General features: G+C 72.0%; 161 protein-coding genes and 4 tRNA genes. 58 read left to right on the top strand and 107 right to left on the bottom strand.

Annotation, left to right across the window (positions count from 1 at the left end):
• Window positions 1-142: 142 nt before the first annotated feature.
• The 4 genes from ACFWVC_RS07745 to ACFWVC_RS07760 all read right to left on the bottom strand — a co-directional run bounded on the left by ACFWVC_RS07745 (window position 143) and on the right by ACFWVC_RS07760 (window position 4,087).
• Entirely contained in the window at window positions 143-718 is a 576-nt protein-coding gene (locus ACFWVC_RS07745; RefSeq protein WP_384280140.1) for a TerD family protein, read from the bottom strand.
• A gap of 132 nt (window positions 719-850) precedes the next feature.
• On the bottom strand, window positions 851-1,510 hold the full coding sequence (locus ACFWVC_RS07750) for a TetR/AcrR family transcriptional regulator (RefSeq protein WP_384280144.1): 660 nt from the start codon (window positions 1,508-1,510) through the stop codon (window positions 851-853).
• A 115-nt stretch (window positions 1,511-1,625) separates the two neighbouring features.
• Window positions 1,626-2,837: a helix-turn-helix domain-containing protein gene (locus tag ACFWVC_RS07755; RefSeq protein ID WP_384280147.1), complete on the bottom strand. Its 1,212-nt coding sequence runs from the start codon at window positions 2,835-2,837 to the stop codon at window positions 1,626-1,628.
• A complete protein-coding gene (locus tag ACFWVC_RS07760) occupies window positions 2,834-4,087 on the bottom strand; it encodes a PucR family transcriptional regulator (protein ID WP_384280150.1) in 1,254 nt (417 codons plus the stop codon). The genes ACFWVC_RS07755 and ACFWVC_RS07760 overlap by 4 nt, the downstream gene beginning before the upstream one ends.
• 384 nt (window positions 4,088-4,471) lie before the next feature.
• Here ACFWVC_RS07760 and ACFWVC_RS07765 point away from each other — a divergent pair, with 384 nt between their 5' ends.
• Window positions 4,472-5,737, top strand: a complete 1,266-nt coding sequence (locus ACFWVC_RS07765) for an ABC transporter substrate-binding protein (RefSeq protein ID WP_384280154.1) — start codon at window positions 4,472-4,474, stop codon at window positions 5,735-5,737.
• Between the two features lie 371 nt (window positions 5,738-6,108).
• Window positions 6,109-7,113: a zinc-dependent alcohol dehydrogenase family protein gene (locus ACFWVC_RS07770; RefSeq protein ID WP_384280157.1), complete on the top strand. Its 1,005-nt coding sequence runs from the start codon at window positions 6,109-6,111 to the stop codon at window positions 7,111-7,113.
• Window positions 7,114-7,228: 115 nt separating this feature from the next.
• Here the strand turns inward: ACFWVC_RS07770 and ACFWVC_RS07775 are convergent, their stop codons facing one another.
• Window positions 7,229-7,846: a CGNR zinc finger domain-containing protein gene (locus ACFWVC_RS07775; protein WP_384280159.1), complete on the bottom strand. Its 618-nt coding sequence runs from the start codon at window positions 7,844-7,846 to the stop codon at window positions 7,229-7,231.
• Between the two features lie 178 nt (window positions 7,847-8,024).
• Here ACFWVC_RS07775 and ACFWVC_RS07780 point away from each other — a divergent pair, with 178 nt between their 5' ends.
• The 4 genes from ACFWVC_RS07780 to ACFWVC_RS07795 all read left to right on the top strand — a co-directional run bounded on the left by ACFWVC_RS07780 (window position 8,025) and on the right by ACFWVC_RS07795 (window position 11,275).
• A complete protein-coding gene (locus ACFWVC_RS07780; RefSeq protein WP_384280161.1) occupies window positions 8,025-8,732 on the top strand; it encodes a type 1 glutamine amidotransferase domain-containing protein in 708 nt (235 codons plus the stop codon).
• Window positions 8,733-8,848: 116 nt separating this feature from the next.
• Window positions 8,849-9,871, top strand: a complete 1,023-nt coding sequence (locus ACFWVC_RS07785; RefSeq protein WP_384280165.1) for an aldo/keto reductase — start codon at window positions 8,849-8,851, stop codon at window positions 9,869-9,871.
• 204 nt (window positions 9,872-10,075) lie between these two features.
• Window positions 10,076-10,918: an RNA polymerase sigma factor gene (locus ACFWVC_RS07790; RefSeq protein ID WP_384280168.1), complete on the top strand. Its 843-nt coding sequence runs from the start codon at window positions 10,076-10,078 to the stop codon at window positions 10,916-10,918.
• Between the two features lie 228 nt (window positions 10,919-11,146).
• Complete coding sequence (locus ACFWVC_RS07795) at window positions 11,147-11,275, top strand: hypothetical protein (RefSeq protein WP_384280172.1); 129 nt, start codon at window positions 11,147-11,149, stop codon at window positions 11,273-11,275.
• A gap of 220 nt (window positions 11,276-11,495) precedes the next feature.
• Here the strand turns inward: ACFWVC_RS07795 and ACFWVC_RS07800 are convergent.
• Window positions 11,496-11,579: transfer RNA gene (locus ACFWVC_RS07800), tRNA-Leu, on the bottom strand.
• Window positions 11,580-11,942: 363 nt separating this feature from the next.
• Here ACFWVC_RS07800 and ACFWVC_RS07805 point away from each other — a divergent pair.
• From ACFWVC_RS07805 to pknB, 6 genes are all read left to right on the top strand, one after another.
• Window positions 11,943-12,797, top strand: a complete 855-nt coding sequence (locus tag ACFWVC_RS07805) for an FhaA domain-containing protein (RefSeq protein ID WP_384280176.1) — start codon at window positions 11,943-11,945, stop codon at window positions 12,795-12,797.
• A gap of 10 nt (window positions 12,798-12,807) precedes the next feature.
• Window positions 12,808-13,329, top strand: a complete 522-nt coding sequence (locus tag ACFWVC_RS07810) for an FHA domain-containing protein (protein WP_384280179.1) — start codon at window positions 12,808-12,810, stop codon at window positions 13,327-13,329.
• 57 nt (window positions 13,330-13,386) lie between these two features.
• On the top strand, window positions 13,387-14,961 hold the full coding sequence (locus ACFWVC_RS07815) for a PP2C family protein-serine/threonine phosphatase (protein WP_384280451.1): 1,575 nt from the start codon (window positions 13,387-13,389) through the stop codon (window positions 14,959-14,961).
• A gap of 27 nt (window positions 14,962-14,988) precedes the next feature.
• On the top strand, window positions 14,989-16,377 hold the full coding sequence (locus tag ACFWVC_RS07820) for an FtsW/RodA/SpoVE family cell cycle protein (protein ID WP_384280182.1): 1,389 nt from the start codon (window positions 14,989-14,991) through the stop codon (window positions 16,375-16,377).
• Window positions 16,374-17,834 carry a peptidoglycan D,D-transpeptidase FtsI family protein gene (locus ACFWVC_RS07825; protein WP_384280184.1) on the top strand — a complete coding sequence of 487 codons (1,461 nt, stop codon included), beginning with the start codon at window positions 16,374-16,376 and terminating at the stop codon, window positions 17,832-17,834. Before ACFWVC_RS07820 ends, ACFWVC_RS07825 begins: the two co-directional genes overlap by 4 nt.
• A gap of 151 nt (window positions 17,835-17,985) precedes the next feature.
• Window positions 17,986-19,980 carry a Stk1 family PASTA domain-containing Ser/Thr kinase gene (gene pknB, locus ACFWVC_RS07830; RefSeq protein WP_384280188.1) on the top strand — a complete coding sequence of 665 codons (1,995 nt, stop codon included), beginning with the start codon at window positions 17,986-17,988 and terminating at the stop codon, window positions 19,978-19,980.
• A gap of 99 nt (window positions 19,981-20,079) precedes the next feature.
• On the opposite strand, the gene ACFWVC_RS07835 is transcribed toward pknB, so the two are convergent.
• From ACFWVC_RS07835 to ACFWVC_RS07860, 6 genes are read right to left on the bottom strand one after another with little or no spacing between them, the layout of a single operon-like run.
• Window positions 20,080-20,808 carry a class E sortase gene (locus ACFWVC_RS07835; RefSeq protein ID WP_384280190.1) on the bottom strand — a complete coding sequence of 243 codons (729 nt, stop codon included), beginning with the start codon at window positions 20,806-20,808 and terminating at the stop codon, window positions 20,080-20,082.
• Between the two features lie 31 nt (window positions 20,809-20,839).
• Window positions 20,840-22,294: a class E sortase gene (locus tag ACFWVC_RS07840; RefSeq protein WP_384280192.1), complete on the bottom strand. Its 1,455-nt coding sequence runs from the start codon at window positions 22,292-22,294 to the stop codon at window positions 20,840-20,842.
• A gap of 4 nt (window positions 22,295-22,298) precedes the next feature.
• Entirely contained in the window at window positions 22,299-22,934 is a 636-nt protein-coding gene (locus tag ACFWVC_RS07845) for an aminodeoxychorismate/anthranilate synthase component II (protein WP_384280194.1), read from the bottom strand.
• The gene (locus tag ACFWVC_RS07850; RefSeq protein ID WP_384280196.1) at window positions 22,931-23,107 is read right to left on the bottom strand and encodes a hypothetical protein; all 177 of its coding nucleotides are present in this window, start codon (window positions 23,105-23,107) and stop codon (window positions 22,931-22,933) included. The genes ACFWVC_RS07845 and ACFWVC_RS07850 overlap by 4 nt, the downstream gene beginning before the upstream one ends.
• A 41-nt stretch (window positions 23,108-23,148) precedes the next feature.
• Window positions 23,149-23,859, bottom strand: coding sequence for a class E sortase (locus ACFWVC_RS07855; RefSeq protein WP_384280453.1), 711 nt, complete (start codon window positions 23,857-23,859; stop codon window positions 23,149-23,151).
• Window positions 23,859-24,575: a DUF881 domain-containing protein gene (locus tag ACFWVC_RS07860; protein ID WP_384280197.1), complete on the bottom strand. Its 717-nt coding sequence runs from the start codon at window positions 24,573-24,575 to the stop codon at window positions 23,859-23,861. Before ACFWVC_RS07860 ends, ACFWVC_RS07855 begins: the two co-directional genes overlap by 1 nt.
• 187 nt (window positions 24,576-24,762) lie before the next feature.
• Here ACFWVC_RS07860 and crgA point away from each other — a divergent pair, with 187 nt between their 5' ends.
• Window positions 24,763-25,017: a cell division protein CrgA gene (crgA, locus tag ACFWVC_RS07865; RefSeq protein WP_384280199.1), complete on the top strand. Its 255-nt coding sequence runs from the start codon at window positions 24,763-24,765 to the stop codon at window positions 25,015-25,017.
• A 241-nt stretch (window positions 25,018-25,258) separates the two neighbouring features.
• Here crgA and ACFWVC_RS07870 read toward each other — a convergent pair whose 3' ends face one another.
• Both ACFWVC_RS07870 and ACFWVC_RS07875 read right to left on the bottom strand, forming a co-directional pair.
• Window positions 25,259-26,116, bottom strand: coding sequence for a rhomboid family intramembrane serine protease (locus ACFWVC_RS07870; RefSeq protein WP_384280201.1), 858 nt, complete (start codon window positions 26,114-26,116; stop codon window positions 25,259-25,261).
• A gap of 73 nt (window positions 26,117-26,189) precedes the next feature.
• A complete protein-coding gene (locus ACFWVC_RS07875; RefSeq protein WP_384280203.1) occupies window positions 26,190-26,717 on the bottom strand; it encodes a peptidylprolyl isomerase in 528 nt (175 codons plus the stop codon).
• Between the two features lie 215 nt (window positions 26,718-26,932).
• On the opposite strand from ACFWVC_RS07875, the gene ACFWVC_RS07880 reads away from it, so the two are divergent.
• Window positions 26,933-27,700, top strand: coding sequence for a DUF5324 family protein (locus tag ACFWVC_RS07880; RefSeq protein ID WP_384280204.1), 768 nt, complete (start codon window positions 26,933-26,935; stop codon window positions 27,698-27,700).
• 145 nt (window positions 27,701-27,845) lie between these two features.
• Here the strand turns inward: ACFWVC_RS07880 and ACFWVC_RS07885 are convergent, their stop codons facing one another.
• The 4 genes from ACFWVC_RS07885 to ACFWVC_RS07900 form a co-directional block, all read right to left on the bottom strand.
• Complete coding sequence (locus ACFWVC_RS07885) at window positions 27,846-29,438, bottom strand: MFS transporter (protein ID WP_384280206.1); 1,593 nt, start codon at window positions 29,436-29,438, stop codon at window positions 27,846-27,848.
• Window positions 29,439-29,494: 56 nt separating this feature from the next.
• Entirely contained in the window at window positions 29,495-32,797 is a 3,303-nt protein-coding gene (locus ACFWVC_RS07890; protein WP_384280208.1) for a BTAD domain-containing putative transcriptional regulator, read from the bottom strand.
• Window positions 32,798-32,832: 35 nt separating this feature from the next.
• Window positions 32,833-33,207: a VOC family protein gene (locus ACFWVC_RS07895; RefSeq protein WP_384280210.1), complete on the bottom strand. Its 375-nt coding sequence runs from the start codon at window positions 33,205-33,207 to the stop codon at window positions 32,833-32,835.
• Window positions 33,208-33,319: 112 nt separating this feature from the next.
• A tRNA-Ala gene (locus ACFWVC_RS07900) sits at window positions 33,320-33,392 on the bottom strand.
• A gap of 109 nt (window positions 33,393-33,501) precedes the next feature.
• Between ACFWVC_RS07900 and ACFWVC_RS07905 the strand changes: the two genes are divergently transcribed.
• Complete coding sequence (locus ACFWVC_RS07905; RefSeq protein WP_384280212.1) at window positions 33,502-34,080, top strand: helix-turn-helix domain-containing protein; 579 nt, start codon at window positions 33,502-33,504, stop codon at window positions 34,078-34,080.
• Window positions 34,073-35,221 carry a serine/threonine-protein kinase gene (locus tag ACFWVC_RS07910; RefSeq protein WP_384280214.1) on the top strand — a complete coding sequence of 383 codons (1,149 nt, stop codon included), beginning with the start codon at window positions 34,073-34,075 and terminating at the stop codon, window positions 35,219-35,221. The genes ACFWVC_RS07905 and ACFWVC_RS07910 overlap by 8 nt, the downstream gene beginning before the upstream one ends.
• 13 nt (window positions 35,222-35,234) lie before the next feature.
• On the opposite strand, the gene ACFWVC_RS07915 is transcribed toward ACFWVC_RS07910, so the two are convergent.
• The 5 genes from ACFWVC_RS07915 to ACFWVC_RS07935 all read right to left on the bottom strand — a co-directional run bounded on the left by ACFWVC_RS07915 (window position 35,235) and on the right by ACFWVC_RS07935 (window position 39,450).
• Entirely contained in the window at window positions 35,235-36,470 is a 1,236-nt protein-coding gene (locus ACFWVC_RS07915) for a hypothetical protein (protein ID WP_384280216.1), read from the bottom strand.
• Window positions 36,467-37,924: a hypothetical protein gene (locus ACFWVC_RS07920; protein WP_384280218.1), complete on the bottom strand. Its 1,458-nt coding sequence runs from the start codon at window positions 37,922-37,924 to the stop codon at window positions 36,467-36,469. The genes ACFWVC_RS07915 and ACFWVC_RS07920 overlap by 4 nt, the downstream gene beginning before the upstream one ends.
• A gap of 156 nt (window positions 37,925-38,080) precedes the next feature.
• Window positions 38,081-38,221 carry a DLW-39 family protein gene (locus ACFWVC_RS07925; RefSeq protein ID WP_319132034.1) on the bottom strand — a complete coding sequence of 47 codons (141 nt, stop codon included), beginning with the start codon at window positions 38,219-38,221 and terminating at the stop codon, window positions 38,081-38,083.
• 408 nt (window positions 38,222-38,629) lie between these two features.
• Window positions 38,630-38,989, bottom strand: coding sequence for a hypothetical protein (locus ACFWVC_RS07930; RefSeq protein ID WP_384280221.1), 360 nt, complete (start codon window positions 38,987-38,989; stop codon window positions 38,630-38,632).
• A 107-nt stretch (window positions 38,990-39,096) separates the two neighbouring features.
• Complete coding sequence (locus tag ACFWVC_RS07935) at window positions 39,097-39,450, bottom strand: VOC family protein (protein WP_384280222.1); 354 nt, start codon at window positions 39,448-39,450, stop codon at window positions 39,097-39,099.
• A 135-nt stretch (window positions 39,451-39,585) separates the two neighbouring features.
• Between ACFWVC_RS07935 and ACFWVC_RS07940 the strand changes: the two genes are divergently transcribed.
• Complete coding sequence (locus ACFWVC_RS07940; RefSeq protein WP_384280225.1) at window positions 39,586-40,335, top strand: class I SAM-dependent methyltransferase; 750 nt, start codon at window positions 39,586-39,588, stop codon at window positions 40,333-40,335.
• A gap of 146 nt (window positions 40,336-40,481) precedes the next feature.
• Here ACFWVC_RS07940 and ACFWVC_RS07945 read toward each other — a convergent pair whose 3' ends face one another.
• The 11 genes from ACFWVC_RS07945 to tal all read right to left on the bottom strand — a co-directional run bounded on the left by ACFWVC_RS07945 (window position 40,482) and on the right by tal (window position 53,128).
• Window positions 40,482-40,808, bottom strand: a complete 327-nt coding sequence (locus ACFWVC_RS07945; protein WP_384280226.1) for a hypothetical protein — start codon at window positions 40,806-40,808, stop codon at window positions 40,482-40,484.
• 266 nt (window positions 40,809-41,074) lie between these two features.
• Window positions 41,075-41,151 (bottom strand) — tRNA-Ile (locus tag ACFWVC_RS07950).
• A 53-nt stretch (window positions 41,152-41,204) separates the two neighbouring features.
• Window positions 41,205-41,912 carry a DUF3566 domain-containing protein gene (locus tag ACFWVC_RS07955; protein WP_384280230.1) on the bottom strand — a complete coding sequence of 236 codons (708 nt, stop codon included), beginning with the start codon at window positions 41,910-41,912 and terminating at the stop codon, window positions 41,205-41,207.
• Window positions 41,913-41,918: 6 nt separating this feature from the next.
• On the bottom strand, window positions 41,919-44,498 hold the full coding sequence (gyrA, locus tag ACFWVC_RS07960; RefSeq protein ID WP_384280234.1) for a DNA gyrase subunit A: 2,580 nt from the start codon (window positions 44,496-44,498) through the stop codon (window positions 41,919-41,921).
• A 43-nt stretch (window positions 44,499-44,541) separates the two neighbouring features.
• On the bottom strand, window positions 44,542-46,584 hold the full coding sequence (gene gyrB, locus ACFWVC_RS07965; RefSeq protein ID WP_384280237.1) for a DNA topoisomerase (ATP-hydrolyzing) subunit B: 2,043 nt from the start codon (window positions 46,582-46,584) through the stop codon (window positions 44,542-44,544).
• 270 nt (window positions 46,585-46,854) lie between these two features.
• Window positions 46,855-47,391: a DUF721 domain-containing protein gene (locus tag ACFWVC_RS07970; RefSeq protein WP_384280241.1), complete on the bottom strand. Its 537-nt coding sequence runs from the start codon at window positions 47,389-47,391 to the stop codon at window positions 46,855-46,857.
• Entirely contained in the window at window positions 47,388-48,518 is a 1,131-nt protein-coding gene (gene recF, locus ACFWVC_RS07975) for a DNA replication/repair protein RecF (RefSeq protein ID WP_384280244.1), read from the bottom strand. The genes ACFWVC_RS07970 and recF overlap by 4 nt, the downstream gene beginning before the upstream one ends.
• Before the next feature lie 66 nt (window positions 48,519-48,584).
• The gene (gene gnd, locus ACFWVC_RS07980) at window positions 48,585-49,463 is read right to left on the bottom strand and encodes a phosphogluconate dehydrogenase (NAD(+)-dependent, decarboxylating) (RefSeq protein ID WP_384280247.1); all 879 of its coding nucleotides are present in this window, start codon (window positions 49,461-49,463) and stop codon (window positions 48,585-48,587) included.
• A gap of 1 nt (window position 49,464) precedes the next feature.
• Window positions 49,465-50,439, bottom strand: coding sequence for a glucose-6-phosphate dehydrogenase assembly protein OpcA (gene opcA / locus ACFWVC_RS07985; protein ID WP_384280249.1), 975 nt, complete (start codon window positions 50,437-50,439; stop codon window positions 49,465-49,467).
• Window positions 50,436-51,986: a glucose-6-phosphate dehydrogenase gene (gene zwf, locus ACFWVC_RS07990; RefSeq protein ID WP_384280253.1), complete on the bottom strand. Its 1,551-nt coding sequence runs from the start codon at window positions 51,984-51,986 to the stop codon at window positions 50,436-50,438. Before zwf ends, opcA begins: the two co-directional genes overlap by 4 nt.
• Window positions 51,983-53,128 (bottom strand): transaldolase, encoded by a 1,146-nt coding sequence (gene tal / locus ACFWVC_RS07995; RefSeq protein ID WP_384280258.1) that lies wholly within the window; start codon window positions 53,126-53,128, stop codon window positions 51,983-51,985. Before tal ends, zwf begins: the two co-directional genes overlap by 4 nt.
• Before the next feature lie 557 nt (window positions 53,129-53,685).
• On the opposite strand from tal, the gene ACFWVC_RS08000 reads away from it, so the two are divergent.
• The gene (locus ACFWVC_RS08000; protein WP_384280260.1) at window positions 53,686-54,528 is read left to right on the top strand and encodes an FkbM family methyltransferase; all 843 of its coding nucleotides are present in this window, start codon (window positions 53,686-53,688) and stop codon (window positions 54,526-54,528) included.
• A 51-nt stretch (window positions 54,529-54,579) separates the two neighbouring features.
• On the opposite strand, the gene ACFWVC_RS08005 is transcribed toward ACFWVC_RS08000, so the two are convergent.
• The 5 genes from ACFWVC_RS08005 to ACFWVC_RS08025 all read right to left on the bottom strand — a co-directional run bounded on the left by ACFWVC_RS08005 (window position 54,580) and on the right by ACFWVC_RS08025 (window position 62,914).
• Entirely contained in the window at window positions 54,580-55,407 is an 828-nt protein-coding gene (locus tag ACFWVC_RS08005; RefSeq protein WP_384280262.1) for a TrmH family RNA methyltransferase, read from the bottom strand.
• Window positions 55,408-55,413: 6 nt separating this feature from the next.
• Window positions 55,414-56,655, bottom strand: a complete 1,242-nt coding sequence (gene cobA / locus ACFWVC_RS08010) for a uroporphyrinogen-III C-methyltransferase (RefSeq protein ID WP_384280264.1) — start codon at window positions 56,653-56,655, stop codon at window positions 55,414-55,416.
• A gap of 883 nt (window positions 56,656-57,538) precedes the next feature.
• Complete coding sequence (cobT, locus tag ACFWVC_RS08015) at window positions 57,539-60,712, bottom strand: nicotinate-nucleotide--dimethylbenzimidazole phosphoribosyltransferase (protein WP_384280266.1); 3,174 nt, start codon at window positions 60,710-60,712, stop codon at window positions 57,539-57,541.
• Between the two features lie 250 nt (window positions 60,713-60,962).
• Window positions 60,963-62,168 (bottom strand): precorrin-6y C5,15-methyltransferase (decarboxylating) subunit CbiE, encoded by a 1,206-nt coding sequence (cbiE, locus tag ACFWVC_RS08020; RefSeq protein ID WP_384280268.1) that lies wholly within the window; start codon window positions 62,166-62,168, stop codon window positions 60,963-60,965.
• 101 nt (window positions 62,169-62,269) lie between these two features.
• Window positions 62,270-62,914, bottom strand: a complete 645-nt coding sequence (locus ACFWVC_RS08025; RefSeq protein ID WP_384280270.1) for a GNAT family N-acetyltransferase — start codon at window positions 62,912-62,914, stop codon at window positions 62,270-62,272.
• A 211-nt stretch (window positions 62,915-63,125) separates the two neighbouring features.
• Here ACFWVC_RS08025 and ACFWVC_RS08030 point away from each other — a divergent pair, with 211 nt between their 5' ends.
• The gene (locus ACFWVC_RS08030) at window positions 63,126-63,896 is read left to right on the top strand and encodes a class I SAM-dependent methyltransferase (protein WP_384280272.1); all 771 of its coding nucleotides are present in this window, start codon (window positions 63,126-63,128) and stop codon (window positions 63,894-63,896) included.
• 66 nt (window positions 63,897-63,962) lie between these two features.
• Window positions 63,963-64,364, top strand: a complete 402-nt coding sequence (locus ACFWVC_RS08035; RefSeq protein WP_384280274.1) for an MmcQ/YjbR family DNA-binding protein — start codon at window positions 63,963-63,965, stop codon at window positions 64,362-64,364.
• A 40-nt stretch (window positions 64,365-64,404) separates the two neighbouring features.
• Here the strand turns inward: ACFWVC_RS08035 and ACFWVC_RS08040 are convergent, their stop codons facing one another.
• The 3 genes from ACFWVC_RS08040 to ACFWVC_RS08050 are packed head-to-tail and all read right to left on the bottom strand — an operon-like array spanning window position 64,405 to window position 67,027.
• Window positions 64,405-65,235 (bottom strand): MetQ/NlpA family ABC transporter substrate-binding protein, encoded by an 831-nt coding sequence (locus ACFWVC_RS08040; protein ID WP_384280276.1) that lies wholly within the window; start codon window positions 65,233-65,235, stop codon window positions 64,405-64,407.
• Window positions 65,236-65,273: 38 nt separating this feature from the next.
• Window positions 65,274-65,993 carry a methionine ABC transporter permease gene (locus ACFWVC_RS08045; protein WP_384280282.1) on the bottom strand — a complete coding sequence of 240 codons (720 nt, stop codon included), beginning with the start codon at window positions 65,991-65,993 and terminating at the stop codon, window positions 65,274-65,276.
• The gene (locus ACFWVC_RS08050; protein ID WP_384280286.1) at window positions 65,990-67,027 is read right to left on the bottom strand and encodes a methionine ABC transporter ATP-binding protein; all 1,038 of its coding nucleotides are present in this window, start codon (window positions 67,025-67,027) and stop codon (window positions 65,990-65,992) included. Before ACFWVC_RS08050 ends, ACFWVC_RS08045 begins: the two co-directional genes overlap by 4 nt.
• A gap of 466 nt (window positions 67,028-67,493) precedes the next feature.
• On the opposite strand from ACFWVC_RS08050, the gene ACFWVC_RS08055 reads away from it, so the two are divergent.
• Together ACFWVC_RS08055 and ACFWVC_RS08060 are read left to right on the top strand one after the other, a co-directional pair.
• Window positions 67,494-67,862, top strand: coding sequence for a hypothetical protein (locus ACFWVC_RS08055; RefSeq protein WP_384280288.1), 369 nt, complete (start codon window positions 67,494-67,496; stop codon window positions 67,860-67,862).
• A complete protein-coding gene (locus tag ACFWVC_RS08060; protein WP_384280290.1) occupies window positions 67,855-68,310 on the top strand; it encodes a hypothetical protein in 456 nt (151 codons plus the stop codon). The genes ACFWVC_RS08055 and ACFWVC_RS08060 overlap by 8 nt, the downstream gene beginning before the upstream one ends.
• Before the next feature lie 7 nt (window positions 68,311-68,317).
• Here the strand turns inward: ACFWVC_RS08060 and ACFWVC_RS08065 are convergent, their stop codons facing one another.
• From ACFWVC_RS08065 to ACFWVC_RS08075, 3 genes are all read right to left on the bottom strand, one after another.
• Window positions 68,318-68,830: a GNAT family N-acetyltransferase gene (locus ACFWVC_RS08065; protein WP_384280292.1), complete on the bottom strand. Its 513-nt coding sequence runs from the start codon at window positions 68,828-68,830 to the stop codon at window positions 68,318-68,320.
• Window positions 68,831-68,961: 131 nt separating this feature from the next.
• Window positions 68,962-69,483 carry a sigma-70 family RNA polymerase sigma factor gene (locus ACFWVC_RS08070; RefSeq protein ID WP_384280294.1) on the bottom strand — a complete coding sequence of 174 codons (522 nt, stop codon included), beginning with the start codon at window positions 69,481-69,483 and terminating at the stop codon, window positions 68,962-68,964.
• Between the two features lie 73 nt (window positions 69,484-69,556).
• Window positions 69,557-70,756 (bottom strand): glycerophosphodiester phosphodiesterase, encoded by a 1,200-nt coding sequence (locus ACFWVC_RS08075; protein ID WP_384280296.1) that lies wholly within the window; start codon window positions 70,754-70,756, stop codon window positions 69,557-69,559.
• Window positions 70,757-71,058: 302 nt separating this feature from the next.
• Between ACFWVC_RS08075 and ACFWVC_RS08080 the strand changes: the two genes are divergently transcribed.
• Window positions 71,059-71,715 (top strand): lysophospholipid acyltransferase family protein, encoded by a 657-nt coding sequence (locus tag ACFWVC_RS08080; protein ID WP_384280455.1) that lies wholly within the window; start codon window positions 71,059-71,061, stop codon window positions 71,713-71,715.
• Between the two features lie 9 nt (window positions 71,716-71,724).
• Here ACFWVC_RS08080 and ACFWVC_RS08085 read toward each other — a convergent pair whose 3' ends face one another.
• From ACFWVC_RS08085 to ACFWVC_RS08105, 5 genes are all read right to left on the bottom strand, one after another.
• A complete protein-coding gene (locus ACFWVC_RS08085) occupies window positions 71,725-76,140 on the bottom strand; it encodes a tetratricopeptide repeat protein (protein ID WP_384280297.1) in 4,416 nt (1,471 codons plus the stop codon).
• Window positions 76,141-76,206: 66 nt separating this feature from the next.
• Window positions 76,207-77,643 carry an MFS transporter gene (locus ACFWVC_RS08090; protein WP_384280299.1) on the bottom strand — a complete coding sequence of 479 codons (1,437 nt, stop codon included), beginning with the start codon at window positions 77,641-77,643 and terminating at the stop codon, window positions 76,207-76,209.
• Window positions 77,643-78,206, bottom strand: a complete 564-nt coding sequence (locus tag ACFWVC_RS08095; protein WP_384280301.1) for a TetR/AcrR family transcriptional regulator — start codon at window positions 78,204-78,206, stop codon at window positions 77,643-77,645. The genes ACFWVC_RS08090 and ACFWVC_RS08095 overlap by 1 nt, the downstream gene beginning before the upstream one ends.
• A gap of 120 nt (window positions 78,207-78,326) precedes the next feature.
• Window positions 78,327-79,754 carry an argininosuccinate lyase gene (argH, locus tag ACFWVC_RS08100; RefSeq protein WP_384280302.1) on the bottom strand — a complete coding sequence of 476 codons (1,428 nt, stop codon included), beginning with the start codon at window positions 79,752-79,754 and terminating at the stop codon, window positions 78,327-78,329.
• Window positions 79,755-79,856: 102 nt separating this feature from the next.
• Window positions 79,857-81,050: an argininosuccinate synthase gene (locus ACFWVC_RS08105; protein WP_384280304.1), complete on the bottom strand. Its 1,194-nt coding sequence runs from the start codon at window positions 81,048-81,050 to the stop codon at window positions 79,857-79,859.
• Between the two features lie 303 nt (window positions 81,051-81,353).
• On the opposite strand from ACFWVC_RS08105, the gene ACFWVC_RS08110 reads away from it, so the two are divergent.
• From ACFWVC_RS08110 to ACFWVC_RS08125, 4 genes are read left to right on the top strand one after another with little or no spacing between them, the layout of a single operon-like run.
• Entirely contained in the window at window positions 81,354-82,739 is a 1,386-nt protein-coding gene (locus tag ACFWVC_RS08110; protein ID WP_384280306.1) for a ferric reductase-like transmembrane domain-containing protein, read from the top strand.
• A 7-nt stretch (window positions 82,740-82,746) separates the two neighbouring features.
• On the top strand, window positions 82,747-83,295 hold the full coding sequence (locus tag ACFWVC_RS08115; protein ID WP_384280309.1) for an FMN-binding protein: 549 nt from the start codon (window positions 82,747-82,749) through the stop codon (window positions 83,293-83,295).
• 44 nt (window positions 83,296-83,339) lie between these two features.
• Window positions 83,340-84,077, top strand: coding sequence for an FAD:protein FMN transferase (locus ACFWVC_RS08120; RefSeq protein ID WP_384280457.1), 738 nt, complete (start codon window positions 83,340-83,342; stop codon window positions 84,075-84,077).
• Between the two features lie 34 nt (window positions 84,078-84,111).
• The gene (locus ACFWVC_RS08125; protein WP_384280311.1) at window positions 84,112-84,891 is read left to right on the top strand and encodes an SDR family oxidoreductase; all 780 of its coding nucleotides are present in this window, start codon (window positions 84,112-84,114) and stop codon (window positions 84,889-84,891) included.
• 30 nt (window positions 84,892-84,921) lie between these two features.
• Here ACFWVC_RS08125 and ACFWVC_RS08130 read toward each other — a convergent pair whose 3' ends face one another.
• Genes ACFWVC_RS08130 through argC form a run of 6 tightly spaced genes read right to left on the bottom strand, consistent with a single transcriptional unit; the run spans window position 84,922 to window position 90,072 of the window.
• The gene (locus ACFWVC_RS08130) at window positions 84,922-85,464 is read right to left on the bottom strand and encodes an arginine repressor (protein ID WP_384280313.1); all 543 of its coding nucleotides are present in this window, start codon (window positions 85,462-85,464) and stop codon (window positions 84,922-84,924) included.
• A 7-nt stretch (window positions 85,465-85,471) separates the two neighbouring features.
• Window positions 85,472-86,719, bottom strand: coding sequence for an acetylornithine transaminase (locus ACFWVC_RS08135; protein WP_384280315.1), 1,248 nt, complete (start codon window positions 86,717-86,719; stop codon window positions 85,472-85,474).
• Entirely contained in the window at window positions 86,716-87,669 is a 954-nt protein-coding gene (gene argB, locus ACFWVC_RS08140; protein ID WP_384280316.1) for an acetylglutamate kinase, read from the bottom strand. The genes ACFWVC_RS08135 and argB overlap by 4 nt, the downstream gene beginning before the upstream one ends.
• Complete coding sequence (gene argJ, locus ACFWVC_RS08145; protein WP_384280318.1) at window positions 87,666-88,844, bottom strand: bifunctional glutamate N-acetyltransferase/amino-acid acetyltransferase ArgJ; 1,179 nt, start codon at window positions 88,842-88,844, stop codon at window positions 87,666-87,668. The genes argB and argJ overlap by 4 nt, the downstream gene beginning before the upstream one ends.
• Window positions 88,841-89,047 (bottom strand): hypothetical protein, encoded by a 207-nt coding sequence (locus tag ACFWVC_RS08150; protein WP_384280320.1) that lies wholly within the window; start codon window positions 89,045-89,047, stop codon window positions 88,841-88,843. Before ACFWVC_RS08150 ends, argJ begins: the two co-directional genes overlap by 4 nt.
• Window positions 89,044-90,072 carry an N-acetyl-gamma-glutamyl-phosphate reductase gene (gene argC, locus ACFWVC_RS08155; RefSeq protein ID WP_384280322.1) on the bottom strand — a complete coding sequence of 343 codons (1,029 nt, stop codon included), beginning with the start codon at window positions 90,070-90,072 and terminating at the stop codon, window positions 89,044-89,046. The genes ACFWVC_RS08150 and argC overlap by 4 nt, the downstream gene beginning before the upstream one ends.
• Before the next feature lie 333 nt (window positions 90,073-90,405).
• Between argC and ACFWVC_RS08160 the strand changes: the two genes are divergently transcribed.
• Window positions 90,406-91,866 (top strand): aldehyde dehydrogenase family protein, encoded by a 1,461-nt coding sequence (locus ACFWVC_RS08160; RefSeq protein ID WP_384280324.1) that lies wholly within the window; start codon window positions 90,406-90,408, stop codon window positions 91,864-91,866.
• A 90-nt stretch (window positions 91,867-91,956) separates the two neighbouring features.
• Window positions 91,957-92,166: a DUF1918 domain-containing protein gene (locus tag ACFWVC_RS08165; RefSeq protein ID WP_384280326.1), complete on the top strand. Its 210-nt coding sequence runs from the start codon at window positions 91,957-91,959 to the stop codon at window positions 92,164-92,166.
• 47 nt (window positions 92,167-92,213) lie between these two features.
• Here the strand turns inward: ACFWVC_RS08165 and ACFWVC_RS08170 are convergent, their stop codons facing one another.
• On the bottom strand, window positions 92,214-93,473 hold the full coding sequence (locus ACFWVC_RS08170; RefSeq protein WP_384280327.1) for a glycoside hydrolase family 10 protein: 1,260 nt from the start codon (window positions 93,471-93,473) through the stop codon (window positions 92,214-92,216).
• Between the two features lie 238 nt (window positions 93,474-93,711).
• On the opposite strand from ACFWVC_RS08170, the gene ACFWVC_RS08175 reads away from it, so the two are divergent.
• The gene (locus tag ACFWVC_RS08175) at window positions 93,712-94,575 is read left to right on the top strand and encodes a 3-hydroxybutyryl-CoA dehydrogenase (RefSeq protein WP_384280329.1); all 864 of its coding nucleotides are present in this window, start codon (window positions 93,712-93,714) and stop codon (window positions 94,573-94,575) included.
• Here the strand turns inward: ACFWVC_RS08175 and ACFWVC_RS08180 are convergent.
• The 11 genes from ACFWVC_RS08180 to infC all read right to left on the bottom strand — a co-directional run bounded on the left by ACFWVC_RS08180 (window position 94,566) and on the right by infC (window position 106,940).
• Window positions 94,566-97,181, bottom strand: a complete 2,616-nt coding sequence (locus ACFWVC_RS08180) for an AAA family ATPase (protein ID WP_384280331.1) — start codon at window positions 97,179-97,181, stop codon at window positions 94,566-94,568. The two genes, ACFWVC_RS08175 and ACFWVC_RS08180, sit on opposite strands and share 10 nt — an antisense overlap.
• Window positions 97,182-97,249: 68 nt before the next feature.
• The gene (locus ACFWVC_RS08185; RefSeq protein WP_384280333.1) at window positions 97,250-97,543 is read right to left on the bottom strand and encodes a hypothetical protein; all 294 of its coding nucleotides are present in this window, start codon (window positions 97,541-97,543) and stop codon (window positions 97,250-97,252) included.
• 117 nt (window positions 97,544-97,660) lie between these two features.
• Window positions 97,661-98,833: a PP2C family protein-serine/threonine phosphatase gene (locus tag ACFWVC_RS08190; RefSeq protein ID WP_384280334.1), complete on the bottom strand. Its 1,173-nt coding sequence runs from the start codon at window positions 98,831-98,833 to the stop codon at window positions 97,661-97,663.
• 451 nt (window positions 98,834-99,284) lie between these two features.
• Window positions 99,285-99,545, bottom strand: a complete 261-nt coding sequence (locus ACFWVC_RS08195) for a hypothetical protein (RefSeq protein WP_384280336.1) — start codon at window positions 99,543-99,545, stop codon at window positions 99,285-99,287.
• A gap of 20 nt (window positions 99,546-99,565) precedes the next feature.
• The gene (gene pheT / locus ACFWVC_RS08200; RefSeq protein WP_384280338.1) at window positions 99,566-102,070 is read right to left on the bottom strand and encodes a phenylalanine--tRNA ligase subunit beta; all 2,505 of its coding nucleotides are present in this window, start codon (window positions 102,068-102,070) and stop codon (window positions 99,566-99,568) included.
• Window positions 102,070-103,203, bottom strand: a complete 1,134-nt coding sequence (gene pheS / locus ACFWVC_RS08205) for a phenylalanine--tRNA ligase subunit alpha (protein ID WP_384280340.1) — start codon at window positions 103,201-103,203, stop codon at window positions 102,070-102,072. Before pheS ends, pheT begins: the two co-directional genes overlap by 1 nt.
• Before the next feature lie 134 nt (window positions 103,204-103,337).
• Complete coding sequence (locus ACFWVC_RS08210; RefSeq protein WP_384280342.1) at window positions 103,338-104,474, bottom strand: ATP-binding protein; 1,137 nt, start codon at window positions 104,472-104,474, stop codon at window positions 103,338-103,340.
• A gap of 51 nt (window positions 104,475-104,525) precedes the next feature.
• On the bottom strand, window positions 104,526-105,359 hold the full coding sequence (locus ACFWVC_RS08215; RefSeq protein WP_384280344.1) for a TrmH family RNA methyltransferase: 834 nt from the start codon (window positions 105,357-105,359) through the stop codon (window positions 104,526-104,528).
• Between the two features lie 116 nt (window positions 105,360-105,475).
• On the bottom strand, window positions 105,476-105,859 hold the full coding sequence (rplT, locus tag ACFWVC_RS08220; protein WP_018564305.1) for a 50S ribosomal protein L20: 384 nt from the start codon (window positions 105,857-105,859) through the stop codon (window positions 105,476-105,478).
• Window positions 105,860-105,959: 100 nt separating this feature from the next.
• The gene (rpmI, locus tag ACFWVC_RS08225; protein ID WP_319662038.1) at window positions 105,960-106,154 is read right to left on the bottom strand and encodes a 50S ribosomal protein L35; all 195 of its coding nucleotides are present in this window, start codon (window positions 106,152-106,154) and stop codon (window positions 105,960-105,962) included.
• A gap of 129 nt (window positions 106,155-106,283) precedes the next feature.
• Window positions 106,284-106,940: a translation initiation factor IF-3 gene (gene infC, locus ACFWVC_RS08230; protein ID WP_384280459.1), complete on the bottom strand. Its 657-nt coding sequence runs from the start codon at window positions 106,938-106,940 to the stop codon at window positions 106,284-106,286.
• A 370-nt stretch (window positions 106,941-107,310) separates the two neighbouring features.
• Between infC and ACFWVC_RS08235 the strand changes: the two genes are divergently transcribed.
• The gene (locus tag ACFWVC_RS08235; protein ID WP_384280346.1) at window positions 107,311-107,688 is read left to right on the top strand and encodes a DUF1844 domain-containing protein; all 378 of its coding nucleotides are present in this window, start codon (window positions 107,311-107,313) and stop codon (window positions 107,686-107,688) included.
• Window positions 107,689-107,713: 25 nt separating this feature from the next.
• On the opposite strand, the gene ACFWVC_RS08240 is transcribed toward ACFWVC_RS08235, so the two are convergent.
• Window positions 107,714-108,448 carry an SseB family protein gene (locus tag ACFWVC_RS08240; RefSeq protein WP_384280348.1) on the bottom strand — a complete coding sequence of 245 codons (735 nt, stop codon included), beginning with the start codon at window positions 108,446-108,448 and terminating at the stop codon, window positions 107,714-107,716.
• A gap of 95 nt (window positions 108,449-108,543) precedes the next feature.
• On the opposite strand from ACFWVC_RS08240, the gene ACFWVC_RS08245 reads away from it, so the two are divergent.
• Window positions 108,544-109,557 (top strand): serine hydrolase, encoded by a 1,014-nt coding sequence (locus ACFWVC_RS08245; protein ID WP_384280350.1) that lies wholly within the window; start codon window positions 108,544-108,546, stop codon window positions 109,555-109,557.
• Here ACFWVC_RS08245 and mycP read toward each other — a convergent pair.
• On the bottom strand, window positions 109,523-110,734 hold the full coding sequence (gene mycP, locus ACFWVC_RS08250; protein ID WP_384280352.1) for a type VII secretion-associated serine protease mycosin: 1,212 nt from the start codon (window positions 110,732-110,734) through the stop codon (window positions 109,523-109,525). The two genes, ACFWVC_RS08245 and mycP, sit on opposite strands and share 35 nt — an antisense overlap.
• The gene (locus tag ACFWVC_RS08255; RefSeq protein WP_384280354.1) at window positions 110,731-111,747 is read right to left on the bottom strand and encodes a hypothetical protein; all 1,017 of its coding nucleotides are present in this window, start codon (window positions 111,745-111,747) and stop codon (window positions 110,731-110,733) included. Before ACFWVC_RS08255 ends, mycP begins: the two co-directional genes overlap by 4 nt.
• Before the next feature lie 148 nt (window positions 111,748-111,895).
• Here ACFWVC_RS08255 and ACFWVC_RS08260 point away from each other — a divergent pair, with 148 nt between their 5' ends.
• On the top strand, window positions 111,896-113,098 hold the full coding sequence (locus tag ACFWVC_RS08260) for an amino acid deaminase/aldolase (RefSeq protein ID WP_384280356.1): 1,203 nt from the start codon (window positions 111,896-111,898) through the stop codon (window positions 113,096-113,098).
• Window positions 113,099-113,186: 88 nt separating this feature from the next.
• Here the strand turns inward: ACFWVC_RS08260 and ACFWVC_RS08265 are convergent, their stop codons facing one another.
• From ACFWVC_RS08265 to ACFWVC_RS08280, 4 genes are read right to left on the bottom strand one after another with little or no spacing between them, the layout of a single operon-like run.
• Window positions 113,187-114,137 carry a DUF2510 domain-containing protein gene (locus ACFWVC_RS08265; RefSeq protein WP_384280461.1) on the bottom strand — a complete coding sequence of 317 codons (951 nt, stop codon included), beginning with the start codon at window positions 114,135-114,137 and terminating at the stop codon, window positions 113,187-113,189.
• Window positions 114,138-114,190: 53 nt separating this feature from the next.
• Complete coding sequence (locus ACFWVC_RS08270) at window positions 114,191-114,979, bottom strand: 3-oxoacyl-ACP reductase (protein WP_384280358.1); 789 nt, start codon at window positions 114,977-114,979, stop codon at window positions 114,191-114,193.
• An 8-nt stretch (window positions 114,980-114,987) separates the two neighbouring features.
• A complete protein-coding gene (locus ACFWVC_RS08275; protein WP_384280462.1) occupies window positions 114,988-116,355 on the bottom strand; it encodes an aldehyde dehydrogenase family protein in 1,368 nt (455 codons plus the stop codon).
• A 17-nt stretch (window positions 116,356-116,372) separates the two neighbouring features.
• Window positions 116,373-117,749, bottom strand: a complete 1,377-nt coding sequence (locus ACFWVC_RS08280; RefSeq protein WP_384280359.1) for a glutamine synthetase family protein — start codon at window positions 117,747-117,749, stop codon at window positions 116,373-116,375.
• Between the two features lie 106 nt (window positions 117,750-117,855).
• Here ACFWVC_RS08280 and ACFWVC_RS08285 point away from each other — a divergent pair, with 106 nt between their 5' ends.
• Window positions 117,856-118,542, top strand: coding sequence for a gamma-glutamyl-gamma-aminobutyrate hydrolase family protein (locus ACFWVC_RS08285; RefSeq protein WP_384280361.1), 687 nt, complete (start codon window positions 117,856-117,858; stop codon window positions 118,540-118,542).
• On the opposite strand, the gene ACFWVC_RS08290 is transcribed toward ACFWVC_RS08285, so the two are convergent.
• Window positions 118,526-118,978, bottom strand: a complete 453-nt coding sequence (locus ACFWVC_RS08290) for a GNAT family N-acetyltransferase (protein WP_384280363.1) — start codon at window positions 118,976-118,978, stop codon at window positions 118,526-118,528. The two genes, ACFWVC_RS08285 and ACFWVC_RS08290, sit on opposite strands and share 17 nt — an antisense overlap.
• 253 nt (window positions 118,979-119,231) lie before the next feature.
• Between ACFWVC_RS08290 and ACFWVC_RS08295 the strand changes: the two genes are divergently transcribed.
• On the top strand, window positions 119,232-122,309 hold the full coding sequence (locus ACFWVC_RS08295; RefSeq protein ID WP_384280366.1) for an alpha-L-rhamnosidase N-terminal domain-containing protein: 3,078 nt from the start codon (window positions 119,232-119,234) through the stop codon (window positions 122,307-122,309).
• 77 nt (window positions 122,310-122,386) lie between these two features.
• Here the strand turns inward: ACFWVC_RS08295 and ACFWVC_RS08300 are convergent, their stop codons facing one another.
• The 3 genes from ACFWVC_RS08300 to ACFWVC_RS08310 all read right to left on the bottom strand — a co-directional run bounded on the left by ACFWVC_RS08300 (window position 122,387) and on the right by ACFWVC_RS08310 (window position 126,174).
• Window positions 122,387-123,121, bottom strand: a complete 735-nt coding sequence (locus ACFWVC_RS08300; RefSeq protein WP_384280368.1) for a helical backbone metal receptor — start codon at window positions 123,119-123,121, stop codon at window positions 122,387-122,389.
• Between the two features lie 130 nt (window positions 123,122-123,251).
• Complete coding sequence (locus ACFWVC_RS08305) at window positions 123,252-125,060, bottom strand: ABC transporter permease/substrate binding protein (protein WP_384280370.1); 1,809 nt, start codon at window positions 125,058-125,060, stop codon at window positions 123,252-123,254.
• Window positions 125,053-126,174, bottom strand: a complete 1,122-nt coding sequence (locus ACFWVC_RS08310) for a glycine betaine/L-proline ABC transporter ATP-binding protein (RefSeq protein ID WP_384280463.1) — start codon at window positions 126,172-126,174, stop codon at window positions 125,053-125,055. The genes ACFWVC_RS08305 and ACFWVC_RS08310 overlap by 8 nt, the downstream gene beginning before the upstream one ends.
• A gap of 184 nt (window positions 126,175-126,358) precedes the next feature.
• Here ACFWVC_RS08310 and ACFWVC_RS08315 point away from each other — a divergent pair, with 184 nt between their 5' ends.
• Window positions 126,359-127,276, top strand: coding sequence for a 5'-3' exonuclease H3TH domain-containing protein (locus ACFWVC_RS08315; protein WP_384280464.1), 918 nt, complete (start codon window positions 126,359-126,361; stop codon window positions 127,274-127,276).
• Window positions 127,277-127,413: 137 nt separating this feature from the next.
• Window positions 127,414-128,268: a siderophore-interacting protein gene (locus ACFWVC_RS08320; protein ID WP_384280372.1), complete on the top strand. Its 855-nt coding sequence runs from the start codon at window positions 127,414-127,416 to the stop codon at window positions 128,266-128,268.
• A 106-nt stretch (window positions 128,269-128,374) separates the two neighbouring features.
• Here ACFWVC_RS08320 and ACFWVC_RS08325 read toward each other — a convergent pair whose 3' ends face one another.
• From ACFWVC_RS08325 to ACFWVC_RS08335, 3 genes are all read right to left on the bottom strand, one after another.
• On the bottom strand, window positions 128,375-129,169 hold the full coding sequence (locus ACFWVC_RS08325; RefSeq protein ID WP_384280375.1) for an ABC transporter permease: 795 nt from the start codon (window positions 129,167-129,169) through the stop codon (window positions 128,375-128,377).
• Window positions 129,166-130,203, bottom strand: a complete 1,038-nt coding sequence (locus tag ACFWVC_RS08330; protein ID WP_384280377.1) for an ATP-binding cassette domain-containing protein — start codon at window positions 130,201-130,203, stop codon at window positions 129,166-129,168. Before ACFWVC_RS08330 ends, ACFWVC_RS08325 begins: the two co-directional genes overlap by 4 nt.
• A gap of 215 nt (window positions 130,204-130,418) precedes the next feature.
• Entirely contained in the window at window positions 130,419-131,114 is a 696-nt protein-coding gene (locus ACFWVC_RS08335) for a PadR family transcriptional regulator (protein ID WP_384280379.1), read from the bottom strand.
• A 173-nt stretch (window positions 131,115-131,287) separates the two neighbouring features.
• Between ACFWVC_RS08335 and ACFWVC_RS08340 the strand changes: the two genes are divergently transcribed.
• The 3 genes from ACFWVC_RS08340 (at window position 131,288) to ACFWVC_RS08350 (ending at window position 133,442) form a co-directional block, all read left to right on the top strand.
• Window positions 131,288-131,512, top strand: a complete 225-nt coding sequence (locus ACFWVC_RS08340) for a DUF397 domain-containing protein (RefSeq protein WP_384280381.1) — start codon at window positions 131,288-131,290, stop codon at window positions 131,510-131,512.
• A gap of 533 nt (window positions 131,513-132,045) precedes the next feature.
• The gene (locus ACFWVC_RS08345; protein ID WP_384280383.1) at window positions 132,046-132,375 is read left to right on the top strand and encodes a hypothetical protein; all 330 of its coding nucleotides are present in this window, start codon (window positions 132,046-132,048) and stop codon (window positions 132,373-132,375) included.
• 68 nt (window positions 132,376-132,443) lie between these two features.
• On the top strand, window positions 132,444-133,442 hold the full coding sequence (locus tag ACFWVC_RS08350) for an ADP-ribosylglycohydrolase family protein (RefSeq protein ID WP_384280385.1): 999 nt from the start codon (window positions 132,444-132,446) through the stop codon (window positions 133,440-133,442).
• Here the strand turns inward: ACFWVC_RS08350 and ACFWVC_RS08355 are convergent.
• Window positions 133,387-134,076 carry a TetR/AcrR family transcriptional regulator gene (locus ACFWVC_RS08355; RefSeq protein WP_384280387.1) on the bottom strand — a complete coding sequence of 230 codons (690 nt, stop codon included), beginning with the start codon at window positions 134,074-134,076 and terminating at the stop codon, window positions 133,387-133,389. The genes ACFWVC_RS08350 and ACFWVC_RS08355 overlap by 56 nt on opposite strands.
• A gap of 133 nt (window positions 134,077-134,209) precedes the next feature.
• Window positions 134,210-135,094, bottom strand: a complete 885-nt coding sequence (locus ACFWVC_RS08360; protein WP_384280388.1) for a helix-turn-helix transcriptional regulator — start codon at window positions 135,092-135,094, stop codon at window positions 134,210-134,212.
• A 90-nt stretch (window positions 135,095-135,184) separates the two neighbouring features.
• Here ACFWVC_RS08360 and ACFWVC_RS08365 point away from each other — a divergent pair, with 90 nt between their 5' ends.
• Window positions 135,185-135,883, top strand: a complete 699-nt coding sequence (locus tag ACFWVC_RS08365; RefSeq protein WP_384280391.1) for an SDR family NAD(P)-dependent oxidoreductase — start codon at window positions 135,185-135,187, stop codon at window positions 135,881-135,883.
• 84 nt (window positions 135,884-135,967) lie between these two features.
• Here ACFWVC_RS08365 and ACFWVC_RS08370 read toward each other — a convergent pair whose 3' ends face one another.
• A complete protein-coding gene (locus tag ACFWVC_RS08370; protein WP_384280393.1) occupies window positions 135,968-138,802 on the bottom strand; it encodes a DEAD/DEAH box helicase in 2,835 nt (944 codons plus the stop codon).
• Between the two features lie 163 nt (window positions 138,803-138,965).
• Here ACFWVC_RS08370 and ACFWVC_RS08375 point away from each other — a divergent pair, with 163 nt between their 5' ends.
• Entirely contained in the window at window positions 138,966-140,738 is a 1,773-nt protein-coding gene (locus ACFWVC_RS08375) for an MOSC domain-containing protein (protein ID WP_384280394.1), read from the top strand.
• Between the two features lie 29 nt (window positions 140,739-140,767).
• Here ACFWVC_RS08375 and ACFWVC_RS08380 read toward each other — a convergent pair whose 3' ends face one another.
• The 11 genes from ACFWVC_RS08380 to ACFWVC_RS08430 all read right to left on the bottom strand — a co-directional run bounded on the left by ACFWVC_RS08380 (window position 140,768) and on the right by ACFWVC_RS08430 (window position 150,071).
• Entirely contained in the window at window positions 140,768-141,661 is an 894-nt protein-coding gene (locus tag ACFWVC_RS08380; RefSeq protein ID WP_384280396.1) for a diacylglycerol kinase, read from the bottom strand.
• A 31-nt stretch (window positions 141,662-141,692) separates the two neighbouring features.
• Window positions 141,693-142,637, bottom strand: a complete 945-nt coding sequence (gene tatC / locus ACFWVC_RS08385; RefSeq protein WP_384280398.1) for a twin-arginine translocase subunit TatC — start codon at window positions 142,635-142,637, stop codon at window positions 141,693-141,695.
• A 65-nt stretch (window positions 142,638-142,702) separates the two neighbouring features.
• Complete coding sequence (gene tatA, locus ACFWVC_RS08390; RefSeq protein WP_384280399.1) at window positions 142,703-142,990, bottom strand: Sec-independent protein translocase subunit TatA; 288 nt, start codon at window positions 142,988-142,990, stop codon at window positions 142,703-142,705.
• Window positions 142,991-143,246: 256 nt separating this feature from the next.
• Entirely contained in the window at window positions 143,247-143,450 is a 204-nt protein-coding gene (locus ACFWVC_RS08395) for a hypothetical protein (RefSeq protein ID WP_384280400.1), read from the bottom strand.
• 19 nt (window positions 143,451-143,469) lie between these two features.
• Window positions 143,470-143,775: a hypothetical protein gene (locus tag ACFWVC_RS08400; RefSeq protein ID WP_384280402.1), complete on the bottom strand. Its 306-nt coding sequence runs from the start codon at window positions 143,773-143,775 to the stop codon at window positions 143,470-143,472.
• 14 nt (window positions 143,776-143,789) lie between these two features.
• Complete coding sequence (locus ACFWVC_RS08405; protein WP_319662007.1) at window positions 143,790-144,737, bottom strand: WYL domain-containing protein; 948 nt, start codon at window positions 144,735-144,737, stop codon at window positions 143,790-143,792.
• 18 nt (window positions 144,738-144,755) lie between these two features.
• Window positions 144,756-145,751: a helix-turn-helix transcriptional regulator gene (locus tag ACFWVC_RS08410; RefSeq protein ID WP_384280404.1), complete on the bottom strand. Its 996-nt coding sequence runs from the start codon at window positions 145,749-145,751 to the stop codon at window positions 144,756-144,758.
• A 186-nt stretch (window positions 145,752-145,937) separates the two neighbouring features.
• The gene (locus ACFWVC_RS08415; protein WP_384280405.1) at window positions 145,938-146,309 is read right to left on the bottom strand and encodes an FKBP-type peptidyl-prolyl cis-trans isomerase; all 372 of its coding nucleotides are present in this window, start codon (window positions 146,307-146,309) and stop codon (window positions 145,938-145,940) included.
• A gap of 40 nt (window positions 146,310-146,349) precedes the next feature.
• Window positions 146,350-147,339, bottom strand: coding sequence for an FKBP-type peptidyl-prolyl cis-trans isomerase (locus ACFWVC_RS08420; protein WP_384280407.1), 990 nt, complete (start codon window positions 147,337-147,339; stop codon window positions 146,350-146,352).
• A gap of 113 nt (window positions 147,340-147,452) precedes the next feature.
• On the bottom strand, window positions 147,453-148,814 hold the full coding sequence (pafA, locus tag ACFWVC_RS08425; RefSeq protein WP_384280409.1) for a Pup--protein ligase: 1,362 nt from the start codon (window positions 148,812-148,814) through the stop codon (window positions 147,453-147,455).
• A gap of 9 nt (window positions 148,815-148,823) precedes the next feature.
• Entirely contained in the window at window positions 148,824-150,071 is a 1,248-nt protein-coding gene (locus ACFWVC_RS08430) for an MFS transporter (RefSeq protein WP_384280411.1), read from the bottom strand.
• A gap of 112 nt (window positions 150,072-150,183) precedes the next feature.
• Between ACFWVC_RS08430 and ACFWVC_RS08435 the strand changes: the two genes are divergently transcribed.
• Window positions 150,184-151,191 carry a LacI family DNA-binding transcriptional regulator gene (locus tag ACFWVC_RS08435; RefSeq protein ID WP_384280413.1) on the top strand — a complete coding sequence of 336 codons (1,008 nt, stop codon included), beginning with the start codon at window positions 150,184-150,186 and terminating at the stop codon, window positions 151,189-151,191.
• A 79-nt stretch (window positions 151,192-151,270) separates the two neighbouring features.
• On the opposite strand, the gene prcA is transcribed toward ACFWVC_RS08435, so the two are convergent.
• From prcA to arc, 5 genes are all read right to left on the bottom strand, one after another.
• A complete protein-coding gene (gene prcA / locus ACFWVC_RS08440; RefSeq protein ID WP_384280414.1) occupies window positions 151,271-152,065 on the bottom strand; it encodes a proteasome subunit alpha in 795 nt (264 codons plus the stop codon).
• Window positions 152,066-152,117: 52 nt separating this feature from the next.
• Entirely contained in the window at window positions 152,118-152,963 is an 846-nt protein-coding gene (gene prcB, locus ACFWVC_RS08445) for a proteasome subunit beta (RefSeq protein ID WP_384280416.1), read from the bottom strand.
• A 206-nt stretch (window positions 152,964-153,169) separates the two neighbouring features.
• Window positions 153,170-153,388 (bottom strand): ubiquitin-like protein Pup, encoded by a 219-nt coding sequence (locus tag ACFWVC_RS08450; protein WP_384280417.1) that lies wholly within the window; start codon window positions 153,386-153,388, stop codon window positions 153,170-153,172.
• Window positions 153,389-153,523: 135 nt separating this feature from the next.
• A complete protein-coding gene (gene dop / locus ACFWVC_RS08455) occupies window positions 153,524-155,035 on the bottom strand; it encodes a depupylase/deamidase Dop (RefSeq protein ID WP_384280418.1) in 1,512 nt (503 codons plus the stop codon).
• 205 nt (window positions 155,036-155,240) lie between these two features.
• Entirely contained in the window at window positions 155,241-157,007 is a 1,767-nt protein-coding gene (gene arc / locus ACFWVC_RS08460; protein WP_384280420.1) for a proteasome ATPase, read from the bottom strand.
• 234 nt (window positions 157,008-157,241) lie between these two features.
• Here arc and ACFWVC_RS08465 point away from each other — a divergent pair, with 234 nt between their 5' ends.
• The gene (locus ACFWVC_RS08465) at window positions 157,242-157,538 is read left to right on the top strand and encodes a ferredoxin (RefSeq protein ID WP_384280465.1); all 297 of its coding nucleotides are present in this window, start codon (window positions 157,242-157,244) and stop codon (window positions 157,536-157,538) included.
• Window positions 157,539-157,542: 4 nt separating this feature from the next.
• Here ACFWVC_RS08465 and ACFWVC_RS08470 read toward each other — a convergent pair whose 3' ends face one another.
• The 3 genes from ACFWVC_RS08470 to ACFWVC_RS08480 form a co-directional block, all read right to left on the bottom strand.
• A complete protein-coding gene (locus ACFWVC_RS08470; protein WP_384280421.1) occupies window positions 157,543-158,124 on the bottom strand; it encodes a hypothetical protein in 582 nt (193 codons plus the stop codon).
• Window positions 158,125-158,322: 198 nt separating this feature from the next.
• A complete protein-coding gene (locus ACFWVC_RS08475; RefSeq protein WP_384280423.1) occupies window positions 158,323-159,306 on the bottom strand; it encodes a tRNA (adenine-N1)-methyltransferase in 984 nt (327 codons plus the stop codon).
• 328 nt (window positions 159,307-159,634) lie between these two features.
• Window positions 159,635-160,978: a site-2 protease family protein gene (locus ACFWVC_RS08480; RefSeq protein WP_384280425.1), complete on the bottom strand. Its 1,344-nt coding sequence runs from the start codon at window positions 160,976-160,978 to the stop codon at window positions 159,635-159,637.
• Here ACFWVC_RS08480 and ACFWVC_RS08485 point away from each other — a divergent pair.
• Complete coding sequence (locus ACFWVC_RS08485; protein WP_384280427.1) at window positions 160,965-161,834, top strand: RecB family exonuclease; 870 nt, start codon at window positions 160,965-160,967, stop codon at window positions 161,832-161,834. The genes ACFWVC_RS08480 and ACFWVC_RS08485 overlap by 14 nt on opposite strands.
• A gap of 14 nt (window positions 161,835-161,848) precedes the next feature.
• Window positions 161,849-162,520, top strand: a complete 672-nt coding sequence (locus ACFWVC_RS08490; protein ID WP_319661988.1) for a response regulator transcription factor — start codon at window positions 161,849-161,851, stop codon at window positions 162,518-162,520.
• A 64-nt stretch (window positions 162,521-162,584) separates the two neighbouring features.
• On the opposite strand, the gene ACFWVC_RS08495 is transcribed toward ACFWVC_RS08490, so the two are convergent.
• The 3 genes from ACFWVC_RS08495 to metH form a co-directional block, all read right to left on the bottom strand.
• Window positions 162,585-164,177, bottom strand: coding sequence for an ABC transporter substrate-binding protein (locus ACFWVC_RS08495; protein WP_384280428.1), 1,593 nt, complete (start codon window positions 164,175-164,177; stop codon window positions 162,585-162,587).
• Window positions 164,178-164,562: 385 nt separating this feature from the next.
• On the bottom strand, window positions 164,563-165,264 hold the full coding sequence (locus tag ACFWVC_RS08500; protein ID WP_384280429.1) for an HAD family hydrolase: 702 nt from the start codon (window positions 165,262-165,264) through the stop codon (window positions 164,563-164,565).
• A gap of 120 nt (window positions 165,265-165,384) precedes the next feature.
• Window positions 165,385-168,918 (bottom strand): methionine synthase, encoded by a 3,534-nt coding sequence (gene metH / locus ACFWVC_RS08505; RefSeq protein ID WP_384280431.1) that lies wholly within the window; start codon window positions 168,916-168,918, stop codon window positions 165,385-165,387.
• A gap of 219 nt (window positions 168,919-169,137) precedes the next feature.
• On the opposite strand from metH, the gene ACFWVC_RS08510 reads away from it, so the two are divergent.
• The 12 genes from ACFWVC_RS08510 (at window position 169,138) to ACFWVC_RS08565 (ending at window position 180,561) form a co-directional block, all read left to right on the top strand.
• On the top strand, window positions 169,138-169,905 hold the full coding sequence (locus tag ACFWVC_RS08510) for an IclR family transcriptional regulator (protein WP_384280432.1): 768 nt from the start codon (window positions 169,138-169,140) through the stop codon (window positions 169,903-169,905).
• A gap of 221 nt (window positions 169,906-170,126) precedes the next feature.
• Window positions 170,127-170,945, top strand: a complete 819-nt coding sequence (locus ACFWVC_RS08515; RefSeq protein ID WP_384280433.1) for an MIP/aquaporin family protein — start codon at window positions 170,127-170,129, stop codon at window positions 170,943-170,945.
• A 48-nt stretch (window positions 170,946-170,993) separates the two neighbouring features.
• A complete protein-coding gene (gene glpK / locus ACFWVC_RS08520; RefSeq protein ID WP_384280435.1) occupies window positions 170,994-172,520 on the top strand; it encodes a glycerol kinase GlpK in 1,527 nt (508 codons plus the stop codon).
• A 7-nt stretch (window positions 172,521-172,527) separates the two neighbouring features.
• Complete coding sequence (locus tag ACFWVC_RS08525) at window positions 172,528-174,138, top strand: FAD-dependent oxidoreductase (RefSeq protein WP_384280437.1); 1,611 nt, start codon at window positions 172,528-172,530, stop codon at window positions 174,136-174,138.
• A gap of 185 nt (window positions 174,139-174,323) precedes the next feature.
• Window positions 174,324-174,710 (top strand): GntR family transcriptional regulator, encoded by a 387-nt coding sequence (locus ACFWVC_RS08530; protein WP_384280439.1) that lies wholly within the window; start codon window positions 174,324-174,326, stop codon window positions 174,708-174,710.
• A gap of 101 nt (window positions 174,711-174,811) precedes the next feature.
• Window positions 174,812-175,579 (top strand): nucleoside phosphorylase, encoded by a 768-nt coding sequence (locus ACFWVC_RS08535; RefSeq protein WP_384280441.1) that lies wholly within the window; start codon window positions 174,812-174,814, stop codon window positions 175,577-175,579.
• A complete protein-coding gene (locus ACFWVC_RS08540) occupies window positions 175,576-176,895 on the top strand; it encodes an amidohydrolase (protein WP_384280443.1) in 1,320 nt (439 codons plus the stop codon). The genes ACFWVC_RS08535 and ACFWVC_RS08540 overlap by 4 nt, the downstream gene beginning before the upstream one ends.
• Window positions 176,896-176,903: 8 nt before the next feature.
• Entirely contained in the window at window positions 176,904-177,515 is a 612-nt protein-coding gene (locus ACFWVC_RS08545) for a sulfite oxidase-like oxidoreductase (RefSeq protein ID WP_384280466.1), read from the top strand.
• Complete coding sequence (locus ACFWVC_RS08550) at window positions 177,508-178,257, top strand: ferredoxin reductase (RefSeq protein WP_384280445.1); 750 nt, start codon at window positions 177,508-177,510, stop codon at window positions 178,255-178,257. The genes ACFWVC_RS08545 and ACFWVC_RS08550 overlap by 8 nt, the downstream gene beginning before the upstream one ends.
• 66 nt (window positions 178,258-178,323) lie before the next feature.
• Window positions 178,324-178,397, top strand: a tRNA-Pro gene (locus tag ACFWVC_RS08555).
• A 175-nt stretch (window positions 178,398-178,572) separates the two neighbouring features.
• Window positions 178,573-179,244, top strand: a complete 672-nt coding sequence (locus ACFWVC_RS08560; RefSeq protein WP_384280447.1) for a FadR/GntR family transcriptional regulator — start codon at window positions 178,573-178,575, stop codon at window positions 179,242-179,244.
• Between the two features lie 312 nt (window positions 179,245-179,556).
• Window positions 179,557-180,561 carry a PAC2 family protein gene (locus ACFWVC_RS08565; protein ID WP_384280449.1) on the top strand — a complete coding sequence of 335 codons (1,005 nt, stop codon included), beginning with the start codon at window positions 179,557-179,559 and terminating at the stop codon, window positions 180,559-180,561.
• Window positions 180,562-180,607: the final 46 nt, after the last annotated feature.

Raw genomic sequence — 180,607 nt, forward strand, 5'->3', positions numbered from 1 at the left:
GGGGCTTCGTTTTTTTTATAACCACCCGGGCTGGGGGCGGGGGGCCTGTCCCCCGGCGGCCCTTCGCCGTCATCGCCGCGGGCCCCAGGGCCCGCGCGCGTCGATCCGTCCGTGCGTGCGCGCCCGAAAAGGGCGCGAGGCGTCAGAGGGTGACGCCGAAGTCCTGCGCGATGCCGCGCAGGCCGGACGCGTACCCCTGGCCGACGGCGCGGAACTTCCACTCCGCACCGTTGCGGTACAGCTCGCCGAAGACCATCGCGGTCTCGGTGGAGGCGTCCTCCGAGAGGTCGTAGCGGGCGAGCTCGTTGTTGTCGGCCTGGTTCACCACGCGGATGAACGCGTTGCGGACCTGGCCGAAGGACTGCTGGCGGCTCTCGGCGTCGTAGATCGACACCGGGAAGACGATCTTGGAGACCTCGGCGGGGACCGTCGTCAGGTTCACCTTCACCTGCTCGTCGTCGCCCTCGCCCTCACCCGTGAGGTTGTCGCCGGTGTGCTCCACCGAGCCCTCGGGGCTCTTGAGGTTGTTGAAGAAGATGAAGTGCTTGTCCGAGACGACCTTGTTGTCGGCGTTGACCAGCAGCGCGCTCGCGTCGAGGTCGAAGTCGGTACCGGTGGTCGTACGCACGTCCCAGCCGAGACCGACGGTGACTGCGGTCAGTCCCGGCGCCTCCTTGGTCAGCGAGACATTGCCGCCCTTGGAAAGGCTGACACCCATGGGATCTCCCTGCTCAATCCGGCGCGGGCCGCGCCCCTTGACGATTCCTTTGCCCAATGCCTTCAACGGGCCGCTCCGCGCGCGGGTTCCCGGCCGCCGCGCTGCTTCACCTGAGTGCCGCAGCGGACCTCGTCACAGCGACCGTACGCTCTCCAATTCGGCCGCGAACAGTACGGCGGGATCGAAGCCCATCCCGGTGAAGTGGCCGGCGAGTTCCAGCGAGAGCACGCCGTGCAGCCGCGTCCACACCGTCAGGGCCCGGCTCAGCGCCGCCGCCGGGGCGGAGTGGCCGCCGGCCCACTCCCGGTGGGCGGCCAGGTGCTCGTCCAGGGCGGAGGCGGTGGAGCCCGCGGGCGCTCCGGCGGGTTGTTCCGCACAGGCGTCGAGCAGCGCCGCCATGATCTCCCGGGCGATCCCGGTGACGTCGTCGGGCGCGTGATAGCCCGGCACGGGTGTGCCGTACACGAGGAAGTAGCGCTGCGGGTCCTCCAGGGCCCAGCGGCGCAGGGTGTGCGCCAGGCCGAAGAGCCCGGGCTCCGCCCGCGCGGCGGCCGCGAAGGCGTCGGCGAGGCTGCGGTAGGCGTCCCGGATCAGCTCGGTGATCAGGTCGTCACGGCCGGCGAAGTAGCGGTAGAGGGCAGGGCCGCTCATGCCCATCTGCTTGGCGATCGCGTTGAGGGAGAGCGCCGACGCCCCCGCCGCGGCGATCTGCTCCCAGGCGCGTTCCTTGATCTCCGCGCGGACCTGGCTGCGGTACCGCTCCCGCGGGGTCGTCGTCCTCGGGTCCGCCATGAGCCGCCGCCTTCCGTCCGCCACGCCGCCGGGGGCCACCGTGAGCTATACCCGTACAGCGAAGTGAGAACCTATCACTCACCAGGCGCCGCTCAGGTACCCGCTCAGGCACCGCTCAGGCGGCGTCCACGCGGAGGACGTCCAGGGCCAGCGTCAGATCCACCAGGTCCCGGGGGTGGGTGAGCCGCCGGCCGGTGAGCAGTTCGAGGCGGCGCAGCCGGTTGAGGACGGTGTTGCGGTGGCAGTCCATGCGCTCCGCGGCGGCGCGCGGCGACCCGTCGCAGTCCATCCAGGCCGCGAACGTGCCCAGCAGGGAGTCCCGTTCCTCGTCGGGCAGTTCCCGCAGCGGCCCGAGCACCCGGCCGGCCAGCTCACCGGCGAACTGCCGGTCCGAGGCGACCAGGGCGTCCGGGATGCGCTCCTCCCAGAGCGCCACCTCCCCGTCGGCCGTGCAGGCGGACAGGGCCAGTTCGGCCAGCGCCCGGGACCGGTGCAGCTCCGACAGGCCCGCCACCACCGGCCCGACCCCCGCCCGCAGCCCCGGCACCGTCCGCAGGGACCCGGCGAACGCCGACAGCGGCCGCTCCCCCAGCAGCACGACGAGGAACTCGCCCGCCCCGTCCCACGGCACCCGTAGCAGCCGGCCGCCGGAGCCGGGCGCGGCCGCGGGAACAGCTGTACGGAGGGTGGTCCCGGCCGTGGTCGCCGCGACCGCGAACCGGCCGTCCGCGGGGACGCCGAGGGCCTGGGCGGCGGCGCGCACGCCCATGTCATCGGAACGGCCGTCCAGAAGCGCCACCAGCAGCGTCGCGGCCGGCGGCGCGTCGGCGACCGTCCCGTCGTCCGGCGTCTCGCGGTAGGCCTCGGCCAGGATCGCGGCGTTGCGTTCCCGGAATCCCCACATCCGGGGGGCGACACGGACCATGAGGGACAGCCGGTCCGGGTCGTGGGCGGCGACGGTGTCCACGAGTTCCTGCCACAGGACCGCGCCGCCCACGGACAGGACGTGCAGCAGCAGTTCCGGCGGCATCCCCAACGCGGCCTGCCGGCGTCCCACCGTCGCCATGTGGAGAGCGGCGGCGACGTCGCAGCCCGGGTCCACGAGCCGGTCCAGGTGCATCCTGATGATCGTCGCGAAGCCCTCGGGCGAGCAGTCGGGGTTGCCCGCGTGGTCCATGAAGCCGGGGACCTCGACGCGCAACCGCGCCGTGACCCGGGCCGCCAGCTCGTCCACCCCTTCCCGCATACGCAGCGCGGCCGCCCGCAGCAGCGCGCTGGCGGCGGCCTCGTCCCGCGCGGTGGCCGCCTCCGCGCCGCGAACGCTCACCGGGCCCCCTGCCCAGGGGCGGGCACGATGCGCTCGGCGTCCAGGGCGAGCACCAGATGGACGACATCGTGCGGCCGGAACGGCGAGCGGCCGGTGAGCTGCTCCAGCCGTCGCAACCGCCGCCGCAAGGTGTTCGCGTGACAGAACAGGGTGGCCGCGGCCCGCTCGACGGAGCCGTCGGAGTCCAGCCAGACCTCCAGGGTCTCCAGCAGGACGGTCCGCTCACCGGGGTCGACCGCGTGCAGCCCGCCCAGCACGCCGGAGGCGATCTCGGCCGCCGCCTCGGGACGGCGGGCGAGCAGGGCGGCCGGCCAGCGCCGGTCGAGCAGCGCCACCTCCCCGTCGCGGGTGCAGGTGCGCAGGGCCAGTTCGGCGAGGTCCCGGGCGTGCCCGGCGTCGGCGAGCCGCGCCACCAGGGGGCTCAGGCCGGCCCGCGCCCCGTCCGGCACGCCGAGCGCCGCCGCGAAGTCGCCCAGCGGCAGGTCGCCCAGTTCGGCGAGAAGGACCTCGCCGCCGAGCGGGAAGGTACGGCGCACCCGGACCCCGGCGGGTGTGCCACTGCGCGCCGGGCCCGGCCGCGGACGGAGCGAGGCGTTGCGCACGACGGCGACCGCGAAGCGCCCGCTCTCCGGGAGGTCCAGTGCCCTCGCCGCCTCGGCGGCCTCCGCGGGGTTCATCCCGCCGGTCCCGCCCACCCGGCCGGCCAGCAGCGCCTCCAGCGCCCGGCGTCCGCGCTGGCGGTGGTGCGTCACCTCGGCGCGGGCCCGCCCGTAGGCGGCCGCCATCAGCCGGCTGTCCCGTTCGAACAAGTCCCAGACCTCCGCAGCGGCGCGGGCCATCAGCTTCGTGCCCTCCGGCCCGCGGACCTCACCGGCGCGCACCAGGGACAGCCACAACTCGTCGCCTCCGGTGCGGTAGGCGCCGATCATCGAGCGCAGCGGGAAGTCCTGCCAGGCCCTGCGCTCGCCCACCCACGACTGGTACTCGGCGGACACCGTGGAGCGTCCAGGGTCGGCGAGGGAGTCCAGCACCGCGGCGACGGCGCCGCCCGCCTCCTCACGGAACCCGGGCGGCACGAGCCCCGGTTCCCGGTAGGCCGGGTGCCGTTCGCGTATCCGGTCCACGATGCGTTCCGCGAGCGGCACGACCCGCCTGCGGACCTCCCGGGCCGCTGCCCGCAGCAGATCGGCGTGCTCGTGGTCGTGCCCGTCCACGGCGGGTGCGGGGCGCGTCGGCGCAGGGGCGGTCATCCGGTCCTCCTCCCGGTGCCCTGGGAGTGGTGGTCCGCGGGCGTCACGCGTTTCTACCCGCCGGGCGACCGGGCCTGGAAGGGAACCGACGCAACCCTTACCCATTCCGACGGGGATCTCCGCAGGTCACCAGGGATCTCCGCAGGTCTGCGAACACACTGTCGAGCACGCGCGCCCCGCGCGTCCGCCGCCGTCCCGCGGCCCGCCGCGGTGGCGTTGCACAGTCCGGCACCCCCGCCGTTGGGAGCCGCCACCAGAAACGGTCGCGCCCCTCGCCCGGGCCCCGGGGGATCTCTTCCCATGGAGTCTCCGGTCGAGCGGCTCGTCCCGAGCCCTCCCGGCGGCGTCGGCGCCGACGCCCGTCCCCCTCAAGGAGCACCTCCCGTGACCCGGAAAGCCCTCGGTTCCACCGTTGTCCTCGCGGCGGCCCTCGTCACCCTCCTGGCCGGTTGCGGCGGCCCCGCGATCGGCGAGAGTCCCGACAACGGACCCGTCGACAAGGCCGGGGTGACCATCGGTCCCGGCATCACCCCGACCACCATCCGGCTCGGCGTCCTCACCGACCTGTCCGGCCCGTACGGCCCGCTGGGCCGCTCGGTGCTGCAGGCCGAGCGGCTGTACGTGAACGATGTGAACGCCTCGGGCGGCGTGTGCGGCCGCAAGCTCCAGCTGATCGTCCGCGACCACGGCTACAACCTGGACAAGGCGACCATGCAGTACTCCAGGATGGAGCCGTCGATCGCGGCCATGCCCGGGCTGCTCGGCTCGACCATCATCAACTCCCTGCTGGGCACCCTCGGGGCCGACGAGCTCATGACGGTGGCGCTGGGCTACTCCTCGGCCCTCCTGGGCCAGCCCGGCCTGCAGACGATCAGCGCCACGTACGACGTCGACATGATCAACGGCCTGGACTGGGCGGCGTCCACCTACGGCCTGAAGCGCAAGGACAAGATCGGCTACCTCTACCTGAAGGGCGACTACGGGGAGAACGCCATGCGCGGGGCCGAGTTCGTAGCCGAGGAGAAGGGGCTGCGCGTCGTGTCGCGCGAGGTACCGGCCGGCCGGGACGACGTGAGCGCGCAGGTGCACGACCTCGCCGCCGCCGGAGTCAAGGCCGTCCTGGTCTCCGCGAGCCCCGAGCAGACCGCCTCGGCGGTGGGGAGCGCCGCCGCGCAAGGTCTGATGGTCCCGTTCCTGGCCAGCGCCGCGGGCTTCCACCCGGAGATGCTCAAGAGCCCCGCGGCCCCGGCGGTGTTGAGCATGCTGCACCTGGTCGCCCCCACCCCCTCGCTGACCGACCACGCCCCCGAGGTCGGGAAACTGGTCGCCGACTATCAGAAGCACTACCCCGGGCAGCCGCTGGACCAGGGTGTGGAGAACGGCCACAACACCATGGCGATCGCCGTCCAGGACCTGAAGGAGGCCTGCGCCAACAAGGACCTCAGCCGGGCGGGCATCATCGCCGCGCACCGCAAGATGAACCGGTTCGACCCCGGCGTGGGCCCGGCGCTGAACTTCTCCGACCCATGGCGGCCGAGCGCCACCGTCAGCTACATCCTGAAGCCGCAGAAGGACGTCCCCGGCGGCCTCGTCAACGTCAAGGGACCCTTCAAGGTGTCCGCGGTGGAGCGGTACCTCGTCTTCATCTGACCCCGGGCGCCCGCCCCGCCCCCTCCCCAGGGGCGGGGCGGGCAGGGTGTCACCGCGGCTGGTAGCCGCCGATTGGGGGGCGTCCCCGGCCAATCCGTGCTTCGGGGCCGTCAGTTGCACGCTGCCCTTCCCCGGTCGCCGTTGAAGTCCCCGACAGTGGTGGTCGTTCCGCCGATGCCCCCGTGCCTCCCGCACGGGGGCATCGGCATGTCCGCTGCCCGGACGCCGCTCGACCCCGCCTCGGTCATCGCGACATGGCCTATCTCAAGTAGACCTTTACAAGATCCCGGAAACTCTGTTAGAAAGTAATCGTGAAACTTGCTTTGGCCATTACGGGCCGTCGGCATCGTCGTGCAAGGAGTACGAACACCATGACCAACCTCACCCTCTCCACCGTCGGCGGCGACCTCGGCGAGACCGTCTCGCTCACCGAAGGCGCGGCATCGGCACCCGGTCCCGACGAGGTGCTGGTAGCGGTCGACGCCGCACCGGTGAACCCCGCCGACTTCCTCTACGCGGCAGGGTGGTTCGGCGTCTACCCGCAGGTCCCCGCCGCGATGGGCGCCGAGGGCGCGGGCCGGGTCACCCGGGTCGGCGACGGGGTCGACCCCGCGCTCGTCGGCAAGCGCGTGATCATCCTGCCGACCTTCGAGTTCGGCACCTGGGCCGACCAGGTCGTGGTCCCGGCCGCCGCCGTCATCGCGGTCACCGAACGGGCCGACGCCGCCCAGCTCGCGATGCTTCCGGTCAACCCCGCCACCGCCTGGGCCCTGCTGCACGACTACGTGGAGCTGAAGCCGGGTGACTGGGTGGGCGTCACCCTGGCCAACTCCGCGGTCGGGCAGCATGTCATCGCCCTCGCCAAGCGGGCGGGGCTGCGGACCCTCGCCGTGGTCCGGCGCGAGGAAGCCGCCCAGCAGGTGCGCGAACGCGGCGCGGACGCCGTGGTGATCGACGGCGAGGACCTCGCCGAGCAGGTCGCCCGGGCGCTCGACGGCCAGCAGCTGCGCCTGCTTCTGGAAGGCACCGGCGGCGCCGACCAACTCGGCCGGCTGGTGGGCTCGGTGGAGGCGGGCGGCAGTGTCGTCGCCTTCTCCGCCGCGACCGCCCAGCCACCTGTGCTGCCGCTGGGCGACCTCATCTACCGGGGGATCTCGCTGCGCTCCTTCTTCATCCTGACCTGGCTGCGCGAGACCCCCAGGACTGAACTGGAGCGCGTCTACAACGAATTGGCCGAGCTCATCGTGGACGGCGTCCTGGAGACGACGGTCGCGGGGACGTACCCGCTCGCGCGGTACCGCGACGCGCTCACCCACGCGGCCGGCCCGGAGCGTTCCGGCAAGGTGGTCTTCGTTCCGGAGCACCCCGCTGCCTGACGCGCCGACCCACTCCCCGAAACGCCGTTCCCGGTCCGCCTCCTGGGCGGGCGACCGACCGGGAACGGCCCCGGGCGGCAGCCCGGGAACGTTGACCCGCCCTGGCGTCGGGGTGTCAGGACGGACGCGCCGCGGCGGTGGAGGCCGGGTTCTTGCGGGCGCGGAAGGCGGCGACATTCGCGCGGTTGCCGCACAGTTCGTACGAGTGCCAGCGCTGCGTGCGGTTACGGGTCGTGTCGTAGAACACTCCCCGGCACGCGTCGCTGCCGCAGACCCGGATGCGTGACCAGTTGCCGTCGCGGACCAGTTCGGCCACGGAGGCCAGGATCCGGCCGGTCAGCGGGTCACCGGAAACCTGGCGCACTCCGGGCGTCGGTCCGGCGAAGGTGAGCACGAAGGTGTGGTCCGACGTGCGAGCCGTCAGGGCCTCCCAGCGCCGGGCCGTCTCCTCCGCGTCCGCCGCCTCCACCACGGCCATCAGGTCGGAGCGCAGCGCGCGGACGCGTTCGAGCCGTTCGACGGCCGGCTCCCGCGTAGGCCACGTACCAGCCGGGTCCGGCGCGTCGCCCAGGTCCGGCGGAGCGAAGGCCCCGAGGATCTCGGCGGCCTGCCGGGGATCCGCCAGCTTGTCCGGCAGCACCGGTACGGCGTGCGGACGCGAGTTGAGCAGGGCCATCAGCGCTCCTGCCGCGGCCGGAACCCGCGTCACGCGCTCGCTTCCGTTTCCCGTCATAGGTCCACTCCCCACCGTCCGGGGCGCCCGCTACCGGGCCGACATGACCAACAGTCTAAATGACCCTTACAGGCAATGACGTACCCGCCTGTCTCTGTAATTGTCAAAATCATTTCACCGATGACAACGAGATCAGTTCATTCGAACCGGCCGTAGCGGCCAACAGGAGACCACCGACATGTCCAAGATTCTCATCGTGGTGACCGGCGCAGACCACTGGACGCTGGCCGACGGCACCAAGCACCCGACCGGTTTCTGGGCGGAGGAGCTGACCGCCCCGTACGCGATCTTCCGGGCGGCCGGCCACGAGATCGCCATCGCCACACCTGCGGGCGTCGTACCGCCGCTGGACGCCGCGAGCCTGTCCCCCGAGGTGAACGGCGGGCAGGAGAACGCCGACCGCATCGCGGCCGAGCTGGCCGCCGTCGGCGAACTGAACCACCCGAAGCGGCTGGAGGACATCGACCCCGCCGACACGGACGCTTACGACGCCGTGTTCTACACCGGCGGACACGGCCCCATGGAGGACCTGGCCACGCACGCCGCCTCCGGCCGGCTCCTGAACGCCGTGCTCGCCTCCGGCAAGCCGCTCGGCATCGTCTGCCACGGCCCCGCCGCACTGCTCGCCACCGCCGCGCAGGACGGCACCTCCCCGTTCGCCGGGTACCGGGCGACCGGGTTCACCAACGTCGAGGAGACCCACGCGGGCTTCGCCGAGCGCGCCGAGTGGCTCCTCCAGGACCGCTTGGTGCAGCTCGGCATCGACTTCCAGGAGGGCGAGGCGTTCGCTCCCCACGTCGTCGTCGACCGGAACTTCGTCACCGGTCAGAACCCGGCCTCGTCCGCGCCGGCCGCCGAGGCGCTGCTCCGGGTGCTGGCTCACTGAGCCACCCCGCCAGGCGGTCCGGTGCCCTCCCACCCTTGAGACGGCATCGGACCGCCCCCATCGCTGAAGCCCCGGCCCGGCCCGCCCGCCCCGCGCCCATCCGAAAGAGGAATCGCATGACCACCCCGACGATGAACCGCACCCCTCCGGAACGGGAGGTGGGGCTCGGCCTCATGGGCATGTCCGAGCTGTACGGCCCGGCCGACGACACGGAGTCGCTGTCCACCATCCGGGCGGCCCTCGACCACGGAGTCCGGCTGCTGGAGACCGGCGACGCCTACGGCATGGGCCACGGCGAACTGCTGCTGCGGGAAGCGATGCGCGGCCGCCGCCGGGACGAGGTCCGCGTCAGCATCCGGTTCGGCGCGCTGCGCGAGCCCGGCGGCGGCTGGACGGGATCGGACGGCAGGCCGGTCGCCGTCAAGAACTCCCTTGCCTACTCGTTGCGCCGCCTCGGAACGGACTACATCGATCTGTACCGGCCCGGGCGCCCCGACCCGGACGTCCCGATCGAGGAGACGGTCGGCGCCCTGGGCGAGATGGTCCGCAGCGGACACATCCGCGGCATCGGACTGACGGACGTCGGCCCCGACACCCTGCGGCGCGCCCACGCCACCCATCCGATCGCCGACGTGCAGGTGGAGTACTCCCTCTTCTCCCGCGGCCCGGAGCGCGCCCTCCTGCCGACCGCCCGCGAGCTGGGCATCTCCGTGACGGCCTACGGCATCCTGTCCCGCGGACTGCTCTCCGGCCACTGGTCCTCTTCGCGGCAACGACACCTGCCACCCGAGGACTTCCGCAACGGCCTGCCCCGGTTCCAGGGCACCAACCTGACGCACAACCTGGCGCTGGTGGAGGCACTGCGCCGGGTGGCCGCCGAACACGGGATGACCGTGGCCCAGCTGGCCATCGCCTGGGCGGCCGCCCAGGGCCCCGACATCGTCCCCCTCGTCGGGGCCCGCACCAGGACCCAGCTCACCGAGACGCTGACCGCAACCGCCCTCCGCCCCGCACCGGCCACCCTGACCGCTGCCGAACAGGCCATACCGCCCGGCTCACCCGCCGGCGAGCGCTACATGCGAGCGCTGCTCGATCTGCTGGACGGCCAGGGCCTGTCTGAAGTCCCGTTCAAGGGGTGACATTCCTCTTGCGACCGGCGTTTCGACCGGATGCTCAGGATTCCGTGAACCATTCCGCCCGGAGCGCCGACTGTCTGTGTGACGGACGGTGCGGAGCAGGGAGGTGTGGTGGGCCACGACGGTTGCTGGTAGTGCGCTGCCAGCTCGGGGAGCGGGAGGCGTTCCGCGAACCGGTGGCCATGTGGCACCCCCCGCTGTGCCGCTATGTCCGGGGCATGGTCGGCTCGCCGCACCTCGCGGTTCGCCCCCTGGCTGTTCACCATCGCCCGGCGCACGGTCACCGACCGTCTGCGGCAGACGTACAAGGCTCCGCAGACGGCCATGGAGGAGGCCACGACTGTCGTCGCCGACGACGAGCTCAGCGGCGTGCTCACCACGATGCAGATCGAGACAGGCCTTGCTGCTCTGCCGCCCTTGGAGCGCGAGGTGCTGATCCTCTTCCACCTGGAGGACCTGCCACTGGCTGCTGCGCGACCACCTTGCCGAGAAGGGATACGAGGCATGAGCGAGCAGAACCGCGCAGCGCAGCGGGCCGTGCCCGAGCAACTGGAGCGCGCGCCGGCCACGGAGGTGTCACTGCGGTCCCGGCTGCGCCACGTGGCACTGGGCCTGGCCGGAGGGTGCGGCGCGGCCATGATCGCGGTGCTGTGGGCCACCGAGCCGAATGCTCTGCCGACGCGTACCCAGGCCGCCTTCGCCGGACTGATCGCCATCGGGCCGGCCTGGGCCGTCTTCGCCGGCTGGGTGCTGAGCAGGCGTCGGCCGCTGTTCGCCCGGGACCGGGTGCTGTCCGCCCGGATCGCACTGGCGGCGAGCGTGGTGACCGCCCTGGCCGGGGTGGCGCCGGCCGCAGTCCGCGGCAGCACCGCCGACCTGGCGGCCACCGCCGCGGGCGGGGTCGTCCTCACCGCCGCCGCGATGCTCACCCTGGTACGGGCGCGGCACCGCCGGCGCGAACTACTGCGCCTGCGGGATGCGTTGCGCCAAGACACCGCTGAACAGCCTCGCCCAAGCCAAGATCACCCGGATCAGGGAGACTCCTCCTGACCGAGGGACAGGCCGCCGACAGCCCCCGGTGCATCCCGGTCCCGACGTCCTTCCTGCACTCGTCCTCGGCCTCTGCCTGGACAGCCGGACGAGCGTCCCAGGTACAACGGTTTGAAAACGATCTCCCGGCTGTAGGAGCGGGGCTACGCCACCGGCGACCTGCACGCCGGACGCGTCACCCGCGAGACCTGGACCGCACGCATCGCCGACCGCAGGCCTTGCCGCCTCATGCCCGCTCAAGCCCCGCTCGTCGACCCCGAGCCCAGCCACACCGGCCCCGTCAAGGTCTGCCGCCAGAGAGCCATCACCCTCGCCCCAGACGAAGGGGCCAAGCACTGGCAGGCACTGGGCACGTGAACCCCGATCGGCCACTTGACGCCCGCCACCGGAGTGACGCGCAGCACACAGGACATCGCCCACACAAGGGAGCCCCCTCACCGGCCACTGACGGCCGACGAGAGGGCTCCGACGTGTGAGCGACGCAACGATCGGCCAACCCGACCTGCACATCGCTTGATCAACGCGAGAAGCGGGCCTCCTCAGTGACTTTCGCCACCGGGGAGACCCGCTTCATCTGTGCGCGAGGGGGGAGTTGAACCCCCACGCCCTTTCGGGCACTGGAACCTGAATCCAGCGCGTCTGCCTATTCCGCCACCCGCGCATGGGTGTCGCCGTTAGATTCTGTCACACTCTGCGGGGCTTCCCGTTCGGTGCGTCAGCGCCTTCCGACACCCAGAACACTAGCACGCTGTTCAGGGTCGATTCACATCCGTTTCCGGGCACCCCCACGGGGCGGGAACCGTCCTCTGTTGCGGGACACTGGCTTGGGGCGCCTCTACCATCCCTGTGGGGAAGCGGCAGCGGCGCTTGTGAGCGTTGACACCGCTCCGACGGGACAGATCGGGGAACCACCGGTTTTCCCGGTGCGTGGATACGATCAGTAAGCAGTACCGGAAGGATCGAAGGGGAAGGATCGCGGCGTGAGCCCGCGACAACCGCAGGGCCTTGAGGAAGGAGGTGCATCGTGGGAGTACTCAAGAAGTTCGAGCAGCGTCTCGAGGGCTTCGTGAACGGCACCTTCGCCAAGGTGTTCAAGTCCGAGGTCCAGCCCGTGGAGATCGCAGGCGCGCTGCAGCGCGAGTGCGACAACAACGCCACCATCTGGAACCGGGACCGCACGGTGGTCCCCAACGACTTCATCGTCGAGCTCAGCACCTCGGACCACGAGCGGCTGAGCCCGTACGCCATCCAGCTCGGCGACGAGCTGGCCGGCATGGTGCGCGACTACGCCAAGCAGCAGCGCTACACGTTCATGGGCCAGATCAAGGTCCACCTGGAGAAGGCCGACGACCTCGACACCGGCCTGTACCGGGTACGCAGTCGCACGCTGGCCTCCAGCGAGTCGCAGCAGCAGCAGCTCCAGCAGTCCCCGGCACAGGACCGCAGCGCGCCCCAGGGCCGCGGCGGCTACGGCTATCCGCCGCAGGCCCCGCAGCGCCCCGCCGGGGCACCCCCTATGCCCGCCGCACCGCCGCCCGGCGGAGCCGCCCCCGTGACCCGGCTCCCGGGCACCGGCACGGCCCCGGGCGCCGGCACGAACGTACGCCGCTGGATCGAGATCAACGGCAGCCGCCACCAGATCTCCCGGCCCACCCTCGTCCTCGGGCGCAGCACCGAGGCCGACGTGCGGGTCGACGACCCCGGTGTGTCCCGCCGGCACTGCGAGATCAGGGTCGGAACGCCCTCGACGGTCGTGGACCTCGGGTCCACGAACGGCATCGTGGTGGACGGGCAGCACACCCAGCGCGCTACGCTCCGCGACGGTTCACGGATCGTCGTGGGCAGTACCACCATCGTGTACCGGCAAGCCGAAGGGTGAAGCGGGGGCAATGTCAGAGCTGACCCTGACGGTCATGCGGTTGGGTTTCCTCGCCGTACTGTGGCTGTTCGTCATCGTGGCCGTGCAGGTCATTCGAAGCGACCTGTTCGGAACCCGGGTGACCCAGCGCGGCGCCGGGCGCCGGGGTGACCAGGCGCGTCCGCCGCAGCAGCGGCAGCAACAGCCACAGGCGGCGGCCCAGCGGCAGCAGCCGCAGAACAACCGGGCCCGTCGTGGGGCGCCGACCAAGCTCGTGGTCGCCGAGGGCTCGCTCGCGGGCACCACGGTCGCGCTCCAGGGCCAGACCATCACGCTCGGCCGGGCCCACGACTCCACGATCGTGCTCGACGACGACTACGCGTCCAGCCGGCATGCCAGGATCTACCCGGACCGGGACGGCAACTGGATCGTCGAGGACCTGGGATCCACCAACGGGACCTTCATGGAACGGAACCGGCTGACCACGCCGACTCCGATTCCGCTCGGGGCCCCGATCCGCATCGGCAAGACCGTCATCGAGCTGCGGAAGTAGTCGCACAATGGGCGAGCACAGCCAGCGAGCGCGAGCGAGAGGGTGGGCAGCGTGCGGATGTACCCGGAGCCGACGGGCGAGGTGCGCATGACTCTGTCGCTGCGCTTCGCCGCCGGCTCGCACAAGGGAATGATCCGGGAGGGCAACGAGGACTCCGGCTACGCCGGGCCGCGGCTGCTCGCCATTGCCGACGGCATGGGCGGCCAGGCCGCCGGTGAGGTCGCCTCGTCCGAGGTGATCTCCACCCTCGTCACGCTCGACGACGACGTCCCCGGCTCGGACATCCTCACCTCGCTCGCCACCGCCGTGCAGCGGGCCAACGACCAGCTGCGCGTCATGGTCGAGGAGGACCCCCAGCTGGAGGGCATGGGCACCACGCTCACCGCCCTGCTCTGGACCGGCCAGCGGCTCGGTCTGGTGCACGTCGGCGACTCGCGCGCGTATCTGCTGCGCGACGGCGTGCTCACCCAGATCACCCAGGACCACACCTGGGTGCAGCGGCTGGTCGACGAGGGCCGGATCACCGAGGAGGAGGCCGGCACGCACCCGCAGCGCTCGCTGCTGATGCGCGCCCTGGACGGCCGCGGCCAGGTCGAGCCCGACCTGTCGATCCGCGAGGTCCGGGCCGGCGACCGCTACCTGATCTGCTCCGACGGTCTGTCCGGCGTCGTCAGCCACCAGACGCTGGAGGACACCCTCGCCGGGTACCAGGCGCCCGCCGAGACCGTGCAGGAGCTGATCCAGCTCGCCCTGCGCGGCGGCGGCCCCGACAACATCACCTGCATCGTCGCGGACGTCCTGGACATCGACGACGGCGACACCCTGGCCGTGCAGCTGCACGACACCCCGGTCGTCGTGGGTGCCGTCGCCGACAGCCGGCACCACCTCCCGATGTCCGACCCGCGCCACCTCCAGACCCCGGCCGGCCGCGCCTCCGAGCTCGGCCGCCCGCCGGCCCCCGAGGGCTCCTTCGGGCCGCCCGGCAGCGCCGACTCCGCGGTCGGCGCGCCCATGGGCAGCTTCGGCGCCTTCGAGGGCGAGGAACTCGACAAGCCGGTGAAGTCGCGCCGGTGGCTCAAGCGGTCCCTCGTGCTGCTGGTCGTCCTCGGCGTCGTCGGGGGCGGCCTGTACGGCGCGTACCGTTGGACGCAGACGCAGTACTACGTCGGGGTCAAGGGCGACCACGCGGCGATCTACCAGGGCATCGAGCAGAAGCTGGCCTGGGTGAACCTGTCGAAGGTCCACGAGGACCGCCCTGGCATCGAACTCAAGTACCTACCGCAGAACCAGCGGAAGTACGTGACGGCCACCATCGCCGCCGGCGACCTGGCCGACGCCCGCAAGACCGCGGACGAGCTGGAGCACCAGTCCAAGGTCTGCCAGACCAAGGAGTCCCTGGACAAGGCCCGCGCCGACGCCGCCGACAAGGCCAAGAAGAACCAGCAGAAGGGCGCGGGCACCGCCTCCGGCAAGGCCACGGGCCAGCCCTCGGGCACCCCGACCGCCGGCGGCGACACCGCGACCACACCCCCCAGCAGCCCGTCCCCGGGCGCGACCACCAGTCCGTCGACCAGCCCCACCCTCACCGCCGAGGACCAGGCGCTGGCCCAGCAGTGCCCAGCGGGCAGCTAGCGTCTGCAGGAGGGCCGTCAGTCCAGCATGAGTGTTGTCACGAACACCACGACCATCACATCCGTCGGCGCGCCGAGCCGTCGCAACACAGAGCTCGCGCTTCTCGCCTTCGCGGTGCTGATCCCGGTCTTCGCGTACGCGAACGTGGGCCTGGCGAAGAACGGCTCGCTGCCCGCGGGCATGCTCGCCTACGGCCTCGGCCTGGGCGCGATCGCCGTCGTCGCGCACCTTGTGGTGCGCAAGTTCGCGCCGTACGCCGACCCCTTGATGCTGCCGATCGCCACGCTGCTCAACGGCCTGGGCCTGGTGTTCATCTGGCGCCTGGACCAGGAGCCTTCGCTGCCCGGTGGAGCCTCCGCGCCGACGCAGCTGATGTGGTCGACGCTCGGGGTCGCGCTCTTCCTGGGCGTGCTGATCTTCCTCAAGGACCACCGCATCCTGCAGCGCTACACCTACATCTCGATGGTGGTCGCGCTCGTCCTGCTGATCCTCCCCGTGTTCTTCCCGGCCGTCTACGGCGCCCGGATCTGGATCACCATCGGCGGCATGTCCATTCAGCCGGGCGAGTTCGTGAAGATCATCATCGCGGTGTTCTTCGCCGGGTACCTGATGGTCAAGCGCGACGCGCTCGCGCTCGCCAGCCGGCGCTTCATGGGCATGTACCTGCCCCGCGGTCGTGACCTCGGCCCGATCCTGGTGATCTGGGCCCTCAGCATCCTGATCCTGGTCTTCGAGACCGACCTGGGCACCTCGCTGCTCTTCTTCGGCCTCTTCGTGATCATGCTCTACGTCGCCACCGAGCGCACCAGCTGGATCGTCTTCGGTCTGCTGCTGTCCGTGGGCGGCGCCGTGATCGTCGGCAGCTTCGAGCCGCACGTCCACAGCCGTGTGGAGGACTGGCTCAACCCGTTCCGCACCCTCGAGGCCGGCCAGGGCGCCAGCCAGCCCGCGCAGGCCATGTGGGCCTTCGGGTCGGGCGGCCTCTTCGGCTCCGGTCTCGGCCAGGGGTACTCCCGGCTGATCGGCTTCGCGGCCAAGAGCGACTACATCTTCGCCACCGTCGGCGAGGAACTGGGCCTGGCCGGCCTGATGGCCATACTGCTGCTCTACGCACTCCTGGTGGAGCGCGGTGCCCGCACCGCGCTCGCCGCCCGTGACCCCTTCGGCAAGCTGCTGGCGATCGGCCTGTCGGGCGCTTTCGCCCTCCAGGTGTTCGTCGTGGCCGGCGGTGTCACCGGGCTCATCCCGCTGACCGGTATGACCATGCCGTTCCTGGCCCAGGGAGGATCCTCCGTGATCGCCAACTGGGCGCTGGTGGCGATCCTGCTGAGAATCAGCGACACCGCGCGCCGCCCGGCGCCGACCCCCGCCTCGTCCCCCGATGCCGAGCCGACCCAGGTGGTGCGCGTCCAGTGAACAAGCCCCTGCGACGAGTCGCTATCTTCTGCGGGCTGCTCGTGCTCGCCCTCCTGCTCAGGGTGAACTACATCCAGTTCGTGCAGGCCGACGAGCTCAGGACCGACACGAACAACCGCCGGGTCGCGATCAACCAGTACGCCACCCCGCGCGGCGACATAATCGTCGACGGCAAGGCCGTGACCGGACACGCCGAGACCAACGGCAGCGACTTCCAGTACAAGGCGACCTTCAAGGACGGCCCGCTCTGGGCGCCGGTCACCGGCTACGCGTCCCAGGCCTTCGGTTCCACCCAGCTGGAGTCGATCTACGACTCGATCCTCACCGGCGACGACGACCGGCTCTTCTTCAAGCGCACCGTCGACATCCTGTCCGGCAAGCAGAAGCAGGGCGGCGACGTCGTCACCACGCTGAACGCCAAGGCGCAGAAGGCCGCCTTCGAGGGCCTCGGCAACAAGAAGGGCGCGGTCGCCGCGATCGACCCGCAGACCGGCGCCATCCTCGCGCTGGCCAGCACGCCGTCGTACGACCCGTCCTCCTTCGCCGGCAACTCGAAGAAGGACGCCAAGGCCTGGTCCTCGCTGCTGAAGGCGAACAACCCGGACGAGCCGATGCTGAACCGGGCGCTGCGCCAGACCTACCCGCCGGGCTCGACCTTCAAGGTGGTCACGGCGGCGGCGGCCCTGCAGAACGGGCTGTACAGCAACATCGACGACCCGACGGACTCCCCGGTCCCGTACACGCTGCCCAACACCCAGACGGAGCTGAAGAACGAGGGGAACATCCCCTGCAAGAACGCCACGCTCCGGGTGGCCCTGCAGTACTCCTGCAACACGGTCTTCGGCAAGATCGGGGCTGACCTCGGCCGCGACAAGATGCTCGACGAGACCCAGAAGTTCGGCTTCAACCAGGAGCTCTTCGTCCCGGTCCGCACCGCGGCGAGCAACTTCTCCAAGACGATGGACAAGCCGCAGACGGCGCTGTCCTCCATCGGCCAGTTCGAGACCGCCGCCACCCCGCTGCAAATGGCGATGGTGGCCTCCGCGATCGCCAACGACGGCACGCTGATGCAGCCCTACATGGTGAGCCAGCTGCGTGCACCGAGCAACGCGATCGTCGAGCAGACCAAGCCCAAGGAGTTCGCGCAGCCGCTGAGCGCGGACAACGCCCAGAAGCTCCAGCAGATGATGGAGACCGTCGTCTCCGACGGTACGGGCAAGAACGCACAGATCCCCGGCGTCACCGTGGGTGGCAAGACCGGTACGGCCCAGCACGGCATCGACAACAGCGAGAGTCCCTACGCGTGGTTCATCTCATACGCCAAGACGGACTCCGGTTCGCCGGTGGCGGTCGCGGTCGTCGTCGAGGACGCGAGCGCGAACCGCGGCGACATCTCCGGTGGCGGCTTCGCGGCCCCGATCGCCAAGAGCGTCATGGAGGCCGTGCTGAACAAGTGATGCCGGTCACGCCGTATCTCCGTATGTGCGCTAAAACGCACGTCGCGATACCGGTCGTATATCGGCTACCGGCCAGGGCCGGGATCGGTACGCGGCGGCGGGTACGGTATGCCCGAGCAGCCACACGGACGGTTTAGGAAGGGCAAGCGCTATGGAAGAGCCGCGTCGCCTCGGCGGCCGGTACGAGCTGGGCTCGGTGCTCGGCCGCGGTGGCATGGCCGAGGTGTACATCGCCCATGACACCCGGCTCGGCCGCACCGTCGCCGTGAAGACGCTCCGGGTGGATCTCGCCCGCGACCCGTCCTTCCAAGCCCGGTTCCGCCGTGAGGCCCAATCGGCCGCCTCGCTGAACCACCCGTCGATCGTCGCGGTGTACGACACCGGCGAGGACTACGTCGACGGGGTCTCGATCCCGTACATCGTCATGGAGTACGTGGACGGGTCCACCCTGCGTGAGCTGCTGCACTCCGGCCGCAAGCTGCTGCCGGAGCGCTCGCTCGAGATGACGGTGGGCATCCTGCAGGCGCTGGAGTACAGCCACCGCTCCGGCATCGTGCACCGCGACATCAAGCCCGCGAACGTCATGCTGACGCGCCAGGGCCAGGTCAAGGTCATGGACTTCGGCATCGCCCGCGCCATGGGCGACTCCGGCATGACGATGACGCAGACCGCGGCCGTCATCGGCACCGCGCAGTACCTCTCGCCGGAGCAGGCCAAGGGCGAGACCGTCGACGCCCGCTCCGACCTGTACTCCGCCGGCTGCCTGCTGTACGAGCTGCTGACCGTGCGGCCGCCCTTCGTGGGCGACTCGCCGGTCGCGGTGGCGTACCAGCACGTCCGGGAGGAGCCGCAGCCGCCGAGCGTGTACGACCCCGAGGTCAGCCCCGAGATGGACGCCATCGTCCTCAAGGCGCTCACCAAGGACCCGGACTACCGCTACCAGTCCGCCGACGAGATGCGCGCCGACATCGAGGCCTGCCTCGACGGCCAGCCCGTCGGCGCCACGGTCGCCCTCGGTGCCGTGGGCTACGGCGGCGGTTACGGCGGCTACGGTCACGACGCCGCCACCACGGCCATGCCCCCGCAGCACGACGCGGGCACCTCGATGCTGCCGCCCATGCGCGACGACGACGGCGGCTTCGGCTACGACCAGCAGCAGCCCGGCGGCGGCCGGCGCAAGCCCAAGAAGAGCAACACCTCGACCATCCTGCTCGTCGTCGCGGCCGTCCTGGTCCTCATCGGCGCGATCTTCATGGGCAAGGCGCTGTTCTCACCCAAGGACTCCGGCGGCGAGACCGTCGCCGTCCCGCAGTTCATCGGCGCGTCCAAGGCCGAGGCCGAGAACAAGGCGAAGAACGTCGGCCTCACGATCGCCTTCGGCGACACGGTCTTCTGCGCCGACCAGCCCAAGGGCAAGGTCTGCAAGCAGTCGGACGAACCCACCACGGAGATCCCCAAGGACCAGACGGTCACCTTGAACCTCTCCAAGGGCGCCGAGAAGATCGACGTCCCGGACGTCACCGGGGACAAGTTCGACGACGCGGAGTCGGAGCTGAAGGAAGCGGGCTTCGAGGTCGACAAGCAGTCCCAGACCTCCAACAAGGAGGAGGGAACGGTCCTCAAGCAGGACCCGAACGGCGGCGAGAAGCGCGCCAAGGGCGCGACGATCACGCTGACGGTGGCGGTGGCGCCCGAAGAGGTCACGATCAAGGACGTGAGCAACAAGTCCGAGGCAGAGGCCAAGCAGATCCTCCAGGCGGACGGCCTGACCGTGACCAGCACCCAGCAGGAGTCCCCCGACCACGCCGCGGGCACGGTCATCTCGACCACCCCGACCGCCGGAAGCACGGTCCAGGCGGGCTCCCAGGTCACCCTGATCATCGCGAAGCCGCCGTCCACCAACGCGATCGGCAACCTGAACGGCCAAACGGTCGGCCAGGTGAAGGCTATGGCCGCCGAGCTGGGGCTGAACCTGGTGGTCCTCCCGCCCAACCTGGCAGGCAACGACAACGCCGTCGTCCAGAACCAGAATCCGCAGGCGGGTACTCAGATGAAGCCGGGTGACACGCTCACAATCGCCGTCCAGGATCCGAACGGCGGGAACAACGGAGGCGGAGGCTTCCTCAACGGAGGCAACGGCGGCTGACGCCGCCGACGCCGACCAGGCACACTCAGCACAGCGAAGGGGCCCCGGACATCGTGTCCGGGGCCCCTTCGCATGTTCCGCGCCGTGCGGTGCGTGGGATCAGCCGCCGAGCTCCGCCGGAGGCGTCCGATTCGCGTCGACCTTCTGGGTGCGGACGAGTTCGGCCCAGACGATGTAGCGGTAGCGGGAGGTGAAGACGGGGGTGCAGGTCGTCAGCGTGATGTAGCGGCCGGCCTGCTTCTTGCCGCTTTCACGGGGGATCTGGTCGATGACCTTGACGTTGTACTTCGAGGTCTCGGGGAGGATGTCGTAGACCTTGTAGACGAACCAGGTGTCGCGGTCCTCGAAGACGACCGCGTCGCCCTTCTTGATCTTGTCGATGTTGTGGAACTTGGCGCCGTGGCCGTCGCGGTGGGCGGCGAGCGTGAAGTTGCCCTTCTTGTCCCACGGCATCGCCGACTTCACGGGGTCGGTGTAGTAGCCGGCGACGCCCTCGTTGAGGACATCGGTGTTCGTGCCCTTGCGGACCAGGACCTCGAAGCCCTTGCCCATGGCCGGGACATGGAGGAAGCCGATGCCGTTCTTGGTGTCGAGCTTGCCCGGCTGCTCGGCGGCCCACTGGCGGCGGACGACGTCGCCGTCGCGCTTGGCCTGGCGGTCGGCCAGGACGTTGGTCCACCACAGGGAGTAGACGACGAAGAGGCCGAGCACCAGGCCCGCGGTGATGAGGAGTTCACCGATCAGGCTGACGACGGCGGCAACGCGGTCGCGGGTGCGCCGCGGGTACGGCGCGGTCTCCCGGTGGTGGTCGTGCTGGGTGGTCGTCACCAGTGCCCCGATCTGTGCGTACGTACCCGGTCTACTCGACCAACGCGTCCGGCTTGCCCTTGTCACGCGGCCGTTCCTCGACCATCTTGCCCCAGACGATCAGCCGGTACTTGCTCGTGAACTCCGGTGTGCAGGTGGTCAATGTGATGTAGCGGCCCGGCTTGGTGAAGCCGGATCCATCGGGGACCGGCTTGATCACGGAGGTGTTGGACGGCGGGGTCGAGGCCAGCATGCTCGTGACCTCGTACGTGTAGTACGTCGTCTCCGTCTCGACGACGACCTTGTCGCCGTCCACCAGCTTGTTGACGTAGCGGAACGGTTCGCCATGGGTGTTGCGGTGGGCGGCGAGCGCGAAGTTGCCCGTCTTGTCCCAGGGCATCGCCGTCTCCAACTGACCGTCGTAGTGGCCGATCATGCCCTTGTCGAGCACCTTGTGCTTGTCGGTGCCCTCGGCGATCGGGGCCTTCACGTCCAGCTTGGGGATGTACATGATCGCGAAGCCCTGGCCGGGCGAGAACGTGCCGGGGTCGCGGGGCGTCGCCTTGTCGCCCTCCCACTGCTTCTGGAGGTTGTTGGCGGCGCCGCCGGCCTGCTGGTGGGCCAGGACATTGGTCCACCACAGCTGGTAGGTGACGAACAGCAGCATCAGCACGCCGAAGGTGATGAACACCTCGCCGGCGACGCGGCTGGCGATGACTCCGGGGCTCTCCTTGGCCGCACGGGCCGCGCGTCGCGCCTCCAGGCGGGAGCGGGGGGCCGGGGCGATCGCCGGAGTGGACGCGTCCGGGGCCGTGAGCGCCCCTGTGGCGTCCTGGGCGGCAGGATCGGCACCGAAGCGCCTGCGCCCTCTGCCACCGCGGCGTGCGGCCTCCTGGGCGGCCTTGCGGCGTGCGGCACGACCACCGACGGCGGGGATGCCGTCGTCCTCGCGCTCAGGGCGCGGTGCCCCGGGTACCTCCTCCGGCCCGTCACCGGTGCCGGGGCCTGTAGGGCGGCGCGGGACGGGGCCGGGGTCGTCCACGACGGGCAGCGCCATCGTGTCGCCGGGGGCGCCGGCCGCCCTGCGCCGGGCGGCGGCCCGCTCCTCCTCGGTGGGCCGGCGGCGTATGACGCGGGCGCCCTCGGGGGCCGGGGGTGCCTGCTCCTCCCACGGCGGGGCGGAGACCGGGGCGGACGGGGCGGAGGAGACGGGCGCCTGGACCGGCGTCCGGGCCTGTGTCTCGGCCGCCGGCTCGTACCCGGACGGCTGGGCGTGCCGCGGCGCCGGCGGTGCGTACTGAACCTGCCCGAGCGCCTGGCTCTCCTCCGCTGCCTCCCGCGGCTGCTGGGCGGGCTGCTCCTGCTCCTGGACCGGGGGCTCCCCGGTCTGTTCGGGCCGTTCGGCACGCCGTGAGGTGTTCGGCAGCGGGTCGTTGAGCGGGTCGGCCAACTGCTCCACCGCGGCGGCGAATTCGGCGGTGTCACCGAAGTGCCGATGCGCGGTCACGCAATCACGCCCTGGTTCCGACCACAGGCGCGAGGCCCGCGGAGCGCTCGACGGCGTCCTGGTCGCCGCACTCGGCCAACCAGTTGGCGAGCATCCGGTGTCCCCATTCGGTGAGTACCGACTCCGGGTGGAACTGGACGCCCTCCACCCGGGCGGTGCGGTGCCGCAGGCCCATCACGATGCCGTTCTCCGTCCAGGAGGTGACGTCCAACTCCTCCGGCAGGGTGTCACGTTCGACCGCCAGGGAGTGGTACCGGGTGGCGGTGAAGGGCGACGGCAGCCCGGCGAAGACCCCGCGACCCTCGTGGAACACCGGGGAGGTCTTGCCGTGCAGCAGCTCGGGCGCCCGGTCCACGACCCCGCCGTAGGCGACCGCCATGGACTGCAGGCCGAGGCACACACCGAAGACCGGGACGTCGGTGGCCGCGCAGTGCCGCACCATGTCGACGCAGATCCCGGCCTCCTCGGGGGTGCCGGGCCCCGGCGAGAGCAGGACCCCGTCGAAGCCGTCCTGCGCATGGGCGAGGGCTACCTGGTCGTTGCGGAGCACCTCGCACTCGGCGCCCAGCTGGTAGAGGTACTGGACCAGGTTGAAGACAAAGCTGTCGTAGTTGTCCACGACGAGGATGCGGGCTCTCACCGTACGGCCGCCATCCCCTGGTCGACAGTCACGTCGTTGAAGGGGAGCAGCGGCTCCGCCCACGGGAAGACGTACTGGAAGAGGAGGTACACAACGGCGAGGACGAGGACGAGCGAGATCGCCGCCTTCACCCACACGTTGCCCGGCAGGTGCCTCCAGATGAAGCCGTACATGCGCTGCCTTCCTGCTCCCTGCTCCCCGTGCCACGCCAAGATTAGCCCGACAGGCCCTTCGGCATGCCGTCCTCCACCGGCTGTGTGGATTCCAGATGCCCCCAGGTGACGAGGCGGTGGCTGTGACCCCACTCGGGATCGCAGGTGGTCAGGGTCAGATAGCGCCCGGGAACGGTGTAGCCGGACTTCTCCGGCACGGGATCGACGACCGCGACGTCGGTGGGCACCGTGCGGTAGGGTGCGCGGTCGATCTCGTACGTGTACCAGGTGCGGCCGTCGGTGAGGACGACCTCGTCGCCCTCGCGCAGCCGCGGGAAGTCCTTGAACGGGTCCCCGTAGGTGCGCCGGTGGCCGGCGACGGCGAAGTTGCCCACCGCGCCGAGCCGGGCGGAGCCGGCGTAGTGGCCCAGGCCGCGCTTGAGCGTTCCGGTCTCCGTGCCCTGCAGCACCGGCTTGTGCCAGGCGCGCCCGAGCCGGGGGACGTACATGACGGCGAATGCCTTGCCCTGTGGATACGGCGTCGCCTTGGGGGCGGGTTTCGCGGAATCCGGCACCTTGTGCGGGGTGGACGGCCGCGCCGTGCCGGCCGGTTGCGTCGCCCAGCTGTCCTGGAGCCGGTGGATCTCGCCGTCCATGGCGCTGTCGGCCCGTAAGCCGGTCCAGAAGAGCACGTACACCACGAAGAGCACCATCAGCGCGCCCGCGGTGACGCACAACTCGCTCAGCGTCCGCACCACCAGGCGCACGGCGATCACCCCACAGGCTTGGCGTAGTGCAGATCCACTGTGCCGGAGTAGCCGGGCAGCGTCACCCGCTTGTCGTCCTCGACTTTCCATCCGAGTCCGTAGGCGTTGACGTACTGCAGGTAGTTCTGGATCGCGGGGCTCCGGTCGATCGCCTTGTGGAGCTTGCCGGGGTCGCCCACCGCCGTGATCTTGTACGGCGGGGAGTAGACGCGCCCCTGCAGGATGAGGGTGTTGCCGACGCAGCGGACCGCACTGGTGGAGATCAGCCGCTGGTCCATGACCTTGATGCCCGAGGCGCCGCCCGCCCACAGGGCGTTGACGACGGCCTGCAGATCCTGCTGGTGGATCACCAGGTCGTTGGGCTGCGGGTCCGGCACGCCGGGGATGAGCGGCGTGGCGTTCGGCGGCGCGTCGTTCAGAGTGACGGAGACGGCGGGGCCGCTCAGCTTGCTCGTGCCCGCCTTGGCGGACAGCCGGTCCAGCATGTCGCGGGTGGCGTCGCTGACCCCGCTGTCGGCGTGGGCGAGCGAATCGACGTCCTTGCGCACGCCGGAGAGCTCGTTGTCGAGCTGCTCGTTCTGCCGGCTCTTCTCCTGCACCCGGTCCGACAACCGCAGCAAAGGCTCGTCGGTGCGGATGTCCACACCCTTGGCAGTGTCGAAACTCACCCAGAACAGCAGGCCGGCGAGGGCGAAAACGGCGGCACTGAGCAGGCGAAGCACCACAGACCGGGCAGATCGGCGGGGAGGGGAGGCGTGGACCGGAGCGCTCACCGTAGCCTTATCTCCTTCCAACCCTTGGAAGCACTACGCTAACGGACGCCCGGTGGCCTGGTTCCCCATGCCGCCCGCCAGATCACACCACACGTCACACGCGCGGTCACGCAGCGCATCGACAGGAGAGTCCCTCGTGCCGAAGTCACGGATCCGCAAGAAGGCAGACTTCACCCCGCCGCCGGCGAAGACCGCCGCCATAAAGCTGAGCAGCGGCAGGGGCTGGGTCGCGCCGCTGATGCTGGCGCTCTTCCTCGTCGGTCTGGCGTGGATCGTCATCTTCTATGTGACGCAGGGCAGCTGGCCCGTGGAGCAGCTGGGCAACTGGAACATCGCCGTGGGCTTCGGCTTCATCGCGGGTGGCTTCGTCGTCTCCACGCAGTGGAAGTAGTCGATCGCACAGTTATCCACAACCGTCATCCACAGTGTTGAAAAGGTCGCATGATCTGTGGATAACCACTACCGGGTTGACGCCGGTGTGACCGGTGGTCCGATGTACGGGCCACCGGTCTTTCATTGATCTTGCAGGTCAGACACGGTGTGTGCGGGTCCGTGCACGGCTTGCCCACAGGATGCACAGGGGGCCTGTCCATCTCTGTGGATAACGTCAGATCAACAGAGCGGGTTACGGGCTAGCCGGTGATTCTTGCGACGCCCACCCAGGCGACGACCAGCACCGCGACCAGCACCCCGGCGGCCGTCCCCCACTGCACGAGCGTGCGGTGCTCGCGTGGCGCGTAGGCCATCCCCACGGCCGCGAGGGCACCCGCGACCAGGCCGCCGATGTGGGCCTGCCAGCTGATGCCCGCCCAGAAGAACGTGAAGACCAGGTTCAGCCCGAGCAGGATCAGGACCGGGCGCATCTCGTAGCGCAGCCGCCGCATGAAGACCGCCGTCGCGCCGAACAGTCCGAAGATCGCACCCGAAGCGCCGAGCGTCGCGGTGTTGGGGGCCGTCAGCAGCAGGACCAGCGCACCGCCGCCCAGCCCGGAGATCAGATAGAGCGCGATGTAGCGGGCCCGGCCGAGCAGCCCTTCCAGCGGGGCGCCGATCCACCACAGCGAGAGCATGTTGAAGCCGATGTGCCACGGCTCCTCGTGCAGGAACATCGAGCTGATCAGCCGGTACCACTGGTCCGCGCCCAGGGCGACGCCGAAGCAGCCGGAATCGTTGCAGGCCGCCCCGACCAGCGCCAGCTCGGGGGTCACCACCTCCTTGCCGAGCGCCAGCACGAGCAAGAAGACCACCAGGTTCAGCCCGATGAGGATCTTGGTCACCAGACGTGGGTCGCCCGCCACGCTGCCGCCCGCCACCGTGCGCGGCCCGGTGGCCTGCGCATCCCGGCGCGCGTCGCGCACGCACTCGGGACAGTGGAAGCCGACCGAGGCGTTGACCATGCACTCGGGACAGATCGGCCGCTCGCAGCGCGAGCACCGGATGCCGGTCTCCCGGTCCGGATGCCGGTAGCAGCGGACCGTCTGATCGGTCATCTCTCAGCCCTTCACCGCGGAATCGCCCCGCTCCTCAGACGGACGGGCGGTGCCGTTGAGTTCCCGGGACGCCCTACCGGCGCTCGATGACCACGCTCTCGATGACGACGTCCTCCACCGGGCGGTCGGTGCGCGGGTTGGTCGGGGTGGTGGCGATGGCGTCCACGACCTTCTGGCTGGCCGGGTCGACGACCTCGCCGAAAATGGTGTGCTTGTGGGTCAGCCAGGTCGTGGGGGACACCGTGATGAAGAACTGCGAGCCGTTGGTGGCCGGCCCGGCGTTCGCCATGGCCAGCAGGTACGGCTTGGTGAAGGCCAGCTCCGGGTGGAACTCGTCGCCGAACTGGTAGCCCGGGTCGCCGGTGCCGTTGCCCAGCGGGTCGCCGCCCTGGATCATGAAACCGGAGATGACGCGGTGGAAGACCGTGCCGTCGTAAAGGTGCTCCTTGGAGGGCCGGCCGGTCCGCGGGTCGGTCCATTCGCGGGTGCCCTCGGCGAGCTCGACGAAGTTCTTGACGGTCTTCGGCGCGTGGTCCGGCAGGAGCCGGATGGTGATGTCCCCGTGGTTGGTCCTCAGGGTGGCGTGGAGCTGCTCGGCCACGGTCTACCTTCCATCAGTCCTTGACGACAGGGACAAATCCTCGCACGTCGGGGCTTCTCCCGCGCCACGTCGCGAACCGGCCCCGCGGCGGTACCCCGGGCGGACGCCGCCTTGACCCGGATGCCCGCACGCACATGCCGTTCCCCGTCCTCGCGGGCATGATTTCAAACCGGGTGGAAAGGCGAAAACGTAACGCCACCGAGGAGGAGGTTCTCGTGACCCGCATCGACAGCGTGCGCGACGCAGCCGGAAGGACGAAGGACAGCGTGCGACACGCCGCGGACGTGGTGGCGCCGTACGCCGACACAGCGAAGGACAGCGCCGCGCACTACGCGGACGAGGCGCGGCTGTATCTGGCACCCAGGGTGTCGTCGGCCGCCCAGCAGGCCCGCGACGCGGCTCGACTGCAGTACGACGCCCACCTGGCGTCGCGTGTCGACCAGGCCCTGGCAGCGGTGCCACCGGGAGTACAGCAGGCCGTCGGCACCGCCGCCCTGCGCACCCGCAGGACGGCACGCCAGGCGGCCGACTACACGGCCCCGCGTATGGAGCAGGCGGTCAGCACCGTCCGTTCGATCGCCCAGCCGGCCGCGGAGGAGGCGGCGGTCCGGGCGGCCGCGGCGGTCGCCGTGCTGCGCAGCCATGTGACGGCCGCCGACATCCGCAAGCTGGAGCGCCGCCGGGTGCGGCGTGCCCGTACCGGGCGCTTCGCCAGGGGATTCCTGCTGGTGGGCCTGGTCGCGGGCGGCGGATTCGCGGCCTGGAAGTGGTGGAGCAAGCAGACCAATCCCGACTGGCTGGTGGAGCCCGCGCCGGCCACCGAGGTCGCCGACCGCGCCTCGCTCAACGGCGGGGTCGGCTCCGACGCCGCCTTCGGCAAGGTCGACGGCTCGCCGGTCGACGCCCTCGACCCCGAGGTGCAGGCCAAGCAGGCCGAGGCGGACTCCAAGGACCGTCCCGGCAACGGGGAGACCTATCCCTGAGACGGCCCTCGGGCCCCCAGGCCCCCTGGACAGCGGCGGTGGTGCGGTGCCGGCACCACCGCCGCGTGACCGCTGATGACGCCGGAGGGCGGCGGACCGCACGGTCCGCCGCCCTCCGGCGCGCGTACAGGCCCCGGCCGCGGGCTCACCGCCCCGCGGGCACGGGCAGGTCCGCGGCCTCCGGCTCCGCCTCGGGGTCGGGGATCTCCGCGGGCACCGCGCGCAGGGCCCAGCGGGCCGCGACCGCGCCGCAGGCGATGAGCACCGCGCCGGCCAGCGTCGTGACCTGGATGCTGTGGCAGAACGCGTCCTTGGCGGTGTCCGTCAGCGCGTCCCCCGCCGCGCCCGGGATCAGGCCACCGGCCTCGACCGCCCCGCCGACCGATTCACGGGCGGCGCGCGCCGCGCTGCCGGGCAGCCCGGCGGGCAGGACCAGGGCGTCGCGGTAGACCGTGCCGAGGACGGAGCCGAGGACGGCGATGCCCAGCGACCCGCCCATCTCCATCGCCGTCTCCGAGACGGCCGCGGCCGCGCCGGTGCGGTCCTTGGGGGCGCTCGCCAGGATCGTGTCGTTGGTGACCGAGACGATCAGGATGATGCCCATGCCGTTGGCGACCAGCGGCGCCAGCAACTCCCCGTAGGGCGTGCCGGGGTCGGACAGCTGCCCGAGGACCGCGGTGCTCGCGGCCACCAGGGCGAGCCCCAGGGCGACGACCCTGGCCCGGCCGAGACGCGGGATCAGCGCGGTGGCGAGCGGCGCGGCGAAGGCGGCGGCGAGCGGGCCGGGAAGCAGCGCCAGGCCCGCGGTGAACGGCGACCAGCCGCGGACGGTCTGGAAGTACATCGCGAAGGCCAGCGACAGCGTGGACGAGGCGAAGATCATCACCAGGTTCGCGCCGACCGCGCCGCTGAAGGCGGGATTGCGGAACAGCCGCAGGTCGATCAGCGGCTCCTCGACGCGGACCTGGCGGCGGACGAAGAGCACCAGGGCCACGACCCCCACCGCCGCCGCGATCCACACCGGCGCGTGGCCGGCGCCGTCCCGGAAGCCGGCCTTGATCGCGTAGATGGACCCCAGCACCCCGGTGACCGACAGCGGGATACCGGGCCAGTCCAGCCGTCCCGGGCGCGGGTTGCGCGACTCGGGCAGCACCATCACCCCGGCCACCAGGACGACGGCCATCAGCGGAACGTTGACCAGGAAGACCGAGCCCCACCAGAAGTGGTCCAGCAGCAGCCCGCCGACGACCGGGCCTAGCGCGAAGCTCGCCGCGGCGATACCGCTGCTGATGCCGATCGCGGTGGTGCGCTCCTTGGGGTCGGTGAAGGCGTGGCGCAGCAGGGAGAGCGTCGAGGGCACCATCATCGCCCCGGCCACACCCAGCAGGGCGCGCCCGGCGATGAGCGGCCCGGGGCCGGGCGCGTACGCGGTGAGGAGCGAGGCGACGCCGAAGGCGGCGGCACCGAGCAGCATCAGCCGCTTGCGGCCGAGGCGGTCGCCGAGATTGCCCATGACCACCAGCAGGCCGCCCATGGCGAAGCCGTAGACGTCGGAGATCCACAGGATCTGGGTGCCGCTCGGGTGCATGTCCCTGAGCAGGGACGGGATCGCGTAGTTGAGGACGCTGTTGTCTATGCCGAGGAGCATGGCGGCCAGGCAGCAGACGGCCAGCGCGGCCCACCGGTGGCGGGCGGGGCCGGGGGCCCGCGGGGTCGGGGTGGTGCGTGTCGTCGTCATGGGCGCAACGGTGGCCGGGAGGGCTGACCGGCCGCGCACCGCACGCTGACCGGCGGCTACGCGCCGGCGACCGGCCCGGTCAGCGCCCGCAGGGCCCGGTCCACGGGGAGCCGCGCGCCGCGCGCGTACGCCGCCTCGTACCCGGTGGAACCCAGGGCGGCCCGTACGGCGGCGTCCGTACGGTCGGTCTCGGGGAGCGCGGGCAGCGAGGGGCCGCGCAGGGCGCGGGCCACGCCGAGGCGCTCGGCGGCCGCGGCGGGGTCGCCGTCGGCGAGCGCGAGATCGGCCTGGGCCTCGGCGAGGGCTGCCGCCAGCGGCAGGTTCCGGGCGCCGTGCCCGGGGTCGGCGGCCTCCAGGAACCGGGTGCGGGCCTGTTGGGGACGGCCTTCCGCCAAGGCGATCCGGCCCAGCGCGATGAGCGTCTCGGTGCGTGCGCCCTCGCCGGTGTACCAGCCGGTCAGGCACTCGGACAGGGCGAGTTCGCACAGCCGGCGCGCCTCGGCGAGGTCGCCTTCCAGGCGCGCGCACTCGCCGAGGCCGAGGTGGGCGCCGGCGAGCAGTTCGCGGGCTCCGGTCCTGCGGGCGAGCTCCAGGCACGCGGTGAAGTCCGCCCGGGCCGGGCCGGCACGGCCCGCGCGGACGGCGCTCTTGCCACGTTCGCCGAGCAGTTCGGCGACGTTCTCCGTGGCACCGATCTCCCGCGCGACGGTCAGTGCCTCGTCGACGAGACCCATGGCGCGCCGCAGATCGCCGCGGGCCCCGGAGAGCCAGGCCAGCTGGGTGAGGGCCATGGTGGTGCCCCACCGGTCACCGAGCGCCCGGAAGGCCGAGAGCGCGGCGACGAACTCCGCCTCTCCGCCGTCGATGTCGCTCTCCACCATCCACAGCTGGAATCCCGAGCCGATGTGCATCAGCGCGGTCTGCCAGGGCTCCTCGCCCATCCCCGCCAGCTCCCGCTGGTACTCCGCGTACGTCTCGGTGTCGGGGACGCCGGAAAAGGGCGCCCACAGCAGGTTGAGCACAGGGAACCGGCGGGGCAGACCACCGAGCCGGCGCACGACCTCTCCCACGGAGGCGAAGTGCGCGGCCAGTTCACCCTGATCCGCGGTGCCGGCCGCGGCCGTCATCACGCAGAGCGCGTACTCCTCGTCCAACCCCCCCGGCGGGCCCGTCCCGGTCGCCCGGAGCAGTTCGACGGCGGGTTGCGCGCCCTCGTAGCGCATGCCGCGGAGCATCCAGTACGTGCACAGGGAGGCGAGCAGCCGCAGGGCGGCGGCGGTGTCCCCCGCGGCGACGGCGCCGCGCAGGGCGGAGTGCAGGTTGTCGTGGTCGGCGGCCAGGAGACGCAGCCATTCCAGCTGTTCGGCGCGTCGCAGATGCGGGTCCGCGGTCAGCGCCAGGTCGAGGAAGTACGCGGCGTGCGCGCGGCGCAGCCCCTCGGTCTCCCCGGCCTCCGCCGCGCGGTCGGCGGCGTAGGCGCGGATGGTCTGCAGCAGCCGGTAGCGCGTCCCGTCAGCGGCGCCATCCTCGGGCCGCCGGAAGACGACGAGCGACTTGTCGGCGAGCGAGGCGAGCAGGTCCAGCACGTCGTCGGCGTCGATCACCGGGACGCCCGGCACCCGGTCCGCCGGTCCTGCGCAGACCGCCTCGGCGGCGGCGAGGGTCCAGCCGCCGGCGAAGACGGACGCCCGGCGCAGGACGGTCCGCTCCTCCTCGGACAGCAGCTCCCAGCTCCAGTCCACGACCCCGCGCAGGGTGCGCTGGCGCGGCTGCGCGGTCCGGCTGCCGCGGGACAGCAGCCGGAAGCGGTCACCGGAGCCGGCGGCCCCCGGGAGGGCGTCGAGCCGGTCGGCGATCTCGGCCGCGGACAGCGAGCGCAGACGGGCGGCGGCCAGCTCGATGGCGAGCGGCATGCCGTCCAGGGCCCGGCAGATACGGGCGGCGGCACCGGGGTCCGGCAGGCTCTCGCCGGCTCCGGCCGCCGCGGCACGATCGGCGAGCAGCCGGACCGCGGGGGAGGCGAGTACGGCGGCGTCGTCCGCCCCCTCCTCGGGCAGCGGGAGCGGCGCGAGCGGGGACAGCGCCTCCCCGGTGATCCCCAGCGCCTCCCGGCTCGTCGCCAGGACGCGCAGGCCGGCGCAGGCGGACAACAGCCCGTGGGCGAGGCGCGCCACGTCGTCGATCAGGTGCTCGCAGTTGTCCAGCACCAGCAGCAGGTCGCGATCGGTGAGCGCGGCCGTGAGCCGCGCGAGGGGATCGGGCGCCGCCCCCGCTTCCCGCCCGCCGGGGGACAGCGGTCCCGCCTCGCGCAACCCCAGGGCCCCGGCGACGGCCTGCGGCACGGCGGAGCCGTGGGTCAGTCCGGACAGGTCGACGAAGCACGCCTCCCCGGTGTGCCGGCCCGCGGCCTCGACGGCGAGCCGGGTCTTGCCCGCGCCGCCCGGGCCGACCAGCGTGACCAGCCGCGCGCCGGCCAGCAGCGACCCGATCCGCAGCAGCTCCTCCTCACGGCCGATGAAGCTGGTGAGCTGGGCCGGCAGCGGTGGCGCGACGCGCAAGACGGCCGGTGTTTCACGTGAAACACCCGAAGCGCGGGAAACGGGCAGCGCGCGGACCACCGGGCCCGGATCGCCGCGCAGCACCGCCAGATGCGTCTCCGCGAGCTCCGGTCCAGGGTCGGCCCCCAAGGAGTCGGCGAGCTCGCGGCGCGCGTCCTCGTAGACCGCCAATGCCTCGGACTGGCGCCCGGTGCTGTGCAGCGCCCGCATCAGCTGGGCCCGCAGCCGCTCGCGGAGCGGATAGGCGGCCACCAGCTCGCGCAGCTCCGCCGCCAGTTCGCCGTGCCGGTGGGCGTCGAGCGTGAGGTCCGCGGCGATCCGGTCCTCCAGTGCCGCGACGCGCAGCTCTTCCAGACGCGTGATCTGCGGCCCGGCGAAGGGCGCATCGCCCACGTCCGACAGCGCGGACCCCCGCCACAGCCCGAGCGCCTCACGGAGCAGCCCGGCCGCCCGAGGGGTCTCACCGGCGGCCAGTGCCTCCCGGCCCTCGGCGGCGAGCCGCTCGAAGCGGTGGACGTCGACCTCGTCCCGTGACACGGCGAGCCGGTATCCACCAGGGTGGCTCTCGACGGGCGCCCCCATCGCGGAGCGCAGCCGGGAGACCTGCGACTGGAGCGCGTTGCCCACGCCGGCCGGCGGCTCCGCACCGTACAGACCGTCGATCAGGCGCTCGGTGCTGACGATCCGCCCGGCTTCCAGCAGCAGCATCGCGAGCAGCGCGCGGCGGCCGGGGCCGCCCGCCGAAGCGGTCTCCCCGTCGGGCCGCAGGGCCCGCGTCTCCCCCAGAATGCCGAACCGCACGCCGCCGATTGTGCCGCAACGACCGCCCGGACGGGCTAACCGTCCTGAAGGACGGCCAGGATGTTCCCGGCCGGATCGGTGAACCAGGCGATCGCCGGGCCGCCGGTAGCGCGGGCGACTCCCTTCTCGTCGTGCTCGAAGCCGGGGTAGCGCTCGAAGGTCACACCGCGCCGGATCAGCTCGTCCACCGCCCGGTCGATGTCGTCGACGGGGAAGTTCAGGACGGTGAACGACGCCGGCGTGTGGCCCGGCTTCGGGTACACCAGCACCCGGGTGCCGCCCTCGATCCGCAGGGTCAGCAGCCCGTGCTCCTCGGAGACGTCCAGCCCCAGCGTGTCCCCGTAGAACTCCCTGGCCTTCCGGAGGTCGTCCACGGCGAAGCCGCTGAACGCCTTCGTTTTTCCGAACATGGCTCCAGACATGGCTCCAGCATGCCGAAGCACCGGGCCGGCCGCCCTCCGGGGCGGGGCGGAAAGACGACGGGCCGGGACCTCGGTGAGGTTCCGGCCCGGTCAGGGTCCGTGGAGCCTAGGGGAGTCGAACCCCTGACATCCGCCATGCAAAGACGGCGCTCTACCAACTGAGCTAAGGCCCCGTGCCGCAGACCAGCCTACCGGCTGCCGCGACGATCACCGACCGAGTATCGGTGTCCGTAGGATGACGGGCAAGTTCGCGGCCGCAAAGGTCCCCCGTCAGGAGCCCGCATGGACACCTCTCAGCAGGATGCCACCGCACGCGCCCGGGAGATGCAGCGCACCTGGTACGGCGAACCGCTCGGCGCGCTCTTCCGGCGGCTGATGGCCGATCTGGGGCTCAACCAGGCCCGGCTGGCAGGGATCCTGGGCCTGTCGGCGCCGATGCTGTCGCAGCTGATGAGCGGGCAGCGGGCCAAGATCGGCAATCCGTCGGTCGTGCAACGGCTCCAGGCACTGCGGGAACTCGGCGCCGAGGCCGCCGACGGGATCGTCACCGCCGCGGAAGCGGCCGGCCGGATGGAGGAGATCCGGCAGTCCGAGGGCTCCTCGGTGCTGAGTACGACGCAGAGTTCGTCCGCCGCGCGGCAGCTGCCGCCCGCGCGCCGCGTCGTCCACGAACTGCGCACGCTGCTGCGCGCGACGGCGCCGCCCGCCGAGATCGCCCAAGCCGCCGACTCCCTCGCCCCTGCCCACCCCCAACTGGCAGAGTTCCTCCGTGTGTACGGCGCCGGGCCCGCCGAGGACGCGGTTCGGCACTACGAGGCGCACCAGCAGCGGGGACAGGGGGCGGACACAGGGCATGGGTGAGGTCTTCGCGGGCCGGTACGAGCTGGTCGACCCGGTCGGGCGTGGCGGTGCGGGCACGGTGTGGCGGGCCTGGGACCGGCGGCGCGGCCGCTATGTGGCGGCCAAGGTGCTGCAGCAGAGGGACGCCCACGCGCTGCTGCGCTTCGTCCGCGAGCAGGCCCTGCGCATCGACCACCCGCACGTCCTCGCCCCCGCGAGCTGGGCCGCCGACGACGACAAGGTGCTGTTCACCATGGACCTGGTGCGCGGCGGTTCTCTGGCGCACCTCATAGGCGACTACGGCCCGCTGCCCCCGCGCTACGTGTGCGGTCTGCTGGACCAGTTGCTGTCCGGGCTGACCGCGGTGCACGCCGAGGGCGTGGTGCACCGCGACATCAAACCGGCGAACCTCCTGATGGAGGCGACCGGCACCGGCCGCCCGCACCTGCGGGTGTCGGACTTCGGCATCGCGATGCGCAAGGGCGAACCCCGCCTCACCGCCGCCGACTACGTGGTCGGCACGCCCGGTTATTTCGCGCCCGAGCAGATGATGGGCGCCGACCCGGACTTCCCCGCCGACCTGTACGCCGCCGGGCTGGTCGCGCTCTACCTGCTGAGCGGCGGCAAGCCGGACGCCGAGGCCATCGTCACCCAGTACGCGCGGGGGATGCCGCGTGCGCCGCTCGGTGTCCCGGAGCCGTTGTGGGAGGTCGTCGGGACGCTGCTGCAACCCGACCCCGAGGCCCGTTTCCGCACGGCGGCCGGCGCCCGCAAGGCGCTGGCCGCGGCGGTGGAACTGCTGCCCGGGGCGGATCCCGGCGAGGAACCGGTGGAGGTCTTCGACCAGATCGGCCCGCTGCCCGAGGGCTTCTCCCCGGACGGACCGGTGCGCCCGGCGCGGACCACGGAGGACACCGGCAGCTTCCGGCTGCCGCCGCCGCTGCCGCTGTCACTGCCCGCGCCGATGCCGCCGACGCCGCCGACACAGCCCCCCGCCACCCCCGCGCCCACGCGCCCGTACCCGGCGACCGCCGCCGGGGAGGGCACACCGCCCGTTGCCACCCCCCGTCGCGGCCCCACCGCCAGGGTCGTCGTACCCGTGCTGCTGGTCACCGCGCTGTGCTTCGCCTTCGGCATCTGGGCGCTGTCGGCGACCTCCTGAAGGCCGCGCCGGATCACCCGCCGGCGCGCCGCCGGGCGGACACCACCCACACCGCCAGCCAGAGCAGGAGCGTGGTCCCCGCGCCCAGCGAGGCGAAACCGGCCGTCCGCAGGGCGGATTCGCCCCCGGGGCCGTTCTCCCCGGGCAGTCCGAGATCCGCGGTCGGGTCGCCGTCGTACCGCGGTGCGGACTGCGCCTGGCCCTCCAGGCCGACCCGCAGCGTGACCGGGACCGCGCCGCGCACAAAGTCCGCGACGTCCCGGTGGACGGTGACCGCCACGTAGTACGGGCCGGCGAAGCGTGCCGCGGAGACCCTGTCGTCGGACTCCCAGCGGTTGGCGTAGGCGACCTTGCCGGTGGTCGCCGTGACGGAGGTCTGCTTCCCGGAGTACGCGCCGGTCGCGCCGCCGACGAATCCCCAGCGCGGGTTGTAGACCTCCACGCGCACGCCCGAACCCGCGAAGCCGCCGGCGTTCGTCACCTGCGCGTTGGCGAACTCGGCGTCGACCCACGCCTGCCGCCCCCACTCCACGGGCACTTCGTAGAAACGGGTCTGCCCCGGCGGCACCTGATCCTTCCACACGCCCGGACCGAGCTTCGCCGCCCCGGCGAAGTCCGTGCCGCCCACCGTCCCGCGCGCGGTGCCGGACGCGGGCACGGGAGTCCGCGTACCGGCGCTCGCGGCGGGCCCCGGCGTGGCGCCGGCGACGAGCCCCGGCTCGGTCGTGAGGCGTATCTGCAGCGGCCACGGCGCGGGGTCGGAGGTGCCCGCGGACTTGCGGGTCACGGACAGGACGTAGGCGTGCGCCTCCTGGCACTGCTCGTCCGCGCCGATCGTGCGCTTGACCCATGTGCCGAGCGGCCGGGCGGCGCCGTCGCCGGAGAAAGCGCGGTAGTCGCTGTCACAGCGGGTGCCATCGGTGCTCTCCAGGCTCAGGTCGATGCCGTCGCCGAACGCCACCTCTGCGCCCGGCTCGGGGAGCGCGAAGACGGCGAGGTAGGCCGAGCTCTTCGCGTCGAGCTGGACGGCGTAGTGCCGCGCACCCTCGCCCGGGGGCAGGGTGTCCTGGTACAGCACACCGGCCGTGAGCTGGGGGGCGTCGGCCGTGCTCGGTTCGCCCCGCACCGTCTCGCCCCGCGGCTGCCAGACCGGCGCGGGAGAGGCGGCGAAGGCTGCCCCCGCCGGTCCGGCGGGCCCGGCCGGCAGCACGAGCGCGGCCACCACGGCCACCAGCGCCTTGCGGATCACGCCCCGTCCCTCCGTCGTCGGCCCAGCGCGGCCGCCGCGGCGACCCCCGTGAGCGCCACAGCGCCGCCCGCGCCTGCCGCGACCACATCCCTCGCGGTCATGAATCCTCCCCCGTCCTTGCCGCCCCCGGCCACAGCCGCCGCGACGCCCGTACCGGCCGCCTCGGAAGGCGAACCGCCGCCCCGCGCGGCCGCCTTGTACTGCGGACCGGCCAGCTCCGTCCCCGTCACGTCCATGCGCAGGACGACACCCACCGCCGCGTTCCGCGCCGCGCCCGGCCCGAGCGAGACGGCGACGTAGTAGTCCCCGCTCGTGCGGGCGCCCGGGGCCGCGCCCGTGGCGACCCAGCGATTGCTCCACGTCACCGGCACCGTACCGAGCCCCACCGACACGGGGTGCCCGGAATAGCCGCGCCGCTGCGAGGAACCCGAGGCGTCCTCCACGGGCTGCCGGTCCGGCCCGTACGCCGCCGTCGCCACGAAGGACGGCGCCGTGGGCCGGTCCGCGTCCCCGTTCGCGTTCGCGTCCCGCACCGGCTCATTGGCGAACTCCGCGACATACACCAGCCGTTGTCCCCAGCCCACCCGCACCTTGTAGAAGCGGGTCTGCCCGGGCAGCAGCGCGTCGCGCCACACGCCCTCGCCCAGCCGGAGCGCGTCGTTGAAGCCCGTGCCGCCCTCGACGTCCCGGGGCGTCCCGGCCACCACCCCGGCCGCTTCCCCGAACCGCGTCGCGGCGGGCGCCGGGGTGGTACCGGCGGCAAGTGGCACCTCGGTGCCGTAGCGCAGTTCGACCGGCCAGCGCGCCCGGTCCGAACCGGCGGCGCTGGTGCGGTGCACGGACAGCAGGTAGCGCCCGGCTTTGTCGCAGGTGCCGTGCCCGTCGGCGGACGGGACGCGGCTGACGGCGCCGCTGAGCACCATGGCGCCCTCGTCCTGCCCGAAGTGCACCGAATCCGTGCCGCAGGCCGCGGAGTACGGGCCCGGGGCGCCGAGCCGCAGCTCGATCCCGTCCCCGTAAGCGACCTTGACGCCCGTGCGCGGCACCGCGGTGACCGCCAGGTCGGCCGTGGCCGCGGCGTCCAGGGTCACCGCGTACCAGCGGGTCTCGTCGGGCCCGATGGCGTCGGTGTACTGACCTGGCGTCAGGCCCGGGGCGTCCTTCATGCTGCTGCCGCCCCCGATCCGCCGGCCCCGCAGCCGGTACGCGTCCGCGGTGAGCATCGAGGCCCGGGTCAACTGCCCTACGTGGGCTGCCGCGTCGGGCGCGTGGGCGCCGCAGGTGTGTCCCTTGGGACGCACGGGCTGCCACAAGCGCCTGTCGTCACAGCCGGGCACCCGTAAGCCGGTCGGAGCGCCCTCCAAAAGCGCGCCCACGACCGCCAACGGAGCCGCCCCGGCCGCGAGCAGCGCCACGCCCACCGCGCACACCAGCGGCGCCGTTCCTCGTCGCATGTGCCCTTCCCCCTCGCACATCGTCGGCTGCGGCGACGCTATTGATTTGCGAGAGCAAATACAAGGGGATCCCGTCACGGTCGCACAACGACGAAGCCCCGGCCACACCGTGGCCGGGGCTTCGGGAATCCTTGTGTGAAGCGGGCTTTGCCCGCCTCAGACGCTCGCGCCGGAACCGGCGGGAACGGAGTCGGTCGCCTCCGTCCACAGGTCCTGCTCGGCGCGGTCCGCCTGAATCTGGCGGTACACGAGAAGACCGCCGATGGCGGCCAGTGCGACCAGGAGCAACTTCTTCACCGCGCGACCTCGTCCTTCTTGCGTGGGGGTCCTCCGACCAGCCCGACTATACACACCGGTCGATATCGAACGGTGATCTGTCTATCCACCCCAACGGTAGTACGCGACGCGAGGAAACGGTCCGTCCGGATGAAAGCCGAGGCCCTCGGTTCGCGCTGATCGGCTCCTTTACCGGGGCGGTTCCACGTGAAACCGACCTCGCGCAGCGGCGTCGACGCCGGCCGTGCCTCCTCCCGCCCCTCGATGTCAGTGCGGACCGCGCCTCGGCGGACGCAACACGGCCCACATGACGAGCGATTGAAGGGCGTGGGTGCATCGTCCGGCGAGTCGCTCGACGGTGGAGCGTCGCAGGGTGCACAGCCATACGTAACCGCTCAGGGAGACGCAGAGGCACCCCCAGCTCTGCCACTACCAAGCCCGCGTCGACGGGTCTCGCCCCGTGCACAGGTAGAGCGTCCAGACGACCGCCGCCGCGAGCCCCTGCGCGACCAGCCAGGCCCTGAGCACTTGGCCGCGGGCGGCCCAGCGGGAGGCAAGGAGACCGACGGGAATCCGGACGGCGACGTGGCACATCAGGAGCCAGACCATCAGCCCGAACACTTGACCATAGGTCGCCATGGACACGACCGGCATCTGACAGAAGCCGACGACCAGCACCACGCCGCTCACGTGCATGGCGGCGACGTTCAACAGAACATGCCACGTCCCGATCCAGTGGCGCTCGTTGTCGCTCGCCCGCACGTCGACCTCCCCTGCGGCATGGATCATCCCCGCCGCTGCCCTGAATGCCGAAGGGCCCTGGGAGATTTCCCGGGGCCCTTCACGCCGGTTCCCGTGTCAGGCGCCGGTGTCAGTTCGTGGCGCCTTGGGGTCTCTCACTGACGCCGTTGGCCAAGGACACAGAACTCATTGCCCTCGGGGTCTGCCATGACGATCCACGACTGGTCACCCTGCCCGATGTCGACACGCTTCGCACCATGAGCCTCGAGGCGGGCCACCTCGGCGTCCTGGTCATCAGGCCTGAAGTCGAGATGCAGCCGGCTCTTGGCCTTCTTGAGCTCGTCGATCCGGACGAAGTCCAGCCCCGGCAGGCGATCCGGCTCCGGGCGGATCTCGAACTCGTCATCAGAGGAGTGCACCACAACCCAGCCGAGAGCCTCGGCCCACCACTGCCCCAATGCCACCGGATCCACGGAGTGAACGATTACCTGTTCCCATTCCAAGGTCATCCTCCGACCCTAGGTCCACCGGGGCTTCGAAAGCAGGCGCTTTAACCGCTCGGAGCAAGGCCGCACAGCAGATGCCGACGGCCCACCCTCGATAATCGAGTGAACGTACGCAAGTGGCTGCGTAGGGTGACGAACGTGGACCCAGCTGACTTCTACACCGGCATCGTCGCGGAACTCTACGGACCGCTGAAGTCCTTCTCCCAGGACCCCGAACCCTACGCAGCCTTCATTCAGCAGACCGGCATGCCGGCACTTGAGCTGGGGTGCGGAGACGGTGATCCCCTGCTCGAACTGCGCCGACGCGGCCTGGACGTCGACGGCGTCGACTCCTCCGCCGACATGCTGGAGCGGCTCCGGCGCCGGGCAGACGAACAAGACATCCGTGCCACCGTGTTCCACCAGCGCATGGAGGCCTTGAACCTGCCCCGCCGCTACCGGGCGATCTTCCTTGCCGGGCCGACCTTCACCCTGCTCCCCGATGACGCCACAGCGCTCGCCGCCCTGCACGGCATCCGGGCTCACCTGGCTGAGGGCGGCACCGTCCTGGTGCCCCTGTTCACCCCCACACCGACCCCCGCCGAACGGATCGGTCGGGTGCGCACGGCCGCCGCACCCGACGGCGCCGAGCTCCGGATATCCGTCGTCGCCGAGCAGCGCGACGAGACCGCCCGGACACAGACGGCGCTTCTACGCTACGAACGGCACCACGGCTCGGACAGCACCATCGAAGAGCGCCCGTGGATCATGCACTGGTACCCCCGGGACCAGTTCGAGAAGCTGGCCACGACCGCCGGCCTGGCCGTGACCGCGGTCACCGATCCGGACGGCAAGCCAGCCCCTGCCGAGGGCACCGACCTGCTGCACTTCCGACTCCAAGCCAGCTGACCATGCCGACCTGACGGATCGATAGTCACAGCTCATACACAGGTCACCAAAGCGGCTGTCCACAGGTGCCGGGGACGAGCTGGGGTATCCGTCTGAACATGATCGTTTCACGGACGGCCTTTGGCCAGTCGTGTCGCCGCCGTGGACTACTTTCCGTCGTAGTCCAAGCCATACGCCGCCTTCCGCAACGCACGCCCCACCTTGTAGGCGCCGAATTCCGCCTCAAGCCCGGACTCCTCGATCCCCTCCCGCAGCTCCACCGCGACCGCCCGCCACGCATCCAGCAGCCGGTCACTCTCCGCCCGCGTCTCCTCGTCCCACTCCGGCACCGGGCGCTGCGTCCCCCGCCGATGCACGCCGATCGCCTCCCGCGCCTCGTCGTACGAACGTTGCAGGTCAGCGAGGGATCCGGGGACAGGAATGGACTTGCCGGACTTGGGATCCTCGGGATCGGGAACTGAGATGACGGTCATGCCGCGGACCCTAACCCCGGCCACTGACACCGGAAGGGTTCGTCGCCGACAGCTACCGCTACGCGCCGCGCGGTCACTGAGACTGTTCGGAAGGCAGCCACGGCAGAGAACGCCGCCGGGGTTGCCGGAGCGCACGTTCCGGGCGGTGACGAACGGGACATCGTGGCCCTGCTTGGGGACCTATTGAGCGGGGGCAATCCCCTCGGCTGATGTCACCCGTGGATGCCAAAGGGCCCCTGGGAGATTTCCCCAGGGGCCCTTCACGCTGGTGGGGCTAACAGGACTTGAACCTGTGGCCTCTTCCTTATCAGGGAAGCGCTCTAACCGTCTGAGCTATAGCCCCGCGCTGCGTCGCGTTGAAAGATTAGCGCACGCGGGGCCCTGTCCCAAAATCGGTTACTCGTCCTCTGCCAACGTCAGCTCGACGCCGCCGACCAAGCCCGCCGACATGTTGTAGATGAAGGCGCCGAGCGTGGCCAGGGCGGTGGCCAGCACCACGTCGATGACGGCGATGACCGACGTGAAGGTCAGCACCCGCGACAGCGACAGGAACGACACCAGGTCGAAGCCGCCGTCCGAGCCGGACGAGGTGGCCTCGCTGAGGGTCCCGCCGACCGTGCTGAAGACGCCGATGGTGTCGAGCACCATCCACAGGACGGCGACCGCCACGATCGTGCAGACGCCCAGGGCGATGGAGAGCAGGAAGCTGACCTTCATCACCGACCACGGATCCGCCTTGGCCACCCGCAGGCGGGCCTTGCGGGTCCGCGGGACCTGCCGGGCCGCCGGACGCGGCTGGCGGACGCCTGCGGTGGCCGGAGGGCCCGCCGGGGGCGCGTACGCCTGTGGTGGCTGGTGCGGGCCCTGGGGGGCCTGCTGGGGCTGCTCGGGGGCGCCGGGCACGGCCCCGTAGGTCTGCGTCTGCTGTCGCACCGCGTGCTGGTGGTGCGGCGGACGGGTGTCAGTCACGGTGGTTCCCCCCTGATGCGGGCCGCTGTCCGTACGTGAGCCAGGGGCACCACCGATCGCGTCCGGAGCCGCAGCCGGCATCGGCTGCGCTCCTTCCGCTCCCGTCCCACCCGCGGCGCCCTCGGCTCCACTCACGGCTACTTACTCCTCCGAATCGGCGGCCGCGGGCTGCTCGCCCTCGACCTCTTCGGCGGCGACGACCTCTTCGGCCTCCGCCCCCGCCTCGGCATTGCGTGCGATGCCCACGACGGCATCCCTCTTACCGAGGTTGATCAGCTGGACGCCCATGGTGTCACGCCCGGTCTCGCGGATCTCGTTGACGCGGGTGCGGATCACTCCGCCGCCGAGTGTGATGGCGAGGATCTCATCGGTTTCCTCGACCACCAGCGCCCCGACCAGCGAACCCCGGTCTTCGACGATCTTCGCCGCCTTGATGCCGAGTCCGCCGCGGCCCTGGACCCGGTACTCGTCCACACTGGTCCGCTTGGCGTACCCGCCATCGGTGGCGGTGAAGACGAACGTACCCGGTCGAACGACATTCATCGAGAGCAGTTCGTCCCCCTCGCGGAAGCTCATGCCCTTCACGCCCGATGTCGCCCGGCCCATCGGCCGCAGCGCGTCGTCCGTCGCCGTGAACCGGATGGACTGTGCCTTGCGGCTCACCAGGAGCAGATCGTCGTCCGGACCGACCAGCTCGGCGCCGATCAGCAGGTCCTCGCCGCCGTCCTCGGTCTCGCGGAGATTGATCGCGATGACGCCGCCCGCGCGGGGCGAGTCGTAGTCCTTGAGCGGAGTCTTCTTCACCAGGCCCGAACGGGTGGCCAGCACCAGGTAGGGCGCCGCGTTGTAGTCGCGGATGGCCAGCACCTGGGCGATCTGCTCGTCCGGCTGGAAGGCCAGCAGGTTGGCCACGTGCTGCCCGCGGGCGTCCCGGCCGGCGTCCGGCAGCTCGTACGCCTTGGCGCGGTAGACCCGGCCCTTGTTGGTGAAGAACAGCAGCCAGTGGTGGGTGGTGGTGACGAAGAAGTGGTCGACGATGTCGTCTTCCTTGAGCTTCGTACCGCGCACACCCTTGCCGCCGCGCTTCTGGGAGCGGTAGTCGTCCGTCTTCGTGCGCTTGACGTAACCGCCGCGGGAGATCGTGATGACGATGTCCTCCTCGGCGATCAGGTCCTCGATGGACATGTCGCCGTCGAAGGGCACCAGCGCGGAGCGCCGGTCGTCGCCGAACTTCTCGACGATCGCCGTGAGCTCCTGGCTGATGATCCCGCGCTGCAGCTCGGGCGAGGCCAGGATGCGGTTGTACTCGTTGATCTTCGCCTGGAGTTCGTCATGCTCCTGGACGATCTTCTGCCGCTCCAGGGCCGCCAGCCGGCGGAGCTGCATCTCGAGGATCGCGTTGGCCTGGATCTCGTCGATCTCCAGCAGGCCCATCAGGCCTTCACGCGCCACGTCGACCGTCGCGCTGCGCCGGATGAGGGCGATGACCTCGTCGATCGCGTCCAGGGCCTTCAGCAGACCGCGCAGGATGTGGGCGCGCTCCTCGGCCTTGCGCAGCCGGAAGCGGGTCCGGCGGACGATGACCTCGATCTGGTGGGTCACCCACTGCTTGATGAACTGGTCGAGCGAGAGCGTGCGCGGCACGCCGTCGACCAGCGCCAGCATGTTGGCGCCGAAGTTCGTCTGCAGGTCCGTGTGCTTGTAGAGGTTGTTCAGCACGACCTTGGCGACGGCGTCGCGCTTGAGCACGATCACCAGGCGCTGGCCGGTGCGCGACGAGGTCTCGTCGCGGACGTCGGCGATGCCGCCGACGCGGCCGTCCTTCACCAGGTCGGCGATCTTCTGGGCCAGGTTGTCCGGGTTCACCTGGTACGGCAGCTCGGTGACGACCAGGCACTGCCGGCCCTGGATCTCCTCGACCTCGACGACCGCCCGCATCGTGATGGAGCCGCGGCCGGTGCGGTACGCCTCCTCGATGCCCCTGCGGCCCACCACCAGGGCGCCGGTCGGGAAGTCGGGGCCCTTGATGCGCTCGATGAGGGCTTCCAGCAGTTCCTCGCTGGACGCGTCGGGGTTGGCCAGGCACCACTGGGCGCCCTCGGCGACCTCGCGCAGGTTGTGCGGCGGGATGTTGGTCGCCATGCCGACCGCGATGCCGGCGGAGCCGTTGATCAGCAGATTGGGGAAGCGCGCCGGCAGGACCGTCGGCTCCTGGTTGCGGCCGTCGTAGTTGTCCTGGAAGTCGACGGTCTCCTCGTCGATGTCCCGGACCATCTCCATCGACAGCGGCGCCATCTTGCACTCGGTGTACCGCATGGCGGCGGCCGGGTCGTTGCCCGGGGAACCGAAGTTGCCGTTGCTGTCGACCAGCGGCATGCGCATCGACCACGGCTGCGCCAGGCGGACCAGCGCGTCGTAGATCGAGGAGTCGCCGTGCGGGTGGTACGTGCCCATGACGTCGCCGACGACGCGGGCGCACTTGTAGAAGCCGCGCTCGGGGCGGTAACCGCCGTCGTACATCGCGTACAGCACACGGCGGTGGACGGGCTTGAGCCCGTCACGGACGTCCGGCAGCGCGCGGGAGACGATGACGGACATCGCGTAGTCGAGGTAGCTGCGCTGCATCTCCGTCTCGAGGCCCACGGGCTCGATCCGCATGGTGCCCGTCGCGGCGGCGCCCTCTGGGCTTTCGGGCGTGACGGGGGTCTTGTCGTCGGCCATTGCTGGTCAAAGTCCTTTCGAGCTGCGGCTGATGGGGGCCGACTCAGATGTCGAGGAAGCGGACATCCTTGGCGTTGCGCTGGATGAAGGAGCGCCGGGCCTCGACGTCCTCGCCCATCAGCACCGAGAAGAGGTCATCGGCGAGGGCCGCGTCGTCCAGGGTGACCTGGCCCAGTACGCGGTGGTCGACGTCCATGGTGGTGACCCGCAGCTCCTCGGCGTTCATCTCACCGAGGCCCTTGAAGCGCTGGATCGAGTCCTCGCGCACGCGCTTGCCGTTCTGCCGCCCCAGCTCGATCAGCGCGTCGCGCTCGGAGTCGGAGTACGCGTACTCGAAGTCGTCCCGGCCCCACTTGATCTTGTAGAGCGGGGGACGGGAGAGGTACACGTGCCCGGCCTCGACCAGCGGACGCATGAAGCGGAACAGGAAGGTCAGCAGCAGGGTGTTGATGTGCTGGCCGTCGACGTCGGCGTCCGCCATCAGGATGATCTTGTGATAGCGCAGCCGGGAGATGTCGAAGTCCTCGTGCACACCGGTGCCGAAGGCCGAGATCAGCGCCTGGATCTCGGTGTTCTGCAGGATCTTGTCGATCCGTGACTTCTCCACGTTGAGGATCTTGCCGCGGATCGGGAGGATCGCCTGGTACTGCGGATTGCGGCCGGACTTGGCCGAACCGCCGGCGGAGTCACCCTCGACGATGAAGATCTCGCACTTGCTCGGGTCGTTGGACTGGCAGTCACTCAGCTTGCCCGGCAGCGACGCCGTCTCCAGCAGGCCCTTGCGGCGCGTCAGGTCGCGCGCCTTGCGGGCGGCGACACGGGCGGTGGCCGCCTGGATCGACTTGCGGATGATGTCCGCGGCCTCGTTCGGGTTGCGGTCCAGCCAGTCCGTCAGGTGCTCGTGCACGACCTTCTGTACGAAGGTCTTCGCCTCGGTGTTGCCCAGCTTGGTCTTGGTCTGGCCCTCGAACTGCGGCTCGCCGAGCTTGACCGAGATGATCGCCGTCAGACCCTCGCGGATGTCCTCGCCCGTGAGGTTGTCGTCCTTCTCGCGGAGGAACTTCTTCTCGCGCGCGTACTTGTTGACCAGCGTGGTCAGCGCGGCGCGGAAGCCCTCCTCGTGAGTGCCGCCCTCATGGGTGTGGATGGTGTTCGCGAAGCTGTAGACACCCTCGCTGTACTGGGTGTTCCACTGCATCGCCACCTCGAGCGAGAGGAGGCGCTCCTTGTCCTCCGCCTCGATGTCGATCACCGAGGGGTGGATGGTCTCGCCCTTGCGCGAGTTCAGGTACTTCACGAAGTCGACGATGCCGCCCTCGTAGTGGTACGAGACCGTGCGCGGCTTGCCCTCGTTCTCGACGTCCGCGTGCTCGGGGCGCTCGTCGGTCAGCGAGATCGTCAGGCCCTTGTTGAGGAAGGCCATCTCCTGGAAACGCCGCGACAGCGTCTCGAAGGAGTACTCGGTGGTCTCGAAGATGTCGCCGTCGGCCCAGAAGGTCACGCTCGTGCCGGTCTCGGAGACCGGCTCGTTCTTCTGCAGCGGGGCGGTGGGCACACCGAGCTTGTAGTCCTGGGTCCAGCGGAAGCCCTCACGCTTGACCTCGACCGCGACCTTGTTCGACAGGGCGTTCACCACGGAGACGCCGACGCCGTGCAGACCGCCGGAGACGGCGTAGCCGCCGCCGCCGAACTTGCCGCCCGCGTGCAGCACGGTGAGCACGACCTCGACGGCGGGCTTGCCCTCGGACGGCACGATGTCCACGGGGATGCCGCGGCCGTTGTCGATCACGCGCACGCCGCCGTCGGCGAGGATCGTGACCAGGATGGTGTCCGCGTGACCGGCCAGCGCCTCGTCGACGGAGTTGTCGACGACCTCGTACACCAGGTGGTGCAGGCCGCGCTCGCCCGTCGAGCCGATGTACATGCCCGGGCGCTTGCGAACCGCGTCCAAGCCCTCCAGGACGGTAATCGCACTGGCGTCATAGGCGCCCCCGTGCGGGGGCGCGGCGGAGCCTGCGGCTGCGGACGTATTGATCTCGTTGGGGTTGCCGGAATCGGCCACGAAGCGCCCTTTCTGGCACAGCATGAGCCGGGACCCGCGGAGCGGGATCGGCTGCATCACTTCGACATCGATCGACGGGTCCCGCTGGGATCCCCCTCTGCCGGAGGCCAGGGGCGGGCGTCTTGCCACCAGTCTACCGGTAGCGCCGACATAGATGGGGCTTTGGCGGTACCTGAGTTCCCGTGTACCCGACGAAAGTGCCTCCATCCGACTCCCTACACGCGCACCGGGTCTCAAAACCGCTCACGCGGGCGCACAGGGCTTCGACCTGATTACGCACAGCAGGTTTCCGGCCTATCCGTACGTATCGCCCGGCCCACGGCTCCCCGGAGCCCTCAGACGCCCGTAGGAACGCACCGGCCCCCCCGGTCCCAGCACCTTGATCAGCTTGACCGTGCCATGGCCGAGATCGGCGTTCAGCCTGGCCACCAGGGTCGGGGCGAGCAGCCGCAGCTGGGTCGCCCAGGCCGTGGAGTCGCACTGGACGGTGAGGACCCGGTCCTCCTCGTCGTACCGATCGGGCCGGCAGTGCAGCGCCACGTCGTCACCGACCAATTGCGGCCAGCGGCCCATCACCCCGCCGACAGCGGCCGGAGCCTCCCAGCCGCGTTCGGTGATCAGGCGGGTGATCGCCGCGCCGAGCGGCAGCGGATCGCGGCCGTCGGCCCGGGCGCCGCTGCGCAGACCGCCGCGGCGGGCCTGCTTCTTCTGCTGGGCCGCGGCGCCCTTGGCCCGCGCCTGCTCCTTGGCCGCGCGCAGGGCCACGCGCGCCAGGTCGACGCCGGACAGCGGTTTGTCCTGCGCGGGAGGTTGTGCCTGCTGCTCGCTCATGCCCGCTCCACGCCGCCGCTCTCCACCGCGTAGCGGGCGCCGATCAGCACGCCCGGCACGTCGTCGTCCACGGCCGCCGTCACGAGCACCTGCTCGCCGGGGGCCACCAGTTCCGCCAGACGGTCGCGGCGCCGGGCGTCCAGCTCCGCGAAGACGTCGTCGAGCACCAGCACCGGTTCACCGCCGTCGGCGCACAGCAGGTCGTACGAGGCCAACCGCAGCGCGAGGGCGTACGACCAGGACTCGCCGTGGCTCGCGTACCCCTTCGCGGGAAGCCGGCCGAGATTGAGGGAGAGGTCGTCGCGGTGCGGGCCGACGAGGGTGACCCCGCGCTCGATCTCCTGCTTGCGGGCCTCGCCCAGTGCCTCGAGCAGCAGCCCGTACAGCTCCTCGCGGCCCGACGCCCCGGCGATGCGCTCGCCGATCGAGCTGCGGTACTCCAGCGCGACCGGGCCGCCGCCCGGCGCCAGCTGCTCGTACGCCTTGTCGGCCAGCGGCTGCAGCGCGTGCGTGAGGTCCAGACGCTGGGCCAGCAGCTCGGCGCCGGCCCGGGCCAGATGCTGGTCCCACACGTCGAGGGTGGACAGGTCGCCGCCACGGCCGCCGTGGCGGCGGGCCATGGCCGCCGACTTGAGCAGGGTGTTGCGCTGCTTGAGCACCCGCTCGTAGTCACTGCGGACACCGGCCATCCGGGGCGCGCGGGCGGTCAGCAGCTCGTCGAGGAAACGCCGGCGCTCCCCGGGGTCGCCCTTGACCAGGGCAAGGTCCTCCGGGGCGAACAGCACGGTCCTGACTATGCCCAGCAGGTCGCGGGGGCGGACCTGGGAGGAGCGGTTCAGCCGGGCGCGATTGGCGCGGCCCGGGTTGATCTCCAGCTCCACCAGCTGCTGCCGGTCGCCCTGGACTACGGCCGCCCGCACGATCGCCCGGTCCGCGCCCATGCGCACCAGCGGCGCGTCACTGGCGACCCGGTGACTGGCGAGGGTGGCCAGATAGCCGACCGCCTCGACCAGGTTGGTCTTGCCCTGGCCGTTGGGACCGACAAAAGCGGTGACGCCCGGGTCGAGCGGGACCTCGACCCGGGCGTAGGAGCGGAAGTCGGCGAGCGACAGATGCGCGACATGCATGGCTGTGCGACGCCTCCTTCCCTCGTGGGCGCGGGGAGCGCCCGGTGGACATGACTGCTTGCCCGGCTACTTCTTGGTCTCGACGGCGTGGCCGCCGAACTGGTTGCGCAGCGCGGCGATCATCTTCATCTGCGGGGAGTCGTCCTGGCGGGAGGCGAAGCGCGCGAAGAGCGAGGCGGTGATCGCGGGCAGCGGCACGGCGTTGTCGATGGCGGCCTCGACGGTCCAGCGGCCCTCGCCGGAGTCCTCGGCGTAGCCCTTGAGCTTTTCCAGGTGCTCGTCGTCGTCGAGGGCGTTGACGGCCAGGTCCAGCAGCCAGGAGCGGATGACGGTGCCCTCCTGCCAGGACCGGAAGACCTCGCGCACGTCGGTGACGGAGTCGACCTTCTCCAGCAGTTCCCAGCCCTCGGCGTAGGCCTGCATCATGGCGTACTCGATGCCGTTGTGGACCATCTTGGCGAAGTGGCCCGCGCCGACCTTGCCCGCGTGGACCGAGCCGAAGTTGCCGACCGGCTTGAGGGCGTTGAAGACCGGCTGGACCTTCTCGACGTGCTCGGCGTCGCCGCCGTACATCAGCGCGTAGCCGTTCTGCAGGCCCCAGACGCCGCCGGAGACACCGCAGTCGACGAAGCCGATGCCCTTGGCCGCGAGCTCCTCGGCGTGCTTCTCGTCGTCCGTCCAGCGGGAGTTGCCGCCGTCGACCACCACGTCACCGGGCGAGAGCAGCTCGCCCAGTTCGTCAATCGTGGACTGGGTCGCGGCGCCGGCCGGCACCATCACCCAGACCACCCGGGGCGCTTCCAGCTTGTCCACGAGCTCCCGCAGGCTGTGGACGTCGGCGAGGTCCGGGTTGCGGTCGTAGCCGATGACAGTGTGTCCGGCCTGGCGGATGCGGGTGCGCATGTTCCCGCCCATCTTGCCGAGACCGATGAGACCGAGCTCCATGTCACGCATTCCTTCGCTGTTCGTGGGACGACGGGCCCGTGGGGGCCGGGGCCGCGGGGGGCGCCTTGACCTCTGCCCGGAGCGCCGCGGCGTACGCCTCGTCGGGATCGAGACGGCGCAGCTCCTCCGCGATCAGTTCCGCCGTGGTGCGGACCTTCAGTGCGAGGGCGCGCGTGGGCTGCCCGGGGATGGACAGGCTCGCGACGGCGCCCTCCGGGCGGTCGACAACGATGTCGCCGTGTTCGGTGCGCAGCCGGACCGCGGTGATGACGGGCCCGGCGGTGACGACTCGTTCGACCGGGACCCGCAGGCGGTCGGCGAACCAGCCCGCCAGCAGCTCGGCGCTGGGGTTGTCGGCCTCGCTCTCGATGACGGCCGAGGTGACCCGGGCACGGGCCTGGTCGAGCGCGGCGGCGAGCATCGAGCGCCATGGCGTCAGCCGCGTCCACGCGAGGTCGGTGTCGCCGGGCGCGTAGGACGCGACACGGGCCGCCAGTTGACGCAGGGGCCGCTCGACGGCGTACGCGTCGGTGATCCGGCGCTGGGCGAGCGCGCCCAGCGGGTCCCACGCCGGGGTGGCGGGCGCGTCCACGGGCCACCAGACGACGACGGGGGCGTCCGGCAGCAGCAGCGGCAGGACCACGGAGTCGGCGTGCCCGGACACCTCGCCGTGCAGCCTCAGCAGCACGGCCTCGCCGGAGCCGGCGTCCGAGCCGACGCGGACCTCCGCGTCGATGCGGGAGTCGGTGCGCCGGTGGGGGGTGCGGTCCGGGCGCTTGACGACGACGAGGATGCGCGAGGGGTGCTCCTGCGAGGCCTGCTCGGCCGCCTTCAAGGAGTCGTGGGCGTTCTCCTCGTCGGTCACGATGACCATGGTCAGGACCACGCCCACGGCGGGAGACCCGATCGCGCGGCGGGCCCGGACCAGGGCCTTGTTGATGCGGCTTGCCGTGGTGTCCGTCAGGTGGATCCTCATGGCCTGCGCCAGCTCCGTCCGTCTCGTGCGAGCATCTCGTCGGCTTCCGCGGGGCCCCAGCTGCCCGCGGTGTACTGCGCGGGCCTGCCGTGCCGGTTCCAGTACCGCTCGACCGGGTCGAGGATCTTCCAGGACTCCTCGACCTCCTGGTGCCGCGGGAAGAGGTTCGCGTCGCCGAGCAGCACGTCGAGGATCAGCCGCTCGTAGGCCTCCGGGCTGGACTCGGTGAAGGACTCGCCGTAGGCGAAGTCCATCGTCACGTCCCGGATCTCCATCGAGGTGCCGGGCACCTTGGAGCCGAAGCGCACGGTGACACCCTCGTCGGGCTGCACGCGGATGACGATCGCGTTCTGGCCCAGTTCCTGTGTCGCCTTCGGGTCGAACGGGGAGTGCGGGGCGCGCTGGAAGACCACCGCGATCTCCGTGACCCGGCGCCCGAGCCGCTTGCCGGCCCGGAGGTAGAAGGGGACGCCCGCCCAGCGGCGGTTGTCGACCTCCAGCTTGATCGCGGCGTAGGTGTCGGTGGTGGACGCGGGGTCGATGCCGGTCTCCTCCAGGTAGCCGGGCACCTCCTCGCCGCCCTGCCAGCCGTGCGTGTACTGGCCGCGCACGGTGTGCCCGCCCAGGTCGGCCGGGAGCCGGACCGCCTGGAGGACCTTCAGCTTCTCGGTGAGCAGCGACTCGGCGTCAAAGGAGGCGGGCTCCTCCATCGCGGTCAGCGCCATCAGTTGCATCAGGTGGTTCTGGATGACGTCGCGGGCGGCGCCGATCCCGTCGTAGTACCCGGCACGGCCGCCGATGCCGATGTCCTCGGCCATCGTGATCTGCACATGGTCGACGTAACTGCGGTTCCACACGGGCTCGAACATCGTGTTGGCGAAACGCAGCGCCAGGATGTTCTGGACCGTCTCCTTGCCCAGGTAGTGGTCGATCCGGAACACCTGCTCCGGGGCGAACACCTCGTGGACGAGACCGTTGAGCTGCCGGGCGCTGGCCAGGTCGTGGCCGAAGGGCTTCTCGATGACGGCGCGCCGCCAGGAGCCCTCGGGGGCGTCGGCCAGCCCGTGCTTCTTCAACTGCCGTACGACCGTGGGGAAGAACTTCGGCGGGACCGACAGATAGAAGGCGTAGTTGCCGCTCGTCCCGCGCGAGGCGTCCAGTTCGTCCACGGTGGCGCGCAGTTGCTTGAACGCGACGTCGTCGTCGAAGTCGCCCGGGATGAAGCGCATCCCCTCGGCGAGGTGCTGCCAGACCTCCTCGCGGAACGGGGTACGGGCGTGCTCGCGCACGGAGTCGTGCACGACCTTGGCGAAGTCCTGGTCCTCCCATTCGCGGCGGGCGAAGCCGAGGAGCGAGAAGCCCGGCGGCAGCAGCCCGCGGTTGGCCAGGTCGTAGACGGCCGGCATCAGCTTCTTGCGGGAGAGGTCACCGGTCACACCGAAGATCACCAGGCCGGACGGTCCCGCGATGCGGGGCAGCCGGCGGTCGCCGGGGGCTCGCAGGGGGTTGGACCAAGGTGCGGCGGATGCGGTCTCGGCCGTGCTCATTGCGGGTCGACTCCCTCGTTCAGTGCGGTACCGATCGCTGCCAGCAGGTCGTCCCAGGCGGTCTCGAACTTCGCCACGCCCTCGTCCTCCAGCTGCTTCACGACCTCGTCGTAGGAGATCCCCAGCCGCTCGACCGCCGCGAGGTCGGCGCGGGCCTCTTCATAGCGGCCGGTGATGGTGTCGCCCTCGATGCGGCCGTGGTCGGCGGTGGCGTCGAGTGTCGCCTGGGGCATGGTGTTGACGGTTCCGGGCGCGACCAGCTCGTCCACGTAGAGCGTGTCCTTGTACGAGGGGTCCTTCACCCCCGTCGAGGCCCACAGCGGCCGCTGCTCGTGGGCGCCGGCCGCGGCGAGCGCCGCCCACCGGTCGCCCGCGAAGACCTCCCGGTAAGCCTCGTACGCGAGCCGGGCGTTGGCGAGCGCGGCCTTGCCCTTGAGGCCCTTGGCCTCGTCGGTGCCGATCTTCTCCAGGCGCTTGTCGATCTCGCTGTCCACGCGGGACACGAAGAAGGACGCCACGGAATGGATCACGGACAGGTCCAGACCCGCGGACTCCGCCTTCTCCAGACCGGCCAGGTAGGCGTCCATGACGTCCCGGTAGCGGGCCAGCGAGAAGATCAGGGTGACGTTGACGCTGATGCCGAGGCCGATGACCTCCGTGATGGCCGGCAGACCCGCGGGGGTCGCCGGGATCTTGATCATCACGTTGGGGCGGTCGACGAGCCAGGCGAGTTGCCGGGCCTCGGCGACGGTGGCCTTCGCGTCGTGGGCCAGGCGGGGATCGACCTCGATGGACACGCGGCCGTCCCGGCCGCCGGTCGCCTCGTACACCGGCCGCAGGATGTCGGCTGCGGCCCGTACGTCGGCGGCGGTCATCATGCGGACGGCCTCGTCGCGGGTGACCCCGCGCACGGCCAGCTCGGCGAGCTGCTCCTGGTAGTCCGCTCCCGAGCCGATGGCGGCCTGGAAGATGGACGGATTCGTGGTGACGCCCACCACCCGCCCCGATGAGACGAGTTCGGCGAGGTCGCCGGAGGAGATCCGTCTGCGCGAGAGGTCGTCCAGCCAGATCGAGACTCCCGCCGCGGCCAGGCGCCCCAACGGTTCCGCGGTCGCGGTCACTGCTTCGTTCACTGTGATCATCTTCTTTCTGCGCTCGCATCAACCGCGAGGGCGTGCGAACGATTCCCGGTCCTCCCGGCGCCTTCCGCAGCCAACAGGCACCGTCGGAGACGGTACACGATAGTTGAGATTTAAACTAACTCGCCCCCCATGCGCAGCGGCGCCGACCGGCGCCACCCGGCCACGCGGCGAACCTGTAAGGGACATGACCAGGCGGAGGGAAGCCCGGAAAAGGGGACGCAGCGGAAAATCGAAGGACCGATGAATTCCGCAAAAAGAAGTCGCTTGGCCTGCCCACCGAACCGCCGCGGCGGACGGCGAACGGCACCGGCCGGGAACCTCCGACAAGGTCGCGGCGCAATACTCCTGCTCGGCCACCGGCGCAAGAGCAGCGCACGAGCCTTTACTGCGCCATGAGTTCGCGCGGCCCGCGCGGCGCCGTCGGCCCACCGGACCCTTGACAACACCCGCGGGCCCCACATAATACGCGCCGCAGGATTCGCGTACACCTACATCGCGACCCCGGCACCGTCCACCAAGGGGTGGTCAACCAGCCCCCCAACGGATGTAATCACTCCATGCGCCTTTCCGAGATCGAAGAAGTCAACACCCGCACGCTGGCCCACGCGACGACCGTCAGGCCCGTCTCCACCGGGGACATCATTCGCACTCACCGCAAAAAGTACCCGTATCGGGGTTTTGTTGAGATCGACTCGCCACACTGTCCGCCCTTCGTCATGTTCTGTGTGAACGACGACGCGGTCGCCCTCGAAACCCTGTGGAACGGCGAATTCCGCTACGAGCCCGGATCCCTCTCCACCTGGGCGCAGTTGGCCGCGAAGAGCGAGAACATCGCCGACGTCGGGGCGCACGTCGGCTATTTCTCGATGATCGCCGCGCTTGCCAACCCCGCGGCCAAGGTGCATGCCTTCGAGCCGGTGGATGAAATACACGCCCGGCTCGCGGTGAATATCCGGTCGAACAATACCCAGAACGTCAAGCGGTACCAGGCGGGCGTGTCCAACAAGCCCGGTTGGACCGAGATCAACGTCCGCTTCGCGGGAAACCTCCTGTCGACCGGCTCCTCCGTCGTGCGCTCCTCGGACGGCGCCAAGCGGCAGCGCATCCAGCTCGTCTCCCTTGACGAAGTGTTCGCCGACACGAAGCTGGACCTCGTCAAGATCGATGTCGAGGGCCACGAGCCGGCGGTCCTGCGCGGTGCCCGGAAGGTGCTGAAGCGCGACCGGCCGTTCGTCATGCTGGAGGCGCTGCGGGACGCGCCGCTGGACCCGCTCCTCGCCCAGTTCAAGCCCTTCGGCTACGACTGCCACTGGGTCTCCGAGGAGGACGGGGAGCTGATCCCCGCGGCCGCGGCCAGGCCGCGCGGCACCCGGAATCTGCTGTTCACCCCCCACAGCTAGGCCGCTGGGGGCCGTCCGCCGCGTGACCCCACGCTCCGGCGGACGGCAGCCTCACCCGCGCGCGGACGGCCGGGTGGCGTAGAAGGCGACCGCCGAGGCGGCGGCCACGTTCAGTGAGTCCACACCGGCCTCCATCGGGATGCGCACGTGCTCATCGGCGGCCCGGAGCGCTCCTGCCGACAGCCCCTCGCCCTCCGTGCCCAGCATCAGGGCCAGCTTCTCGTGCCGGCGGTCGGCGAGCTCGTCGAGCGTGATGGAACTATCCGACAGGCAGAGGGCCGCGAGCACGAAGCCGTGCTCCCGTACGAGATCGGCGTCCTGCGGCCATGACGCGAACCTGGCATACGGAACGGCGAGGACGGCCCCCATGGACACCTTCACAGCCCGCCTGTAGAGGGGGTCGGCACAGCGCGGGGTGAGGAACACGGCGTCCACTCCCAGCGCTGCCGCGTTGCGGAAGGCCGCGCCCATGTTGGCGTGATCGACGATGTCCTCGAAGATCGCGACACGGCGCAGCCCGGGGCGAGCGCCGGCCAACAGCTCCCGCGGCTCGGGCAGTTGCCTGCGCTGCATCGACGCCAGGGCACCGCGGTGCACGTGGTAGCCGGTCACCCGCTCGGCCAGGCCGGGATCGACGGCGTACACGGGCGCGGGGACCTCGTCGATGACGTCCCGCATGACGTCGACCCACTTGGCCGTCAGCAGCATCGAGCGCATGCCGTACCCGGCCCGCCACGCGCGCCGGATGACCTTCTCGCCCTCCGCGATGAACAGGCCCTCCTCGGGCTCACGACGGCGGCGCAGCTCCACATCGGTCAGCGACGTGTAGTCGTGCAGCCGCGGGTCGTCCGGGTCGTCGATGGTGACGATCTCAGCCACGGGGTGTCACCGCCCTGTACGCAACTCGGCGCCCACGGCCACCACCTCGCCGATCACGATCACCGCGGGCGGCCGCACGCCCTCCTCGGCGACCCGCCGGCCCACCGTCGCGAGCGTCGCGTCCACACGCCGCTGCGCGGCCGTCGTGCCCTCCTGGATGACCGCGACAGGAGTGTCGGCGCCCCGTCCGTGCGCCACGAGCGCGGCGGCGATGGCGGCGATCCGCTCGACCCCCATCAGCAGCACCAGGGTGCCGCGCAATCGGGCCAGCGCCTCCCAGTCCACCAGGGAGCGGGGGTCCTCCGGAGCCACGTGGCCGCTCACCACGGTGAACTCGTGCGCCACGCCCCGATGCGTCACCGGGATGCCCGCGGCGGCCGGCACGCTGATCGAACTGGAGATGCCCGGCACGACCGTGCAGGCGATCCCGGCCTCCGCCAGCGCCTGCGCCTCCTCCATGCCCCGGCCGAAGACGAACGGGTCGCCGCCCTTGAGACGCACGACGGCCTTGCCCGCCCTCGCGTGCTCGATCAGCGCGGCGTTGATCGCCTCCTGTGCCATCGCGCGCCCGTAAGGGATCTTCGCGGCGTCGATCACCTCGACGTGCGGCGGCAGTTCGTCCAGCAGATCGCGCGGGCCCAGGCGGTCCGCGATCACCACGTCCGCCTCCGCGAGCAGCCGGCGGCCGCGCACCGTGATCAGGTCCGGGTCGCCCGGCCCGCCGCCCACCAGCGCCACGCCGGGGGACTTCCCCCGGTACTGCGGCGCGGCCAGGGAGCCGTCCCGCAGGCCCTCCACGATCGCGTCCCGCACAGCGGCGGAACGCCGCGGGTCGTGCCCGGTCAGCACGGCGACGGTCACGCCATCGGTGCGGCCGGTCGCCGGCGTCCACGCGGTCGCCGCGTCGGCGTCGTCACTGCGCACGCACCACACCCGGCGCTCCTCCGCCTCCGCGGAGGCCGCCGCGTTCGCCTCCGGGTCGTCCGTCGCGATCAGCGCGTACCAGGCGTCCGCCAGGTCCCCCGGGCGGTAGCGCCGTCGCTCCCAGCGCAGTTCGCCCGCGGCGGCCATCGCGTCCACGGACGGCGTCGCCGACGGCGAGACCAGGACCACGTCCGCCCCCGCGGCCAGCAGCGTCGGCAGCCGGCGCTGGGCGACCTGGCCGCCGCCGAGCACGACCACGCGCCGACCCGCGAGCCGGAGTCCGACGGGGTATGCGGGTACGGCGTCGCTGCGCTCGGCGGTCATGGTCGTGCGGCTCCTCGTCGTCTGGGGTGTGCGTGCGCCTGCGGCGCGGGGGGCGGGGGGGTTCCGCCCCTCAACCCTACGATGTGCCTGGGGTGCGGTTTCTCCCCCGCCCTCCCGCCCGTGTGCCCTGTGAAGTCACGCACCCCGGCGCGCGTGTGTTCCTGGGCCGGGTCCGGGGCCTCCGGGGCCGGCCATTCTGGACAGCACATTTACGTGCGTTTCCAGCACCTGCTCATCCCATCCCGACCCGGATCCCGCACACAAATATGCTCCACAGTCCAGAACACCCACCCCTACGACCCCGCCCCCTCCGTAGTGTTCGCGCCTGATCCCCAGTGGGGGGTGTTAGGGCGGCCATGGCACGGGCACCCGTTGGTGCGGCAGCACATCAGCCGCCCAGCCGGCACCGCCCACACACAAACCCAGTGGCCGTCGCATTCCGCTCCCCTGGGGACCTCTAGGGCTCGCGGTCAATGGCGCGGGCCCCGCTGGTGCAGCGCACAACGGCATCGGCCGCCACGTCGTGCCCACAGCGGGCACCCCGGCCGAATGTTGGGGCAGGCACTGGCAGGCCGATAGGGGCGGCATCCAGGCAACCGCAGCCACCCCGGTCCGCCTCCATACCCCCCACTGGGGATCAGGCGCATGACGAAACCGAGGGGGCGGGGTCGTAGGGGTGGGCGTTCTGGACTGTGGAGCATATTTGGGTGCACAACCCGGAGTGACCAACGCAGAGTGCCCGAGGCACCAAAATGTGCTGTCCAGAATGGCCAGCCCCGGAGGCCCCGACCCCGGCACCCAACGAAACGCGCGCCGGGGTGCCAGACCGCGCCGGGCACACGGGCGGGAGGGCGGGGAAAAGAACCTACCCGGGACGGGCCCGTCAGGCCTTTTCCGTGACGCCCGCAGAGTCGAACGTCGCCACCTCATGCATCGCCCGCGCAGCACTCTGCACCAGCGGCAGCGCCAGCAACGCCCCCGTCCCCTCCCCCAGCCTCAGGTCGAGATCGACCAGCGGCCGCAGACCCAGCTTCGTGAGGGCGGCCCGGTGACCGGGCTCCGCGCTGCGGTGCCCCGCGATGCAGGCCGCGAGGACCTCGGGTGCGATGGCGCGCGCCACGAGCGCGGCCGCGCCGGCGCTGACGCCGTCCAGGATGACCGGGGTCCGCAGGGACGCGGCGCCGAGCAACAGGCCGACCATGGCGGCGTGTTCGAGGCCGCCGATGGCCGCGAGGACCTCGATCGGGTCGGAGGGGTCGGGCCGGTGGAGCTCCAGGGCCCGCCGGACGACGTCGACCTTGCGCGCGTGCATCTCGTCGTTGATGCCCGTGCCCCGCCCGGTGACCTCCGCCGGGTCGACCCCGGTGTAGACGGAGATCAGGGCCGCGGAGACGGTGGTGTTGGCGACGCCCATCTCACCGGTCAGCAGCGCCTTGTTGCCCGCGGCGACGAGGTCGCGCGCGGTCTCGATGCCGACCTCGATCGCCCGCAGCACCTCCTCGCGCGACATCGCGGGGCCCGCGGTGAAGTCGGCCGTGCCGGGGCGCACCTTGCGCGGCAGCAGACCGGGCGTGCTGGGAAGTTCGGAGGCGACGCCGACGTCGATGACGCAGACCTCGGCGCCCACCTGGTTGGCGAAGGCGTTGCACACGGCCCCGCCACCGAGGAAGTTGGCGACCATCTGGCCGGTGACCTCCTGCGGCCAGGCCGTGACACCCTGCGCGTGCACGCCGTGGTCGCCGGCGAAGATGGCGACGGCGGCGGGCTCGGGGATCGGCGGGGGGCACTGCCGGGACAGGCCGCTGAGCTGCGCGGAGATGATCTCCAGCATGCCGAGCGCGCCGGCCGGCTTGGTCATCCGCTTCTGCCGCTCCCACGCCTCGCCGAGCGCCTTGGCGTCGAGCGGGCGGATGCCGCGCAGCGTCTCCTCCAGGAGGTCGTGCGGCTCCTCGCCGGGCAGGGCGCGGTTGCCGTACTCCTCCTCGTGGACGACCCAGGCCAGCGGGCGCCGCTTGGACCAGCCGGACTGGACGAGCTCGGGGTCCTCGGGGAATTCGTCGACGTAGCCGACGCACAGGTAGGCGACGACCTCCAGGTGCTCGGGGAGGCCGAGTTCACGGACCATCTCGCGCTCGTCGAAGAAGCTGACCCAGCCGACGCCGAGGCCTTCCGCGCGGGCGGCGAGCCAGAGGTTCTCGACCGCCAGTGCCGAGGAGTAGGGCGCCATCTGCGGCTGGGTGTAGCGGCCCAGCGTGTGGCGGCCGCCGCGGGTGGGGTCGGCGGTGACGACGATGTTGACCGGGGTGTCGAGGATCGCCTCGATCTTCAGCTCGCGGAACTGCTTGGCGCGCCCCTTGGGGAGGGACTTGGCGTACGCGTCGCGCTGCTGCATGGCGAGTTCGTGCATGCGCTGCCGGGTCTCCGCGGAGCGGATGACGACGAAGTCCCAGGGCTGGGAGTGGCCGACGCTGGGCGCGGTGTGGGCCGCCTCCAGGACGCGGATCAGCACCTCGTGCGGGATGGGGTCGCTCCGGAAGCCGTTGCGGATGTCGCGGCGTTCGCGGATGACGCGGTGGACGGCGTCCCGTACGGAGGGGTCGTAACCCTCGGCCATGGGCAGCCGCAGCTCCGGGGCGTCCTCGTCCTCAGCGGACTCAGCGGACTCGGCTGCCTCGGCTGCCTCGGCTGCCGCCACGAATGCCACGACCTCCGCGTCGGCGGGCTCGGTGGTCTCCGCGGCCGCCGGCTCCACCTGCGCGGGCACTTCGAGCGCCGGGGGCTCGACGACGGCCTCCACGGGCTCGACTGCCTCGACGACGTCGATGACCTCGACGGCCTCCGCCACGACCGGTGTCACCGGTTCGGGGACGACGGTCTCGGGGGCGACGGGCTCGGGCTCCAGGCCGAACGGCAGCGGCTCGTCCTCCACCGCGGTGGGCTCGGGCAGCGCCTCGGCGATCGGCTCGGGCTCGGGCTCGGGCTCGAACTCGGGCTGCGGCTCCGGGGCCGAAACAGGCGCCACGACCTCCTCGGCCTGCGGCGCGGGCGGCATCTCCACGGGTTCCGGGGCCGACCAGGCGGCGCCCGGGGCAGGGACCGCGGCGGACGGCTCGTCGCGTGGGATGTCCAGGTACTCGGGGCCGGTCGTCGGTGGGCCGGCGTGGCGCACCGGGGTCTCCACGGACGGCGGCACCGGCGCGAGCGGGGTCACCGCGACGGGCACCTCCGGCGCGGGCGGCGGCGTGGCCGGCACGGGCTGCGGGGCGGGCGTCGCCGGTCCGCGGTCGGCGAGGGACCGGACGATTCCGCCGCCGTTGGACGGGTCGGGGATGGGCGGGCCCATGTGCAGCGGCCGCCGGACGGGCGCCGGCGCGGCCGGGGCCTCCTCCTCGAACACCTGCGGCGCACTCGGCTCGGGCGTACCCGACTCCGGCGCCAGGATCTCGACGGCGGGGACGGGCGCGGGGGCCGGGACGACCGGCTCCCCCGGAACGGCCTGCGGCTGCTCGGCCGCGACCGCACCCGGCAGGGGCACGCCGCCGGGCGGCGTCGCCGAGGCCCGCACGGCGGAGTAGTCGAGGGAGACCGAGTCGCGGCCGCCGCTCTCGTGGGCGTCGTGCTCGTGGAGGCCACCGGGCACGCCGGCGGGCAGCGGCTCCTGGACCTGCGCGCGGGTCTCGTGCGCCATCGGGCCCGCCGCCGGGACGGGTTCGGTGCCGGGCGCGGCCATGGGGGCCGGCGCGACCGGAGGCGCGGGAACAGGCGCGACGGGCTGCGGCGGCACCGGCTGGGGGTCGGCCCACGACCCCTGCAGACCGGGCATGAGCAGCATCTCCTCGTCCTCCTCGGCGACCGCGGGGCCGGCCGGCTGGTCGAGGTAGACGTAAGCGGCAGGCGGAACCGGCGCGTTCAGCGGGTCGGTCTCCCAGGTCGGGACGACCGGCTGCTGCGCACCACTGCCGGGAAGGCCGGGAAGGTCGGCGTGCGGCTGCAGAACCGCTTCTCCGCCTGCGTTCTCCGGCAGTCCCTCACCCGGGACCTGGCCGGTGTCAGTCATGCGTGCCCCTCGCCCATCGGTTCGCTCCTTCCAACGCTGCGCCGCACACACTGCCCACAGCAAGAACGAGCGTGGGCTGCAAGCGGCACGTCGGCGGGGAGTGACCGATACTGATCGATACTGATCAGCCCTCAGTCGACGTCAACGCACGACGACGGCACAGCGGTCCGCCAGCCTACCGTGCGTGTGCCCGCGCGTGCTCAGCGGGGGTTCACCTCAAACCGGTCGCAATACGGGCGCAACACATGGCTCACCGGCGGTGCCCGAGGAGTGCGAACACCACCGTGCGCTCCCGCTCCGACCAGTCGGAGTCCAGTTCGACAGCCTGCAACAATGCGCACTCCACTGCGTATCCGCCCTCTTCCAGGGCGGTTCTGACCGCTTCTGCCTCGTCCCGGTTCGCGGCACTCGCGGCGATCCGTTCCGGGCGGCGCGCGGCGCACGCCGCGACGACGTCCGCTCCTCCGCCGCCTATGCGCACGACGTCCGGTTCCGGAAGGTCCTCCAGAACCTCGGGCGCCTCGCCGTGCACGACGCGCACCTGCACCCCGAAGTCCCGTGCGGTGTCCTCGACGCGTTCGCAGGCCGCCGCGTCCCGGTCGACGGCGATGACGGCCGCGCCGAAGCGCGCCGCCTCCACGGCGACGGCGCCGCCCCCCGCGCCGATGTCCCAGACCAGATCGCCGGTGCGCGGTCCGAGCCGGGCCAGTTGCAGGGCGCGCAGCTGCGCCGGGCCGTCCACGGGCGCGTACCGCTCGGTGGGAAGGGCCCAGCCGCGGACCCGGTCCGCGGGGGCGGGGTCGCCCCCGGCCAGCCAGCCGGCCTGCGCGGCGGCGACCGGCGGCGTGCTGGGCGCGGCGCCGACGACCAGGACAACGTTGGGGTCGCGCCAGGTGTGGTCGGGGACCTTGTCGGAGGTGAGGACGGTGACCTCCTCCTGCTCCGTGCCGAGCGACTCGCAGATCACGAAGGTGCGGTGCTCGTCACCGAGCAGCAGGGCGAGTTCGGCCGGGCCGGCGCCGGGGGCGGTCAGCACCGCGACCTTGGGGTGGGCCCGGCAGACGTTGACGGCGCGGCGCAGGGTGCGCGCGTGCGCGACGACCACCCGTGCGTCGTCCCAGGGCATGCCGGCCCGCGCGAAGGCCTGGGCCACCGAGGTCACACCGGGGACGACCTCCACCTCCAGGCCGTGGTCGGGGGCGCGCAGGGCGCGTACGACGCCGAAGAACCCGGGGTCGCCGTCGGCCAGGACGACCGCGGTGCCGCGGTGCCGGGCGATGCGGCGGGCGGCCAGGTCGATGCTGCCGAGGACGATGCGCTCGGCCTCCTCCGGCACGAAGGGCAGTGCGAGGTGGTGCCGTGTTCCGGCCACCAGGGTCGCGGCGGCCAGCGCGGAACGCGCGGCCTCGCCCGGTGGTGAGCCGTCCCACCCGATCACGGTGACACGGTCGGCCATCGTCGTCCTGCCTTCTGGGCGCGTCGGGGTGCGGTACCCCGGGTCATGTCTTCCCCGGGGTGTGCACAGTACCCCGCCCAGGATCTTGCGCTAGAGGGTGCTCACTGCCAGTCGGCGTAGGCCGCGTAGTCCGAGCCGTCGGAGGCGCGTCCGGTGAGTCCGTCGAGGTCCTCGGGGAGCAGGCTCCAGACGATCAGGTCGGTGCGGATCTGCTCCCAGCGGCCGTCGGTGTCCCCGTCGGGACGGGTCCTGACCAGGCCCGCGTTGCGCAGCACGCCCTCGCTGACGCAGCCGATCCGCTGGGCGACCTGCTGGGAGGCGGCGTTGTCGGCGGCGGTGCGCAGTTCCAGCCGCTCGAACTTCTGGTCGTCGAAGAGCCACTGGGCGGCCGCGAGCACGGCCTCGGCGGCGTAGCCCTCGCCGCGTGCCCAGGGCGCGATGACGTAGCCCGCCTCGGCGCTGCGGATGCGCCAGTCGGCGCGCTGCAGATGGACGGTGCCGACCAGCCGCTGGGTGAGGAACTCGGTCACGGCGAAGACGACGCCCCGTCCGCCGGCCCGCTCGGCGGGGGCGAACTCGGTGATGAAGGAGCGGGCGTCCGCCTCGGTGTACGGGTGCGGCACGGAGGTCCAGGCGACCACGGACTCGTCGTTCATCATCTCCGCCTGCGCGGGGATGTCCGCCTCCTCGTAGGAACGCAGCACCAGCCGCTCCGTACTGATGGAGATCTCCGGAAAGCTGGTCATTCGACGCTCCGTAGCAAGGACATGTGTGAAGTGCACAGCATGCAGCATCCATCCGGTCACCCGCAGGACCGGGGCGCCGCGGGGCCGTGCGGCCGTCGGTCAAGGGTACGTGCAACCACCCCCGCGACGAGCGCAGTTGGCACGCTGTTCTCCGGCTTTTCCGCAGGTCCGCTCCCCCTGTGGTCATAGGGTCCTGCTAGCGTCTGCCCGCGTGACGGTGCACCACGCAGCAGGAGTCGGATATCAGCGGGCGGCGGGTGTCTACGAGCGGTCGCGGCCCTCGTACCCCATGGCTGCCCTGGCCGAGTTGGCGGAGGCGCTGGCCCTCGAGGCCGGGCGCACCGTGGTCGACCTCGGCGCCGGCACCGGCAAGTTCACCAGGCTGCTGGCGCTGACCGGGGCCGAGGTGGTCGCGGTGGAGCCGGTGGCGGAGATGCGCGAGCGGCTGGCGGAGCTGCGGCTGCCGGGTGTGCGGGTGACGGCCGGCACCGCGGAGTCGACGGGGCTGCCCGACGGGTGCGCCGACGTGGTGGTGGCGGCGCAGTCGTGGCACTGGTTCCAGGAGGACGAGGCGCTGGCGGAGGTGGAGCGGCTGCTGCGGCCGGGCGGTTCGCTGGCGCTGGTGTGGAACACCTACGACACCTCCGTGCCGTGGGTGCGGGACTACCAGGACATCGTCTTCCGGCTCGCGCCGCGCGATCTGCCGAGCCCGCTGGACGGCGGCTGGCGCAAGGCCTTCGCCGACCGGGAGGGCTGGTCGCAGGTGTACGAGCGGCACTGGCCGAACCCGTACTCGACGACGGTGACGGACGTGGTGGAGCGCATGACGTCCTCCAGCCACATCGCGGTGATGGATCCCGCGGAGCAGGAGCGCGTGCGCGCGGAGGTGGAGGCGGTGCTCGCCGGTCACGCCGCGACGCGCGGCAAGGACGCCATCGAGATGCCGTACACGACCGACCTGTACTGGCTGCGCCGGCACTGAGGCGGCATCGAGGCGGTCTGCGGCGGCGCGGTCCCGGCTGTCGGTGCCGCCCTGTTGAATGGGCGGATGGACGCGGACCGGCTCAGGGGCTTCTGCCTCGGTTTCAACGGCGTGAGCGAGGAGAACCCGTTCCCGCGCAACGCGGAGGTGACCGTCTTCAAGGTGGGCGGGAAGATCTTCGCGATCAGCGCCCTGGGCGGCGAACCGCTGCAGGTGAGCCTGAAGTGCGATCCCGAACTGGCCGTGCGGCTGCGCGCCGGGCACGCGGCGATCGCCCCCGGCTGGCATCTCAACAAGCGCCACTGGAACACGGTCACGCTGGACGGCTCGCTCCCCGCCCGCATGGTGCGCGAGATGATCGAGGACTCGTACGACCTGATCGTGTCCCGGCTGCCCCGGACCGAGCGGTTGCGGCTGGACTGGCCGGGAGAGGCGGCGGACGGGCCCGCCGGGGGCGGCGCGCGGTGATCGCGTACCGCCCCCGGCGGGGTGCCGGTGTCCTGGGGGATCAGAAGGAGGGGATGACGGAGCCGGCGTAGGTGTCCTCGATGAACTTCTTCACCTCGGGCGAGGTGAGGAGCTTCTTGAGCTTGAGCACGCGCGGGTCCTTCTCGTTGCCCTCCTTGACGGCGAGGAAGTTGCCGTAGGGGTTGTCCGTCGCGGACTCCAGGACCAGTGCGTCCTTGGCGGGCTTGAGTCCGGCGGCGATGGCGTAGTTGCCGTTGATGACGGCGGCGTCGACGTCGCCGAGGGAGCGGGGCAGCTGGGCCGCCTCCAACTCCTTGAACTTCAGATTCTTCGGGTTGCCGGTGATGTCGGCGGGCGTGGCCTCGTTGCCGACGCCGTCCTTGAGGGTGATCAGGCCGTTGGCCGCGAGCAGCTTGAGGCCGCGGGCCTCGTTCACCGCGTCGTTGGCGAGGGCTATCGTCGCGCCGCTCTTGAGCGCGTCGGCGGACTTCAGCTTGCCGGAGTACAGGCCCAGCGGCTCCAGGTGGACGGTGACGACGGGCACGATGTGGGTGCCCTTCTTCTTGTTGAAATCGTCCAGGTAGGGCTGGTTCTGGAAGTAGTTGGCGTCGACGTCGCCGTCCTCGGTCGCGGTGTTCGGCGTCACGTAGTCGCTGAACTCCTTGACCTCCAGCTTGAGTCCGGCCTTGGCGGCCAGGTTCTTCTTGACGAAGTTCAGGATCTCCGCGTGCGGGACGGGGCTCGCGGCGACGACGAGCGGGTCGCTCGCGCTGTCCTTGGTGGAGCCGGAGTCCGAGCCGCAGGCGGTCAGGCCCAGGGTGAGACCGGCGGCGGCCAGGACGGCAGTGGTGATCTTGACATGGGTACGCACGAAAAGTGCCTTTCTGAGCGGTGTTGGTGTTGCGGGTGTCAGGAGGTCTCGGTGGCTGCGGCCGGGCGCAGCAGGCGCAGCCTCGGGGCGACGGAGCCGCGGCCGCGGCGCGAGGCGCCGCGGGCGGAGAGGTCGCCGAGGAGCTGGACGCCGGTGACGATCACGATGAGAACGGCCAGCGTCACGTTCATCAGCCCGGTCTCGAACCGCTGGTAGCCGTAGCGGACGGCGAGGTCGCCGAGGCCGCCGCCACCGATGAGCCCGGCCATGGCCGAGTACCCGATCAGGGCGATGACGGTCGTCGTCGCAGCGGAGATCAGCGCGGGCAGCGCCTCGGGCAGGAGGGCCTTGCGCACCACGGTCCAGGTGCTGCCGCCCATGGACTGCACGGCCTCGACGAGACCTGAGTCCACTTCGCGGACGCCGATCTCCACCAGCCGGGCGAAGAACGGGATCGCGCCGATCGACAGCGGGACGATCATGGCCTCGGGCCCGATGGTGGTGCCGACCAGGGACTTGGTGAACGGCATCAGGTAGATCATGAGGATCACGAAGGGCAGCGACCGGATCACGTTGACCACGGCGCCCAGCACTTTGGAGAACACGCCGTTGGCGAGCAGTCCGCCGCGGTCGGTCAGCACCAGCAGCACGCCGAGCGGCAGGCCGCCCGCGACGGATATGAGCGTGGACCAGCCGACCATGACCAGGGTTTCCCCACAGGCCTGCGACAGCAGCGGCTGCATCTCGGACCAGGTCACTTCGCGGCCCCCTCGACCCGCTCTGCGCCGGCGGCCGGCGCGACGTCGACCTGCAGGCCCTTCTCGCGCAGGAAGCCGATGGGCACCACGTTGTCCTCGAAGGCGCCGGGGAGTTCGATCCGCATGCGGCCGACCTGGCGTCCGGCGATGGTCTCCAGCGCGGCGCCGAGCACCGAGATGTCGATGTTGTAGGTGCGCGAGAGCTGCGAGATGACCGGCTCGGTCGCGGCCTCCCCGTGGAAGGTGAGGTCGACGACGGTGCGGCCCTCGCCGGACGGCTCGCCGCCGACCGGGAACAGTTCGTGGGCGAGTTCGGAGCCGGGGGTGGCGAGCAGGTCGGTGACCTTGCCGGATTCCACGATCCGGCCTCCCTTCATCAGTGCGGCGGAGTCGCAGACCGCCTTGACGACCTCCATCTCGTGCGTGATCAGCAGGACGGTCAGGCCGAGTTGCCGGTTGAGGTCGCGCAGCAGCTGGAGGATCGAGCGGGTGGTCTCCGGGTCCAGGGCGGAGGTGGCCTCGTCGGAGAGCAGCACCTTCGGATCGCCGGCCAGCGCGCGGGCGATGCCGACGCGCTGCTTCTGGCCGCCGGAGAGCTGGGCGGGGTAGGCGCGCGCCTTGTCGGCGAGGCCGACGAGGTCGAGCAGTTCGCGGGCCTTCGCGGCCCGCTGCCGGCCGGAGACGCCGAGGATCTCCAGGGGGAGTTCGACGTTGTCCTGGACGGTGCGCGAGGACAGCAGGTTGAAGTGCTGGAAGACCATGCCGATACGGCCGCGGGCGGCGCGCAGGGCCGAACCGGCGCGCGGCGAGCGGCCGGCGAGCGCGGTCAGGTCCTGTCCGGCGACCTCGACGGTGCCCGAGGTGGGCCGCTCCAGCAGGTTGACGCACCGGATGAGGGTGCTCTTGCCCGCGCCGCTGCGGCCGACGACGCCGTACACCTCGCCTTCGCGGACGTGCAGATCGACGCCGTCGAGAGCCACGGTGTCCCGGCCGTGGGAACGGTAGACCTTGGTCAGGCCCGTTGTGGTGATCACTGGGAATTCCGTCACTGTCGAGTGCGCGGCACGCAAAAGCCGCACACGGGGGCGAATTCACGATGGACAGGCATGGCTCCGCCCCGAAGGGGGCGTCGGGAGAATCAGCAGCGGGTGCCGGGCGGCTGGGGGTCGTGCGTCAGCCGGCAGCGGCAAAGGGGCTGCTGCGGTTCCATTTCCATGGCCGTGTTCATGGGGGTTGTGTGCAATCCATGGCAGGAGGGGCGGGTCTCACTTCGGGGCGCGAGACTCAGATGGCGTGGGCCCTCAGCGTGCACACATTCGACACATACGACGAACACCGGGCGTCATCGCCTCGGTCGCGCGGCAGCGGCGGTTCGTCGTGGTCATGGGCACCAGTAAAGCAGACACCCGAACGGTGTCCCAATATCCGGTCACGGCGTCCGCGATGCGGACAGGCCGGGGGGTGGGATCCGGTGATTCCCGACCGTAATAGAGTCGCGCCATGCTCGACGTCCTCACGATCGTGGTCTCCGCCACGGCGCTGCTGCTGGCCGCCTGGTGCGGTTTCGCCGCCTTCCGGGACCAGCCGACCAAGGACTGGCACTTCATCGGCATGGCCGTGGTGGCCGTGCTGGCGCTGGTCCAGCTGGTGGTCGGCGTGATCAAGGTCTCGACGGGCGAGAAGCCGGTCGACGGGACGACGATCTTCTTCGCTTACCTGGTCGGGGCGGCCTGCACGGTCCCGGCGGCGGCATTCATGTCGCTGACCGAGCGCACCCGCTGGGGCTCGGCGGTCGTGGCCGCGGGCGGGCTCATCCTGGCCGTGCTGGAAGTACGGCTGTACGACATCTGGGGAGGCGTCAGTGCCTGAGACCGCCGACGGGACCACACAGGATGCCGCGTCCGGCACCGATGCCGGCAAGGGGATCGGCCGTGGGCCGGGACGGCTGCTGCTGTCGCTGTACGGGGTCTTCACCGTCGCCGCGCTGTCCCGCTCGATCTACCAGATCAGCGCGCAGTTCGGCGAGGCGCCGCTGGCCTATCTGCTCTCGCTGCTCGCCGGGATCGTGTACGCCGTGATCACGGTGGCGCTGTGGCGGGGCGGTGAGAACGCCCGCAAGGTGGCGCTGGTCAGCTGCGCGCTGGAGCTGATCGGCGTGCTGACCGTGGGCACGCTGACGCTGGCGGACTCCTCGGCCTTCCCCGACCAGACCGTGTGGTCGGACTACGGCATGGGCTATGTGTTCCTGCCCCTGGTCATCCCGGTCAGCGGACTGCTGTGGCTGCGCCGGGCGGCGCAGCCACAGAAGACGTCCTGATCCGTGCTCAGGCGCTGGCGGCGTACGTCTGCGGGGAGCGCGCCGCCGGCTTCTCCATGTGCACCAGGCTCAGCCGGCCGCTGACCGGCTCGGCCGTGCCCACCTGGGCGTAGCCGAGCTTGCGGTACAGCCGCAGGTTGAACTCGCTGCGGTGGCCGGTGAAGAGACGGTAGCGCTTGGCCTGCAGATCGTCGGCCAGCCGCTCCTCGATGGCCCGCAGCAGCCGGCCGCCGAGGCCGTGCCGCTGCATGCGGGGGTGGACGATCAGCTTGGCGATGCGTGCGGTGCCGTCCTCGTCGACCGCGCCGCGGACCGAGCCGACCACCTCCTCGCCGAGCCTGGCCACCAGGACGGTGCCCTGCGCGAGTTCCGCGCGCAGCGCGTCCAAAGTCTGCGTCAACGGTTCGATGCCGTAGTCGCCGTAAAGCTCCGCCTCGCTCTGATAGCACAGGTACTGCAATTTGAGGATCTTCTCGGCGTCTTCGCCCATCGCGGTAGAGATGGTCACGCTCATGCCCATGTGCGCAGGCCTCCCCTTCGAGTCGCCCGGGCGCACAAGGGGTGAGGGGGCGCCCAGGACGTTGCCCTGACTGGAACCGGAACGCGGCGCGGCCGCGCACAAGCGCCCTGTCGCCGACTGTTTACGGTGCATTACCCCGTCGTACGGGAGATGCAACCCCGGTTTCCGAGGATCGTACGCAGACAACTCAGGCAGCGGGAACGGAGCGGACCGAGACTGCCCTGTGAGATTCCCAACTCCCGGGAAATTTCCCGGTAAGTGAGGTCGGAACGGGAGATCAGGGCGGATACCAGCTCAGGACAGCGCCCCGGCAGCCGGCCCACGGCGGCCAGCAGGGCGCGGCGCTGCTCGGCGGCGAGCACCTGCTGTTCGGCGGTGGGCGCCGCCGCCGCGGCGCGCACACCCAGCAGGCCCGGGGCCAGCGGCGTCTCGTGGCGGGCGTGCCGCCCGGCGAGCCGGGCCTCGGAGCGCACGGCACGGCGCAGCCAGGCGGCGGGGTCGGCGGGAGGTTCGGGGAGCTCCAGCAGCCGCAGCCACACGGACTGTTCGAGGTCGGCGGCCTCGACCGCGCCGGGTACGGATTCGGCCGCGGCCTCGGCGGCGAGCAGTGGCCGGATACTGGTCAGTTCGTCGTGCGGTACGGATGCGCTCATGTCCGGCGGGACACCCGTGCCGCGCCGGGTGGTTGCCCCGTGGCCGGGGAACCACCCGTGCGCGGCAGTGGCGTCACGCCTTGTTGACGAAGGCCGCGCGGGCGAGCAGCGCGGTGTCGCAGTTGTCGGAGAAGATGCCGTCGATGCCCTGCTCGAAGTAGACCTGGAAGGCGCCGAAGGCGTCGCCGTAGGCGTTCGGGTCGGTGCCCACGCGGAAGTCGGCCGGCAGGAACGCGTTCTCGTTGCGCATGGTGAAGGGGTGCAGGATCAGCCCGGCCTTGTGGGCGTCGCGCACCAGCGTGGTGGGCGTGCCGAGCTTGCCGGCCGCGTCACGCGGGATGATCAGGTTGACGGTGGGGCCGATGCCCTGCGCGAAGCCGGCGATCCACTTCAGGCCGGCCGGGGTGACCAGGTCGGCGACGGTGCGCGGGTCGCCCGCCACCACGAGGTCGTACGGGCGCGTGGTGGCCGCGTCCAGCAGGAAGACCTTGGGGTTGCGCAGGCCGAGCGCGCCGAGCCGCTGGAGGCTGGTGGGCTCGAAGGACTGCAGGAACAGCGGGGAGTTGCGCTGGTCGCGCCCGTAGCGGCGGAGCAGCTTGGCCACCCGCTCCTCCAGGCCGAGGCCGATGCCGCGGAAGTAGGTGGGGTGCTTGGTCTCGACGTGCAGCCACACCGCCTTGTCGCGCTTGCGGCCCTGCTCGTCGGCCCAGCGCAGCACCTCCTCGAAGGTGGGGATCTCCCAGTGGCCGTCGTAGAGGGTGTTGTGCTGGCGCTGTGCGGGCAGCCGCTCGACGGCGCGCAGCGTCTTCAGCTCGGCGAGGGTGAAGTCCTCGGTGAACCAGCCGGTGGTGGCGACGCCGTCGATGGTCTTGGTGGTCTTGCGGGAGGCGAACTCCGGGTGCTTGGCGACGTCCGTGGTGCCGCCGATCTCGGGCTCGTGGCGGCAGACCAGGTGGCCGTCCTTGGTGGGGACGAGGTCCTGCTCGATCACGTCGGCGCCGAGGTCCAGCGCGAGCTGGTAGGAGCCGAAGGTGTGCTCGGGGCGGTAGCCGCTGGCCCCGCGGTGGCCGACGACGGTCGGCACGGGAAGGGCTCTCACCGGCCCGTGGGAGGAGCCGTGCGACGATCCGTGCGAGGACTCGCGCCCGTTCGCCGCCGCGCTGCCCGCGGTGCCGAGGACGGAGGCGCCGGCCCCGAACGCGGCCGCCGCCCCGATCAGGGCCCGGCGACCGGGCCCCCGGCCCTGCTCCTGGCCCTGCTGCTCGTGCGTCATGTGCGCTCCCTCGAATCGGCCGAACATCTGTCCGGTCCCTGCCAAGCGACGCGCGCATCGTAGGCGGGTGGTCGTTTCAGCCGGGCGGCCGTCGTCGGAACATGGCGGAAACGCGCATCAACATTGCGTACCGGTCGTGTGAACCCGGTGCGCGTGTCGCGGCGCCGCGGAAGTATCGTCCTCGAGGGGGGAGGCGCACACTGGTGAGCGAGACCCTGCGCAGAGTCCCGCCGGACCTCTGCCGACCACGACCGGAGGACCCGTTGTTCCGCATCATCCTCAAGGCGCTGCTCGGAGTACTGATGCGCGTGCTGTTCCGCCCCAGGGTCGAGGGCGCGGAGCACATCCCGGGTGACGGCCCGGTCATCCTCGCCGGCAACCACGTCACCTTCATCGACTCGATGTTCCTGTCACTCGTCGTCAAGCGGCAGGTCTTCTTCATCGGCAAGGACGAGTACGTCACCACCCCCGGCCTCAAGGGCCGCCTCATGGCGGCGTTCTTCACCTCCGTCGGCATGATCCCCGTGGACCGCGACGGCGGCCACGGCGGCGTCGCCGCCCTGATGACCGGCCGCCGCATCCTCGACGAGGGCAAGGTCTTCGGCATCTACCCGGAGGGCACCCGCTCCCCCGACGGCCGCCTCTACCGCGGCCGCACCGGCGTGTCCCGCCTGGCCCTCATGACCGGCGCCCCCGTCGTCCCCTTCGCCATGGTCGGCACCGACCGCATCCAGCCCGGCGGCGCCGGCGTGCCCCGCGTGCACCGCTTCACCGTCCGCTTCGGCAAGGCCCTGGAGTTCTCCCGCTACGAGGGCATGGACCGCGACCGCTACGTGCTGCGCGCCGTCACCGACGAGGTGATGAGCCACGTCATGCGGCTGGGCGGCCAGGAGTACGTCGACGTCTACGCCACCAAGGCGAAGGCGGCCAAGGCCGCGGACCACGCGACGGCGGCGTGACCTTCGGTCTCAGAGTCTGGGCATCCGGCCGACCGGGCCGTTGCCGGTCGGCACCCGGGCCGCGGTCAGCACCACCTCGCCGCGCGGGCCCCGGGAGATCTGCCCGATGCTCGCCGTCAGGTCGGCTTCCATCCCGCCGGGCAGTTTGAGCCGGATCAGCACCGGCAGCAGGAAGCCGACGGCGATGAGGCCGGCCAGCACGGGGGTCAGCGTCGTCAGCATCACCGCGGTGACATGGTGCTTCCACAGGAAGTCCACCCAGGCCGCGCCAAGGATCGCCGTCGCCACGACGACGAGCACCGCGCTGCTGACGCGGCTCCCTCGGGCCGCTCTCGCATCCTCCTCCAGCAGGCGCAGCGCGCGGTCCGCGTCCTGGTGCGCCGGGTCGAGGCGGCGGCAGCGCGTCAGAAAGCGCTGGGCGCGGCGCCGGTGGAGCAGTTTCAGCCGGACGTCGGCCGTCTGCGTGCTCAGACGCTGCTCCACGACGCCCGCCACGAAGTGGGGTTCGGGCTCCTTCTCGGCCAGCCGGATCGCGGTGCGGGCCTCTTGGCCCGCGTCGCGGTAGCGGTCGTCGCTCTGCTCGGCGTCACCCGCCTGGACCAGCAGCCGCGCGAGCGCGAGCCGCAACTGCCACTGCGGCTGGTCCCGTACCCCCGGCCGGCCCAGCACGCGCCGTAGCTCCTCCTCGGCGGCGCCCAGGTCCCCCGCGCCCTCCGCCAGCGCCACGGCGAGCCCGAGGGCCGCGCTCCCGCTGTCCTTGCCGACGGCGACGGCCCGCCGGAACTCGCTCGCCGCCTCAGCCATCGTGGCGTCGCCCTCCTTGTCCCGCGCCCTGTGCAGCGCGAGGCTCCCGAGCTCGACGTGGGCCTGTACGTCGTACCAGTCCAACTCGACGGCCCGGCGCAGCACGGTCCCGGCCTCCTCGTACCGGCCGAGCTGCACATAGAGGGCGCCCAGGTCGGTGTGGCAGCGCCCGTACGGGTCCAGTTCCACGGCGCGGGCGAAGTGCCGTTCCGCGGCGGCCGTCTCGCCACGCCGGTGGGCGATCAGCCCGAGGCAGGTGTGGGCGGCCGCATTGCGGGGGTCCTCGCGGCTGACGGCACGGCAGTGGTCGGCGGCCTCGATGAGACGGCCGTCCGCCTGGGGGCTCCCGGGAGCGAGGCCGGCCAGTCGCACCAGCGACCACGCGCGGCCCACGCGGAAGTCGTGGTCGTGCGGCCACTGGCGCAGGATCTCACCGAAGTCCTCCGCCGCGTCCAGCGGACGCTGGTCCATCAGGGCCACCCACCCGATGGCGGCACGGGCCTCGGCCCGTTCGAGCGGACCGGCCGCGGACGCCAGCACGTCCTCCAGGACCCGCCCGGCCGAGGTCAGGTCCGCGCGTTCCGCGTGCACCGCGGCCAGCTCGAACCCGATCGACGTCAGATGCGGCCGGCCGCGGGTGAACTCCTCGATGGCCCGCTCCGCCTCGTCGAGGCTGCCGCAGTCGCGCAGCGCGTCGGCCCGCTGCTCGTGGGCGGCCACGCTGTACGGATCGTCCGCCAGGGCGCGTTCGCACTGGGCCAGCGCCTCGTCGAACCGGTGCTGCCCACGGAGCGCGGAGGCGAGGCGACAGCGCACGGACACCGCGTTCGGCACCCTGCCGAGCAGGGCCTGCGCCGTCTGCTCGGCCTCCTCGAAGCGGCCCAGCCCTACCAGGGTGTCGACCATCAGACGGCAGGCCCATTCGTGCTCCGGTACGAGCTGCAGGGCCCGCCGGAGGTGGGGCATTGCCTCCTCACGGCGGTGAGTGGCGGTGAGCACGTACGCGGTCGCGACATGCCCGGAGGCGATCTCGGGGTGAAGGCTGCGCGCCCTCCGGGCCGTGGCCTCCGCCTCGGTCCACCGCCGCATCGCGCACAGAACCTCCACCCGGAAGGTCAGGGTGCGGACGCGGTCGGGCCACAGGGCCAGGGCCCGGTCGACGCTCTCCAGGCACTCCTCGTCCCGGTCCCGGTCATGAAGGCAGTACGCGAGGTCCATGTGGGCGTTCACCGACTCCGGGTCCCGGTCGACGCAGCCGCGCAGCAACTCCTCCGCCTCATCCCAGCGCCGCGAACGGCGCAGGAGCCACGCGAGCAGCTGGGTGCTGTCCCAGGCACCGGCGGTGAGTTCCGTCGCGCGCCGGGCGAACGTGATGCCGTCGAGGGGCCGTTCCAGCGCCGAGTACAGCCATCCCACGGCTTCCAGCACCTCCGGGTCGTCGGGCCGGAGCGCGGCGGCGTGCTCGGCGGCGCCCTCGGCCTCGTCCCAGCGCCCCAGGGTCTGCAGCACGGCCAGCCTGCCGAGCAGGGCGTCACGATGGTCCGGCTCTCGCAGCAGCGCCTCCTCGTACGCCTCGCACTCCTCGGCCCGGCGGTCCTGCTCGCCGAAGCACCGGGCGAGCAGGCAGGGGCCCACCGCGGAACGGGGCCACGCCGCGGCGGCCCGGCGCGCGGCGGCCTCGGCCGCGGGCCGGTCGCCGCGAGCCGTGTGCGCCGAGACGAGCAGTTCCAGTGCCTCCGCGTCGTCCGGATACAGGCCGAGGCACTCCTCGGCGGCGGCCAGGGCCCCTTCGTGGTCGTCCCTTCCCAGGGCCACCCAGGCGCGCCGAGCCGCCAGGGAGCCGGCCGGCACACCCTGGCGGGCGGCCTCCTCCAGTGCGGCGGAGGCCTCGTCCCACCGCTCCGCCCCCCGGAGGATGTCGACGAGCGCCAGATACGCCTCCGCGGAACGGGGGTCGAGCGTGAGGGCGCTCCGGATCGCGGCCACCGCGTCGTCGACGCGCTCCGCGGCGAACAGGACGTGGGCCAGCGTCACATGGGCCTCCGCGTCCTCGGCGTCGGCCTCGACGCGGGCGCGTGCGGCGGCTGTCGCCTCGTCGAGGCGACCGAGCCTCTCCAGCGACCTGACGCGTATCCGGGCGGCGGTGCGGTGGCCCGGGTCCGCCCGCAACGCCGCCTCGAAGTCCTCCAGCGCGCGGGCGTAGGACCCTCGCACGAAAGCGAGGGAACCCCGTTGCTCCAGGAGCAGGGCCTCCAGTCGTCCTTCCGGGTCGCCCTCCCGGAGTGCGGCGATCAGGCGTTCCGCCTCCTCCCAGCGGTGAGTGGTGCGCAGCACGGCCAGGGTGCTCTCCACCAGGGAGGTGTTGCCGGGGGCGAGTTCCCTGGCGCGCTCCAGGGCGGCGAGGGCCTCGTCGTGCCGGGCCGCCTCGTACAGGGCACCGGCGAGGGTGCCCAGCGCCTCCGGGCTCTCGGGTCGCAGCCGCACGCCGTGCTCGGCGACCGCGACGGCCTCGTCCACGGCGCCGGTCTTCCCGAGCACATCTGCACGGACGCGCAGCCCCCAGTCGGAGCAGGGATCGAGTGCCAGCGCCTGCTCGGTGAGGGCCAGGGCACGGTCGAGTGCTCCGTCGGCCCCCTCGGCGACGGCCAGTTCGAGCCTGACGCCCGGCGAGTACCGGCACGCCTCCACCCCTCGCCGCCCCGTGGCGGCCGCTTCGGCCACATCGCCGCGCAACCGCTGCGCCTCGGCCTTGTGCTCCCATGCGGACGCCCAGCGCGGTTCGATCGCGAGCGCCCGGTTGCAGGCCGCGATCGCCTCGTCCCACCGTGCGAGGTCGATGAGGGCCGTGGCGTGTTCGACGTGCGCGTCGGGCCGGCGGCCGTACCGGCGGACCAGGCGCTCGGCGGCCTCCGCGGCGGCCTGGTGGGCGCCGCGGCAGCTCTCGTACCGGACCTCCGCCGTCAGCACGGCGATGTGGTCGCGGTCGAGGGAGCGGGCGGAGGTCAGCTTGACGTGGGCGAGGCCGGTCGCAGCCTGGCTCGCCGCGATCCGCACAGCCGCGCAACGGACCTCGACGGGGTCGGCCGGACCGTCCTCGGCGTCCTCCAGGCCCCGGAGCGCCGCCGCCGTGTCGCCCTGCTCGACGCGGGTCCAGGCGGCCCCGATCCAGCCCTCCGCATGACGCGGCCCGACGACCGTGGCCCGCTGGAATGCCGCCAGCGCCTCGTCCCAGCGGCATGCGGCGTGGTGCACCCAGCCCAGCGCAGTGTGGACGTCCACGGCCTCCGGGAGCCGTGCCGCGGCCGCCGTGCCCTCGGCCAGGGCCTCGTCGCGCCGGCCCATACGGTCGAGGGCCGCCACACGCCACCCGGCGGCCGCTCCGCAGGCCGGGTCGTGGGTCAGTGCCAGCGCGAACTCCTCCAGCGCGGCCTGGTGTTCGTACTGCCGCAGCCGCAACCTGCCCCGTGCGACGTGCAGTCGGGCCCGCTCCGGATCGCCGGCCGCGCGGGCGAGTTCGGCGCCGATGAGCGCCTCGGTCTCGTCGTAGCGGCAGTCGAGGGTGTACTCCCTCAGGACGGCCAGGACGTCGGTGTCCTGACCGGGCTGTGCGTCCGTGCTCATGGCGCTCCCTCCCCGCGGGTATCGGAAGCATACGGACGACTCGCCGCCGCGAACCGGGTGTTGTGGCTAACGCGGCGTCCCGCCCGCGAGCCGCTGACCGCGCAACAGGCGCCAGGCCGCCGACGCCGCGAGAAGAAGGACACCCCCGCCCACGGCGGAAGCCGCCCGCAAGCCGTCGGTGAAGGCGGCCGGCGCCGCCGAGGCTGGGCCGCCGGAGATGCCGGTGACGATGGAGCCGAGCAGGGCGATGCCGAGGGCGGCGCCGAGTTCGTAGGCCGTCTCGGAGACGCCGGAGGCGGCGCCGGCCTGCGCCGGGGGGACGCTGGAGAGGATGACGTCGGCGGTGACGGTGTACGAGAGCCCGGCCCCGGCGCCGGTGACGAGCAGGGCGGCGCCGAGGAAGAGGTAGCCCGAGTCGGGCCGCAGGGCCAGCAGCGCGACCAGGGCGAGCCCGGTGGCACCCAGGCCGCCCGCCACGGCGCCCCGCACCGACCAGCGACGGGCGGCGGCGCCCGCGAAGAGGCCGGTCGCCGCGGCCCCGAGCGTGGAGGGCAGTTCGCACAGGCCCGCCTGCAACGGCGAGCGGCCCTGGACCTCCTGCAGGAACTGGGACAGGAAGAAGACCGTCCCCGCGAGCCCGAGCACCGTGAGCAGGTCGGCCAGGACCGCCCCGGAGAAGCCGCGGTGCCGGAACAGCCGCATGTCCAGCAGCGGCGTGGGCAGGGCGAGTTGACGGCGTACGAAGCCGTACAGGCAGGCCGCGCCGAGCAGTCCGGCGCCGAGGGCGGCCGGCCCCGGCCCGTGGACGGCGAGTTGCTTGACGGCGTAGACGACCCCGAACATGCCGAGGAGCGACAGCAGGACGCTCGCCGGGTCCCACGGACCGCGGCCCGGGTCGCGGGACTCGGGCAGCACGCGCACGCCGATGATCAGCAGCACGGCCATCACCGGCAGGTTGATGAGGAAGACCGACCCCCACCAGAAGTGCTCCAGCAGCAGGCCGCCGACGACCGGCCCGAGCGCGGCGCCCGCGGTGGACACCGCGCCCCAGACGCCGATGGCGAAGCTGCGCTCGCGCGCGTCGGGGAAGAGGGTGCGGATCAGGGCCAGGGTGGACGGCATGAGGGTGGCGCCCGCGACGCCCATGAGCGCGCGGGCGGTGATGAGCGTCCCGGGCGTGGTGGCGTACGCGGCGAACACCGACAGCGCCCCGAAGGCGGCGGTGCCGGTGAGCAGCAGCCGCTTGCGGCCGACGCGGTCGCCGAGGCTGCCCATGGAGACCAGCAGGCCGGCGATGACGAACGAGTAGACGTCGCCGATCCACAGCAGTTGGGTGGAGGTGGGGCGCAGGTCCTCGGTGAGGAAGGGGATGGCCAGGCCCAGGACGGTGGCGTCCACGGCGACGAGCAGCAGGGCGAGGGTGAGCACACCGAGCGCGAGCCAGCGGGAGGGGTGACCGCGGTCGTCACGGCGGAGGGTGGTGACGTGCGCCGTGGTGGCCATCAGGTGCTCCCGGTCTCACGGGGGGCGCGCAGCATGCCGCCGAGCAGCAGATCGGTGACCATGCGGGCGGAGTCCCGCCGTGCCATGCGGCCGTCCTGGACGGACCAGGCGGAGGCGGCGATCAGCGCGTACAGCGCCTCCACGAGCCAGGCGGGGGTCAGGTCGTAGCGGAAGGCGCCGGTCTCCTGGCCGCGGTGGAAGAGGGCGGCGACGCGTGCGTCGATGCGGGCCCAGCCGTCGTTGATCTCGTCCAGGTCGTAGAGCTGGTTCTCGCCGTAGAGGAAGGCGAGGAAGCCGGAGACGGGCATGGCCTCGCTGATGAGCCGGCGGACGGCCTCGACGGGGTCGCCCTCCTCGACGCGCGCCGCGTCCAGGCACTCCTCGGTCTGCTCGATCCCGAGCGTGCCGAGGGCGCGCACGAGCGCGTCCCGGCCGGGGAAGTGCCGGTGCAGGGTGGCCCGGCTGACGCCCGCCGCCTTGGCGATCTCGTCCATGGAGGCGGTGGCGCGGCGGGACAGCAGGTCGGCCGTGTCACGCAGGACCTGCTCACGATTGAAGCTCATGAGACAAGGATACTCCGAATGAGACATAAGCGTCTCATGCGCGACACCGAAGAAGCCCGACCGGGTCATGGACCGCGGCCGGGCTTCTCGGTCAGGCGGGGCAGGCTGGGGGGAGGACGGTCAGCCCTTCGCCTTCGCCCAAGCGAACTGGACCGCCAGGTCCCGCTTGATCTCGGCGAGCTGCACGACGACCGCCGAGGGCGCGGTGCCGCCCCGGCCGTTGCGGGCGGCCAGCGCGCCCGGCACGTCGAGCACGGTCCGCACCTCGGGGGTGAGATGGGGGGAGATCTTGGCGAACTGCTCGTCGGTCAGCTGGTCCAGTTCGATGCCCTCGGCCTCGCAGACCTTGACGCACTCACCGGCGATCTCGTGCGCCACCCGGAACGGAACGCCCTGCTTGACCAGCCACTCCGCGATGTCGGTGGCGAGCGAGAAGCCGGCCGGGGCCAGTTCCTCCATGCGCTTGCGGTTGACGGTGAGGGTGGCCATCATCCCGGTGAACGCCGGGAGCAGGACCTCGAGGGTGTCGCAGGAGTCGAAGACCGGCTCCTTGTCCTCCTGCAGATCGCGGTTGTACGCGAGCGGAAGGGCCTTGAGCGTGGCCAGCAGGCCGGTGAGGTTGCCGATGAGGCGGCCGGACTTGCCGCGCGCCAGCTCGGCGATGTCGGGGTTCTTCTTCTGCGGCATGATCGACGAGCCGGTGGAGAAGGCGTCGTGGAGGGTGACGAAGGAGAACTCCTTCGTGTTCCAGATGATGACCTCCTCGGCGATCCGCGACAGGTCGACGCCGATCATCGCCGTGATGAAGGCGAACTCGGCGACGAAGTCCCGCGAGGCGGTGCCGTCGATGGAGTTGGCCGACGAACCGTGCTCGAACCCGAGGTCCCGCGCGACCGCCTCCGGGTCCAGGCCGAGCGAGGACCCGGCCAGCGCGCCGGAGCCGTACGGCGACACGGCCGTGCGCTCGTCCCACTGCCGCAGCCGCTCCGCGTCCCGGGACAGCGCCTGGACATGGGCGAGGACGTGGTGGGCGAAGAGCACCGGCTGCGCGTGCTGCAGGTGTGTACGGCCCGGCATGGCGACGTCGATGTGCGCCTCGGCGAGAGCGACCAGGGCGTGCTGGAGCTCGGCGACCAGGCCGCCGATGACGCGGGCGTGGTCGCGCAGGTACATCCGGAAGAGCGTGGCCACCTGGTCGTTGCGGGACCGGCCGGCGCGCAGCTTGCCGCCGAGGTCGGCGCCGAGCCGCTCCAGCAGGCCGCGTTCCAGGGCGGTGTGGACGTCCTCGTCGGCGATCGTGCCGGTGAAGCTGCCGTCGGCGACGTCGGCCTCCAGCTGGTCGAGGCCGGCCAGCATGCGCGTCAGCTCGTCCTCGGTCAGCAGGCCGGCCGTGGTCAGCACGCGGGCGTGGGCGCGGGAGCCGGCGATGTCGTACGGCGCGAGCCGCCAGTCGAAGTGCACGGACGCCGACAGCCTGGCCAGCGCCTCCGCCGGGCCGTCGGCGAAACGGCCGCCCCAGAGCCGGACGTCACCGGTGTTGCTGCTCAACTCTTCGCTCGCTTCCGTCGGTGGTGCGATGTGCGGCCGCCTCCCCGCCGTGGAACGGGCGGGGAGGCGGGCTGCCGTGGCCGAGGCTGTCGAGGCTACCGACTAGGCCAGGTCGCGCTTGGCGGCGATCTTCGACGACATGCCGAAGATCTCGATGAACCCCTTGGAGAGGGACTGGTCGAACGTGTCGCCGGTGTCGTACGTCGCCAGGTTGAAGTCGTACAGCGACTCGGCGGACTTGCGGCCGGTGACGACGGCGCGGCCGCCGTGCAGGGTCATCCGGATGTCGCCGGAGACGTGCTGGTTGGCCTCGTTGATGAAGCCGTCCAGGGCCCGCTTGAGCGGGGAGAACCACAGGCCGTCGTAGACCAGCTCGCCCCAGCGCTGCTCGACCTGCCGCTTGTAGCGGGCGAGTTCACGCTCGACGGTGACGTTCTCCAGCTCCTGGTGGGCGGTGATCAGCGCGATCGCGCCGGGCGCCTCGTACACCTCGCGGGACTTGATGCCGACCAGCCGGTCCTCGACCATGTCGATCCGGCCGATGCCCTGGGCGCCCGCCCGCTCGTTGAGCTGCTGGATCGCCTGCAGGACGGTGACGGGCTTGCCGTCGATGGCGACCGGGACGCCCTGCTTGAAGGTGATGACCAACTCGTCGGCCTCGCGGGGCGTGGCCGGGTTCTGCGTGTACTCGTAGACGTCCTCGATCGGGGCGTTCCAGATGTCCTCCAGGAAGCCGGTCTCGACGGCCCGCCCGAAGACGTTCTGGTCGATCGAGTACGGGGACTTCTTGGTGGTGGCGATCGGGAGGTTCTTCTCCTCGCAGAAGGCGATCGCCTTGTCGCGGGTCATCGCGTAGTCGCGGACCGGGGCGATGCACTTCAGCTCGGGGGCGAGGGAGGAGATGCCGGCCTCGAAGCGGACCTGGTCGTTGCCCTTGCCGGTGCAGCCGTGGGCGACCACGGAGGCGCCGTGCTTCTTCGCGGCGGCCACCAGGTGCTTGACGATCGTGGGCCGCGAGAGGGCGGAGACCAGCGGGTAGCGGTCCATGTAGAGGGCGTTGGCCTTGATCGCCGGGAGGCAGTACTCGTCGGCGAACTCGTCCTTGGCGTCGGCGACCTCGGCCTCGACCGCGCCGCAGGCCAGCGCCCGCTTGCGGATGACGTCCAGGTCCTCGCCGCCCTGGCCGACGTCCACGGCCACGGCGATGACCTCGGCGCCGGTCTCCTCGGCGATCCAGCCGATGGCGACGGAGGTGTCCAGTCCGCCCGAGTAGGCGAGTACGACGCGCTCGGTCACGGGTCTCTCCTTTGGTGCGCGAGGTCGAGAGCGTATGGCGGGGGCGTGATGATGCATACGCTGATGGGTATAAGTATGCACTCCCCCGCATGGTTCGTCAATCGGCCGTGTCGCCGCAGGTCACAGCGTCGCCATCACCGCGAGCACGCGCCCCGAAGGGGCGCGGGGAACCGCGCGGCCAGCCACGCACGGACCCGCACCCGCACCCGCACCCGACCGCGCAGCACTTAGCACAGCCCCTCCCCACACGTCAGGCGAAGCCCCGCTTTGAGTCGGCGCGAACCGCCGCCCGTACCCCAGCGCATGGCGGCCACGAGCACGATGATCCACAACAGCAGGGCGGGCAGGCGGCAGGCCATGCGCCGGATCCGTCCCCGTCGCTCCCCCGCGGTCCCCCTGCTCCTGCTGGCCTGGGCGGGCGCCGCCGGGGTCGTCTGGCTGTGGTGGGGCAACACCCCCTACGTCCGGCCGGTCACGGCCGACCGGCTGATCGCGGCGGGCCGGATCACGGGCCTGCTCGGCGGCTACGCGATCTCCCTGGTGGTCCTGCAGATGGCCAGGGTCCCGGCCCTGGAGCGGCGGGTCGGCTCCGACCGGGTCTCCCGCTGGCACGCGATGACCGGCCGCTACGCGATCTCCCTGGTCGTGGCGCACGTCGTGCTCATCCTGTGGGGCTACTCCGCGCAGTCCGGTCAGCCGATCACGCAGCAGACCGCGAGCGTCGTCCTGGACTACCCCGAGATGATCAAGGCGACGATCGGGACCGGGCTGCTCCTGCTCATCGGCTTCCTCTCGGCGGGCGCGCTGCGCCGCAGGATGCGCTACGAGACCTGGTACTACATCCACCTGCTCACCTATGCCGCCGTCTACCTGACGTTCTGGCACCAGCTCGCCACCGGCGCGGAGTTCGCGGGCGACGCGACGGCCCGTGCCGTCTGGTACGGCCTCTACGGCACCGTCACCGCTCTCGTCCTGTGGTACCGGGTGCTGGTCCCCGTACGGCTCAACCTCAAGCACCGCATGCGGGTCGAGGAGACGGTGGAGGAGGCGCCGGGCGTGGTGTCGGTGCTGATCAGGGGGCGGCGGCTGCACCGGCTGGGCGCGGAGCCCGGACAGTTCTTCCGCTGGCGGTTCATGGCCCCGGGGCTGCGATGGAGCTCCAACCCGTACTCGCTGTCCGCCCCACCGCGGCCCGACCTGCTGCGCATCACCGTCAAGGCGGTCGGCGGGCACAGTTCGGCACTGGCCGGGCTGCGGCCCGGCACCCGTGTGTGGGCGGAGGGCCCGTACGGCGCGATGACGGCCTCTCGGCGCCGCGGCGGCAAGGTGCTGCTGCTGGCGGGCGGCGCGGGGATCACGCCGCTGCGGGCGCTGTTCGAGACGCTGCCGGCCGCGCCGGGCGACCTCACGCTGCTCTACCGGGCGCGCAGCAAGCAGGACCTTGCCCTGTGGGCGGAGTTGCAGGAGATCGCCGCCGAGCGCGGGGCCCGCCTGGTCTACGCGGTCAACGGTCCCAGCGGGGCCCGTCCGGAGATCACCGCCGAGGCGCTGCGCAGGATGCTGCCGGACATCGAGGAGCACGACGTCTTCCTGTGCGGGCCGCCCGGGCTCGCCGAGGAGTCCTATTCCGCGCTGCGCGAGGCCGGAGTGCCGGAACGCCGCATCCACCACGAGTCCTTCGAGCTGTGAGGTGCCCGTGAAGAAGAAGCATCCGCTGCGCCGGATCGTCCTGACCGGTGCCATGACCGTCTCTGGCATCGTGCTGCTCCTGGCGCTGAAGCCGACGACCGCGCCTTTCGCCTCGCAGGCGGGGGCCCTGCCGCCGCAGCAGCCGCCGGTGTCGGCGGAGCCCTCCGCGGCGGGCGGCGACCCGACGGTGCCGGTGACGGAGCCCTCCGCACCGGCGGGCCGTACGCCCGGCGGCTCCCCGTCCGCGTCTGCCGGGCCGGCGGCGCCGGCCGCGCCCGCCAAGCGGACGGTCACCGGGGACGTGGCGCAGACCAGCTACGGGCCGGTGCAGGTCAGCATCACCGTCGAGGGCCGCCGGATCACCGCCGCGACCGCCGTGCAGGCCCCGAGCGGCACCCCGATGAGCGACCAGCTGACCGCCTCCGCGATCCCGCGGCTCAACCAGGCGGCGGTCACCGCGCAGAGCGCGTCCATCGACACCGTCTCCGGCGCCTCCTTCACCAGCCAGGGCTACCAGCAGTCCCTGCAGAGCGCGCTGGACAAGGCCGGTGTCTGACCGTGTCCGACAACCCTCCGCGACTGCGCCATGTCGAGCACTGCATGGGGACGGTGTTCTCCTTCGACGTCCGCGGCGCCCGTGACCCCCGGGTGCGGACGGCCCTGGAGACGGCCGTCGTCGGGCTCCACGAGGCCGACGCGCTGTTCTCCACCTATCGCCCCGACAGCGAGGTCAGCCGGCTCGGCCGCGGTGAACTCGCCCCCCAGGACTGCTCCCCCGAGGTGAGGGAGGTGCTGCGGCGGTGCGCGGAGGCGGAGCGCGCCACCGGTGGCTGGTTCACGCTCCGCTACGCCGGACCGGACACCACGCCCGACCCCACCGGGCTGGTGAAGGGCTGGGCGGTGGAGCGCGCGGCGCGCGCCATCGCCGCCGCGGGCGCGGAGGCGGTCTGCGTCAACGGCGGCGGAGACGTCCAGCTCACCGGCGGGCCGTGGCGGGTGGGGATCGCCGACCCGCTGCGGCCTGGAGGACTGGCGACCGTCGTGGAGAGCGCGGACGGCGAACTCGCCGTCGCCACCTCCGGTCCCGCCGAGCGCGGCTGCCACATCCTCGACCCGCACACCGGCGCGCCGCCCGTGGACGGGCTCGCCTCGCTCACCGTCGTCTGCCCGCAGCTCACCGAGGCCGACGTGTGGGCCACCGCCGGATACGCGATGGGCCCGGCGGCGCGCGAGTGGCTGGAAGAACTCCCCGACGCGGAGGCGTTCGCCGTGAACGCCGACGGCACCACCTGGCAGACGCGCGGCTTCGGCGGTCTCACGGCCCAGTTGAGCGCTTGACGATCAGCGGTGCCCAGTGGCAAGAATGCGTCCCATGGATCTGCATCTGAGCGACAGGGTCGTGCTGGTCACCGGAGGGTCCGACGGGCTCGGCGCGGCCCTCGTCCGGCGGCTGGCCGCCGAGGGCGCCAAGGTGGCGCTGTGCGGCCGCGACGCCGAGCGCATCGAGCGCCTGGTCAAGGACCTGGGTGCCGCCGGGGCGGACGTCCTCGGCGTCCCCGCCGACGTCACCCGCCCGGAGGACCTGGAGCGCTTCGTCTCCGCCGCCGACGGCCGCTGGGGGCGCATCGACGCCGTCGTCAACAACGCCGGCCGCAGCGCGGCCGGATTCTTCGAGCGCCAGGACCACTCGGTGTGGGAGGAGGACCTGGACCTCAAGCTGCACGCCGCGGTCCGGCTGACCCGACTGGCGCTGCCGCATCTGCGCGCCGCCGGCGGCGGCAGCGTGGTGAACACCCTCGCCGTCTCCGCCAAGGCACCGGGAGCGGGCAGCACCCCCACCTCGGTGTCCCGGGCCGCGGGCCTGGCCCTCACCAAGGCGCTGTCCAAGGAGCTCGGCCCCGACAACATCCGCGTCAACGCCGTGCTCGTCGGCCTCGTCGAGAGCGCGCAGTGGGACCGGCAGGCCGCCGAGCGCGGCATCACCGTCGAGGAGCTCTACGCCACGATGGGCCGCGAATCCGGCATCCCGCTCGGCCGCGTGGGGCGCGCCGGGGAGTTCGCGGACCTGGTCGCGTTCCTGCTCTCGGACCGCGCCGCCTATGTGACGGGCACGGGCATCAACCTCGACGGCGGCCTCAGCCCGGTCGCCTGACCTACCGTCAGCAACCGTGCGGCGCCGGGCTCAGCGCTCGGCGCCGCCCCCGGCCAGGCGGAGCAGGTGGTCGGCGACCGCCTGCCCGCCGGACGGGTCGCGGCTGATCAGCATGACGGTGTCGTCGCCCGCGATGGTGCCGAGGATGTCGTACACCTCGGCCTGGTCGATCGCCGAGGCGAAGAACTGCGCGGCCCCCGGCGGCGTTCGGACGACGACGAGATTGGCCGAGGCCTCGGCTGAGATGAGGAGTTCGCTCGCCAGACGCCGCATCCGCTCCTCCTTGACCGACTCCCCCAGCGGCGCCTGCGGCGTGCGGAAACCGCCCTCGCTCGGCACCGCGTAGATCAACTCACCGTTGTTGGTGCGGATCTTGACGGCGCCGAGCTCGTCGAGGTCCCGGGAGAGCGTCGCCTGCGTGACGGTCAGCCCGTCGTCGGCGAGCAGCTTGGCGAGCTGGCTCTGCGACCGCACCGGCTGCCGGTTCAGGATGTCCACGATCCGCCGGTGGCGTGCCATCCGGGTCTGCGGTACGGCCGCGGCTCCGCCGCCCTGCTGCTGCGCCTCACTCATCGTCGTGTCATTCTCCGGCTCGCGATCCCTCGTGCTGGGCCTGGACGGCGTCCAGCACCCCCGGCAGCGCCCGGAGGAAGGCCGCCACCTCCGCGTCACCGAGGATGAGCGGCGGGGCGAGCCGCACCGTGTCGGGTACGGCGGCGTTCACCAGGAGTCCGGCGTCCTGAGCCGCCTTCTGCACCTGGGCGGCGAGCGGCTCGGTGAGCACGATACCCAGCAGCAGGCCCGCACCACGCACCTGATCGACCAGCGGGTGGCCCAGCGCCTCGATCCCCTGCCGCAGCTTCTCGCCCTGCCGCTTGGTGTTCTCCAGGATGCCGTCGGCGGCGATGGTGTCGAGGACGGCCAGCGCGGCGGCGCAGGCGACCGGGTTGCCGCCGAAAGTGGTGCCGTGCTGACCGGGCGTCAGCAGGTCGGCGGCGGGCCCGAAGGCGAGGACGGCGCCGATGGGAAGCCCGCCGCCGAGGCCCTTGGCCAGGGTGACGACGTCGGGCTCGATGCCCTGTGCCTGGTGCTCGAACCAGTGGCCGGTGCGGCCGATGCCGGTCTGCACCTCGTCCAGGACGAGCAGGGCGCCGGCGGCGCGGGTGATCTCGCGGGCCGCGGCGAGATAGCCGGCCGGGGGCACGACGACGCCGTTCTCGCCCTGGATCGGCTCCAGGACCACCAGGGCGGTGTCCTGCGTGACGGCGGCGCGCAGCGCCTCGGTGTCCCCGAACGGCACGTGCGTCACGTCGCCGGGCAGCGGGTGGAACGCCTCCTGCTTCTTGGGCTGCCCGGTGAGCGCGAGGGCTCCCATGGTGCGCCCGTGGAAGCCGCCCTCGGTCGCGACCATGTGCGTGCGGCCGGTCATCCGGCCGATCTTGAAGGCGGCCTCGACGGCCTCGGTGCCGGAGTTGCAGAAGAGCACGCGCCCGGGGCGGCCGGACAGCTGCAGCAGCCGCTCGGCGAGGGCGACGGTGGGCTCGGCGACGAAGAAGTTGGAGACGTGGCCGAGGGTGGCGATCTGCTCGGAGACGGCGCGCACGACGGCGGGGTGCGCGGTGCCGAGGGCGTTGACGGCGATGCCGCCGAGGAAGTCCAGGTACGCGTTGCCGTCGGCGTCCCAGAAGGTGGCGCCCTCGCCGCGGACCAGGGGCAGCCGCGGTGTGCCGTAGTTGTCCATCAGGGAGCCCTGCCAGCGCTCGGTGAGCGCGGCGTTGCCCTGGTTACCCCGATCGACCTGATTGATCTGGTTCCCGGTCCCGGTCATGCCCGGCCCCCTTTGTTCGCAGTCCGGTGCGCGGATCCGTTCGCGGATCCGCCCGCGGCGTCGGGCACCACCATGGTGCCGATGCCCTCGTCGGTGAAGATCTCCAGCAGGATCGAGTGCTGGACGCGGCCGTCGATGACCCTGGCGGTGTTCACACCGTTGCGCACGGCGTGCAGGCAGCCCTCCATCTTCGGGACCATGCCGCTGGACAGCTCGGGCAGCAGCTTCTCCAGCTCGCTCGCGGTGAGCCGGCTGATGACCTCGTCGCTGTGCGGCCAGTCCTCGTACAGGCCCTCCACGTCGGTGAGGACCATCAGGGTCTCGGCGCCGAGCGCGGCCGCGAGGGCCGCGGCGGCGGTGTCGGCGTTGACGTTGTAGACCCCGGCCGGGTCGTCGGTGTCGGCGCTGCGGGCGATGGAGGAGACGACCGGGATGCGGCCGTCGTCGAGCAGGGCCTCGATGGCGCCGGTGTCGATCTCGGTGATCTGGCCGACCCGCCCGATGTCGACGGCCTCGCCGTCGACGAGCGGACGGTGCCGGGTGGCGCTGATGGTGTGGGCGTCCTCGCCGGTCATGCCGACCGCGAGGGGGCCGTGCTGGTTGAGGAGGTTGACCAGCTCCCTCTGCACCTGCCCGGCCAGCACCATCCGCACGACGTCCATGGCCTCGGGCGTGGTGACCCGCAGGCCGGCCTTGAACTCGCTGACCAGGCCCTGCTTGTCGAGCTGCGCGCTGATCTGCGGGCCGCCGCCGTGCACGACCACCGGCTTGAGCCCGGCGTGCCGCAGGAAGACGACGTCCTGCGCGAACGCGGCCTTCAGCTCCTCGTCGACCATGGCGTTGCCGCCGAACTTGACCACCACGGTCTTGCCGTTGTGCCGGGTCAGCCAGGGCAGCGCCTCGATGAGGATCTGCGCCTTGGGCAGCGCGGTGTGCTTGCGGGCGCTCATGAGCTGTAGGCGCTGTTCTCGTGGACGTACTCGGCGGTCAGGTCGTTGGTCCAGATCGTCGCGGTCTCGTCGCCGGCGGCGAGGTCCGCGGTGATGTGCACCTCGCGGTAGCGCATGTCGACCAGGTCGCGGTCCTCGCCGACGGACCCCGCCTTGCAGACCCAGACCCCGTTGATGGCCACGTTCAGACGGTCGGGCTCGAAGGCGGCGGAGGTCGTCCCGATCGCCGAGAGCACCCGGCCCCAGTTGGGGTCCTCGCCGTGGATGGCGCACTTGAGGAGGTTGTTGCGGGCGATGGAACGGCCGACCTCCACCGCGTCGTCCTCGGTCGCGGCGCCCACGACCTCGATCCTGATGTCCTTCGAGGCGCCCTCGGCGTCGCGGATGAGCTGGCGGGCCAGGTCGGCGCAGACCTTCTCGACGCCCGCGGCGAAGTCCTCGTACGCGGGGGCGACGCCCGAGGCGCCGGAGGCCAGCAGCAGCACGGTGTCGTTGGTCGACATGCAGCCGTCGGAGTCGGCGCGGTCGAAAGTGGTGCGGGTGGCGGCGCGCAGCGCCTTGTCCAGGGTGGCCGAGTCCAGGTCGGCGTCGGTGGTGATCACGACCAGCATGGTGGCCAGGCCCGGGGCGAGCATGCCGGCGCCCTTGGCCATGCCGCCGACGCTCCAGCCGTCGCCGTCGTGGACGGCGGTCTTGTGGACGGTGTCGGTGGTCTTGATGGCGATGGCGGCCTTCTCGCCGCCGTGCTGGGTGAGCTGCGCGACCGCCGTGTCCACACCCGGCAGCAGCTTGTCCATCGGCAGCCGCAGGCCGATCAGTCCGGTGGAGCAGACGGCGACCTCGCCCGCGTTGTGGCCGCCGGTGCCGTCGTGGCCCGCGGTGTTCAGCGACTCCGCGACCTTCTCGGCGGTGGCGTGCGTGTCCTGGAAGCCCAGCGGCCCCGTACAGGCGTTGGCGCCACCGGAGTTGAGGACGACGGCGGAGACCTGCCCGCCCCGCAGCACCTGCTCGGACCACAGGACGGGGGCGGCCTTGACGCGGTTGGAGGTGAAGACGCCGGCCGCGGCGAGGCGCGGACCGTTGTTGACCACCAGGGCCAGGTCCGGGTTGCCGTTCTGCTTGACCCCCGCCGCGATACCCGCCGCCGTGAATCCCTGCGCTGCCGTGACGCTCACGCTGTCGTCTCCTTGTTCGCTTCCGCGGTGCCCCACCGGGTGGGGGCGGACTTCGTCATGGTGCCCTGGTGCGGACCGGTGGCCGCACCGGCCGCGGTGCCGCCGCTCGCGCCGGGCGCCGGGTCGCAGGGCGCGGCCCGGGTCAGCAGGACGGCGACGGCGCGGCGGGCGCGGGTGGCGGGGCTGAGCGTCGTCGGGCTCACGGCGCGACCCCGGCGGTGCTCAGGCCCAGCTCCTCGGGCAGGCCGAGGGCGATGTTCATGCTCTGCACGGCGCCGCCGGCGGTGCCCTTGGTGAGGTTGTCGATGGCGCTGATGGCGATGATCCGGCCGGCCGCCTCGTCGTACGCGACCTGCACCAGCGCGGCGTTGGAGCCGAGAACCGACGCGGTGGCGGGCCACTGGCCCTCGGGCAGCAGATGGACGAAGGGCTCGTCCGCGAGCGCCTTCTCGTACGCGGCGCGCACGGCGGAGCCGGTCACGCCGGGCCGGGCCGCGGCGCTGCAGGTGGCGAGGATGCCGCGCGGCATCGGGGCGAGGGTCGGGGTGAAGGAGACCGACACGCGCTCGCCCGCGGCGGCCGACAGGTTCTGGATCATCTCCGGGGTGTGCCGGTGGCCGCCGCCGACGCCGTACGGGGTCATGCTCCCCATGACCTCGCTGCCGAGCAGGTGCGGCTTGGCCGCCTTGCCCGCGCCGGAGGTGCCGGAGGCGGCGACGACCACGGCCTCGGGCTCGGCCAGGCCGGCCGCGTACGCCGGGAAGAGCGCGAGGGAGACGGCGGTGGGGTAGCAGCCGGGCACCGCGATGCGGCGGGTCCCGGCGAGGGCGGTGCGCGCGCCCGGCAGCTCGGGCAGGCCGTACGGCCAGGTGCCGGCGTGCGCGGTGCCGTAGAAGCGCTCCCAGTCGGCGGGGTCGGTCAGCCGGAAGTCGGCGCCGCAGTCCACGATCAGCGCGGTGTCGCCGAGCTGTTCGGCGACGGCGGCCGACTGGCCGTGCGGCAGGGCGAGGAAGACCACGTCGTGCCCGGCGAGCACCTCGGGGGTGGTGGGTTCGAGGACCCGGTCCGCGAGCGGCAGCAGGTGCGGCTGAAGGCCGCCGAGGCGCTGCCCCGCGCTGGAGTTCGCGGTGAGCGTGCCGATCTCGATCTCGGGGTGGTTGAGTAGCAGGCGCAGGACCTCTCCGCCCGCGTAACCGCTCGCGCCCGCCACCGCTGCCCGGAATGCCATGGACCCTCCTCCTTGATGGCATGACTATACGGCCGCCGGAACTTTTATGCAAAGCCCCACGCGATCCCGCCGGTCACGCCCGTTCCGCGCACCGTGCCGGGAGCCCGCTGCGGGCATGCGGCGTCGACCCGACCTCAGCGGAAACGCGAGGTGATGATGAGGGGCCGGCGCCGGGCCGGTGCGGCAGGGCGCGGCGTCCCGATCCGGCATGTGCCCGTTGACGCCGGTCCGTTGACAGGGCCCCGGGCGGGCCGCAGACTCGGTGGCCAAAAGCTCAATGAACGATGGTTCACTGTGCGAACAGCGTCGTTCGCCGCAGGACAAGGGGCTGCCATGACCATCACCCGCGAACTGCTGATCGGCGGCAAGGACGTCCCGGCCGCCTCCGGACGCACGGCCGAGGACATCGACCCCTTCACCGGCGAGGTCTGGGCGACCGTCGCCGCCGGGGGCCCCGAGGACATCACGCGGGCGGTGGACGCGGCGCACGGCGCGTTCCCGCAGTGGGCGGCGGTGAGCCCCGCGGAGCGGCGCAGGATCTTCCTCGCCGCCGCCGACCTGCTGGACGCCCGTGCCGAGCAGGCCGCCGACATCATGGCCCACGAGGCGGGCGCGACCCGTCCCTGGGCGTACTTCAACGTCGGCCTCGCCGCGGGCATCCTGCGCGAGGCCGCCGCCGCGGCCACCGCCCCGCGCGGCGAGGTGCTCAACGCGCAGGAGGAGGGCGTGCTCGGCCTGGCGGTACGCGAGCCGGTCGGCGTCGTCGCCGCCTTCGCGCCGTGGAACGCGCCGCTCATCCTGGGCGTCCGCGCGATCGCGGCGCCGCTCGCGGCGGGCAACACCGTCGTCGTCAAGCCCAGCGAGGACGCGCCGGTGGCGTGCGGGCTGTTCGTCGCGGACGTGCTGCGCGAGGCGGGGCTGCCGGACGGGGTGCTGAACGTCGTCACCAACGCCCGCGAGGACGCGGCCGAGGTCGCCGAGGCGCTCATCGCCGACCCCCGGGTCCGCGCCGTCAACTTCACCGGGTCCACCGAGGTCGGCCGGATCGTCGGCACCCTCGCCGCCCGCCACCTCAAGCCCGTCCTCCTGGAGCTCGGCGGCAAGAACTCCGTGATCGTCCTGGCGGACGCGGACGTGGACCACGCGGTCGACGCCGCCGTCTTCGGCGTCTTCATGAACGCCGGGCAGATCTGCATGTCCGCCGACCGCCTGCTGGTCCACGACAGCCTCGTCGAGGAGTTCACGGCCAAGTTCACCGCGAAGGTCGCCTCGCTGCCCGCCGGCGACCCCTCCCAGCCGCAGACCGTCGTCGGCCCGCTGGTCAGCGCCGGTTCCGCGCGGCGGGTCGCGGCCCTGGTCAAGGACGCGGTGGACAAGGGCGCCACCCTCCTCACCGGCGGCGGCGAACCGGACGGCGCGGTCCACCCGGCGACGGTGCTCTCCGGCGTCCCCAGGGAAGCGGAGCTCTACCACTCCGAGGCCTTCGGGCCGCTCGTCACCATCGCCGCCTTCGCGGACGACGACGACGCCGTGGCACTGGCCAACGACACCGAGCACGGGCTGACCGCGGGCGTCATCACCGAGAACGCCACGCACGGCCTGGCCGTCGCCCGCCGGCTGCGCACCGGCATCGTCCACGTCAACGACCAGACGGTGGCCGACGAGCCGCAGGCGCCCTTCGGCGGCTTCCAGGCCAGCGGCTACGGCCGGTTCGGCGGCCGCTGGGGCATCGAGGCGTTCTCCAACACCCGCTGGCTGACCGTGGCCGCGAAGCAGCCCCGCTACCCCTTCTGAGGCGTCCCGCGCAGCGGGTGCGGACCCGGCCGCCGACCCTAGACTGGAGGAGCAAAGCCGTGGACCGCCGCGTTCCCAGGAGGTCGACCGATGCACGCGAACAAGGGTGACCACGTCAGGCAGCACGGCCGGATCGTGGGCCAGCACGACAAGGTGGCCGAGATCGTCGAGGTCATGGGCAAGAGCGGGGAGCCGCCGTACCGGGTGCGGTACGAGGACGGGCACGAGTGCATCCTGTCGCCCGGACCGGACTCGACGGTGGAGCACGAACACGGCGTGACCCGCACCCCCCAGCCGTAGCGCCGAGCTCTCGGGCCCGCGGCGGCTCCCCGGCGGCCGCGGGCCCGTCAGCGCGCCCGGACGCGGGTGGGGTAGTGGTCGTAGACGACGCGGCTCATGGCGCCGATGGGGTCGGTGACGACCTCCTTGGCGGCGAAGAAGATGTTGCCGCGCACCTGGGGGTAGTCGGCGGTGAAGGCCAGATGCCGCGACAGCTCCCCCGGGTCCTGCCAGGCCTGGGCCTCGCCGGCGCCGCCGGCCCGGTACAGGGCCTCGCCGATGTAGAGGTCCGTCCCGGTGCCGGCCACGACATCGGACCACCAGGGCACCAGGGTCGCGTAGTCGGCGATCTCGAAGCCGATGTTCCAGTACACCTGGGGGGCGATGTAGTCGATCCAGCCCTTGCGCACCCAGCCGCGGGTGTCGGCGTACAGGTCGTCGTACGTCTGGACGCCGCCGCGGGTGTCGGAGCCGAGCGGGTCGGTGGCGCTGTTGCGCCAGACCGCGAAGGGGCTGATGCCGAACCGGGCCGAGGGCCGCAGGCGTTTGATGCGGGCGGCGGTCTCGCTCACCAGGAGGTCGGTGTTGTGGCGCCGCCACGCGGCCCGGTCGGCGAAGCCGTCGCCGTACCGCTCGAAGGCGTCGTCGTCGGCGAACGCCTTCCCCGCCACGGGATAGGGGTAGAAGTAGTCGTCCCAGTGCACGCCGTCGATCGGGTAGCGGCGCACCGCGTCGAGCATCGCGTCCTGGACGAAGGCGCGGACCTCGGGCAGACCGGGGTTGTAGTAGAGCTTCCCGGCGTACGCGAGCGCCCAGCCGGGGTTGCGCACGGCGGGGTGCTCGGGCGACAGCCGGGACAGGTCGGCGTGGTTGGCGACGCGGTAGGGGTTGAACCACGCGTGCAGTTCCAGCCCGCGCGCGTGCGCCTCCTCCACGGCGGTGCCCAGCGGGTCCCACCCGGGGTCGCGGCCCTGGACGCCGGTCAGGTACTCCGACCACGGCTCGTACGGGGACGGCCAGAACGCGTCCGCGGTGGGCCGGACCTGCATGACCACGGCGTTCAGCCTGCGGTCCAGGGCCGTGTCGAGGTAGTCCAGCAGTTCGCCGCGCTGCTCGTCGGGCGAGCCGCCACGGGCCGACGGCCAGTCGCGGCCCCCGACCGTGGCGAGCCACATGCCCCGGAACTGCGGCAGCGAGGCGCCGCCCGCCGGGCCCGCGGCGCCGGACGCGTCCGCCGACGTGAGCGCCGACGTGAGCGCCGACGTGAGCGCCGCGGAGAGAGAGCCGGCCGCACCGGCGGCGAAGGCCCTGCGTGAGAGGTGAGCCATCCGATCCCCCTGATGATCCGTCACTTCGGCCGATCATGCGGCGAACCGGCCGTCACGGGCAACCCGCGCCCGGCCCCGGCGTGTCCCCCCGGCGCCCCCGAGACGCCTGGCCGGCGACCTGACGGGCACCTTCGCACCGGCGGCCTGCGGTGGTCCACCCGGGTGTAATGTCGATCGGGCTGGTCCGGCCCGTACAACGGTCCGGGTCTTCGTCTCGCGATCAGGGAGAGGCTGGGCGTTGAACGACGACATCCGTTTTGTCGGTGTGGTGGGCTGTGGCCAGATGGGCGCGGGCATCGCCGAGGTGTGCGCCCGGGCCGGGCTCTACGTCCGGGTCGCCGAGACCACCGGCGAGGCCCTGGAACTGGGCCGTACCCGCCTGACGACGTCGCTCGCCAAGGCCGCCGAGCGCGGCAAGATCACCGAGGAGGAGCGCGACGCGGCGCTGGAGCGCCTCAGCTTCACCACCGACCTCGGGGACTTCGCGGACCGCGACCTCGTCATCGAGGCCGTCGTGGAGAACGAGCAGGTCAAGACCGAGATCTTCCAGGTCCTCGACCAGGTGGTGACCCGCAGGGACGCCATCTTGGCCTCGAACACCTCCTCCATCCCGCTGGTGAAGCTCGCCGTCGCCACCTCGCGCCCCGAGCAGGTGCTCGGCATCCACTTCTTCAACCCGGCGCCGGTGCAGAAGCTCGTCGAGCTGATCCCCGCGCTGACCACCGACGGCCAGACGCTGGTGCGCGCGGAGAAGCTGGTCACCGACGTGCTGGGCAAGCACCCCATCCGCGCCCAGGACCGCGCGGGCTTCGTGGTGAACGCCCTGCTCATCCCGTACCTGCTGTCGTCGATCCGGATGTTCGAGTCCGGCATCGCCAGCCGTGAGGACATCGACAACGGCATGGAGATGGGCTGCGCCCACCCGATGGGCCCGCTCAAGCTCTCCGACCTGATCGGCCTGGACACCGTGGCCTCGGTCGCCGACTCGATGTACCACGAGTTCAAGGAGCCGCTGTACGCCGCTCCCCCGCTGCTGCAGCGCATGGTCGACGCGGGCCGGCTGGGCCGCAAGAGCGGCCACGGCTTCTACGACTACGCGTAACCCGCGGCCCGCGTCGCCGCCGGGCGGCCGCCGCCGAACCGGGCCAGCTCCGCGCGGGCCCTGGCCTCCATCGGGGCGGCGCCCACGGCGGAGCTGATCTCCAGGGCCTCCGTCAGCGCTCCGCGCGCGGCGGCGGCCCGGCGCGGGCGGCGTTCGGCGGCGCCCAGCACGATCAGGGTGCGGGCGAGGTCGAGCGGCAGTGACCGCCCGCGCAGCCGCGTGACGGCGGACTGGATGCGCGCGATGCCTCGCTTGTGGTGGCCGAGGGCGTTCTCCCGCAGTCCCTCCGCGCGTTCCAGGGCCGCGACCACGCTCACGGGCGGACGCGTCCCGGCACGGCGGCGCGCGGCGCGCAGCACCTCGGCGGCGGCGTCGGTGTCGCCGAGGATGGCGGTCGCCTCGGCGAGGTCGCCGTACCAGCGCAGCAGCACCGGGTCGCAGATGCCCATCGTCTCCCCCAGCCGCCGCACCTGCCGGAGGGTGTCGACGGCCGCCGCGGTGTTCTCCCGTCCTCCGGCGAGCAGTTGGGCCCGGCCGCGCACGCCCAGTGCCCGCAGGAGGAACAGCTGGTCGCCGTCGGCCATGCAGGCGCGCACGGTGCGGTCGGCGAGTTCCAGGGCCCGGTCCAGGCTCCCGCCCGCGGTCTCCGCGAGCGTGGCGGCGTAGAGCACCGGCGGGGAGTCGCTGCCCGCGCGGACCGGAAGGACGGCGCAGCGGGCCACGTTGTCCAGGGCCTCACGGCAGCGCCCGGACCTGACCTGGATGCGCACCAGGGCGACGAGGGTGGCGGCGGTCTCCTCCACGGAGGCGTACTCGCCCGGCCTGCCGAGGAGCTGGTCCATCGCGTGTTCCGCCTCGTCGATACGGTCGGCGTCGGCGGCCAGCAGTGCCCGGGTGCGCACGAGCTCCCGGGCGCCGGGCTCGTCCGCGGGGCCCAGCAGCGCCGTCGCCTCGTCGAGCGAGGACTCGGCGGCGTCGGCCTCGCCGTGCAGGGCGTGCAGCCGGGCGAGCAGCGCCAGGGCGGCCACCCGGGTGTCGGCGCTGACGGCACCCCTGCCCGCGGCTCGCGGTGACGGGTCGGCGGCGCGCCGCGCGTGTGCGGCGGCCTGGGCGGGACGGCCGCCGATCAGGTGCCGCACGGCGGCCCAGTGGTGGAGGCGGGCCTCCAGCTCGGGATGTCCTTCGGCCTCGACCAGGCCGTCCGTGATGAGCCGGCCGGCGCCGCCGAGGGCCTGTCCGGCGTTGCCGAGCATGATCAGCCGGGCCCGGACGCGCTGGGGTGCGGAGGAAGCCTCGGCCAGTACGGTCTCCGCGGAGCGGTCCGCCTCGGCGCGCAGGCCCGCGTCGCTGGCGTACTCGGCCGCAGCCAGCAGACGTTCGGCGCGCCCGGCGGGGCGGTCGGCGGGCGTGCGGCGGGCGGCCAGCGCGGCCAGCTCGGCGGCGGTGGCGGGGGCGCCGCGGCGGCGGGCGGACTCGGCGGCGGCGGTCAGCGTGGCCGCGGTGGTCTCGTCGGCGTGCGGATGGGCAAGGGCCAGGTGGCGGGCGTGCTCGACGGGCTCGGGGACGGCGCGGGCGAGCAGTTTGTGGGCCGCGCGGCGGCCGTGTTCCGGGGCGTCGGCGTAGACCGCCGCGCGGATCAGCGGATGGTGGAAGCGAATCGTTTCCTCGGCGTCGGCGACGGCGACGCCGAGTGCTTCGGCGGTCGCCAGGTCGCCCGCCGGGTCCGGGATGCCGGCGGCGGTCAGCAGCGGAAGCGTGGGCCGGGCGGCGGCGGAGGCGACCAGCAGCGTCTGCCGGGCGGAGGCGGGCAGCAGGCGTACCCGGTCCAGGAGCAGGTCGCGCAGCCGGGGCGGCACGGGCAGGGTGTCGCCGGCCTCGGTGGGCATGCCGTCGCGCAGGGCGGCGCGGCCGAGCTCGATCGCGTAGAGCGGATTGCCCGCGGCGGTCTCCTGGATCGCGCGCAGCGCCTGCTCGGGGAAGTGCCTGCCGGTGCGCTCCAGCAGGAGGTCGGCGACCTCGCCGTCGGCGAGCGGGGGCACGGGCACGGTGGTGGTGCCCGGCGGGCAGCAGCGCAGGCCGAGTGGTTCCTCGCCTTCCATGACGCGCTCGGCGGCCAGGAAGCGCACGGGCGCCTTGTCGTACAGCCGCCGCAGGGCCACCGAGAGGACCTCGGCGCTCGGCATGTCGACCCACTGCAGGTCGTCGACGACGATGAGCACCGGTCCGGCAGCGGACAGCGCCCGCAGGAGGTCGACGGCCGCGTCGCGCACGGCCAGCCGGCTCTGCGGGGAGACCGGCTCACGGCCGCGCAGAAGGGCGGCGCGCAGGGCGGCGCGGGGGCCTTCGGGCAGCCCGTCGACGTAGTCTTCCGGGACGCGGGCGAAGAGGTCCATCAGCGCCACGAAGGGGAGCTTGGCATCCTCCTCGACGGGAGCGCAGCGCAGTACGGAGCCGCCGGCGGACACGCGCCCGGCCGACTCGGTGAGCTCGGTCAGCAGCGCGGACTTGCCGATGCCCGCGGATCCGTGGAACAGGACGCCCGGACCGGCGCTCAGCTGTGTCCGGGCATGGTCGAGGATCTCCCGACGCCCGATCAGGGACGGCATATGCACATGACAACGTTTATTCAACTACCTTGTCAATGGCGGGCGTCGGCCCGGCGTGGAGGCGTCGGTCACGCCACCCCTTCGGGATCGGGAAGCAGCACCACGCGGTGGGCGTTGGCCTCGGCGGCAACCGTCGTGTCGCACGCGGCGACCACGGTGATGCCCGCCGCCGCGACCCGGCGCAGCTCGCTCCAGGCGCCGTCGCTGATGACGGTGGTCGTCACGGCGGGACCCCGGTGCCAGGGCGCGTCGTTGAGCGCGTGCTGGAGCGCGGAGCGCTGCGGGCCGGGCGGGCCGACGACGGCGATGAGTTCTCCCGCGGGCGCGGACAGCGCGACGTCGGTGGCGGTCGGTGGTGCCATGCCTGCCCCTCTGCTCGGTTCTCCTCGGGTGACGCTCCTTGTGCGGCACATGCGCACAAGGCAGACAATGAGCGTTTCGCTCACGGATCGACCAAGGTGTACCAAGGATGAGCATGATCAGACGCGCGGCACTCCGGGACGCCGGGTCACGGTCCGGGCGCCGCACGCCTGTACGGGCACGCGAGGGGCGTCCCGGTGCAGGACGAGGAGGGCCATGTCGTCGGTGAGACGGCCTCGGGTGTGCCGCATGAACGCGGCGCGCACGGCGTCCACCAGGGCCCGTGCGCACAGGGTGCGGCCACCGGCGGCGCGTGCGGCCCCCTCCAGCGCGGCCGTCAACGGGAAGAACGCGCCGTCCGCGTCCCGGGCGTCCGCCACACCGTCGGTGTGCAGGAACAGCGCCTGACCCGGCAGCAGTCGACCGCAGCGCACGGCCTTCGCCTCGGCGGCCACGTCGACCAGCCCCAGGGGCGGCAGGGGCTCCCCCGCCTCCAGCGGCAGCGCCAGGACCCGTCCCGGACGGTCCGCGGACAGCCGGTACGGGCCGGGGTGACCGCAGTTGAGGACGTCGACCTGGCCGTCCTCGTCGAGCTGGAGCAGCATCAGGGTGACGAACTCCTCGGCGGCATACGCGCGTTCCGCCACGTGCCGGGCGAGCGCCCGGTCCATCCGCACCAGCAGCCCGCCGAGTTCGGGCTCGTCGTACGCGGCCTCCCGGAAGGTTCCGAGCAGCGCCGCGACGGTGCTGATGGCCTCCAGGCCGTGACCGCGTACGTCACCGATGACGGCGCGCACACCGTACGACGTGGCCAGGACCTCGTACAGGTCGCCGCCGACGTCGGCGCCACGGCTGGCCGACACATGGTCGGCGGCGACCGTCACGTCGCTCACCCGCTGCGGGAGCGGACGCAGCAGCACCCGCTGGGCGGCGACGGCGACCTCCCGGGTGCGTGCCAGTTCGGCGGCGAGCCTCCTCCTGCGGTCGGCCAGCCAGAAGCAGGCCGCCAGCACCGCGACCACCGCCACCACGGCCCCGGGGCGCGGCCTGCCCGCCCCCGGTACGAAGAGCGCGGCCACCGCGAGCCCGCCGTGCACCGCGACGCACCGGCGCCGCCCGCTCCCGGCGCAGGCGAGGGCGGGCGCCGCCGCGACGCCGGGAATCCAATCCGCTCCGCCGGGCACCCCGCAGGCCAGCCCCAGCACGGCGGCCACCCATGCACCCGGCCACGCCAGGAACAACCACCCCCGCACCCGGCCCATCATCGCCATGGCCACCCTGGGTCCGATCATGCCGCCGGGCTCCCCCTCGCAGCCGTCGCTCCCGCATCGAGCGGGGCTGGTTCGCCCCCGATTCTGTCGACCGCCCGGCCGGGTTCCACCCTCTCCCGGGCCAGTTCACCCGATCGTGCGACGTGACCCATATGTACGCCGCCCGGGGGTATTGGGGTGATCGTCCCCACCGTCCGCGCCCCGCCCCACCCGCATCGCGCGCGGGGCGCACGGGACACTGCCTTCGGCGCCGGCGGAACGGGTGTGCGGACCGGCGACCCGCAGAACATGCCCCGCACCGATCCCGCGTCCGAGAACCCGGCGGTGCGTGGGACACCGCCGCCGGCGCCGGCGGAAACGCGGGCCCACAGCACGATCCCGGTGCCCGCGACACACGCCAGTAGCGAGCACACCGGCGCGGCCGGCAGCCGCTACATGCCCCCGCGCCCCACGCGAGGCTCGGCGCGGCGGCTCAGTCATCGGCGCCGCGCAACGTGGCCCCCGTGCGCTCGGCCGCGACGGCGACCGCGGCGTCACGGGGCGCGGAGGCCGCCTCCGCGGTCAGCGTGCGGTCGGGCGCACGGAAACGCAGCGAGTACGCCAGCGACCTCTTGCCCGCACCGACCCGAGCACAGGCGAACACCCCGGACAGACGCAGCGCCTCCGAGAACCCGCCGACACTCACCCCCAACACGCGCGCAGGGCGCCCCCCGGCGATCCGGGAGCGCCCCACGCGAGGCCGACGGCGGAGTCCTACGCGCCGCGCAACGTGGCCCCCGTGCGCTCGGCCGCGACGGCGACCGCGGCGTCACGGGCCGCGGAAGCCTCCTCCGCGGTCAGCGTGCGGTCGGGCGCACGGAAACGCAGTGAGTAAGCCAGCGACTTCTTGCCCGCACCGATCTGGTCGCCGGTGAAGACGTCGAACAGGCGCAGCGCCTCCAGGAGCCCGCCGGCACCCGACCGCAGGGCGGTCTCGACGTCGGCGGCCGGGACGGAGGCGTCCACGACGAGCGCGACGTCCTGGGTGGCCACCGGGAACGTGGACACCGTGGGGGCCGCCACGACGCCGGTCGAGGCGCGCTCCAGGCGGTCCAGGTCCAGCTCCATGGCCGCGGTGCCCTCGGGCAGGTACATCGCCTTGATGACCCGGGGGTGCAGCTCGCCCGCGTTGCCGACGAGCACTTCCTCGCCGTCCACGACGGCCAGCAGCGCCGCGCAGCGGCCCGGGTGGAACGGGGCGTGCCGGTCCTGGCGGACGATCAGCTCGACCCCGGCCTCGCGGGAGACGATGCGCCCGGCCTCGACGGCGTCGGCCCAGGTCGCGGTCCGGCCCTGGCCCCACCAGCCGGCCTGCTCGCGGGCGCCCGACAGGACGACGGCCACCCGGCGCGGCTGCCGCGGGAGGGCGGCGTCGAGCGCGGCGATCTCGTCGTCGGTGGGACGCCGGTCGACCGGCAGCCGCGGCGGCGCCGGCTCCTCGCCGCTGGGGCGGAAGACCAGGCCGGTCTCGAAGAGCGCGAGGTCGTGCGCACCGCGCCCCACGTTGCGGCGCAGCGCGCCGAGCAGGCCGGGGAGCATGGTCGTGCGGAGCGCGGGCTCCTCGTCCGACAGCGGGTTGGCTAGCCTGATCGTGATGCGGCGCGGGTCGTCCGCGTCCAGGCCGAGCTGGTCGAAGACGCCCTCACCGAGGAACGGGTAGTTCTGCACCTCGACGTAGCCCGCGCCGGCCAGCGCGCGGCCGACCCGGCGGCGCAGCTTCTGCGACTCGGTCAGCCCTCGGCCGGACGGCAGGTGCGGCAGCGTGGAGGGCAGGTTCTCGTAGCCCTCCAGCCGGATGACCTCCTCGGCGAGGTCGTTGGGGTCGCGCAGGTCGGGGCGCCAGGACGGCACGGTGACGATCAGCTCGTCGGACCCGTACACGTCGCAGCCGACCTGCTGCAGCCGGCGCACGACGGTCTCGCGGCCGTACTCCATGCCCGCCACCTTGTCCGGGTGGTCGGCGGGGATGCTGATCGTGTGCGGCGCGGAGGGCGCGGTGATCTCGGTGACGCCGGCCTCGGCGGTGCCGCCCGCGAGCAGCACCAGCAGATCCACGGTGCGCTGCGCCGCGGCGGACGCGGCCTGCGGGTCCACGCCGCGCTCGAAGCGCTTGGACGCCTCGGAGGACAGCTTGTGGCGGCGCGCGGTGCGGGCGATGGCGACCGGGTCGAAGTGCGCGGCCTCGATGACGACGTCCGTCGTCGTCGCGCCCGTCTCGTCGATCTCGGTGTTGGCGCCGCCCATGACACCGGCCAGGCCGATCGGCCCGCGGTTGTCGGTGATGACCAGGTCCTCGGGGTCCAGGACCCGGACCTGTCCGTCGAGCGTCGTCAGCTTCTCGCCGGGCTGCGCGCGGCGCACGCCGATCGCGCCCTCGACACGGTGCCGGTCGTACGCGTGCAGGGGCTGGCCCAGCTCCAGCATCACGTAGTTGGTGACGTCGACCGCGAGCGAGATCGGCCGCATGCCGGCCTTCTGCAGGCGGCGCTGCAGCCACACCGGCGAAGCGGCCTCCGGGTCCAGCCCGGTGACGGTGCGTGCGGTGAAGCGGTCGCAGCCGGCGGGGTCGGCGACACGCACCTCGTAGCCGTGCGAGTTGGGGCCGGGCACGTCGAGCAGCGCCGGGTCGCTCAGCGGCAGGCCGTAGGCGATGGCCGCCTCACGGGCGACGCCGCGCATCGACAGGCAGTAGCCGCGGTCGGGGGTGACCGCGATGTCCAGCACCTCGTCGACGAGCTCCAGCAGCTCGATCGCGTCGGTACCGGCCTCGTGCTCCGGCGGCAGCACGATGATGCCGTGCGAGCCGTCGTCGCCCATGCCCAGCTCGGCGCCCGAGCAGATCATGCCGTGCGAGGTGCGGCCGTAGGTCTTGCGCGCGGCGATCTCGAAGTTCCCGGGCAGCACACCGCCGGGGAGGATGACGACGACCTTGTCGCCGACGGCGAAGTTGCTCGCGCCGCAGACGATCTCCTGCGGCTCGCCGGTGCCGTTGGCGATGCCGACGTCGACGGTGCAGAAGCGGATCGGCTTCTTGAAGCCCGTCAGCTCCTCGATGGTGAGCACCTTGCCGACCACCAGCGGGCCCTTGAGCCCGGCGCCGAGCTGCTCGACGGTCTCGACCTCGAGGCCGGCGGAAATGAGCTTGGCCTGGACGTCGCGGCCGGACTCGCCGGCGGGCAGGTCGACGTACTCCCGCAGCCAAGAAAGCGGGACCCGCATCAGATCTCCATCCCGAACGGAAGGGTGAAGCGCACGTCACCCTCGACGATGTCTCGCATGTCCTCGACGTTGTGACGGAACATCAGCATGCGCTCGATGCCGAAGCCGAAGGCGAAGCCGCTGTACTTCTGCGGGTCGACGCCGCAGGCGGTGAGCACCCGCGGGTTGACCATGCCGCAGCCGCCGAGCTCGATCCAGCCCTCGCTGCCGCAGGTGCGGCAGGGACGGTCCGGGTTGCCGACGGACTCGCCGCGGCAGACGTAGCAGACCATGTCCATCTCGGCGGACGGCTCGGTGAACGGGAAGTAGTTCGGGCGGAGCCGGGTCGTGATGTCCGCGCCGAAGAGCGACTGGACCATGTGGTCGAGGGTGCCCTTGAGGTCGGCCATGGTCAGGCCCTCGTCGACGGCGAGCAGCTCGACCTGGTTGAAGACCGGGGTGTGCGTCGCGTCGAGCTCGTCCGCGCGGTACACCCGGCCGGGGCAGATGACGTAGACCGGCGCCTCGCGGCCGAGCAGCGAGCGGATCTGCACCGGGGAGGTGTGCGTGCGCAGCACGACACCGCTCTCCTGCGGGTCGGACCCGGCGGGCTTGTCGCCCTCGACGAAGAAGGTGTCCTGCATGGTCCGGGCCGGGTGGTCCGCCCAGATGTTGAGGGCGTCGAAGTTGAACCACTCGGTCTCGACCTCGGGGCCCTCGGCCACCTCGTAGCCCATGGCGACGAAGATGTCCTCGATGCGCTCGGAGAGGGTGGTCAGCGGGTGACGGGCGCCGCGCGGGGTGCGGTCGTAGGGCAGCGTGACGTCCACGGCCTCCTCGACCAGCACGCGCTCGTCGCGCTCGTTCTCCAGCACCTCCTGACGGGCCTTGAGCGCCTGGTTGACCGCGCCGCGGGCCTGGCCGACGCGCTTGCCGGCCTCCGCCTTGGCGTGCGGCGGCAGTGCGCCGATCTCACGGTTGGCCAGGGCGAGCGGCGAGCGGTCCCCGGTGTGGGCCACCTTGACCTCGCGCAGCGCGTCGAGGTCGGCGGCTTCGGCGATCGCGGCGAGCGCCTCGTCACGCCGGCGCTCGATCTGTTCCGGTTTCAGTGCCTCGACCTCGACAGGGTCGTACGACTTGTTCGGTGCCGACATTTCTTCCCGTTCCGATGTGGGTGATGGCGTGGCCGACCTGCCTGCCCGACCGCTGAATGCCAAGGGTCGAGTCTATCGGGGCCACGGGGAAAGGCTGGTCACGCCCGTCGGGGCCGGTGGAGAACCACGCTCGCTCAGGCCATGAAGGCCGGCGCCCCGACGGGCAGGATAAATCGGAATTGGGCGCCCTTGCCGGGCGCGCGGCCCACGATGATGGTGCCGCCGTGGGCCTCGACGATGCCCTTGACGATGTACAGCCCCAGGCCCGTGCCGCCGCGCTTGCTGCCCCGCCAGAAGCGGGTGAACACGCGGTTCATGGATTCCTCCGGGATGCCTGGTCCCTCGTCGCTCACGGTCACCGCCGTGCCGGCGAAGTCCCGCTCACGCGGGGAATCGGCCGGGCGGGGCGCCGCGGATACGTCAATGGTGACAGTTCCCTCGCCGTGGCGCACGGCGTTTTCCAGCAGGTTGCCGAGGATCTGGTCGACCTTGTCGGGGTCGGCCCACAGTTCCGGCAGCGGTTCCGCCACTCGGACGAGGAAACGGTCGGTCGGCTCCCCCGCGGTGACGAGGGCGTCCACGTGGCGCCGGATCGCGGCGACCATGTCGACCCGCTGGCGGCGCACCTCCAGCCGGCCGGAGTCGATGCGCGAGATGTCGAGCAGTTCGGCGATCAGCCGGGTGACGCGGTTGGCATCGGCGTCGACGGTCTCCAGCATCAGCTTCTTCTGGTCCTCGGTGAAACGTTCCCACTTCGCGAGCAGGGTGGCGGTGAACCCTTTGACCGAGGTGAGCGGGGAGCGCAGTTCGTGCGCGACGGTGGCGATCAGCTCGGCGTGGCTGCGCTCGGTGCGCCGCCGGGCCTCGGTGCCGCGCAGCCCGACGACCAGCCGGCGCACCGGACCGGTGGGGTGGTCGCGGACGTACCGGGCGGAGACCAGCACCTCGCGTCCGCCCGGCAGCAGCAGGTTGCGCTCGGGCTGTCCGGTGCGGGTGGCCAGTCCCCCGTACGGCTGAGTGAGCTGCCACCAGCGGCGGCCGTCCAGGTCCTCCAGGGGCAGTACCCGCTCGAGGGGGAGGCCGATGACCTGGGCGGGGTCGAGGGCGGTGATGCGGGCGGCGGCGGCGTTGAAGCAGACGACCAGACCCCGCTCGTCGGCCACGACGAGGCCGTCGGGCAGTTCGTCGGTCGTGATGCCGAACTCGGTCAGGACGGCGGTCCAGGCAGGCAGCGCGCGTGGCGCCGTACCGTCGGTCGTCTGGACGTCCATCCCCGTAACCCCCTTCCCAGGGCGGTCCGCGGTCCCCGGGGCGCCACCCTACTAGCTCATCGTCACCGTGCGGCACCCTCCGGGAGCACGCTGCGCCCGGGCGGAGGCGTAGAGGCACACGGCGGCGGCCGTCGCGAGGTTGAGGCTCTCGGCGCGACCGTGGATGGGGACGCGCACCACCTCGTCCGCCAGCGCGCGGGTCTCCTCCGGCAGGCCCCACGCCTCGTTGCCGAAGATCCAGGCGGTGGGGCCGCCCATCGTGCCCTCGTCCAGTTCGGCGTCGAGGTCGCGCTCCCCCGCTCCGTCGGCGGCCAGCAGCCGCACACCGGCCCCGCGCAGGCCGTCGACCACGGTCTCCATGGGGACGCCGACCGCGACGGGCAGATGGAACAGGCTGCCGACGGAGGCGCGCACGGCCTTGGGGTTGTACAGGTCGACCGAGGCGTCGGTCAGCACGACGGCGTCGGCGCCGGCCGCGTCGGCGCAGCGCAGCACGGTGCCCGCGTTGCCGGGGTCGCGTACATGGGCGAGAACGGCGACCAGCCGCGGCCCGGCGCGCAGGATGTCCTCGAACGGGGTGTCCAGGAAGCGGCAGAGGCCGATGACGCCCTGCGGGGTCACGGTGTCCGACATGTCGGCGACGACCTCTTCGGTCGCGGTGAGCACCGGTACGCCGGCGGCCCGGGCGGCGGCGACGATGCCGGCGTGGCGCTCCGCGGCCTCGGGGGTCACGTAGACCTCGACGAGATGGGCCAGCGCCTCGCGCACTGCTTGCGGTCCCTCGGCCAGGAAGCGGCGCTCCTTGCCGCGGAAGCTGCGCTTGGCGAGGCGGCGGGCCGCGACGACGCGCGGCGATCGCAGGGATGTCAGCTCGGGGCCGGCCATGGGGGTGCACTCACTTCGGTCGGGTCTGGCGGGCTTGCGGGGACGGACGGCGACGACGCCCCGGAACACACCTCGGACCCGCAGGCACGCGGCCTGCGGGTCCGGAAGAGCGTGGGTCAGGCCGCCTTCGGGGCGTTGACGTCGCTCGGCAGGGCCTTCTGGGCCACCTCGACCAGCGCGGCGAACGCGTTGGCGTCGTTGACGGCCAGCTCCGCGAGGATCTTGCGGTCCACCTCGACGTTGGCGGCCTTCAGACCCTGGATGAAGCGGTTGTAGGTGATGCCGTTGGCGCGGGCAGCGGCGTTGATGCGCTGGATCCACAGCTGACGGAAGTCGCCCTTGCGCTTCTTGCGGTCGTTGTAGTTGTAGACGAGGGAGTGGGTGACCTGCTCCTTCGCCTTGCGGTACAGGCGGGAACGCTGGCCGCGGTAACCGCTGGCCTGCTCGAGGATCGCCCGGCGCTTCTTCTGGGCGTTGACTGCCCGCTTGACGCGTGCCACTTGATAACTCCTTTTGAGGGACCGCGGAAGTCGTCACACGGTCCGAAAGCGAATGGGTCCCGGTCCAGCAGCGCGCCCCCTGGTCGGAGGGGGCGGGCCGTCACTTGCCGAGAAGCTTCTTGATCTTCTTGGCGTCGGGCTTGGCCAGGACGACCGTGCCGGTCAGGGCGCGGGTCTTCGATGACGGCTTGTGCTCAAGCAGGTGGCGCTTGCCGGCGCGCTCGCGGATCACCTTGCCGGAGCCCGTGATCTTGAATCGCTTGCTCGCACCGCTGTGGGTCTTGTTCTTCGGCATGCGCCGTAGTCTCCTCGTCGCTGGCCCTCCCGCCCGCCCGGGGGCGGACGGAGAGCGTCAGTCCTTCATTCCTTGCCCGGAACGGTGTTCCGGGCACTGGCATCGCCGCCGGACACCGGTCCGGTGGCTTCAGCTGGCGTCGGCGGGAGCGTCCTGCTGGTGCTCCTGCTCCTCACCCTGCTCGTCAGGGTCCAGCTCGTCGTCCGTGGTGCCCGGCAGGCGACCGGCCTTGCGGGCGGCCTGCGCCTCGCGGGCCTCGGCCATCGCCTCGGTCTTCTTCTTGTGCGGACCGAGGACCATGATCATGTTGCGGCCGTCCTGCTTCGGCGAGGACTCCACGAAGCCCAGGTCCTGGACGTCGTCCGCGAGCCGCTGCAGCAGTCGGAAGCCCAGTTCCGGGCGCGACTGCTCACGACCGCGGAACATGATCGTGATCTTGACCTTGTCGCCCTGCTTGAGGAACCGGACGACATGACCCTTCTTGGTGTCATAGTCGTGCGGATCGATCTTCGGCCGGAGCTTCATCTCCTTGATGACCGTGTGCGCCTGGTTCTTGCGCGCCTCACGGGCCTTCATGGCCGACTCGTACTTGAACTTGCCGTAGTCCATGAGCTTGCAGACCGGCGGGCGTGCGTTCGCCGCCACCTCGACCAGGTCGAGGTCGTACTCCTGCGCAAGCTCCAGTGCCTTGGCAAGCGGCACGATGCCGACCTGCTCGCCACTGGGACCGACGAGTCGCACCTCGGGGACGCGAATCCGGTCGTTGATGCGGGGCTCGGCGCTGATGGGGCCTCCTCGGTAGCACCACGCGGCTGACTGGCCGACAGCCGCGTAACAACTGTGTCGTTGGTTCCGCCCGGAAAAGGGCGCGAAAAACGCCCCTAACGGGTCACAGGCGGGCTCCTCACAACCGGGAGCACCGCCGCGGTATTCCCCGCGGGGCGCGTCGGGCACCGCGTCCCACAAGGGGACGCGTCACCTGACCGGTGACCCGCCGGCCTCCAGGGCCGGCAAGGTGGGAGATCGGAGCTCCACTTGTGGGCTGGTTTCCTCCGTGTCGTGTGACTACGGGGGGATTTCCAGCCGGTCAATCGTCAAGCATACCAGCGATCGACCGCAGGCTGTAATCGAGCGACGTGGGCCTATCGTGTGAGGCATGAGTGACGCCACCCCCCAGCACGAGTCCCCCTCCGCGGACCACCCCGACTTCGACACGATCACCCGTGACATCGCGGACGTTCCCGCGGTCGAGGTGATCACCACGGTCGCGGTGCACCTCATGAGCGCGGCGGCGGTGAACCTCGGCCTCGCGGAGGACGGCGACCAGCACAAGGACCTCGACGAGGCGCGCAAGCTGATCACCGCCCTGGCCGGGCTGATCACCGCCGGGGCACCCGAGATCGGCTCCTACCACGCCGCCCCGCTGCGGGACGGCCTGAAGTCGCTGCAGCTCGCGTTCCGCGAGGCGTCCACCGTGCCGGACGCGCCGGGCGAGGGCCCCGGCGAGAAGTTCACGGGGCCCGTTCACGGCTAGTCGTCCCGCATGACCTCGCGCGCCGTCAGCGGGTGAAGAGGGGTTCGCCCGGCAGTTTCGCGCTGTCGGGCAGCAACGCCAGTTCGATGCCGCGCACGAGCGCGCCGCGCAGTACCTCGTCGCCCGCCAGCGCGGCGGAGACGCGCTGCGCGACACCGCGTACGTCGGCGGCCGGGCCCAGCACGATGCCCAGTGTGCCGTCCGAGCCGGCGGAGGGCACCACGTGGGCGCGCAGGACGTCCGGCTCGGCGGCGACGGCCGTGCGGAGCGCCTGGCGGACGGCCGGGTCGGCCAGCGGGTCCCCGCCGTCCCGGCCGGCGGCCACGGCCCGCAGCGCGGCGCCCGTCAGGGCGTAGGGGACGGGGCCGGCCATGTCGAGCAGAAGTGTGTCGGCCTTCTCGTGTGCCAGTGCCTGCAGGGCCTGGCCCAGGGGCACGGCCACGGGCCGGGCGTCCGCGCGCCAGCGGGCCAGCGCGGCGGTCGAGGTGAACGCGGGCAGGGCACGGCGTCCGTCGGCGGCCTCGATGGTGGGCACGGCCATGTCGCTGGTCTTCTCCCGGCGCAGCCCCCCGGGCCCCTCCTCGACCTCGCCCAGCAGCGCGACGACCGGCACCAGCAGGCGCGCGCCCGGCAGCGCGGCGAGCACCTCGTCCTCCGCCGACGCGTCGGCGCCGTACGCGGCGAGCGCCGCCGTCAGCCGGGGGTCGGCGGAGCCGTCGTCGTCGGGGAATCCGGAGTCGGGGATGTTCTTGAGAGCCACCCCCCGAGGGTAGCCGCAGGACACGGGGCGATTGTTACCGGTCTTTAATGCGCCTCTCATGGCACACGCATGTTCGGTCCTTAGCTTTCCCAAGCATGGCTCCCGACAAATGCGCCCCGTGGCGGCGCCTGCGCGCCGGCCGCCGCGACCGCACCCGTACGTGTTCCGGCCTCGGGGACGGACGTCCGCACGCCGCCGTGCGCGACGTGGTGGCCATCGCGGTCCTGACGGCCGCGGCGCTGACCACGGTGACGTACATGTCCGCGCGGCAGCGGCACGTACCGGCCGCGTCGGTCTCCGAGCTGCCGGAGAAGGCGACGCGGGAGGTCCAGGCGGACGTGGTGGCCGGGAAGCTAAAGAAGCAGCCGCGAGTGGACTTCGACCAGGTCGTCGGCGCGGCGCTGGCGGGCGTCACCGGCGACAACCAAGCGGAGTACTCGATCGCGGTCGCGGACACCGCGTCGGGGGACAGCGCGGTGTACGGCCAGGGGACGTACGACACGGCGAGCATCGTCAAGGTGGACATCCTCGCGACGCTGCTGCTGCAGGCGCAGGACGACGGGCGGCGGCTGACGGCGCAGGAGCGGGCCCTGACCGAGGTCATGATAGAGAACAGCGACAACGCGGCGGCCCTGGAGCTGTGGCGGCGCATAGACCTGGCCGCCGGTCTCGACGCGGCGAACAAGCGCCTGGGGCTGACGGGGACGACCGGCGGCAGCGGATTGCTGTGGGGGCTGACGCAGACCACCGCGGCGGACCAACTGATCTTGCTGCGGGCGGTGTTCGGCTCGGACGGGGCGCTGGACGCGACCTCGCGCGGCTACATACGGCAGTTGATGGGCCGGGTCTCGGCAGGCCAGGACTGGGGCGTGCCGAGCGCGGCCGACGGCGCGTTCGAGGTCAAGAACGGCTGGCTGCGACGGAGTACGACATCCCTGTGGGACATCAACAGCATCGGCCGGATCACCTCGGGCGGTCACACCTACCTGGTCGCCGTCGTCTCGCGCGGCAGTACGACACAGGCCGGGGGCATCGCCCTCGTCGAGGACGCGGCCAGGGCGGCGGTAGGCGCGTTCACCAAGGCCGTGGGCGACTCCGCCGCGTCGTGAACCGGGGCCGCAGCCACAGGGCCGCGGCGAGCCCGACCAGGGCGGCGCCGCCGACGGCGAAGGCCGCCGCGATCCCGTCGCCGAAGGTGTCCCCGTCCGCGGCGGCCGCCGCGCGGGCGGCGTCGGGGCCCGAGCCGAAGTACTGCCGCGGGTAGGCGGCGGGGCTCGGGGTGAGGCCCTCCGGCTTGAGGTGGGCCGCGGCCGCGAGGGCGGCCGCCGGGTCTACCAGCCCGTAGCCGACGGCGTCGCTGCGGCCGCCGGGCGGGGCGTCCCGCGCGGTGTCCTCCAGCAGCCGCTTGACCTGGGCCGGGCTCAGCTTCGGATGGGCGGAGCGGATCAGCGCGACGGTGCCGGAGACGTAGGCGGAGGCGGTGCTGGTGCCCCAGCCCTCGTAGTAGCGGCGGTTGGGGTCGGCGATGACCACGTCGACACCGGGCGCGGAGACCGCCGCGTACCAGCGCCGGGTGGAGAAGGAGGCGCGGGAGCCGTAGCGGTCGACGGCCGCGACGGCGATGACGCCGGGGTACGCGGCCGGATAGGAGGCCCGGTTGCCCTGCTCGCCGCCGTTGCCGGCGGAGGCCACGACGACCACGCCCTTGCGCAGGGCGTACTGGATGGCGTCGTCCTCCTGGGCCTCGGGGTGCGCGGTGCGGCTGTCGTCGCCGAGGGAGAGGTTGATGACGTCGGCGCCGTGGTCGGCGGCCCAGCGGATGCCCTCGGACAGCGCCCCGCCGCGGGTGGTGCGGGCCTTCTTGCGCTGCGGGTCCTTGTCCTCCAGGATCACGCGCACCGGGAGGATCTTGGCCTCCGGGGCGATGCCCATCACGCCGTCCGCGTCGTCGGGACCATGGCCGTGGCCCGCGATGATGCCCGCCATGCCGGTGCCGTGCCGTGCCCAGGCGCTGTCCCCGCGGCCGTCGCCGAAGCCGATCAGGTCCTTGCCCGGCAGCACCTGTCCCGCCAGGTCCGGGTGCGAGTCGTCCACGCCCGTGTCCAGGACGGCGACGGTGACGCCGCGGCCCTTCGTCGTCCGCCACGCGTCCTGCGCGTGCAGGGCGTCCAGCGCCCAGTCCGCGTCCCGCACCGCGTCCGCGTGCGCCGGGGCGACCGGGACCAGGGCGAGCCCGGCGGCCGCCACCACGGAGGCCGCCGCGCGTCGCAGCGCGCCGGCCCTCATCGCGTGCCCCCCGACGGGGACGCCGTCAGCGACTGCGCGGCGTGCCGGGCCCGGGTGGCGACCGAGTCGGCGAGGGTCTTGGCGTCATGGCCGAGGCCGGCCTGGGCGGGGGCCGCGGTGGCGCCGTCGGCGACGGCGGAGGCGACGGGCTGGGGGACGCCGGTCTCGCGGCCGTCGGCGAAGCCGCTGACCGCGTACACGATCACGGGCAGGTCGGTGGCGACGTCCACCGTCCAGGTGGCGCGCTGCTTGTCGCCGAAGCCGGCCGACACCGTTCCCGGGAAGGCGACCGGACGGGGCATCAGATCGGTGCGGGAGCCGAGGTGTTGAGAGGTCCAGCGGTCGTGGAGCCTCCGCATGACCGGGGCGTCCGCCGAGGCGACGAGGAGTCCCACCGTCGTCACCGCGCCGGCCGCGGCGTCGGTGTAGGTGGCACGGAGCAGCTTCACGCAGCCGGCCGGTCGCAGCACCTTCGCCAGCAGCGGATCGAAGGCCTCGGCGCAGCCGCTCGGCGGGGCCACGCCGATCCGCGTCCAGGTGCGGTCGGCGCCGCCGGGGCCGGCACCGCGGCCGTTGAGCACGGGTGGGAAGAGCGCGTCGACGGGCGTGCTGTGCCACAGGGCGCGGGCCTGGGCGAACTGCCGCGAGCTGATCTGCGCGGCGGTGGGCGCGGGTGTCGCGGGCTCATGGTTGATCCACACGCCGGCCGCGGCTCCGCCGAGCAGCCCGAGGCCGAGCACCAGGCACAGTGCGGCGGTGGCCGCGCGCGGCCGGCCCTGCGCGGCATGGGCCGGGACCCCCGTCGGGCGCGGGGGCGGGGCGGCCTGGGGGACGGGCGAGGACCACGCGACGGCGGGCGGGTGAGCGGGCGGCGGAGGCGCGGCGGCGGGGGCGGCGGCCGGGGGCCAGGCGGTGGACCCGGGCGGGGGCCAGGTGGCGGTGGTGGGAGGTATCGGGCGCGGTGACCAGCTCGGCCGGGGGGTGGTTCCCCCGCTGTCGAAACCGGTGCTCACCCGGTGCCCCCTCACGGCCGGTTCGGACACGGCCTGTTCGCGCATTGGACCTGCGGCGTCACTCTACTGGTCGTGGCGGCCCGGCGCGGTGTGAGTACGGATCACTTGCCCCTACCGCTCGGTAGGGGCATTCTGGCAAGCTGCGCGCATGTCGGATCGCGCAGCAGACCGGGCCCGCTACGACCGGGCCACCGCCGACCTCGACGCGCCGGTGGCGGTCGTGGACCTGGAGGCGTTCGACGCCAACGCCGCCGACCTGGTGCGACGCGCCGGCGGCAAGCCGATACGGGTGGCCTCGAAGTCCGTGCGCTGCCGGGCGCTGCTGGAGCGGGCGCTCGATCGCGAGGGCTTCGCAGGGATCATGTCGTTCACGCTGGCGGAGTCGGTGTGGCTGGCCCGCTCGGGCTTCGACGACATCCTGCTCGCCTACCCCTCCGCGGACCGCGCCGGCTACGCCGAACTGGCCTCGGACCCGAAACTGGCGACGGCCGTCACGGTCATGGTCGACGACGTGGCGCAACTGGACCTGATCGACTCCTCCCGCGCCGGCGGCTCGGAGATCGTGCGGGTCTGCCTGGAGATGGACACCGCGCTGCGGATGCTGGGCGGCCGCGTCCGCGTCGGCGCCCTGCGCTCCCCGCTGCACCGGCCCGCCCAACTGGCCGCGCTGGCCCGCGAGGTGGCCCGGCGGCCCGGCTTCCGCCTGGTCGGGATCATGGCGTACGAGGGGCATGTGGCCGGGGTGGGCGACGCGATCGCGGGCCGTCCGCTGCGCTCACGGGCGGTGCGGCTGATGCAGGAGCGGGCGCGCAGGGAGCTGGCGGCGCGGCGGGCCGAGGTCGTACGGGCGGTGCGGGAGGTCGCGCCGGGGCTGGAGTTCGTCAACGGCGGCGGCACGGGCAGTGTGCAGAGCACGGCCGCCGAGGACGCGGTGACGGAGATCGCGGCCGGTTCCGGGCTCTACGTGCCGCGGCTGTTCGACAACTACACCTCGTTCCGGGGCCGCCCGGCGGCGCTGTTCGCCCAGCCGGTCGTGCGGCGTCCGGGCGTCGGGGTGGTGACCGTGCTCGGCGGCGGCTACCCGGCCTCGGGCGCGGCGGGCGCGGACCGGCTGCCGGTGCCGTATCTGCCGGAGGGACTGCGCTACGACCCCCAGGAGGGGCCCGGCGAGGTGCAGACCCCGCTGATCGGGGCGGCCGCGGACGATCTGCTGATCGGCGACAAGGTGTGGTTCCGGCACGCCAAGGCGGGCGAGCTGTGCGAGCGGTTCGACACGCTGCGGCTGGTGGAGGGCGACCGGGTGGTCGCGACGGTCCCGACGTACCGCGGCGAGGGGAAGACGTTCCTCTGAGGCCGCGGGAAGGTCGCCGAGGGCAAGACCGTACGCGCCGGGGCACCGGCGCGTACGGAAGCGGGGCGCGGGCTCCACGGCGGGCGGGTCAGATGCCCGTGCCGCCGCCGGAGCCGGCGGCCTTGATGCCCTTGACGATCTCGTCCATGACGGAGAGTCCTGGCGCCTTGTCGTTGATGTCGAAGCCGGCGCGGATCAGGACGAGCTTCGCCGGGTCCGCGGGCGAGGGGAACACCAGCGACTGGACGTAGCCGTCGTCGCCCTTCTGCGTCACGACCTTCCAGCGCACCAGGTAGCCCTGTTCGCCGGCGACGGTGACCTTCTGCGACAGCAACTGCGTGTGCGCGGTGATGCCGCCGTAGATCTTGCCGCCGTAGGACTCCTCGGCATTGCCGGCGATGTCCTCCTTGGCCGCGGCCTCGGCGGTGGTGGACTTCAGCTTCACGGACGAGGCGGGCATGGAGAACACGCCGCCGCGCACGCAGGTGTTCGAGGCGTCGCCGGGGCAGGTGTACTCGCCCACCGTGAGCTCCGCGAGGCCGTACCGGCTGGTGCCGCCCGTCCAGCCGTCGGGGACGGGGAGGCTGATGCCGTCCACCGCGTCCAGGGCGAAACCGGGGTCGCTCTTCGGCACGTTCGACGGGCCGCCGCCGGGGCCGCCATCCTCGGGGCCGATGCCGTCCGGGCCGCCGCCGTCACGGCCCGGACCGGGAGCCGTGAGGGAGGGGGCGGGCCGGGCGGAGTCCGCGCTGTCGCCGCCGCCCTTGCCCAGGGCGACGAGGCCGCCGACCACCGCGCCGGCCACCACGACCGCGGCGACGACGGCGATGGCTATGAGGCCGCCGCGGCGCTTGCGGGGGGCGGGGGGAAAGGCCGTGGGGTACGGCGGATAGCCCGGCGCCCCGGCGCCGAACGCCGGGGCGGGCACCGGGGCGCTGCGGGTGTACTCGGTCCAGTCGGACCCGTCCCACCAGCGCTCGAGTGCCGGGCCGTTTCCTGTCTGCCCGGGCTCTGGGTACCAGCCGGGCGGGGTCGTCATGGTCACGGCGTCACCCTAAGGCCCAGGCCTTAAGATTCCCGTCAGACCACCGATTACAGAGGGGTCACGTACGCCCCGGCGATCCCCCCGTCGACCAGGAACTCCGAACCCGTGATGAAGGACGCGTCGTCGCTGGCGAGGAAGGCCACGGCGGCCGCGATCTCCTCCGCCTCGGCGAAGCGCCCGACGGGGATGTGCACCAGGCGGCGGGCGGCGCGCTCCGGGTCCTTGGCGAACAGCTCCCGCAGCAGCGGGGTGTTGACCGGCCCCGGGCACAGCGCGTTGACCCGGATGCCCTCGCGGGCGAACTGCACGCCCAGTTCGCGCGACATGGCCAGCACGCCGCCCTTGGAGGCGGTGTACGAGATCTGCGAGGTCGCCGCGCCCATGACGGCCACGAAGCTCGCCGTGTTGATGATCGAGCCCTTGCCCTGCCGCTGCATGTAGGGCAGCGCCGCCTTGCAGCACAGGTAGACCGAGGTGAGGTTGACCTCCTGCACGCGGCGCCAGGCGTCGATGCCCGTGGTGAGGATCGAGTCGTCGTCCGGGGGCGAGATCCCCGCGTTGTTGAAGGCGATGTCGACCGAGCCGTAGGTGTCGTACGCGCTCTTGAACAGCGCCTCCACCTGCTCGGCGTCGGTCACGTCGACCTCGACGAAGAGGCCGCCGACCTCCTCGGCGGCCGCCTTGCCCGCGCTCTCGTCGATGTCGCCGCACACCACGTGGGCGCCCTCGGAGGCCAGCCGGCGCGCCGAGGCCAGACCGATGCCGCTGCCGGCGCCGGTGACCACCGCCGTCCGGCCCACCAGGCGGCGGCACACCGCCGCTTCTGCTTGCGTCATTGCCGGGATCACTCCTCCGTGCTGATGAAGACGTTCTTGGTCTCGGTGAAGGCGGCGAGCGCGTCGGGGCCGAGCTCGCGCCCGAGTCCCGACTGCTTGAAGCCGCCGAACGGTGTCCAGTAGCGCACCGAGCTGTGGGAGTTGACCGACAGGTTGCCGGCCGCGGTGCCCCGGGCGAGCCGCAGGGCGCGGCCGACGTCACGGGTCCAGATCGAGCCCGACAGGCCGTACGGGGTGGCGTTGGCCAGCCGCAGCGCGTCGGCCTCGTCCTCGAAGGGCAGGACGACGGCGACCGGGCCGAAGACCTCCTCGACCGCCACGCGCTCCCCCGGGCCGGCGGGCGCGAGCACGGTCGGCGGGTACCAGAAGCCCTTGCCCTCCGGCGCGGTGCCGCGGATCGCCGCGGGCGCCTCGGCGGCCACGTACTCCCGGACCCGGTCGCGCTGCAGCGCGGAGATCAGCGGCCCCATGCCGGTCGCGGGGTCGGCCGGGTCGCCGACGCCGACGGCCAGGACGGCGGGCTCCAGCAGCTCCATGAACCGGTCGTAGGCCGTGCGCTGCACGAGGATGCGGGTACGGGCGCAGCAGTCCTGCCCGGCGTTGTCGAGGAAGGACATGGGGGCCGTCGCCGCCGCCTTCTCCAGGTCCGCGTCGGCGAAGACGATGTTGGGCGACTTGCCTCCGAGTTCGAGCGTGACCCGCTTCAGGGTGCCGGCGCAGGCGGCCATGATCTGCTTGCCGACGCGGGTGGAGCCGGTGAAGACGATCTTCGCGACGCCCGGGTGCTCCACCAGGGCCGCGCCCGCGAGCGGGCCCCGCCCCGGCAGCACCTGGAAGAGGTGCTCGGGCAGACCGGCCTCCAGCGCGAGCTCCGCGAGCCGCAGCGCGGTAAGCGGGGTGGTCTCGGCGGGCTTGAGGATCACCGCGTTGCCCGCCGCGAGCGCGGGGGCGGTGCCCCAGGCGGCGATGGGCATGGGGAAGTTCCAGGGCGCGATGACGCCGACGACGCCGAGCGGTTCGAGGAAGGTGACGTCGATACCGCCGGGCACCGGGATCTGACGTCCCATCAACCGTTCCACCCCGCCCGCCGCGTACTCCAGCAGGTCGCGGACGTTGCCGGCCTCCCAGCGCGCGTTGCCGATCGTGTGACCGGCCTGCCGCACCTCCAGGGCGGCCAGTTCCTCGGTATGGGCGTCGACCGCGGCCGCGAAGCGGCGCAGCAGCCGGGCCCGGTCCGCCGGGGCGAGGGCCGCCCAGGCGGTCTGGGCGCGGGCGGCGCGCGCGACAGCGGTGTCCACGTCCCCCGGACCGGCCGCGGGGACGGTGGCGATCACCTCCTCGGTGGCCGGATTGAGCACTTCCAGGGCGTCCAGCACATCGGGCACTGCGGGCCTCACATGCGTTCGAAGGAGCGGTAGCGCTCCCAGTCGGTCACGGCGGTGTCGTACGCGTCCTGTTCGACGCGGGCCATGTTCGCGTAGTGCTCGACGACCTCGTCGCCGAAGGCCGCCCGCGCGATCGGGCTGTCCTGCCACAGCGCGGCGGCCTCGCGCAGCGTGGTGGGCACGTGCGCCACGCCGTCCGCGGCGTAGGCGTTGCCCGTGACCGGCTCCGGGAGGGCGAGCTTGTTCTCCACGCCGTACAGGCCCGCCGCGACCATGCCGGCCACGGCCAGGTAGGGGTTCACGTCGCCGCCCGGCACGCGGTTCTCCAGGCGCAGCGCGGCCGGGGAGTGCCCGACGACGCGCAGTGCGCAGGTGCGGTTGTCCGGGCCCCAGGCGACGGCCGTCGGGGCGAAGGACCCGGGCCGGAAGCGCTTGTACGAGTTGATGTTGGGCGCGTAGAGCAGGGAGAAGTCGCGCAGCGCCGCGAGCTGCCCGGCGAGGAAGTGGCGCATCGTCTCCGACATCGCGCCGGGTTCCTCGCCCGCGAAGACGGGGGTGCCGTCCTCGTCGCGCAGCGAGAGGTGGATGTGACAGGAGTTGCCCTCGCGCTCGTTGTACTTGGCCATGAAGGTCAGCGAGTAACCCTCCTGGGCCGCGATCGACTTGGCGCCGGTCTTGTAGACGCTGTGCTGATCGCAGGTGACCAGGGCCTCGTCGTAGCGGAAGGCGATCTCGTGCTGCCCGAGGTTGCACTCCCCCTTGGCCGACTCCACGCGCATCCCGGCCGCGCCCATCTCGTTGCGGATGCGGCGCAGCAGCGGCTCGATGCGGCCGGTGCCCAGCAGGGAGTAGTCCACGTTGTACTGGTTGGCGGGCGTCAGGTCGCGGTAGCCGCTGTTCCAGGCCTGCTCGTAGGTGTCCTTGAAGACGATGAACTCCAGCTCGGTGCCGGCGTACGCGGTCCAGCCGCGCTCGGCGAGCCGCTCCAGCTGACGGCGCAGGATCTGCCGGGGTGAGGGGCCGACCGGTGCCGCGTCGTGGTCGAGCAGCCGCAGGTCCGCGATGACCAGGGCGGTTCCCGCGTCCCAGGGGGTGCGGCGCAGCGTGTCGAGGTCCGGGTGGAGGGCGAAGTCGCCGTAGCCGCGCTCCCAGGAGGACAGGGCGTAGCCGTCGACGGTGTTCATGTCGGCGTCCACGGCCAGCAGGTAGTTGCAGCCCTCGGTGCCGTGCTCCAGGACGTCGTCGAGGAAGTGCCGCGCGGCGAAGCGCTTGCCCTGGAGGCGGCCCTGCATGTCCGCGAACGCGACGACCACGGTGTCGACCTCCCCGGTGTCGACAAGACGCCTCAGGTCGTGGGTGCTGAGCGGGGCTGTTCGGTGCTCCACGGGTGGTCACCTCTCCTACCGGCCGACAGGTGATCCAAAAGTACGGGCCGGGAGGGCGCGTTGGGTACGGTGCGGGAAGAAATCCGCGCGTCGCCGGGAGGCTCCTGTGGCCCGTCCGCTCATCGGGATCAGCACCTACTGGGTCGGTTCCGCCCGCTGGGGTGCCTGGGAACTGCCCGCGGCCCTGCTGCCGGCCGGGTATCCGCTGCTGGTGCAGCGCGCGGGCGGGCTCGCGGCGATGCTCCCGCCGGACGGGCCCGAGGCCGCCGCGCAGACCGTGGCACGGCTGGACGGGCTCGTCGTGGCGGGCGGCCCGGACGTCGACCCGGTGCACTACGGCGCGGAGCGCGACCCGCGCACCGACCCGCCGGCCCGCGAGCGCGACACCTGGGAACTCGCCCTGATCGGTGCTGCCCTGGACGGCGGTGTGCCGCTGCTCGGCATCTGCCGCGGCATGCAGCTGCTCAACGTCGCCCTGGGCGGCACGCTCGTCCAGCACCTGGACGGCCATCGCGGCCCGGCCGCCGGGGCCTTCGGCGGCCACATCGTCAAACCGGTGCCCGGGACGCGCTACGCGGCGGCCGTGCCGGAGGCCGTCTCCGTGCCCACCTACCACCACCAGGCGGTAGACACCCTCGGCCGGGGGCTGCTGGCCACCGCTTACGCCGAGGACGGCACCACCGAGGCGGTCGAGCTGCCCGGCGGCGCCTTCGTGCTGGGGGTGCAGTGGCACCCGGAGATGGACGACTCGGACGCGCGGGTGATGCGGGCGCTGGTCACAGCTGCATCTTGAAACCGACGTGGGAGCCGGTGAAGCCGAGCCGCTCGTAGAAGCGGTGCGCGTCGGTGCGGGAGACGTCGGAGGTCAGCTGCACCATCGCGCAGTCCAGCCGGCGGGACTCCTCGACCGCCCACTCGATCATCGCCGTCCCCAGGCCGCTGCCGCGGGCGGAACGGTGCACGCGCACCGCCTCGATGACGGAGCGCGTCGCGCCCCGCCGTGAGAGCCCGGGGATCACCGACAGCTGCAGCACGCCCACGAGCCGGCCGTCCTGCTCCGCGACGACGACGTGCTGCCCGGGGTCCGCGGCGACCCGCTCGAACGCCGCGAGGTACGGCGCCATGTCGTCGGGGGTCTCGCGGCTCCTGCCGAGCTCGTCGTCGGCGAACATCGCGACGACCTCGGGCAGGTCGGCGGGCGTCACGGGGCGCATGCGCAGGTCACTCATGCGGATCACCTTAGAGTCGGCGGCGGCGCGGCCGGGACGCGGGGGTTCTGCCGGCGCACGACCGTTGACAGTGGACCGCCACGCTTCATAGGCTCCGGAAATGTGATTGAAACGTATCAATCACATGTCACGCCCGCGCCTACCCCCACCACTTGCGACCACGGCCGCCCCCAGCGCGCCGCCCCTTTGCACGCCCATGGATTGAAACGTTCAAACGCGTCGCGATACCAATGAGGTGTTCATGAAGCTGTTCATGAAACGACGTTCATCCCTCGTTCGCCGGCTCACGCTGCTCTCGCTGGCCCTCGGCATGGTGCTCACGGGCACGCCCCAGGCCTTCGCCGACCGGGCGCCCCGCAACCACGCCCCGGAAGCGCCCGCCGGCCTGACGGTCGACGACCGGACCGATCCCCTCGCCGTCGACGGAGCGCCCCGGTTCGGCTGGCTGCCGCAGGACAAGGACCCCGGCGAGATCCAGACCGCCTACCGCATCGTCGTGCGCGATTCCGGCGGGCGCACGGTCTGGGACAGCGGCAAGGTCGCCGGCTCCGAGCAGTCCTGGGTGCCCTACGGCGGTCCCGCCCCGGCCCCCGGCGCCACCTACCGGTGGCAGGTCAGGACCTGGGACCGCGCGGGCGCGGCTTCCCCCTACTCGCGTGAGGCGTCCTTCGGCGCCGGGCTGGGCGACCAGGACTGGTCCGGCGCCCAGTGGATCCGCCGCCCCGCCACGGGCAACGACGCCGCCAACGAGTGGACGGCGGCCCGCAAGGTCGTCCGGGTCTCCGCAGGCAGCCCCGTGGTCCGCACCCGGGTCTGGGTCGCGGCCGCCGGGGACTGGGAGGTCGATGTCAACGGCGCGCAGGTGCAGCGCAGTTCGTCGTACGAGTACGCCGGCGAGGGCTTCTACGACGTCGCCGCCGTGCAGGGTGTCAAGGCCGGCCAGGAACTGGCCCTCGGCGTGCTGACGCACTACTGGTCGTGCAAGTGCCAGGGCCGGGCCAACGGTCCGGGCAGCCCCGAGGGCCCCTCGGGCACGCTGGTCAAGGTGGTCGTCGAGCATGCCGACGGCAGCCGTGACGTGGCGGTGTCCGACGGCAGCTGGAAGGTGCACCGCTACGACCCCCAGCGGGTCGACACCCTGACGTACCGCAACAGCGACTCCGGCGACCGTGTCGAGTACTACGACGCCACCGCCGAAATGACCGGCTGGGACACCGCCGGCTACGACGACAGCGCGTGGGCCGCCGCCACCGTCATCGGCACGCACCCGCGCCCGAACCCCGTCAGCTGCGCCGCGTACTCCGGCGGTTCCTCGCCGTGCGCCTTCACCCATCTGTCCGCCCTCCAGGCCCACCTGGCGCAGCGCACCGTCCACCCCGTCTCGGTGCTGCGCCTGCCCGACGGCACCGTGTTCGCCGACTTCGGGAAGGTGTACGCCGCGGTGCCCTCCGTCCGGTTCGCCTCCGGCACCGCGGGCAAGCAGCTGACGTTCACCACCAGCTACCGGCGCAGCAACTCCACGCTGAGCGCGGCCGCGGCGAAGGGCGACAGCGCCGTGACGCTCGCGAGCACCGCGAACGTCCATGCCGGTGACGCGATCACGGTCGACGCCCCCGCCGACGGATACGGCGCCGGGCACCCGGAGTCCCGCACCGTCGCCGCGGTGGACGGCACCACCGTCACCCTGGACCGCCCGCTGCGCGAGGAGCACGCGGCCGGCCGCTGGGTGGAGAACTCCCGTGCGGGGACGTCCGGTCTGGACACCCAGGGCAGCAACATGCGCTTCTTCTACACCGAGAAGGACGGCCGGCAGACCGCGCAGCCCTTCACCTACTGGGGGTGGCGCTACCTGCAGATCAGCGACCCCGGGGAGAAGCTGACGGCGCACGACATCAGCGCCGTCGTCCAGAACACCGACGCCGGGCACGACGCCACCTTCCGCAGCAGCGACGGCACCCTGGACCAGGTCTTCGACCTGATGCAGCGCTCGGCGCTGCAGTCGGCGCAGAACGTCTTCCTCGACACCCCGACCCGCGAGAAGGGCCAGTTCCTCGGCGACACCGTGGACGAGTCCTTCGCGACCATGACCGCGAGCGGGGAGCGCAGCCTGACCCGCCAGGCGATCGTGTCCTTCATGAACTCGCAGGCGCGCTACTGGCCGAACGGCGGGATGAACGCCGTCTACCCCAACGGGGACGCCAAGCGCGACATCCCCGACTACACCGAGATGTTCCCCGAGTGGGTGCTGCGCTACTACCGGACCACCGGCGACCGGCAGTTGCTCGCCCAGGCGCTCCCGGTGATGCGCAACGTCGCCGACTACATCTGGTCGGCGGTGGACGACCGAGGCCTGGTCGCCGACCTGCCCGGCGGCAGCGGCGCCTACCTGCACGGCATCATCGACTGGCCGGCGCCCATGCGCTACGGCTATGTCACCGACGGCAACGTGGACCGCACCGTCGTCAACGCCCTCGGGGTCGGCGCATTGCGCTCCGTCGCCGAGGCCGCGGAAGCGCTCGGGGACCACGCCACCGGGGCCGCCTACGGCGACCGGGCGGAGCGGCTCACCACCGCGATGCGGGCCCAACTGCGGGACACCGCGAGCGGTCTGTGGTCGGACGGCCTGACGGCGGACGGCTCGCGCATCGACCACCGGGGCGAGCACGCGCAGAGCTTCCCGGTCGCCTACGGCGTCGCCGAGCCGTCTGAGTACGCGGCACTCGGCGACGGCATGGACGCGCTGGGGATGCAGCAGGGCCCGATGACGCTGCGCACCCTGCTGGAGGCGCTGCGGGTGGCCGACCGGCCGGACACGCTGGTGCGGATCCTCACCGACCCCTCCGCCGACGGACCGGCCCAGGTCCTCGCCGAGGGCGGCACCTTCCTGTGGGAGCAGTGGACGCCGGGCTGCGCCACCAGCGCCTGCACGCCGGCCCAGGTCTCGCAGAGCAACAGCGAGAGCATGTCGCACGGCTGGGGCGGCGCGGGAGCCGTCGGGGTGCTGGAGGGCGTCCTCGGCCTCACCGTCACCGGTGCCGGCGGCTCCTCGGTGCGGATCGCCCCGGCGGACGCGGGGGTGAGCCACGCCTCCGGTACGCAGTGGACCGAGCGCGGCACGGTGGGCGTCAGCTGGGCGCGCAAGCGGCACGGCGTGGACACCTCGGTCGACGTGCCGGTCAACGTCACGGCGACGGTCGCCCTGCCGGTGGTGGACGGCGGCCGCTACACCGTCTCCGGCGGCCGGGCCACATACCTGGGCGTCCAGGACGGCCGGGCGGTCTACCGCGTCGGCTCGGGCCACACGGCGTTCGCGTCCGTGGGCCGCGGCTGACAGCGGCACACCGCGCCGAAGGGCCCCGGCCGCACCCGGCCGGGGCCCTTCGCCTGCCGTCGGGCGGCTTGCGCCCGTCAGTTCAGCGCCGCCGCCAGGACCGCCGGGGCCTCGGCGAGCGAAGGCCCGTACCAGGTCAGGTGGCGGCCGCTGACCAGCGCGGCGGGGAGGCCGGGGAACGCCTCGGGGCCGTCGTCGGCGGTGAAGCGGTACGGCTCGTCGGGCAGGACGACGAGGTCCGCGCCCGCGGCGTTGAGCTGCTGGGCCGGGACCCGCGGGTAGCGCTCCTCGTGGCCGCCGTAAACGTTCTCGACGCCGAGCCGGGCCAGCAGGTCGCCCGCGAAGGTGTCCCGGCCGAGCACCATCCAGGGGCGCCGCCAGACCGGCACCACGGCCCGTCGCGGCCGGGGGACGGGGCGCACCGTGCCCCACGCCTTCTCCGCGGCGTCCAGCCACGCGGGGCGCGGCAGGCCCAGGGCCCCGACCACCACGCGGTGCAGTTCGTCGAAGGCCTGCGGCAGGCTGCGCACCTCCGTGACCAGCACGTCGAGTCCGGCGGACCGGAGCGCGCCGAGGTCGGGCGCGCGGTTCTCCTCCTCGTTGGCGATCACCAGGTCCGGCTCCAGCCGGACGATCTGCTCGATGTCGGGGTTCTTGGTGCCCCGCACCCGGGTGACGCGCAGGTCGGGCGGGTGGCTGCACCAGTCGGTCGCGCCCACCAGCAGCGCGGGGGCCGTGGTCGCCACCGCCTCGGTGAGCGAGGGCACGAGGGAGACCACACGCCGTGCCGGGCCGGAGTCGCGACGGGTCATATGCCCACCGTATCGAGCCCCGGCGTGCGGGGACGGCCGGACGGCGCGGCCGCCGGAACTGAGGGAGGGGGATCCGGGTACCGCGCCGTCCGGGGCGCGTGGGGTCAGGCGGCGGGTCAGGCGGGCGGGGTCAGCGGGACCCCACCGGGGCCAGCCGGTTCTCGGCCGACGGGTTCCGGGCGAGCCAGTCGCGGACGCCGTCCTGCTCGTGGCCCTGGCCGGCGCCGTGGACGGCGGCCTCCAGCCCGGTGAGCTCCTTCTCGCTGAGCGTGAAGTCCTTCAGCCAGCGGGCCACGGCGGGCTCCTTCGCGGCGAAGCCGTCGCGGGCGAGCGTGTGGATACCGTCGCCCTTGCCCCAGGCGCCGAGCGGGTCCTTCAGCTTCTTCAGGGGGAACTCGCTGTAGGCCCAGTGCGGGGACCACAGGGTGACCACGACGGGCTCCTTCGCCTTGATGGAGCGGTCGAGCTGGGCCAGCATGCTCGCGGTCGAGCCGGTGGTGACCTTGTACTCGCCCTCCAGGCCGTACTTCTTCAGGACCGTGTCGTTGAGCATCTTCATCATCCCGGCGCCGGGCTCGATGCCGATGATCCGGCCGCCGAACCGCTTGCCCTGCCCCTTGAGGCCGGCGAGCGAGTCGACGCCCTTGACGTAGGAGGGGACGGTGAGCTCCAGGGAGGTGGGGCCGTACCAGGAGCCGTAGTCGTCGAGTTGGTTCTTGTACTTCTCCCAGTACGACTGGTGTGTGACGGGGAGCCAGGAGTCGGTCTCGAAGTCGACCCGGCCGGCGGACATGCCGGTGTAGAGCGCGCCGACGTCGTACTGGGTGACCTTCGGCCGGTAGCCGCGGCGTTCCAGCAGTTCCTTCCACAGGTACGTGGAGGCGATGCCCTCGTCCCAGGGGATGTAGCCGATGTCGACCTGACGGCCCTTGCCGACGTTCTCGGCGCCGGAGACGGCGGGCTTGTCGTCCCCGTTGCCGCCGAGCATGTTCATGCCGCCGGCGACGAGCGCGAGGACGACGACGCCGACGACGGCCACGGAGGTGTGCGGACGGTAGGCCCACAGCCGGGACCGGCGCGGGGCGGCGGCCGCCGCGAGCGCGCGCCGTCCGAGCGGTGAGACGCGGCTGCCGAGCGCTCCGGTGACGCGGTCGAGGTACATGGCGAGGATGACCACCGACAGGCCCGCCTCGAACCCGAGGCCGATGTCGACCTGGCTGATGGCGGTGAAGACGGAGGCGCCCAGGCCCCCGCCGCCGACCATGCCGGAGATGACGACCATGGACAGGCCCAGCATGATGACCTGGTTGACGCCGGCCATGATCGTGGGCAGCGCGAGCGGCAGCTGCACCCGCAGCAGGGTGCTGCGCGGGGTGGTGCCGAACGCCTCGGCGGCCTCGACGAGTTCGCCGTCGACCTGGCGGATGCCGAGCTCGGTCATCCGCACGCCCGGCGGCAGTGAGAAGACGATGGTGGCGATGATGCCGGGCACCTGGCCGACGCCGAAGAAGAAGATGCCGGGGATCAGGTAGACGAAGGCGGGCATCGTCTGCATGAAGTCGAGCACCGGCCGCAGCGCGGCGGAGACGGTGCGGTTGCGCGCCGACCAGATGCCCAGCGGCACGGCCAGCACGATGGTGATGACGGTGGCGACGAGCACCAGGGACAGGGTGTCCATGGCCTCGTCCCACTGCTGGACGGAGACCACGACGGCCAGGCCCGCGAACGACAGCACCCCCGCGGTCACCCCGCGCAGCCACAGCGCCAGGACGGCCAGGATGCCGGCGAGCAGCAGCGGCGCGGGGGCCTGCAGGACGGCGTCCAGGCCGTCGTACATGCCGGAGACGACCCCGCTGATGAGGTCGAAGAGCGGACCGAAATGGTCGCGCAGGAAGGTGACGGCGCTGTCCGTCCAGTCGCCGAGGGGCAGCCTAGGCACGCGCCGCCTCCTTCGGGGCCTGCGCGGGCGCACCGGGCGCGGCCATGTCCGGCGCGTCCGGCGCGGCCTCGTCGGTGCAGGCGGCGGGCGGCCCGTCGTACGAGCCGAGGCAGGCGAGCAGCCGCTCCTGGGCGACGACGCCGACCAGATCCCCGTTCTTGTCGCGGACGGCGACCGGGTGCGGCACGCGGGCGCTGACGGGGAGGACGTCGACGAGCGGGGTCCGCGGCTCGACGCTCTCGCAGCGGCAGCCGCCGGCGTCCGGGCCGGACGGCGGCTCCATGACGGTGCCGGCGGTCAGCACGCGGGAGCGGTCGACATCGTGCACGAAGGAGGCGACGTAGTCGTCGGCGGGGCGCAGCAGGATGTCCTCCGGCGTGCCGATCTGCACGATGCGGCCGTCGCGCATGACGGCCACGCGGTCGCCGAGGCGCATGGCCTCGTTGAGGTCGTGGGTGATGAAGACGATGGTCTTCTTCAGGGCGCGCTGCAGTTCCAGGAGCTGGTCCTGCATGTCGCGGCGGATGAGCGGGTCGAGGGCGCTGAAGGACTCGTCCATCAGCAGCACGTCGGCGTCGGTGGCCAGGGCGCGGGCCAGGCCGACGCGCTGCTGCATGCCGCCGGACAGCTCGTCGGGCCAGGAGTCGCCCCAGCCGGCCAGCCCGGTCAGCTCCAGCGCCCGCGCGGCGCGCTCCTCGCGCTCCTTGCGGCCGACGCCCTGCACCTCCAGGCCGTACGCGGCGTTCTCCAGCACGTTGCGGTGCGGGAAGAGCGCGAAGTGCTGGAAGACCATGCTGATGCCGTGCGAGCGCACCCGGCGCAGCTCGCGCGGGGAGAGCGCGGTGAGGTCGCGGCCGTCGAAGAGCACCCGCCCCGAGGTCGGGGGGAGCAGCCCGTTGAGCGTGCGCAGCAGGGTGGACTTGCCGGAGCCCGACAGCCCCATGACGACGAAGATCTCACCCTCGTGGACGTCGAAGCCGGCGTCGATCACCGCCGCGGTCGTGCCGCTCTCGCGCAGCTCGTCGCGTCCGGCACCCTCCCGCAGACGACGCACGCCGTCCTCGGGGTCGGGGCCGAACACCTTGTACAGATGCTCTGCCTGCAGCCGGTACACATACACCTCTCGGGTCGTACGGAGGACGACCTGCTGCCCCCGCACCCAGGTCGTGGAACGTTCCTGGCCCGCTCCGGGACGGCGGCTGCCCCGGCACAAGCGGAGCAAACCGTTCCGTGACCGAGGTCACGGTGTCTCCGGTGTCCGAGGTCTGCGGCATCATCGGCATGTGACTCGACGCCTGATGCTCCTCGACACCGCCAGCCTCTACTTCCGCGCGTACTTCGGGGTGCCCGACTCGGTGCGCGCCCCGGACGGCACGCCGGTCAACGCCGTGCGCGGTCTGCTGGACTTCATCGCCCGCCTGGTCGCCGACCACTCCCCCGGTGACCTGGTGGCGTGCATGGACGCCGACTGGCGTCCGCAGTGGCGGGTGGACCTGATCCCCTCGTACAAGGCGCACCGCGTCGCCGAGGAAGTCCCGCAGGGCTCGGACATCGAGGAGGTACCGGACACGCTGTCGCCGCAGGTGCCGGTGATCGAGGCGGTGCTGGACGCGCTCGGCATCGCCCGGGTCGGTGTCGCGGGGTACGAGGCCGACGACGTGATCGGGACCCTGGCGGGGGCGGCGGCCGGGCCGGTGGACATCGTCACCGGCGACCGCGACCTGTTCCAGCTCGTGGACGACGCGCGGGGGGTGCGCGTGCTGTATCCGGTCAAGGGTGTCGGCGCGCTGGACCTGGTCGACGAGGCCTGGCTGCGAGCCAAGTACGGGGTGGACGGCCCCGGTTACGCCGACCTCGCGACACTGCGCGGCGACCCGAGCGACGGCCTGCCGGGCGTGCCGGGCATCGGCGAGAAGACCGCGGCCAAGCTGCTGGACGCGTACGGCGACCTGGCGGGGATCATGGCCGCCGCCCACGACCCCGCCTCGAAGATCACCCCCGCGCAGCGCAAGCGCCTTCAGGAGGCGGCGGACTATGTCGCCGTCGCGCCCAAGGTCGTCCACGTCGCCGGCGACGTGCCGCTGCCCGCCTTCGACCCGCGGCTCCCGCGCGAGCCGCGCCACCCGCGGGAGTTGGCGGCTCTGGGCGAGCGCTGGGGGCTGGGCGGTGCGCTGCAGCGGCTGCTCACGGTGCTGGGGGCCGCGCAGGCGGGCTGAGGCGGCGGGGGTCGGGAGTCAGGGGGGCGGGAGTCGGGGGCCCGGGGGCCGATGAGAACGCAAGACCTTCCCGGTAGTCGTCGCATTCCGGGGTGACCATGAGTTAGGCTTGCCTAACCATCGTGAGGAGTGTGTTCATGGCAGACCGTCCGGTGCGCAGGAAGCCGCAGCTCAACCGCGCGCAGGTGCAGCACGTGGAACGGCTGACCCCCCACATGATCCGTGTGGTGCTCGGCGGCGGGTCACTCGCGGGCTTTCCCGTGGGCGACTGGAGCGACCACTACATCAAGCTGCTCTTCCCGGCCGAGGGCGTCAGCTACCCGGAGCCCTTCGACATCCAGGCGATCCGCGCCGAGTTCCCGCGCGAGCAGTGGCCGCGCACCCGGACGTACACCGTGCGCCGCTGGGACGCCGAGGCCTGCGAGCTGACCGTCGACTTCGTGCTGCACGGCGACGAGGGCCTGGCCGGCCCGTGGGCCGCCCGCGTCCGGCCCGGGGAGGAGATCCTCTTCCTCGGCCCCGGCGGCGCGTATGTGCCCGACGCGGCGGCCGACTGGCATCTGCTGGTGGGCGACGAGAGCGCGCTGCCCGCCATCGCCGCCTCGCTGGAACGACTGCCCGAGGGCGCCCGCGCCCATGTGTTCGTGGAGGTCGCCGGGCCGGAGGAGGAGCAGAAGCTCCCCACCCCCGGGGACGCCGAGATCACGTGGGTGCACCGAGGCACCGGCCGCGTCGGCGAGGCCCTGCTCCGCGCGGTGCACGCGCTGGAGTTCCCGGCGGGGGACCTGCAGGCCTTCGTCCACGGCGAGGCAGGCTTCGTCAAGCAGCTGCGCCGGCTGCTGCGCGTCGAGCACGGGGTGCCGCGCGAGCGGCTGTCGATCTCCGGCTACTGGCGCGCCGGCCACGACGAGGACGGCTGGCAGGCCTCCAAGGCGGACTGGAACCGCCGGGTGGAGGAGGAGCAGGAAGTCCCGACGGCCCTGGCCTCCTGACACCGCCGACCGCCCGCCCGCGCGGACGCAGGTACGCAGGTACGCACGAGGCGTGACCCCCGACCGCAGGGGGTCACGCCTCGCCGTCGTCCTGGAGAGGGCGGGCTCAGACCGACTTCTGGTACGCGCGGAAGGTGCGGGTCGACAGCCACACCGCGGCGACCGCGGCGACGGCCAGCGCGCCGCCCCGGCTGAGCACACCGCCCCAGTCGGGAGTGTCGGCCATCGCCGAACGGCCCCCGACCAGCGCCCAGTTCATCGGGTTGAAGTCCGCGACGTGCCGCATCCAGGGCGGCATCAGCGCGGGCGCCATGAAGGCGGACGACAGGAACGTCAGCGGCAGCAGCAGGAAGGTGTTGATCCCGATGATGCTCTCGCGCTGCCGCACCAGCATCCCCATGGCGTTGGAGAAGGCCCCCACCAGCGTGCCGAGCAGCACCGACGCCACGAACAGCACCAGCAGTCCGACGACCCCGCCGGGGTACTCGGCGCCGCCGAGCCTGCCCAGAGCCACGATGACGACCGACTGCACGGCGGTGCTCAGCCCCTGTGCGACCACGTTGCCGTTGATCAGGGCGGCCCGGCTGGCCGGGGTGGTCAGGAACCGGTTGAGGGTCCCACGCTCGATCTCCTCCAAAGTGCCCATCCCGGCCCACATGTTGGAGGACAGCGCGCTCATCACGACGACGCCCGGCACGAGGTAGTCCAGGTAGGAGCCCCCGCCGAAACCGGGCAGCTCCACCACCCGGCGGAAGAGCCCGCCGAAGAGGAAGAGCCAGATCACCGGCTGCACCAAGGTGATGAGCAGGTAGGCGGGCTGACGCAAGACCGCCATCAGCTGACGCTGCGTCATGTACCAGGTCTGCGTGAGGGCCGTGCCCGTCGCGGTCATCGCGCTCATCGCGCACCACCGGCGGTCGCGGGGACGTTGGGGGCGCCGGCGGCCGCGCCGGAGGAGGTACCGGCGTCGGCATCGGCGAAACGGCGTCCGGCATAGCGCAGATAGACGTCGTCCAGCGAGGGGCGGGCGACGGTGACGGAGGCGACGGCAGCCCCCTCGCGCTCCAGGACGGCGAGCACCTGCGGCACCGCGGCACCGCCGTCGTCGGCGCGGGCGCTGAGCCGGCGCCCGTCGAGCACCGCCTCCCGTACGCCCGCGAACTCGGTCAGCGCGGTCTCCAGCAGATGGGCGTCGACCGGACCGGCCGGCTCGCGCAGCTCCACGTGCACGGCGTCGCCGCGCAGTTCGCCCTTGAGCCCGTCGGGAGTGCCCTCCGCGACCACCCGGCCGCGGTCGACGATCGCGACGCGCTCGGCGAGCCGGTCGGCCTCCTCCAGGTAGTGGGTGGTGAGCAGGATGGTCAGCCCGTCGTCGCCGGCGAGCCGGGTGATCTCCTCCCACATCGCGGTGCGCGCCTCCGGGTCCAGACCGGTGGTCGGCTCGTCGAGGAAGAGCACCTCGGGCCGGTGGACCAGGCCGAGCGCGACGTCCAGACGCCGCTGCATGCCCCCGGAGTACGTCTTGACCTGGCGCTTGGCGGCGTCGACGAGGTCGAATCGGGCCAGCAGTTCCTCGACCCGGCCGGTGAGGCCGGCGCCGCGCAGGCCGTACAGCCGGCCCTGCAGCAGCAGGTTCTCCGCGCCGGTGGCGACCGGGTCGGCACCGGACTTCTGGGCGACGACGCCGATGGCGCGCCGTACCCGGTCCGGGTGGCGCAGCGCGTCGTGACCGGCCACGACGGCCGTTCCCGAGTCGGGCCGGGCCAGAGTGGTCAGGATCTTGACGGTGGTGGACTTGCCGGCGCCGTTGGGGCCCAGCAGTCCGAAGACGGTGCCGGGCTCCACGGTGATGCCCATGCCGTCCAGAGCCCGGACGTCCCCGGGATAGGTCTTGACGAGGTCGTGCGCCGCGATCGCGGGCGCGCGGGTACTCATGACAGATTCCTCCGCCTGTCTGTGTCGATGTGTCGACATATCGATGCGTCTCGGTGTGTGTCGGTGTGCTGCGACGGACCGATCGACAGGAGGAGTGCCGGGCTACTCTGGGTGTGCCGCACCTCGATCGCCTGGCATTCGTTCCCGCGGGTGTCCGGTCCGGGGTTCCGCCCCCGGTGGGCCGCTGTTCCCGCAGCGGCCCACCGGGGGTTCTCTCATTCCGGGGGTGTGAGCTTGTCCAGTTCCTCCCTGAAGTGGCGGGCGGCCGCGCCGTCCCGGGTCAGCTCGTCGATCCCGGTCCAGGTGTCCGGCATCTCGCCGGTCGCCTGCCAGTGCCGCCACTCGGACGCCCCGGAGACGGCGCCCTTGTCGAGGTCGTCCAGGAAGCCGCGGATCCAGGCCGCCTCGGCCTCGATCATGTGGACCTGGTACTCGGTCTCGATGAGGAACACCCTGGGCAGGTCGCGGCGGAGCCGGGCGAGCACGCCGTGGACGGCGGCCGCCTGGACCTCCAGCTTGGCCACCCGCTCCGTGAGCAGCCCGACCACCTCGTCGGCGGGCAGGACGAGCAGCAACGACAGGGCGGCCTCGAAGGACGGGTACTCGCGGACGGGGACGGCGACCAGGTCGGAGAGCCAGTCGTGCATCTCCTCGCGGCCGGCGTCGGTGAGGCCGTACAGCGTGCGCTCGGGGCGGTTGCCCTGCCGCTGGACGCCGGTGACCTCCACGAAACCGTGCTTCTCGAGGTTCTGGACGACGGTGTAGAGCGAGCCGTAATTGATCTTGATGCTCTGCTCCTTGCCCCGCTGCCGGAGCACCTGCGCAATCTCGTACGGGTGCATGGGCCGCTCGCCGAGCGTCGCCATCACGGCCAGCGCCAGGGGATTGCCGAGCTTGCGCCGCGTCGCCATGCCCGCACACCTCGCTTCCGTATATCCGTGGCCGAACATATCGCGAGTATCGTGACCTGACAAGCGCGATACATCGCGAATGCGCGCGTCGACCCCCGCCGGTTGCGGAGGCGGAGGGACGGGACAAGGGTGGGAAGGGGGAAGATCCGATCGAATCTCGAACGGAGTTTCTGATGCAAGCGAGAAAGTCGGAACTGTACACGCGCGACCTGACGGAAGCGCGCTGGATCAAGAGCAGCAAGAGCCCCTACCGGGTCGACTGCGTCGAGGTGGCAGACCTCGGCGACGGCGCCGTCGCCATCCGCGACTCGAACAACACGGAGCTGCCGCCACTGCGGTTCACGGCGGGTGAGTGGGCAGCGTTCCGGGACGGTGTGCGCGAGGGCGAATTCGGCTAGGCCCCCCTCACGTACCACCCCGCGCTTGGTGGGCCGGCTCACCGAGGTCGATCGTCAGGGCCCGTGAACGGGCCCCCAAGTGCGCCGACTCGCACGGCCGGCCGGGCCGTTGACGTATCAGCTCGCGCAGCGCGTGCCGTTGCACCGCGTGAGGCACCGACCGAAGACATGACAGCAGGCCTCTGGAGACAGCTCCAGGGGCCGTTTGGTGTCCGCGCCGCGAGGGCGCCCCGCGCCGCCCCCGGCGGACCCGGTGGACCCGGTGGACCCGGTGGCCGTGGTGGTTGCGACTCCAACCCACCCGCCCCACAAGACAATCCACCCACAAGTGGACACATCACACCCGTCTCGCTACGGTCGAAGAACGGACAGTGCCGACGGTGCCCCGGCCACGAAGGACACGGCTCCGGCCCACCTTTTGACGATGGCACACCTCGGCTTCTCCACCGCGTCCGCCCGGCAGGCCGCCGCATCGGCCGCCTCGGCCAGGACGGCGCGTCACATGCGCGTTCCGGCTTCCGGAAGGGGACATCATGCGCGCACAGCAGTTTCTCGCCCTGCTCGTTGCCCCGGTGGCGGCAGGTGCCGTGGCGTTCCTGCCGGCCACGGCGTCGCAAGCCGCCGCGGCCACGCCGGCAGCGGCGGCCGCGGCCCCGTCCTCCGACACCATGGCCCCGCAGGCATCCAACGACAGGTACTGGCGGGGCTTCAGGGACGGCTACGACGACGGGCGTCAGGACTCTCGCGACTCCCGGCCGCGCTGCCGCGACTACCGGGACTCCTACGACCCCCGGCGCGACAACCGCGACTACCGGAGGGGCTACCGCGACGGCTACAACTCCGGTTGGAACCGGTTCTGCTGACTCCCCGGCAGACCCCTGCCCGTCGGCCCGCCGCCCACCCCCGGCCTGAGGGTTCGTAGGCTGACGATGTGACGGAACGTACGGAAAGAGCCGCCGGCGCCGTCGTGGGCTCGGCGGTCGGCGACGCACTGGGCGCGCCCTTCGAGTTCGGCCCGGAGGGCGCGTTCAGTGCGCGCTTCCCACGTGCGCGCTTTCCACATGCGGGCGGCGGGGGCGAGATGTGCGGGGGCGGCGGCTGGGATCCCGGCGAGGCCACGGACGACACGCAGATGGCCGTGCTGGTCGCGGACTCCCTGCTGGAACGGGGGACGCTGGACCTGCCCGACCTCTTCACCCGCTTCCGGCGCTGGGCGGCCGCGGATCCCAAGGACATCGGGCTGCAGACCGAGGTCGTCCTCACCTCGGGCGAACCCTGGGACCTGGCCGCCGCCTCGCACTACCGGACCCATCACCGGGCGGCGGGCAACGGCGCCCTGATGCGCGCGGCCCCCGCGGCCGTCCACTTCGCCGGGCACGGGCGGGCGGCCTCCCTGGACGCCGCCCGCCGGGTCGCCGCCCTCACCCACGGCGACCGCGCCGCCTGGGAGGGCAGCGCGATCCTCCACGACCTGGTGCGCGTCGCCCTCGACGGCGGCGACCCGGTCGCGCCCGCGACTGTGGCCGACGCCCTGGCGCAGGTGGCCGACCCCTTCCGGCAGCGGTGGGCCACCGTGCTCGCGCCGGACTGGCACCCGCGCCTGGCCACGGAGTTCAACGGCGCGGTCTGGCCCTGCCTCGGCTCCGCGCTCTGGGCGGTGCGGACGACCGGCTGCTACGAGGACGCGGTGCGCGCGGCGATCGACCTCGGCGGCGACACCGACACGGTCGCCGCGGTCACCGGCACGCTGGCGGGCGCGGTCCACGGACTCGGGGCGGTCCCGGCGCGGTGGACCGACCCCCTGCACGTGCCGATGCCCGGGTGGCCGGGGCGGGTCCTGCGCCTGCCGGACCTGGTGGACCTGGCCGCGCGCCTCACGCACTGCACGCGGCCAGCAGCGCCTCGCCCTCCCGGTGCAAGCGGGCCATGACCTCCTCCGGGCAGCCGGCGACCCGCAGGGCGGCGTCAGCCGTCGCGGAGGCGAACGCCTCGGCGTCGGGGATCGGTGCCTCGCGGCGGATCAGGATCACGCCCTCGATGAGGCCGAACACGAGGTCCGCGCGGACGGCGAACGCCGCGGGCGGCAGTCGCGCACCGGCCGAGGTGGCGGCCAGCAGCGCGGCGTAGGCGGCTTTGAGCTCGTCCCGTACCGCACGGAACCCGGCGAAGCGCTCGGCCCGCACCACCTCGGGGAGCAGATACAAAACGCCCAGATTGTGCGGCCCGTCGCACAGCAGCGCCACGTCCGCACGGCACAGCGCCCACAGCCGCGCCTCGGCGGACGCGTCGTCCCGGCCGGTCAGGAGGGCGGCCAGCTTCAGGGAAGGGCCCACCGTGCCCTCGAGCAGCGCGGCGAGCAGATCCTCTTTGCCGGCGAAGTAGTGGTACATCGAGGCCTGCCGCAATCCGGCCAGGTCGGCGACCGCACGCGTCGTCGTGGCCGCGTAGCCCCGCGTCGTGAACAGCTCCGCCGCCGCTTCCAGCAGCTCTTCCCGGGTGGGCAACCCGCTCTCCGGCCGCGCCTGCGCCCGCGGCCGCCCGACCCGCCGTCCCGTACCGCTCATCACCCGATGCTCGCACAGCCGTCCCGGCCCCGGCCCGGCCACGCCGTGCTGCCGTCCCCTTCCGCGGACCCGGAACCCCTCGAACCCTCGGCGTCACGCGGCCGAAGACCCACACCGCTTCAGTGACGTACCGTCAAATGACGGAAGAGGGCGCGCTGTCGATGCCGGCAGCCATGGCGAGCCGCAACTTGGCCTCGTCCGCGCTGCCGGGCGAGGCGGTCAGGATCACGATCTTCAGATCGGAATCGCCGTCGGTCAGGACATCGCAGTCCACTTCCACGGGCCCGACCCGAGGATGCCCGATCGTCTTGCGGTCCTCGCGGTGCGCGGCCACAGTGCCGCTCGCCCACAGCCGGGCGAATTCCCGATTGCCCTCGGTCAGCACCCGGATCAGCTCCGCCAGACGCGCGTCATGGGGAAAGCGGCCGGTGGCGCGGCGCAGGTCGGACACGATGGCGAGGTCCGAACCTTCCCTGTCCCGCACGGAGACCGGCCACAAGGCGATGCGCGCCTCGCCGGAACCCACCGGGAATCTCTCGCGGGCGAAGTTGCGCAGTTCCGCCGGCGTGTCCGACGGATCGCCGAGCAGCGCGGCCCAGCCGTGATTCCACCAGATCATTCGCCAGTCCGCGGCGAAGACGGCGACCGCGACGTCTCCGAGCCGGTTCAGCACGCGGTGGACGCCCCTCGGGATGCCGTCAGGGATCGGATCGTCATTCGGAGGGGCCAGCCCGGCCATGCGGTAGAGGTGATCACGTTCCGTGGTGGACAGTTGCAGGGCGCTGGCGAGGGAGGCGACCACCTGCACCGAGGGGGCCGTGGCCCGCCCCTGCTCCAGGCGCACCAGGTAATCGACCGACATGCCGGCGCGTTCGGCCAGTTCCTCGCGGCGGAGCCCCGCCGCACGGCGCGTGCGGCCCGGCGGCGGTGCCGGAACGGCCGACGGGGACAGCCGGTCCCGCCAGGCGCGGATCGTCGTGCCCAGCCCAGCCCCGTCCTTCGCCGCCATGTCATCCATCCTGCCTCAACCCATCCCGTCGGTGGTACTGGCATTCCTACGGGCAGAACGTCCCTGGCCGGGCACCTGTGCGTCGGCGACGATCAACTCATGACCACCACGTTCATCACCGGAGCCAACAAAGGGCTCGGCCACGAAACCGCCCGCCGCCTCATCGCACTCGGCCACACCGTGATCATGGGAGCCCGCGACCCGGAACGGGGCGGTGCGGCCGCCGCCGGGCTGGGCGCCCGATTCGTCCGTATCGATGTCACCGACGACGCTTCCGTCAGCGCCGCGGCAGCCGACGTCGCCGCACACGAGGGCGTGATCGACGTTCTGATCAACAACGCCGGCGTCCACGGTCCGCACGGCGATCCCGGCGAGCTGACCGGCCCGGACGCCCTGGGCGTCTTCGACGTCAACGTCTTCGGCGTGGTCCGGACGACCGCTGCCTTCCTCCCGCTGCTGCGCCGGTCGCCGGACCCGGTCATCGTCAACGTCAGCAGCGGGATGGGGTCGCTCGCCATCACCCACGACACCTCACGAATCGAGTCCTCGGTGGTCGCGCCCCTCTACACCGCCTCGAAGGCGGCCCTCACCATGCTGACGACCCAGTACGCCAAGGGCCTTGAGGGCATTCGCGTCAACGCCGCCGATCCCGGCTACACGGCGACCGATCTCAACGGCCACAGCGGCCCGCAGTCCGTCACCGAAGGCACCGACGCGATCGTCCGCCTCGCGACCGAAGGGCCCGGCGCCGGCTCGGGACGCTTCATCGACCGCGACGGCCCGATCGACTGGTCCTGAACCGCCGCCAGAGCCGTCGGAGCCGTCTCAGCGCGCACGTTCACGTTCGCACTCCGGCGACAGGCAGGCGGAGACGGCTGGGGCTCACCCCACCGAGGAGTAGGCCACGACGCCGCGGAGCAGTCCGTCGACCGCCTTGCGGGCGTTGCGCCGCACCTGGCCGCCCTCCGGGGCCGCGCCGGCGATCTGGCCGAGCACGTCGATGAGTTGCTTGGTCCACCGCACGAAGTCGCCGGCCGGCATGTCCGCGTCGCGCAGCACCGCGTCGAGGCCGTGGCCGGAGGCCCAGCGGTAGGCGGACCAGGCGAAGCCGAGGTCGGGCTCGCGCTGGCCGACGCCCTCGGCCTGGTTGATGCGGTGCTCCTCCTCCAGCGCGTCCAGGCGGCCCCAGATGCGGACCATCTCGCCGAGCGCCTGCTTGGCGTTGCCGGACGGCAGCCGCGGCGGCAGCGCGTCGTCGGCGGACCGCGACTCGTAGACCAGGGCCGAGGCGCAGGCGGCGAGTTCGGCGGGGTCGAGGCCCTCCCACACGCCGTCGCGCAGGCATTCGCTGGCGAGCAGGTCGAGTTCGCCGTAGAGCCGGCCGAGCCTGCGTCCGTCGGGAGTGACCTGGTCGGCCTCCAGGTAGCCGAGGTCGGTGAGCAGGGCGCAAATGCGGTCGAAGGTGCGGGCGATGGTGTTCGTCCGCCCCTCGATGCGCCGCTCCAGCTGCTTGGTGTCGCGCGCGAGCCGCTGGTAGCGCTCGGACCAACGGGCGTGGTCCTCGCGCTCGTCGCAGCCGTGGCAGGGGTGCGCGCGGATGGCGGTGCGCAGCCGGGCGATCTCGGTGTCGTCCGCGGCGGCGGAGCGCTCGCGGCGCGGCCGCTGCGGCGCGATGCCGGCCGTACCGGCCTTGGATCGCATGGCGGACGCGAGGTCGCGGCGGGACTGCGGGCTGCGCGGGTTGAAGGACTTCGGGATCCGCATCCGGTCCAGCGGCTCGACCGGCACCGGGAAGTCCATCTGCGCGAGCCGCTTGACCTGGCGCTCGGCGGTCAGCACCAGCGGGCGCGGACCGTCCTGGTGGAACTGGTCGTGCCGGTTGTGCTGGCCGGGGCTGCGGCCGGCCGGCACGCCGGGGTCCAGAACGAGAGCGAGGCCCGCGAACTTGCCGGACGGGACGTGGATGATGTCGCCGGGCCGCAGCTTCTCCAGCGCCTCGGCGGCGGCCGCCCGCCGCTGGTTGGCCCCGTGGCGGGACAGTTCCGCCTCGCGGTCCTTGAGCTGCCGGCGCAGCGACATGTACTCGTCGAAGTCGCCGAGATGGCAGGTCATGGAGGCCTTGTAGCCCTCGAGACCCTCCTCGTTGCGCTGCACCTGCCGGGAGATGCCCACCACCGAGCGGTCCGCCTGGAACTGCGCGAAGGAGGTCTCCAGCAGCTCCCGAGAGCGGTGCCGCCCGAACTGGCCGACCAGGTTGACCGCCATGTTGTACGAGGGCTTGAAGGACGACCGCAGCGGATACGTGCGCGTGCCGGCCAGGCCCGCCAGGTGCGCCGGGTCGAAGGCGCGCTGCCACAGCACGACGGCGTGGCCCTCGACATCGATGCCGCGGCGGCCGGCCCGCCCGGTGAGCTGGGTGTACTCGCCGGGAGTGACGTCGGCGTGGGTCTCGCCGTTCCACTTGACGAGTTTCTCCATGACGACGGAGCGCGCGGGCATGTTGATGCCCAGCGCCAGCGTCTCGGTGGCGAAGACCGCCTTGACCAGGCCCTTGACGAAGAGTTCCTCGACGACCTCCTTGAAGGTCGGCAGCATGCCCGCGTGGTGCGCGGCGATGCCCCGCTCCAGGCCCTCCAGCCACTCGAAGTAGCCGAGGACGTGCAGGTCCTCGTCGGGGATGGACTTGGTGCGTTCCTCGACGATGGCCCGGACCTTGGCCCGGTTCTCGTCGCTGTTGAGCCGGAGCCCGGCGTACAGGCACTGCTGGACGGCGGATTCGCAGCCGGCCCGGCTGAAGATGAACGTGATCGCGGGCAGCAGCCCCTCGGCGTCCAGCCGTTCGATGACCTCGGCCCGGCTGGGCGTCCAGACCCGGCGCTGCTGGCGCCGGTCCCGCTCGCGGTCGGCCTCGCGCACCTTGCCGGCGCGGCGGTCGCGGCCGTTGAAGGCGCGCTGGTTCTCCATGCGGGCCAGGCGCACCAGGTCCGGGTTGACCGCGCGCTGGGGGGCGGGGCCGGTGGCGCCCTGCCGCTCCTCGAAGAGGTCGTACATCCGGCGGCCCGCCAGCACGTGCTGCCACAGCGGAACGGGGCGGTGCTCGGAGACGATGACCTCGGTGTCGCCGCGCACGGTGTCGAGCCAGTCGCCGAACTCCTCGGCGTTGGAGACGGTCGCGGACAGCGACACCAGCGTCACGGACTGCGGGAGGTGGATGATGACCTCCTCCCACACCGCGCCGCGGAAGCGGTCGGACAGGTAGTGCACCTCGTCCATGACCACGTAGCCGAGGCCGTCGAGCGCCTGGGAGCCCGCGTAGAGCATGTTGCGCAGCACCTCGGTGGTCATGACCACGATGGGTGCGTCGCCGTTGACGCTGTTGTCACCGGTGAGCAGGCCGACGCGCTCGGCGCCGTAGCGCTTGACCATGTCGGTGAACTTCTGGTTCGACAGCGCCTTGATGGGCGTGGTGTAGAAGCACTTGCGGCCCTCGCGCAGGGCCAGGTGGACGGCGAACTCGCCCACGATGGTCTTGCCCGATCCGGTGGGCGCGGCCACCAGCACGCCCTTGCCCTCCTCCAGCGCCCGGCAGGCGTCGATCTGGAAGGGGTCCAGGGCGAAGTCGTACAGCTCGCGGAAGCCCGCGAGTGCGGTGGCCTGCTCGGCGGCCCGGACCTTGGACGCCGCGTAGCGCTCGGCGGGAGACATCTCGTCGTTCATCTTGAAAACGAGACTACCCGGCACCACTGACACCCGACTGATCTTTTACCGTCCGCGCACCCTGCCCGTCTCCACGGGACGACTCACGTCCGGTTTGCGAAGAATCGGCACGCTATTAGCGTGGCAGAGTCGGGACCCCGCCCCGACGAGGGAGAGGACCCCCATGGCCACCCTGGTCTCCGTGAACGTCGGACTGCCCAAGGACGTCGAGTGGCGCGGCCGGATCACGCACACCGGCGTCTGGAAACGGCCCGTCACGGGCCGGCGCACGGTCCGGCGGCTCAATCTGGACGGCGACGGACAGGGGGACCTCGCCGGGCACGGCGGTGAGCAGCGGGCGGTGCTGGTCTACCAGCTCGACTCCTACCGTCACTGGCGGGAGCAGTTGAAGCGGGACGACCTCTCCTACGGCCAGTTCGGCGAGAACTTCACCGTGGACGGACTGCCCGACGACGAGGTGTGCATCGGCGACCGCTACCGCATCGGCACCGCGGAGTTCGAGGTGACCCAGCCCCGGGTGACCTGCTACCGGGTGGGCCTGCGCATGGAGGAGCCGCGGATGGCGGCGCTCCTCGTCTCCCACGCCCGGCCCGGCTTCTACTTCCGCGTGCTGACCGAGGGCGAGGTGGCGGCGGGCGACGAGATCGTCAAGCTCGCCACGGGCCCGGAGGCGATGACGGTCGCGGAGATCGACGCGGTGCTCTATCTGCCGGGCCATGAACGGTCCCAGGTGGAACGCGCCCTGCGCATCCCGGCGCTGAGCCCCGGCTGGCAGGGCTCGATGCGGGCCCTGCTGGCGGAGGAGCGGGAACCGGGCACGACGGGGGGCAACGCGGGACTGACCGCGGGAAGCGTCAGCCCGCCGCCCGCGTGGCCGGGCTTCCGGTCGCTGCGGGTGGCGGCCATCGCCGCGGAGAGCAGCGGCATCTCCTCGGTGACGTTCGCCGCGACCGACGGCCGGCCGCTGCCGCCGGGGCTGCCCGGACAGTTCCTGACCGTACGGATGCGGCCCTGCCCGGACGCGCCGCCGGTGATCCGCAGCTACTCGCTGTCGGGCCGGCCGGGCGCGGCGGCGTACCGGGTCAGCGTGAAGCAGGAGCCGCACGGCGTGGCCAGCACCTATGTGCACGAACACCTGAAGGTGGACGACGTGCTCGAAGTGGCCGCGCCCCGCGGCGCCTTCACCCTGGCCCAGGGGGACGCCCCGGTCCTCCTGGTGTCCGCGGGCGTAGGAGCGACGCCGGTGCTGGCGATGCTGCACGCCCTGGCCGACGCGCACACCGCGCGGCCGGTGTGGTGGGTGCACGGCGCCCGGGACGGCCTCCACCACCCCTTCGCCGCCGAGTCGCGCGACCTGCTGGCCCGGCTGCCCGGCAGCCGGACGTTCGTCGCGTACAGCAGGCCGCGCGCGGAGGACCGCCCCGGGACCGACTACACCGCGGCGGGACGGCTCACGGCGGACGTCCTGCGCGCACTCGCCCCGCCGGCCGACGCGGAGGCCTACATCTGCGGGCCCGACGCCTTCATGACGGACATGAGCGAGGCCCTGAGCGCCTGCGGGCTCGCGCCGGGCAACATCCGCACGGAGGCCTTCGGGTCGCAGTCCGCGATCACTCCGGGCATCGCACAGGGCCCGGCGAAGGCCCCGCACCAGCCCGCGCACCCGCCCGGCCCGGCGGCCGGGCCCACGGTGTCCTTCGCCCGCAGCGGCCTGAACGTGCCCTGGGACCCCGGCTACGGGACGCTGCTGGAGCTCGCCGAGGCCTGCGACGTGCCCACGCGCTGGTCGTGCCGCACGGGTGTCTGCCACACCTGCGAGACCGCGCTGCTGTCGGGCCGCGTCGTCTACGAGCCGGACCCGGTCGACGCGCCCGCCGAGGGCAATGTCCTCATCTGCTGCGCTCAGCCGCCGCAGGACCTGGTCCTGGACCTGTGACGCGGCGCGCCCGCTCTCCGGGCGGGCGCTCACACCCCGGCGAGCAGGCGCGCCGCCCGGGGCACCGCGACCGCGGTCAGCGGCAGCGGCCCCAGGCGCTCGCCGTCCGCGTAGCCCGTGAGGTCCGCGGCGGCGAGCGTCACCTTCGCCGCGCGGTGCACGGTGACGACGGGGTGCGTGGTGTGGGTGCCCCGGAAGACGCGGGGGAAGACGCGCAGCAGGGTGCCACGGGAGCAGGGGCCCACCACGCAGATGTCGAAGACGCCGTCGTCCATCGCGGCGTCCGGGCAGATCCGCATGCCCCCGCCGTACGAGGATCCGTTGCCCACCGCTATGAGCGTCGCCTCGATCTCCCGCTCCGGCCCGTCGTCCAGGGTGACCCGGTACGGGATGGGGCGCAGCGTCGCCAGTTCGGCGAGCATCGCGACGTCGTAGCGCAGCCGCCCGGCCGGGTAACGCATGCGGTTGCCCCGGTCGTTGACGCGGGAGTCGAAGCCGGAGGCCAGGACGGTGCCGAACCAGCGCTCGCCCACCCGCCCGAGGTCGATCTCCCGGGTCCGCCCCTCCTTCAGCGCCCGGGCGATCAGCCGCCCGGCCGCCGCGGGGTCGCCCAGCGGTAGCCCGGCCGCGCGGGCGAAGTCGTTGCCGGTGCCCGCCGGGACCACGCCGATGGGGGTGCCGGTCCCGGCCACCGCGCGCAGCGCCAGGGACACCATGCCGTCGCCCCCGGCGGCGACCAGCGCGCCGGTGCCGCCCTCGACCGCCCTGCGGGCCTTGAGCAGGGCGTCGGCGGCGTCGGCGCCGGTCACCGTGCGGACCGTGTGGCCCGCGTCGCGCAACGCGCGGACGGCCGGCGACGCGGCGTGCGCGCCCCGGCCGCGGCCCGCGGTGGGATTGACGATGAGGGTGATCTCGCTGGTCACGCGCGGACCCTACCGCGCGTCACCGCCCCTGTCAGGTGGCGTCGTCGAAGCCGCGTCCGCCCGGCCGGACGTCGTCGTCCACGGGGGACGCCTGCTCGGGCACCGGAGCCCCGACGGGCTCGGGGGTGAGGTCGAGCGCGGACGCCTCGTCGTCGTCGAGGTCGGCGTCGGGGTTGGCGCGTCGCTTGCGCCTGTCGTTGAGGAGCGAGACGGCGACGGCCAGGAAGTACAGCACCCAGATCGGGCCCGCCAGCGCCATCATCGTCAGCGGGTCGGTACTGGGGGTGGCGACCGCCGCGAAGACGGTGATGCCGATGATCATCGCGCGCCACCAGCCCAGCATCCGCCGTCCGGTGACCACGCCGCCGAAGTTCAGCAGTACCAGCAGCAGCGGCATCTCGAAGGCGAGGCCGAACACGACGACCATGCGCGTGACGAGATCGAGCAGGTCGTCCAGGGGGAGCAGGTTGTCGATGCCCCCGGGGGTGAAGCCGATCAGCACCCGCGCGGTGGTCGGCAGCACCTTGTAGGCGAAGAAGCCGCCGCCGAGGAAGAGCGGGAAGCCCGCGGCGACGAAGGAGAGGGCGTACTTCTTCTCGTGCCGGTGCAGGCCCGGTGCCAGGAACGCCCAGAGCTGGTAGAGCCAGATCGGCGAGGCGAGCACCACACCGGCCATGAGCGAGACCTTCAGCGCCAGGGTGAACGGCGTCAGCAGACCGTTGATGGTGATCCGGGCACAGGTGCCCTCCGTCTGCTTGGCCAGCTCGCTGAACGAGCTGGCGCAGCCGACGGACTCCAGCACCGGCTTGGTGAAGAACTCGATGATCTCGTTGTAGAAGAAGGCGGCGACGACCGTGACGACGATGATCGCGAGCAACGCCTTGGAGAGCCTGTTGCGCAGTTCACGCAGGTGCTCCACGAGGGGCATGCGCCCCTCGGGGTCCCTCTCCTGCTGCTGGCGGGCGGACTTGAGCAACCCACGTCCTCAATTCGGGCGGTCGCCGCCGTCCCGGTCGGCTTCCGCGTGCCTGTGCCGTGCGGTCAGCTCTGGGTGTGCTGGGTCTGCTGCTGCGGGGTCTCGTTCACCGGGCGGGCGCTGGAGACATCGCCGGGCGCCGCCTGGATCGTACGAGGCGCGGCCTGCGGGGCGTCCGCCGGCTGCTCGGCCGGGGCGGCGTCGTCGTTCTTCATCGCCTTCGCCTCGCTCTTGAGGATGCGCATCGACTTGCCGAGGCCGCGCGCCATGTCAGGCAGTCGCTTGGCGCCGAAGAGCAGCAGAATGACGACCAGAATGAGAATGATCTCGGTGGGGCCGAGCCGTCCGAACATTTGCGTCTACCTTCTCACCGAGGCGGCATGGGTACCTGTCTGTGACCTGCGGGCGCGGTACGCCCGTCGATCACTCTGCCAGGGATCGTAACGTGCGGGAGTAAACGTGTGGCAATCACCCGGCATCCGTACAGTTGCGGCCCCCGCCGCGCTCGTGTGGGGCCGCGATCTGCAGCGTACTCCCCGGGGCCGCTGAGAACGAGAGCCCGTCAGGCGGTGGTGCTCGCGGTGGTACTCCTCGGTAATGGGCCGGAGTTCACGGCCGGGAGAACTCGCCGGCCTCCCTGGCCAGTGGATCCGCCGCCCGCTGCAACTCCTCGGCGGCGCGCGTCAGATCGGCGCTGCTGCGCCCCACCTGACGGGCGAGACCGAGCACCTCGGCGTACACGCGGATGCCGAGGACACCGAGGACGAGGATGCCGGCGGTCGCGAGGCCGACGTACAGGTAGAGCCACCACATGGCAGCCGAGCGTAGCGGTTCAGCCGAGGTGGAGGCGCATCGTGCGCACGCCGCCGTCGGTGAGCAGCTCCACTATGCGGTCGCCCGCGGGCTTGCGGACGGAGGTGCCGCAGTCGGGGCAGGTGAAGGAGTAGAAGGTCGTCCGGTGGCTGCCGCCGATGGCGAGCCGCAGGTCACCCGCGGTGAGTTCGAAGCTTCCCCGGCACTCGGTGCAGGAGGCCCGGAAGACCGCCCCGGGGGCCGGATCGCCGTCGCGGGCGGCATCGCCAGCGCCGGAGGTGCCGGATGCGTCCGCCCGGTCCGCCCGGTCCGCCGTGTCCGTCATGACCGCGCCCTCCGTCACTCACCGTAGGCCGCGAGGGCCTGGGTGGCGGCGTCCCGGGCGCTGGTGACCAGGTCGGCCGGGGAGACGATGCGGCCGTCCCGGCCCAGCCGCAGCGCCAGCCGGCGCAGCGAGCCGGGGTCGGGAGTGCGCAGGGTGATCCGCAGGCCCCCGTCGGGCAGTTCCTCGGCGCGGTCGTGGGGGTAGTACTCGGCGACCCAGCGGCCGCCGGGACCGACCTCGGCCACGACCTCCGGGTCGTCGCCCGCCGGCTGCACCAGTCCCTGGGACAGGTCCCGGGGCTCGATGCGCGGCGGGTCGCTCGCCTCGTCCAGCAGCCGGATCTCGGCGACCCGGTCGAGCCGGAAGGTGCGCCGGTCCTCCGACAGGCGGCACCAGCCCTCGAAGTAGGTGTGGCCCACGGCGAACAGCCGGATCGGGTCGACCTCGCGCTCGGTGAGCTCGTCCCGGGCCGGCGAGTAGTAGCGGATCCACAGCCGCCGCCGCTCGGCGATCGCCCGGTCGACGTCGGCGAAGACGCTGCCCTCGGACTCGAAGGTCACCGAGAGACGCGACGAAGCACCGGCGGCCTCTCCCGCCGCGCCCTCGATCTTGGCGGTGGCGCGCAGCAGCGCCTGCCGGTCGCTCTCCCGCAGCCCGGGCAGATTGGCGACGGCCCGGGCGGCCACCAGCAGCGCGGCGGCCTCGTCGGCGGCCAGCCGCAGCGGCTGGGCGACGTCGTCCACGTTGTGCCACCAGATGCGCTCGCCGTCGGTGTCGATGTCGAGCAGGTCACCGCCGCGGAAGCTGGTGCCGCACAGCGGCAGCACGTTGAGGTCGCCGATCAGCTCGGCCTCGGTGACCCCGAACGCGCGGGCCACGTCGCTCACCCGGGCGCCGGGGCGCTCGCGCAGATACGTGACCAGGGACAGCATCCGGCGCGTCTGGTCGATCGCGTTCGCCATCTCGTCCTTCTCCCCCGCTCAGCCCTTGGCGACGGCGCGCAGCCGGTCCACCACGTCGGCCCGCAGCTCGGCGGGCTCCAGCACGACCACGTCCGGGCCGAACTCCACCAGCCAGGCGTCCAGTCCGTGCCCGTACGGGATCTCCAGCTCGTCCCAGTCGGCGTCCACCGGCAGCGTCTCCACCGCCCGCGCCCGCAACGGGTAGCCGGAGTCGCGGCGCAGCCGGATCCGGGCGGTCGCGGTCGCGCCCTCGCCGGCCCAGCTGGCGACGGCGGCCCGCACGTCCACGTGGTCGGGCACCTCGGCGGTGAAGGTACCGCCGCGGGTGCGCACCCGGCCGGTGATCCGCGAGAGCCGGAACACCCGCACGGCACTTCGGTCGCGGTCCCAGCCGGCCAGGTACCAGTGGCCGCGCCAGCACTCCAGCGCCCAGGGCTCGACCTGGCGGGGCTCGGGGCGGACCGCGTTGGCCTTGCGGTAGTCGAAGGCGACCGGGCGGCGGTCGCGGGTGGCGAGCATCAGCGGCTCGAAGGCCGGCTCGGGCGCCGGGATGCGGGGCTCCAGCGCGCTGTGTCCGGAGACGGCCGGGTCGCGCGAGCCGGCGTCGGCATCGGCGGAGTCCGCGTCGGCGTCGTCGAACGGCACACCGGCGGCGCGCAGCTTCTGCAGTGCGCCGCTGGCCGCCTCGGCGAGCCGGGCCTGCTGCCACACCTTGGCGGCCAGGCTCAGCGCGGCGGCCTCCTCGGCGTCCAGGGCGATCTCCGGAAGGCGGTTGCGGTCGCGCCGGGCCAGGTAGCCGATCTCGCCGTCGACGCTCTCCACGGTCTCGATGACCATGCCGAGTTCACGCAGGTCGTCCTTGTCCCGCTCGAACATGCGGTTGAACGCCTCGTCGGAACCGATCTCGTGATAGGCCTCGATGGAGGCGCGCAACTCCCGCTTGCTGACCGGGCGCCGGGTGTTCATCAGGCACAGCGCCAGGTTCATCAGCCGCTCGGCCTTGGCAATGGCCACTCGACGCAACCTTCTTCCTCTTCAGCTCTCGATCGAGACCGTACCGCGACGGCGCCGCCCGGCAAAAGCGAAAGCGGCCTGCTCGCCGGGGGCCCTCGGCGGCGGGGCCGGACACGGCGGAGCCCCCGCCGCACCGGCACTGCCGGCGGCGGGGGCTCCACTGGGCGAGGGACGCCGTACGGTCCGTCAGACCGACAGCAGGTCCACGACGAAGATCAGCGTCTCGCCCGGCTTGATCGCCGGGGTCGGGCTCTGGTTGCCGTAGGCGAGGTGCGCCGGGATCGTCAGCTGGCGACGGCCGCCGACCTTCATGCCCTCCACGCCCTTGTCCCAGCCCTTGATGACGCGGCCGCCACCGAGGGGGAAGGTGAAGGGCGAGTTGCGGTTCCAGCTGGCGTCGAACTCCTCGCCGGTGCTGAAGGCGACGCCCACGTAGTGGACCGTGACGTTCTGTCCGGACTTGGCCTCGGCGCCGTCGCCCTCCCAGATGTCCTTGATCTCCAGGTCGGCCGGGGGCTCGCCGCCCGGGAAGTCGATCTCGGGCTTGTCGATGCTCACGTACGTGCTCCTCTTGGAATGGCGGACAACCTGCACAGTCTTACATCACGGTGAGGATGTCGACCGTGAAGACCAGCGTGGAGTTGGCGGGAATCCCGCTCTGCGCCTTGTTGCCGTAGCCCAGGGCGGGCGGGACCACGAGCAGCACACGGCTGCCGGCCTTCTTGCCCACCAAGCCCTGCTGCCAGCCCTTGATGACCTGCTGGAGCGAGAAGGAGGCGAGCTGGCCGCGGGAGTACGTGGAGTCGAACTCCTTGCCGCCCTCCCACAGGACGCCCTTGTACTGCACGAGCAGGTTGTCGGCGGCCTTCACCGCGGGGCCGGTGCCCTCGATGACGTAGTCGGACACGAGCTTGGTCGGCGCGGCGCCCTTGGGGACGTCGATCGTGGGCGCCTGGCCGTCGGTGTTGGTGCCGACCTTGGGCAGGGCGGCGTCGCCCTGCGGCACGGCCTTGCCCTGGGCGGAGCTCTTGGCGCCGAAGGTGTTCACCACGTCGACGACGAAGACCAGCGTGTCGGTGCCCTTGATACCGGCCTGGGCGTTGCCCTGCGTTCCGTAGCCGAGGACCGGCGGGATGGCCAGCTCGACGCGGTCGCCGACCTTCTTGCCCACCAGGGCCTTGTCCCAGCCGGGGATGACCTGCCCCACGCCGATCGGGAAGACGGCCGGCGCGCCGCGGTCGTAGGAGTTGTCGAAGACCTTGGCGGTGCTCCAGATCTGGCCGAGATAGTTCGCCTGGAGGTAGTCGCCCTTGGCGACCACGGCCCCGTCGCCCTGGATGAGGGTCTTGACCGCCAGGTCACCGCTCGGGTTGCCCGGCCCCTTGGCGACGGTCGGCTTCTCGCCGAACTTCGTGCCGGCGGTGATGCCCGGCAGCGGACCGTCGACGATCTTGACGTCGGCCGCGGGAACGGAACCGGAACCCGATGGGGAGGCGCCGGGCTTGACCTTGTCGGACTTGTCGTCACCGCAGCCCGCGAGCGTGAGCAGGCCGGCCGGCACGGCGAGGAGGAGAGAACGTCGGCGCACAGGGATCCCCATCAGGTCGATCTTGTGTATCTGGCGTGCGCGCCACTCTACGGCGTGCGCGGGGCCCCGTACGAACACCGACGGGGCCCCGCGTCTGCCTTCACGCTCTTGTGCTACATCCCGGCGATCAGCTTCTCCACCCGGTCGTCGACGGACCGGAAGGGGTCCTTGCACAGCACCGTGCGCTGCGCCTGGTCGTTGAGCTTCAGGTGCACCCAGTCGACCGTGAAGTCGCGCCGCTGCTCCTGGGCGCGGCGGATGAAGTCGCCGCGCAACCGGGCCCTGGTGGTCTGCGGGGGCACCGACTTGGCCTCGAAGATCTTGAGGTCGTTGCAGATCCGCTTGGCCTGCCCCCGCTTTTCCAGCAGGTAGTAGAGCCCGCGGCGACGGTGGATGTCGTGGTAGGCGAGGTCTATCTGCGCGATGCGCGGATGCGACATGGTGATGTTGTCGCGGGCCCGGTACCGCTCGATCAGCCGGTACTTCATCACCCAGTCGATCTCGGTGCCGATCCGGTCCAGATCACCGCTGCCGATCGACTCCAGGGCCCGGCCCCACAGTTCGAGGACCTGCTCGATGACCCCGTTGCGGATGCCGCGACGCTCGCAGAAGTCCACCGCCTTGGAGTAATACTCCTCCTGGATCTCCAGTGCGGAGGCCTCCCGGCCGGAGGCGAGGCGCACCTTGCGCTGTCCCGTTATGTCGTGGGAGACCTCGCGGATGGCCCGGATCGGGTTCTCCAGGGTGAGGTCCCGCATGACGGTGCCCGCCTCGATCATGCGCAGGACGAGGTCGGTCGCGCCGACCTTGAGCAGCATGGTCGTCTCGGACATGTTGGAGTCGCCGACGATGACGTGCAGGCGCCGGTAGCGCTCGGCGTCGGCGTGCGGCTCGTCCCGGGTGTTGATGATGGGCCGGGAGCGCGTGGTGGCGGAGCTGACGCCCTCCCAGATGTGCTCGGCGCGCTGGCTGACGCAGAAGACCGCGCCGCGCGGGGTCTGCAGCACCTTGCCGGCGCCGCAGATCAGCTGCCGGGTGACCAGGAAGGGGATGAGGATGTCCGCGAGGCGGGAGAACTCCCCGTGGCGGGCGACGAGATAGTTCTCGTGACAGCCGTAGGAGTTGCCGGCGGAGTCGGTGTTGTTCTTGAAGAGGTAGACATCACCCGCGATGCCCTCCTCGTGCAGGCGCCGTTCGGCGTCCACGAGGAGCCCTTCGAGGATGCGCTCGCCCGCCTTGTCGTGGGTGACCAGTTCTGTCACGTTGTCACACTCGGGAGTGGCGTACTCCGGGTGGGACCCCACGTCGAGGTAGAGGCGGGCGCCGTTGCGGAGGAAGACGTTGCTGCTGCGACCCCATGACACGACACGGCGGAAGAGGTACCGCGCCACCTCGTCCGGGGACAGACGCCGCTGTCCCCGGAACGTGCACGTGACGCCGTACTCGTTCTCCAGCCCGAAAATGCGGCGGTCCATGCTGAGACCTTACGCCTGATGCGTGGACCTCAAACCGTCTTGGGCCGCGGCGATTCGATCTTTTTCTGTCCCGCTTGCCGGGTTTGGCAGCGCCAACGGGCGGCCGCCGGCCAGCAGGACCGCCAGCGCGGCCAGTCCGGCGGCCCCCGCCACCGTGAACGCCGCCACCGCTCCGCCGTACTGGGCGGCGGGCCCGGAGGCGGCGGTGCCGACCGCCGCGCCGACTCCGAACGCGGTGACGATCCATGAGAACGCCTCGGTGACGGTGCCCGCCGGGGCGTGCCGGTCCACCACCACGAACGCACAGGCCAGCGACGGCGCAAGGAACAGTCCGGACAGGGCCGCGAGCGCCGCCATGAGGGCCACGCCGGGCACGAGGGCGAGCGGCAGGTAGCAGACCGCGAGGCCCGCCATCAGCACCCGCAGCCGGCGCTCGGGTATCCCCGGCCACCGCCGGGCGCCGTACACCACGCCGCCCACCAGCGCGCCGAATCCGGTGCCGGACAGCACGTAGCTGGAGACCATGCCGCCGCCGTGGTCGTCGGCGTAGGCGACGGCGGCCACCGCGATGGAACCGAGGGCCAGGCCGACGAAGAAGAAGGAGGCGACCAGGACCGCGATGCCGCGCGAGCGCAACGGCCCCAGCCAGTCCGGGACCCGCGGCTGCGAGCGCCACGCCCGCGAAGGCGGCGAGGCCACCACACTGACCGCCCCCGCCACGCCCACGGCCGCGATCCACAGCAGCGCGGCCGCCTCGGAGAATCCGGCCACCAGCAGGGTCACCAGCAGCGGCCCCACCGCGAACATGACCTCCTGCGCGGCGGCGTCCAGGGCGTAGGCCGCGTGGACGCGGTCGGGCCGCTCGAGCACCCCGGGCCACAGCGCCCGCAGACCGCCCTCCAGCGGCGGGGTGAAGAAGCCTGCGACGAACATGGCCGCGTAGGCCGGCGGCAGCGGGTGGATCCCGGCCAGGGCGAAGACCGTCATCCCGGCGGCCGAGGCCACCGCGGCGGGCAGCATGACGCGGGGCTGCCCCAGACGGTCCACGGCCCGGCCCAGCAGCGGCTGGCCGACCGCGTTGGCGATGCCGTAGACCGCCGACAGCGCGCCGGCGAGGGCGAAGTCGCCGCCCTGCGCCCGGGTGAGCAGCACGATCCCGAGCGCGGCCGTGGCGTTGGGAAGACGGCCGATCAGGGTGCCGGCCAGCAGCCGCATCGCGTGCGGCGCGCGCAGCAGGTCCGCGTAACCCGTCGCCATGGCCGTCCCTTCGCCTAGTTGTACGTATAACGTGCTGGGTCATACGTACCATGGCCGCAGTCCACCGGTCCAGCGGTGAACCGGGCAGAGCAGACGAGAGGAGCTCCCGAAGGTGACCGACACAGCGCGTCCGACCTCCCGGGACGTCGCGCGGGCCGCGGGGGTGTCGCAGGCCACGGTCTCCCTCGTGCTCGGCGGCAAGTGGCGCGGCCGTGTGTCCGAGCGCACCGCCGACACCGTCCGCGCGCAGGCCCGCGAACTCGGCTACCGGCCCAACATCGCCGCGCGCAACCTGCGCCTGGGCCGGACCAGGACCGCCCTCCTGGTGGTCCCCTCGATCACCAACGAGTACTTCGCCCGGATCTACACCGGCGCCGCCCGCGTGGCCGAGGAGAACGGCTTCGGCGTCGTGCTCTACCCGTCCCCCGAGGGCGTCGGGCCGGCCCGGGACCCCTTCGGCTCGGCCCAGGCCGCGCTGGACGGCATCATCGCCTCCTCCATGGCCGCCGACGCGCTCGCCGCCATCGGGGAGGGCGGGCTGCCCCTGGTGATGCTGGACGCCGACCCCGCCGAACCGGGCGCCGCCGCCACCGTCAACCTCGCCATCGCCGACGGGATGCGGCAGGTCGCCCGTCATGTGCTGGCCCTCGGCCACCGCCCGGAGCGGGTCGCCCACCTCGCCGCCGGCATCGACACCTGGACCTTCCGGGTGCGCGCCCAGGCGCTCGCCGAAGTCCTCGGCACCGCCCCCGCCACCGAGCACTCCGCCCTCGACCCCGAGGCCGCCCGGCAGGCCACCGAGCGCCTGCTCGCCCGCCCCGGCGCCCGGCCCACCATGGTGGTCTGCGACGACGACGTCCTCGCCGTCGGCGCCTGCAAGGCGTTGCGGCGCCTGGGGCTGCGGGTCCCCGACGACATCTCGGTGACCGGCTACGACGACTTCGCGCTCGCCACCGCGATCGAGCCGGAACTCACCACGGTCCGCCTGCCCGCCGAGGCGGTCGGCGCCGGCGGCATGACCGCCCTGCTGGACGCCCTGGCGGGCCGCCCGGCCACCGGCGCCGAACTCCCCGTCCACCTGGTCGTCCGCGGCTCCACCGCCCCTCCACGGGACGCGTGACGGCACGCACGCGCACGCCCCGGCCACCACTGGGGCGGCCGGGGCGTGCGCGGACTGCTTCAGACGCGGATACGCGGACTCACACGTCCTCGTCGAGCTCCGGAAGGTCGTCGTCATCGTCGTTCGCGGTGGCCGGCGCGGCCTTGTCCGCCGTGGCGGCCGTACCAGCGGGGCCCTCCTCCTCCAGCAGCCGCGACAGCTGCTGGCCGAGGATGCGCTTGAACTTGCGCTGCTGCGGCCGCGTACGGTCCAGCACCGCCACTTCCAGCTGCTCCGCCGTGAGCTGCCGGTCGCTGCCGTTGTTGTCCCGGCTCAGGGACTCCACCGCCAGCTTCAGCGCCTCCGCGAGGGTCATGCCGTCACGGTGCCGCTGGTCCAGATAGGTGCCGATCTGGTCGGAGTTGCCACCGACCGCCACCGCGCCGTGCTCGTCGACGATCGAGCCGTCGTGCGGCAGCCGGTAGATCTGGTCCTCGGAGGGGTCGGAACCCACCTCCGCGACGATCAGCTCCACCTCGTACGGCTTCTCGCCGACGCTGGAGAAGATGGTGCCCAGGGTCTGGGCGTAGACGTTCGCCAGGCCGCGGGCGGTCACATCGTCACGGTCGTAGGTGTAACCGCGCAGATCGGCGTAGCGCACCCCGCCGATCCGCAGGTTCTCGAACTCGTTGTACTTGCCCACCGCGGCGAAGGCGATGCGGTCGTAGATCTCGCTGACCTTGTGCAGTGCGCGGGACGGGTTCTCGGCGATGAAGACGATGCCGTCGGTGTACTGCAGAACGACGACGCTGCGCCCGCGCGCGATGCCCTTGCGGGCGAACTCGGCGCGGTCGGCCATGGCCTGCTGGGGTGAGACATAGAACGGCGTCGACACCGGCTATCCGTCCCTTTCTGTCGTTTGCGGGTGCATCTGAGGACGTCCGGGCTCAGAGCAACTCGGCGCGCGGGCCGTCGGGCTGCTCCATCCGCCGCTCATGGACGGCGCGGACGATCTCCTGGCTCTCGGACTCGGTGAGCTTGCGGAAGCCGTCCTCGGTGATGACCGTGACGATCGGGTAGATGCGGCGTGCCAGATCGGGACCACCGGTCGCCGAGTCGTCGTCCGCCGCGTCGTAGAGCGCCTGGACGACCAGGGTGGTGGCCTGCTCGCCCGTGAGGTCGGGCTTGTAGAGCTTCTTCAGCGCGCCGCGGGCGAAGACCGAGCCGGAACCGGTGGCGGCGAAGCCGTGCTCCTCGGAGCGGCCGCCCGTCACGTCGTACGAGAAGATCCGGCCCCTCCCGCGGTCGGTGTCGTAACCGGCGAAGAGCGGGACCACGGCCAGGCCCTGCAGCGCCATGCCGAGGTTGCCCCGGATCATGGTCGACAGGCGGTTCGCCTTGCCCTCCAGGGAGAGGACGTCGCCCTCGATCTTCTCGTAGTGCTCCAGCTCGAGCTGGAACAGCTTGACCATCTCCACGGCGAGCCCGGCCGTGCCCGCGATGCCGACCGCCGAGTACTCGTCGGCCGGGAACACCTTCTCGATGTCGCGCTGCGCGATGATGTTGCCCATCGTGGCGCGCCGGTCACCGGCCAGCACCACGCCGCCGGCGAAGGTCGCCGCCACGATCGTGGTGCCGTGCGGCAGCTCGATGGCGCCCTGCAAGGGCGGCAGCGGACGGTTGCCCGGGAGCAGCGCCGGCGAGTGCGCGCCCAGGAAATCGACGAACGACGACGAGCCGGGCGTCAGGAAGGCGGCCGGTAGACGCCCGGTGCTACGAGTGTTGGCTTCCACACGTTTCCTTCCACGTAGTCCACTGCGTGGCGCAGCAGTTCTGGGTGTGGCACTGCTCGCACCCTACCCGTGAGGTGATCGCGATCCACATGCCGCGGGGCAGGAGTTGGGAAACCGGGCACACACACGAACGCCCCCAGGGCGGCCGACGGGAGGGGCGCGGCGTACGCGCCCCTCCCGTGCCGCTCGACGGCGAGCCGGGTGTGTTACTGGCCGCCCTTTTGCACGAACGAACGCACGAAGTCCTCGGCGTTCTCCTCGAGCACGTCATCGATCTCGTCGAGCACGGAGTCCACGTCGTCCGACAGCTTCTCGTGGCGGTCCTTGAGGTCGGAGGTGCCCTGCGCGTCCTGCGCGGTCTCCTCGACCTCCTCGGTCGAACGTGTGGCCTTCTGCTGTCCGCCGCCGGTGTCCTTGGTAGCCATGTGTCCCTCACCCCGCTCGGTTCCATGTCCTACGAGATCAGACCCTACAAGGAGGGTCTGACTTCGGCCCCCGCTATCACCCAACGTCCGGGGGCCACCCCGATGATTCCCGGTTCGGGAGGATTTCAGCCCTGATCAGCCGCCGGACAGGATCCTCACCAGCTCCTCCGCCGTGCGGCAGCGGTCCAGCAGCTCCTTGACGTGGTTGCGCGTGCCGCGCAGCGGCTCCAGGGTGGGCACCCGCTGCAGGGAGTCACGGCCCGGCAGGTCGAAGATCACCGAGTCCCAGGAGGCCGCGGCGACGTCGTCCGCGTACTGTTCGAGGCAGCGTCCGCGGAAGTAGGCCCGGGTGTCCTCCGGGGGCTTGCCCACGGCCCGGTCGACCTCTTCGTCGGTGAGCAGCCGCTGGACGCGCCCACGGGCGGCCAGGCGGTTGTACAGCCCCTTCTCGGGGCGCACGTCGGCGTACTGCAGGTCGACCAGGTGCAGGCGCGCCGCGTCCCACTCGAGGCCGTCCCGGCGCCGGTAGCCCTCCAGCAGCTCCCGCTTGGCGACCCAGTCCAGCTCGCGGGACAGGCTCATCGGGTCGCTCTCGAGCCGGTTGAGCACGTCCTCCCACCGTCCGAGGACGTCCTTGGTCTGCTCGTCGGCGTCCGTGCCGAAGCGGTCCTCGACGTACTTGCGGGCGAGCTCGCAGTACTCCATCTGGAGCTGCACCGCGGTGAGGGTGCGGCCGCTGCGCAGCGTGACCAGCCGGTGCAGCGTGGGGTCGTGGCTGACCTGGTGCAGGGTGCGGACCGGCTGGTCGACGGCGAGGTCGACGTTGATGAAGCCGTCCTCGATCATCGACAGCACCAGGGCGGTGGTGCCGAGCTTGAGGTAGGTCGAGAGCTCCGCGAGGTTGGCGTCGCCGATGATCACATGGAGCCGGCGGTACTTCTCGGCGTCGGCGTGCGGCTCGTCGCGGGTGTTGATGATCGGACGCTTGAGGGTGGTCTCCAGCCCGACCTCGACCTCGAAGTAGTCGGCGCGCTGGCTGATCTGGAAGCCGTGGTCATGGCCGTCCTGGCCGATGCCGACCCGTCCGGCGCCGGTGACGACCTGGCGGGAGACGAAGAAGGGCGTCAGGTGGCGCACGATGTCCGAGAAGGGGGTCTCCCGCTTCATCAGGTAGTTCTCGTGCGTGCCGTAGGACGCGCCCTTGTTGTCGGTGTTGTTCTTGTACAGATGGATGGGCTGGGCGCCGGGGAGCTGGGCGGCCCGCTCGGCGGCCTCGGCCATGATGCGCTCGCCGGCCTTGTCCCACAGCACGGCGTCGCGGGGGTTGGTGACCTCCGGCGAGCTGTACTCCGGGTGGGCGTGGTCGACGTAGAGCCGGGCACCGTTGGTGAGGATCACATTGGCCAGGCCGATGTCCTCGTCGGTGAGCTGGCTGGAGTCCGCGGCCTCTCGGGCGAGGTCGAAGCCGCGGGCGTCCCGCAGTGGATTCTCCTCCTCGAAGTCCCAGCGGGCGCGGCGCGCCCGGTGCATCGCCGCCGCGTAGGCGTTGACGACCTGGGACGAGGTGAGCATGGCATTGGCGTTCGGGTGGCCCGGGACGGAGATCCCGTACTCCGTCTCGATGCCCATTACTCGCCGTACGGTCATGCGGCCCTCCTTGCCCGGCTCCGGGCCGTGCCGGCCCGGTCGCTCAAGTACCGCCCCGCACATGGCCCTCGGGCGGTACCGATGAGCCTAGAACGCGATGACGGTGGTGGGGAGATCATTACGCGCTTTCTTGGGTTATGCCGGGGTGAAACAGTCCGGCTGCGGGTGCCCCTGCGTGGGCACCCGCAGCCGGAGGGTGGTCGCGTTACAGGTACTGACCCGTATTGGCGACGGTGTCGATCGAGCGACCGGTGTCGGCGCCCTGCTTCCCGGTGACGAGCGTGCGGATGAAGACGATCCGCTCGCCCTTCTTTCCGGAGATGCGGGCCCAGTCGTCCGGGTTGGTGGTGTTCGGCAGGTCCTCGTTCTCCTTGAACTCGTCCACGCAGGCGGCGAGCAGGTGGGAGACGCGCAGACCCCGCTGGTTGTGGTCGAGGAAGGCCTTGATCGCCATCTTCTTGGCCCGGTCCACGATGTTCTGGATCATCGCGCCGGAGTTGAAGTCCTTGAAGTACAGGACCTCCTTGTCACCGTTGGCGTAGGTGACCTCCAGGAAGCGGTTCTCCTCGGACTCCGAGTACATCCGCTCGACGACCGACTGGATCATGGCGTCGACGGTGGCCTCGGCGGACTCGCCGTGCTCGGACAGGTCCTCCCCGTGCAGCGGCAGGGTCGCGACCAGGTACTTGGAGAAGATGTCCTTGGCCGCCTCGGCGTCCGGCCGCTCGATCTTGATCTTCACGTCCAGGCGGCCGGGCCGCAGGATCGCGGGGTCGATCATGTCCTCGCGGTTGGAGGCGCCGATGACGATGACGTTCTCCAGTCCCTCGACACCGTCGATCTCGGCGAGCAGCTGCGGGACGATGGTGTTCTCCACGTCCGAGCTGACGCCGGACCCACGGGTCCGGAACAGCGATTCCATCTCGTCGAAGAAGACGATGACGGGGGTGCCCTCGCTCGCCTTCTCCCTCGCACGCTGGAAGACCAGGCGGATCTGCCGCTCGGTCTCGCCGACGTACTTGTTCAGCAGCTCGGGACCCTTGATGTTCAGGAAGTAGCTCTTGCCCTGGGGCTGCCCGGTGACCTCGGCGACCTTCTTGGCAAGGGAGTTGGCGACCGCCTTGGCGATCAGCGTCTTTCCGCAGCCGGGGGGGCCGTAGAGGAGCACGCCCTTCGGCGGGCGGAGCTCGTACTCCTTGAACAGCTCGGCGTGCAGATAGGGCAGTTCGACTGCGTCGCGGATCTGCTCGATCTGGTTCCGCAGGCCGCCGATCTGGCGGTAGTCGATGTCGGGCACTTCTTCGAGGACGAGCTCTTCGACCTCGCTCTTGGGCACCCGCTCGTAGACGTATCCCGAGCGCGGTTCGAGCAGCAGCGCGTCGCCGGCGCGGAGGGCGCCGTCCAGCAGCGGCTCGGCGAGCCGCACCACCCGCTCCTCGTCCGTGTGCCCGATGACCAGGGCTCGCTCGCCGTCCTCAAGGATCTCCTTGAGGGTGACGATGTCTCCGATGCGCTCGAACTCCATGGCCTCGACCACGTTGAGCGCCTCGTTGAGCATGAGTTCCTGGCCGCGCCGGAGGTCGTCCAGCTCGACCGACGGACTGACGTTCACCCGCAGCTTGCGGCCGCCGGTGAAGATGTCCGCCGTTCCGTCGTCGTTCGCCTGCAGGAACACGCCGAATCCGGCGGGGGGCTGTGCCAGCCGGTCCACCTCTTCCTTGAGGGCCACGATCTGGTCGCGGGCCTCGCGGAGGGTGTTGGCCAGCCGCTCGTTCTGAGCGGAGACACCCGCAAGATTGGTCTGCAGCTCGACGATCCGCTCCTCGAGAATCCTCGTGTGCCGCGGAGAGTCGGCGAGCTTACGTCGCAGGACGGCGATCTCCTGCTCAAGAAAGGCGACCTGGCTCATGGGGTCTTCCGATCCACGAGCGGGTCGGCCGCCACGGTTGATGTCGTCGTCGTGGGCCGCCACGGTCCTCACCTCCTCCAAGGGGAGCTGGACGCTTCCAGACCCTACCTGGGCCAGTAGGGGTTGAAACCCCTAGATCACAAAGACGTCCCGAGTGTGTCCGATCTTCACCCTTGCGCACGTCCTCGTGCCAGGGAGATACCCAGCCATCACCATCCGAAAGCGGCCGGTTGTATCGTCGGTTCGGTCAACGCCCGTCAGGGGCGGTCCCTTCCCGAACGATGAACGGCAGGCGAGATACACGTGAGCGACGAAGTCGCCGAGGCGCTTGAGGTCTGGATCGATCAGGACCTGTGCACCGGAGACGGCATCTGTGTGCAGTACGCGCCTGAGGTCTTCGAGCTGGACATCGACGGGCTCGCCTACGTGAAGGGTGACGACGACGAGCTGCGTCAGGCCCCCGGGGCGTCCGTCCCGGTACCCCTGCCGTTGCTGACCGATGTGGTGGATTCGGCCAGGGAATGTCCTGGCGAATGTATTCATGTACGTCGGGTTTCGGACAGTGTAGAACTGTACGGACCCGCCGCGGAGTGATCTTTCACACGCTGTTCGCGAGCGGTCCCGGGATCTCGTAGTAGGTTCCGGACCGCCACTCCCAGCTGTAGTCCCGCATCTGGTCGGGGCAGCAACGCGGGATGTCGTCCGAGGAGTAGCCGAGGACGGTGGCGCGAACCTTTCGGTCCTCGATCCGCAGGCCCTTGAAGGACCGCTGCTCCTTGGGGTCGACCAGAGTGTCCACGATCCGCGGCGCGGCGCCCGGTGTGGCGCCCGCCGAGAGCACGTACAGACCGCTCGGCGGCGTTCCCGTCTCCGAGTGGCAGCGCGCGACCGCGACCGTCTCCGGGCGCCCGTCCCCGTCCAGGTCGCCGGAGGCCCGGTCGACCACGTCCACCGGCGCGCCCGCGCAGTTCATCGTGTAGTGGGCGGCCTTCGGGTCCGGCGGGGGCACGGCGGGGACGGCGGCCTTCACACCGGCGGCCGGCCGTCTCGCGGTGGAAGCCCCGGCGGGCTGCACCAGTGCGGCGCTGCCTATGACGGCGGCGATGACCGCGGCCGTGGTGATCCAGTGCACCGAACGGGCCCGGGTGTGCGGAAGGGCCGGCCCTGCGAGTGGCTGCACGCGCCTGTCTCCTGTGGAGTTGGTCGAGCGGGGTGGCCAGCATGCTGCCACAGCGCAGGGGCAGCCGGTACGACCGGGTCCCGTGTGTCGCAGATCTTTTATCGGTACGTCATATGACGTATGTGGCAGGAGACACGGAGGGGGACACAAAAACGCCGCCGCCGGAATCCCGGCGGCGGCGCTGACGACAGCGGGCGGTTACTCCGTCGTCTCGGCAGCCTCTGCTGCCTCATCGGTGTCACGGGGCCCACTGGGCTCAGTCGCCCCGGCGGCCTTGGCGGTCCTGCCCGAGGTCCGGCCGGCGCCCGGACCGGTGTAGTCCTCGCCGTACGCGCCGGGCGCGGGGCGCCTGCGCCGGAGCGGGGGCTCCACTCCGTCCGCCAGCCGACGGGCGGTCAGCAGGAACCCGGTGTGCCCGATCATCCGGTGGTCCGGACGCACCGCCAGTCCCTCGACGTGCCAGGTACGCACCATCGTCTCCCACGCCGACGGCTCGTTGAACGTGCCGTGCTCGCGGATCGCCTCGACGGTCCGGGCGAGCTGCGTGGTCGTCGCCACGTAGGCGCACAGGATCCCGCCGGGCACCAGGGCCTTGGAGACGGCCTCCAGGCACTCCCAGGGCGCGAGCATGTCCAGGATGACGCGGTCGACGTCGACGTCGCTCAGGTTGTCCTGGAGATCGCCGACGGTGAGCTGCCACGCGGGGTGCGGACCGCCGAAGTAGCGCTCCACGTTCTGCGTCGCGATCTCGGCGAAGTCGGCGCGGCGCTCGTACGAGTGCAGCATGCCCTCGTCACCGATCGCCCGCAGCAGGAACATGCTGAGCGAGCCCGAGCCCACGCCGGCCTCCACGACGCGCGCGCCGCTGAAGATGTCGGCCATGGACAGGATCTGCCCCGCGTCCTTGGGGTAGACCACGGCGGCGCCGCGGGGCATGGACAGGACATAGTCGGGGAGCAGGGGGCGCAGCGCGAGATAGGCGACGTTTCCCGTGGTTCGGACCACACTGCCCTCGGGGGCGCCGATCAGCTCGTCATGCGGGAACGACCCCTTGTGGGTGTGGAAGTTCTTCCCGGCTTCGAGCGTGAACGTGTAGTGGCGTCCCTTGGGATCGGTGAGCTGGACCTGGTCCCCGACCTTGAAGGGCCCGCGACGGCGGGCGGCACCGGTCGGTTCGGACATGGCCCCACCCTACCGGTCTTTTTTTAGGGCTCGGTTCGCCTCCGGGGCGCCCTCTGCACCTGTCGACGGTCGACCATGCTCGACTCCTCGTTCCTCGGAGCCTCCGCGTGCTCTCCCTTTCGACAGGCGCGCGCCCCTTCGGCTCACTCGCCAGGCAGCAGGTGCATGTGGGGCCGGCCCCGAACCGTCTGTGGCCGCCTTGGCGAGTGAGCCGAAGGGGCGCGGTGGCTGTCGAAAAGGAGAACACGCGGAGGTCGCGAGGGACGAGCGACCGAGCATGATCGACTGTCGACAGCCACTCAGAGCGCCCCGGAGGCGAACCGAGCCCCTAAACAGAGGGCCGGGCCATGGCGGCGAGGAAGGCTTTTTCGACGTCTGCTGTGGACAGCACGCCGTAGATCTCGCCGGAGTTCTCCACCACCAGGTACTCCGTGGCCGGTGTCGCCCGCAGTGTGTCCAGCAGGTCCTCTCCCGCGAGTTCAGCGGAAACCTTCATGCCCGGCTTGATGTCCTGCGCGAGGCCGGCGACGGCGACCCAGGGGCGCCGGTGCTCGGGCACGCCGACGATCGCGGCCTCGCGGACGACGGCGGTGGGGGTGCCGTGGCCGTCGACGACGACCAGGGCGCGGGCCCCGGCCTCGTTGGCGCGCCGGAGGGCTTCGGAGAGCGGGGTGTCGGAGGCGACGGGCAGGGCGCGCCGGGTGAGGGTGCGCGCCTGGAGCTCGGGGAGGTGCTCGCGCAGCCGGGCCATGCGCAGGGCGTTGCCGGCGCCGGTCCAGATGATCGCGGCCAGGATGGCGGCGAGCAGCGCGTCGGTGAGGGAGTCGAAGCCGGTGGCGTCGCCGGTGCCGTCGCTGAGGCCGCCCGCGTACGACAGCAGGGGCAGGCCGACCAGGACCGCGATGGCGAGGAAGCGCCCGATCCAGGCGGCGGCGACGGTGCCGGTCATGGGCTTGCCGGTGATCTTCCAGACCACCGCGCGCAGCATGCGTCCGCCGTCCAGCGGGAGCCCCGGCAGCAGGTTGAACGCCGCGACGAGGAGGTTGCTGATCATCAGCCCGGCGAGCAGCACGCCCGGCACGGTGCCCGGGTCCACGCCCTGCATGCCGAGGTAGAACACCCCGGCCAGGACGAGCGAGAGCAGCGGCCCGACGCCGGCGAGGACAAACTCCCGACCCGGGGTGTCGGACTCCTTCTCGATCTCGGAGACGCCGCCGAAGAACTGCAGCTGGATGCGGCGCACCGGCAGCCCGAAGCGGAGCGCCGCGACGGTGTGGGCGAGTTCGTGCACCAGGACGGAGGCGTAGAAGGCGACCGCGAAGAAGAGCGAGACGAGGTAGCGCAAGGCGCCGAGTTCGGGCAGGACGCGGTCGAGTTGACCGCCGAAGACCCAGGTGATCAGGGCCGCGACCAGGAACCAGCTGGGGGCGACGTACACGGGCACGCCGAAGATGCGACCCATGAGGATCCCGCCGCCGGGGCCGGCCGGGCGTTTGCCGGTGCCGTCGTCGGCTCCGGGAGTCTGCTCGCCGCCCTCGGGCGACTGCTGGCTCTCGCTCACTGGTTCCCCTCGTTTTGCTGTCGGTCCGACGTCGATGGTATTGCCCGGCTGCCCGGAGCCGACACCGGCTGTCGGTGCGACCCCATAGGGTCCTGCCATGGGCACCAGCATCGAACCCGTTCCCCCGACGCCGCGGAGGCCGCCGGCCGCTCCTTCGTCACTGTCGCCGTCGCGCGCCGCCGACTTCATGCGGTGTCCCCTGCTGTACCGGCTGCGCGTGATCGACAAGCTGCCGGAGAAGCCGAGCCCGGCCGCCGCGCGGGGCACGGTCGTGCACGCGGTGCTGGAGCGGCTCTTCGACTCGCCGGCCACCGAGCGGACGGCGGAGCGGGCGCGGGCGATGGTGCCGGGGCAGTGGCAGCGGTTGCTCGGGGAGCGTCCCGAACTGTCGGAGCTGTTCTCCGCCGAGGAGGGGCAGGAACTGGCGGAGTGGCTGGAGGGGGCGGCCGGGCTGGTGGAGCGGTGGTTCTCGCTGGAGGACCCGACACGGCTGGAGCCCGCCGAGCGCGAGCTGTACGTGGAGACCGAGCTCGAGTCGGGACTGACGCTGCGCGGCTACATCGACCGTCTCGACGTGGCCCCGGCCTCCGGCGACCTGCGCGTGGTGGACTACAAGACCGGCAAGGCCCCGCGCCCGGAGTACGCGGACGAGGCCCTGTTCCAGATGAAGTTCTACGCGCTGGTGCTGTGGCGGCTGCGCGGAATGGTGCCGCGCCGGCTGCAGCTGGTCTACCTCGGCAGCGGTGAGGTGCTGACGTACGACCCGTCGGAGGAGGACCTGCTGGCGGTGGGGCGCAAGCTGGAGGCGCTGTGGCAGGCGATCCGGCAGGCGACGGAGTCCGGCGACTGGCGGCCGCGTCCGAGCCGGCTGTGCGACTGGTGCGACCACCAGGCGATCTGCCCGTCGTTCGGCGGCACTCCCCCGCCGTACCCGCTGGCGGTGGTGGGGAAGAATGGGGATTCCTGAGCTGAGGAGATCACGTGGCCATTCGCGTACTGCTGGTCGACGACCAGCCGCTGCTGCGCACCGGTTTCCGGATGATCCTGGAGGCGGAGCCGGAACTCGCGGTGGTGGGTGAGGCGGGGGACGGCCAGCAGGCTCTGGAGCAGGTGCGGGCTCTGCAGCCGGACGTCGTGCTGATGGACATCCGCATGCCGCGGATGGACGGGGTGGAGGCCACCCGGCAGATCACCGGCCCCGGCCGGGACGGCCCGGCGAAGGTACTGGTGCTGACCACCTTCGACCTGGACGAGTACGTGGTCGAGGCGCTGCGCGCGGGCGCCAGCGGCTTCCTGCTGAAGGACGCCCCGGCGCACGAACTGGTGCAGGCGATCCGGGTGGTCGCGGCGGGCGAGGCGATGCTCGCGCCGAGCATCACCCGGCGGCTGCTGGACAAGTACGCGGGCCGGCTGCCGTCGGGTGAGGAGCCGGTACCGCAGGCGCTGCACACCCTGACCGACCGTGAGGTCGAGGTGCTGAAGCTGGTCGCGCGGGGGTTGTCGAACGCCGAGATCGCGGCGGAGCTGTTCGTGAGCGAGACGACCGTCAAGACCCACGTGGGTCACGTGCTGACGAAGCTGGCGCTGCGCGACCGGGTGCAGGCGGCGGTGTACGCCTACGAGAGCGGCCTGGTGCGCCCCGGGGCTCAGTAGCGCGGCTGTTCATGCGTACGGCCCCGGGCGGGAACGCCCGGGGCCGTACGCATGAGGTGCGGGCTCAGCCCGTCACGCCTCGTCCGAGCTCCCAGAACTGGGCGGTGGAGGAGGTGTTGAGCAGCCACTCGGCGCCGGTGACGTTGTCGCGCGTGGTGATGTACTGCTTGTCCTGGTACAGCGGGATCATCGGCAGGTCCTTCGCGAGGATGTCCTGCATCTTCACGAAGTCCTTGTCCGTCGTCCCGCGGTCGGCGGACTGACGGGTGCTGGGCAGCAGCGTGTTCTTGATGTCGCCGCCGGGGTAGTTCAGGTTGAGGAAGCCTTCGGCGAAGAACGGCGCGATGAAGGTGTCGCCGTCCGGGAAGTCGGGGAGCCAGCTCAGCGAGTACATCGCCCACTGGCCCTTGACCGCGCCGGGGAGGAAGGTCTTCCACGGCGTGCCCTTGATGGTCACGTCGAACAGGTGGCTGTCGTTGAGCTGCTTCTGCAGGTTCAACGCCTCCTGCTTGTTCGGGGTGGCGGGCCGGTCGGTCGTGTACGAGAACGTCAGCTTGACCGGCGTGGTGATGCCGGCGGCGGACAGGGTCCCGGCGGCCTTGTCGCGGCTGGGCTCCCCGTAGGTGTTGAAGTACGAGTTGCTGTGGCCGGTGACACCGGTGGGCACGGCGCCGAACAGCGGGGTGGCGGTGCGCTGGAGCACGTCACGCGTGAGCGCGTCGCGGTCGACGAGCTGGGCGATGGCCTCGCGGACGGCCTTCTGCTTCACCGACGGGTCGTTGAGGTTGAAGAACATGTACCGCACGGAGTTGCCGGGGGCTTCCGTCAGCTTGACGCCCGGGTACTTGTTCTGCCCGAACTCGGTGATCTGCTCGGAGTTGAAGGTGCGGTTCACCACGTCGATCTTGCCGTCGACGAGCGCCTGCTTCATCTCGTCCGAGGTCTTGAAGAAGTGGACTTCGATCTTGCTGTTGTTGAGCTTGCCGACTATGCCCTTGTAGCTGGGGTTGGCGCTGAGGACGGCCTTGTCGTCGTCCCACGAGTCCAGCTTGTAGGGGCCGGAGCCGGCCATCTGGAAGCCGTCGAGCGGCTTGTCGGCCGGGTACACCTCACTGTCGACGATGGCCGCGGCCGGGGTCGCCAGCTTGTAAGGGAAGGTGGCGTCGGAGGCCTTGAGGTCGAAGACGACCGTCTTGTCGTCCGGGGTCTCGACGCTCTTGATGTTCGACAGGAGGCTGACCGGGCCGTAGTCGCTCTTGATCTTGATCACGCGGTCGATGGAGAACTTGACGTCCTCGGCGGTCAGCGCGTGCCCGTTGGAGAACGTCAGGCCGTCACGCAGGGTGCAGCGGTAGGTCTCGGACTTGGTGTCGGAGAACCCGCAGGACTTGGCCGCGTCCGGGGACGGGGTCGTCGCGCTGCGCTCGTAACCCAGCAGCATCTGGAAGGTGTTCTGGAAGAAGGTGTACGTGCCGCCGTCGTACGAGGTGGCCGGGTCCACGGGAGAGGGCAGTTCCTTGGACACCGCGATGTGGTCGGTGGTGCCGACGACGATCGTGTCGCCGCCGCCGCTTCCCGCGCTCGAATCACCGCATCCGGCGAGTACGGGCGCGGCGAGGCCCATCACGGCCGGGAGCACCAGCAGCTTGCGATTCATCCTCGTTGTTCTCCCTCTTCCGGCCCTCGGCCGCGCAGTCTTGAGCGGGGCGACGATACCCAAAATTGCCGGTGCCCGGCATTCCGGCCGACCGCCCTCTGACACGAAGAAGTTGAGCCCGCGTCACAGGCGGATAACAGGGAGTGGTGCACCGATATCCGGACAGCGGAACGAACAGCCCTCCGCGCCCCAATACGGACACAACAGCACTACAAGCACCATCAATTGACGAGCCGAAGCACGTCCGGTCGGCACTGTCGACATCCGCCGACGTGAAAAGTATCACGCGGAACGCGGGCCGCCGGTAAAGAATTCGGCACCCGCGAAACGTCACGGAAAATGAGCGGACGGACGCCCAGAGTTTCCACTCAATTTATGGCGACGCTCAGTGAACGGCCGTAATCAGAGAGCGCAGAAAAGGCACGTCGACGGCTTCGAGCGACGCCACGACAGCCCGCCCCGGCCCGGGCTCGATCGGGGCCACGGAGGGCACCGCCACCACCTGGCAGCCGGCCGCCTCCGCGGCGCGGACCCCGGTCGGAGTGTCCTCCACGACCACGCAGCGCGCGGGGTCGGCCCCGAGGCGCGCGGCGGCGTGCAGATAGGACTCGGGGTGCGGCTTGCCCTGGACCACCTCGTCCCCGGCGACGGAGAAGGCGAAGTGCTCCGGGCCGATGGAGAGCATGACGGCGTCGATGATGCGGCGGTGGGAGGCCGAGACCAGGGCGGCGGGCACACCGTGCGCGGCGAGTTCGGTGAGGAGGCGCTGCGCGCCCGGCATGAGCGGCACTCCCCGGCCGATGAGCTCGACGAAACGCAGGTTGATCAGCGCGGACAGCTCGGCGAGGGTGGCGTCCGTCCCGGTGACCGAGATCAGGTGTCCCAGACTGCGGGCCATGGGGCCGCCCACGACCACCTCGCGGTGGGTGTCGTCCAGGACGTGGCCGAGCTGTGCGAAGACCTCGACCTCCGCGTTCCACCAGAAGCCTTCGGTGTCGACCAGCGTGCCGTCCATGTCCAGGAGGACGGCCTGCAGGCCCGCGTCCCGGGCCGGCCGGGTCTCGGTGACGGGAATACCGCTGGTCATGCGCCCCACATCCTTCGGTGGCCAGGGGGCACAAAGGCCGGTCGCCTCGCGCCCAGGGTGGTGGGGGCGTGGGACCGGCCAGGTGCCGTTCGGATCGTCCAGTGTACGACGTATGACCCGTTACCGCGCGTTGAAGTACTTCGCCTCCGGATGGTGGATGACGATGGCGTCGGTGGACTGCTCCGGGTGGAGCTGGAACTCCTCCGACAGCCGCACCCCGATCCGCTCGGGCTCCAGCAGCTGCGCGATCTTGGCCCGGTCCTCCAGGTCGGGGCAGGCCCCGTAGCCGAGGGAGAAGCGGGCGCCGCGGTACTTCAGCGCGAACATGTCCTCCATGGCGCCCGGGTCCTCCCCGGAGAAGCCCAGCTCGGCACGGACCCGGGCGTGCCAGTACTCCGCGAGCGCCTCGGCGAGCTGGACGGACAGTCCGTGCAGCTCCAGGTAGTCGCGGTAGGCGTCGGCGGCGAAGAGCTTGTTGGCGGCCTCCGAGACCCGGTTGCCGACCGTGACCACCTGCAGGCCGACCACGTCGGTCTCGCCGGACTCCTCCGGGCGGAAGAAGTCGGCCAGGCACAGCCGGCGGCCGCGGCGCTGCCGCGGGAAGGTGAAGCGGGTGCGCTCCGCGCCGTCCTCGCCGAGGATGATCAGGTCGTCGCCCTTGGAGACGCAGCGGAAGTAGCCGTAGACGACGGCCGCCTCCAGCAGGCCCTCGCTCTGCATGCGGTCCAGCAGGCCGCGCAGCCGCGGCCGGCCCTCGGTCTCCACCAGCTCCTCGTAGTCCGGACCGCCGGTCCTGGACTGCTTCAGGCCCCACTGTCCCTTGAACAGCGCGCCTTCGTCGAGCCAGGACGCGTAGTCCTTGAGCGGGATGCCCTTGACGATCCGTGAGCCCCAGAACGGCGGGGTGGGGACGGGGTTGTCGGTGGCCACGTCCGAGCGGATCTGGCCGCGGTTCTCCTCGGCCTCCTGGGCCGCCGCATCGCCTGCCTGCCCCTCCCGGCGGGCCACGCGGCGCTGCCGGAGCTCGGGGAGCGTGGCGCCGGGGACGCCGCGCTTGACCGCGATGAGCGCGTCCATCAGCCGCAGGCCCTCGAAGGCGTCGCGGGCGTAGCGGACTTCGCCCTCGTAGATCTCGTGGAGGTCCTGCTCGACGTACGCGCGGGTGAGGGCGGCGCCGCCGAGGATCACCGGGAACCGGGCGGCCAGGCCGCGCTGGTTGAGCTCCTCCAGGTTCTCCTTCATGATCACCGTGGACTTCACCAGCAGGCCCGACATGCCGATGACGTCGGCCGCGTGCTCCTGGGCGGCGTCGAGGATCGCCGAGACCGGCTGCTTGATGCCCAGGTTGACGACGTTGTAGCCGTTGTTGGACAGGATGATGTCCACGAGGTTCTTGCCGATGTCGTGCACGTCGCCGCGGACGGTGGCCAGCACGATGGTGCCCTTGCCGGAGGCGTCGGACTTCTCCATGTGCGGTTCGAGGTGGGCGACCGCGGTCTTCATCACCTCGGCGGACTGCAGGACGAAGGGCAGCTGCATCTGGCCGGAGCCGAAGAGCTCGCCGACGACCTTCATGCCCTCCAGGAGGGTCTCATTGACGATGTCGAGAGCCGGACGCGCCTTCAGGGCCTCGTCGAGATCGGCCTCCAGGCCGTTCTTCTCGCCGTCGATGATGCGCCGTTGCAGCCGCTCGTCCAGCGGCAGCGCGGCGAGTTCCTCGGCGCGGCCTGCCCTGACGGACTTGGTGTCGACGCCCTCGAACAGCTCCAGGAAGCGCTGCAGCGGGTCGTAGCCCTCCCGCCGGCGGTCGTGGACGAGGTCGAGGGCGACCTCGCGCTGCTCCTCCGGGATGCGGGCGATGGGCACGATCTTGGAGGCGTGCACGATCGCCGAGTCGAGGCCTGCCTCCACGCACTCGTGCAGGAAGACCGAGTTGAGCACCATGCGGGCGGCCGGGTTGAGGCCGAAGGAGATGTTGGACAGGCCGAGGGTGGTCTGCACGGCCGGGTGGCGGCGCTTGAGCTCGCGGATCGCCTCGATGGTGGCGATGCCGTCCCCGCGGGACTCCTCCTGGCCGGTCGCGATGGTGAACGTCAGGCAGTCGACGATGATGTCGCTCTCGGCGATGCCCCAGTTGCCGGTCAGGTCCGCGATGAGGCGCTCGGCGACCGCCACCTTGGCCTCGGGCGTGCGGGCCTGCCCCTCCTCGTCGATGGTGAGGGCGATCAGGGCGGCGCCGTGCTCCACGGCGAGCCGGGTGGTGCGGGCGAAGCGGGAGTCGGGGCCGTCGCCGTCCTCGTAGTTGACCGAGTTGATCACGGCGCGTCCGCCGAGCCTCTCCAGGCCCGCGCGGAGCACCTCGGGCTCGGTGGAGTCCAGCACGATCGGCAGGGTGGAGGCGGTGGCGAAGCGGCCGGCGATCTCGTTCATGTCGGCGACGCCGTCGCGGCCGACGTAGTCGACGCACAGGTCCAGGAGGTGGGCGCCCTCGCGGATCTGCTCGCGGGCGATCTCCACGCAGTCGTCCCAGCGGCCGTCCAGCATGGCCTCGCGGAACTTCTTGGAGCCGTTGGCGTTGGTGCGCTCGCCGATGGCGAGGTACGAGGTGTCCTGGCGGAAGGGGACCGTCTGGTACAGCGAGGACGCACCCGGCTCGGGGCGCGGCTCGCGGGCGGCGACCTCGTGGCCGCGCACCCGCTCGACGACCTGCCGCAGGTGCTCGGGGGTGGTGCCGCAGCAGCCGCCGACCAGGGAGAGCCCGTACTCGCGGACGAAGACCTCCTGCGCGTCGGCGAGTTCACCGGGGGTCAGCGGGTAGTGCGCGCCGTCCTTGCCGAGGATGGGCAGGCCCGCGTTGGGCATGCAGGACAGCTGGATGCCGGCGTGCCGGGCGAGGTAGCGCAGGTGCTCGCTCATCTCGGCGGGCCCGGTCGCGCAGTTGAGCCCGATCATGTCGATGCCGAGCGGTTCCAGCGCGGTGAGCGCGGCGCCGATCTCGGAGCCCAGCAGCATGGTGCCGGTGGTCTCGACGGTGACGGAGCAGATGAGCGGCGCGGCGGAGTGGGCCGCGTCCAGGGCCCGGCGGGCGCCGATGAGGGCGGCCTTGGTCTGCAGCAGGTCCTGGGTGGTCTCCACGATCACCGCGTCGGCACCGCCCGCGAGCAGGCCCGCGGCGCTCTGCTCATAGGCGTCGCGCAGCGTGCCGTACGCGACATGGCCGAGGGTGGGGAGCTTGGTGCCCGGGCCCATGGAGCCGAGCACCCAGCGGGGGCGGTCGGGGGTGGCGTAGCTGTCGGCGACCTCGCGGGCGACCCGGGCGCCGGCCTCGGCGACCTCGTGGACGCGCTCCTCGATGCCGTACTCCAGGAGTCCGGCGTAGTTGGCGCTGAAGGTGTTGGTCTCCACGCAGTCGACGCCGGCGTCGAAGTAGGCCTCGTGCACGGCCCGGACGATGTCGGGGCGGGAGATGTTCAGGATGTCGTTCAGGCCCTCGTGGCCCTGGAAGTCGTCCATCGTCGGGTTCTTCGACTGGAGCATGGTGCCCATGGCCCCGTCGGCGACCACGACCCGTTGGGCGAAGGCCTCCCGGAGCGCCACTGCGCGGGCGTGTGCCGGGGAGGTTCCCTCGGAGGAATACGACGACGGCTGAGCCATGGATGTGCTCCCTGAGTGCGACGGCTGTCGGCTTGGCGCGCACCGCTTCCGCTGGTACGCACCAGGCCAGCGTAGCCGGGCCCACGGGATCCGCCTCGGGGCATTCCGAGGGGCGGACCGTGGTGCCACACTCATCTCTGGGATGATGGTGGTCGGCATCGTCTGACGGTGTTCAGCATTGTCGACTCATTGTGGTCGTTCCTGACGGAGGGGTTGTTCATGCCAGGTCCCATCCAGTCGCTCAGCCGCGCCGCCGCGATCCTGCGGCTGCTCGCCGGCGGGGAGCGCAGGCTCGGCCTGTCGGACGTGGCCTCCTCGCTGGGCCTGGCCAAGGGGACGGCGCACGGCATCCTGCGCACGTTGCAGCAGGAGGGCTTCGTCGAGCAGGACCCCGTCTCCGGCCGCTACCAGCTGGGGGCGGAACTGCTGCGGCTGGGCAACAGCTACCTGGACGTGCACGAGCTGCGGGCCCGCGCCCTGGTGTGGACCGACGATCTCGCCCGCTCCAGCGGTGAGGCCGCCTATCTGGGCGTCCTCCACCAGCAGGGCGTGCTCATCGTCCACCACGTCTTCCGCCCCGACGACAGCCGCCAGGTGCTGGAGGTCGGCGCCATGCACCCGCTGCACAGCAGCGCGCTGGGCAAGGTGCTCTCCGCGTACGACCCGGTCGCGCACGGCGAGGCGACCGAGATGAAGCGGGAAATGCTGACACCGCGCACGGTCACCGGGGACGCGGAGTTCGAGGAAGTGCTCGACCTCACACGGGCCCGCGGCTGGGGGGCGGACCTGGAGGAGACCTGGGACGGCGTGGCCTCGATCGCGGCGCCCATCCACGACCGGCGCCGCATGCCGGTCGGCGCGGTCGCCGTCACCGGCGCGGTCGAACGGGTCTGCGACGACGACGGCGGCATCAGGGCCCAACTGGTCGCCGCGGTGCGGGACTGCGCCCGCGCGGTCTCCCGCGACCTGGGCGCCGGCCGGTTCTGAGCCCGGCCGGAAGACCGTTCCGAAAACTGTCGAACTCTTGACGCATCCGGTCGCGCAGGAGAACACTCTCGTTCGGCGGTCGACATTGTCGAACAGCAGCCGACGGAGTCGGTACGGTGTACCTGGCCGTGGGACCGCCGGGGGGCCTGGTGACAGGCCCGCGAACCCCTGAACGGGACGAGGGTTCGCCTTCCCCTGGACGAAGGACAAAGGAGTCGCACGTGTCCAGCGAGCACATCTTTCTCGGCGAGACCATCGGTACCGCCATCTTGATCCTCCTCGGCGGCGGCGTCTGTGCGGCCGTCACCCTCAAGAGCTCCAAGGCCCGCAACGCCGGGTGGCTCGCCATCACCTTCGGCTGGGGTTTCGCCGTCCTGACCGGTGCCTACATCTCGGGCAGCCTCTCCGGCGCGCACCTCAACCCCGCCGTGACCATCGGCCTCGCCGTCGACACCGGCGAGTGGAGCAAGGTCCCGGTCTACCTGGCCGGCCAGATGCTCGGCGCGATGATCGGCGCCGCGCTGGTGTGGGCCGCCTATGCGGGCCAGTTCCAGGCCCACCTGACCGACGGCGAGATCACCGGCGCCATCGAAGGCCCCCACGCCGAGGCCGCCACCGCTTCCGCTTCCGCCACTGCCGCCGCCTCCGCGAAGCAGCCGTCGTCCGCCCCCGGCCCGGTGCTGGGCATCTTCTCCACCGGCCCGGAGATCCGCAACGTCGCGCAGAACCTGGCCACCGAGATCATTGGCACCTTCGTCCTCGTGCTGTTCATCCTGACCCTGAATCTCACCAAGGGCCTCGCCGTCTCCGGTACCGGCTCGCTGATGGTCGCCCTCGTCGTCGTCGGCATAGGCCTCTCGCTCGGCGGCCCGACCGGTTACGCCATCAACCCCGCGCGCGACCTCGGCCCGCGCATCGTGCACGCGCTCCTGCCGCTGCCGAACAAGGGCGGTTCGGACTGGAGCTACGCCTGGATACCGGTTGTCGGCCCGATCGTGGGCGCGGTCCTCGCAGCAGGCCTCCACCGGATCGCATTCTGAGCAGTAGCACCCGACGACCCACCGGACTTTGGACTTGAGGAGCACACCGTGACCAACGCCCACACCGAAGGCCCCTTCATCGCGGCGATCGACCAGGGCACCACGTCGTCGCGCTGCATCATCTTCGACAAGGACGGCCGCATCGTCTCGGTCGGACAGAAGGAGCACGAGCAGATCTTCCCGAAGCCGGGATGGGTCGAGCACGACGCCGCGGAGATCTGGGCCAACGTCCAGGAGGTCGTCGCCGAGGCCGTCTCCAAGGCGGGCATCACCGCCGCCGACGTCAAGGCGATCGGCATCACCAACCAGCGCGAGACCACGCTGCTGTGGGACAGGACGACCGGCGAGCCGGTGCACAACGCCCTCGTGTGGCAGGACACCCGCACCGACGCCCTGTGCAAGGAACTCGGCCGCAACGTCGGCCAGGACCGCTTCCGCCGTGAGACCGGCCTGCCGCTGGCCTCCTACTTCTCCGGTCCGAAGATCCGCTGGCTGCTGGACAACGTCGAGGGGCTGCGCGAGCGCGCCGAGGCCGGCGAGATCCTCTTCGGCACCATGGACAGCTGGGTGATCTGGAACCTCACCGGTGGTGTCAACGGCGGACGGCACGTCACCGACGTCACCAACGCCTCCCGCACGCTGCTGATGAACCTGCACACCCTGGACTGGGACGCCAAGATCGTCTCGTCCCTCGGCATCCCGGCCGCGGTGCTCCCTGAGATCCGCTCCTCCGCCGAGGTGTACGGCGAGGCAGCCTCCGGCGCTCTGGCCGGTGTGCCGGTCGCCTCCGCGCTCGGCGACCAGCAGGCCGCGCTGTTCGGCCAGACCTGCTACTCCGAGGGCGAGGCCAAGTCCACCTACGGCACGGGCACCTTCCTGCTGATGAACACCGGCGAGAAGCCGATCAACAGCTACAACGGCCTGATCACCACCGTCGGCTACCGCATCGGCGACCAGAAGCCGGTGTACGCCCTGGAGGGCTCCATCGCCGTCACCGGCTCGCTGGTGCAGTGGATGCGCGACCAGATGGGCCTGATCAAGACGGCGGCCGAGATCGAGACGCTGGCCATGTCCGTCGAGGACAACGGCGGCGCGTACTTCGTGCCGGCCTTCTCCGGACTGTTCGCCCCGTACTGGCGCTCCGACGCCCGCGGAGTGATCGCGGGCCTCACCCGCTACGTGACCAAGGCGCACATCGCCCGCGCGGTGCTGGAGGCGACCGCCTGGCAGACCCGCGAGATCGTCGACGCGATGACCAAGGACTCGGGCGTGGAACTCACCGCGCTCAAGGTCGACGGCGGCATGACCGCCAACAACCTGCTCATGCAGACCCTCGCCGACTTCCTGGACGCGCCCGTCGTGCGCCCCCTGGTCGCCGAGACCACCTGCCTGGGCGCGGCCTACGCCGCCGGTCTGGCGGTGGGCTTCTGGCAGGACACCGACGAGCTGCGCGCCAACTGGCGCCGCGCCGCCGAATGGACCCCGCGGATGGACGCCGACGTCCGTGACCGCGAGTACAAGGACTGGCTCAAGGCCGTCGAGCGGACCATGGGCTGGATCGAAGAGGAGCAGTGAACCGGACATGACCACCCTGCAGCACGTCCCGGGCCTCGGGACGCATCCGATCGCCGGCCGGAACCCGGGTCGCGCCGAGACCCGGGAACTGCTGAGCCGCGCCGGCTACGACCTGCTGGTCATCGGCGGCGGCATCCTGGGCACCTCCGTGGCCTGGCACGCCGCGCAGTCGGGGCTGCGGGTCGCGATGGTGGACGCCGGCGACTTCGCCGGCGCCACCAGCTCGGCCTCCTCCAAGCTCGTCCACGGCGGTCTGCGCTATCTGCAGACCGGCGCGGTCAAGCTGGTGGCGGAGAACCACATGGAGCGCCGGGTGCTGGCCAAGGACGTGGCCCCGCACCTGGTGAACCCGCTCACCTTCTACCTGCCGGTCTACAAGGGCGGCCCGGTCGGGGCAGCCAAGCTCGGTGCGGGCGTCTTCGCCTACTCGGCGCTGTCCGCCTTCGGCGACGGGGTGGGCAGGATCATCTCCCCGTCCCGGGCGGCGGCCGCCAACCCCGCGCTGCGCACGGACGACCTGAAGGCCGTGGCCGTCTACTACGACCACCAGATGAACGACTCGCGCATGGCCGTCATGACCGTGCGCGCGGCCGCCGAGGCGGGCGCGGTCGTCCTCAACCACGCGGAGGTCACCGGGCTGCGCTTCACCCACGGCCGGGTCACCGGCGCCGACCTCCGGGACCGGCTGGACGGCACCGAGTTCGGCGTCGACGCGCGGCTGGTGCTCAACGCGACCGGCCCGTGGGTCGACCACCTGCGGCAGATGGAGGACAAGGGCGTCGCGCCCAGCATCCGGCTGTCCAAGGGCGCCCACGTCGTCCTGAAGCGCAAGGCGCCGTGGCGGGCGGCCATGGCGACCCCGATCGACAAGTACCGCATCACCTTCGCGCTGCCCTGGGAGGACCAGCTGCTGCTGGGCACCACGGACGAGGAGTACACGGGCGACCCGGCCGACGTGGCGGCCACCGAGGCCGACATCGCGCAGATCCTGGACGAGGCCGCCCATTCCGTACGGGACGCGCACCTGTCCCGCGACCTGATCACCTACGCCTTCGCGGGCCTGCGCGTGCTGCCGGGCGGTCCCGGCGGCGTGGAGAAGGCCAAGCGCGAGACGGTCGTGTCCGAGGGCAGTGGCGGCATGCTCTCGGTCGCGGGCGGCAAGTGGACCACGTACCGGCACATCGGGCGCACCGTCATGGCCAAGCTCGCCAAGCTGCCCGGCGGCCCGCTGAACGAGGACATGGAGCCGCTGGACCAACTGCCGCGCCGGGTGCCACTGCCGGGGGTCGCCAACCCGAACGCTGTCGCCCACCGGCTGCTGGTGGACCGCGACCCGGGCCACCGCATCGACCCGCTGACGGCCCGTCACCTGGCGACCCACTACGGCGCACTGTCCTTCGACATCGCCCGCATGGTGAACGAGGACCCCGCGCTCGGCGAGCGCATCCACCCCGACGGCCCGGAGATATGGGCCCAGGTCGTCTACGCCCGCGACCACGAGTGGGCGCGGACCGCGGACGACGTGCTGCGCCGCCGCACCACCCTGACGGTGCGGGGGCTGGACACCGCGGACGTCCGCGCGCGCGTGGAGGCCCTGCTCGCCGACCGGCGCGGCTGACACTCCGCTCCCCCTGGCCCGGGTGGGCCGCGTGCACAGGCCGAACGGCTGGTGCACGCGCCCACCCGGGCCCTTCGCATGGCCGGACACCGCTCCCCCAACACGTCCCACCACTTCGCGGGTTGACAATGGCGTCCCCATCAAACACTCTTTCACTACTTGATTAGTTAAAGAGGGGTTGAGGCGTGGTCGTGTTCCGGATCGACCGGCACAGCGGGGTCGCCACCTACCTGCAGATCGTCCATCAGACCAAACAGGCCCTTCGGCTCGGGCTGCTCCGGCCCGGCGACCAGCTGCCCACCGCCCGCGAGGTCGTCGAGACGACCGTCGTCAACCCGAACACGGTGCTGAAGGCCTACCGCGAACTGGAGCGCGAGGGCCTGGTGGTGGCCCGCCGCGGCCTCGGCACCTTCGTACAGAAGTCCCTTGGCGCCGCACCTGCCGACTCGCCCCTGGCGGCGGAGCTGGCCGGCTGGATGCGCCGGGCACGCGTGAGCGGACTCGACCGCGAGGACGCCGCCGCGCTGTTCCACTCCGTGCTGGACCAGGAGTTCTCCGAGGGGGAGAAATGAACGAGGAAACGGCCGCCCTCGAGGCGCCCACGGGCCGTCTGAGGCGGCCGGGCGTGTCCGTGTAGCGTCCGGGGGCATCGCCAACCACGCCTGGAGGCCCGATGACCACCGATCCGCAGCCCATCACCCGCGTCCCCGGCTCGGGGCTGCCCGCGCACGCGGTCGTCGTGGGGGACCCGGCGCGGGCGGCGGACGTTGCCGGGATGCTGGCAGGGGCACGGGAGGTGGCGCATCACCGCGAGTACCGCACCTTCACCGGGACGTGGAAGGGCACGGACGTCGTGGTCGCCTCGCACGGCGTGGGCGCACCGGGGGCGATGCTGCTGTTCCATGAGCTGGCGGAGGCCGGGGTCCGCACGATCCTGCGGCTGGGCACCGCCGGGGCGATCGCGGCCGGCATCGGGGACGGCGACCTGGTGATCGCCGAGGCGGCCGTCCGCGACGACGGGGTCACGCAGCAGCTTCTGCCGCCGGAGTACCCGGCGTTCGCGACGCCGGAGGCGGTACTGGCCCTGCAGCGGGCGGCCCGGGCCCTGGACGCGCCGCACCACCGCGGGGTGGTGTGGACGCGGGCGGCCTTCCAGCCGGGCTTCCTGCCGCTGCCGGGCGCGGCGTACGCGGCCGCCGGGATCGCGGCCATCGAGATGGAGCTGTCGGCGCTCCTGGTGCTCGCCTCCACGCGGGGCCTGGTCGCGGGCGGCGCGCTGGTCGTGGACGGGGCGAACGCGGACGACCTGGTCGACGTCGAGGCGACCGGAGGCTACGACCCGCACCGGTCGGTGGTCGCCGAGGGGGTGGCCCGCGGCAGCCGGGTAACGTTGGACGCCTTGCATCTGCTGGCCACCGAGTACGGAAGCGACGTGAAGTGAGCGTTCAGGACGCCGATCTGCTGGTGCACGGCGGCGATGTGCTGACCGTCGACGCGACGGGCACCCTCGTGCGGAACGGGGCGGTCGCGGTGCGCGACGGCGCGATCGTGGCGGTCGGCCCGGCGGCCGAGGTGCGCGCCGCGTACCGGGCCGCCGAGGAGATCGACGCGACGGGCTGCCTGGTGCTGCCCGGCCTGATCAACACCCACACCCACCTGGCGATGACCCTGCTGCGGGGCTGCGCCGACGACGTGGACCTGCAGGAGTTCCTGGCCCGGGTGATCCCCCGCGAGGCCGAACTGCTGTCGCCGCGGGCGGTGGCGGCCGGGGTTCGGGTCGCGGTGGCGGAGAGCGTGCGCGCGGGCGTCACCACCGGCCTGGACATGTACTGGTTCCACGAGGCCGCCGAGGAGGCCGCCCGGGAGGCGGGCTGGCGGCTGCTGGCCGGCCCGACGTTCATGGACGTCCCCGGCCCGCCGGACGGCCGCCCCTACGAGGACCGCATGCCCTGGGCCGCCGCCGGCCTGGCAGCGCGCGCCTCCCACGCGCCGGGCACCCGCCCGGTGGTCTTCGCGCACAGCGCGTACACCCTGGACCCCGATCAGCTGGTGGAGATCAGCGCGCTCGCCCGCGAGCACGGCGCGCTGCTGCACGTCCACGCGGCGGAGAACGCCGCCGAGGTCGCCATGGTGGTCGAACGCCACGGCAAGCGCCCGGTGGAACTGCTCGACTCCCTCGGGGTACTCGGCCCCGACGTGCTCCTCGCGCACGCCGTGGACCTGTCGGACAGCGAGATCGCCGCGCTGGCCAGAACCGGCACGGCGGTCGCGCACTGCCCGGTCTCCAACCTGAAGCTGGGCTGCGGCATCGCCCGCGTCCCCGACCTGCTGGCCGCCGGGGTCACCGTCGGCCTCGGCACCGACGGCGTCGTCAGCTCCAACACCCTCGACGTGCTCGGCGCGGTGCGGGCCGCCGCGCTGGTCCACAAGGCGGCCGGCGATCCCACCGCAGTGAGCGCCGAGCAGGCGGTGCGGATGGCGACGATCGAGTCCGCCCGCGCCCTGGGCCTGGACGCCCACCTCGGCTCCCTGGAACCCGGCAAGCGCGCCGACCTCGTCGTCCTGGACCTGGGCGGCCCGCACCTCACCCCGCGCCACGACCCTTGGTCGATGCTCGCCTACGCCGCCGCCGCGGCCGACGTGCGCGACACCGTCGTGGACGGCCGCGTCCTCATGCGCGACCGCGCCCTGCTCACCCTCGACGAACCGGCCGCCCTGCGCGCGCTGGAGGCACTGGAGCAGGAGCACCCCGCATGACCTCCGCCCTGGAACCCACCCGCGGCTTCACCGGCCGCGCCCGGGCCGCCGACCGCGACCCGCGGCTGCCGCCCGGCCAGTACGACGCGCGCGACGAGTGGCCGGTGCTGTCCGCCGAGGTCACCCCGCGGCTGACGGCGGCGGAGTGGACGTTCCGCGTCGACGGCCTGGTCGAGTCCGCGCGCACCTGGACCTGGGACGAGGCGCAGACCCTGCCCCGCTCCGCCTACCGCGGCGACATCCACTGCGTGACCGGGTGGTCCAAGTTCGGCACGCACTTCGGCGGGGTGTCGCTGGACGCCTTCCTGGCCGCGGTGCGCCCCTCCCCCGCCGCCACGCACGTCGTGGCGTACGCGCACACCGGCTACGCCGCCAACCTGCCGCTGGCCGACGTCACCGGCGGCCGGGCCTGGATCGCCTTCGAGCACGACGGCGCGCCGCTCGCCCCCGAGCACGGCGGGCCGGCCCGGCTGGTGGTGCCGCACCTGTACTTCTGGAAGAGCGCCAAGTGGATCGCCGGCATCCGGCTGCTCGACCACGACGAGGCCGGCTTCTGGGAGCAGAACGGCTACCACCCCCGCGGCAACCCCTGGCAGGAACAGCGCTACGCCCATGACTGACCTCGCCGCTCCCGCCTTCGTCCCGCCGACCCGCTTCGCCGTCCCGGGCCGCGTCGCGGTCGCCGAGGCCGCCGGCGCGGTGTGGCGGCGCGCCACGCTCACCGAGGTCCGCCGCGAGACCCCGCGCGCCGCCACGTTCCGGTTCGCGGTGCCCGGCTGGGCGGGCCACCTGCCGGGCCAGTACCTCACGCTGCGCCTGAGGGCGGGCGACGGCTACACGGCCCAGCGCAACTACTCGCTCGCCTCCGCGCCGGACGACTCCGGCCACATCGAGCTCACCCTCGACCACGTCCCGGACGGCGAGGTCTCCGGCCATCTGCACACGGTCGCCCGCCCCGGCGACACCTTCGAGGTCCGCGGCCCGCACAGCGGCTTCTTCGCCTGGTCGGGCGACCGGCCCGCGCTGCTGCTCGGCGCCGGTTCCGGGGTGGTACCGCTGATGTCGATGATCCGCCACCGCCGGCTGCGCGGGCTGGACGTGCCGCTGCGGCTGATCGTCTCCGCCCGTACGCCCGAGGACCTGATCTACGCCCGCGAGTACGGCGCGGAGACCAGCGTCGTCCTCACCCGCTCGCAGGGCCGGCTCGGCGCCGCGCATCTGGCCCCTTACCTGGCCGATCCGCCGCCGGGCGGCTGGGAGGCGTATGTGTGCGGCGGCAACGGTTTCGCGGAGCACGCGTCCCGTCTCCTGGTGGACGGCGGACAGCCGGCCGGGCACATCCGTATCGAGCGATTCGGCTGATCAGCGACCTTCGGGTATTCTCCTCTTTACGTGATCTTCCGGGGCACCACCCCGGCCGATCGGCACCGGGACGTGGCGCAGCTTGGTAGCGCACTTGACTGGGGGTCAAGGGGTCGCAGGTTCAAATCCTGTCGTCCCGACGGTGTTTTTTCGCAGGTAGAAGGCCGTTTCCCGAGTACGGGAGACGGCCTTCGGCGTCTGCCGGTGATCCCTCCGCGGCCGGGGTTTCGGCAAGCCTGACCGACCGGGCTCCCGATTCCCCGCGACACGGCATAATGGCCCGATACATCGGATGTCCCGGAGGCGAGGGCGGTCATGGCGGTCACCGACGAGGCGATCGAGAAGATCAAGGGGATGATCGTCTCCGGTGCGCTGCGCCCGGGCGACCGGCTCCCCAAGGAGAGCGAACTGGCGGCCGAGCTCGGCCTGTCGCGCAACTCGCTGCGCGAGGCGGTGCGTGCGCTCTCGCTGATCCGGATCCTGGACGTGCGGCAGGGCGACGGTACGTACGTCACCAGCCTCGATCCCCAACTCCTCCTGGAAGCGATGAGCTTCGTGGTGGACTTCCACCGCGACGACACCGTGCTGGAGTTCCTGGCCGTGCGCCGCATACTGGAGCCCGCGGCGACGGCTCTCGCGGCCGCGATCATCCCGGAGTCCCAGCTGGACGTCCTGGAGGCCCAGTTGACGGCGCTGGGGACGGATCCGTCGGTCGAGGAGCTGGTCGCGTGCGACCTGGAGTTCCATCGCGGCATCGTGCAGGCGGCCGGCAACTCGGTGCTGTCCTCCCTGCTCGACGGGCTGTCCGGGCCCACCACGCGGGCGCGGATCTGGCGCGGGCTGACCCAGGAGGACGCGGTCAGCCGCACCCTGCACGAGCACCGGGCGATCCTCGGGGCACTGCGCGACCGTGACGCGGAGGCGGCGCGGTCGTGGGCGACGGTGCATGTCGCGAGCGTGGAGCAGTGGCTGCGCTCGACCCTCTGACCTCTGAGCCGCGCCGCCGGCCCCGTCCGGTCCTCCGGCGAGGTGATCGGGAAAAGGGATCCGATGAATCCGCGCCCGGATGGAGTTCGACGGCCGTTCGACGGCCGCCTCGATCCGGCGCCCGGGAGCCGCGCGGCTGCCGCCCGCGGGGCCGGTGGACGACCGGACGCGTACGGGCGGTGACGCTGGGGATCATCCCCCTACGAAGGCGGCGGCACCTGTCCCGCGAAGCCGTAGGCTGGTGCAGCACGCGAAGGAACGGCAGCCGGCGGGGGTGGCACCATCCCTCTTCCGGCCGGAAGGAGGCGCTGGGTGATCGAGCTCGAGGGAGTACCCGAGCTGATCGACCCGGTCATGGTGGCCGCGTTCGAGGGCTGGAACGATGCCGGGGACGCCGCCTCCGCCGCGGTCGGGCATCTGGACCGGGAGTTCAAGGGTGAGGTGTTCGCGGCGCTCGACGCCGAGGACTACTACGACTTCCAGGTCAACCGTCCCACGGTGTGGATGGACGGCGGCGTACGCCAGATCACCTGGCCCACGACCCGGCTGTCCGTCGTCCGCATCGAGACCCCGAAGCCGCGCGACCTGGTCCTGATCCGGGGCATCGAACCCAGCATGCGCTGGCGTTCGTTCTGCAACGAGATCCTGGGCTTCGCCCACGAACTCGGCGTCGAGATGGTCGTGGTGATGGGCGCCCTGCTCGGCGACACGCCGCACACCCGTCCCGTCCCGGTCACCGCGGTGACCTCGGACCCGGATCTGGCGACGGCGCTCAGCCTGGAGGAGTCCCGCTACGAGGGCCCCACCGGCATCGTCGGCATTCTGCAGGAGGCTTGTACGCACGCGGGGATCCCGGCGGTGAGTCTGTGGGCCGCCGTGCCGCATTACGTGTCGCAGCCGCCCAACCCGAAGGCCACCCTGGCCCTGCTCAACCGGCTGGAGGACCTGCTCGACCTCCGCATTCCGCTCGGCGAGCTTCCCGAGGACGCCCGCGCCTGGCAGGTCGGGGTGGACGAGCTCGCGGCCGAGGACAGCGAGGTCTCCGAGTACGTGCAGACCCTGGAGGAGGCCCGCGACACGGCCGAGCTGCCGGAGGCCTCCGGCGAGGCCATCGCCCGCGAGTTCGAGCGCTATCTGCGGCGCCGCGACCCGCAGGCGGGCGACCAGGACGCCGGCCCCTACCTTCGGGACACCTCCCCGAAGCCGGACACCGGCACCGCAGGCCAGGGCAACGTGGCCAAGGCCGACCGGGACGAGACCGGAAAGGACGACGCGGACAGCGCCGCCGACACGGAGAACACCGACAACGCCGTGTGAGCGGGGCGCGGCCCGGCGAACGGCGAAGGCCGTTGCCCCCTGCAGG

The organism is Streptomyces sp. NPDC058691 (assembly GCF_042714775.1).
Lineage (GTDB): Bacteria > Actinomycetota > Actinomycetes > Streptomycetales > Streptomycetaceae > Actinacidiphila.

Coding starts and splice junctions, on each gene's coding strand:
- ACFWVC_RS07935 (WP_384280222.1), bottom strand. CDS start 39,450: ATGACCTTGGAATGGGAACAGGTAATCGTTCACTCCGTGGATCCGGTG.
- ACFWVC_RS08065 (WP_384280292.1), bottom strand. CDS start 68,830: ATGGGCATGAGCGTGACCATCTCTACCGCGATGGGCGAAGACGCCGAG.
- ACFWVC_RS07750 (WP_384280144.1), bottom strand. CDS start 1,510: ATGGCGGACCCGAGGACGACGACCCCGCGGGAGCGGTACCGCAGCCAG.
- ACFWVC_RS07780 (WP_384280161.1), top strand. CDS start 8,025: ATGTCCAAGATTCTCATCGTGGTGACCGGCGCAGACCACTGGACGCTG.
- tal (WP_384280258.1), bottom strand. CDS start 53,128: ATGATCACAGTGAACGAAGCAGTGACCGCGACCGCGGAACCGTTGGGG.
- tatA (WP_384280399.1), bottom strand. CDS start 142,990: ATGTTCGGACGGCTCGGCCCCACCGAGATCATTCTCATTCTGGTCGTC.
- ACFWVC_RS07785 (WP_384280165.1), top strand. CDS start 8,849: ATGACCACCCCGACGATGAACCGCACCCCTCCGGAACGGGAGGTGGGG.
- ACFWVC_RS08450 (WP_384280417.1), bottom strand. CDS start 153,388: ATGGCTACCAAGGACACCGGCGGCGGACAGCAGAAGGCCACACGTTCG.
- ACFWVC_RS08260 (WP_384280356.1), top strand. CDS start 111,896: ATGTCGGATCGCGCAGCAGACCGGGCCCGCTACGACCGGGCCACCGCC.
- metH (WP_384280431.1), bottom strand. CDS start 168,918: ATGGCTCAGCCGTCGTCGTATTCCTCCGAGGGAACCTCCCCGGCACAC.
- ACFWVC_RS08300 (WP_384280368.1), bottom strand. CDS start 123,121: ATGACCCGTCGCGACTCCGGCCCGGCACGGCGTGTGGTCTCCCTCGTG.
- ACFWVC_RS08430 (WP_384280411.1), bottom strand. CDS start 150,071: ATGGCGACGGGTTACGCGGACCTGCTGCGCGCGCCGCACGCGATGCGG.
- ACFWVC_RS08055 (WP_384280288.1), top strand. CDS start 67,494: ATGCTCGACGTCCTCACGATCGTGGTCTCCGCCACGGCGCTGCTGCTG.
- ACFWVC_RS08110 (WP_384280306.1), top strand. CDS start 81,354: ATGGCGGCCACGAGCACGATGATCCACAACAGCAGGGCGGGCAGGCGG.
- ACFWVC_RS08335 (WP_384280379.1), bottom strand. CDS start 131,114: ATGGCGACGCGGCGCAAGCTCGGCAATCCCCTGGCGCTGGCCGTGATG.
- ACFWVC_RS08080 (WP_384280455.1), top strand. CDS start 71,059: ATGCGCGTGCTGTTCCGCCCCAGGGTCGAGGGCGCGGAGCACATCCCG.
- gnd (WP_384280247.1), bottom strand. CDS start 49,463: ATGGAGCTCGGTCTCATCGGTCTCGGCAAGATGGGCGGGAACATGCGC.
- ACFWVC_RS07760 (WP_384280150.1), bottom strand. CDS start 4,087: ATGACCGCCCCTGCGCCGACGCGCCCCGCACCCGCCGTGGACGGGCAC.
- ACFWVC_RS08210 (WP_384280342.1), bottom strand. CDS start 104,474: ATGGACGTCCAGACGACCGACGGTACGGCGCCACGCGCGCTGCCTGCC.
- cobA (WP_384280264.1), bottom strand. CDS start 56,655: ATGACCGCCGAGCGCAGCGACGCCGTACCCGCATACCCCGTCGGACTC.
- ACFWVC_RS08320 (WP_384280372.1), top strand. CDS start 127,414: ATGGCAGACCGTCCGGTGCGCAGGAAGCCGCAGCTCAACCGCGCGCAG.
- ACFWVC_RS08035 (WP_384280274.1), top strand. CDS start 63,963: ATGGACGCGGACCGGCTCAGGGGCTTCTGCCTCGGTTTCAACGGCGTG.
- ACFWVC_RS08290 (WP_384280363.1), bottom strand. CDS start 118,978: ATGAGTGACCTGCGCATGCGCCCCGTGACGCCCGCCGACCTGCCCGAG.
- ACFWVC_RS08190 (WP_384280334.1), bottom strand. CDS start 98,833: ATGATCGGACCCAGGGTGGCCATGGCGATGATGGGCCGGGTGCGGGGG.
- pheS (WP_384280340.1), bottom strand. CDS start 103,203: ATGTCGGCACCGAACAAGTCGTACGACCCTGTCGAGGTCGAGGCACTG.
- ACFWVC_RS08170 (WP_384280327.1), bottom strand. CDS start 93,473: ATGGCTCACCTCTCACGCAGGGCCTTCGCCGCCGGTGCGGCCGGCTCT.
- ACFWVC_RS08270 (WP_384280358.1), bottom strand. CDS start 114,979: ATGACGCAAGCAGAAGCGGCGGTGTGCCGCCGCCTGGTGGGCCGGACG.
- ACFWVC_RS08130 (WP_384280313.1), bottom strand. CDS start 85,464: ATGAGTGAGGCGCAGCAGCAGGGCGGCGGAGCCGCGGCCGTACCGCAG.
- zwf (WP_384280253.1), bottom strand. CDS start 51,986: ATGAGCACGGCCGAGACCGCATCCGCCGCACCTTGGTCCAACCCCCTG.
- ACFWVC_RS07910 (WP_384280214.1), top strand. CDS start 34,073: ATGGGTGAGGTCTTCGCGGGCCGGTACGAGCTGGTCGACCCGGTCGGG.
- ACFWVC_RS08000 (WP_384280260.1), top strand. CDS start 53,686: ATGCGCCTTTCCGAGATCGAAGAAGTCAACACCCGCACGCTGGCCCAC.
- ACFWVC_RS08135 (WP_384280315.1), bottom strand. CDS start 86,719: ATGACCGGGACCGGGAACCAGATCAATCAGGTCGATCGGGGTAACCAG.
- ACFWVC_RS07810 (WP_384280179.1), top strand. CDS start 12,808: ATGTCAGAGCTGACCCTGACGGTCATGCGGTTGGGTTTCCTCGCCGTA.
- ACFWVC_RS08500 (WP_384280429.1), bottom strand. CDS start 165,264: ATGACCAGCGGTATTCCCGTCACCGAGACCCGGCCGGCCCGGGACGCG.
- ACFWVC_RS07870 (WP_384280201.1), bottom strand. CDS start 26,116: ATGACCGATCAGACGGTCCGCTGCTACCGGCATCCGGACCGGGAGACC.
- recF (WP_384280244.1), bottom strand. CDS start 48,518: ATGCATGTCGCGCATCTGTCGCTCGCCGACTTCCGCTCCTACGCCCGG.
- ACFWVC_RS08325 (WP_384280375.1), bottom strand. CDS start 129,169: ATGAGCGCGATGACCGCGACGGGCACGGCCCTCACGCAGACCTGGTAC.
- ACFWVC_RS08095 (WP_384280301.1), bottom strand. CDS start 78,206: ATGAGCTTCAATCGTGAGCAGGTCCTGCGTGACACGGCCGACCTGCTG.
- ACFWVC_RS07930 (WP_384280221.1), bottom strand. CDS start 38,989: ATGATCCATGCCGCAGGGGAGGTCGACGTGCGGGCGAGCGACAACGAG.
- ACFWVC_RS08400 (WP_384280402.1), bottom strand. CDS start 143,775: ATGACGGACACGGCGGACCGGGCGGACCGGGCGGACGCATCCGGCACC.
- ACFWVC_RS08375 (WP_384280394.1), top strand. CDS start 138,966: ATGGCCACCCTGGTCTCCGTGAACGTCGGACTGCCCAAGGACGTCGAG.
- ACFWVC_RS08345 (WP_384280383.1), top strand. CDS start 132,046: ATGCGCGCACAGCAGTTTCTCGCCCTGCTCGTTGCCCCGGTGGCGGCA.
- cobT (WP_384280266.1), bottom strand. CDS start 60,712: ATGACTGACACCGGCCAGGTCCCGGGTGAGGGACTGCCGGAGAACGCA.
- ACFWVC_RS08340 (WP_384280381.1), top strand. CDS start 131,288: ATGCAAGCGAGAAAGTCGGAACTGTACACGCGCGACCTGACGGAAGCG.
- ACFWVC_RS07885 (WP_384280206.1), bottom strand. CDS start 29,438: ATGACGACGACACGCACCACCCCGACCCCGCGGGCCCCCGGCCCCGCC.
- ACFWVC_RS08405 (WP_319662007.1), bottom strand. CDS start 144,737: ATGGCGAACGCGATCGACCAGACGCGCCGGATGCTGTCCCTGGTCACG.
- ACFWVC_RS07895 (WP_384280210.1), bottom strand. CDS start 33,207: ATGTTCGGAAAAACGAAGGCGTTCAGCGGCTTCGCCGTGGACGACCTC.
- ACFWVC_RS08485 (WP_384280427.1), top strand. CDS start 160,965: ATGGGCACCAGCATCGAACCCGTTCCCCCGACGCCGCGGAGGCCGCCG.
- ACFWVC_RS08315 (WP_384280464.1), top strand. CDS start 126,359: ATGCTCCTCGACACCGCCAGCCTCTACTTCCGCGCGTACTTCGGGGTG.
- ACFWVC_RS08265 (WP_384280461.1), bottom strand. CDS start 114,137: ATGACGACCCCGCCCGGCTGGTACCCAGAGCCCGGGCAGACAGGAAAC.
- ACFWVC_RS08235 (WP_384280346.1), top strand. CDS start 107,311: ATGAGTGACGCCACCCCCCAGCACGAGTCCCCCTCCGCGGACCACCCC.
- ACFWVC_RS08295 (WP_384280366.1), top strand. CDS start 119,232: ATGAAACGACGTTCATCCCTCGTTCGCCGGCTCACGCTGCTCTCGCTG.
- ACFWVC_RS08330 (WP_384280377.1), bottom strand. CDS start 130,203: ATGAGTACCCGCGCGCCCGCGATCGCGGCGCACGACCTCGTCAAGACC.
- ACFWVC_RS08070 (WP_384280294.1), bottom strand. CDS start 69,483: ATGAGCGCATCCGTACCGCACGACGAACTGACCAGTATCCGGCCACTG.
- ACFWVC_RS08165 (WP_384280326.1), top strand. CDS start 91,957: ATGCACGCGAACAAGGGTGACCACGTCAGGCAGCACGGCCGGATCGTG.
- ACFWVC_RS08025 (WP_384280270.1), bottom strand. CDS start 62,914: ATGACCAGCTTTCCGGAGATCTCCATCAGTACGGAGCGGCTGGTGCTG.
- pknB (WP_384280188.1), top strand. CDS start 17,986: ATGGAAGAGCCGCGTCGCCTCGGCGGCCGGTACGAGCTGGGCTCGGTG.
- ACFWVC_RS08120 (WP_384280457.1), top strand. CDS start 83,340: ATGGGGACGGTGTTCTCCTTCGACGTCCGCGGCGCCCGTGACCCCCGG.
- ACFWVC_RS08160 (WP_384280324.1), top strand. CDS start 90,406: ATGACCATCACCCGCGAACTGCTGATCGGCGGCAAGGACGTCCCGGCC.
- ACFWVC_RS08480 (WP_384280425.1), bottom strand. CDS start 160,978: ATGCTGGTGCCCATGGCAGGACCCTATGGGGTCGCACCGACAGCCGGT.
- pafA (WP_384280409.1), bottom strand. CDS start 148,814: ATGGACCGCCGCATTTTCGGGCTGGAGAACGAGTACGGCGTCACGTGC.
- ACFWVC_RS07775 (WP_384280159.1), bottom strand. CDS start 7,846: ATGACGGGAAACGGAAGCGAGCGCGTGACGCGGGTTCCGGCCGCGGCA.
- pheT (WP_384280338.1), bottom strand. CDS start 102,070: ATGCGGGTCCCGCTTTCTTGGCTGCGGGAGTACGTCGACCTGCCCGCC.
- ACFWVC_RS07770 (WP_384280157.1), top strand. CDS start 6,109: ATGACCAACCTCACCCTCTCCACCGTCGGCGGCGACCTCGGCGAGACC.
- ACFWVC_RS08365 (WP_384280391.1), top strand. CDS start 135,185: ATGACCACCACGTTCATCACCGGAGCCAACAAAGGGCTCGGCCACGAA.
- ACFWVC_RS08090 (WP_384280299.1), bottom strand. CDS start 77,643: ATGGCCACCACGGCGCACGTCACCACCCTCCGCCGTGACGACCGCGGT.
- ACFWVC_RS07945 (WP_384280226.1), bottom strand. CDS start 40,808: ATGACCGTCATCTCAGTTCCCGATCCCGAGGATCCCAAGTCCGGCAAG.
- ACFWVC_RS07745 (WP_384280140.1), bottom strand. CDS start 718: ATGGGTGTCAGCCTTTCCAAGGGCGGCAATGTCTCGCTGACCAAGGAG.
- ACFWVC_RS08125 (WP_384280311.1), top strand. CDS start 84,112: ATGGATCTGCATCTGAGCGACAGGGTCGTGCTGGTCACCGGAGGGTCC.
- ACFWVC_RS08360 (WP_384280388.1), bottom strand. CDS start 135,094: ATGGATGACATGGCGGCGAAGGACGGGGCTGGGCTGGGCACGACGATC.
- ACFWVC_RS07815 (WP_384280451.1), top strand. CDS start 13,387: ATGTACCCGGAGCCGACGGGCGAGGTGCGCATGACTCTGTCGCTGCGC.
- ACFWVC_RS08180 (WP_384280331.1), bottom strand. CDS start 97,181: ATGCCGTCCCTGATCGGGCGTCGGGAGATCCTCGACCATGCCCGGACA.
- rpmI (WP_319662038.1), bottom strand. CDS start 106,154: ATGCCGAAGAACAAGACCCACAGCGGTGCGAGCAAGCGATTCAAGATC.
- ACFWVC_RS08085 (WP_384280297.1), bottom strand. CDS start 76,140: ATGAGCACGGACGCACAGCCCGGTCAGGACACCGACGTCCTGGCCGTC.
- mycP (WP_384280352.1), bottom strand. CDS start 110,734: ATGAGGGCCGGCGCGCTGCGACGCGCGGCGGCCTCCGTGGTGGCGGCC.
- ACFWVC_RS08535 (WP_384280441.1), top strand. CDS start 174,812: ATGACCACCGATCCGCAGCCCATCACCCGCGTCCCCGGCTCGGGGCTG.
- ACFWVC_RS08355 (WP_384280387.1), bottom strand. CDS start 134,076: ATGAGCGGTACGGGACGGCGGGTCGGGCGGCCGCGGGCGCAGGCGCGG.
- ACFWVC_RS07820 (WP_384280182.1), top strand. CDS start 14,989: ATGAGTGTTGTCACGAACACCACGACCATCACATCCGTCGGCGCGCCG.
- ACFWVC_RS08475 (WP_384280423.1), bottom strand. CDS start 159,306: ATGTCCGAACCGACCGGTGCCGCCCGCCGTCGCGGGCCCTTCAAGGTC.
- dop (WP_384280418.1), bottom strand. CDS start 155,035: ATGACCGTACGGCGAGTAATGGGCATCGAGACGGAGTACGGGATCTCC.
- ACFWVC_RS07790 (WP_384280168.1), top strand. CDS start 10,076: ATGTCCGGGGCATGGTCGGCTCGCCGCACCTCGCGGTTCGCCCCCTGG.
- ACFWVC_RS08370 (WP_384280393.1), bottom strand. CDS start 138,802: ATGAACGACGAGATGTCTCCCGCCGAGCGCTACGCGGCGTCCAAGGTC.
- ACFWVC_RS07850 (WP_384280196.1), bottom strand. CDS start 23,107: ATGTACGGCTTCATCTGGAGGCACCTGCCGGGCAACGTGTGGGTGAAG.
- ACFWVC_RS08185 (WP_384280333.1), bottom strand. CDS start 97,543: ATGGCACCACCGACCGCCACCGACGTCGCGCTGTCCGCGCCCGCGGGA.
- ACFWVC_RS08495 (WP_384280428.1), bottom strand. CDS start 164,177: ATGAATCGCAAGCTGCTGGTGCTCCCGGCCGTGATGGGCCTCGCCGCG.
- ACFWVC_RS08215 (WP_384280344.1), bottom strand. CDS start 105,359: ATGGCCGGCCCCGAGCTGACATCCCTGCGATCGCCGCGCGTCGTCGCG.
- argB (WP_384280316.1), bottom strand. CDS start 87,669: ATGAGCGCCCGCAAGCACACCGCGCTGCCCAAGGCGCAGATCCTCATC.
- ACFWVC_RS08560 (WP_384280447.1), top strand. CDS start 178,573: ATGGCGGTCACCGACGAGGCGATCGAGAAGATCAAGGGGATGATCGTC.
- cbiE (WP_384280268.1), bottom strand. CDS start 62,168: ATGGCCGACCGTGTCACCGTGATCGGGTGGGACGGCTCACCACCGGGC.
- ACFWVC_RS08395 (WP_384280400.1), bottom strand. CDS start 143,450: ATGTGGTGGCTCTACCTGTACGTCGGCCTCGCGACCGCCGGCATCCTC.
- ACFWVC_RS08525 (WP_384280437.1), top strand. CDS start 172,528: ATGACCACCCTGCAGCACGTCCCGGGCCTCGGGACGCATCCGATCGCC.
- ACFWVC_RS07920 (WP_384280218.1), bottom strand. CDS start 37,924: ATGCGACGAGGAACGGCGCCGCTGGTGTGCGCGGTGGGCGTGGCGCTG.
- ACFWVC_RS08510 (WP_384280432.1), top strand. CDS start 169,138: ATGCCAGGTCCCATCCAGTCGCTCAGCCGCGCCGCCGCGATCCTGCGG.
- gyrB (WP_384280237.1), bottom strand. CDS start 46,584: ATGCTGTGCCAGAAAGGGCGCTTCGTGGCCGATTCCGGCAACCCCAAC.
- ACFWVC_RS08245 (WP_384280350.1), top strand. CDS start 108,544: ATGGCTCCCGACAAATGCGCCCCGTGGCGGCGCCTGCGCGCCGGCCGC.
- ACFWVC_RS07905 (WP_384280212.1), top strand. CDS start 33,502: ATGGACACCTCTCAGCAGGATGCCACCGCACGCGCCCGGGAGATGCAG.
- ACFWVC_RS08550 (WP_384280445.1), top strand. CDS start 177,508: ATGACTGACCTCGCCGCTCCCGCCTTCGTCCCGCCGACCCGCTTCGCC.
- gyrA (WP_384280234.1), bottom strand. CDS start 44,498: ATGGCCGACGACAAGACCCCCGTCACGCCCGAAAGCCCAGAGGGCGCC.
- ACFWVC_RS07970 (WP_384280241.1), bottom strand. CDS start 47,391: ATGAGCGAGCAGCAGGCACAACCTCCCGCGCAGGACAAACCGCTGTCC.
- opcA (WP_384280249.1), bottom strand. CDS start 50,439: ATGAGGATCCACCTGACGGACACCACGGCAAGCCGCATCAACAAGGCC.
- ACFWVC_RS07795 (WP_384280172.1), top strand. CDS start 11,147: ATGCCCGCTCAAGCCCCGCTCGTCGACCCCGAGCCCAGCCACACCGGC.
- argC (WP_384280322.1), bottom strand. CDS start 90,072: ATGGCATTCCGGGCAGCGGTGGCGGGCGCGAGCGGTTACGCGGGCGGA.
- ACFWVC_RS08075 (WP_384280296.1), bottom strand. CDS start 70,756: ATGACGCACGAGCAGCAGGGCCAGGAGCAGGGCCGGGGGCCCGGTCGC.